The sequence below is a fragment of the Streptomyces sp. NBC_00986 genome, from assembly GCF_045162565.1.
GTDB lineage: Bacteria > Actinomycetota > Actinomycetes > Streptomycetales > Streptomycetaceae > Streptomyces.
In genome coordinates this window covers 2,120,403-2,351,088 of record NZ_CP108733.1, presented here as the reverse complement: position 1 = coordinate 2,351,088, position 230,686 = coordinate 2,120,403, and the positions used below count along the sequence as shown (strand labels likewise).

General features: G+C 70.5%; 197 protein-coding genes, 4 tRNA genes, 4 pseudogenes and 1 riboswitch (2 of these 206 only partly in view). Of the genes and pseudogenes, 126 read left to right on the top strand and 79 right to left on the bottom strand.

All coding sequences use genetic code 11. The annotated features are described in order from the left end of the window. From OG504_RS10310 to OG504_RS10295, 4 genes and pseudogenes are all read right to left on the bottom strand, one after another. Positions 1-1,906 carry the 5' portion of a glycoside hydrolase family 9 protein gene (locus OG504_RS10310; RefSeq protein ID WP_405989511.1) on the bottom strand. It extends 17 nt beyond the left edge of the window, so 1,906 of the gene's 1,923 nt are visible here — the first part of the coding sequence; its start codon is at positions 1,904-1,906; its stop codon lies beyond the left edge, outside the window. Further along, on the bottom strand, positions 1,903-3,189 hold the full coding sequence (locus OG504_RS10305) for a sensor histidine kinase (protein ID WP_405989510.1): 1,287 nt from the start codon (positions 3,187-3,189) through the stop codon (positions 1,903-1,905). Before OG504_RS10305 ends, OG504_RS10310 begins: the two co-directional genes overlap by 4 nt. Beyond that, positions 3,186-3,851 (bottom strand): winged helix-turn-helix domain-containing protein, encoded by a 666-nt coding sequence (locus OG504_RS10300; RefSeq protein ID WP_405989509.1) that lies wholly within the window; start codon positions 3,849-3,851, stop codon positions 3,186-3,188. Before OG504_RS10300 ends, OG504_RS10305 begins: the two co-directional genes overlap by 4 nt. 76 nt (positions 3,852-3,927) lie before the next feature. Continuing rightward, positions 3,928-4,591, bottom strand: a pseudogene (locus OG504_RS10295) (glycoside hydrolase family 16 protein); the annotation flags it as partial. A gap of 391 nt (positions 4,592-4,982) precedes the next feature. Between OG504_RS10295 and OG504_RS10290 the strand changes: the two are divergent. Further along, positions 4,983-5,822 carry a GntR family transcriptional regulator gene (locus OG504_RS10290; RefSeq protein ID WP_033281679.1) on the top strand — a complete coding sequence of 280 codons (840 nt, stop codon included), beginning with the start codon at positions 4,983-4,985 and terminating at the stop codon, positions 5,820-5,822. Here the strand turns inward: OG504_RS10290 and OG504_RS10285 are convergent. The 5 genes from OG504_RS10285 to OG504_RS10265 form a co-directional block, all read right to left on the bottom strand. Then, a complete protein-coding gene (locus tag OG504_RS10285; protein WP_405989508.1) occupies positions 5,807-6,676 on the bottom strand; it encodes a hypothetical protein in 870 nt (289 codons plus the stop codon). The genes OG504_RS10290 and OG504_RS10285 overlap by 16 nt on opposite strands. Continuing rightward, complete coding sequence (locus OG504_RS10280; RefSeq protein ID WP_405989507.1) at positions 6,673-7,443, bottom strand: MerR family transcriptional regulator; 771 nt, start codon at positions 7,441-7,443, stop codon at positions 6,673-6,675. Before OG504_RS10280 ends, OG504_RS10285 begins: the two co-directional genes overlap by 4 nt. Positions 7,444-7,687: 244 nt before the next feature. Next, the gene (locus OG504_RS10275; RefSeq protein WP_405989506.1) at positions 7,688-8,239 is read right to left on the bottom strand and encodes an NADPH-dependent F420 reductase; all 552 of its coding nucleotides are present in this window, start codon (positions 8,237-8,239) and stop codon (positions 7,688-7,690) included. 149 nt (positions 8,240-8,388) lie between these two features. After that, positions 8,389-9,171 carry an SDR family oxidoreductase gene (locus tag OG504_RS10270; protein WP_405989505.1) on the bottom strand — a complete coding sequence of 261 codons (783 nt, stop codon included), beginning with the start codon at positions 9,169-9,171 and terminating at the stop codon, positions 8,389-8,391. A 152-nt stretch (positions 9,172-9,323) separates the two neighbouring features. Next, positions 9,324-10,163 (bottom strand): SDR family NAD(P)-dependent oxidoreductase, encoded by an 840-nt coding sequence (locus tag OG504_RS10265; protein WP_405989504.1) that lies wholly within the window; start codon positions 10,161-10,163, stop codon positions 9,324-9,326. A gap of 175 nt (positions 10,164-10,338) precedes the next feature. Between OG504_RS10265 and OG504_RS10260 the strand changes: the two genes are divergently transcribed. After that, positions 10,339-10,803, top strand: a complete 465-nt coding sequence (locus tag OG504_RS10260; protein WP_405989503.1) for a MarR family winged helix-turn-helix transcriptional regulator — start codon at positions 10,339-10,341, stop codon at positions 10,801-10,803. A 17-nt stretch (positions 10,804-10,820) separates the two neighbouring features. Here OG504_RS10260 and OG504_RS10255 read toward each other — a convergent pair whose 3' ends face one another. Further along, positions 10,821-11,681 carry a helix-turn-helix transcriptional regulator gene (locus OG504_RS10255; RefSeq protein ID WP_405989502.1) on the bottom strand — a complete coding sequence of 287 codons (861 nt, stop codon included), beginning with the start codon at positions 11,679-11,681 and terminating at the stop codon, positions 10,821-10,823. Between the two features lie 173 nt (positions 11,682-11,854). Between OG504_RS10255 and OG504_RS10250 the strand changes: the two genes are divergently transcribed. The 4 genes from OG504_RS10250 (at position 11,855) to OG504_RS10235 (ending at position 15,491) form a co-directional block, all read left to right on the top strand. After that, positions 11,855-12,703, top strand: coding sequence for a helix-turn-helix transcriptional regulator (locus OG504_RS10250; RefSeq protein ID WP_405989501.1), 849 nt, complete (start codon positions 11,855-11,857; stop codon positions 12,701-12,703). Between the two features lie 147 nt (positions 12,704-12,850). Further along, the gene (locus OG504_RS10245) at positions 12,851-13,417 is read left to right on the top strand and encodes a flavin reductase family protein (protein WP_405989500.1); all 567 of its coding nucleotides are present in this window, start codon (positions 12,851-12,853) and stop codon (positions 13,415-13,417) included. A gap of 35 nt (positions 13,418-13,452) precedes the next feature. Then, the gene (locus tag OG504_RS10240) at positions 13,453-14,403 is read left to right on the top strand and encodes an NADP-dependent oxidoreductase (RefSeq protein ID WP_405989499.1); all 951 of its coding nucleotides are present in this window, start codon (positions 13,453-13,455) and stop codon (positions 14,401-14,403) included. 29 nt (positions 14,404-14,432) lie between these two features. Then, a complete protein-coding gene (locus OG504_RS10235; protein ID WP_405989498.1) occupies positions 14,433-15,491 on the top strand; it encodes an NAD(+)/NADH kinase in 1,059 nt (352 codons plus the stop codon). Between the two features lies 1 nt (position 15,492). Here OG504_RS10235 and OG504_RS10230 read toward each other — a convergent pair whose 3' ends face one another. Both OG504_RS10230 and OG504_RS10225 read right to left on the bottom strand, forming a co-directional pair. Continuing rightward, complete coding sequence (locus OG504_RS10230) at positions 15,493-17,310, bottom strand: sensor histidine kinase (protein WP_405989497.1); 1,818 nt, start codon at positions 17,308-17,310, stop codon at positions 15,493-15,495. Then, the gene (locus tag OG504_RS10225) at positions 17,300-18,001 is read right to left on the bottom strand and encodes a response regulator transcription factor (protein WP_405989496.1); all 702 of its coding nucleotides are present in this window, start codon (positions 17,999-18,001) and stop codon (positions 17,300-17,302) included. Before OG504_RS10225 ends, OG504_RS10230 begins: the two co-directional genes overlap by 11 nt. A 91-nt stretch (positions 18,002-18,092) precedes the next feature. On the opposite strand from OG504_RS10225, the gene OG504_RS10220 reads away from it, so the two are divergent. The 6 genes from OG504_RS10220 (at position 18,093) to OG504_RS10195 (ending at position 25,146) form a co-directional block, all read left to right on the top strand. Then, positions 18,093-18,680, top strand: coding sequence for a hypothetical protein (locus OG504_RS10220; RefSeq protein ID WP_405989495.1), 588 nt, complete (start codon positions 18,093-18,095; stop codon positions 18,678-18,680). A 29-nt stretch (positions 18,681-18,709) separates the two neighbouring features. Further along, positions 18,710-20,011, top strand: coding sequence for a hypothetical protein (locus OG504_RS10215; RefSeq protein WP_405989494.1), 1,302 nt, complete (start codon positions 18,710-18,712; stop codon positions 20,009-20,011). A gap of 35 nt (positions 20,012-20,046) precedes the next feature. Further along, positions 20,047-20,796 (top strand): ABC transporter ATP-binding protein, encoded by a 750-nt coding sequence (locus OG504_RS10210; RefSeq protein ID WP_405996292.1) that lies wholly within the window; start codon positions 20,047-20,049, stop codon positions 20,794-20,796. Next, complete coding sequence (locus OG504_RS10205) at positions 20,793-22,037, top strand: ABC transporter permease (RefSeq protein WP_405989493.1); 1,245 nt, start codon at positions 20,793-20,795, stop codon at positions 22,035-22,037. Before OG504_RS10210 ends, OG504_RS10205 begins: the two co-directional genes overlap by 4 nt. A 159-nt stretch (positions 22,038-22,196) precedes the next feature. After that, the gene (locus OG504_RS10200; protein ID WP_405989492.1) at positions 22,197-24,251 is read left to right on the top strand and encodes a phosphocholine-specific phospholipase C; all 2,055 of its coding nucleotides are present in this window, start codon (positions 22,197-22,199) and stop codon (positions 24,249-24,251) included. Between the two features lie 52 nt (positions 24,252-24,303). Next, entirely contained in the window at positions 24,304-25,146 is an 843-nt protein-coding gene (locus OG504_RS10195; RefSeq protein ID WP_327399909.1) for a phospholipid scramblase-related protein, read from the top strand. Between the two features lie 6 nt (positions 25,147-25,152). Here the strand turns inward: OG504_RS10195 and OG504_RS10190 are convergent, their stop codons facing one another. Together OG504_RS10190 and OG504_RS10185 are read right to left on the bottom strand one after the other, a co-directional pair. Further along, positions 25,153-26,118, bottom strand: a complete 966-nt coding sequence (locus OG504_RS10190) for a hypothetical protein (protein WP_405989491.1) — start codon at positions 26,116-26,118, stop codon at positions 25,153-25,155. Continuing rightward, on the bottom strand, positions 26,115-26,909 hold the full coding sequence (locus tag OG504_RS10185) for a phosphatase PAP2 family protein (protein WP_405989490.1): 795 nt from the start codon (positions 26,907-26,909) through the stop codon (positions 26,115-26,117). Before OG504_RS10185 ends, OG504_RS10190 begins: the two co-directional genes overlap by 4 nt. A 224-nt stretch (positions 26,910-27,133) precedes the next feature. Between OG504_RS10185 and OG504_RS10180 the strand changes: the two genes are divergently transcribed. Continuing rightward, positions 27,134-27,757 (top strand): TetR/AcrR family transcriptional regulator, encoded by a 624-nt coding sequence (locus tag OG504_RS10180; protein ID WP_033281696.1) that lies wholly within the window; start codon positions 27,134-27,136, stop codon positions 27,755-27,757. Between the two features lie 166 nt (positions 27,758-27,923). Here the strand turns inward: OG504_RS10180 and OG504_RS10175 are convergent, their stop codons facing one another. From OG504_RS10175 to OG504_RS10165, 3 genes are all read right to left on the bottom strand, one after another. Then, positions 27,924-28,964: a DUF2510 domain-containing protein gene (locus OG504_RS10175; protein ID WP_405989489.1), complete on the bottom strand. Its 1,041-nt coding sequence runs from the start codon at positions 28,962-28,964 to the stop codon at positions 27,924-27,926. Positions 28,965-29,058: 94 nt separating this feature from the next. After that, complete coding sequence (locus tag OG504_RS10170) at positions 29,059-30,213, bottom strand: anhydro-N-acetylmuramic acid kinase (protein ID WP_405989488.1); 1,155 nt, start codon at positions 30,211-30,213, stop codon at positions 29,059-29,061. Then, on the bottom strand, positions 30,134-31,510 hold the full coding sequence (locus OG504_RS10165; protein ID WP_405989487.1) for an MFS transporter: 1,377 nt from the start codon (positions 31,508-31,510) through the stop codon (positions 30,134-30,136). The genes OG504_RS10170 and OG504_RS10165 overlap by 80 nt, the downstream gene beginning before the upstream one ends. A gap of 157 nt (positions 31,511-31,667) precedes the next feature. On the opposite strand from OG504_RS10165, the gene OG504_RS10160 reads away from it, so the two are divergent. Beyond that, positions 31,668-34,352, top strand: a complete 2,685-nt coding sequence (locus OG504_RS10160) for an ATP-binding protein (protein WP_405989486.1) — start codon at positions 31,668-31,670, stop codon at positions 34,350-34,352. Between the two features lie 310 nt (positions 34,353-34,662). Here OG504_RS10160 and pcaD read toward each other — a convergent pair whose 3' ends face one another. Genes pcaD through OG504_RS10125 form a run of 7 tightly spaced genes read right to left on the bottom strand, consistent with a single transcriptional unit; the run spans position 34,663 to position 41,119 of the window. Beyond that, a complete protein-coding gene (gene pcaD / locus OG504_RS10155) occupies positions 34,663-35,781 on the bottom strand; it encodes a 3-oxoadipate enol-lactonase (protein WP_405989485.1) in 1,119 nt (372 codons plus the stop codon). Next, positions 35,778-37,115, bottom strand: a complete 1,338-nt coding sequence (pcaB, locus tag OG504_RS10150) for a 3-carboxy-cis,cis-muconate cycloisomerase (protein ID WP_405989484.1) — start codon at positions 37,113-37,115, stop codon at positions 35,778-35,780. Before pcaB ends, pcaD begins: the two co-directional genes overlap by 4 nt. Beyond that, positions 37,112-37,717, bottom strand: a complete 606-nt coding sequence (gene pcaG / locus OG504_RS10145; protein WP_405989483.1) for a protocatechuate 3,4-dioxygenase subunit alpha — start codon at positions 37,715-37,717, stop codon at positions 37,112-37,114. The genes pcaB and pcaG overlap by 4 nt, the downstream gene beginning before the upstream one ends. A gap of 6 nt (positions 37,718-37,723) precedes the next feature. Next, positions 37,724-38,497 (bottom strand): protocatechuate 3,4-dioxygenase subunit beta, encoded by a 774-nt coding sequence (gene pcaH, locus OG504_RS10140; protein ID WP_405989482.1) that lies wholly within the window; start codon positions 38,495-38,497, stop codon positions 37,724-37,726. Between the two features lie 23 nt (positions 38,498-38,520). Next, positions 38,521-39,723: a thiolase family protein gene (locus tag OG504_RS10135; protein ID WP_405989481.1), complete on the bottom strand. Its 1,203-nt coding sequence runs from the start codon at positions 39,721-39,723 to the stop codon at positions 38,521-38,523. Beyond that, positions 39,720-40,364 carry a CoA transferase subunit B gene (locus tag OG504_RS10130; RefSeq protein ID WP_405989480.1) on the bottom strand — a complete coding sequence of 215 codons (645 nt, stop codon included), beginning with the start codon at positions 40,362-40,364 and terminating at the stop codon, positions 39,720-39,722. Before OG504_RS10130 ends, OG504_RS10135 begins: the two co-directional genes overlap by 4 nt. Continuing rightward, the gene (locus tag OG504_RS10125) at positions 40,364-41,119 is read right to left on the bottom strand and encodes a CoA transferase subunit A (RefSeq protein WP_405989479.1); all 756 of its coding nucleotides are present in this window, start codon (positions 41,117-41,119) and stop codon (positions 40,364-40,366) included. The genes OG504_RS10130 and OG504_RS10125 overlap by 1 nt, the downstream gene beginning before the upstream one ends. Positions 41,120-41,329: 210 nt before the next feature. On the opposite strand from OG504_RS10125, the gene OG504_RS10120 reads away from it, so the two are divergent. After that, positions 41,330-41,794 carry a MarR family winged helix-turn-helix transcriptional regulator gene (locus OG504_RS10120; protein WP_405989478.1) on the top strand — a complete coding sequence of 155 codons (465 nt, stop codon included), beginning with the start codon at positions 41,330-41,332 and terminating at the stop codon, positions 41,792-41,794. Between the two features lie 87 nt (positions 41,795-41,881). Here the strand turns inward: OG504_RS10120 and OG504_RS10115 are convergent, their stop codons facing one another. Together OG504_RS10115 and OG504_RS10110 are read right to left on the bottom strand one after the other, a co-directional pair. Continuing rightward, entirely contained in the window at positions 41,882-42,886 is a 1,005-nt protein-coding gene (locus OG504_RS10115; RefSeq protein ID WP_405989477.1) for a DUF3048 domain-containing protein, read from the bottom strand. Between the two features lie 173 nt (positions 42,887-43,059). Further along, on the bottom strand, positions 43,060-44,124 hold the full coding sequence (locus tag OG504_RS10110) for an ATP-dependent DNA ligase (RefSeq protein WP_405989476.1): 1,065 nt from the start codon (positions 44,122-44,124) through the stop codon (positions 43,060-43,062). A gap of 75 nt (positions 44,125-44,199) precedes the next feature. Here OG504_RS10110 and ligD point away from each other — a divergent pair, with 75 nt between their 5' ends. The 3 genes from ligD (at position 44,200) to OG504_RS10095 (ending at position 47,417) form a co-directional block, all read left to right on the top strand. Then, the gene (gene ligD, locus OG504_RS10105) at positions 44,200-45,315 is read left to right on the top strand and encodes a non-homologous end-joining DNA ligase (protein ID WP_405989475.1); all 1,116 of its coding nucleotides are present in this window, start codon (positions 44,200-44,202) and stop codon (positions 45,313-45,315) included. Positions 45,316-45,319: 4 nt separating this feature from the next. Next, complete coding sequence (locus tag OG504_RS10100) at positions 45,320-46,249, top strand: ornithine cyclodeaminase family protein (RefSeq protein WP_405989474.1); 930 nt, start codon at positions 45,320-45,322, stop codon at positions 46,247-46,249. Between the two features lie 121 nt (positions 46,250-46,370). Continuing rightward, positions 46,371-47,417: a LacI family DNA-binding transcriptional regulator gene (locus OG504_RS10095; RefSeq protein WP_033281711.1), complete on the top strand. Its 1,047-nt coding sequence runs from the start codon at positions 46,371-46,373 to the stop codon at positions 47,415-47,417. A 24-nt stretch (positions 47,418-47,441) separates the two neighbouring features. Here the strand turns inward: OG504_RS10095 and OG504_RS10090 are convergent, their stop codons facing one another. Continuing rightward, complete coding sequence (locus OG504_RS10090; protein ID WP_405989473.1) at positions 47,442-48,233, bottom strand: VOC family protein; 792 nt, start codon at positions 48,231-48,233, stop codon at positions 47,442-47,444. 273 nt (positions 48,234-48,506) lie between these two features. Between OG504_RS10090 and OG504_RS10085 the strand changes: the two genes are divergently transcribed. The 5 genes from OG504_RS10085 (at position 48,507) to OG504_RS10065 (ending at position 51,781) form a co-directional block, all read left to right on the top strand. Beyond that, the gene (locus OG504_RS10085) at positions 48,507-48,755 is read left to right on the top strand and encodes a WhiB family transcriptional regulator (protein WP_366430037.1); all 249 of its coding nucleotides are present in this window, start codon (positions 48,507-48,509) and stop codon (positions 48,753-48,755) included. Positions 48,756-48,815: 60 nt separating this feature from the next. Further along, positions 48,816-48,888: transfer RNA gene (locus OG504_RS10080), tRNA-OTHER, on the top strand. Positions 48,889-48,898: 10 nt separating this feature from the next. Next, positions 48,899-48,969 (top strand) — tRNA-Ala (locus tag OG504_RS10075). Positions 48,970-48,998: 29 nt separating this feature from the next. Then, complete coding sequence (locus tag OG504_RS10070) at positions 48,999-50,378, top strand: SDR family oxidoreductase (RefSeq protein ID WP_405989472.1); 1,380 nt, start codon at positions 48,999-49,001, stop codon at positions 50,376-50,378. Next, positions 50,375-51,781 (top strand): ribonuclease inhibitor, encoded by a 1,407-nt coding sequence (locus OG504_RS10065; protein ID WP_405989471.1) that lies wholly within the window; start codon positions 50,375-50,377, stop codon positions 51,779-51,781. Before OG504_RS10070 ends, OG504_RS10065 begins: the two co-directional genes overlap by 4 nt. On the opposite strand, the gene OG504_RS10060 is transcribed toward OG504_RS10065, so the two are convergent. Both OG504_RS10060 and OG504_RS10055 read right to left on the bottom strand, forming a co-directional pair. Next, entirely contained in the window at positions 51,759-53,585 is a 1,827-nt protein-coding gene (locus OG504_RS10060; protein ID WP_405989470.1) for an AAA family ATPase, read from the bottom strand. The genes OG504_RS10065 and OG504_RS10060 overlap by 23 nt on opposite strands. Further along, entirely contained in the window at positions 53,586-54,989 is a 1,404-nt protein-coding gene (locus tag OG504_RS10055; protein ID WP_405989469.1) for a DUF2201 family putative metallopeptidase, read from the bottom strand. Between the two features lie 92 nt (positions 54,990-55,081). Between OG504_RS10055 and OG504_RS10050 the strand changes: the two genes are divergently transcribed. Then, positions 55,082-55,157: transfer RNA gene (locus OG504_RS10050), tRNA-Trp, on the top strand. A 23-nt stretch (positions 55,158-55,180) separates the two neighbouring features. On the opposite strand, the gene OG504_RS10045 is transcribed toward OG504_RS10050, so the two are convergent. From OG504_RS10045 to OG504_RS10030, 4 genes are all read right to left on the bottom strand, one after another. Next, positions 55,181-56,029, bottom strand: a complete 849-nt coding sequence (locus OG504_RS10045; RefSeq protein ID WP_405989468.1) for a hypothetical protein — start codon at positions 56,027-56,029, stop codon at positions 55,181-55,183. Between the two features lie 74 nt (positions 56,030-56,103). Continuing rightward, positions 56,104-57,078 (bottom strand): acyl-ACP desaturase, encoded by a 975-nt coding sequence (locus tag OG504_RS10040; RefSeq protein ID WP_366430043.1) that lies wholly within the window; start codon positions 57,076-57,078, stop codon positions 56,104-56,106. Positions 57,079-57,293: 215 nt separating this feature from the next. Then, entirely contained in the window at positions 57,294-58,070 is a 777-nt protein-coding gene (gene ddaH, locus OG504_RS10035) for a dimethylargininase (RefSeq protein ID WP_405989467.1), read from the bottom strand. 157 nt (positions 58,071-58,227) lie between these two features. Next, positions 58,228-59,847, bottom strand: a complete 1,620-nt coding sequence (locus OG504_RS10030) for an ABC-F family ATP-binding cassette domain-containing protein (RefSeq protein ID WP_405996291.1) — start codon at positions 59,845-59,847, stop codon at positions 58,228-58,230. Between the two features lie 338 nt (positions 59,848-60,185). On the opposite strand from OG504_RS10030, the gene OG504_RS10025 reads away from it, so the two are divergent. After that, on the top strand, positions 60,186-61,043 hold the full coding sequence (locus OG504_RS10025) for an isocitrate lyase/phosphoenolpyruvate mutase family protein (RefSeq protein ID WP_405989466.1): 858 nt from the start codon (positions 60,186-60,188) through the stop codon (positions 61,041-61,043). Between the two features lies 1 nt (position 61,044). Here the strand turns inward: OG504_RS10025 and OG504_RS10020 are convergent, their stop codons facing one another. Beyond that, on the bottom strand, positions 61,045-61,461 hold the full coding sequence (locus OG504_RS10020; protein ID WP_405989465.1) for an SsgA family sporulation/cell division regulator: 417 nt from the start codon (positions 61,459-61,461) through the stop codon (positions 61,045-61,047). Between the two features lie 240 nt (positions 61,462-61,701). Between OG504_RS10020 and OG504_RS10015 the strand changes: the two genes are divergently transcribed. The 3 genes from OG504_RS10015 (at position 61,702) to mmpA (ending at position 63,779) form a co-directional block, all read left to right on the top strand. Further along, positions 61,702-62,796 (top strand): WD40/YVTN/BNR-like repeat-containing protein, encoded by a 1,095-nt coding sequence (locus tag OG504_RS10015; RefSeq protein ID WP_405989464.1) that lies wholly within the window; start codon positions 61,702-61,704, stop codon positions 62,794-62,796. A gap of 69 nt (positions 62,797-62,865) precedes the next feature. Next, on the top strand, positions 62,866-63,555 hold the full coding sequence (locus OG504_RS10010; RefSeq protein ID WP_405989463.1) for an endonuclease V: 690 nt from the start codon (positions 62,866-62,868) through the stop codon (positions 63,553-63,555). A gap of 86 nt (positions 63,556-63,641) precedes the next feature. Continuing rightward, positions 63,642-63,779 (top strand): morphogenic membrane protein MmpA, encoded by a 138-nt coding sequence (gene mmpA, locus OG504_RS10005; protein WP_199810979.1) that lies wholly within the window; start codon positions 63,642-63,644, stop codon positions 63,777-63,779. A 280-nt stretch (positions 63,780-64,059) separates the two neighbouring features. Here mmpA and OG504_RS10000 read toward each other — a convergent pair whose 3' ends face one another. Continuing rightward, positions 64,060-65,238, bottom strand: coding sequence for a saccharopine dehydrogenase family protein (locus OG504_RS10000; RefSeq protein WP_405989462.1), 1,179 nt, complete (start codon positions 65,236-65,238; stop codon positions 64,060-64,062). 91 nt (positions 65,239-65,329) lie between these two features. Here OG504_RS10000 and OG504_RS09995 point away from each other — a divergent pair, with 91 nt between their 5' ends. From OG504_RS09995 to OG504_RS09980, 4 genes are all read left to right on the top strand, one after another. After that, positions 65,330-65,728, top strand: a complete 399-nt coding sequence (locus OG504_RS09995) for an MmcQ/YjbR family DNA-binding protein (RefSeq protein WP_405989461.1) — start codon at positions 65,330-65,332, stop codon at positions 65,726-65,728. 106 nt (positions 65,729-65,834) lie between these two features. Beyond that, entirely contained in the window at positions 65,835-67,004 is a 1,170-nt protein-coding gene (locus tag OG504_RS09990) for a CaiB/BaiF CoA transferase family protein (RefSeq protein ID WP_405989460.1), read from the top strand. 24 nt (positions 67,005-67,028) lie between these two features. Further along, positions 67,029-68,243: an acetyl-CoA C-acetyltransferase gene (locus OG504_RS09985; RefSeq protein WP_405989459.1), complete on the top strand. Its 1,215-nt coding sequence runs from the start codon at positions 67,029-67,031 to the stop codon at positions 68,241-68,243. Positions 68,244-68,283: 40 nt separating this feature from the next. Further along, positions 68,284-70,461: a 3-hydroxyacyl-CoA dehydrogenase NAD-binding domain-containing protein gene (locus OG504_RS09980; protein ID WP_405989458.1), complete on the top strand. Its 2,178-nt coding sequence runs from the start codon at positions 68,284-68,286 to the stop codon at positions 70,459-70,461. A 19-nt stretch (positions 70,462-70,480) separates the two neighbouring features. Here the strand turns inward: OG504_RS09980 and OG504_RS09975 are convergent, their stop codons facing one another. Beyond that, positions 70,481-71,212 carry a MerR family transcriptional regulator gene (locus OG504_RS09975; RefSeq protein ID WP_405989457.1) on the bottom strand — a complete coding sequence of 244 codons (732 nt, stop codon included), beginning with the start codon at positions 71,210-71,212 and terminating at the stop codon, positions 70,481-70,483. A gap of 80 nt (positions 71,213-71,292) precedes the next feature. Here OG504_RS09975 and OG504_RS09970 point away from each other — a divergent pair, with 80 nt between their 5' ends. Both OG504_RS09970 and OG504_RS09965 read left to right on the top strand, forming a co-directional pair. Then, positions 71,293-71,772, top strand: coding sequence for a macro domain-containing protein (locus OG504_RS09970; RefSeq protein WP_405989456.1), 480 nt, complete (start codon positions 71,293-71,295; stop codon positions 71,770-71,772). Between the two features lie 81 nt (positions 71,773-71,853). Next, a complete protein-coding gene (locus OG504_RS09965; RefSeq protein ID WP_405989455.1) occupies positions 71,854-72,783 on the top strand; it encodes a PfkB family carbohydrate kinase in 930 nt (309 codons plus the stop codon). A gap of 69 nt (positions 72,784-72,852) precedes the next feature. On the opposite strand, the gene OG504_RS09960 is transcribed toward OG504_RS09965, so the two are convergent. Next, positions 72,853-74,346 (bottom strand): M1 family metallopeptidase, encoded by a 1,494-nt coding sequence (locus tag OG504_RS09960; protein ID WP_405989454.1) that lies wholly within the window; start codon positions 74,344-74,346, stop codon positions 72,853-72,855. Between the two features lie 234 nt (positions 74,347-74,580). On the opposite strand from OG504_RS09960, the gene OG504_RS09955 reads away from it, so the two are divergent. Then, positions 74,581-76,527, top strand: coding sequence for a Xaa-Pro dipeptidyl-peptidase (locus tag OG504_RS09955; protein WP_405989453.1), 1,947 nt, complete (start codon positions 74,581-74,583; stop codon positions 76,525-76,527). Positions 76,528-76,669: 142 nt separating this feature from the next. Here the strand turns inward: OG504_RS09955 and OG504_RS09950 are convergent, their stop codons facing one another. After that, entirely contained in the window at positions 76,670-77,629 is a 960-nt protein-coding gene (locus OG504_RS09950) for an FAD-dependent oxidoreductase (RefSeq protein WP_405989452.1), read from the bottom strand. A 65-nt stretch (positions 77,630-77,694) separates the two neighbouring features. Between OG504_RS09950 and OG504_RS09945 the strand changes: the two genes are divergently transcribed. Then, positions 77,695-78,720, top strand: a complete 1,026-nt coding sequence (locus OG504_RS09945; RefSeq protein WP_405989451.1) for an oxidoreductase — start codon at positions 77,695-77,697, stop codon at positions 78,718-78,720. 70 nt (positions 78,721-78,790) lie between these two features. Continuing rightward, entirely contained in the window at positions 78,791-80,434 is a 1,644-nt protein-coding gene (locus OG504_RS09940) for an ABC-F family ATP-binding cassette domain-containing protein (RefSeq protein ID WP_405989450.1), read from the top strand. A gap of 61 nt (positions 80,435-80,495) precedes the next feature. Here the strand turns inward: OG504_RS09940 and OG504_RS09935 are convergent. The 3 genes and pseudogenes from OG504_RS09935 to OG504_RS09925 form a co-directional block, all read right to left on the bottom strand. Then, positions 80,496-81,104, bottom strand: a pseudogene (locus tag OG504_RS09935) (DinB family protein). A 120-nt stretch (positions 81,105-81,224) separates the two neighbouring features. Then, positions 81,225-83,621 carry a Tex family protein gene (locus tag OG504_RS09930; RefSeq protein ID WP_405989449.1) on the bottom strand — a complete coding sequence of 799 codons (2,397 nt, stop codon included), beginning with the start codon at positions 83,619-83,621 and terminating at the stop codon, positions 81,225-81,227. Positions 83,622-83,714: 93 nt separating this feature from the next. Beyond that, positions 83,715-84,584 carry an SCO6745 family protein gene (locus OG504_RS09925; protein WP_405989448.1) on the bottom strand — a complete coding sequence of 290 codons (870 nt, stop codon included), beginning with the start codon at positions 84,582-84,584 and terminating at the stop codon, positions 83,715-83,717. A gap of 113 nt (positions 84,585-84,697) precedes the next feature. Here OG504_RS09925 and OG504_RS09920 point away from each other — a divergent pair, with 113 nt between their 5' ends. Continuing rightward, on the top strand, positions 84,698-85,669 hold the full coding sequence (locus OG504_RS09920; RefSeq protein WP_405989447.1) for a GlxA family transcriptional regulator: 972 nt from the start codon (positions 84,698-84,700) through the stop codon (positions 85,667-85,669). A gap of 146 nt (positions 85,670-85,815) precedes the next feature. Then, complete coding sequence (locus OG504_RS09915) at positions 85,816-86,451, top strand: DJ-1/PfpI family protein (RefSeq protein ID WP_405989446.1); 636 nt, start codon at positions 85,816-85,818, stop codon at positions 86,449-86,451. Here OG504_RS09915 and OG504_RS09910 read toward each other — a convergent pair. After that, a complete protein-coding gene (locus OG504_RS09910) occupies positions 86,438-87,223 on the bottom strand; it encodes an enoyl-CoA hydratase/isomerase family protein (RefSeq protein WP_405989445.1) in 786 nt (261 codons plus the stop codon). The two genes, OG504_RS09915 and OG504_RS09910, sit on opposite strands and share 14 nt — an antisense overlap. A gap of 204 nt (positions 87,224-87,427) precedes the next feature. Here OG504_RS09910 and OG504_RS09905 point away from each other — a divergent pair, with 204 nt between their 5' ends. Further along, positions 87,428-87,949 carry an ATP-binding protein gene (locus tag OG504_RS09905; protein ID WP_405996290.1) on the top strand — a complete coding sequence of 174 codons (522 nt, stop codon included), beginning with the start codon at positions 87,428-87,430 and terminating at the stop codon, positions 87,947-87,949. A gap of 196 nt (positions 87,950-88,145) precedes the next feature. Here OG504_RS09905 and idi read toward each other — a convergent pair whose 3' ends face one another. From idi to galE, 3 genes are all read right to left on the bottom strand, one after another. Continuing rightward, positions 88,146-88,739, bottom strand: coding sequence for an isopentenyl-diphosphate Delta-isomerase (gene idi / locus OG504_RS09900; protein WP_405989444.1), 594 nt, complete (start codon positions 88,737-88,739; stop codon positions 88,146-88,148). A gap of 239 nt (positions 88,740-88,978) precedes the next feature. Further along, complete coding sequence (locus tag OG504_RS09895; protein ID WP_405989443.1) at positions 88,979-89,917, bottom strand: cation diffusion facilitator family transporter; 939 nt, start codon at positions 89,915-89,917, stop codon at positions 88,979-88,981. A gap of 135 nt (positions 89,918-90,052) precedes the next feature. Continuing rightward, complete coding sequence (gene galE / locus OG504_RS09890) at positions 90,053-91,024, bottom strand: UDP-glucose 4-epimerase GalE (RefSeq protein WP_405989442.1); 972 nt, start codon at positions 91,022-91,024, stop codon at positions 90,053-90,055. Positions 91,025-91,300: 276 nt separating this feature from the next. Here galE and OG504_RS09885 point away from each other — a divergent pair, with 276 nt between their 5' ends. The 20 genes from OG504_RS09885 to OG504_RS09790 all read left to right on the top strand — a co-directional run bounded on the left by OG504_RS09885 (position 91,301) and on the right by OG504_RS09790 (position 112,464). After that, positions 91,301-93,085, top strand: coding sequence for a DUF5941 domain-containing protein (locus OG504_RS09885; protein WP_405989441.1), 1,785 nt, complete (start codon positions 91,301-91,303; stop codon positions 93,083-93,085). After that, positions 93,082-93,834: a sugar phosphate nucleotidyltransferase gene (locus OG504_RS09880; protein WP_405989440.1), complete on the top strand. Its 753-nt coding sequence runs from the start codon at positions 93,082-93,084 to the stop codon at positions 93,832-93,834. Before OG504_RS09885 ends, OG504_RS09880 begins: the two co-directional genes overlap by 4 nt. Then, the gene (locus OG504_RS09875) at positions 93,822-94,883 is read left to right on the top strand and encodes an iron-containing alcohol dehydrogenase family protein (RefSeq protein WP_405989439.1); all 1,062 of its coding nucleotides are present in this window, start codon (positions 93,822-93,824) and stop codon (positions 94,881-94,883) included. Before OG504_RS09880 ends, OG504_RS09875 begins: the two co-directional genes overlap by 13 nt. Continuing rightward, positions 94,861-95,640 carry a CDP-alcohol phosphatidyltransferase family protein gene (locus OG504_RS09870; protein ID WP_405989438.1) on the top strand — a complete coding sequence of 260 codons (780 nt, stop codon included), beginning with the start codon at positions 94,861-94,863 and terminating at the stop codon, positions 95,638-95,640. The genes OG504_RS09875 and OG504_RS09870 overlap by 23 nt, the downstream gene beginning before the upstream one ends. A 5-nt stretch (positions 95,641-95,645) precedes the next feature. After that, positions 95,646-96,518: a glycosyltransferase family 2 protein gene (locus tag OG504_RS09865; protein ID WP_405996289.1), complete on the top strand. Its 873-nt coding sequence runs from the start codon at positions 95,646-95,648 to the stop codon at positions 96,516-96,518. A gap of 152 nt (positions 96,519-96,670) precedes the next feature. Further along, positions 96,671-97,600, top strand: coding sequence for an ABC transporter permease (locus OG504_RS09860; RefSeq protein WP_405989437.1), 930 nt, complete (start codon positions 96,671-96,673; stop codon positions 97,598-97,600). Continuing rightward, positions 97,593-98,384 carry an ABC transporter ATP-binding protein gene (locus tag OG504_RS09855; protein ID WP_366430075.1) on the top strand — a complete coding sequence of 264 codons (792 nt, stop codon included), beginning with the start codon at positions 97,593-97,595 and terminating at the stop codon, positions 98,382-98,384. The genes OG504_RS09860 and OG504_RS09855 overlap by 8 nt, the downstream gene beginning before the upstream one ends. A gap of 399 nt (positions 98,385-98,783) precedes the next feature. After that, positions 98,784-99,686: a squalene synthase HpnC gene (gene hpnC / locus OG504_RS09850; RefSeq protein WP_033281745.1), complete on the top strand. Its 903-nt coding sequence runs from the start codon at positions 98,784-98,786 to the stop codon at positions 99,684-99,686. Then, the gene (gene hpnD, locus OG504_RS09845) at positions 99,683-100,633 is read left to right on the top strand and encodes a presqualene diphosphate synthase HpnD (protein WP_405989436.1); all 951 of its coding nucleotides are present in this window, start codon (positions 99,683-99,685) and stop codon (positions 100,631-100,633) included. The genes hpnC and hpnD overlap by 4 nt, the downstream gene beginning before the upstream one ends. Then, positions 100,633-100,773, top strand: a complete 141-nt coding sequence (locus OG504_RS09840; RefSeq protein WP_405989435.1) for a DUF6380 family protein — start codon at positions 100,633-100,635, stop codon at positions 100,771-100,773. The genes hpnD and OG504_RS09840 overlap by 1 nt, the downstream gene beginning before the upstream one ends. Then, positions 100,770-102,200, top strand: a complete 1,431-nt coding sequence (gene hpnE, locus OG504_RS09835; RefSeq protein ID WP_405989434.1) for a hydroxysqualene dehydroxylase HpnE — start codon at positions 100,770-100,772, stop codon at positions 102,198-102,200. The genes OG504_RS09840 and hpnE overlap by 4 nt, the downstream gene beginning before the upstream one ends. Further along, positions 102,200-103,330 carry a polyprenyl synthetase family protein gene (locus OG504_RS09830; protein ID WP_405989433.1) on the top strand — a complete coding sequence of 377 codons (1,131 nt, stop codon included), beginning with the start codon at positions 102,200-102,202 and terminating at the stop codon, positions 103,328-103,330. Before hpnE ends, OG504_RS09830 begins: the two co-directional genes overlap by 1 nt. 112 nt (positions 103,331-103,442) lie before the next feature. Continuing rightward, positions 103,443-105,449 (top strand): squalene--hopene cyclase, encoded by a 2,007-nt coding sequence (gene shc, locus OG504_RS09825; RefSeq protein ID WP_405989432.1) that lies wholly within the window; start codon positions 103,443-103,445, stop codon positions 105,447-105,449. Continuing rightward, complete coding sequence (locus OG504_RS09820; protein ID WP_405989431.1) at positions 105,449-106,090, top strand: 1-hydroxy-2-methyl-2-butenyl 4-diphosphate reductase; 642 nt, start codon at positions 105,449-105,451, stop codon at positions 106,088-106,090. The genes shc and OG504_RS09820 overlap by 1 nt, the downstream gene beginning before the upstream one ends. A gap of 5 nt (positions 106,091-106,095) precedes the next feature. Further along, on the top strand, positions 106,096-107,118 hold the full coding sequence (gene hpnH / locus OG504_RS09815) for an adenosyl-hopene transferase HpnH (protein WP_033281750.1): 1,023 nt from the start codon (positions 106,096-106,098) through the stop codon (positions 107,116-107,118). A 4-nt stretch (positions 107,119-107,122) separates the two neighbouring features. Continuing rightward, positions 107,123-108,280 carry a flavodoxin-dependent (E)-4-hydroxy-3-methylbut-2-enyl-diphosphate synthase gene (gene ispG / locus OG504_RS09810; protein ID WP_405989430.1) on the top strand — a complete coding sequence of 386 codons (1,158 nt, stop codon included), beginning with the start codon at positions 107,123-107,125 and terminating at the stop codon, positions 108,278-108,280. Positions 108,281-108,307: 27 nt separating this feature from the next. Next, positions 108,308-110,215, top strand: a complete 1,908-nt coding sequence (gene dxs, locus OG504_RS09805; protein WP_405989429.1) for a 1-deoxy-D-xylulose-5-phosphate synthase — start codon at positions 108,308-108,310, stop codon at positions 110,213-110,215. Next, the gene (locus tag OG504_RS09800; protein ID WP_390161576.1) at positions 110,212-111,597 is read left to right on the top strand and encodes an aspartate aminotransferase family protein; all 1,386 of its coding nucleotides are present in this window, start codon (positions 110,212-110,214) and stop codon (positions 111,595-111,597) included. The genes dxs and OG504_RS09800 overlap by 4 nt, the downstream gene beginning before the upstream one ends. A 112-nt stretch (positions 111,598-111,709) precedes the next feature. After that, positions 111,710-112,342: a helix-turn-helix domain-containing protein gene (locus OG504_RS09795; protein ID WP_405989428.1), complete on the top strand. Its 633-nt coding sequence runs from the start codon at positions 111,710-111,712 to the stop codon at positions 112,340-112,342. Then, positions 112,339-112,464, top strand: coding sequence for a DUF6126 family protein (locus tag OG504_RS09790; RefSeq protein ID WP_019058824.1), 126 nt, complete (start codon positions 112,339-112,341; stop codon positions 112,462-112,464). The genes OG504_RS09795 and OG504_RS09790 overlap by 4 nt, the downstream gene beginning before the upstream one ends. 32 nt (positions 112,465-112,496) lie before the next feature. Here the strand turns inward: OG504_RS09790 and OG504_RS09785 are convergent, their stop codons facing one another. Beyond that, positions 112,497-113,294 (bottom strand): tyrosine-protein phosphatase, encoded by a 798-nt coding sequence (locus tag OG504_RS09785; protein ID WP_405989427.1) that lies wholly within the window; start codon positions 113,292-113,294, stop codon positions 112,497-112,499. Between the two features lie 170 nt (positions 113,295-113,464). Here OG504_RS09785 and OG504_RS09780 point away from each other — a divergent pair, with 170 nt between their 5' ends. The 3 genes from OG504_RS09780 (at position 113,465) to OG504_RS09770 (ending at position 117,986) form a co-directional block, all read left to right on the top strand. Then, on the top strand, positions 113,465-115,537 hold the full coding sequence (locus OG504_RS09780; protein WP_405989426.1) for an alpha-galactosidase: 2,073 nt from the start codon (positions 113,465-113,467) through the stop codon (positions 115,535-115,537). Positions 115,538-115,840: 303 nt separating this feature from the next. Next, a riboswitch (cyclic di-AMP (ydaO/yuaA leader) is annotated at positions 115,841-116,003 on the top strand. 4 nt (positions 116,004-116,007) lie between these two features. Next, entirely contained in the window at positions 116,008-116,958 is a 951-nt protein-coding gene (locus OG504_RS09775) for a peptidoglycan DD-metalloendopeptidase family protein (RefSeq protein ID WP_405989425.1), read from the top strand. Between the two features lie 242 nt (positions 116,959-117,200). Next, the gene (locus OG504_RS09770; RefSeq protein WP_366492157.1) at positions 117,201-117,986 is read left to right on the top strand and encodes an SGNH/GDSL hydrolase family protein; all 786 of its coding nucleotides are present in this window, start codon (positions 117,201-117,203) and stop codon (positions 117,984-117,986) included. 70 nt (positions 117,987-118,056) lie between these two features. On the opposite strand, the gene OG504_RS09765 is transcribed toward OG504_RS09770, so the two are convergent. Together OG504_RS09765 and OG504_RS09760 are read right to left on the bottom strand one after the other, a co-directional pair. Next, positions 118,057-118,671, bottom strand: a complete 615-nt coding sequence (locus tag OG504_RS09765) for a TetR/AcrR family transcriptional regulator (RefSeq protein ID WP_405989424.1) — start codon at positions 118,669-118,671, stop codon at positions 118,057-118,059. Between the two features lie 61 nt (positions 118,672-118,732). After that, the gene (locus OG504_RS09760) at positions 118,733-119,911 is read right to left on the bottom strand and encodes a Glu/Leu/Phe/Val dehydrogenase dimerization domain-containing protein (RefSeq protein ID WP_405989423.1); all 1,179 of its coding nucleotides are present in this window, start codon (positions 119,909-119,911) and stop codon (positions 118,733-118,735) included. Between the two features lie 283 nt (positions 119,912-120,194). Between OG504_RS09760 and OG504_RS09755 the strand changes: the two genes are divergently transcribed. From OG504_RS09755 to OG504_RS09725, 7 genes are all read left to right on the top strand, one after another. After that, positions 120,195-121,397 (top strand): MBL fold metallo-hydrolase, encoded by a 1,203-nt coding sequence (locus OG504_RS09755; RefSeq protein ID WP_405989422.1) that lies wholly within the window; start codon positions 120,195-120,197, stop codon positions 121,395-121,397. Between the two features lie 428 nt (positions 121,398-121,825). Then, positions 121,826-124,048, top strand: a complete 2,223-nt coding sequence (locus tag OG504_RS09750) for an ATP-binding protein (RefSeq protein WP_405989421.1) — start codon at positions 121,826-121,828, stop codon at positions 124,046-124,048. A gap of 77 nt (positions 124,049-124,125) precedes the next feature. Continuing rightward, on the top strand, positions 124,126-124,560 hold the full coding sequence (locus tag OG504_RS09745) for a roadblock/LC7 domain-containing protein (protein ID WP_019069670.1): 435 nt from the start codon (positions 124,126-124,128) through the stop codon (positions 124,558-124,560). Between the two features lie 2 nt (positions 124,561-124,562). Continuing rightward, the gene (locus OG504_RS09740) at positions 124,563-124,934 is read left to right on the top strand and encodes a DUF742 domain-containing protein (protein WP_019062160.1); all 372 of its coding nucleotides are present in this window, start codon (positions 124,563-124,565) and stop codon (positions 124,932-124,934) included. Further along, complete coding sequence (locus OG504_RS09735) at positions 124,912-125,529, top strand: ATP/GTP-binding protein (RefSeq protein WP_033281764.1); 618 nt, start codon at positions 124,912-124,914, stop codon at positions 125,527-125,529. Before OG504_RS09740 ends, OG504_RS09735 begins: the two co-directional genes overlap by 23 nt. 60 nt (positions 125,530-125,589) lie before the next feature. Then, the gene (locus tag OG504_RS09730) at positions 125,590-126,165 is read left to right on the top strand and encodes a GAF domain-containing protein (protein ID WP_365298531.1); all 576 of its coding nucleotides are present in this window, start codon (positions 125,590-125,592) and stop codon (positions 126,163-126,165) included. Positions 126,166-126,188: 23 nt separating this feature from the next. After that, positions 126,189-126,797, top strand: coding sequence for a TetR/AcrR family transcriptional regulator (locus OG504_RS09725; protein ID WP_405989420.1), 609 nt, complete (start codon positions 126,189-126,191; stop codon positions 126,795-126,797). On the opposite strand, the gene OG504_RS09720 is transcribed toward OG504_RS09725, so the two are convergent. Beyond that, positions 126,798-128,024: a YbfB/YjiJ family MFS transporter gene (locus OG504_RS09720; protein ID WP_405989419.1), complete on the bottom strand. Its 1,227-nt coding sequence runs from the start codon at positions 128,022-128,024 to the stop codon at positions 126,798-126,800. It lies immediately after the preceding gene. 30 nt (positions 128,025-128,054) lie between these two features. Continuing rightward, positions 128,055-128,348, bottom strand: coding sequence for a muconolactone Delta-isomerase family protein (locus OG504_RS09715; RefSeq protein ID WP_405996288.1), 294 nt, complete (start codon positions 128,346-128,348; stop codon positions 128,055-128,057). A gap of 141 nt (positions 128,349-128,489) precedes the next feature. On the opposite strand from OG504_RS09715, the gene OG504_RS09710 reads away from it, so the two are divergent. From OG504_RS09710 to OG504_RS09665, 10 genes are all read left to right on the top strand, one after another. Further along, the gene (locus OG504_RS09710) at positions 128,490-129,410 is read left to right on the top strand and encodes a LysR family transcriptional regulator (protein WP_405989418.1); all 921 of its coding nucleotides are present in this window, start codon (positions 128,490-128,492) and stop codon (positions 129,408-129,410) included. 177 nt (positions 129,411-129,587) lie between these two features. Next, entirely contained in the window at positions 129,588-130,301 is a 714-nt protein-coding gene (locus tag OG504_RS09705) for an SDR family NAD(P)-dependent oxidoreductase (RefSeq protein WP_405865663.1), read from the top strand. 15 nt (positions 130,302-130,316) lie between these two features. Then, positions 130,317-130,685: a YybH family protein gene (locus tag OG504_RS09700; protein WP_405989417.1), complete on the top strand. Its 369-nt coding sequence runs from the start codon at positions 130,317-130,319 to the stop codon at positions 130,683-130,685. 153 nt (positions 130,686-130,838) lie between these two features. Further along, positions 130,839-131,867, top strand: coding sequence for an L-threonine 3-dehydrogenase (gene tdh / locus OG504_RS09695; protein ID WP_405989416.1), 1,029 nt, complete (start codon positions 130,839-130,841; stop codon positions 131,865-131,867). 94 nt (positions 131,868-131,961) lie between these two features. Next, positions 131,962-133,155 carry a glycine C-acetyltransferase gene (locus OG504_RS09690; RefSeq protein ID WP_405989415.1) on the top strand — a complete coding sequence of 398 codons (1,194 nt, stop codon included), beginning with the start codon at positions 131,962-131,964 and terminating at the stop codon, positions 133,153-133,155. A gap of 777 nt (positions 133,156-133,932) precedes the next feature. Next, positions 133,933-134,835 carry a LysR family transcriptional regulator gene (locus OG504_RS09685; protein ID WP_405989414.1) on the top strand — a complete coding sequence of 301 codons (903 nt, stop codon included), beginning with the start codon at positions 133,933-133,935 and terminating at the stop codon, positions 134,833-134,835. Between the two features lie 35 nt (positions 134,836-134,870). Further along, the gene (locus OG504_RS09680; RefSeq protein ID WP_405989413.1) at positions 134,871-135,455 is read left to right on the top strand and encodes a helix-turn-helix domain-containing protein; all 585 of its coding nucleotides are present in this window, start codon (positions 134,871-134,873) and stop codon (positions 135,453-135,455) included. A gap of 20 nt (positions 135,456-135,475) precedes the next feature. Beyond that, entirely contained in the window at positions 135,476-136,051 is a 576-nt protein-coding gene (locus tag OG504_RS09675; RefSeq protein WP_405989412.1) for a GNAT family N-acetyltransferase, read from the top strand. A 30-nt stretch (positions 136,052-136,081) separates the two neighbouring features. Then, complete coding sequence (locus tag OG504_RS09670) at positions 136,082-136,447, top strand: MmcQ/YjbR family DNA-binding protein (RefSeq protein WP_405989411.1); 366 nt, start codon at positions 136,082-136,084, stop codon at positions 136,445-136,447. A gap of 304 nt (positions 136,448-136,751) precedes the next feature. Then, positions 136,752-138,068 (top strand): MFS transporter, encoded by a 1,317-nt coding sequence (locus OG504_RS09665; protein ID WP_405989410.1) that lies wholly within the window; start codon positions 136,752-136,754, stop codon positions 138,066-138,068. Positions 138,069-138,161: 93 nt separating this feature from the next. On the opposite strand, the gene OG504_RS09660 is transcribed toward OG504_RS09665, so the two are convergent. Further along, positions 138,162-139,061 carry a transketolase family protein gene (locus OG504_RS09660; RefSeq protein WP_405989409.1) on the bottom strand — a complete coding sequence of 300 codons (900 nt, stop codon included), beginning with the start codon at positions 139,059-139,061 and terminating at the stop codon, positions 138,162-138,164. A gap of 46 nt (positions 139,062-139,107) precedes the next feature. Next, positions 139,108-139,812 (bottom strand): transketolase, encoded by a 705-nt coding sequence (locus tag OG504_RS09655; RefSeq protein WP_405996287.1) that lies wholly within the window; start codon positions 139,810-139,812, stop codon positions 139,108-139,110. Positions 139,813-139,986: 174 nt separating this feature from the next. Here OG504_RS09655 and OG504_RS09650 point away from each other — a divergent pair. Then, a tRNA-Pro gene (locus tag OG504_RS09650) sits at positions 139,987-140,060 on the top strand. A 624-nt stretch (positions 140,061-140,684) separates the two neighbouring features. On the opposite strand, the gene OG504_RS09645 is transcribed toward OG504_RS09650, so the two are convergent. Then, positions 140,685-140,828 carry a hypothetical protein gene (locus tag OG504_RS09645; RefSeq protein WP_405989408.1) on the bottom strand — a complete coding sequence of 48 codons (144 nt, stop codon included), beginning with the start codon at positions 140,826-140,828 and terminating at the stop codon, positions 140,685-140,687. A gap of 502 nt (positions 140,829-141,330) precedes the next feature. Here OG504_RS09645 and OG504_RS09640 point away from each other — a divergent pair. From OG504_RS09640 to OG504_RS09540, 21 genes are all read left to right on the top strand, one after another. After that, the gene (locus tag OG504_RS09640; protein WP_405989407.1) at positions 141,331-142,830 is read left to right on the top strand and encodes a sugar transferase; all 1,500 of its coding nucleotides are present in this window, start codon (positions 141,331-141,333) and stop codon (positions 142,828-142,830) included. A 70-nt stretch (positions 142,831-142,900) separates the two neighbouring features. Next, positions 142,901-144,217 (top strand): nucleotide sugar dehydrogenase, encoded by a 1,317-nt coding sequence (locus tag OG504_RS09635; RefSeq protein WP_405989406.1) that lies wholly within the window; start codon positions 142,901-142,903, stop codon positions 144,215-144,217. Then, positions 144,207-145,472, top strand: coding sequence for a glycosyltransferase family 4 protein (locus tag OG504_RS09630; RefSeq protein ID WP_405989405.1), 1,266 nt, complete (start codon positions 144,207-144,209; stop codon positions 145,470-145,472). The genes OG504_RS09635 and OG504_RS09630 overlap by 11 nt, the downstream gene beginning before the upstream one ends. Next, positions 145,469-146,851, top strand: coding sequence for a Wzz/FepE/Etk N-terminal domain-containing protein (locus tag OG504_RS09625; protein WP_405989404.1), 1,383 nt, complete (start codon positions 145,469-145,471; stop codon positions 146,849-146,851). The genes OG504_RS09630 and OG504_RS09625 overlap by 4 nt, the downstream gene beginning before the upstream one ends. Beyond that, on the top strand, positions 146,848-148,368 hold the full coding sequence (locus OG504_RS09620) for a Wzz/FepE/Etk N-terminal domain-containing protein (protein WP_405989403.1): 1,521 nt from the start codon (positions 146,848-146,850) through the stop codon (positions 148,366-148,368). Before OG504_RS09625 ends, OG504_RS09620 begins: the two co-directional genes overlap by 4 nt. Before the next feature lie 2 nt (positions 148,369-148,370). Next, a complete protein-coding gene (gene asnB / locus OG504_RS09615; RefSeq protein ID WP_405989402.1) occupies positions 148,371-150,305 on the top strand; it encodes an asparagine synthase (glutamine-hydrolyzing) in 1,935 nt (644 codons plus the stop codon). 15 nt (positions 150,306-150,320) lie between these two features. Beyond that, the gene (locus OG504_RS09610) at positions 150,321-152,510 is read left to right on the top strand and encodes a bi-domain-containing oxidoreductase (protein WP_405989401.1); all 2,190 of its coding nucleotides are present in this window, start codon (positions 150,321-150,323) and stop codon (positions 152,508-152,510) included. Beyond that, positions 152,507-154,465: an alginate lyase family protein gene (locus OG504_RS09605; RefSeq protein WP_405989400.1), complete on the top strand. Its 1,959-nt coding sequence runs from the start codon at positions 152,507-152,509 to the stop codon at positions 154,463-154,465. Before OG504_RS09610 ends, OG504_RS09605 begins: the two co-directional genes overlap by 4 nt. Then, positions 154,462-156,006: a right-handed parallel beta-helix repeat-containing protein gene (locus OG504_RS09600; protein ID WP_405989399.1), complete on the top strand. Its 1,545-nt coding sequence runs from the start codon at positions 154,462-154,464 to the stop codon at positions 156,004-156,006. The genes OG504_RS09605 and OG504_RS09600 overlap by 4 nt, the downstream gene beginning before the upstream one ends. A 1-nt stretch (position 156,007) precedes the next feature. Continuing rightward, positions 156,008-157,297 carry an O-antigen ligase domain-containing protein gene (locus OG504_RS09595; RefSeq protein ID WP_405989398.1) on the top strand — a complete coding sequence of 430 codons (1,290 nt, stop codon included), beginning with the start codon at positions 156,008-156,010 and terminating at the stop codon, positions 157,295-157,297. Between the two features lie 2 nt (positions 157,298-157,299). Then, the gene (locus tag OG504_RS09590; RefSeq protein ID WP_405989397.1) at positions 157,300-158,541 is read left to right on the top strand and encodes a glycosyltransferase; all 1,242 of its coding nucleotides are present in this window, start codon (positions 157,300-157,302) and stop codon (positions 158,539-158,541) included. After that, entirely contained in the window at positions 158,538-159,788 is a 1,251-nt protein-coding gene (locus tag OG504_RS09585) for a class I SAM-dependent methyltransferase (RefSeq protein WP_405989396.1), read from the top strand. The genes OG504_RS09590 and OG504_RS09585 overlap by 4 nt, the downstream gene beginning before the upstream one ends. Further along, the gene (locus tag OG504_RS09580) at positions 159,785-160,579 is read left to right on the top strand and encodes a sugar phosphate nucleotidyltransferase (RefSeq protein WP_405989395.1); all 795 of its coding nucleotides are present in this window, start codon (positions 159,785-159,787) and stop codon (positions 160,577-160,579) included. Before OG504_RS09585 ends, OG504_RS09580 begins: the two co-directional genes overlap by 4 nt. Continuing rightward, positions 160,576-161,223, top strand: coding sequence for a PIG-L deacetylase family protein (locus tag OG504_RS09575; protein ID WP_405989394.1), 648 nt, complete (start codon positions 160,576-160,578; stop codon positions 161,221-161,223). The genes OG504_RS09580 and OG504_RS09575 overlap by 4 nt, the downstream gene beginning before the upstream one ends. Before the next feature lie 6 nt (positions 161,224-161,229). After that, positions 161,230-162,255: an NAD-dependent epimerase/dehydratase family protein gene (locus OG504_RS09570; RefSeq protein ID WP_405989393.1), complete on the top strand. Its 1,026-nt coding sequence runs from the start codon at positions 161,230-161,232 to the stop codon at positions 162,253-162,255. Continuing rightward, entirely contained in the window at positions 162,243-163,526 is a 1,284-nt protein-coding gene (locus OG504_RS09565) for a DUF4910 domain-containing protein (protein ID WP_405989392.1), read from the top strand. Before OG504_RS09570 ends, OG504_RS09565 begins: the two co-directional genes overlap by 13 nt. Further along, positions 163,523-164,830: a hypothetical protein gene (locus tag OG504_RS09560; protein WP_405989391.1), complete on the top strand. Its 1,308-nt coding sequence runs from the start codon at positions 163,523-163,525 to the stop codon at positions 164,828-164,830. Before OG504_RS09565 ends, OG504_RS09560 begins: the two co-directional genes overlap by 4 nt. Beyond that, positions 164,827-165,774, top strand: a complete 948-nt coding sequence (locus OG504_RS09555) for a glycosyltransferase family 2 protein (protein WP_405989390.1) — start codon at positions 164,827-164,829, stop codon at positions 165,772-165,774. The genes OG504_RS09560 and OG504_RS09555 overlap by 4 nt, the downstream gene beginning before the upstream one ends. After that, positions 165,771-167,009 (top strand): polysaccharide pyruvyl transferase family protein, encoded by a 1,239-nt coding sequence (locus OG504_RS09550; protein ID WP_405989389.1) that lies wholly within the window; start codon positions 165,771-165,773, stop codon positions 167,007-167,009. Before OG504_RS09555 ends, OG504_RS09550 begins: the two co-directional genes overlap by 4 nt. After that, positions 167,006-167,557 carry a dTDP-4-dehydrorhamnose 3,5-epimerase gene (rfbC, locus tag OG504_RS09545; protein WP_405989388.1) on the top strand — a complete coding sequence of 184 codons (552 nt, stop codon included), beginning with the start codon at positions 167,006-167,008 and terminating at the stop codon, positions 167,555-167,557. Before OG504_RS09550 ends, rfbC begins: the two co-directional genes overlap by 4 nt. Before the next feature lie 7 nt (positions 167,558-167,564). After that, positions 167,565-168,890, top strand: a complete 1,326-nt coding sequence (locus tag OG504_RS09540; RefSeq protein WP_405989387.1) for a glutamate-1-semialdehyde 2,1-aminomutase — start codon at positions 167,565-167,567, stop codon at positions 168,888-168,890. A gap of 7 nt (positions 168,891-168,897) precedes the next feature. Here the strand turns inward: OG504_RS09540 and OG504_RS09535 are convergent, their stop codons facing one another. The 6 genes from OG504_RS09535 to OG504_RS09510 form a co-directional block, all read right to left on the bottom strand. Beyond that, complete coding sequence (locus OG504_RS09535; RefSeq protein WP_405989386.1) at positions 168,898-169,572, bottom strand: phosphatase PAP2 family protein; 675 nt, start codon at positions 169,570-169,572, stop codon at positions 168,898-168,900. Between the two features lie 206 nt (positions 169,573-169,778). Then, entirely contained in the window at positions 169,779-171,548 is a 1,770-nt protein-coding gene (locus OG504_RS09530) for an RICIN domain-containing protein (RefSeq protein ID WP_405989385.1), read from the bottom strand. Between the two features lie 147 nt (positions 171,549-171,695). Continuing rightward, the gene (locus OG504_RS09525) at positions 171,696-172,517 is read right to left on the bottom strand and encodes a carbohydrate ABC transporter permease (protein WP_405989384.1); all 822 of its coding nucleotides are present in this window, start codon (positions 172,515-172,517) and stop codon (positions 171,696-171,698) included. Continuing rightward, the gene (locus OG504_RS09520; RefSeq protein WP_405989383.1) at positions 172,514-173,497 is read right to left on the bottom strand and encodes a carbohydrate ABC transporter permease; all 984 of its coding nucleotides are present in this window, start codon (positions 173,495-173,497) and stop codon (positions 172,514-172,516) included. The genes OG504_RS09525 and OG504_RS09520 overlap by 4 nt, the downstream gene beginning before the upstream one ends. A gap of 96 nt (positions 173,498-173,593) precedes the next feature. Then, positions 173,594-174,841: an extracellular solute-binding protein gene (locus OG504_RS09515; protein WP_405989382.1), complete on the bottom strand. Its 1,248-nt coding sequence runs from the start codon at positions 174,839-174,841 to the stop codon at positions 173,594-173,596. A 57-nt stretch (positions 174,842-174,898) separates the two neighbouring features. Then, complete coding sequence (locus OG504_RS09510; RefSeq protein WP_405989381.1) at positions 174,899-176,860, bottom strand: glycoside hydrolase family 127 protein; 1,962 nt, start codon at positions 176,858-176,860, stop codon at positions 174,899-174,901. A gap of 261 nt (positions 176,861-177,121) precedes the next feature. On the opposite strand from OG504_RS09510, the gene OG504_RS09505 reads away from it, so the two are divergent. Next, positions 177,122-178,141: a LacI family DNA-binding transcriptional regulator gene (locus tag OG504_RS09505; RefSeq protein WP_405989380.1), complete on the top strand. Its 1,020-nt coding sequence runs from the start codon at positions 177,122-177,124 to the stop codon at positions 178,139-178,141. A 232-nt stretch (positions 178,142-178,373) separates the two neighbouring features. Here OG504_RS09505 and OG504_RS09500 read toward each other — a convergent pair whose 3' ends face one another. The 3 genes from OG504_RS09500 to OG504_RS09490 are packed head-to-tail and all read right to left on the bottom strand — an operon-like array spanning position 178,374 to position 180,377. After that, positions 178,374-178,607 carry a hypothetical protein gene (locus OG504_RS09500; RefSeq protein WP_405989379.1) on the bottom strand — a complete coding sequence of 78 codons (234 nt, stop codon included), beginning with the start codon at positions 178,605-178,607 and terminating at the stop codon, positions 178,374-178,376. Then, a complete protein-coding gene (locus OG504_RS09495) occupies positions 178,525-179,373 on the bottom strand; it encodes a sugar phosphate isomerase/epimerase family protein (RefSeq protein ID WP_405989378.1) in 849 nt (282 codons plus the stop codon). Before OG504_RS09495 ends, OG504_RS09500 begins: the two co-directional genes overlap by 83 nt. A gap of 29 nt (positions 179,374-179,402) precedes the next feature. Continuing rightward, positions 179,403-180,377 (bottom strand): Gfo/Idh/MocA family protein, encoded by a 975-nt coding sequence (locus tag OG504_RS09490; protein WP_405996286.1) that lies wholly within the window; start codon positions 180,375-180,377, stop codon positions 179,403-179,405. A gap of 53 nt (positions 180,378-180,430) precedes the next feature. Here OG504_RS09490 and OG504_RS09485 point away from each other — a divergent pair. Together OG504_RS09485 and OG504_RS09480 are read left to right on the top strand one after the other, a co-directional pair. Then, a pseudogene (locus tag OG504_RS09485) lies at positions 180,431-180,991 on the top strand (isocitrate lyase/phosphoenolpyruvate mutase family protein); the annotation flags it as partial. Next, positions 180,975-182,444, top strand: coding sequence for an aldehyde dehydrogenase family protein (locus OG504_RS09480; protein WP_405989377.1), 1,470 nt, complete (start codon positions 180,975-180,977; stop codon positions 182,442-182,444). The pseudogene OG504_RS09485 and the gene OG504_RS09480, both read left to right, overlap by 17 nt. A gap of 22 nt (positions 182,445-182,466) precedes the next feature. On the opposite strand, the gene OG504_RS09475 is transcribed toward OG504_RS09480, so the two are convergent. Beyond that, positions 182,467-183,189, bottom strand: a complete 723-nt coding sequence (locus OG504_RS09475) for a class I SAM-dependent methyltransferase (protein ID WP_405989376.1) — start codon at positions 183,187-183,189, stop codon at positions 182,467-182,469. Between the two features lie 189 nt (positions 183,190-183,378). Here OG504_RS09475 and OG504_RS09470 point away from each other — a divergent pair, with 189 nt between their 5' ends. Then, positions 183,379-184,311, top strand: coding sequence for a diiron oxygenase (locus OG504_RS09470; protein ID WP_405989375.1), 933 nt, complete (start codon positions 183,379-183,381; stop codon positions 184,309-184,311). Here the strand turns inward: OG504_RS09470 and OG504_RS09465 are convergent. From OG504_RS09465 to OG504_RS09450, 4 genes are read right to left on the bottom strand one after another with little or no spacing between them, the layout of a single operon-like run. Next, positions 184,284-185,573, bottom strand: coding sequence for an amidase family protein (locus OG504_RS09465; protein ID WP_405989374.1), 1,290 nt, complete (start codon positions 185,571-185,573; stop codon positions 184,284-184,286). The two genes, OG504_RS09470 and OG504_RS09465, sit on opposite strands and share 28 nt — an antisense overlap. After that, a complete protein-coding gene (locus OG504_RS09460; protein WP_405989373.1) occupies positions 185,551-186,828 on the bottom strand; it encodes an MFS transporter in 1,278 nt (425 codons plus the stop codon). The genes OG504_RS09465 and OG504_RS09460 overlap by 23 nt, the downstream gene beginning before the upstream one ends. Continuing rightward, positions 186,825-188,090 carry an acetyl-CoA carboxylase biotin carboxylase subunit family protein gene (locus OG504_RS09455; protein WP_405989372.1) on the bottom strand — a complete coding sequence of 422 codons (1,266 nt, stop codon included), beginning with the start codon at positions 188,088-188,090 and terminating at the stop codon, positions 186,825-186,827. Before OG504_RS09455 ends, OG504_RS09460 begins: the two co-directional genes overlap by 4 nt. Before the next feature lie 52 nt (positions 188,091-188,142). Further along, positions 188,143-189,912: an aldehyde dehydrogenase family protein gene (locus OG504_RS09450; RefSeq protein ID WP_405989371.1), complete on the bottom strand. Its 1,770-nt coding sequence runs from the start codon at positions 189,910-189,912 to the stop codon at positions 188,143-188,145. Between the two features lie 189 nt (positions 189,913-190,101). Here OG504_RS09450 and OG504_RS09445 point away from each other — a divergent pair, with 189 nt between their 5' ends. The 6 genes from OG504_RS09445 to OG504_RS09420 all read left to right on the top strand — a co-directional run bounded on the left by OG504_RS09445 (position 190,102) and on the right by OG504_RS09420 (position 195,367). After that, positions 190,102-190,590, top strand: a complete 489-nt coding sequence (locus tag OG504_RS09445) for a TetR/AcrR family transcriptional regulator (protein WP_405996285.1) — start codon at positions 190,102-190,104, stop codon at positions 190,588-190,590. A gap of 131 nt (positions 190,591-190,721) precedes the next feature. Next, positions 190,722-191,807, top strand: coding sequence for an S-(hydroxymethyl)mycothiol dehydrogenase (locus tag OG504_RS09440; RefSeq protein WP_405989370.1), 1,086 nt, complete (start codon positions 190,722-190,724; stop codon positions 191,805-191,807). Next, on the top strand, positions 191,807-192,436 hold the full coding sequence (locus OG504_RS09435) for an MBL fold metallo-hydrolase (RefSeq protein WP_405989369.1): 630 nt from the start codon (positions 191,807-191,809) through the stop codon (positions 192,434-192,436). The genes OG504_RS09440 and OG504_RS09435 overlap by 1 nt, the downstream gene beginning before the upstream one ends. A gap of 181 nt (positions 192,437-192,617) precedes the next feature. Beyond that, positions 192,618-192,980, top strand: coding sequence for a bifunctional 3-phenylpropionate/cinnamic acid dioxygenase ferredoxin subunit (locus tag OG504_RS09430; protein WP_266766476.1), 363 nt, complete (start codon positions 192,618-192,620; stop codon positions 192,978-192,980). Then, entirely contained in the window at positions 192,977-194,146 is a 1,170-nt protein-coding gene (locus tag OG504_RS09425; RefSeq protein WP_405989368.1) for an NAD(P)/FAD-dependent oxidoreductase, read from the top strand. The genes OG504_RS09430 and OG504_RS09425 overlap by 4 nt, the downstream gene beginning before the upstream one ends. 90 nt (positions 194,147-194,236) lie before the next feature. After that, positions 194,237-195,367 (top strand): aromatic ring-hydroxylating dioxygenase subunit alpha, encoded by a 1,131-nt coding sequence (locus OG504_RS09420; protein ID WP_405989367.1) that lies wholly within the window; start codon positions 194,237-194,239, stop codon positions 195,365-195,367. A 12-nt stretch (positions 195,368-195,379) separates the two neighbouring features. Here OG504_RS09420 and OG504_RS09415 read toward each other — a convergent pair whose 3' ends face one another. Continuing rightward, on the bottom strand, positions 195,380-196,126 hold the full coding sequence (locus tag OG504_RS09415) for an IclR family transcriptional regulator (RefSeq protein WP_405996284.1): 747 nt from the start codon (positions 196,124-196,126) through the stop codon (positions 195,380-195,382). Positions 196,127-196,360: 234 nt separating this feature from the next. Beyond that, on the bottom strand, positions 196,361-197,581 hold the full coding sequence (locus tag OG504_RS09410) for a metallophosphoesterase (RefSeq protein WP_405989366.1): 1,221 nt from the start codon (positions 197,579-197,581) through the stop codon (positions 196,361-196,363). Positions 197,582-198,374: 793 nt separating this feature from the next. Here OG504_RS09410 and OG504_RS09405 point away from each other — a divergent pair. Continuing rightward, positions 198,375-198,692 carry a hypothetical protein gene (locus OG504_RS09405; RefSeq protein WP_405989365.1) on the top strand — a complete coding sequence of 106 codons (318 nt, stop codon included), beginning with the start codon at positions 198,375-198,377 and terminating at the stop codon, positions 198,690-198,692. Between the two features lie 157 nt (positions 198,693-198,849). Here the strand turns inward: OG504_RS09405 and OG504_RS09400 are convergent, their stop codons facing one another. The 3 genes from OG504_RS09400 to OG504_RS09390 form a co-directional block, all read right to left on the bottom strand. Then, positions 198,850-199,524 carry a lysophospholipid acyltransferase family protein gene (locus OG504_RS09400; protein ID WP_405989364.1) on the bottom strand — a complete coding sequence of 225 codons (675 nt, stop codon included), beginning with the start codon at positions 199,522-199,524 and terminating at the stop codon, positions 198,850-198,852. 238 nt (positions 199,525-199,762) lie between these two features. After that, a complete protein-coding gene (locus OG504_RS09395; RefSeq protein ID WP_405989363.1) occupies positions 199,763-201,808 on the bottom strand; it encodes a WD40 repeat domain-containing protein in 2,046 nt (681 codons plus the stop codon). Positions 201,809-201,928: 120 nt separating this feature from the next. Then, on the bottom strand, positions 201,929-203,590 hold the full coding sequence (locus OG504_RS09390) for a hypothetical protein (protein ID WP_405989362.1): 1,662 nt from the start codon (positions 203,588-203,590) through the stop codon (positions 201,929-201,931). Positions 203,591-203,846: 256 nt separating this feature from the next. Here OG504_RS09390 and OG504_RS09385 point away from each other — a divergent pair. Both OG504_RS09385 and betA read left to right on the top strand, forming a co-directional pair. Then, positions 203,847-204,455, top strand: a pseudogene (locus tag OG504_RS09385) (hypothetical protein); the annotation flags it as partial. Positions 204,456-204,601: 146 nt separating this feature from the next. Then, positions 204,602-206,269, top strand: coding sequence for a choline dehydrogenase (gene betA, locus OG504_RS09380; protein WP_405989361.1), 1,668 nt, complete (start codon positions 204,602-204,604; stop codon positions 206,267-206,269). 68 nt (positions 206,270-206,337) lie between these two features. On the opposite strand, the gene purU is transcribed toward betA, so the two are convergent. Then, positions 206,338-207,210: a formyltetrahydrofolate deformylase gene (gene purU / locus OG504_RS09375; RefSeq protein ID WP_405989360.1), complete on the bottom strand. Its 873-nt coding sequence runs from the start codon at positions 207,208-207,210 to the stop codon at positions 206,338-206,340. Positions 207,211-207,443: 233 nt separating this feature from the next. Between purU and OG504_RS09370 the strand changes: the two genes are divergently transcribed. From OG504_RS09370 to OG504_RS09330, 9 genes are all read left to right on the top strand, one after another. Then, positions 207,444-208,913: an aldehyde dehydrogenase family protein gene (locus OG504_RS09370; protein ID WP_405989359.1), complete on the top strand. Its 1,470-nt coding sequence runs from the start codon at positions 207,444-207,446 to the stop codon at positions 208,911-208,913. 20 nt (positions 208,914-208,933) lie between these two features. Next, the gene (locus tag OG504_RS09365) at positions 208,934-210,022 is read left to right on the top strand and encodes a glycine betaine/L-proline ABC transporter ATP-binding protein (RefSeq protein ID WP_405989358.1); all 1,089 of its coding nucleotides are present in this window, start codon (positions 208,934-208,936) and stop codon (positions 210,020-210,022) included. Beyond that, complete coding sequence (locus OG504_RS09360; protein WP_405989357.1) at positions 210,022-212,028, top strand: ABC transporter permease; 2,007 nt, start codon at positions 210,022-210,024, stop codon at positions 212,026-212,028. Before OG504_RS09365 ends, OG504_RS09360 begins: the two co-directional genes overlap by 1 nt. A 14-nt stretch (positions 212,029-212,042) precedes the next feature. Then, entirely contained in the window at positions 212,043-213,005 is a 963-nt protein-coding gene (locus OG504_RS09355; protein WP_405989356.1) for an ABC transporter substrate-binding protein, read from the top strand. A 216-nt stretch (positions 213,006-213,221) separates the two neighbouring features. Next, complete coding sequence (locus OG504_RS09350; protein WP_405989355.1) at positions 213,222-215,660, top strand: FAD-dependent oxidoreductase; 2,439 nt, start codon at positions 213,222-213,224, stop codon at positions 215,658-215,660. A gap of 21 nt (positions 215,661-215,681) precedes the next feature. Further along, positions 215,682-216,965, top strand: coding sequence for a serine hydroxymethyltransferase (gene glyA, locus OG504_RS09345; RefSeq protein WP_405989354.1), 1,284 nt, complete (start codon positions 215,682-215,684; stop codon positions 216,963-216,965). Further along, positions 216,962-218,197: a sarcosine oxidase subunit beta family protein gene (locus tag OG504_RS09340; RefSeq protein ID WP_405989353.1), complete on the top strand. Its 1,236-nt coding sequence runs from the start codon at positions 216,962-216,964 to the stop codon at positions 218,195-218,197. The genes glyA and OG504_RS09340 overlap by 4 nt, the downstream gene beginning before the upstream one ends. A gap of 11 nt (positions 218,198-218,208) precedes the next feature. After that, positions 218,209-221,511, top strand: a complete 3,303-nt coding sequence (locus OG504_RS09335) for a sarcosine oxidase subunit delta family protein (protein ID WP_405989352.1) — start codon at positions 218,209-218,211, stop codon at positions 221,509-221,511. Then, positions 221,504-222,115: a sarcosine oxidase subunit gamma gene (locus OG504_RS09330; RefSeq protein WP_405989351.1), complete on the top strand. Its 612-nt coding sequence runs from the start codon at positions 221,504-221,506 to the stop codon at positions 222,113-222,115. The genes OG504_RS09335 and OG504_RS09330 overlap by 8 nt, the downstream gene beginning before the upstream one ends. A 77-nt stretch (positions 222,116-222,192) precedes the next feature. Here OG504_RS09330 and OG504_RS09325 read toward each other — a convergent pair whose 3' ends face one another. Beyond that, positions 222,193-223,653: an MFS transporter gene (locus tag OG504_RS09325; protein ID WP_405989350.1), complete on the bottom strand. Its 1,461-nt coding sequence runs from the start codon at positions 223,651-223,653 to the stop codon at positions 222,193-222,195. Positions 223,654-223,919: 266 nt separating this feature from the next. Between OG504_RS09325 and OG504_RS09320 the strand changes: the two genes are divergently transcribed. Together OG504_RS09320 and OG504_RS09315 are read left to right on the top strand one after the other, a co-directional pair. Further along, positions 223,920-225,695, top strand: coding sequence for a tannase/feruloyl esterase family alpha/beta hydrolase (locus OG504_RS09320; RefSeq protein WP_405989349.1), 1,776 nt, complete (start codon positions 223,920-223,922; stop codon positions 225,693-225,695). 460 nt (positions 225,696-226,155) lie between these two features. Continuing rightward, positions 226,156-226,569, top strand: a complete 414-nt coding sequence (locus OG504_RS09315; protein ID WP_405989348.1) for an ABC transporter permease subunit — start codon at positions 226,156-226,158, stop codon at positions 226,567-226,569. Positions 226,570-226,578: 9 nt separating this feature from the next. Here the strand turns inward: OG504_RS09315 and OG504_RS09310 are convergent, their stop codons facing one another. From OG504_RS09310 to OG504_RS09290, 5 genes are all read right to left on the bottom strand, one after another. Then, positions 226,579-227,106 carry an NUDIX hydrolase family protein gene (locus OG504_RS09310; protein ID WP_026151198.1) on the bottom strand — a complete coding sequence of 176 codons (528 nt, stop codon included), beginning with the start codon at positions 227,104-227,106 and terminating at the stop codon, positions 226,579-226,581. Positions 227,107-227,130: 24 nt separating this feature from the next. After that, positions 227,131-228,270, bottom strand: coding sequence for an amidohydrolase family protein (locus OG504_RS09305; RefSeq protein WP_405989347.1), 1,140 nt, complete (start codon positions 228,268-228,270; stop codon positions 227,131-227,133). A gap of 2 nt (positions 228,271-228,272) precedes the next feature. Then, the gene (locus tag OG504_RS09300) at positions 228,273-229,676 is read right to left on the bottom strand and encodes a glutamine synthetase family protein (RefSeq protein ID WP_405989346.1); all 1,404 of its coding nucleotides are present in this window, start codon (positions 229,674-229,676) and stop codon (positions 228,273-228,275) included. Between the two features lie 40 nt (positions 229,677-229,716). Then, positions 229,717-230,529: an SAM-dependent methyltransferase gene (locus OG504_RS09295; protein WP_405989345.1), complete on the bottom strand. Its 813-nt coding sequence runs from the start codon at positions 230,527-230,529 to the stop codon at positions 229,717-229,719. A 136-nt stretch (positions 230,530-230,665) separates the two neighbouring features. Beyond that, positions 230,666-230,686, bottom strand: partial view of a hypothetical protein gene (locus tag OG504_RS09290; RefSeq protein ID WP_405989344.1) — the end only. Its footprint extends 870 nt past the window's final position; the window shows 21 of its 891 coding nt (coding positions 871-891); its start codon lies beyond the right edge, outside the window; its stop codon occupies positions 230,666-230,668.

Genomic DNA, 230,686 nt, shown 5'->3' with positions numbered 1-230,686 from the left:
CGGTCAGTGCGAAGGCCAGCAGGGCCGTCGTGGTGAAGTCCAGCGAGGGTTCCACCGTCTGCCAGGCGCCCACGTCGTCGACGTAGCGCGAGCCCTTGCCGTCGAAGTCGGTCCAGGCTCCCGACGGCGGGGCGGCGGTGCACTTCTTCATGGTGGGGAAGCTGTTCAACTCCGCCAGTTTGTCAGCCGCGTTGGGGCCGTTGACCACCGCGCCCCGCAGGATCGCGCCCTTGCCGTCGAGGCTGCCGCGAAGGTTGGCCAACTGGTGTTCCGGGCAGTGCGGGTAGACCTCACCCGCGCCGATCATGAAGCTTGTGCCCCACGGGTTGGCGCCGAGCGCCCAGCCCCGCTGCCGCCCGGCGAAGGACGCGAAGCGCGTGTCCCCGGTGGCCTTGGCGTAGAGGCGGGCGGTGGCCACCAGCCCGAACGTGTGCGGTACGGCGTCGAAGTCGTCGTAGACCGCACCGGCCCCGAACGGATCGTGCTCGGCGTGGTCGACCCCGTCCTCCAACTGGCGCCGCAGGTCCTTGTTGAGGTCCGCAGCTCCAACTCCGTTGCTGCGGGCGCCGTCCAGGGCGGCGGTCAGGTCGACATGGGCCAGGGCGCTGACGTCCGCGACGTTGAGGGTGCCCTTGACGTCGGAGTCCAGGTAGGCCTTGGCCCAGTGGGCCGCTTCGCCGGTCCAGTCGGCCTCCCGGTCGTCGCCCAAGTCTCGTGCGGCCAGGGCCAGTTCGGCACCGGCGAACTCCATGTCGTCCTGCCAGGAGTCCTCGGGATAGAAGGCGCTCGGGAAGGCGGTGACGAGCGGCTTGTCGGGGTCGTGGTCGGTGTCGGCGAGGTCGTAGACGGCGGCGGCCTTGTCCAGCCACTCCCGCGCCTGGTCCGGGTCGCTGTCGGCCGTGCGCTGGGCGGCGAGGGCGAACACCGCGGCCACCCGTCCCGCCAGACTCGGAGTGATCGGCTCGCCCGGCTTGTTCGCGCGGAACACCGGCCGGTGCTTGATCGTGTAGTCCGGGTCACCGGGCGACACATCGAGCCGGTCGTCGGCCTCCGGCAGCCGCCACACGTCGTGATCCGTCCGTACGGCGTCGTTGCCCGCGCCGATGCCGACCTGGGCGTAGAGCGTCTCGCTGTCCCCGTCCCACATCTTGTCCACCCACTCCAGCCCGTGCCCGGCCTCGGCGGACAGCGACTCCATGTCCGGCAAGTCCCGTTCGGCGAGCAGGAGTTCGGCGGTGGAGTAGGAGGTGGTGCCGGTGAACTTGAGGAAGTCACCCGCGTCGAACCAGCCGCCCGCGACGTCGGCCGTGACACCGGTCGGGGTCAGGTGCTCGTCGAGGAGTTCTTCGCCCGCCTCGTCGTAGTGCGGGTCGGCGTAGACGGTCGCTTCCTCGTCGGCGAGATGGGACGGGCCGTGGGACAGCCCGCCGGACACCACGTCGGCGCCGTCGCGCTGTGCTTGGAGGAAGCGGACGTTGTCCCGGACGAGCGGGGTCATCAGCTCGCTCGCGTCGGCGATCCGGAAGGCGGGGGAGCGGCCGGCCGCGGTGCCGGACAGGACGATGCGGTAGGTGCCGGGCTTGTCCAGCGCGGAGAGGTCGACGGTCCGCACGGACGGGAACTTGGCGTTCCAGTGGCCGGTGACGGCACCGAGTCTGCCCGCCGTGACCACCTTGTCCTTCGCGTCGACGACCTTGAAGCGCGCCCCCGCGAGCGCCTTCGTGGGCCCCATGACGTACGCCTGCTTGGTCTCGCCGCGCACATAGCCGACCTGGTCGACGCGGACGGCCACACGGGCGGCGGAAGGGGTGGCGGCCTCGCCGTAGACATTGAGGCCGACGAGCACGGCGCCGATGCTCACGGCGGTGGTGGTGACCAGCACGACTGGGCTGCGCAATGCGTTCATGCGCCCACGGTGCCGGGGCCTTCATGAGATGAAGATGAGGACGCCGGGGCCGGGTCCATGGGGAGCCGGAGTTCGGCGAGCAGGCCGCCGCCGGGGGCGTCCGTGAGGCGGGCGGTGCCGTGGTGCAGACCGGCGACCCAGCGGACGATGGCGAGGCCCGCGCCCGTGCCTGGACCGGTCCCGGTGACCCCGCGTGCGAACACGCGTTCCCGGTCCGCGAGTGGTACGCCGTCCCCGTGGTCGCGGACCGTGACCAGCCCCGGCGTGACCGTGACCTCCACCGGCGAACCGGCCGGGCCCCCGTGCCGCTGCGCGTTCTCCACCAGGTTCCGCACCGCCTGCGCCAGCAGATCCGGATCGCCGAGCACCACCACCGGCTCGGCCGTCACTGTCACGTTCTCGTGGTCCGGCAACTCCTCGACCGTCGTCTCCACCAACTGGTCCAGCCGCAGCCGCACCAGCTCGACCCGCTGCGCCCCTGACTCCAGCCGCGCCCTGGCGAGCAGCCCGGTGACCAGCCGACTCAGCCGGTCGACCAGCCGTAGCGCCTCGTCGGACGAGCCGTTCCGCTCCACCACGAGCCGCAGTGTCGCCAGCGGTGTCCGCAGCTCGTGCGCCGCCTCGGCCAGGAACTGCTCCTGCTGACCCAGCCCCCGAAGCGCGGGCCGCATGGCCCGACCGGACAGCAGATGCCCTACGGCCGCCGCGCAGCAGACCAGCGCCGTGCAGCCGAGGGCCAGCCAGCGCACGAGGAGGTCGTGGTCGTGTTCGCTGCGTGCCAGTTCCGTGCCGACGAGTACCGCCGCCCCGATCCGGTCGTCGTCCCAGACCGGCGCCGCCGCCCATCGCAGCCGCCCGCCCTTGGTCGCGGAGGCGCTGACTTGGACCGTTCCCTGCTCGTCCAGGACGGACCGCCAGACCTCGTCCAGCTGGTCCTTGTCGGGCAGCGACGACCGTCCGGGTACGACGTTCCGCACGGTCGGCGTCTTCCCCGGCGTGGCCTGCAACACCGCCAACACCTGGGCACCCTGGGCGAGTTCGTCCTCGCGCAGCGGCTCCAGGTGCAGGACCCCCGCGTCGAACCAGACCGCCCGCGACAGCCCCGCCGCGCGGCTGCCGACCTCGTGGTCGAGGCCGGAACGGCGGGACGCCGAGTCGATACGGATGGCGACCACGGCGAGTACGACGAGACAGGCCGCCGTCGTCGAGGCGAAGAGGAGGGTCATCAGGCGGCGGGTGCGCCGGAGGCGGGCAACGGCGGGTGAGGTGCCGCGGCGGTTCATGCCTCGCCGCCCAGGCGGTAGCCGACTCCGCGCACCGTCTCGATCGGGTCGGGTGGCCCCAGGCGTCTGCGCAACTGCCCGATCAGGACGTCCACCACGTTGGACATCGGCTCGCTCGCCTCGTCCCAGCAGCTCTCGATCAGCTCGCTGCGGGTCACCACTTCGCCCGCGCGCAGCATCAGCAGTTCGAGTACCGCGAACTCCTTGGCGGAGAGGCTGAGCAGGACACCGGCCCGGGTCACCCGGCGTCGCGGCAGGTCGAGTTCCAGGTCGCCCGTGCGCAGGACGGACGGTCGCGGGGGTTGCTCCCTGCGGCACAACGCCCTTACCCGTACGACCAGTTCGGCGAAGGCGAAGGGCTTCACCAGGTAGTCGTCCGCACCGTGCTCGAAGCCGGCCACCCGGTCGCTCACCGCGTCCAGCGCCGTCAGCAGCAGGAAGGGCAGCACGGAGCCCGCCCGGCGGTGTGCGGCGAGCAGGGTGAGGGAGTCGCCGTCCGGGACCGAGCGGTCGGCCACGACACAGTCGTAGCGATTGACGGAGAGCTTGAGATCCGCCTCGGCCAGCGTGCGCGCGAGGTCCACCGCGAACCCCGCGTCACGTAGTTGAGCAGCGACGACGGGCCCCAGCTCGGGGTCGTCCTCCAAGACCATTACGCGCATGGGCCGGAGCTTAGGCGACGGCGGGCCGCGCGCTCGGACGCCGTACGCCGAGTGCGCGGCCCGCCGCCCCGAGCGATCAACTGCTGGGCACGGTGTCCTCGAACGTGGTGCCCGAGCCCCGGTACGCCGCGACCTTGGCGGCCACCTGCGCCGGCGTGAGGACCTCGTCCTTGACGTGCAGGACGTAGTCGACCTGCACGTCGTAGGCGCGCGGTGTGGAGCTGGTCAGGCCGCCGAAGTCGATCAGCCACTGGTTGAAGTTGATCGACATCGGACGCTCCGGGAGGTACGCGGCGTCGTGGGTGCCGAAGAGCTGGCCGTCGATGTAGTACTTGATGCTGCTGTTGTCGATGGTCAGCACCAGGTCGTGCCAGCCGTTGTAGCTCTGCCGGCCCTCGGTGTGCTGGTTGACCGCGATCCACGGGTCGGCCTGGTAGGTCTCCCAGGACGTCGTGTAGGGGATGTCGGAGGTCTCGCCCCAGCCGCCGTTGGGGAGGTACTCGAAGTCGTACTCGGAGTAGTCGTCCGCCAGCGGTGCCGTGAGGTCGTTGATGGTGAAGAACGTCTGCACGAGGTGGTCGCCGTCCGGCCCCGACTTTGGGCGCGTCGTTGAACTTGACCCGCGCCGCGTAGGTGCCGTTCTTGAACTTCCTTGTGTTGGTGACGACTTCGGTCTGCTTGGTGCTCTCGCCGGTGCCGGACGTCGACGTCTCCAGGTTCATCACGGAGTTGCCGCGGCGTCGAGCGTGAACTGCCCTGGTCCGACTGCCGACTTGGTGGGGCGTGGGAGGAGGGAGAGCTCGGAACGCTGTGCGGGCATGGGGTGTCTCCGGGACGGGGTGGGGCGTGTGGGGGAAGGTTCACCTGGGCATGCACGAACGGACACCTGACCACCTGACCAGTGAGGCCTACTGGACAGCTCGCCTCTCGATGCGGGGATGAAGGTGGCATAGACCAATGCGGGCGTCAACCCCTCCTGCCGCAAGGGGACTTGGTGTGCGGGTCGGTGCGGATCGGAAGGATCATCGCCCGGCGGTGGTTACACTGCCCGGGTCAACAGGGCGATTGCGGGCTACCGTTGGTCAACTGGTCAGGTGGTCAACCAGGGGCTCCGCGCATGAGGAGTACGACATGAAGGCCGACGCGCCAGGTGCGGTACTCAAACGGGAGCGGGTCCGCGACTTCATCCTCGACCTCGTCGAGTCGCACCACCCGGGGGACGCGATCCCCTCCGAGCGCGTCCTCTGTGCCCAACTCGGCGTCTCCCGCCCGACCTTGCGCGCCGCGGTGGACGAACTCGTCGCCGCGGGACTGCTGGTGCGGGAGCACGGGCGCGGCATGTTCGTGGCGCCCGAGAAGATCACCCAGGAACTCGTCTCCGGCGAACAGACCATGACGGCGCCTCAGGCCTCCGGAGCCTGGTCGAGCCGCCTGCTGGAGTTCACCACCATCCCGGCCGGCGCCCGCGTGGGCCGCAGGCTGCGCCTCTCGCCCGCCGCCGAGATCGTGTACGTGGCCCGGCTGCGGCTGGTCGACGGCGCCCCCATGGCCATCGAGCACCTGCACATCAGGGCCGACCTCGTACCGACCTTGTCCGCACGGGAGTTGGAGGCCGGCGACCTGTACGAGCACCTGCGGGAACAGCACGGCGTGCACGTCCAGGAGGCGGTCCAGGCGATCGAGCCGACCGTGGTCACCCGGGCCGAGGCCGAACTCCTCGACGTCCCCGAACTCTCCCCGGCCCTGCTCTTCGAGCGGCTGACGTCGGACACCACGGGCCGACCCGTCGAGTACGTCCACTCGGTCTACCGGGGCGACCGCTACCGCATCGTCTCCCGCCTCACCCTCGGCCCCTCGGTGACGGTCCCGTCGACCCCGCTCGGCCACCATCCCGGCATTCCCCCGGGCGACTTCGCCCACCGGGACACGATCGCGGCGTCCACGCGGGGGGACATTCAGTCGGCGTCCTGAGGCGCGGGTGCGGGTGTGGCCCGTGCCCTGGTGACGGCGTCGTAGAGGGACTTCGGATCGTCGGCGTGCAGCCTGATCACCCGTGCGGGGCGCGGGGCGCCGAGGAGCTTCGGCGCGTTGACCGGTTCGGTCAGTTCGAGGGTGAGGGAGGTCTGGGAGCCGATGGGGAGGTTCAGTTCGCCGTCCTTCTTCGTGTGGGTGAACAGTGACTCGCGGCGGACGGAGGCGATCCGGGCGAGGGGGATGCGAATGTCGACGTGGGCCGCCTGCCGGACGCGCAGGACACCTCCGGCGAGGACGTGCGGCCGGGTGACGGCGGCCGCGTGCATACCGAGGACGAACAGGACGGTGTAGACGTCGACGACCAGGAGGACGGCGTGGACGACGGGCCACCTGGCGAGCAGGAACGACAGGGCGACCGTCTCGGCCACGCACACGAACGTGAGGCCGTACATCATGGCCGCCTGGTCACGGGCGTGCGGGAAGACCCCGTCGGCCTCGCCGACACCGTGCGGACGGCGGGCGATCCACCGGACCAGGCTCGCCAGGATCCGTGCCTCGTGCGCCACGTACCGCGCCAGACGCTCGGGCGCGAGCCGAGCCAGCGCCTGACGCCGGGACAGGCCGAGCCGCCGTAGCCGCAGCCAGACGTAGGCCTCGGCGGCGAGGAGTGCCAGCAGGAGCACCTTGCCGCCGAGCAGAACGGCGTCCGGCACCGGAACTCCGCTGAACAGGCAGGCCACCAGGGCGAGTTGGGCGAGCACCGCGACGGCACGCAGCTTCCGTAGGACCGGTCCACGCGCGGGGGCTTCGGGCCGGGTGAGGGGCGTCCGGATCTCCGGCGTCGTCGTCATGACGGGGGTTCCTGTCGGTATGGCGGGGCTTTCCGCCGGTGCTTCGCGAGGTCGATCGCACGGCGCACCGCCGCCGACTGGGCCGGTGCCAGGTCCGCGAAGATGGCGTCGGTCAGGCCGCCGTCGGGCCGGTCGGAGAATTTCGCGGCCAGGTCGTCGGGCAGCAACGCCGCCAGCGCGGCGGCGGCGCGGGTCACCCCCGGGTCGTCCGGTTCCTTGTCGGCGAGGGCGTCCAGCAGGGCGTACATCTCGCCCGCGTGCTCGGCCATCCCCCACAGCGTCTCCATCAGCCGGACCCGGTCCGCCTCGGGGGCCACGGTGTCTAGGAGGGCCAGGATCTCGCGGTCCTTCACGGCCATGGGGGAGTCCGGCAGCTCGCCGAGGCCCGCCAGCAGCGCGGTGAGCTGCGGTGAGAGGGGTGCTTCGGCGGTCAGGCGCCCGTCCCGTGCCTCGGTCAGCAGCGCGGCGAGCCGCTCGCGTCGCTCCCGGACGACCGCTTCCTGCCGTGCGAGGTCCTCGTCCAACTCCTGCAGGACGTCCACCAGTTCGCGGCCCTCGTCGTCCGCGAGGACGTCGCGCACCTCGTCGAGGCCGAGACCCAGTTCGGTCAGGCGCCGGATCCGGGCCAGCAGGACGGCGTCCCGGATGCCGTACTCGCGGTAGCCGTTGCTCCGCCGTACGGGTTCGGGCAGCAGCCCGAGATGGTGGTAGTGCCGCACAGCCCGCGGGGTGACCCCGATGAGGGCGGCGATCTCGCCGATTCGCATGAGGTCAGTAGAAACCCTGACGTCGCGACAAGGTCAAGGAGGCTTGGGCGGCGGGAGGTGCGCGCCGCCGAGCCGTGCCGGAGGGCCCTGGCGGAGTGGCCGGGGGAGTCTCCGTGGGGTGCTTGACCTTGCCGCGACGGCAGGGTTTCTACGGAGCGGCATCGGGGCCAGAGTGACCCCTGAAGGAACCGGGTGGGCGGATCGGGGCGCTCGGTTCCGTGAACTGCCCCTGCCCGTCTTGTACTTACAGCTCCCCGGGCCGCCCGTACCGGTAGAAGAACGGGCCGCCGATCTGCCCGGCCAGCGCGCGGGTCAGGCCCGAGCTGTCCTCCAGGAGCCGCGCGCCCGGGTCGAGGTCGCCGACGTAGAGCGGGTCGAAGCCGGCGTCCGTGATGAGCCGCGCGGTGATGTCCTTTGCGGCCGCTTCGGCGGCGAAGAGGTTGCTCGGGGTGACTCGCTGGGTGCCGATCTGGTCGTACGCCGAGGCGAAGACCGTGTTGAAGGACTTCGCGGTCGGGCCGCCGACGATCGACTTCACCTGGTGCGCGAGCGAGGGGAAGGTGGTGTCGCGCTCGGAGTAGAGGTTGGTCGCGTCGATGGTGACCTGGCCTTTCAGACCGGTCACACCGCTCAGCGCCTCGGCGATCCGGTTGCCGGGGACGGCCACGACCACCACATCGGTGTCCGAGGCGTCACCTCCGTCGCGGCCCAGCGTCCTGACCTCGTGCCCGGCCTTCTCCCACAGGCGGGCCAGGCCGCCGCCGACGTGTCCTCGTCCGATCACCGTGATGTTCATGCCGGCCTCCGGTCTGCCTGGGGTTCCGTGTCCTCGTTGACGTGTCAACAAAACACCACTGATGTTGTCGTGTCAACCAATGCCGCCAGGGCGGGGGAGGAGCAGCGCCCGGCTGTTCCTCCCCCGCCCTGAGGGAATGGGGGGGGATCTCAGACGGCCTGCGCGGTGGGCAGGATGGTGATCTCGGTGAGGTTGACGTGGCGCGGTACGGCGGCCATGAAGGCGACGGTCTCGGCGACGTCGGCGCTCTGGAGGACGTCGATGTCGTGGATGAGGTCGGCCATCAGCTTGGACGCGTCGGGGTCGGTGACGTGGTCGGGGAGCTCGGTGTCGACCATGCCGGGCTCGATGGTGGCCACGCGGACCATCTTCGGGCCGAGCTCCACCCGCAGCAGTCGGGTGAGGTGGCTGATGTACGCCTTGGTGCCGGAGTAGATCGAGAACTTCGTCAGGATGCGGGTGGCCGCGATCGACGAGGTGTTGATCAGGTCGGCCGGCCTGCCCGCGGCGGCGGACTCCGTCAGGTGGGGGAGGAACGCGGCGATCACGTTCATCAGCCCGCTGATGTTGAGGTCGATCTGGCGCTGCCAGTCGTCGACCTTCAACTCCTCGATGCCGGAGATGAGTTGGACACCGGCGTTGTTGAACACCAGGTCGGCCTTGCCGAAGCGCTCGGCGACCTGGTCGGCCGCCGCCTGGACGGCGGCGCGGTCCGTGACGTCGACGGCCAGGGCGAACGCGGTGCCGCCGGCGGCCTCGATGTTCTTGACCACGCCTTCCAGCCGCTCCTTGCGGCGCGCCAACACGACGACGGTGGCGCCGAGTTCGGCGAGCCGTTCGGCGGTGACGGCACCCATTCCGCTTGAGGCGCCGGAGACAACGGCGACACGGCCGGAGAGGGGGGTACCGGTGAGCAGGGCGGAAGCAGACATCACAGAACCTCGATCGCTCTGATGGGGAAGATGTTTGATGGTGTGTCAGGTATGCCGGGTGTGGGGAGTGTGCCGGGCGGTGGCCGGCACGGGTGCCTGAACTCGTCGGGCCCGGGTGCCCGAACTCCTTGGACCCGGGCGCCCGTTGTGCGTCAGGCGGCGTCGTCGTGCCCGGTGGCCGCGGACTTCTCGCGCCACGGGGCCAGGTCGTCCTGCACCTGCTGGTACTTGACCTCCAGCCGCTCCAGCGTGTCGCGGCCGAGGTAGAGGTGGGTCGGCAGCTTCTCGGTGCCGGTGGCCTCGACGATGAGCGCCGCGCCCAGGACGGGGTCGCCGAGCTGCGCGTGGTTGGCCCGGTCGATCCAGTCCAGCGTCACGTGCGCCGGGGTGTCGTCGTAGTCGGCGATGCGGTTGGCGGCCACCGAGAGGGAGCTGGAGTCGAGGAAGTCGGTGCGGAAGACGCCCGGTTCGACCACCATCGACTGGATCCCGAACGGTGCCATCTCGGCGGAGAGCGCCTCGCTGATGCCGGCGACCGCGAACTTCGACGCGGAGTACAGGCTGACCCCGGGCTCGCCCTCGAAGCCCGACCGGGAACCGATGTGCACGAGCTTGCCGGAGCCCTGCTCGCGCATCACGGGCAGCACGGCGCGGGTGACGTTGATCAGGCCGAAGACGTTGAGGTCGAACAGTGACCGCGCCTCCGCGTCGGTGATCTCCTCCAGCGCGCCGAGCAGACCGCGGCCGGCGTTGTTCACCAGGACGTCGATACCGCCGAACCGCTCCACCGCGGCCTCGACCGCCTGCGGGATGCTGTCGTTGTCCGTGACGTCCAGGGCGACGGCGAACACGTGGTCGGACTTCTTCAGGTCGTCGGGCACCCGCTCCGGATTCCGTACGGCGACCACGACATTGTTACCGCCTGCCAGTGCGGCCCGGGCGATTTCCGCGCCGATTCCGCGGGAGGCGCCGGTGACAAACCACGTAGCCATGGGGAAAACCTCTTTCGTCGCTTCCCCTTGTGGGGGGATTTCTTGTTGACGAGTACGAGTCTGTCCCGCCGCGACGGAGCTATGAAGGCAGCGGTTTTCCTGGGAGTCCTACACCCAGGAACGGGCGTTGACCGGCGAAGTCGGTGACATGTCAACAACCTGGTACCGTGAGGCCATGTCCGAACCGCGATGGCTCACCCCCGACCAGGCCGACGTCTGGGCGAAGTACCGGAGAGTGCGCCGCGAGCTGCAGCGGGCCCAGGACCAGCAGCTACAGCGGGATTCCGGACTCTCGGCCGCCGACTACGCGCTCCTGGCGCCCCTGTCCGAGTCCGCCGACGGCGTGCTGCGCGCGCGGGACCTCGGCGCCGAGGTCGACTGGGAGCGCAGCCGGCTGTCCCATCAGATCAGCCGCATGGAGAAGCGCGGACTCGTCACGCGCGAGGCCTGCGTGGACGACGCCCGGGGCTCGATGGTGCGGCTCACGGAAAAGGGCCGGGAAATGATCGAGGCCGCCGCACCCACGCATGTGGAGAACGTGCGGCGGCTTTTCTTCGACCCGCTCACCCCGGACGAGGTGCGCCTTTTCGGTGATTTCCTGGACCGAATACTGGGGGCGGTGGAGCGGAATTCCCGGTAATTCGCAACCTCGGGATGCTAATGCGCGTCCTGCGCCTCGGGCGCGCTGAGCGAACCCAGCAGGGCCAGGCCGTCCGCCGAGGGCGAGTCCGGCTCGGCCTGCAGAATGATCAGCTGCTGCCCGGGCGCGCTGCGGATGTCGAGGGCCTCGTGCCGCAACTCCAGGTCCCCCACCACGGAGTGGCGCATCCGCTTGACCTCGTAGGGCGGGACGCGGGTGTATTCGCGGGCCCACATTGAGCGGAACTCCGGGCTGCGGACGGACAGTTCGCCGACGAGTTGCAGGATGCGGGGATCCTCGGGCGTGCTCGCGGCGGACTGCTGGAGGTCGGCGACCGCGCGGTTCTTCGCCTGCTCCGGGCTCCGGTAGAACGTCTTCGCGGCGGGGTCCAGGAACAGCATGCGCAGCACGTTGTCGTGCTGGGTGAAGTCGCGGTAGAGGGCGTCGGCCAGGGCGTTGGTCGCCAGCAGGTCCTGTGCGTTGCCGGTGATGAAGGCCGGGGTCCTGGTCCAGCTCTCGATCAGCTGCCGCAGATGCGGGCGCACCCGCTCCACGCGGGACGGCGATTTCGTACGACGGCCTGTTGGCTGCGCCAGCCGGAACAACTCGAGCCGGTCCTCCTCCGCCAGCCGCAGCACCCGCGCCATGGCCTCCAACACCCGTACCGACGGGCTGAGTTCACGGCCCTGCTCGAGTCTGCTGTAGTAGCTCGGGCTGACCCCGGCGAGCGTGGCGACCTCGTCGCGGCGCAGCCCGGGCACCCGTCGCCGGCCGGAGCTGGTCAGCCCCACGTCGGCGGGGCTGACGCGCTCCCGGCGGGAGCGGAGGAACTGACCCAGCCCTTCAACCGGGTCGGGGCGCACGTCGTCGTTGTACATACCGTCGAGGCTAGGCGGAAAACGCCCGGAGAAGTTCTGCCGACGGTGGGTGCGTTGCACCCAGGATCACGCCTCCCGGGGTCGCGTATCACTCTGTGTGAAGAGTGTGGAACCTGGTGCATTTGTGCACGAGCGGCTCTTCTCAACGATCGAAAAACATCTAGTCTTGCCGCATGAGCAACGGGACCCCTTTGGGTGATTTCCTCCGGGCCCGCCGCGAGGCCCTCAAGCCCCAGGACGTCGGTCTGCCCGAGTACGGGCGACGCCGGGTGCCGGGGCTGCGCAGGGAGGAAGTCGCGATGCTCGCCGGAGTCAGCTCCGACTACTACATCCGGCTGGAGCAGGGACGCGAGAACAGTCCCTCGCCGCAGGTCCTGGAAGCCGTGGCGCAGGCGTTGAAGCTGGACGCGGAGTCGGCCGATCATCTCAACCGCCTTTGTCTGACGCCCTCGCAGCGGCCGCACGACTGGGGCCAGGCTGATGTCAGCCCGCAGCTGCTGCAGTTGATGGACGGCTGGGAGCACACCCCGGCGTTCGTGCTCAGTCCGGCGCTCGACATCCTCGCGGGCAACTCCCTTGCCACGGCCCTGCACAGCGGGTTCGACGCGTTCGACAACCTCGCGCGGAACGTGTTCGTGGATCCGGCGGGGCGCGAGTTCTACCAGGAATGGGAGCGGGCCGCGCACTCCTGTGTCGCCGAACTCCGGGCCGCCTACGGGCACGATCCCGAATCGGCCCGTATCGCCGAGGTCGTCGAGGAACTCTCCGCGGAGAGCGAGGAGTTCGCGGGGCTCTGGCGGCTGCACGACGTCAAGAGCAAGTCCCAGGAGGGCAAGCACCTCAAGCATCCGGACGTCGGCGACCTGCACATCGCGTTCGCCGCGTTCACCGTCAACGGCGCCCCGCATCAGCAACTCGTCGTCTACCAGGCCGAACCGGCGAGCCCGACCGTGCAGGCCTTCGAGACGCTGAGGGCGCTGGCCACCGAGCCGAAGAAGGCCGGCGCGAACGCGAACACGTAAGCCCCGGCCCATACTCCGAGGCTGGTCCTCCCGCACCCAGGAAAACCGCGGCCTTCTTACCGGTGCGCCGTCTGCCGAGACTCGAAGCGGCAGACAGCGCGCCGGCCCCGCCGCCGGGACGCGCTCCGTACGGCGTCAGGAGCGGACATGATCACCGTGCAGGACCTTCGGCCCCACCCCCTGGACCAGGTGCACCACCTGATCGAACCGGGTCCCGTCATCCTCGTCACCACCCGCCACCGGGGCGTCCCGAACGTGATGACCAACGGGTTCAACATGATGGTCCGCCACGCCCCGCCGCTGATCGCGTGCACCATCGGCCCCTGGGACCACAGCTACGAGGCGCTCGTCGAGACCGGCGAGTGCGTCGTCTCCGTCCCGACGGCGGAGATGGCGGCGACCGTCGTCGACATCGGCAACTGTTCGGGCGTGGACGTCGACAAGTTCGAGGAGTTCGACCTGACCGCCGTGGACGGCGAGAAGGTCCAGGCACCGCTCGTCGCCGAGTGCTTCGCCAACATCGAGTGCAGGGTCGCCGACACCAGCCTCGTCGCCCCCTACAGCCTGTTCGTCCTGGAGCCGGTCCGGGCTTGGACCGATCCAACGCAGCCCGCCCCGCGCCTGTTCCACCACCGCGGCGACGGCACCTTCACGCTCGACGGCCCGACCGTCGATCTCAAGGACCGCATGACCAAGTGGCAGTACCTTCTGTAAGCCGGCGGATCACCTGGAACACTGGAGACTCGACCATGCCCCGAGCAGTCAAATTCTCGCGCTACGGCGGCCCGGAGGTGCTGGAGGTCGTCGAGGTGCCGCGACCGAAGCCGGGCCCCGGGGAAGTCCTCGTCCGGGTCGTCGTCGCCGGGGTCAATCCCGGCGAGGCCGGCATCCGGCAGGGCGTCTTCGCGGACATGTGGCCGGCCGTGTTCCCCGAAGGGCAGGGCAACGACTTCGCCGGCTGGGTAGCCGAACTCGGCGGCGGCGTAAGTGAGTTCACCGTGGGCGACGAGGTCATCGGCTATCTGCCCCGAAGGGCGCAGGCCGACTACGTCGTCTCGCCCGCCGACGTCCTCGCCCCCAAACCCGCCGACGTCAGCTGGGAGGCGGCGGCGCCGCTGTCCGCGGTCGGGGTGACCGCATGGGCCGCCGTCGACGCCGTAGACCTGGAAGCCGGGGACACCGTCGTGGTGTCCGGCGCGGCCGGCGGGGTCGGCTCCCTCGCCGTGCAGCTCGCGCGGCTGCGGGGCGCGAGCGTCATCGGTACCGCCGGACCGCACAACGCCGACTTCCTGCGTTCGCTCGGTGTCGTCCCCGTCGAGCACGGCCCCGGCCTCGCCGACCGGCTGAAGGCCGCGGCACCCGACGGGATCGACGCGTTCGTCGACACCTTCGGCCAGGGCAACGTCGACATCGCCATCGAGCTGGGCGTGCCCCCGCACCGCATCAACACCCTCGCCGACGGCCGGGCCGTGGCCCGCCACGGCGTCCGCAGCAGGGCCCAGGAGGACGTCTTCACCCCTCAACTGGTCGCCGAACTGGCCGAACTGGTCTCCAAGGGACAACTCACCGTCCCGATCAGCAAGGTCTACCCGCTCGAACAGGTCCAGGAGGCCTACCGGCAGGTGCAGCGGCGGCACACGCGGGGAAAGATCGTGCTCAGCCTGGTCCCGCCCGACGACCGCTCCGCACCGCGCGCCTGACACCCCGACCGCACTCCACGGAGGACCCCATGCCCGTACGCCGTATCGGTCTCGTCGTCCACCAGGGACGCGAGACCGCCCGGGACGCGGCGGCCGCCGTGCACGCCTGGAGCGAGGCGCACGACGTCCGCTGCACGGAGATCGACGTGTGGGGCAAGGACCACCACCGCCGTGCCGGACGCGAGGAGGCCGAGGCAGCGGGCAACCCCGACCTCGTCGTCACCCTCGGCGGCGACGGCACCTTCCTGCGCGGCGCCCGCATCGCCGTCAAGAGCGGGGCCGAGGTCCTCGGCGTCGACCTCGGCAAGGTCGGCTTCCTCACCGAGGTCCCGGCCTCCGACATCGGCGAGGCCCTCGACGCCGTGCACGAGGGGCGGGCCATCGTGGAAGAGCGCATGACGCTGACCATGCGTGCCTCCCGCCCGCTGGACATCCCCGAGGAGATGGAAGCCCTGCTGCGCTACGGCCGCGGTCCCGCCCTGCCGCCGCCGCAGGTCCGCCCGGAGACCACGGAGGGCGGCGGCTGGGGATGCGCGCTGGACGTCACCGCGCTCAACGACGTCGTCCTGGAGAAACTCGCCCGCGACCGGCAGGTCGGCGTCGGCGTCTACCTCGCCGGACGACTGCTGGCGACCTACTCCGCCGACGCGCTCGCCGTCGCCACCCCGACCGGCTCCACGGCCTACAGCTTCGCCGCCGGCGGACCCGTCCTCTCGCCGCACATGGACGCCGTCGTCTTCACGCCGATCGCCCCGCACATGACGTTCAACCGCAGCGTGATCGCCGCTCCCGACGAACCCGTCGGCCTGCGCGTCCTGCCCCACTCCGGCCAGGCCATCGTCACCGTCGACGGCCAGCTCCGCGGCGTCCTGGACCCAGGCGACTGGATCGGCGTCTTCCGAGCCCCCCAGCGCGTCCGCCTCGTCCGCCTGCGCCCGACGGATTTCTACGGCCGCCTGCGCGACCGGTTCCGGCTCACGGACGCCCCCGCCAACGCCCAGGACGGACCCTCGGAACCGTTCTTCCGCCCGGACACCCCGGTGCCGGCGGACCTCGCGGGGATGCGGCTGCCGCCTGCCGGCGAGTAGGTCACGCGGGCAGGCGGACGGTGAAGACCGTGCCGGCGCCGACCGTACTGGTCACCGTCACCGTCCCGCCGTGCGTCTCGGTCAGCCGGCGCACGATGGCGAGGCCCAGACCGCTGCCGCCGGTGCGCCGGCTGCGGGACTTCTCGGCGCGCCAGAAGCGGTCGAAGACCCGGGGCAGATCCTCGGCGGGGATGCCGGTGCCGGTGTCGGCGACCTCGATCGTCACGTGGCCGGCGGTCCGGTGGGCGCGCAGGGTGACGGTGCCGCCGCGCGGGGTGTGCCGGATCGCGTTGGACACCAGGTTGCCGACGACCTGCCGCAGCCGCACGGGATCGCCGGACAGTTCGGGATCGCCGTCGGTCCGGGTGGTGAGGGTGACACCCGCGGTCTCGGCGCGGCCGAGGTGGGCGGTCGCGACGTGGTCGAGGAGATCGCGTACGAGGAGGGGTTCGGGGTGGATGCGCAGCTGCCCGGCGTCGGCCTCCGCGAGGTCCTGGAGGTCGTCGACGATGTGCTGGAGCAGCAGCGCCTCTTCGAGGAGGGAGTCCACGAGCGCCTGGTCGGAGGTGGCGATGCCGTCCTGCACGGCTTCGAGCCAGCCGCGGATGGTGCTGAGCGGGGTGCGCAGTTCGTGGGCGACATCGCTGACCATCGCCCTGCGCTGACCCTCCATGCGTTCGCGGCGCTGGGTGAGGTCGTTGAAGGCGGCGGCGAGAAAGCCGATCTCGTCGTTGGTGGTGACCGGCACGCGCTGATGTTCTTCCACGGGGCGACGGGCCGCGTCGGCCAGGGCGCGCAGCGGCCGGACCAGCCGGGTGCCCACTACGACGGTGACGGCCACGGTCACCAGCAGCACCAGCCCGGCGACACCGGCGATACGGGTGGTGTTGGCGGAGGTGAAGTGGAACGCGGGAGCGGCGGTCGAGCCGGCCAGGGTGGCGACGAAGAGGAGGGCGGCCGGTGCGGCGTAGGGCGTCAACTGGTCGCGGCGGGCGGTGTCCAGACAGGCCTGGGCGGGCGGGCCGCCGTAGACGACGACGAAGTCGACGCCGAACTTCACGGGCTCCAGGTGCCGGCGTCGCAGACAGTCGTCGACCATGTCGGTGAGCCGGGCGAGCGGCTCGCGCTCGCTCGCGACGGGAAGGGCGAGTCCGGCCAGGCCACAGCCGCGGTCACCGGAGGCTCCGCCCAGGGCACTGTTGGTGATCTTGATGGAAGGGCGGCCGCTGGGCCCGGTGACGAGTGCGGCGCCACCGCCCGGGCCGCCGAGACAGGCGAGGAGTTTGTGCGCCCGGCCGGACAGACTCTCGCGCTCGGCGGCGGTCAGCCGGTAGGGGCCGACGGCACGAGGGTCGATGCGGTTCGCCCCTGCGTCCGGCAGCAGCGCCGGGTCGGTGTGCAGGGGGTCGACGACCGCGGATGCCCGGGTGGGGAGGGCGGCAGCGGTGGTGGTCGACGAGGTGGCGATCGTACGGCGGCTCTGGGTGGTCAGGGTGATACGGCGGCCGGTCCGCTCGGCGAGGCGGCGGAGGGTGGGGGCGACGCCGTTCCAGTTCGGGTGGGCGGCGGCGTAGCCGACGAGGGTGTCGTAGATCTCGGTGTCGGAGGACAGGAGTTGGCCCTGTTCCTGCTGGATGGCGCTGCTGGTGGTGCGGGCGGCCAGCCAGGCGGTCGCGGCGACCGAGCACACGGCGATCATCACGGAGGTGGCGAGCAGGCGGACCAACAGGCTTCTGTGCAGGGGGACTTTGGCCCGGACCCGGGTTCTGGGCTTCGTGTCGCTGTCTCCCGCGGTCCCCGACTCCGGTTCAGCGCGCACGACTTCCGTCCATGAGCTTGTAACCGACGCCGTACACCGTTTGCAGATAGGCCGGTCGGCGCGGGACGGCCTCTATCTTCTTGCGCAGGTTGAGGACGTGGACGTCGATCGTGCGCTCGGTGATGTAGCGGTCGAACCCCCGTGTCAGGGCGAGGAGTTGACGGCGGGTGAAGACCCGCTCCGGTTCGGCGGCCATCGCCGCGAGGATCTCGAACTCCCCGGGCGTGCACACCACTTGGCGTCCGTCGAGGGCGACGGTACGGCGGACCGGGTCGACGGCGAGCGCGCCGATCCGCAGCACGGGATCGTCCGGCGTCGCGGTGGCGCCCCGCGTCCGCCGCAGCAGGGTACGGATGCGGGCCATCAACTCCCGTGGGCTGTACGGCTTGGTCATGTAGTCGTCGGCGCCGAGGTCGAGCCCGAGCAGGAGATCCTCCTCCGTGCTGCGCGCGGTCAGCATCAGCACCGGCACATCGGACTCCCGGCGCAGCACGCGGCACACGTCCAACCCGTCGACCAGGGGCATCATCACGTCGAGGACGAGCAGATCCGGCTGCCGGCGCCGGACCTCGTCGATGGCCGCGCGCCCGTCGTGGACGACCAGGGAGGAGTGGCCCTCGCGCTCCAGATAGCGGCGGATCACCTCGGCCTGTTTGACGTCGTCCTCGGCCACCAGGACATATGCGTTCACGCGGCTCACCCTAAGGTCGCCGCTATGACGCCAGACAGAAGTCTGACGGCGGTCTGACAGGATCTTCATATCCTCCGGCCACGGTGCCGCCATGTCGATCCTCACTCATCGAACCCGGGCCGCCGCCGTCACCGGCCTCGGCACGGCAGCGGCGCTCTCCCTCCTGGTCGCCTGCGGTGGTGGCTCGGGCGGCGACGGGGACGCCGCGTCCAAGGACAAGGGCGTCGCCTCCATCGACAGCCCGAGCGCGAACGCCGGGACGGCGCCCGCGAGCGCCGCTGCGGAGGCGGGCCGTCCCCAGTTGCGGCTGGACACCTCACCGGCGGAGCAACAACGGCTGGCCGGCATCTATCTCGACTGCCTGCGCGACCACGGTGTCCCCGGCGGGCGCAAGCCGGGTTCGAGCCAGTGGTTCCCCGGGGGCAGCCCGGACGGGGACGCCACCGCCTACAAGGCCTGCCTCTCGAAGAAGCCGCTCCAGCCACCGGAGTTGGACCCGGCGAAGAACCCGCACTACCTGGACGACTTCCGCGAGTACGTGCGGTGCCTCAACGCCGGAGGCCTGAAGGTCAAGGGGCTGTCGGACGGTTCCGGCTGGAACTACGACGGCACCCCGACCCTGAGCCGGTCCGAGCGGGACGCACTCGACAGGCGCTGCACGCTGAAGGCGTACCGGTGACGCGGGCCGTGCGATCCGGGGAGAACCGTGTGCCGGAGCCGCCCGGCGTCAACGGCGACGACCTCGACGGCACCCGTTCACGGCGTGGGAAACGGCGGCTGAAGATCGGTGCGGTGGCCCTGGCCGGCGTCACAGCCGTGGCGCTCGGCGTCGCCGTGTGGCAGGACGGGAACGCGAAACCCAGCACGACGGCCGCTGATTCGGCGCGGGTCGCCACCGCCACGGTGACCAGGACCGACCTGTCCAACGCCCAGACCCTGAGCGGGACTTTGGGCTACAGCAAGGCGGCTCCGGTCAAGGGCGCGAAGGCGGGACTGGTGACCTGGCTGCCCGCGCCGGGGGCGAGGGTGACCCGCGGCCACGCGTTGTACAAGGTGGACAACGTGCCGGTGCCGGTGTTCTACGGCGCCACACCCCTGTACCGCACGCTGAACGCGAGGGGAATGACCGGTCCCGACGTGCGCGTGGTCGCCGACAACCTCAAGAGGCTCGGCTACGACATCGGGTCGCAACCGGCGCCGGGCACCTGGGTCACTCAACACCCGGCCCCGGCCGGCGGGTCCGGCGCCAAAGGCACGGCTGAGGACGGCGTGTCCGGCACAACGGGCTCCGGCAAGACGGGCGTTGACACGGCAGCCCCCGCCGCGAACCCGACCCCCACGCCCACTGCGACCGCGACCCCGGTCAAGGTGAAGGAGGGCGACGGAGTCCTCACCGCCGATCTCGTCGCGGCGGTCAAGCGCTGGCAGACGTACGTCGGAATGCCCGCCACCGGAGTGCTCGGCATCGGCGACGTCGTCGTCCAGTCCGGCGAGGTCCGCGTCGGCGCCGTGCAGGCACAGCCCGGCGACGACGCCAACGGCAGCCTGATGACGGTCAGTTCGACCACCAAGAAGGTGTCCGTACCCGTGGACGCGACCGGCGTCGGCACCATGGCCCGGGGCAACCGTGTCACGGTGACCCTCCCCGACAACTCCACCGTCACCGGCACCATCGAGGCGGTCGGCGCCACCGCCGCCGACAACTCCGACGGCGACACCAGCGGCGGAGGCGGCCCGGCCCAACTCACCGTCACCGTCCGGGTTCCCGACACCGGCGCCGTCGCGAGACTCACCTCCGCCCCCGTCCAGGTCGCCTTCACCTCCGAGAGCCGCAAGGGCGTCCTCGCCGTACCGGTGGGCGCGTTGCTGGCGCTGAGCGAGGGCGGGTACGCGGTCCAACTCCCGGGCGGCCGGCTGATCGCGGTGAGGACCGGCATGTTCGCCAAGGGCCTGGTGGAGGTCACCGGCGACGGACTCACCGCCGGGCTGAAGGTGGTGACCACCTCGTGAAGAGCCGACCGGTCCTGGCCGTGACCAACGCGGGCATGGCGTATCCGGGCGGGGTGACGGCCCTGGACGGTGTCTCGCTCGCCATCGAGGAGGGCGAACTCCTCGCCATCGTCGGCCCGTCGGGCTCGGGGAAGTCGACACTGCTGAACATCATGGGCACCCTTGACCGCCCGACCAGCGGCACCGTGGAGATCGGCGGCCACGACGTCGCCGCCCTCTCCGACCGCCGCCTGTCCGCCCTGCGCGGCCGCCTCCTCGGCTTCGTCTTCCAGCAGTTCCACCTCACCGATGGGCTGAGCGCCGCCGAGAACGTCGCAACCGGCCTGCTCTACGCCGGAGTTCCGCGCCGCCGACGCCAGCCGCTGGCCCGCGAGGCACTCGCCCGGGTCGGCCTCGCCCGTCGCGCCGGACACCTCCCCAACCAGCTCTCCGGCGGCGAACGCCAACGCGTCGCCATCGCCCGCGCGTTGGTCAACCGCCCCGCCCTGGTCCTCGCGGACGAGCCCACCGGTGCCCTGGACACCGCCAACGGCCGTGCCGTACTGGACCTGTTGACCAACTTGAACAGCGAGGGCACCACCATCGCGATCATCACCCACGACCGGGACATCGCCGGGCGCCTGCCGCGCAGAGTGGAGATCCTCGACGGCCGTCTCGTCGCCGACGTCCGCGGCGGCTTCGACGAGGACACCCTCGCCATCAGTACCGCGGACCTCGCCGCCGAGGACACCCTCGCGATCCACATCGACCCGCTCACCGACACCGACGGGGATCACCGGCCATGACCGCAACAACCGCACCTCATCGGCCCGTTGCTCACTCCCTCGCGGACACCGAACCGGTCCGCCTGGCGCCCCTCGACATCCTGCGGGTGGGCCTGCTCGGCATCCACACCCGCAAGGTGCGCGCCGCCCTGTCCGCGCTGGGCATCTCCATCGGTATCGCCACGATGATCGTCGTCACCGGTATCCCGGCGTCCAGCCAGAAGGCGCTGATGAACCAGCTCTCCGCGCTGGGCACCAACATGCTCCAGGCCGTCCCCGTCCCCAACCAGAGCGACCCCGTCCTGCTCCCGCCCCAGTCCGTGGACATGGTTCGTCGCATCGGCCCGGTCACGGTGGCCAGCGCGGTCGCCAACACCCACGCCGAGGTGCTCCGCAACGACCACGTCGACGCCGACGACTACGCGGGTCTCACCGTCCTGGCCAGCAGGACCAACCTGCTCCACGCCATCAACGCCCAGGTGCAGTCCGGGAGTTTCCTCACCGCGAGCACCGAGAAGTTCCCCACGGCCGTCCTGGGCTCGGTCGCCGCCACCCGCATGGGCATCGCCAAAGTCGTCCCCGGTCGGCCCGCCCCGCAGATCTACATCAACCAGCGCTGGTTCACCGTCATCGGCGTCCTCGCGCAGACCCCTCTCTCGCCCGACATCGACCGCTCGGTGCTGGTCGGCTGGGACGCGGCCCGCGCCCAGCTGAACTTCGCCGGCCACCCCACGGTGATCTACGTCAAGGCCCGCGAGGACGGCATCGACGCCGTCCGCAACGTCCTCGCCCCCACCATCTACCCGGAACTCCCCGGGATGGTCCAAGTCAGCCGCCCCTCGGACGCGTTGGCCGCCAAACGCGCCACGCAGACCACCTTCTCCGCCCTCTTCCTGGGCCTCGCCGGAGTAGCTCTGCTGGTGGGAGGGATCGGCGTCGCCAACACCATGGTCATCTCCGTTCTCGAACGCCGCCGCGAGATCGGCCTGCGCCGGGCCCTGGGCGCCAACAAGGGCCAGATCCGCGGCCAGTTCCTCACCGAGTCCATCGCCCTGTCCTGCCTCGGCGGCCTCGCGGGCACGATCCTCGGCATCCTCGCCACCGTCGCCTACGCCACCTACCAGGACTGGCCCCCGGTGATCCCGCTCCCCGCCGTCGCGGGCGGCTTCGCCGGTGCCGTCCTCATCGGCATGGCCGCCGGCGTCCACCCCTCGATCCGCGCCTCCCGCCTCACCCCCACCGAGGCCCTCGCCACGACGTGACGCGGCCGGCGGCGCGGAGCCGCCCCCGCACGTACGGGCGAGTTTCACACAGGCGCCACCAGACCCTTCCCTGACGTTTGTTGCTCTTGGAACACTCGCACCGCGCGCATTTCGCCATGTTCCGGCCGGCCGCGCGTCAGGATGAGAGGTGCCTCACCCATGTCCGAAGTCAATCGGCGTCGTTTTCTCCAACTCGCGGGGGCCACCACGGCCTTCACGGCACTGTCGAACAGCATCGAGCGTGCCGCCGCGCTCCCGGCGAACCACCGCTCGGGGAGCATCGAGGACGTCGAGCACATCGTCGTCCTGATGCAGGAGAACCGGTCCTTCGACCACTACTTCGGCTCGCTCAGGGGCGTCCGGGGCTTCGGCGACCCGCATCCGGTCGTGACCCGGCAGGACGGGAAACCGGTCTGGTACCAGTCGGACGGCACGAAGGACATCCTCCCGTTCCGCCCCGAGGCGAACGACCTGGGCCTGCAGTTCATCCAGGACCTCCCGCACAGCTGGAACGACGGGCACGCCGCGTTCGACGGCGGCAAGTACGACAAGTGGGTGCCGTCCAAGGGCTCCACGACGATGGCGTACCTGACCCGCGAGGACATCCCGTTCCACTACGCGCTCGCCGACTCCTTCACCATCTGCGACGCGTACCACTGCTCGTTCATCGGCTCCACCGACCCGAACCGCTACTACATGTGGACGGGTTACACCGGAAACGACGGCGTCGGCGGCGGCCCGGTCCTCGGCAACGACGAGGCCGGCTACAGCTGGACGACGTACCCCGAGCGGCTGGAGAAGGCCGGGGTCTCCTGGAAGATCTACCAGGACGTCGGTGACGGCCTCGACGCGAGCGGCGGCTGGGGCTGGATCCAGGACGCGTACCGCGGCAACTACGGCGACAACTCGCTCCTGTACTTCAAGCAGTTCCAGAACGCCCAGCCCGGCGACCCGCTCTACGACAAGGCCCGCACCGGCACCGACGCCACCAAGGGCGAGGGCTTCTTCGACCGGCTGAAGGCCGACGTCAAGGGCGGCAAGCTGCCGAAGATCTCCTGGGTCGTCGCCCCCGAGGCCTTCACCGAGCACCCCAACTGGCCCGCGAACTACGGCGCCTGGTACGTCTCCCAGGTCCTGGACGCGCTGACCTCCGACCCGAAGGTCTGGGCGAAGACGGCCCTGTTCATCACCTACGACGAGAACGACGGCTTCTTCGACCACCTGCTCCCGCCGTTCGCGCCGGGCTCGGCCGCGCAGGGCAAGTCGACCGTCGATGTCGGCCCCGACCTCTTCAAGGGCAACGCCACCAACCCGGCCGGTCCCTACGGCCTCGGCCAGCGCGTGCCGATGATCGTCGTCTCGCCCTGGAGCAAGGGCGGTTACGTCTGCTCGGAGACCTTCGACCACACCTCGGTCATCCGGTTCATGGAGACCCGCTTCGGTGTCCACGAGCCCAACATCTCGCCGTGGCGGCGCGCGATCTGCGGTGACCTGACCGGCGCCTTCGACTTCTCCCACAAGGACGTCAAGAAGGTCCCGCTGCCGGGCACCGACGGCTATCAGCCGCCGGACAAGAACCGTCACCCGGACTACGTGCCGACCCCGCCCGCCAACCCGGTGCTGCCGAAGCAGGAGCGCGGACTGCGTCCCTCCCGGCCGCTCAAGTACGCCGCCACGGTGGACGGTTCGGCCGACACGAAGGCCGGGAAGTTCACGCTCACCTTCGCCTCCGGCGCGAAGGCCGGCGCCAACTTCCTGGTCACCTCCGCCAACCGCACGGACGGGCCCTGGAGTTACACCACCGAGGCCGGCAAGTCCGTCTCCGACGCCTGGAACTCGGCGTACTCGAACGGCTCGTACGACCTGACCGTGCACGGCCCGAACGGCTTCCTGCGCGTCTTCAAGGGCCCCGGCAGGACCGCGGGCCCCGAGGTCACCGCGCGGAACTGCGGCGACGACGTCGAGCTGACCTTCACCAACAAGGGCTCCGGGACAGTGGAGTTGAAGGTCGCCAACGGCTACGGCGGGCGTTCCCAGACCTTCAAGGTGCGGGCGGGCGCCACCGTACGGCACACCTTCGACCTGGGCGCGAGCAAGCGGTGGTACGACCTGACGGTCACTTCCGACGGCGACGCGACGTTCCTGCGGCGATTCGCCGGACATGTCGAGAACGGCCGGCCGGGGGTCAGCGACCCGGCGATCGCGACCGCTTGAGGGGCTTTGTGAAGCCGGTTGTTTTCCGGGGCACTCGCGGTAGTGTGCCCCGGTGACCACGCATTCGAACACACCTGCAGGCTGGTACCCGGATCCGCACGGAGCGCCCCAGACCCTCCGGTACTGGGACGGCGCGAAGTGGACCGAGCACACCAACGCGGACCAGCAGGGCCAGGCCGCCCAGCAGCCGCAGGCCGTGCCGCAGCAGCAGGCGGGGCCGGATCCGCGGGCCCAGCGCCAGGTCAAGCAGCAGGTGCAGCAGCAGGCCGGGGTCGCCGGGGGCGGCCCCGGCGGCGGCAGCCTGTTCACCGAACCGGTCCTCGTGGTGAACCAGAAGGCCAAGCTGATCGAGCTGACCAACGAGTACAAGGTCATGGATCAGAACGGCAATGTGATCGGCTCGGTCGACGAGGTCGGCCAGAGCACGCTCAAGAAGGCGCTGCGTTTCGTCTCCAGCCTCGACCAGTACATGACCCACCGGCTGGAGATCCGGGACGCCTACGGGCAGCCGCAGTTGGTGCTGACCCGGCCGGCGAAGATCATGAAGTCCAGGGTGATCGTGTCCCGTCCGGACGGCTCACCGGTGGGCGAGATCGTCCAGCAGAACATGATCGGGAAGATCAACTTCGCGCTGAACGCGGACGGCCGGCAGATCGGCGCGATCAAGGCGGAGAACTGGCGGGCCTGGAACTTCGCGATCGTCGACCACGCGGACAACGAGGTCGCCCGGATCACCAAGACCTGGGAAGGCCTCGCCAAGACGATGTTCACCACCGCGGACAACTACGTCCTGCAGATCCACTATCAGCTGCCCGAGCCGCTGTTGAGCCTGGTGGTGGCGACGGCGCTGACCGTCGACACCGCGCTCAAGCAGGACTCGCGCGGCCTCGGCTGACCCCGGTCACAGTGCGGTGAGATGCCCCGGCGCGGACTTCCGGTCCGGCTGCCGGGGCAGCAACGCCGGTTCGGCGGAGGCCGATTGAGGCTCCAGTGCCAGGACGGCGGCCACGGGATGATCGCGGTCGTCGTACTCGTGCAGCAGCGGTACGGCGGGTGTCACCCGGGTCAGCGACACCACACCCCAGGACGCGACTCCGGCTCCCGCCAGGGCGAGGAGGATGCCGGCCGCACCGCCCTGGAGGCGTTCGCCCAGCAGCGCGAGGCCGATCGCGGCGGCGGCCACCGGGTTCGCCAGGGTCACCACCGCGAGCGGGGCGCCGAGACCGCCCCGGTAGGCGGTCTGCGAGAGCAGCAGCCCGCCCGCCGCGAACACCGCGACCAGCAGGGCGACTCCGACCACCTGCATGCTCAGCAGCGGACCCGAACGGTCCGTCGCCGCGACCGTCACCGTCTGCGTGAGCGCGGAGGCCACACCCGAGGCGACACCGGACGCCGAGGCGTGCCGTAGACCGGGCTTCGCGCCGCGTCGGGCCAGCAGGCCGATCAGGGCGGAGGTCGCGCCCGCGACCGCCAACGCCTGGGGAACGGTGAGGACTTGGTCGGGCTGGGGGCCCGACGCCGTGACCAGCAGGGCCGACAGGCCGAGCAGGGTGAGCGCGGTGCCGCGCCACTCGACCGTGGTGACCCGACGCCCGGCCACGCGTGCGCCCATCGGGACGGCGGCGACGAGGGTGAGGGCTCCCAGCGGCTGTACGACGGTCAGCGGGCCGTACTTGAGGGCCACGACGTGGAGCAGTGCGGCCGACGCGTTCAGGACGACCGTCCACCACCAGGAACCGGTGGCGAGCAGGCGCAGCATGCCCGCGTCGGAGTTGCGGGAGGCCAGCCGTTCCTGGGCCACGGCCGCGGCCGCGTAGGCGACGGCCGAGAACAGGGACAGGACGACGGCGACAAGCGTGGCGTTCATCGGCCGGCTCCGACCAGGACCGGCTCTTCCACGGCGAGTTGGGGCTGGCCGCGTCCGGCGGTCGTCGCCGTGCGGTGCGGGGGATGGATCAGCGCGAGGGCGATACCGAGCATGGCGGCGGCCACGATCGCGTCGAGCCAGTAGTGGTTCGCCGTGCCGATGATGACCATCAGCGTGACCAGCGGGTGCAGCAGCCACAGCCAACGCCAGCGGGAGCGGGTCGCGACGATCAGGCCGATCGCCACCATCAGGGCCCAGCCGAAGTGCAGTGAGGGCATCGCCGCGAACTGGTTCGAGAGGTGGTCGCTGGTCGGCGGGCCGTAGACCGAGGGGCCGTAGACCTTGGCGGTGTCGACCAGGCCCGTCGCGGCCAGCATGCGCGGGGGCGCGAGGGGGAACACGAAGGGCAGTACCAGGGCCGCGGAGGTGACCGTCGCGAGGACGCGGCGGGCCCAGACGTAGTGCGCGGGGCGCCGCAGGTACAGCCAGACCAGGAAGGCCACGGTGGCCGGGAAGTGGACGGTCGCGTAGAAGGTGTTCGCGATGTGCACGAGGGTGTCGCTGTGCAGCAGCACCGACTGCACCGAGCCCTCGTTCGGGAGATGCAGGGTCCGTTCCAGGTCCCACACGTGGCGGGCGTTGTGCAGGGCCTCACCGGTGTGGCCCGTCGCCAGCTGGCGGCCGAACTTGTAGACGAGGAAGAGTCCTGCGACGAGCAGGAGCTCACGGACGAGCGGGGGCCGCGCTATCGCGCTGGTCCCCTTCTCTGCAGGCTCGGTGCGGGCATTCATCCCCCGGCCCCTTCGCTGACGGTGGTGCGTGTGGTGGTGCTGGCCGGGTTTGTGACCCGGTCGGCGGCCCGAACTCATCGGTACGAGTTCGTTCCGATACGCCAGTGTACCGATACGGGCGGGTACCGATACGGCTGAGTACCGGTACACTGGCGTATCGATAGCGAAACGAGACACACTGGAGAGCGGACCCCGGGTCCGTGGACCGAGCGAGGAGACGAGCCATGACGTCGCAGGCTGAGGACGCACCGGACACGGTCGCCGCCTCGCGCCGCTCCAAGATCACGCCGGAGCGTGAGCGGGAGTTCTTCGACGCCGTGCTCGAACAGATCCGGGAATGCGGGTACGACTCCGTCAGCATGGAGGGCGTCGCCAGCAGCACCCGGTGCAGCAAGTCCACGCTCTACCGGCAGTGGGGGACCAAGCCCCAGTTCGTCGCGGCCGCGCTGCGCGCCAACCGCCGGGTGCACTTCACCGGCATCGACACGGGCTCGCTCGCGGAGGACCTGCGCCAGGCCGCACGGGCGGCGGGCGCCTGGTCGGCGAAGGACACGAAACTCGTCTCGGCGCTCGGCCACGCCGTCATCCAGGACAGCGAACTCGCCCAGGCGGTACGCGAGGCGCTCGTCCATCCCGAGATCGCCGCGCTGGAGGACATCCTGCGCCGCGGTGTGGAGCGCGGGGAGATCCCGGCGGACCATCCGGCGCTGCCGTACGTCCCCGCCCAGATCTTCGGCGTCCTGCGGGCCCGTCCGGTCCTGGAGGGCTGTTACGCCGACCCCGACTACCTCGTCAGATTCGTGGAGGCCGCGGTGCTGCCCGCACTCGGGCTTGCCGGGTCACCCTGAGAACCAGGCCGCCGTCCATGGGATGACTGGACGGTGACCTGCTCGCGCCGCACCGTGGGGACGGGGGCGGCGCGCACCCCCCGGCCGGGTGGGGTTCCTCTTGAGCGGAGAGGCGCCCCACCCGGCCGACCGGTGTACGGGGAACTGACTTGACTACGGCGGGAGTTCAGATCTTCTGTCCGTCGCCGCCGGTGCCCGAGGCCACCTTGATGTTCGAGGTGATCTCGTCGATGACGGACTGCTTCTGGCCCACGTCGACACCGAAGCGGACGACGACGATCTGACCGGCACTGGCCGGCGACGGGAACGCGAGCGACTCGACATAGCCGTCGGCGCCCTTGCTGGTGACCGCCTTCCAGCGGACCAGATAGCCCTTCTGCCCGGCCACGGTCACGGCCTTGGAGGCGAGGACCTCGTGGGAGGTGATGCTGCCGTAGGACGTGCCGCCGTAGGACTCCTTCGCGTTGGCGGCGATGTCCGCCTTCGCGACCGCCTCCGCCGTGCTGCCCTTCGTGCCGAGCACCACCGCGGGCGAGGAGTACGCCCCGCCGTTGGTGCAGGTCTGGGAGGTGTTGCCGGGGCACTTGTACGAGGTGTTCGACGTGACCTGCGCGCCGATCTGGATCACCTGGCCGTACCAGTCGGACGGCACGGTGAAGCTGATGCCGTCGAGCGAGTCGGTCACGGTGCCGCCGGCCTTCACCTTCGGCTCCGCGGACTGGCTGGGTGCGGGCGTCGCACCGCCCGCGCCACCGGAACCACCCGTCCCACCGGACCCGCCGAACGGATCGCTCTGGCCGCCCGTCCCGCCGGAACCGCCCGTGCCGCCCTGCCCCTCGGGGCCGCCCTGGCCGCCGATGCCGCCCTGTCCGTTCGGCGCCTGCTGCGGGTTGGCCTGGGTGCCGTTCCCGCTCCCGTTGTCGGACAGTGCGTAGGCACCGACACCGATGGCCGTGAGGACCGCCACGGCCACCGCCACGGCTATGCCCGTGCGCAGATTGCGGCGCGGCGCGGCCGGGGGCGCGGCGGGATACGCCGGGTACGCCCCGCCGTACGGCGGCTCCGTCGGGGGACCCCATTCGGCGCCCGACCCGGCGGGGCGGGTGCGGTCCGTCCATGCCTTGCCGTCCCACCAGCGCTCGGCGGTGGGACCGTCATTCGTCTGCCCGGGATCGGGGTACCACCCGGGGGGAGTCACCTGCGTCATGCCCCTACCGTATGAGGCGTCGGTGAAAGGGGGATGAGAGGATCCGGTCCGAATCGACGCGCTCCGGTGTGTCATGGGCTCGGGTGCCCACTCCTCAGGCGAGAACCAGCCGTACGGGACTGTGCTCGGCGGCCGGTGGCAGCCCCGTTCCGCGCCGCCCCGGTGTCACCGACCCGAGCACGCTCGGATGCCGGGCGCCCGTGCTCGCCGGGACCGTGCCCGGGAGGCCGTGGGCCGTCAGGAAGCCGAGGACGGCGAAGGCGTAGGCCTCCTTCGCGGCGGACGGGAGGCCCAGTTCGTCGGAGGTGCGCAGGGGGACGCCCGGCAGTTCGGTGGCGAGCAGGGTCATCAAGAGGGGGTTGCGGGTGCCGCCGCCCGAGGCGATGACCTCCGTCGCGGCCACCGACCGGACCGCGTCCGCGACCGTGCGGGCCGTGAGGAGAGTGAGCGTCGCGATGACGTCCTCGGCGGGCAGCGTGCCCAGACCGGCGAGCGCGTCCTGGAGATAGCCGAGGTGGAACAGCTCCTTCCCGGTGGTCTTCGGCGCGGGGAGCGTGTAGTACGGCTCGCTCGACAGCCGTTCCAGCAACGGCTTGTGGACCGTTCCACGGGCCGCGAGGGCGCCCTCCGCGTCGTAGGCGAGCCGGCCGCCGCTGAAGCCCCGCGCGGCCGCGTCGATCAGCGCACACGCCGGTCCCGTGTCGAAGGCCGTGCCGTTGGGGGCGGTGAGGTTGGCGATCCCGCCGAGGTTGAGTGCGACCGGGGTGCCCGGACGGCCGCGCAGCCACAGCAGGTCGACGAGGCTGACCAGCGGTGCGCCCTGGCCCCCGGCGGCGATGTCGCGTGGCCGGAAATCGGCGACCACGGGCAGCCCGGTCGCCTCCGCGATCCAGGTGGGCTGCCCCAGTTGCAGCGTGCCGCGCACCGCGCCGCCCTCCACCCAGTGGTAGCCGGTCTGCCCGTGCGAGGCCACCAACTCGGCCCGCCCGTCGCACAGTTCGTCATTCGCCCGGACGGCCGCCGCGGCGAAGGCCTGCCCGATCAGGGTGTCCAGCCGGCACACCTCGGCCAGCGTGGTGGCGGCCGGTGGCAGCGCTGCCGCGAGCGTCTTCCGCAGTTCCTCGTCGTACGCCTCGCTGACCATCCCGAGCGGCTCCAGTACGACGCTGTCACCGACGAGGCTCAGGTCGGCCGCCGCCGCGTCGATCGCGTCGTACGACGTCCCGGACATCAGCCCGATCACCCGCATCCGCTTCCTCCCGACTCGCCGTTCCCGCAGAGTTCTTGGTGACGGCGAGCGCGAGCACGCTCACCGCGCAGGCCGCCGCCGCGTAGTAGGCCGGGATGTCCACGTTCCCCGTCCGCCGCACGCTCTCGGTGATGATGAGCCCGGCACACCCCGAGAAGACGGCATTGGACAGGGCGTAGGCGAGTCCCAGGCCGGTGTACCGCACGCTCGTCGGGAACATCTCCGAGAGCATCGCCGGACCCGGCCCCGCCATCAGCCCCACCACCGCACCCGCCCCGAACACCCACGCGCCCTTCACCGCGTTCGAAGTCCCGTCATCCTGGAGGAGGTTGAGCAACGGCACGGACAGGACCACCACCAGCGCGGCCCCCGCCAGCATCACCGGCCGCCGCCCCACCCGGTCGCTCAGCAGCCCCGCCGGAAGGATGGTCACCGCGAAACCCGCGTTGGCCAACACCGTGGCCAGCAGCGCCTGTTGGAAGCTCGCGTCCAGCGTGCTCTGCAGATACGACGGCAGCACCACCAGGAAGGTGTAACCGGCCGCCGCCCACCCCATCACCCGCCCGGCGCCCAGCGCGATCGCCCTACGGACCTCACGCGCGGGTGGCACCTCCCGTACGGCCTCGCTCCGGAACGCCGGCGTCTCCTCCAGCCGCAGCCGGAGCCACAGCGCGCCGAGCCCCATCGGCAGCGTCAGCAGGAACGCCAACCGCCAGCCCCAGTCGCCCAGTTGACCGGCATCCAGCACACTCGCCAGCAGCGCCGCGACCCCCGCCCCGCCCAACAGCCCCAGCGCCACGGTGAACGACTGCCACGCCCCGTACAGCCCACGCCGTCCCGGCGGCGCGAACTCCGTCAGCAACGACACCGCACCCCCGAACTCCCCGCCCGCGGACAGTCCCTGAACGACCCTCAGAAACGTGAGCAGCCACGGCGCGAGGGCGCCCACCGTCGCGTACGTCGGCAGCACGCCGATCAGCGTCGTCGCGCCCGTCATCAGCGCGACCACCAGGATCAGCACCGGCCGCCGCCCCACCCGGTCGCCGAGCCGGCCGAACAGGGCGGCACCGACCGGCCGGAAGAAGAACGCCAGCGCGAACGAGGCGTACGTCCGCACCAGCCCCTCGGCCGCACCGGCGCCCTCCGGGGTGAAGAACCGCGCCGCGATCACCGTCGCGAAATAGCCGTAGACCCCGAACTCGTACCACTCGATGAAGTTCCCCACCGACCCGGCGACCAGAGCCCGTACGGCAGGCCTGTCCGGGACGGGCCGGGAATGATCGGAAAACACCTTCATTTCAGCGCCTCTTGACCGTTCGTCACCTACATGAGTCCTGCTGATGAGCCGCCGTCACCCGTTGTGGCAACAGCTCCCCGGACCGGCCTCCACTTCGGCATCCGGACGGCTACGCTCAAGGGCTGTACGTCGTTCGGGCTACTGGGGAGGTTTCGGGATGACGGAGGAACGGCCTCCGGAGGCCGCCTCGGCCTCCCTGTGGGAGCGCGACGAGGAAGTCGCCGGTGTGGTGGAGGCGATCGACCGTCTGCGCGCCGACGAGTCCTCCTCCGGCAGCCTGCTGATGGTCCGCGGCGAGGCCGGGTTCGGCAAGACCGCGCTCCTGGCCGAGACCCGCCGTATCGCCGAGGCACGCGGCTGCGCGGTCTGGCAGGCCCGCGGCGGCGAGACCCTCAGGTCCGTCCCCTTCAACGTCGTACGGCAGTTGCTGCAACCCGCCCTGATCTCGCTGATGCCCGAGGAGATCCGCGAGTACCTCGGCGACTGGTACGACATCGCGGGCCCCGCCCTCGGAGTCACCGAACCAGGCGAGCGGCAGCCCGACCCGCAGGGCGTGTGCGACGGACTGGTCGCCGCGGTGCGCCGGCTCGCCAAGCGCGTCTGGCCGCTGGTCCTGATCGTCGACGACACCCACTGGGCCGACCAGGAGACCCTGCGCTGGCTCGCCGCGTTCGCCGAACGCCTCGACGACCTGTCCGTCCTGCTCGTGGTCGCCCGCAGGCCCGGCGAGGTCAGCGGCGAGAGCGCCCGCTACCTGGACGCGATCGCCGCCGCGGCAGGACCGCCGGTCACCGTCCTGGAATCCCTCACCCCGAAGGCCACCGCGGGCCTCACCCGCGCCACCCTCGGCCCGCACGCCGACGGCGCGTTCTGCCGCGAGGTGTGGGCGGTCACCGACGGCAACCCGTACGAGACCGTCGAACTCCTCGCCAAGGTGCAGGACAGCGGCCTCGAACCCGTCGAGGACGCGGCCACCGAACTGCGCGAGCTCAACCGCTCCGCGCGCGGCGGCGGACTCGTCGCCCGCCTGGACGACCTGGGCTTCGAGGCCACCCGGTTCGCCTGGGCCGCCGCCATCCTCGGCACCGGCATCTCCGTGAGCCTGGTCGCCAAGCTCGCCACCATGAGCCGCGAGGAGGCGGGCCGCTGCGCCGAGCTGCTCCGCACCGCCCGCATCCTCACCGCACCCGACCCGGTCGCGTCCCAAGCCGGCGCCGGCGAGCTGGAGTTCGTCCACCCGCTGATCGCCAGCGCCGTCTACGACTCCATCCCGGGCGGGGTGCGCACGGCCATGCACGGCATCGCCGCCCAGGTCGTCACCGACTCCGGGCTCGGCGCGGCATCCGCGTCACGGCACCTCCTCAAGGTGCACCCGGACGACGACCAGGAACTCGTCGAGCAACTGCGCGAGGCGGCCCGCGAACACCTCTCCATCGGCGCCCCCGACGCCGCTCGCCGCTGTCTGGAGCGCGCCCTCCTGGAGCCGCCGCTCGCCGAGAGCCACGCGCACGTGCTCTTCGAACTGGGCTGCGCCACCCTGCTCACCGCGCCCGCCACCACCATCGGCCACCTCCAGACCGCCCTCGGCATGCCCGGCCTCGACGGCCACGCACGCGTGGACGCCGTTTTCCGGCTCTCCCAGGCCCTGCTCCACAACAACCAGCTGGAGGAGGCCGTCCGCACCGTCGAGGCGGAGGCCGCCCGGTACGAACCGGGCGCCGCCCGGATGCGGCTCCAGGCCGTGCAGTTCATGTGGGAGGGCATCCACGCGGGCGAGGGCATCTCCCCGGGACGCTCCGAGCGGCTCGCCGCACTCGCCGGCACCTGCACCGGCCGCGACAACTCCGAGCGGGCCCTGCTGATCCTGCGCGGCTTCGACGCCATGACCCACGGGGAGAACGCCGAGGAGGTCGTCGAGGTCTGCGACCGCGCCCTCGTCAACGGACGGCTCGCCCCCGGACTCGGCTGGACCGACACCGAGTGGGGCATCGAGATCCTCATGATGCTGGCCAGCGCGTACGCCTACACCGACCGCCTGGACCGCGCGGAGAGCCTGTACAACGAAGCCCTGCGCGCCTACGTGTCCGCGGGCTGGAGCGGCGGCCACCTTTCCCTGGCGCACGCCTACATCGGCCTCGGCCACCGCAGGCGGGGCCGCCTCCGTGACGCCGAGATCTCGCTGCGCGAGTCCCTCCGCCTCGCCGAGCGGGTCGGCCGCGGACTGCCCCTGTACTGGTCGGCCACCTGCAACCTGGTCGACACGCTGCTCGCCCGCGGCCATGTGGAGGAGGCCTGGGCGACCGCCGAACAGTACGGCTTCGCACCGCCGTACCCGTCCACCATCGTGCTGCCCGACCCGCGCTGCGTACGTGGCCGCCTCCTGCTCGCCGTCGGCCGCACGAAGGACGGCATCAACGAACTGGAACAGGCCGCGAAGGCGGCGACCGTACGCGGCCACCACAACCCGGTCCTCGTCCCCTGGGCCGTCGACCTCGCCCGCGCGCTCGCCGTCGAGGACCCGACCCGCGCGGCCCAGCTCGCCTCCGACGCGCGTCGCCAGGCCGAACACTTCGGCACGGACACGGCGATCGGGGAGGCCCTCCGCTGTGCCGCTTCGCTGGAAACGGGGCAGCGGGCGGTGCGCCTCGCGGCGCAGGCCGTTGCCTACCTGGAGTCCTCGCCGTGTCAGTACGAGCATGCGGCGGCGCGAGTGGAGTACGGGATCGCTGCGCGGTCTGTGGCGGAGATCAACAGGGGTCTGACGCTTGCGCGTTCGTGCGGGGCGGACGGTTTGGTGAATCAGGCGCGGGAGGTGTTGGAGACGGGGAGGGGGTTGCGGTGAGCTGTCCTTCGGCTGTCGGCCGGTTGGGGCTGGTCGCGCAGTTCCCCGCGCCCCTTAAAAGCACAGGCCGGCCCGTGTTTTTAGGGGGCGGGGGGCTGCGCGCCCTTTGAGAACACGGGCCAGCGCATGTCTTTTGGGCGCGGGGAGTTGCGCGCCCTTTGAGAACACGGGCCAGCCCGTGGCTTTGGGGCGCGGGGAGCTACGCGGCCCCTTAAGAACACAGGCCAGCCCAAGTCTTCAGGGGCGCGGGGAACTGCGCGACCAGCCACGACGTAGCCGCAGACGACGCACAACAAGCCGCCCCACCCCCTTAGTCGCCCTCTTCGTCCAACACCCGCTGCGCCACAGCAAACGCCGAGTTCGCCGCAGGCACCCCGCAATACACCGCACTCTGCAACAGCACGGCGCCGATCTCCTCCGGCGTGAGCCCATTACGCCGAGCCGCCCGCACATGCATGGCCAACTCGTCGTAATGCCCATGTGCAACCAACGCGGTGAGTGTGATCATGCTGCGCTCGCGCCGGGTCAACGTCGGGTCGGTCCAGATCTCCCCCCACGCGTACCGTGAGATGAAGTCCTGGAACCGCGCGGTGAACGGCGTCTGCCGAGCCTGCGCCCGGTCCACGTGGGTGTCGCCGAGCACCTCGCGGCGGACCTCCATCCCACGCCGCGCACTCCCGCCCAGGTGCGCCCGCAGCGCCGTGAGCACCGCCTCCGGACACTGCGCGGGCGCCAGATGCGAAGCACCCGGGATCTCCACGAGCGCCGAGCCCGCCACCGCGTCCGCGATCTCCCGCAGATGCGCGGGCGGGGTCGCCGGGTCCTCGCGACCGGCGATCACCAGTGTCCGCGCACCGATCTCGGAAAGCCGCTCCCGCAGGTCGTACGCGGCCAGCGCGTCACAGCACGCGGCGTACGCGGCCGGGTCGGCGTCACCCTGGTCGGCCACCAGCTCCGGGACGGTGAACCCCGGTGTGAACCAACGGGAGTCGGCACTCTCCACCAGCCAGTCCACCCCCTCGCTCCGTACCCGCGCGGCCCGTTCCTCCCACGGCTTCGAGCCGTTGAAGTGGGCCGAGGAGCAGATGACGGCGAGCGACGCGACCCGCTCGGGGTGGTGCACGGCGAGGTGAAGGCCGACCGCACCTCCCAACGACACACCCGCGTAGGCGAATTGATCGATGCCGAGGGAGTCGGCGAGCGCCAGCACCAGATCGGCGAGGTCTCCGACGGTCGCCCCGGGACCGATCAACCCGGGTGCCGAACCGCCGTGCCCGGGCAGGTCCCAGCGGATCACCCGGTGGGTGACGGACAGTTCGGGCGCGACCTTGTCCCACAGGGCGTACGACGTACCCAGCGAGGGCCCGAGCAGCAGCGGGGGAGCGGAATCGGGGCCCTCGGCACGGAAGTTGAGGAGTTTCTCGGTCAACGTCGCTCCAACGCACGGTCGGTGAGGGCTCCGGCGGAACCCGTGTAACGGGCGGGGTCGGTGAGTGCGGAGAGGTCGAGATCCTTCAGCTCGGGCTCACCAGCGAGCAGTTCGGCCAATGGTCGGCCCTCTGCGTACGTCCGCCGGGCGACCTCCGTCAGCAACTCCTTCGCCCGGGCCCTGCCCAGCAGCGGCGCGAGCTCCGCGGACAGCCGCTCGGAGACGATCAACCCATGGGTGAGATCCAGGTGTTCACGCATCACGTCCGGATGCACCCGCAGCCCCTCGGTCAGCTCGGCGGCATCGCGAGCCGCCCCGCCGACCAGCCGCAGCAGGTCCCTGAGCGGCTCCCACTCGGCGTGCCAGGCCCCGGCCGGCCGCTCGTCCTCGGCGACCAACGAGCCGTGGAGGACGGCCGCGAGCTGCGGTGCCCGGCGCGCGGCGGCGGCGATCAGCGTGGACCGTACGGGATTCGCCTTGTGCGGCATGGCCGACGAACCCCCGCCGCTGCCCTCCGAGACCTCGGCGATCTCCGTACGGCACAGGGCGAGGACATCGCCGGCGACCTTGCCCAGCGCGCCCGCAGCGAAGGCCAGGCATCCGGCGAGATCGGCGATCGGTGTCCGGAGTGTATGCCAGGGCAACAGCGGTGCCGTCAGGCCGAGTTCATGGGCGTACGCGTCCGGCAGCGCGAGCGCGTCTTCGGCGCCGTACGCCGTGAAGGCGGCCAACGTGCCTGCCGCGCCCCCGAGTTGGACGGGCAGCTCGTCCCGGACGGCACGCACCCTGTCCCGCGCGTCGAGTACCAGGGACCGCCATCCGGCCGCCTTCAGTCCGAACGTCGTCGGTACGGCGTGCTGGGTGAGCGTCCTGCCCGGCATCGCGGTGTCGCGGTGGGCGGCGGCCAGTTGGGTCAGCGCGTGCTCCGTGCGGGTCAGGTCGGTCAGAACCAGGTCCAGGGTGCGGGACGCGACCAGCATCGCCGCCGTGTCCATGATGTCCTGGCTGGTCGCGCCCCGGTGCACGTACGGGCCGTACTCCCCGCCGACCGCTTTCGTCAGGTCCGCGACCAGCGGGATCACCGGGTTCCCGGCGGCCCTGGACCGTTCCACGAGGGAGCGGATGTCGAAGCGGTCGGCGTCGGCCGCGGCCGTCACCGCCGTCGCCGCCTCGGCGGGTGCGAGACCCAGGGCGGCCTGGGCGCGGGTGAGGGCGGACTCCGCGTCGAGCAGGGCCCGTAGATACGCGGTGTCGCTCGTCGCGGACGCGGCTGGTGAACCGGTCCACCCGGGGGCGAGCAGGCCGGTGTCCGACGACGGGTCGGCAGTAGTCACTGGAACTCCAGGAAGACCGTTTCGCCTTCGCCCTGAAGGCGGATGTCGAAACGGTATGTGCCCTTGCCGTCGTCCCGCGCGATCAACGTGTCGCGCCGCGCCGCGTCCAGCCCGGACAGCAGCGGGTCCGCGGCGAGCGCGGCCTCGTCGCCCGGGAGGTAGATCCGGGTGAAGAGGTGCACCAGCAGCCCGCGCGCGAAGACGCACGCACTCAGGTACGGGGCGCTCTGGCCGCGCGCGCCCGGTCGCAGTGTCCGCGCGTACCAGTGGCCGTTGGCGTCCGTCTGGATGCGGCCCCAGCCGGTGAACTCGACGCCGTTGCGGCCGAGATAGCCGCCGCTGGCCGGGTCGCGGCGGATCGAACCGTCGGTGGTGGAGAGGTTGCCCTCGGGGTCGGGGCCCCAGAGTTCTACGAAGGCGTCGGGCAGCGGGTTGCCCTCGCCGTCGTAGATGTAGCCCTGGACGGTGATCGTGTCCGGGTGCCCGACCGGTGCGATGTCACCGCCGCCGGGGAAGGGCAGCGCGTAGCCGTAGAAGGGGCCGACCGTGTGCGACGGGGTCGGCGGCACGGACTCCGGGCGGCTCGTGTCGATGGTCGTCATGGCGGGTCAGCGTCCTTCTTCGATCCAGGTGGCGTGCGGGCCGTCGAGCACGATGTCCCAGTGGTAGCCCATCGAGAACTCGGGCACCGACAGACTGTGGTCGTAGGTCGCGACGAGCCGCTGCCGGGCCGCGTCGTCCGTCACCGACTGAATGATCGGGTCGTACGGGAACAGCGGGTCGCTCGGGAAGTACATCTGCGTGACGAGGCGTTGGGTGAACGCCGTGCCGAACATCGAGAAGTGGATGTGCGCCGGGCGCCAGGCGTTGACGTGGTTGCGCCAGGGGTAGGGGCCCGGCTGGACGGTGGTGAAGTGGTAGCCGCCGTCGGCGTCGGTCAACGTCCGCCCCACGCCGGTGAAGTTGGGGTCCAGTGGGGCGTCGTGCTGCTCGCGCTGGTGGGCGTAGCGGCCGGCCGAGTTGGCCTGCCAGATCTCGACCAGCTGGCCGCGGATCGGCCGCCCGGACCGGTCCAACAGCCGCCCGGAGACGGTGATCCGCTCACCGATCGGCTCGCCGTTGTGCTGCCGGGTCAGGTCGTTGTCGATCTCCGTGATGTCCCGCTCGCCGAACGCGGGGGAGGCCAGCTCCACCAGCTCCGGGTCCTTCGAGACGTCGATGGTGACCGGCGGCTGTTTCGGGTGGCGGAGCAGCGAGGAACGGTACGGGGCGTAGTCGCGGCGCGGGTGGTGCTCGACCGGCGCGCCGTCGGCGACCCGCTTCTCGTACGTCGCGTGCTCGGCCGCTATTTCGAGGTCGATGTCGTGCTGGGTGAGAGCCATGGGGGTTCCTACCGTTCGGGTTCCTACCGTTCGAGGACGAGGGCCAGGCCCTGGCCCACGCCGATGCAGAGGCTGGCGACGCCAACTCCCGTTCCCTTGCGGGCGAGTTGGTGGGCGACGGTGCCCGCGAGCCGGGCACCGGAGGCGCCGAGCGGGTGGCCGAGGGCGATGGCACCGCCCTGCGGATTGAGGATCGCCGGGTCGAACTCGGGCCACTCGGCGACACATCCGAGCACCTGCGCGGCGAAGGCCTCGTTCAGTTCGAGGACTGACAGGTCGTCAAATCCCTTGCCCGCCTTGGTGAGTGCGCGGTTGACGGCCTCGACGGGAGCGAGTCCGAAGTACTGCGGGTCGATCGCCGAGACACCGGTCGCGGAGACGCGGGCGAGGGGCTGGCGGCCGGTGGCCTTCAACCCCTCCTCGTCGACCAGGAGGAGGGCGGCGGCACCGTCGTTGAGAGGCGACGCGTTGCCTGCGGTGACTGTTCCGTTCTCCGTGCGGAACGACGGCTTGAGCTTGGCCATCGCCGCGAGGGAGGCGTCCGCCCGTACGGATTCGTCGGCGCCGAAGACGACCGGGTCGCCCTTGCGCTGCGGGATCGACACGGGCGCGATCTCGCCGTCGAAGAGGCCGGCCGCCTGCGCCTCTGACGCCTTCTGATGACTCGCGAGCGCGAACTCGTCCTGCTGCTCGCGGCTGATCTTGTGCTTGTCGGCGATCAGCTCCGCGCTCTCGCCGAGCGGGATGGTCCACTCCGGGTTCATGGCCGGGTTGACCATGCGCCAGCCGAGCGTGGTCGAGTACAACTCGGTGTGCCCGGCGGGGAAGGGCCGGTCCGACTTCGGCAGCACATAGGGCGCCCGGGTCATCGACTCCACCCCGCCCGCCACGGCGATGGAGGCGTCCCCGACCGCGATCGCGCGGGCCGCCTGGATGACCGCTTCGAGGCCGGATGCGCAGAGCCGGTTGACCGTCACGCCCGGTACGGAGGTGGGCAGGCCCGCGAGGAGGCCGGCCATGCGGGCGACGTTGCGGTTCTCCTCGCCGGCGCCGTTGGCGTTCCCGAAGTAGACGTCCTCGATGCGGGACGGGTCCAAGTCGGGGGTGCGGGCGAGGAGTTCGCGGAGGGCGTGGGCGGCGAGGTCGTCGGGGCGGACGGAGGCGAGGCCTCCGCTGTACCTGCCGATGGGGGTGCGGACGGCGTCGACGATGTAAACCGGGTTCACAGCAGGCCTTCCGTGACGGTGAGTTTCGCGTCGGTCTTGGCGACGATCTGTTCGACACTCACACCGGGCGCGGTCTCGATCAACACGAGGCCCTCGGGTGACACGTCGATCACGCCGAGATCGGTGATGACTCGGTTCACACACGCTTTGCCTGTGAGCGGCAGCGCGCACTCCGTGAGGATCTTCGGGGAGCCGTCCTTGGCCACATGGGTCATGACGACGATGACCGTGCGGGCGCCGTGCACGAGGTCCATCGCCCCGCCGATCCCGGTGATCATCTTGCCGGGGATCGCCCAGTTCGCCAGGTCACCGCCCGCCGAGACCTGCATCGCGCCCAGTACGGCGACGTCGATGTGCCCGCCCCGGATCATCCCGAAGGAGAGCGCGGAGTCGAAGAAGGAGGCGCCCGGCAGGACCGTCACGGTCTCCTTGCCGGCGTTGATCAGGTCCGGGTCGACCTGGTCCTCGGTCGGGTACGGTCCGGTGCCCAGGATGCCGTTCTCGGATTCGAGGATCACCTCGACGCCCGGCGGGAGGTAGTTGGGAATCAGGGTCGGCAGGCCGATGCCGAGATTGACGTACTGCCCGTCCTGAAGTTCGCGCGCCGCGCGGGCCGCCATCTCCTCGCGTGTCCAGGCCATCAGCTGCTCACCGTCCGCTGCTCGATCCGCTTGTCGGCGGCCTGCTCGGGGGTGAGGGCCACCACCCGCTGCACGAAGATCCCGGGCAGGTGCACCGCGTCGGGGTCGATCTCGCCGGGCTCGACCAGCTCCTCCACCTCGGCGATGGTCACCTTGCCCGCCATCGCCGCGAGGGGGTTGAAGTTTCGGGTGGACTTGTTGAAGACGAGGTTGCCGTGCCGGTCGCCCTTCGCGGCGCGGACCAGGGCGAAGTCGGTGCGGATACCGCGCTCCAGGACGTACTCGGTGCCGTCGAACTCCCGCACCTCCTTCGCCGGGGAGGCGAGCGTGACGCCGCCTGAGCCGTCGTAGCGCCAGGGCAGTCCGCCTTCGGCGACCTGGGTGCCGACACCGGCCGGGGTGTAGAAGGCGGGAATCCCCGCACCCCCCGCGCGCAGTCGCTCCGCGAGGGTGCCCTGGGGGATCATCTCGACCTCCAGTTCCCCGGCGAGGTACTGGCGGGCGAACTCCTTGTTGGCGCCGATGTAGGAGCCGGTCACGCGCGCGATGCGGCCCGCCGACAACAGGATCGCGAGGCCGGACTCCATCGCCCCGCAGTTGTTGGAGACCACGCCCAGGCCGGTCGTGCCGCGCTCGTACAGGGCCTGGATCAGCACGTTCGGCACACCGCTCAGCCCGAAGCCGCCGACCGCGAGCGTCGCTCCGTCCGGCACATCGGCCACGGCCTCGTCGGCCGTGGCGACCACCTTGTCCATCCGTGAAGCTCCGTCCCGTTCGAGCGCCCGGTCAGCAGGTAATCAGGGCACTGAGCATTTCGGTGAAGTTTCCTTCACGCTGTCACTGTGGGGGCCCGCCGTCAAGACCCGGGAGAAGTGCAGGGTCAGGACCGTGCACGAGGCTGGACTCGCCCCCAGGGCCTCCCGGTATCGTTCAGTGCACGGACGAATATGACGTCGGGAGGGCACATGGCAGCGGTGGACCTCACCACCCACCCCGGGCACCTCGCCCGGCGACTTCAGCAGGCGCACTATCTGCTCTGGAACACCATGGTCTCCGAGGAGATCACCTCCCCGCAGTTCGCGGTGCTCAACGCGCTCGCCGACGAGCCGGGGCTCGACCAGCGCACGGCGGGGGAGCGGGTGGGCCTGGACCGGTCCACCATCGCGGAGGTGATCAGCCGGCTGATCAGGCGCGGGTTGCTGGACAAGGTGCGGGATGCGCGGGACGGGCGGCGGTTTCTGCTGCGGCTCACCGATGACGGGGTGCGGGTCCATCGCAAGCTGGTTGTGCGGACGGCTCGGATGAACCAGGTTTTTCTGGCGCCGCTCTCTGTCGAGGAGCAGGGGGTCTTCTTTGACCTCATCCAGCGGGTGTCGGATGCGGCAGAGGGGCTCCGTAATCCTGTGGAGCCCCTCGCTGCGCGGCGGTAGCGGGCTGGGCGGTTCGTTGTCTGCGGGGCGGTGGGGGCTGGTCGCGCAGTTCCCCGCGCCCCTTCAGGGCGCTTCGGCCGCCCGGCATCACGCCTTCGCGAACACCACCCAGACCTGGCCCTTCGCGAAGTTCATGGGCTTGCCGTCCGAGGTCGTGAACTGCGTTCCGTCCGTGGCCTTTTGGCGCTTCCAGTCGACGCTGAACGTACGGCCGTCCCGCAGGACGTCCGCCTTCCCGGAGCCGACGGTCTCCGTGTACGGCGTGTTGTTGCCGAGGACGTCGTGGTACTTGGACTTGCGGATCTTCACGTACTGCACGACGACCGTCGCCGGAGCCAGTCGCTTGCCGTCGGTCAGGACGGTGGGCGTGCCGTCCTCGCTGACCTGCCAGCGGTGCTTGCTCCCGGACCAGGTGAAGGTGAAGCGGGCCGCCGGGTAGCGCACGGTGCGGGAGGCGGTGGGTTTGCCGCCCGCAGGGGCCGTGCCGTAGCGGAAGCCGGTCGTCAGGGCTGCCGCGCCCGGGGCGGAGGAGAGCAGCTTGTTCGGGTGGAGGTAGAGGTTGTGCGGGGCGGATTTGTCGACGCCCCGGTAGTAGGCGCTGGACACCTCGTCCGGCGACGCCGATCGCAGCGGGGCCTTGGCGATCAGCGGCAGGAGCTTGTGCTGCGCGCCGGAGAAGGCGAGCGTCGGGTCGTCGAACTGGCGCAGCAGCTCCAGGTCGGACACGCGGGCGCTGCGCACCGGGCCGACGGACTTGGGCAGCTTGGTGGCGAACACCGCCATCAGCCGGCTCAGGCCGCCCTCGACCTGCTCCGCGTACACGATGTCCGCCGAGTCCAGACCGGTCTGGGGGCGGGCGGCGGACACATTGTCGATCTTCACCGCGAGCAGTGGACCGGCGGCGGGGGCGACCGTCCCGTCGGCGCTCGGGCTCTGGGCCGGGGTCTGTGCGGGGGGCCGGCTCTGTCCGCGCCCGTCGTCGGCGGAGCCGCCGTGATGTGCCGTGCAGCCCACCGCCAGGGAGGCCGTCATCGTGGCGGCCAGCAGCGCCGCTCTTCTCGCGCCGCGCCGCTCGGGCGCCCTTTGTCCCATGCCCACCGTTGCCACCAAGTCTGTGTTTTCGATTGTGCGCTTATAAGTTCATTGGTGGCCATACCCGCTCGGTTGTGATTGTGCGCGCTGATTGGGCCGATCGGCCCACTGGAAAATACGGAGGGGCTCAGTCCGGCGATCTCTGTGAGTCCCGCGCGTCCTGAGACCGACTTCTACGGGCCGAGGATCTCCGCGAGGTCGTAGCGGACCGGCTCCTCCAGCTGCGCGTACGTGCAGCTCTCGGGGGTGCGGTCGGGGCGCCAGCGGCGGAAACGCGCCGTGTGCCGGAAGCGCGCGCCGTTCTCCATGTGGTCGTACGCCACCTCGGCCACCCGCTCCGGCCGGAGCGGTACCCAGGAGAGGTCCTTCTTGCCGGACCAGCGGCTCGGGGCGCCCGGAAGCCGAGCTGACTCGTGCGCGGCCTCCTCCGCCCAGGCCGCCCACGGATGCCCGGCCGGGTCGTCCATGCGCAGGGGCGCGAGTTCGTCGATGAGTTCGGCGCGGCGCTTCATGGTGAAGGCGGCGGACACTCCCACGTGCTGGAGGGCGCCCTGACCGTCGTAGAGACCGAGAAGGAGCGAGCCCACGACGGGGCCGCTCTTGTGGAGGCGGTAGCCGGCGACGACGGCGTCCGCGGTCCGCTCGTGCTTGATCTTGAACATGGCGCGCTCGTCCGGGCGGTAGCGCAGGTCAAGCGGCTTGGCGACGACACCGTCGAGCCCGGCGCCCTCGTACTGCTCGAACCAGCGTTGCGCCACGTCGATGTCGGTGGTCGCGGGCGCCAGGTGCACGGGTGCGGTCGCGCCGGACAGCGCCCGTTCGAGGAGCGCCCGGCGGTCGCCGAGCGGCACGTCGAGCAGTGACTCGTCGGCCAGGGCCAGCAGGTCGAAGGCGACGAAGGAGGCCGGGGTCCGCTCGGCCAGCGTCCGCACCCGCGACTCGGCCGGGTGGATGCGCTCGGTCAGCGCGTCGAAGTCGAGCCGCCCGTCCCGGGCGATCACGATCTCCCCGTCCAGCACGCACCGCTCCGGGACCCGATCCTTCAGCGCCTCGACCAGTTCGGGAAAGTACCTGGTCAGCGGCTTTCCGGTACGGGAGCCCAGCTCGACCTCTCCGCCGTCGCGGAACACGATCGCCCGGAAGCCGTCCCACTTCGCCTCGTAGTGCATGCCCGGCGGAATCCTCGCCACCGACTTGGCGAGCATGGGCTTCACGGGCGGCATCACCGGCAGATCCATGGTTCCGATTCTGCGCTCGTACGTCGCTCGCCGCCCGGTGTGCGATGTCTGTGCGCCGGGCCTACGGTGGCTCGCATGGGCGAAGCGGTGGAACTGGAGGCGGGCGGCCGGACCGTACGGCTGTCCAGCCCAGGCAAGATCTTCTTCCCGGAGCGCGGCTTCACCAAGCTGGACCTCGCCCGGTACTACATCGCGGTCGGCCCCGGAATCCTCCGGGCGCTGCGCGACCGCCCCACCACCCTGGAGCGCTACCCGGACGGGGTCGAGGGCGAGAACTTCTTCCAGAAGCGGGCGCCCAAGAACATGCCCGACTGGATCCCGACCGCCCACATCACCTTCCCCAGCGGACGCAGCGCCGACGAGATGTGCCCTACCGAGCAGGCCGCCGTCCTGTGGGCCGCCCAGTACGGCACGCTCACCTTCCACCCCTGGCCGGTCCGCCGCGACGACGTCGACAGCCCCGACGAACTCCGCATCGACCTCGACCCGCAGCCCGGCACCGACTACGACGACGCGGTCCGCGCCGCCCATGAACTACGCGCCGTACTCGACGAGTTCGGCGGCCTGCAGGGCTTCCCCAAGACCTCCGGCGGACGCGGCCTGCACGTCTTCGTACCGATCGAACCGCGCTGGACCTTCACCCAGGTCCGCCGCGCGGCCATCGCGGTCGGCCGTGAGCTGGCCCGCCGCATGCCGGACCAGGTGACCGTCAAGTGGTGGAAGGAGGAGCGCGGCGAGCGCATCTTCGTCGACTACAACCAGACCGCCCGCGACCGCACCATCGCCTCCGCCTATTCCATACGACCCCGCCCGCACGCCCCCGTCTCGGCCCCGCTGCGCTGGGACGAGGTCGGCACCGCGCACCCCCGCGACTTCGACCTCGCGACCATGCCGGCCCGTTTCGCCGAACTCGGCGACGTGCACGCCGACATGGACGACCACCGCTACTCCCTGGACGCCCTCCTCGAACTCGCCCGCCGCGACGAACACGACCACGGGCTGGGGGATCTGCCGTATCCGCCGGAGTATCCGAAGATGCCGGGGGAGCCGAAGCGGGTGCAGCCGAGCAGGGCGAAGAAGTCCTCAACTGCCCCGGATTCAGGCCCGGATGCAGCTGCCGGCTCCGTCGAGGACCCCGCCGCTGACTCGGGCACCGATTCCGCCGCCGACTCCGCTTCTGACGGATCATGAGCGCATGACTCGCCTGCTGACCCGGAGCGCCCTGGACGCCCTGCTGGAACCCTCGGCCTGCCTCGCCGCGCTGCGGGCCGGCTTCCTCGCGGTGGGAGCCGCGGTGGCGATCCCGGGCCAACGGGTGCGCACCGACCTGCCGTTCCCCGGTACGGCCACCGCGCTGATGCCCGGACTTCTGCCCGGCATCGAGGCCTACACCGTGAAGGTCAACGCCAAGTTCCCCGACGCACGGCCCGCGTTGAGAGGCGTGCTCTGCCTGCACAGCGGCGTGGACGGCGAGTTGCTCGCCCTGCTGGACTCGGCGACGGTGACCGCGTGGCGTACGGGGCTGGCGGCTGCCCTGGGCACGGATGCCCTCGCGGGGTCGGCGGAAGGTGCGGTGGTGGGGGTGATCGGCGCTGGGGCGCAGGCCGAGTTGATGGTTCGGGGGCTGGGTGCGCTGCGGTCGTACGGCGAACTCGTCGTCCACGACACGGACTTGGACCGCGCGACCGAGTTCGCCGTACGGCACGGCGGCCGGGTGCTGGGCTCACCGAGGGAGATCGCCTCGGCCGCCGACATCGTCCTGCTGGCTACCTGGTCCCGCACCCCGCTGCTGTCCCTCGCGGACACCCGGGAGGGCCAGCACCTCACCAGCCTGGGCGCCGACGAGCCGGGCAAGCGGGAACTCGCCCCCGACCTGCTGGACGCGGCGCTGGTCGTCGTCGACGACCGCCAACTGGTCGAGTCCGTGGGCGCGTTGACCCCGGCAGACATCGACACGACGCTCGGCGACGTACTGCGAGGGGACCATCCGGGGCGGACCGACGCCAGTGTGCGTTCCGTCTACGCCCCCGTCGGACTGCCGTGGCAGGACCTGGCGCTGGCGTGGCTGGCGTATGAGCGGGCCGAGCGGGACGGGGTGGGGCGGCGGGTGGATCTACTGGGGTGAGTGACGGGCCGGTCGGGGTCGACGAGGGCGCACTCGGCAGGGGGAGCGGTATTGGGAGCGCTCTCACCATCGGGTTCCGCCGCGGCTATCCTGATCCGCATCATCGAGGAGGGGTCCAGACGTGACCGAGACAGCACCGCGCCCCACGCTGGAGGCCGTGGCCGCGCGGGCGGGGGTGTCGCGGGCCACCGTCTCCCGGGTGGTCAACGGCGGGGACGGGGTGCGGGAATCGCTCGTCGAGCGGGTCCGGCAGGCCGTGGACGAACTCGGGTACGTCCCCAACCAGGCCGCCCGGAGCCTGGTGACGAAGCGGCACGATGCCATTGCCGTGGTGATCGCGGAACCGGAGACCCGTGTCTTCGCGGACCCCTTTTTCGCCATGCAACTCCGGGGTATCAGCAAGGAGTTGACCGCCCATGACTCCCAACTCGTGCTGCTCCTCACGGAAGGGCGCGACGACCACGCCCGCGTCGGCCGGTATCTTGCCGGCGGCCATGTCGACGGCGCGCTCGTCTTCTCCCTGCACCTCGACGACCCGCTGCCCGGACTGATCCAACGGGCCGGTGTCCCCACGGTGTTCGGCGGCAGGCCCGGCTGGAGCGAGGGGACACGCGCGTCCGGACCCACGGTGTACGTCGACTGCGACAACCGGGGCGGCGCCCGCGAGGCCGTACGGCATCTCGTCGGGCTCGGCCGCACCCGCATCGCGCACATCACCGGCGCGCTCGACCAGACGTCCGCGGTGGACCGGCTCGACGGGTTCCGGGATGTCATGGTCGACGTCGACCCGCGGCTGATCGTGGAGAGCGACTTCACCCCGGGCGGCGGTGAGCGCGCGATGCGGGAACTCCTCGACAACTGCCCCGACGTGGACGCCGTGTTCGCCGCCAACGACCTCACCGCCTACGGCGCCATGAAGGTGCTGCGCGAGGAGGGGCTACGGGTGCCCGAGGACGTGGCGGTGATCGGCTTCGACGACATGCTTCCGGTCGCCGAACAGACCGAACCACCGCTCACGACGGTCCGCCAGGACATAGAGGAGATGGGCCGGTTGATGGCCCGCCTGCTGCTGCGCGGCCTCGACCGCCGGGGCGTCCGCGACGGCATCGGAGGCGCGCCGTCCAGCGTGATCCTGCCGACCACACTGGTCCACCGCGCCTCCGCGTAGGCCGCTCCCGGGGCGCAAGGCCTGTCAGCCCTGCCGCGGCTCGCTCTTGATGACGGCGAAGCGGGCGCCGTGCGGGTCGGTGAGCTGGGCGATGCGGCCGACGCCCTCCATGCTGGTGGCCGGCACGGAGACCTTGCCGCCCGTCTCCAGCGCCTTGGCCACGGTCGCGTCCACGTCGGCCACCTCGAAGTACGCCAGCCAGTACGCCCCCGAAGCCGCGCCGGTCGGGTCGAAGTCGAGCGGGACGACACCGCCGAACATCGCGTCCTCACCGGCACCGGACGGGTTGAGACAGGTGTAGTCGCCGCCCGGCATGGGAGCGGCGGAGGTCTCCAGACCGAGTGAGGCGTAATAGAACGCGGCCGCCGCGGCGATGTCCGGCGTGTACAGCTCGACCCAGGTCAGCGAACCGGGGTCGCCCGTGACGTCAACACCCTTCATCTGGCCCGGCTGCCAGATGCCGAACGCGGCGCCCGCCGGGTCCCTGAGGATCGCCATGTGGCCCTGGCCCATCACGTCCATCGGCTGGAACAGGACCGCGCCGTGCGCCTGCTCAACCGCCTTGGCCGTGGCCTCCGCGTCCGCGCTCTGGAAGTACACGGTCCAGGCGGACGAGTCGTGCTCCGGGGGCAGCGGCATGCCGCCGGCGACGGTCTTGCCGTCGAGCTGGAAGAAGCCGTAGCCGCCGGCCTCGGGTCCCGCCGACTGGAACTGCCAGCCGAAGAGACCGCCGTAGAAGGAGATGGCGCTGTCGATGTCGGGGGAGCCGACGTCCAGCCAGTTCGGAGCGCCGTTGACGAAACGGGTGGTGAGCATCATTGCCCTCCTCGTTGAAGGGGCCCGTTCTCTGCTCTGCCGAGTCTTGCACCGCCCACTGACAATCGCTGCCGGGGCGCGGCAGACGCTCGCGGATCCGGCGTTGATCACCCTCGGTGACCGCTGAAGTTCTCCCTGTTTTCACACCGGTTCCGCGCGCCGCCGTGCGTCGGTGCGGGCGTGCCGCCACCATCGGGGTGGCCGGAGGCCCCGGAGCGCGGCGTTGATCCCGCGTTGATCGAACGTTTTTCGCCGACCGGCACGATCCTGGTCATGCACATCGACACGATCACCTCGCCCGACCTGGACTGGCAGCAGGAGGCGTTGTGCGCGCAGACCGGGGCGGACTTCTTCTTCCCCGAACCCGGCAGCTCCGTCAGGGAGGCGAAGCGGATCTGCGGCATGTGCCCGATCCGCTCGGCCTGCCTGGAGTACGCCCTCGACAACGACGAACGCTTCGGGGTGTGGGGCGGTCTCTCGGAGAAGGAACGCCTGGAGATCCGACGCACCACCTCCCGCTGAACGGGCGCGTTTATTCGGTGCGGTGCGCGCGGGGGAGTGCGGTTAGGATCCGGGGGCGCACCCGGGCGTAGCGCAGAGGCAGGCGCACGTCGTGCTCTGACGAATCACATCGGTTCGAATCCGATCCCCGGGCTGCGTTCGGGGGCCCTGTAGAGCAGAGGCAGACTCGCCGCTTGGCAAGGCGGACACGCCGGTTCGAATCCGGCCGGGGCCCACTTCATGGCACGGCCGGGGCGGGAATCGATGACTGACGAGGGCGGGATCACCGAGGCGGAACTGGTCGCCTTCCACCGGACGGTGGGCAGGCTGCGCGACCTGCCCGTCGACGATCCGGTACGGCTGCGCGCGGAACAGGTCGCCGCGTCCTTCGCCCGGGACGGCCGGCTACGGCGCCGCAAGGGCCGCGGCGCCGACGTGTCCGCGGCCGACGCGGCGACGATGGCGGCTACGGCGACGGGGGCGTCGGACCGGCGCGAGGACGCTCCGCTGGGTTCCGCGGGTGAAGTGGTCGGGCGTGCGGGTGAGTTGGTGGGGCACGCGGATGCCGGCGGGGGTGTCTACCGCAAGCCGCGCAGCTGCTACGTCTGCAAGTCGCCCTATCGACAGGTGGGTTCCTTCTACCACCGGCTGTGTCCCGAGTGCGCCGCCGACAACTCCGCGCGCCGGGCGCTGAGTACGGATCTGGGCGGGCGCCGGGTGCTGCTCACCGGCGGGCGGGTGAAGATCGGTTTCCAGCTGGCGCTGATGATGCTGCGGGACGGCGCGGAGGTGCTGATCACGTCGCGGTTCCCGCACGACGCCGTACGGCGATTCCGTGCCGAGCGGGGTGGCGGGAAGTGGCTGGACCGGCTGACGGTGCTCGCCGTCGACCTCCGCGACCCGCGTCAAGTACTGGGCCTGTGCGAGGAGTTGAGGCAGGCGGGCGAACCGTTGGACATCCTCGTCAACAACGCCGCGCAGACCGTACGACGCCCTCCGCAGTCGTACGCGCTGCTGGCCGCCGGGGAGCGCGCCGCGCTGCCGGAGGGGGCACGGCAGGCGCCCGGCTTCACGCCGATGCGGATGCTCGCGGGCGGGGCCGCGGCGCTGCCCGTCGTACTCCGCGAGGCCGACGAGGCCGGACTCCTGCCCGACCCGTCCCCGGAGAACTCCTGGTCGGCCCGGCTCGGCGCCCTCGACCCGGCGGAGGTCCTGGAGACCCAACTGGTCAACGCCCTGGCCCCGGCCCTCCTCTGCGACCGCCTGCTGCCCCTGCTGCTCGCCTCGCCGCGCCCCCGCCGGTACGTCATCAACGTCACCGCGGTGGAGGGCCGGTTCGCCGTACGCAACAAGATGCCCGGCCACCCCCACACCAACATGGCCAAGGCCGCCCTCAACATGCTCACCCGCACCAGCGCCGCCGAACTCGCCGACCAGGGCGTCCACATGTGCGCCGTCGACACGGGCTGGATCACGGACGAGAACCCGGCCCCCAAGAAGGGCCGCATGGCCGAGGCCGGCTTCCGCACCCCGCTCGACATCGTGGACGGCGCGGCCCGCGTCTACGACCCGATCGTGCGCGGCGAGTCCGGGGACCCGGTGTCCGGGGTGTTCCTCAAGGACTATCGGGAGGCGGCGTGGTGAGCGGGGACGGGGAGGACGCGGGAGGCTCTGCTGTGGCGGGTCCGGGGGAGGGCGCGGGGGCCTCGGAATCTCCGTCGCCCGGCTCGGGCGAGGCGCGTCCTGCGGATGCGTCGACCGCGCCGGAGGCGGCGACGTCCGTCGACCCGGGCGAACCGGACCCGGTACCCGCACCGACCGACCCCGACTCGCCGTTCCCCCGGCCCCCGGCGATCGGCTTCGCCGGTGTGGCGTACGTCCCGCCGCGACCGGTCGGCGAACTTGCCCCGCTGCTCGACTGGTTGCGCGCGGGTCGCCCCGCCGGAGAGCGCCTCGACTTCGCCGTAGGCACGGCCTTGCCCGACGGGCGGCTCGACCTGTGCAAGCAGGAGCTCGGGGTGGAGGGGGCCGCGCTGGTCGCCGAGGCGTTGGCCCAAGGGCCGTCTCCTGTACGGCACTTGCTGCTCGGCACCGATGGGCTCGGGGACGAGGGTGCCGAGGTCGTGGCCGCGGGGAGCGGGGACGTCGAGACGCTCTACCTCGGCTGCAACGGGATCACCGCCGGTGGTGCCTGTCGGATCGCCGACCAGTTGCGGGCCTCGCCGCAGGTCGTCACCGGGGTGTGGCTCAAGCGCAACCCGTTGGGCAGCGGTGGAGGGCGGGCGGCGGCCGAACTCATCGAGTCCGCGCGGGCGTTGCGCACGCTCGACCTCGTGCAGACCGGGCTCGATCCGGCGGGCGTCGCCGTCCTTGGCGATGCGCTGCTCGCCGCCGCCGGCAATGGGCGTCGCATCGAGCGGCTCTTCATCGGCGGCAATCCGCTCGGCGCGGACGGCGCCGTACCCCTCGCCGCCGTCGTCGCGGCGGGTGCGATCGACGAACTCTACGTATCCGCCGCCCGGTTGGGGGACACCGGCGCCCTCCTCCTCGCCGACGCCCTGGAGCGCGCGCCGTACGGACGGCTGACCCGGCTGTCCGTCGCCAGCAACGGCATCGGCCCGCAGGCCGCGGCGCGCCTGGTGGCCGCCGCCACCGCGACCGGGGTCGGTCTGCTGGACCTCGGCCGGGTGAGGGCAGCGGCCGTGCTCGGCGCGGCCGACAACCACGTCGATCTGCGCGCCGCCGAGAGCATCGCCCAGACCCTCGTCGCCGCCGAACACCGCCTCACTCACCTCGTCCTGTCCCACACCGGGATGCGCAGCCGCGAGGCCCACCGACTCCTCGACACGGCACCCCGCGCGGTCACCCCCACCCGCTTCGTCCTCGGCCAGGGAATCGCCGCCAGCGTCAAACGCCGCCTGGAGGCACTCACCGCCCACATCCCCGCACCACCGCTCGCCCCCGACGTGGCCGCCGTACGCAGCGTGCACCGCACCGCGCGGCCGGGGGAGGGCGAGCACGGGGTCAGCGACGCGCCAACCCGGTGAATATGTCCGTCCAGAACCGTTGTTGCCGCTCCGACGCCCCCACCAGATACGTGGCTCGCAGCTTCGCCGGCAGCAGCGCCACCATGCGGGCCACCACCGCCCGGTGCTTCTTCAGCTGGGACAACTCCGCGTTGGCGAGGATCTGGTGGACCACGTCGCTGTCGTCGCCGCCCTCGTCGGTGTGCTCGGCGGCGCGGCGCAGCCGGGCCTCCCAGGCGTCCGCGTCACGGGCCAGTTCGCGCAGTCCCGTCACCGGGCGGCCCCTGAAGCGGTCGATCAGGGCGGTGAGCGGCACGGGCGCGTACTCGCCGTCGCCGAGATAGACCGTCGCCATCTCCAGCGGCAGCCCCCGCCGGTGCAGCTTGATGAGCCGCTCCAGCGTGCGCTTGGTGATCCAGGCGCGGCCGTCGTCGTCGATGTCGTGCTTCCACCACTCCAGCACCGTCTCCGCGTCCGCGCCGTACCGTGCGAGCAGCCACTCGTTGGCCGGGATGTCCGCCGGGTCCACCGTCAGCGAGGCCGTGAACCTCGTCGCCTGGGCGATGTTGTTCCGCGAGACCAGCAGCTTGCGGCCCAGATGGTACGGCGGGTTCTGGACGGCGATCTGCGCCCGCAGATTCTCGATCCGCCGGCCCGCCAGGGACCACTCCTGGGTGATCTCCATCAGCTTGGCGAACGCGGCCTTGTCCTTGGGGCGGTTGTACCCGTCCCACACGATCGCCTTCGGACCGGGCCCGGTGAAGTTCGCGGCCAGCAGGTTGTCCAGGGTGCCGTCCGCCGACGGGATCGGTGCGCACAGGTCCTCGACGTTCGTCACCGGCAGCGAGAAGTACAGCGGCTCCCGGCCCAGGCCCGCGCGGACCGTCTCCCGGACCAGCTCCGTCTTGCCGCACCCGGGCGGCCCCTGGAGCAGCACCGTCCAACGGTTGCGCAGCGCGGCCCGCACCACCTGCCGTACCGGGTCCGGGATCGTGGCCGGGTTGGGCACGCCCAGCGCCTCGGCGACGCGGTCCAGGATCTCCGCCGTGCGGTTCTGCCCGGGCCTGCCGTCCGGGCCCGGCTCGGCCAGGCGCAGTCGCTCGCCGTCGACCAGAGGCAGGCCCCAGCGGAGTGGGAAGCCCTCCTTCGCGTTGGCCAGCACGTGGTCCAGCGTGCGCGGCGACAGCAGCTCGCGCAGCGCGGGCGAGAGCGACGCCCAGACGCCGAACACCGAACTCAGGTCCCAGGGGCGGTACTTGGCGGCCAGATGCCGACGCCAGGACGTGTCGTTCGCCGTGATCCGCAGCGTGACCATACGGTCGAGCAGCGCGAGGTCGCCGCGCCGGGCCGAGGTCTCGGACAGCGACTCGTTGTCCGTGAGGAAGACACCGACGCAGCCCAGCGCCCGCAGATCGTGCTCGCCGAGCGTCCAGTTGCAGGCGATCTGCATCAGCTGCGACTGGATCGTGTCGCCCGCCTGCAGCGAGTCGTCGATGAGCAGCACGAACGGCGTGCCCGGCTTCAACTGGCTCATCACCAGCTGCCGCAGCACCAGTTCACCGGTCTCCGGGTCCCGCACCGGCGCGTTGACCAGCAGGTCGTCCGGCGTCAGATTCGCCGCCGGGACGTACACCAGCGCGGTCCCGGGGTGGGCGCGGGCGATGTGCGAGAAGAACGTCGCCGTCTTGCCGATGCCGTGCTCGCCGAAGATCTGCCCGGTCTGCCCGATGTCGATCATCGCGTCGATGAAGGACTCCAGACGCGACGGCTCACGCCGACCGCGCTCGGCCTCCGGGGTCGTCGACTGCCCTGTCTCCGTGGTCATTTACGTCGATCCTGTCGTGACGCGATGGCAGTCCATCGCCGGGTTGTGCGACTCGGGCCACTCGCTGCCGCCCTCGGTGATCAGCCAGATCCACTTGTCCGGCTCGGCGGGCGTGACCGGCGGCGCGTACCCGTCCGTGAGCACCACGACCGCGTCCGGGGTGACGTCGAACCGCCGGCCGTTCACCTCCGTACGCCCCTCGACGTAGTCCGCGACCACCTGGAAGCTCGTGCCGCCCCCGCCGTACACCCGCTCGCCCGGCTTGAACGGCATCACCACCGCGTCGAAGGACAGCCAGTGCGCCTCGACCCCGTCGATGCGGCCGACGAGTTCGGTGAGCCAGCTGATCACCTGGTCCGGCATCGAGCCCGAGGTGTCGTACGCGATGACCAGGACCTTGTCCCGGACCGGGCCGCGGCGCGCGAGCATCGGGTCCTGGCCGAGGGCCGCGAGCAGCGCGCCGCGCTTCTTCGGGTACACCAGCCGCTCGCCGTCGCGCAGTTTCGAACCGAGGACGTCGACCAGCCAGCGCTGCCACCAGTGGACCGTACGCGTGCGTGCCGTCTCACCGCGCAGGACGCCCGCGCCGAGGTTCCCCCAGATCCGGCCGGCCCGCGCCGAACCGTCCTCCGTACGACCCATCAGGTCGAGCAACTCCCGCTCCGCGCCCGTGTGTCCGCGCCGGGCCGCCAGCAGGGAGTTCAGCAGCGCGGACGACGTCACCGCGTCCACCGTCTCCTGGTCGGCCGGTACCGAGCCGTCCACCAGGTGCACGCACAGATGCCGCTCCGGGACCGGAGGGTGCCGCATGCGCTTCAGCTCGCCGAACACCTTCATGTCGGTCGCGATGAATTCCTCGTACGGCACCGGCTCCAGGCCGTGTGCGGTGAGGTCGTCGCGGTAGAGCCGGTGGATCTTCCGTGGGTCGATGCCCGTCGGCCGGCCGTCCAGGAGGGGCAGGTCGGTGCGGCCGAGCCGGACCAGGGCGACATGGTTGATGGAGACCTCAGCGGCCAGCTCGAAGACCGGGTCGTCGCGCAGTTCGAGGTCGGCGAACAGATGCCGTTGCACCAGGTGCCGTGCCTCGTGGAAGAGCACGAACTTCACGCCGTCCAGGCCGAGTCGGACAAAGAAGTCCGGGTTGAAGAGCAGGAGGCAGGAGCCGTCGCCGGAGGCGACCACGGCCGCTGTGTCCACCGCGGTCGTGGGGATCTGGTGATGGCACTTCGCGTACAGCCAGGACACCACCGCCGACTCCGTCAGCCCGAAGTCCAGCAGCGCGGCCTCCTTCAGCCGCCGCGCCCCGGCGACCGTCGCCGGGTCCGCGGGCCGGTACCGCTCCAGCGCCCTGCGGTCGGCCAGATCGACCACAGGGGTATGCCGACCCCGCTCCCCGTACGCCATCTCACGCCCCCCGAACCGCAGTTCCCCCAGTGCCTCAATTGGTACCAGGCCGCACTGACATCGGGCCAAGGCATTACGCTCCGGTCGCAAGGGCGGGGTCGTAGCGCAGAGGCAGGCGCGTTGGTCTCCAGAACCGGAACACGCTGGTTCGAATCCAGCCGCTCCGCCCCCCTCAGAGCCTCAGGGTCGGCTCAGGCGACCGCTCCCGCCGTCACGACCAGCTCCACCGCGTTGCCGTGGAACGTGTCGATCAGCTGCGCCAGCACCGACCAGGCGTCCTCGTGGTCGGCCAAGTGCTCGCGCACGAGCGGTCGCAGGGCGTCCTCGGCCTCGGCCACGCGCGCGGGGAACATCAAGTGACCTGTGGACAGCACCTTCAGGACGTGCGACGCGGCGCTCCAGGTGGTCGCGTAGTCGGCGGGGTCGCCGAGCACGCCGGCTTGCTCGATGCGGTGGGTGAACTTGCGGTGCGTGCCGAACTGGGCGCGCAGTTCGGGTGGGCAGTCCGGGCGTACGGACAGCGCCCAGCGCGCGTATCCGGGCAGCGGACGGTCCTGGTCCGCCTCCATGACGGCCTGCCAGTCGGAGCGCTTCAGGACCATCGACGCGGCCGTCCGCGCGGACTGCATCGAGGTGCCCTCGCGCAGGGCGCCGACCAGGCCGAAGCGGGTGAAGCTCTCGGGGACCGGCGGTTCGTCCGCCAGTCGCACGCTGTCGGGGACGGTCAACGGCCCCTCGCGGTCGGGGCCGAACGGCACACCGCGCGCGATGGCGCGACGCATCCCGTTGTCCGCGGAGATGTGCCGCCAGACCCACTGGTTCAGGTCCGGGTCGTCCTCCTGCAGCGACCACAGCAGGACGGAGGTCGGCACCGGCGTCCTCGTCCAGGACCACAGGTCGGCGTTGCGCCGTGCCTCGGGAGTCCGCTCGCGATCCGGCTCCGGGAGGCCGATCCGCCGCCGTATCCGCTCGGCGGCCCCGCTGTCGATCAGGTGCAGCAGAAAGCCGACCGCCGCCCCTGACGTGCTGTTCTCACGCATGGCGGAATGATGCCGCAGCGGGACGGCCGCCCGCACCGGCAAATCGATCGCCGGGCGGGCCGAGGCCATCCGGGTCAGGCGCTCGCGCGCGCCGCCATCCGGGCCTTGCGGATCGCGAGCTTCTCGTCGAACTTGGACGCTTCGGAGTCCAGGCCGCCCATGTAGAGGCCGATCTCCTCCTGGGCCTGCTGGCCCTCGGGGCCGAGGCCGTCGATCTCCATGACCTTGAGGAAGCGCAGGACGGGCTGGATGACGTCGTCGTGGTGGATGCGCAGGTTGTAGACCTCGCCGATGGCCATCTGCGCGGCGAAGCGCTCGAAGCCGGGCATGCCGTGACCGGGCATCCGGAAGTTGACGAGGACGTCGCGTACGGCCTGCATGGTGAGGTCGGGGGCGAGCTCGAACGCGGCCTTCAGGAGGTTGCGGTAGAAGACCATGTGCAGGTTCTCGTCGGTCGCGATGCGGGCCAGCATGCGGTCGCAGACCGGGTCGCCCGACTGGTGGCCGGTGTTGCGGTGCGACACGCGCGTGGCCAGCTCCTGGAAGGCGACGTACGCCACGGAGTGCAGCATCGAGTGCCGGTTGTCCGACTCGAAGCCCTCGCTCATGTGCTCCATGCGGAACGCCTCGAGCTTGTCCGGGTCGACCGCGCGGGAGGCGAGCAGGTAGTCCCGCATGACGATGCCGTGCCGGCCCTCCTCCGCCGTCCAGCGGTGCACCCAGGTGCCCCAGGCGCCGTCGCGGCCGAAGAGGGAGGCGATCTCGTGGTGGTAGCTGGGGAGGTTGTCCTCCGTAAGGAGGTTCACGACGAGGGCGATGCGGCCGATCTCGGTGACCTTGGACTGCTCCTTGCCCCAGGCCTCGCCGTCCTCGAAGAAGCCGGGGAAGTTCCGGGCGTCGCTCCACGGCACGTACTCGTGCGGCATCCAGTCCTTGGTGACCTTGAGGTGCCGGTTGAGTTCGGTCTCGACGACTTCTTCCAACGCGTACAGCAGCTTGGCGTCGGTCCAGACTGCGGGGCTGCCGAGGTGCGGGGAAGTGATCGTCACGGGGACTCCAGGGGGACGTCGTACAAAACTGAACAAACCGGCGAGCGGTGCCGGGACCTGTGCAACTTACGGAATCGTAGGCTACGAAACCGTAGGTTACGAGACCGTAGGTTAAGGACGCTGTAAAGATCGCTGTTCAGGCCGTATCGCCGGGGAATCCCGCACGGCCGCAGGACCGCAGGTCCCGGCGCCGAACGGGCGGCCGTGTCACCCGTTCAGGCGTACAGATCCCGGAGCCTGACCGAGAGGCACGTCACACATCCTTCGAGTTTCTCGAACTCGCTGATGTCCACCACGACCGGCTCGTGGCCGAGATCGCTGAGCAGGTCGGCGGTCTTGGGCGCGCTCGCCGCCATCAGCAGCTTGTCGCCGCCGAGCAGCACCACATGCGCGCCGGCCTCCTCGGGCACCGACAGGAAACGCGGGAACAGCGAGGGCCGGTCCACCTTCGGGATGTGCCCGAGCACCGTCCCGTCGGGCAGCGCGGTGACCGCCGACTTCAGATGCAGCACCTTGCTCACGGGCACGGCGACCACCCGCGCCCCGAGCGGCTCGAACACGGCCCGCAACTGCTGGATGCCGGCCGCGTTCGTCCGGCCGCCCCGGCCGACGTAGATCGTGTCGTCGACCTTGAGGACGTCGCCGCCCTCCAGGGTGCCCGGCTCCCAGACCCAGTTCACCGAGCAGCCGAGCCGGGCCACCGCCTCCTCGACCCCGCCGGTCTCCTCGCGCCGGGACTCGGCGCCGGGCCGCGAGATCAGCGCCACGTTCTTGTACACGACCACCGCGTCCTCGACGAACACGGAGTCGGGGCAGTCGTCGGCCGGATCCACCTCGAGCGTCTCCCAGCCGTGCACCCGCAGGGCGTGCGCGTAGGCCTCCCACTGCTCGAGTGCCTGCTCGACATCGACCTTCTCCCGCTCGATGTGCGTGACCAGCCCTTCGGCCAGGCGCGGGCTGGGTCGGCGGACGAGGGCCTTCTTGCTGGGCACGAGCGGGACTCCGTATCGGCGGGATCGTTTCGGCGCCGTTGTCGGGGCACCGGTTGGCCATCATGCGTCACCCGTCCGTGCCGACAAAACCCCTCACGTGAGGCTGTGGCCCTCCTGAGATGCGCCCGGAGGGCCCGGACCGGGTACCGCACGGGCGCTATGCCGGGTGTTCCACCTCCTCCGGTGTGATCGTCCGCAGCTCCCCGTCCAGCAGCAGCCAGCGTGTGATGCCGATCGATTCGAGGAACGGCAGGTCGTGACTGGCCACGATCAACGCCCCTTCGTACGACTCCAGCGCCGAGGTCAGCTGCCGCACGCTCGCCATGTCGAGGTTGTTCGTCGGCTCGTCCAGCATCAGCAGCTGCGGGGCGGGCTCCGCGAGCATCAGCGCGGCCAGCGCCGCCCGGAAACACTCGCCGCCGGACAGCGTCGACGCCTGCTGGTCGGCGCGGGCACCCCGGAACAGGAAGCGGGCAAGCCGCGCCCGGACCCGGTTGTTGGTCGCGCCCGGCGCGAACCGCGCCACGTTCTCCGCCACCGTCAGCTCACCGTCGAGGACATCGAGCCGCTGCGGCAGGAAACGCAGCGGGACATGCGTCACCGCCTCGCCCGCCACCGGCTCCAGCTCCCCGGCGATCGTGCGCAGCAGCGTCGTCTTGCCCGCGCCGTTGCGCCCGATCAGCGCGATCCGCTCCGGCCCGCGCAGATCGAGCCCGCCCGCCCGGGCGCCGTAAGCGAGTTCCAGGTCCATGAGGGTCAGGACCTGACGGCCCGGCGGTACGGCCGTGTACGGCAGGTCGACGCGGATCTCGTCGTCGTCCCGTACGGCCTCCACCGCCTCGTCGAGCCGTTCCTTCGCCTCGGCGAGCCGCTCCTCGTGCAGGATGCGGTGCTTGCCGGCGGACTCCTGTGCGGACCGCCTGCGCGCTCCCATGACGATCTTCGGCTCGCGCTTCTGCTCGAACATCTTCTGTCCGTACTTCTTGCGCCGGGCCAACTTGACCTGCGCGTCGGACAGTTCGCGCTTCTGCTTGCGGAAGTCCGCCTCGGCGACGCGCACCATCCGTGTCGCGGCGTCCTGTTCGGTGGTCAGGGCCTCCTCGTAGGCGGAGTAGTTGCCGCCGTACCAGGTGATCTCGCCGGAGCGCAGATCGGCGATCTGGTCGACGAGGTCGAGGAGTTCACGGTCGTGGCTGACCACGATCATCACCCCGGGCCACGACGCGACGGCCGAGTACAGCCGCTTGCGTGCGTACAGGTCGAGGTTGTTCGTCGGTTCGTCGAGGAGCAGGACGTCCGGCCGGCCGAGCAACAGCGCGGCCAGCCGCAGGAGTACGGACTCGCCGCCCGAGACCTCGCCGATGGTGCGGTCCAAGTCGATGTGTCCCAGGCCGAGTTCGCCGAGTGTGGCGATGGCCCTCTCCTCCACGTCCCAGTCGTCGCCGAGTGTCTCGAAGTGCTCCTCGGCCGCGTCGCCGGCCTCGATGGCGTGCAGGGCGGAGCGTTGAGCGGCGATGCCGAGCGTCTCGTCGACGCGCAGGGCGGTGTCGAGCGTGACGTTCTGCGGGAGGTGGCCGACGTCGCCCGCGACCCGCACGGTGCCGTCGGCCGGGGCGAGTCGACCGGCGATCAGCTTCAACAGGGTTGATTTCCCTGATCCGTTGACACCGACGAGCCCGGTCCTGCCGGGTCCGAAGGCGGCGTCCAGGTCCTCGAAGACGGTGGTCCCGTCGGACCACGCGAAGGAGAGGGACGTACAGGTGACGGAGGTATGCATGAGGGCCTCGCGGTTGCTTGACGCGGTCATGGGCGGACGCGTATCGAGACACCGCGAGGCGGGAGACTGGTCCCGGGGGCGGAGAGAAGGCCCTGTTCCGGAGGACGGCTCGGACGCCGAGGTCGTACACGGCGGACACACCTCAGGGGTGTGTGGCGCGGTGTCTCAGAACCTCAGACGAGCAACGTCCTACTCCGATCGACGGCAACAGAAGCAAGGGCAACGCTACGAAAGGCCTCGGGGGGCTGTCAACGCATTAAAGCGGGAGCCCGCGACCCGCACGCCGAGGTCGGATTCCTGCCAGCCAGGGCGCGCCCACGCCTGCTTGAGTGAGGCGTATGACGAACCAGAACACCCTCCGTGACCGGGCTCTGGCCTTCCGCGCGCTGCATGTGCCGGGGCGTCCGCTCGTCCTGCCGAACGCCTGGGACGCCGCGAGCGCCCGCATCGTCGAGGACGCGGGCGCGTCCGCCGTGGCGACCACCAGCGCGGGTCTCGCCTGGGCCCTCGGCGTCCCGGACGGCGACCGGCTGGACCGGGAGCGGGCCCTGGAGGCGGTCGCCCGCATCACCGCGAGCGTCGCCGTACCGGTGAGCGCCGACATCGAGAGCGGCTTCGCGAAGGACGCGGCGGGGGTCGCCGACACAGTCCGCGCGGTGCTCACGGCGGGTGCGGTGGGGGTGAACATCGAGGACGCGCTCTACGGCGCCGAGATCGACGCGCTCCACGGCGGTGAGGGCGTCCTGCGGCCGGTCGCCGAGCAGGCCGAGCGTATCGCCGCCGCCCGTGAGGCCGCCGACGCGGAGGGCGTGCCGCTGTTCATCAACGCCCGCATCGACACGTTTCTGCGGGGCGTCGGGGGAGTGGACGCGACCCTGGAGCGGGCCGCCGCGTTCCGGGCCGCGGGCGCCGACGGGATCTTCGTCCCCGGGACCGTCGAGCCGGGAACGGTCGAGGAACTCGCCGACGGGATCGACGCGCCGCTCAATGTGCTGGTCGGCCCCGGCGCACCGCCGGTCGCCGAACTGGCCGCGCTGGGCGTCGCGCGCGTGAGCGCGGGCTCCAGCGTCGCGCTGGCCGCGTACGCCGTGGTGCGCCGTGCCGCGCGGGAGCTGCTGGACACGGGTACCTACGGCGCGCAGACGGGAGGGCTCGGCTACGGCGAGCTCAACTCCCTGCTGGCACGGGGGAATTAGCTCAGCAGGCGTCCCGCATCAGCTCGGCGAGGTCGTGGTCCAGGTCGAGCTGGAGGTGTTCGAGACCGGCGGGCACCAGCTCGCCGGTGGCCTGCAGGAAGCGCCGTATCTCGGACGAGTGGACGTGCACGACGGCGGTGCCCTCGGGGGCGTGGAACTCCAGCACGGTGCGGTCGAAGCCGTAGGGCCGCACCCGCACGTCGCCATGGCCCTCGGCGCCGTGCAGACCGGCCGCGAGGAGTTCACGGGCGAAGGTCCAGCAGACCTCGACGCCCTCCAGGGTGGCCGGTGCCGGGAAGGTCATCCGGACGGCGAACGGGTCCCGCTGGTCGTAGTGCAGGATGGCGGGAATGCTCGGCATCCGCGGTGCGGCGGCGACGAGGCGGGCCTCTACGGGCTGCTCGATGACGATGGACAACGCCTTGCTCCCTTGTGTGACGGCGGTGCTGCTGTGGTGAAGGCCGGACGGTCTCCTGAAAAGATTCCGGAACGGACCCCCGAGTGGATGGGTCCGCACTGGAAGAGACGCCGGAACGGGCCGATCCGTGCACACGAATTTCGAGTGACCTCTGTCACCGCCGCCCATATGCGCCCAAGGCGGGCGCGGGCATCTGGACGGCCCCCGGGGAGTGGGCTAGCTTCGCCCGCCATGAGGCGCATGGGGAAGACGCGACGGGTGGGACGTACGTACCGGAACGTGGCCGTGGCCATGGCGTGCGGGGCGGCGCTGGCCGCGCTGACCGCCGTACCGGCGCAGGCGCGGGACACGGCGCACCGGGCTCCGCACTGGGAGCTCAAGGACAGCGGGGCCGCCGACGTGCGGTTCCGGGGGCTGTCGGCGGTCAGCCGGAACACCGCGTGGGTGGCCGGGACCGCGGGTACCGTGCTGCGGACGACCGACGGCGGGGCGAGCTGGCGGAACGTCTCGCCGCCCGGCACCGCGGACCTGCAGTTCCGGGACATCGAGGCGTTCGACGCGCGCCGCGCGGTGGTCCTGGCGATCGGCGAGGGCGAGACGTCCCGCGTCTACCGCACCGACGACGCCGGAGCGACCTGGACGGAGTCCTTCCGCAACACCGACGCGAACGCCTTCTACGACTGCATGACCTTCTTCGACAGCCGGCACGGCCTCGCGATGAGCGACCCGGTGGACGGCAAGTTCCGCATCCTGTCGACCGGCGACGGCGGCCGCTCCTGGAAGGTGCTGCCCAACACCGGGATGCCGGCCGCGCTCGACGGCGAGGCGGGCTTCGCGGCGAGCGGCCAGTGCCTGGTGAGTTCCGGGCCGAGGGACGTCTGGCTGGCCACCGGCGGGGGTGCACGCGCGCGTGTCCTGCACTCCGCGGACCGCGGCCTCACCTGGACCGCGACCGACACGCCGATCCCGGCCGGTGACCCCGCGCGCGGGGTGTTCGCCCTCGCTTTCCGCGACCGTACGCACGGCCTCGCGGTCGGCGGCAACTACACGGCGGACCAGCCGTCACCGCTCGCGGCGGCGGTCACCGGCGACGGCGGCCGCACCTGGCGCGCCGCCACGACCCCGCCGCCCGCCTACCGCTCCGGCGTCACCTGGCTGCCCCGCAGCCGCAGCACGGCCCTCGCGGTCGGTCCCACGGGCACGGACCTCACGACCGACGCAGGCCGCACCTGGAAGACGGTCGACACCGGCTCGTACGACACGGTCGACTGCGCGGCGGACCTGGGCTGCTGGGCGGCGGGGGAGAAGGGGCGCGTGGCACGGCTGGAGGACTGAAAGGGCGGGGGCGGTACGGCCCCCGCCGTTTCTTCGCACCACCGAGATCGCCGTACGCTCGGCACCACCATGACGACCGTAAGCATTCCCGCGGGCTGGCCCGCGACCGAAGAGCAAGCCCGCGCCGTCCAGGACGAGTTGCGGGAGCGGGTGGTGACCGACGAACCGGGGCCGCCCCCAAGGACCGGGCACGTCACGGGAGTTGATGTCGCCTACGACGACGAGCGGGACGTGGTGGTGGCCGCGGCGGTCGTCCTGGACGCGGCGGACCTCACCGTCGTCGCCGAGGCCACGGCCGTCGGCCGGGTCTCCTTCCCGTACGTGCCGGGGCTGCTCGCCTTCCGCGAGATCCCCACGGTGCTGGCCGCGTTGGAGGCCCTGCCCTGCCCGCCGGGCCTGGTCGTGTGCGACGGCTACGGCCTCGCCCACCCCCGCCGCTTCGGCCTCGCGAGCCACCTCGGCGTCCTCACCGGCCTGCCGACCATCGGCGTCGCCAAGAACCCCTTCACCTTCACGTACGACGATCCGGGCACCTCGCGCGGGTCCTCGTCCCCGCTCCGCGCGGACGCCGACGAGGTCGGCCGCGCGCTGCGTACCCGGGACGCGGTGAAGCCGGTGTTCGTGTCCGTGGGCCACCGGGTGACCCTGGACAACGCCTGCGCCCACACCCTGGCGTTGACCCCGGAGTTCCGTCTCCCGGAGACGACGCGCAGGGCGGACGCACTGTGCCGGCGGGCGCTGCGGGAGACAACTGCCTGAGTGGCTGCGGCGAGTCGCGTCTGAGTACCTGATCTGAGTACCTGTACGGATGCGACCGCGCCCGCGTGATCGGCAGGCTGTCCCGCATGACAACCCACCGTTCCCCGAAGCCCGTTGCCCACCCGAGCCAGCCCGTCGAGCGCGCCGTGATGGTCGCGCTCGTCCTGTCCGTGGCGGCGGGCCTCGCCTGGATCGGCGGGATGATCTACACGCTGTGGCCGTGAGGCGCCAGTGGGGAAACGAGCGAGTCCCACACCGCAACTGACGGTGTGGGACTCGGACTTGAGCGCCGGGCAGGCCTTGCACCTACATCTCCCCGCAGGAAGCGGGGCGTCTTTCCTTGGACTACCGACGCGCGACCAGACTCCGGGTGTTCCGGCGACCGGCTCATGATCCATCGTATCCCATTCCGAGGGTCCGTTCGAACTCCCTTGTGGGGGCGGCCGGTACATGACCCGGCGGGCTCGCGTACTCAACTCGCGTACTCAAGAAGGTCGGGCACGCTCACCGGCTCGCGGCCACCCGGAACGTGATGCCCGCGCTGCGCAGCCGTTCGATGAGCGCGTTGCCCATCGCCACCGCCGTCGTCACCTGGCCTGCTGTGGGCGGGAGTTGGTCGAGGGCCAGAGAGAGGGCCGACTCGGCGAACATCTTCGCCGTCTCGTCGTAGCCGGGGTCGCCGCCCGCGACCTCCGTGAAGACCCGGCGGCCGCCGCCCTCGCCGACGAACTTCACGGAGAACCAGCTCTTCGCGCGCTTCTCCGGGCTCGGTCCGTCGCCGGGCTTGAGACGGTCGGACAACCAGCGGCGGGCCGGCGGGAGTTGGGCGGCCGTGGCCAGGGCGCCGACCGCCGTGACGCCGCCGAGCGCCACGGGGAGGTGTCGTACGGCCGCGTAGTGGCGATAGCGGAAGTCGGGGCCGTAGCGGTCCAGAGCCCGCGCGGATCGTTGGACGACCTGCGGGTCGATGGTCGGCAGGGGCACCGCCCAGGAGCCGATCTCCCCGGCGAACCGGGGTGCCCCCATGGGCGCGCCGGCCCGGCGGCCCACCAGCCGCGGTTCGTGGCGGCGGCGCTCCCGGGCGGCGGCCAACACCTGTCGGCCGCGCCCGAGTTGGGCCAGCGCCGTGGCGAACGTGCCGCCGGAGAACATCGCGTCGACGGTCACGAAACCGTCCACCGCCAAGGGCACCCCCTTCGGCAGCTGCTGAACCGTGAAGTACGCCCCCAGGTCGTGCGGAATCGAGTCGAAGCCCGCGCAGTGCACGAGCCGTGCGCCGGTCTCACGCGCGCGTGCGTCGTGGCGGACGTACGTCAGGTCGACGAACTCCGGCTCGCCGCTGAGGTCGAGACAGTCCGTGCCGGCGTCCGCGCAGGCGGCGACGAGGTCCTCGCCGTAGGTGACGTAGGGGCCGACGGTCGTGGCCACCACGCGCGCGTGCTCGGCGAGTTCGCGCAGGGAGGCCGGGTCGGAGACGTCGGCCCGGAGCACGCCGACCGACGTGCCGCCGGGGAGCCGCTCGCGCAGCCGCTTCAGTTTCAGCTCGTCCCGGCCGGCGATCGCCCAGCGCAGGCCCTCGGGCGCGTGCGCGGCGAGATACTCCGCGGTGAGCACGCCGACGAAGCCCGTGGCTCCGAAGAGCACGATGTCGTAGGGACGGTCCGTCCTGTTCAGCCTGCTCATGACACTCCTGGATCCCGCAGCCCGCGCCGCTGTCGGTGGCTGAGGCTAGCGTGAAGAGTGCGGAGCCCGACGACGAGCCCGGAGGTAGCAGGTGGCCGTGACCGACAACGCCCTGAAGAAGCGGGCGAAAGTACGCGAGTTCGCCCTTGGGCTACCGGGTGCCGTCGAGGAGTTCCCCTGGGGCGAGAGTGTCGCGAAGGTCAACAAGAAGGTGTTCGTCTTCCTCGGCGTCGACGACGGCAGTCACCCGCCGGGCATGACGGTCAAGCTCACCGACGAGGCGGCCCACGCCCACGCGCTCACCGCACCCGGCGCCGAACCCGCCGGATACGGGCTCGGCAAGGCGGGTTGGGTGCACATTCCCCTCGCCGAACAGGGCGCCCCGGCCGCCGAGCTGCTGTGCGACTGGACGGAGGAGAGCTACCGCGCGATCGCCCCGAAGCGCCTGATAGCCGAGTTGGACGAGCAGGGCCGCGGTCGGCGTGACTGACGGCGGGTAACTTGGCTAAGCGCTTGCTCGCCCAGGCCTTGTGTTGAGTGGAACATGTTCTTACCATCACTGGTGTTACATCAGTTGTGTCAAAGCTGGGGGCTGGATGACAGCGGCAACGACGCCCGGGCACGGCCCGCTCTCCGGCGTGCGCGTCGTCGAGCTGGCCGGGATCGGCCCCGGCCCCTTCGCGGCCATGCTCCTCGCCGACCTGGGCGCCGACGTCGTCCGCGTCGACCGGCCCGGCGGCCCCGTGCTCGCGGTCAACCCCGCGTACGACATCACCAACCGCCACAAGCGCTCGGTCCTCGTCGACCTGAAGGCGCCCGACGGCCCCGCGCGCGTGCTCGACCTGGTCGAACGCGCCGACATCCTCATCGAGGGCAACCGCCCCGGCGTCACCGAGCGCCTAGGCGTGGGCCCCGAACCCTGTCACGCCCGCAACCCCCGGCTCGTCTACGGCCGGATGACCGGCTGGGGCCAGGACGGCCCGCTCGCCGAGCGCGCCGGGCACGACATCGCGTACATCGCGCTCACTGGCACCCTCGGCATGATCGGGTCCCCCGGGGAGCCCCCGCCCGCCCCCGCCAACCTGCTGGGCGACTACGCGGGCGGCTCCCTCTACCTCGTCGTGGGCGTCCTCGCCGCCCTGCACCACGCGCGCGTGACCGGCACCGGCCAGGTCGTCGACGCGGCCATCGTCGACGGCACCGCCCACCTCTCCGCGATGATCCACGGCATGCTCGCCGCCGGCAGCTGGCAGGACCGCCGGGCCGCCAACCTCCTCGACGGCGGCTGCCCGTACTACGGCACCTACGAGACCGCCGACGGCAGGCACATGGCGGTGGGCGCCCTGGAGCCGCGGTTCTACGACGAGTTCGTGCACCTGCTCGGCCTCGCGGACTTCGCCGACGCCCGCCGGGACTGGACCCGTTGGGGCGAGCTGCGCGAGGCGGTCGCGGCCCGCTTCCGCAGCCGTACGCGCGACGAGTGGACCGCCGTCTTCGCGGGCACGGACGCGTGCGTGGCGCCCGTGCTGTCGCTGCGCGAGGCCCCGCACCATCCGCACCTCGCCGCACGCGGCACGTTCACCGAGCACGGCGGGATCACCCAGCCCGCCCCCGCGCCCCGGTTCTCCGCGACGCCCACCTCGGTGCGCGGCGGGCCCGCCCGGCCTGGCGCGGACACGTCCGACGTGGCCCGGGACTGGGAACTCCCCGGACTTCTCGACGCTGTTGACGACCCTCAGCGAGGAAACCCCTCGGCGAGTCTTTGAACACCCTCAGTGAAAGGCTTGGCAGTGAGCACCGAAGCGTATGTCTACGACGCGATCCGCACCCCGCGCGGGCGCGGCAAGGCGAATGGATCCCTGCACGGCACGAAGCCCATCGACCTGGTCGTCGGGCTCATCCACGAACTCCGTGACCGCTTCCCGGACCTGGACCCGGCCGCGATCGACGACATCGTCCTCGGGGTCGTCGGCCCGGTCGGCGACCAGGGTTCCGACATCGCCCGGATCGCCGCCGTGGCCGCCGGACTGCCGGACACGGTGGCCGGAGTGCAGGAGAACCGCTTCTGTGCCTCGGGCCTCGAAGCCGTCAACATGGCCGCCGCCAAGGTGCGTTCGGGCTGGGAGGACCTCGTCCTCGCCGGTGGTGTCGAGTCGATGTCCCGGGTGCCGATGGCCTCGGACGGCGGCGCCTGGTTCAACGACCCGATGACGAACCTCGCCGTCAACTTCGTGCCCCAGGGCATCGGCGCCGACCTGATCGCCACGATCGAGGGATTCTCCCGGCGCGACGTCGACGAGTACGCGGCGCTCTCGCAGGAGCGCGCGGCCACCGCCTGGAAGGAGGGCCGCTTCGACCGGTCCGTCGTCCCGGTCCTGGATCGCAGCGGCCTGGTCGTCCTCGACCAGGACGAGCACCTGCGCCCCGGCACCACCGCCGACTCCCTCGCCCGGCTGAAGCCGTCCTTCGCGGACATCGGCGAACTCGGCGGCTTCGACGCCGTGGCCCTGCAGAAGTACCACTGGGTCGAGAAGATCGACCACGTCCACCACGCGGGCAACTCCTCCGGCATCGTCGACGGCGCCTCCCTCGTCGCCATCGGCTCCAAGGAGGTCGGCGACCGCTACGGACTCACCCCGCGCGCGCGGATCGTCTCCGCCGCCGTCTCCGGCTCCGAGCCGACCATCATGCTCACCGGGCCCGCGCCCGCCACCCGCAAGGCCCTCGCCAGGGCCGGGCTGACCATCGACGACATCGACCTCGTCGAGATCAACGAGGCCTTCGCCGCGGTCGTCCTGCGCTTCGTCCGCGACATGGGGCTGTCCCTGGACAAGGTCAACGTCAACGGCGGTGCCATCGCGTTGGGCCACCCGCTCGGCGCGACCGGCGCGATCATCCTCGGCACGCTCGTCGACGAACTGGAGCGCCAGGACAAGCGCTACGGCCTCGCCACGCTGTGCGTGGGCGGCGGCATGGGCATCGCCACGATCGTCGAGCGCGTCTGAACACCCCAGCGGCAGCAGAGACTTCTACGGAGAACCCCTCATGACCGAGAGCACCACCATCCGCTGGGAACAGGACGACACCGGCGTCGTCACCCTCGTCCTCGACGACCCGAACCAGTCCGCGAACACCATGAACGCGGACTTCCGCGCCTCCCTCACCGCGATCGCCGACCGCCTGGAGGCCGAGCAGGACTCCGTCCGCGGCATCATCTTCACCTCCGCCAAGAAGACCTTCTTCGCCGGCGGCGACCTGCGCGACCTCATCCGTGTCACCCCGGACACCGCCCAGGAGTTCTTCGACGGCGGCCTCGCCATCAAGCGGAACCTGCGCCGCATCGAGACCCTCGGCAAGCCGGTCGTCGCCGCGATCAACGGCGCGGCCCTGGGCGGCGGTTACGAACTCGCCCTCGCCTGCCACCACCGGGTCGCCCTCGACGCGCCCGGCTCGAAGATCGGCTGCCCGGAGGTCACCCTCGGCCTCCTCCCCGGCGGCGGCGGAGTCGTCCGTACGGTACGGCTGTTGGGCATCGCGGACGCCCTGCTGAAGGTGCTTCTCCAGGGCACCCAGTACAGCCCGCGGCGCGCCCAGGAGAACGGCCTCGTCCACGAAGTGGCCGTCACCCAGGACGAGTTGATCGCCAAGGCCCGCGCCTTCATCGACGCCAACCCGCAGTCGCAGCAGCCCTGGGACAAGCCCGGCTACCGCATCCCGGGCGGCACCCCGGCGAACCCCAAGTTCGCGGCCAACCTGCCCGCCTTCCCGGCGACCCTGCGCAAGCAGACCAACGGCGCCCCCTACCCGGCCCCGCGCAACATCCTCGCCGCCGCCGTCGAGGGCGCCCAGGTCGACTTCGAGACCGCCCAGGTCATCGAGACCCGCTACTTCGTCGAGCTGGCGGTCGGCCAGACCTCGAAGAACATGATCCAGGCGTTCTTCTTCGACCTCCAGGCCGTCAACTCCGGCGCCAACCGCCCCCAGGGCATCCCCTCCCGCCCGGTCCGCAAGGTCGCCGTCCTCGGCGCCGGGATGATGGGCGCCGGCATCGCCTACTCGTGCGCCCGCGCGGGCATCGACGTCGTCCTCAAGGACGTGACCGCGGAGGCGGCTGCCAAGGGCAAGGCGTACTCCGAGAAGCTCTGCGCCAAGGCCGTCTCCCGCGGTCGTACGACACAGGAGAAGGCGGACGCGCTGCTCGCCCGCATCACCGCCACCGCCGACCCGCAGGACCTCGCGGGCTGCGACGCGGTGATCGAGGCCGTCTTCGAGGACACCTCGCTCAAGCACAAGGTGTTCCAGGAGATCCAGCACATCGTCGAGCCCGACGCGCTGCTGTGCTCCAACACCTCCACCCTCCCGATCACCGCCCTCGCCGAAGGCGTGGAGCGTCAAGTCGACTTCATCGGGCTGCACTTCTTCTCGCCGGTCGACAAGATGCCCCTCGTCGAGATCATCAAGGGCGAGCGCACCGGCGACGAGGCGCTCGCGCGCGCCTTCGACCTGGTCCGGCAGATCAAGAAGACGCCGATCGTCGTCAACGACTCGCGCGGCTTCTTCACCTCACGCGTGATCGGCCAGTTCATCAACGAGGGTGTGGCGATGGTCGGCGAGGGCATCGAGCCCGCGTCCATCGAGCAGGCCGCGGCGCAGGCCGGCTACCCGGCCAAGGTCCTCTCCCTGATGGACGAGTTGACGCTCACGCTCCCGCGCAAGATCCGCAACGAGTCCAAGCGGGCCGTCGAGGACGCGGGCGGCACCTGGCCAGGCCACCCCGCCGAAGCCGTCATCGACCGCATGGTCGACGAGTTCGACCGCACCGGACGCAGCGGCGGCGCGGGCTTCTACGACTACGACGAGAACGGCAGGCGCGCCGGGCTGTGGCCGGGCCTGCGCGAGCACTTCACGCGTGCGGGCGCCGAGATCCCCTTCACGGACATGCAGGAACGCATGCTGTTCTCGGAGGCCCTCGACACTGTCAAGCTCCTTGAGGAGGGCGTGCTGACGTCCGTCGCGGACGCCAACATCGGGTCCATCTTCGGGATCGGCTTCCCCGGCTGGACGGGTGGTGTCCTGCAGTACATCAACGGTTACGAGGGCGGCCTGCCCGGCTTCGTGGCACGCGCGCGTGCGCTGGCCGAGCGCTACGGGGAGCGGTTCACGCCGCCCGCGCTGCTCGTGGAGAAGGCCGAGAAGGGGGAACGCTTCAGCGACGCGCGCTGAGGCACGTGCCGCGAGTGGCTCACTCGTCCCGGTCCTCCGGCGACTCCTTGAGCCACTCGCGGAGTTCCTCGCGCAGCGACCGCTGAAAGGTCGTCAGAAGGGCCTGCACGACCAGGGGTTGCATGTGCGCGGACAGCGACTTCACGTCCTGCGCGGCCCGTTGGGAGACCTCCCCGCGGAACACCTGCGACAACTCGTGGGCCGCCGCGCGTGAGTGCTCGATCAGGACGTTCCGGGACGCGAGGATCGCCTCCTGGGACACCGGTACGTCGAGCAGTCGTACGCCGAGCCGGAGCAGACCGGAGTCGACGCGGAAGGCGCCGTCGTCGGGGGCGATCACGTCCATCGCCACCAGCCGCTCGATGTCCTCGTCGTCGAGCGCCCGGCCCGCCCGCCGCTCCAACTCCGTTCGGCCCAGGGTCTCCACCGTGTCCGGCGCCCACGACGCCACCACCGCGCGGTGGATCGCGAGGTCGTGCGCGCTGAGATCCCGCGGCAGTCGGCCCAGGTAGCGCTCGATCGCGGCGAGCGTCATGCCCTGGTGCTGCAACTCCTCGATCAACGCGAGCCGGGACAGATGCTCCTGCCCGTAGTGCCCGACCCGCCGCGCTCCGATCACCGGCGGCGGGAGGAGCCCCTTGGTGCTGTAGAACCGGACCGTGCGGACCGTCGTACCGGCCCGCGCGGCCAGTTCGTCGATCGTGAGCGTCGGCTCCTCGGTGTCGGTACCGGTCTCGGCATCGGTCGTCATGTGCAGCAGTATCGCTGTCTCACCAACACTGTGAAACCACCGGAAGGCCGTTGTCAGTGGTGCGGCCTACGGTGGACGGCATGGGGGAGATCAACTATGTCCGGGGTGACGCGACCGTTCCGTCGGTCAAGGGCGTCAAGGTGATCGCGCATGTCTGCAACGACATCGGCGGCTGGGGAAAGGGCTTCGTACTGGCGGTGTCGCGCCGCTGGCCGGAGCCGGAGAAGGCGTACCGGTCCTGGCACCGGGCCCGCGCGGCCAACGACTTCGGCCTGGGCGCCGTCCAACTCGTCCAGGTGGAGCGCCATGTGTGGGTGGCCAACATGATCGGCCAGCGCGGCATACGCACGGGCAGCAAGGGCGTCCCCGTGCGCTACGAGGCGATCGACACGGCGCTGGGTCTGCTGGCCGACCGTGCGGCTGAGCTCGGCGCGTCCGTGCACATGCCCCGCATCGGGTGCGGCCTCGCGGGCGGCAAGTGGTCACGGGTCGAACCGCTGATCACCGAGCGGGTGGTACGGCGGGGGATCGCGGTGACGGTGTACGACCGCGGGGACTGAGCAAAGCCGATCCCCGATCCAACTTGCCCCGCACTGAAAGGAGTTGCAGAATCTTGCGCAACTACAGGGAAGGCCGTGATCGTGAGCCGTGACATCGACGTCCTCGTCCTGGGCGGCGCCGGAGTGGACACCATCGTCCACGTCCCCGAACTACCGCTCCCGTACGCCGACAGCTACATGATCGACCCCGGCATCCGCACCCGCGCCGGCCAGACCGGCGACTTCGTCGCCCTCGGCCTCAGCGCGCTGGGCCTGCGCACCCACCACCTCGACATGCTCGGCGCCGACCCCGAGGGCGACCTGGTCCGCGCGCTGCACCGCGACCACGGCATCCCGCTCACCGAAGTCCCGCAGCCCGCAGGCACCAAGCGCGCGGTCAACCTCGTGGGCCCCGACGGCCGACGCCTCTCCCTCTACGACGCGACCCGCAGCCACCCCGACGACCGCCTCCCGGAACCCACGGTCCGTTCCCTCGCCACGGCGAGCCGCCACGCCCACGTCTCCATCACCCAGCCCTGCGCCCACGCCCTGCCGCTGTTGCGCGAGTCCGGCACGACGATCTCGACGGACCTGCACAACTGGGACGGCACGAACCCGTACCAGGAGGAGTTCGCCCTCGCGGCGGACATCGTCTTCCTGTCCACCACCGCCCTGACCGGCACCCCTGAGCGCACGATGCGCGCCGTCGCCGAGCGGGGCCGGGCCGAGCTGGTCGTCGCCACGGCCGGCGCGGAGGGCGCGTATCTGCTGGCCGACGACGAGGTGACCCACATCCCGACCGTCACGCCCTATGGACCGGTGATCGACTCGAACGGCGCGGGCGACGCCTTCGCCGCGGCCTTCCTCTACGGCTGGCTCAACCGCGAAACCCCACAACGCGCCGCCCTCTACGGCGCAATCGCGGGCGCCCACGCGTGCACAGTGCCGTCGACGGAGACGGGAGCGATACACCGCGACCAACTCCTGTCGAGGGCGGCTGATTTCGACACGTCCAGGAGGGCGCCCCTTTAGGGGTGCGGGGAACTGCGCGACCGGCCACAACGGGCCCGCAGCCCCCACACCACAGAACCAGGCAATTCCTTAGTGCACGCTGTTCGTAGCCGCGATCTTCTTCCAGGACTTCGGCTGCACCGGAGCCACACCCACCCCCGCCCCGGCGATGGACACGCTCCGCGCCGCCGGAGCCGCAGGCTTGGTCGGCTGGAACAGCCACGTGTCGAAGAGCCCGGACAACGACTTCCCGGAGACCTGCTCGGCGTACGCCCGGAAGTCCGCTACAGACGCGTTCCCGTAAGCGTGCTCCTTGGGCCACCCCTTCAAAATGGCGAAGAACGCATCGTCACCGACCTCGTTGCGCAACGCCTGAATGGCCAACGCCCCCCGGTCGTAGACCGGAAGCTCGAACTGGTCCTCCGGACCGGGGTCACCCGGAGCGATCGTCCAGAACGCGTCGTCCGCCGGGTGCGAGGCGTAGACGTAGTCGGCGAGTTGCTGCGTCGTGCCCTCGCCCTCGTGCTCGGACCAGAGCCACTGCGCGTACCGCGCGAAGCCCTCGTTGATCCAGATGTCCTTCCAGCCCTTGAGCGACACGTCGTCGCCGTACCACTGGTGGGCCAACTCATGCACCACGACAGAGGTGTTGGCGCCGTTCGCGAACTGCTTCTGGCTGTAGTAGACGCGGGTCTGGGTCTCCAGCGCGTACCCGGTGGTCGTGTTGGGCACGTAGCCGCCGGCCGAACTGAAGGGGTACGGGCCGAAGTAGCCGCTCAGCCAGTCGACGATCTCGCCGGTGCGCTCGACGCTCGCCCGCGCGGAGCCGTCGTTGTCGCCGAGGTCCTTGCTGTAGGCGTTGATGACGGGGACGCCGCCGTCCGAGGTGCTGGTCGTGATGTCGAACTTGCCGAGGGCGAGGGTGGCCAGATAGGTGGCCTGCGGTTTGTTCTGGCGCCAGTTGTAGCGGGTCCAGCCGAGCTGTGAACTCGTCGACTGGAGCGTGCCGTTGGAGATCGCCTGGGTGCCGTCCGGCACGGCCACCGACACGTCGTAGGTCGCCTTGTCGCTCGGGTGGTCGTTGCTCGGGAACCACCACCACGCGGACTCGGGCTCGTCCGCCGCGACCGCGCCGTCCGGGGTGCGGTGCCACGTGTTGAAGCCGTACGCGCTCTTCGTGGAGGGCACCCCGCTGTAGCGGACCACGACCGTGATCGGCGTGCCCTTCGGCAGCGGGGTCTTCGGGGTGATCTCCAGCTCGTGCTGCCCGGAGGTCGCGAACGTCGCCGCCGCGCCGTTGACCCGGATCTCGCTGACGTCGAGGAGGAAGTCCAGGTTGAACCGCGACAGGTCCTGCGTGGTCTTCGCCAGGATCGTCGCCGTGCCCGCCAACTCATCGGTGGCGGGCTGGTATTGAAGCCTCAGGTCGTAGTGCGAGACGTCGTATCCGCCGTTGCCGTAGTACGGGTAATAGGGGTCGCCGATGCCCGGAGCGCCGGGGGAGTAGCTTGCCGCCGACGCCGGGATCGCCAGCATGAGCGAGGCCGCCGCGAGTGCGCCCGGCGCGATGATTCTGCGGTGCACGAGAACTCCAAGTCGTAGGGCTCCACGAGAAGTCCGGAGAGCCGTGGGGGTCCACGAAGGTCGAAGAGCCGTAGGGGTCGGTCCACGAAGTCTGTACGGAGCCTATTCACCCCCTGTGGCCCCGCGCCTGTCCACGGCCCCTCCTGTCACACGATCGCCATTCGGCCGTCATGACCCCCGAAGGACCCCGAGTGCCTCTTCCAGCACGGGAGTTGACCGATGTACCGTCCGCGCATGCCGAAACGCACGCGCTTCACGATCTGGAGATCGCTCGCGACGGCGGCGACCGCCGCCCTCCTGGCCACCTTCCTCACCCCGGCAGTGGCCCAGAGCGCTCCGCAGGAAAGCCAACCCGTCTACTCGTACGCGAACGCCGTCCGCGAGGCCGTCTGGGTGGACACCGGCCTCGACGGCGACGGTGACGGAAAGACCGACCGGGTCGCCGTCGACATCGTCCGGCCGAGCGAACCCGCCCGCCAGGGCCGCAAAGTCCCCGTCATCATGGACGCCAGCCCCTACTACTCCTGCTGCGGCCGCGGCAACGAGAGCCAGCTGAAGACGTACGACGCCGGCGGCAACGTTGTCCAGATGCCGCTCTTCTACGACAACTACTTCGTGCCCCGCGGCTACGCCTTCGTCGGCGTCGACCTCGCCGGCACCAACCGCTCCGACGGCTGCGTCGACGTCGGCGGACGCTCCGACATCCAGTCCGCGAAGGCCGTCGTCGACTGGCTCAACGGACGCGCCAAGGCGTACACCACCCGCACCGGAACCGTTCGCTCGCAGGCGAGTTGGACCAACGGCAACACCGGGATGATCGGGAAGAGCTGGGACGGCACCATCGCCAACGGCGTCGCCGCCACCGGCGTGAAGGGCCTGAAGACGATCGTCCCGATCAGCTCCATCTCCTCCTGGTACGACTACTACTTCGCCCAGGGTGCCCCGCTCTACGACTCGGGCCCCGACTGGCTGTCCGACGCCGTCGAGAGCCCCGACGCGCAGGCCAAGTGCGCCGCCGTACAGAAGAAACTCGTCGACGGCGCCCCGCGCACCGGCGACTGGACCCCGCTGTGGACCGAGCGCGACTACGTGAAGGACGCGAGCAAGGTCAAGGCCAGCGTGTTCCTCGTGCACGGCATGCAGGACCTCAACGTCCGCACCAAGAACTTCGGCCAGTGGTGGGACGCCCTCGCCAAGAACGGCGTCGAGCGCAAGATCTGGCTCTCCCAGACCGGCCACGTCGACCCCTTCGACTACCGTCGCGCCGACTTCGTGGACACCCTGCACCGCTGGTTCGACCACGAACTCCTCGGCTACGACAACGGAATCGACCGCCGGCCGATGGCCGACATCGAACGCCACCCCGACCAGTGGGTCACGTCGGCGACCTGGCCGCCGAGCGGCACCGCGGCGACCACCCTCCACCCGGCGCAGGGCACCCAGCCGGGCGTGGGCACGCTCGGCCTCGGCACCGGTGCGGGCACCGAGACGTTCACCGACAACCCGCAGGAGAGCGAGACCGATTGGGCCGCCGCGATCGACAAGTCGACGGCGGACAAGGCCGGTTTCGTCACCGGGCCGCTCACGAAGGACCTGCGCCTGTCGGGTTCCTCGAAGGTGACCATCACCGCGACGCCAACCACGTCAACGGCCCATCTCTCGGCCGTACTTGTGGATGTCGGCCCCGACACCATCCGTGACTACGCCGACTCGGCCGAGGGCATCACCACGCTCACGAACCGTACCTGCTGGGGCGAGAGCACGGCCGGCGACAGCGCCTGCTTCCTGGCAACCCGGGCCAAGACCAAGGCAGTCGACTACAACGTCTTCAGCCGCGGCTGGGCCGACCTCGGCAACTACGCCTCCGCCACCAAGGGCGTACCGCTCACCCCGGGCAAGGCGTACACCATCACCCTCGACCTGGCGGCGACCGACCACGTCGTCCCGGCCGGACACCGCCTCGCCCTGATCGTCGCGGGCACGGACAAGGACCTCATCGACCCGCCGTCCACCACCCCGACCCTCACCCTCACCCTGTCGCGCACCTCGGCCCAACTCCCGCTCGTCGGGGGCGCGTCGGCGTTCGCGAAGGCCACGGCGGGCGCTACGGCCACCAGTGCACCGGCGGCCACGACACTCGATGGCGTACGCACGTCGAGCAGGGCCCAACGGGTGCCGTAAGGAGTAACCCCGTCCCGGCCCCTCGTCGATGCCGATGCCGGCGGAGCCTCCACCCTTCCGGTGAAAGTGTGACACTTTGAGCGAAAGTGTCACACTTTCGCCGGGCACCTGCCTCCCCGCTCGCGACCAACAGCGCGACCCCTCACCTCGCGCCCGCCTCCACCAGCCCCGCAGCCTCCCGCGCACACCCCCACGCCACCGTGATCCCCGCCCCACCATGACCGTAGTTGTGCACCAACACCCGCCCGTCCCGCAGCACTTCACGCTCCAGCCGCACCGAGGGCCGCGCAGGCCGCAACCCCACCCGGTGTTCCAGCACGCGCGCCCCGGCGATCTCCGGCCGTATCGCCGCGCAGCGGGCGACGATCGCCTCGGCGGTCGCGGGATCGGGCGTCATCGACCACGCGTCCTCCTCGGCCGTGCCGCCCAGGATCAGCCCGCCCGGCTGCGGGAAGAAGTACGTGGACGTGTCCGCCGAGTGGTCGACGGACGTCAGCCAGGTCGTGATCCCCGGGTTCTCCACGACGACCAACTGCCCGCGCACCGGCCGCACCGAGGGATCGGGCACGAGGTCCAGGGAGTCAAGCCCCGTGCAGTTGACCACGACGGCCGCCGGCACCTCCGTCAGATCCACCACCGACTGCTCCTCGACGGTCCCGCCCAGCTCCAGGAACCGCCCTCGAAGCCACGGCAGATGGGCCGGCATGTCGATCAGCGGCAACCGCGCCCACAGCCCGCCGCCCGCGTACTCCTCGGCCAGCGCCGGCCGCAGCCCCGGCACCCGGGCGGCCCACGGCCCCAGCTCGTCCAGCCGGGTCTCACCCTGTACACCCTCGACCATGCGTACGCCCGTCTCCTCGGGCCGCGCCGCCAACTCCTCGTACACGCCGAGCGATTGGAGCGCCCACTCACCGACGAGCGGCTCCGGCTCTATCCGGTACGGCCACCACAGCGCGCCCGCGACCGCCGAGGTCGTCAGCTCGACCGGCTCCCGCGTCCACACCCGCACGCGGGCACCGCGCTCCGCCAGCACGACCGCCGTCGTCAACCCGATGACGCCCCCGCCGACCACGATCACATCGCCATTCATGCCCCTGTCCATGCGCGGACGGTAGCGGAATACGCCATGCAGTGCTCAGGTCCCCTCGCTCTGGGGATACTCACAGCATGTCTGCCGAATACGCGGCCTTCGGCCTGGCACCGGCGATGCGTGCCGGTGAAGTCCTCGCGGACGGCGGCTACCAGGTGCACCGCGACTTCGTCGACTTCATCGTCGACGGCCGCCCGCTGCTGTTCCGGCTCACCGACCTGGACGCCGTCTCCCCGCTCGCCTCCGACGTCCCGCCCGCGATCTTCACCGCCCAGGTTCGCAGCCTCCTCCTGGAGACGGACCCACCCCTGAAGGGCGGCCGCTACGTCATCTACGGCTGCCCCGAGTGCGAGGACCTGGCCTGCGGCGCGGTCACCGCCGTCATCCGGCGGGACGGTGCCGACTACATCTGGCGCGACTTCGCCTGGCAGACCGACGACCACGCCGACCTGGAGCGCAACGGCTACCACGGCATAGGGCCCTTCAGGTTCGCCGGAGCCGAGTACCGCGCGGCCCTCGACTCCCTCATCGACGGCACCGAGCCCCCGGTCGTCAGACGCCGCGTCCTGCTGATCGGCGCCCGTGCGGCCGTCCTGAACAAGCTCGCCGCCGCCCTGCGCGCCATCGGCATCGGCGCCGACATCACCGGCGACGCGACCCACGTCCCCGCCGACGAACTCCGCGGCTACGGTGCCGTGGCCTTCGGCCGGGCCGTGACGGAGGAGCAACGGGCCGCCGTACGGGCCGCGTTCGAGCGTGCCGGGGTCGAGGTGGCGTACGTCGACGGCCTCGCGCCCATCGTCCCGCTGCTCGTCGCGCAGATCGAGCACGCCCTGGACCGCCGCCCGGCCGGGCAGCACCGGCTGACCCGCATGGTCGCCGCCGACGGCGAGGCGGGCATCGAGGTCACCTCGCCGTGCCGGGTGCGTGTCACGGCGTACCGCCTCGACCGCTTGCACCGCAGCCACACGCAGGACGTTTTCGACGGCGTCCTGGAACCCGGCCGCCACCGCATCGCCCTCGACGCGAAGGCGGTGAAGGGCGAGTCCTTCGTCGTGGCCCGGACGACCGGGAGCGTGCTGGTGGAGGCGATGGCGCGGTGAAAACCGCGGCGCGGACGGAGAACAACCGCGGCGCGGGCTGCGAAGGGGACCGATTAGGATCGGCGGTCTGATGACTGCCACTCTCGTCGCCAAGAATCTCGCCGCCGGACACGGCGACCGCGCCCTCTTCACCGGGCTCGACCTCGTCGTCGCCCCCGGGGATGTGATCGGTCTTGTCGGTGCCAACGGCGCGGGCAAGTCCACCCTGCTCAGGATGCTCGCCGGGCTCCTCGCCCCCGAGAAGGGCGAGCTGCGCCTCTCCCCGCCGGCCGCGACCGTAGGACACCTCCCGCAGGAGCCGGACCGGCGGCCGGGCGAGAGCGTGCGCGAGTTCCTCGCGCGCCGCACGGGAGTCGCCGAGGCCCAGCGGACCATGGACGAGGCCACGCAGGCCCTGGTCGACGGCGCACCCGGCGCCGACGACGCGTACTCGGCGAGCCTGGAGCGCTGGCTCGACCTCGGCGGCGCGGACCTCGACGAACGGGCCGAGGAGATCGCCGACTCCCTGGGCCTGGCGATCGACCTGGACCAGCCGATGACGTCCCTGTCCGGCGGACAGGCGGCCCGCGCGGGCCTGGCGTCCCTCCTCCTCTCCCGCTACGACGTCTTCCTCCTCGACGAGCCGACCAACGACCTGGACCTCGACGGCCTGGAGCGCCTCGAACGCTTCGTCTCCGGCCTGCGCGCGGGCACGGTCGTCGTGTCGCACGACCGAGAGTTCCTCACCCGCACGGTCACCAAGGTCCTCGAACTCGACCTGGCCCAGAACCAGATCAACCTCTACGGCGGCGGCTACGAGGCGTACCTGGAGGAGCGGGACGTGGCGCGCCGGCACGCCCGCGACGACTTCGAGGAGTTCGCCGACAAGCGCTCCGCGCTCCAGGACCGGGCGCAGATGCAGCGCGGCTGGATGGACAAGGGCGTCAAGAACGCCCGCCGCAAGGCGAACAACGACAACGACAAGATCGGCCGCAAGTTCCGCAGCGAGGCGAGCGAGAAGCAGGCGGCGAAGGCGCGGCAGACCCAGCGGATGATCGAACGCCTCGATGTCGTCGAGGAGCCCCGCAAGGAGTGGGAGCTGCGGATGGAGATCGCGTCCGCGCCGCGCTCCGGTGCGGTCGTGGCGACGTTGCGGGACGCGGAGGTACGGCGGGGTGACTTCAGCTTCGGGCCGGTCTCTCTGCAGATCGACTGGGCGGACCGGGTCGCGGTGACCGGTGCGAATGGCGCGGGCAAGTCGACGCTTCTCGGTGCGCTGCTCGGGCGTATCCCGTTGGACGCGGGGCATGCGGCGCTCGGCTCGGGTGTTCTGGTGGGGGAGGTCGACCAGGCTCGGCAGTTGTTCCACGGTACGGAGTCGCTGCTGGACGCGTTCTGTGCGGCCGTGCCGGATACGGAGCCTGCTGAAGTCCGTACGCTGCTGGCCAAGTTCGGGCTCAAGGCACACCACGTGATGCGGCCGGCCGGGACCCTGTCCCCGGGTGAGCGGACCCGGTCCGCGTTGGCGCTCCTGCAGGGGCGGGGTGTCAACCTCCTGGTGCTGGACGAGCCGACGAACCACCTGGACCTGCCGGCTATCGAGCAGTTGGAGTCGGCGCTCGACGCGTACGAGGGCACGTTGCTGTTGGTGACTCATGACCGGCGGATGCTGGACGCGGTTCAGGTGACTCGGCGGTTGGAGGTGGCGGACGGGAAGGTGACTGAGCAGCGGTGAGGTCCTGTGGATTTGTTCGCCGCGGGTCCGCGGTGGCTGGTCGCGCAGTTCCCCGCGCCCCTTAAGGGGCGCTGTTCGCATCGGAGTTGAGGCGTTCCGCTTCTTTCGCGGCCTGCTCCACCCGGATCCGGTGCTCCTCCCACCAACTCGCGTTCCCAGGAGCCATGTTGGTGCCTCCGGCCCGCTGGCCCACCGTCCCGTCGACGAGTTCCCGTACGACATCGGCGTGGCCGGCGTGTCGGGACGTCTCGTAGATCATGTGGACGAGGGTGCGGTGCAGGGTGATGTCGTTCCCCCGCTCACCGGGTATGCGGCCGACCGCGTCCAAGGGCAGCGCTTCGATCGTCGCGTCCGAGTGCGCGCACACACGCCGATAGACCCCGACGATCTGCGCACGCGTTTCATCGGGCGTCACTCACAGATCCGCGTTCGGCTCGGCGTCCCCCGCGATCCACAACTCCGGCGCGTCGACCGGCCGTCCGAAGACCGTCCCGAAGTAGAACCCCTCGGCCCCGGCCAGATGCTTGACCAGCCCCAGCAGATTGGTCCCGGTCGGCGTCATCGGCCGCCGGATGTCGTACTCCGACAGCCCTTCGAGCTTCCAGAGCAACGTGTCACGAGCGTCCTGCAGAAAGACGTGCAGGTCGGCTTTGAAGTCCGGTGAGGTCATACCCCCAGTCTGTCGCAGGGCGCTACGCGCCCTGTAGGGGCGCGGGGAACTGCGCGACCAGCCACAACGGGCCGGCAGTTCCCCACGATCTGAACCCCTACGGTCTGATCGGCGAAGCCGTCAGCGCTTGCCCTTCTTGCCCGGGTCCAACAACCCCGCCTTCCGCAAGGCATCAGCCATCGCACTGTTTCCCGGCGGCGGAGCCGCTTGCCGCGATCCACCGCCCTGGCCCTGGCCACCCTGCCGCTGCTGACGTTGCTGCGGCGGACGTCCACCGCCCTGCTGCCGACGCTCGCCACCCCCGCCCTGCTGCCGCCGCTCCCCGCCGGAGGCCGCCGCCTCGTCGTCGAGCCGCAGCGTCAACGAGATCCGCTTCCGCGGGATGTCCACGTCGAGGACCTTCACCTTGACGATGTCCCCCGGCTTCACCACATCCCGCGGGTCCTTGACGAACGTCTTCGACAGGGCGGAGACGTGGGCGAGACCGTCCTGGTGGACCCCGACATCGATGAACGCCCCGAACGCGGCGACGTTCGTGACGACACCCTCAAGAACCATCCCGGGCGCGAGGTCGGAGATCTTCTCGACGCCGTCCTTGAACGTGGCCGTCTTGAACGCGGGCCGAGGGTCGCGCCCCGGCTTCTCCAGTTCCTTCAGGATGTCGGTCACGGTGGGCAGACCGAACGTCTCGTCCACGAACTCGGTCGGCTTCAACGACCGCAGCACCGACGTGTTTCCGATCAGCGAAGCGACCTCGCTGCCCGCCGTCTTCACCATCCGCCGCACCACCGGATACGCCTCGGGGTGCACGCTGGAGGAGTCGAGCGGGTCGTCGCCGCCCCGGATGCGCAGGAAGCCCGCGCACTGCTCGTACGCCTTCGGGCCGAGCCGCGCCACGTTCTTCAGCTGGGTGCGCGACTTGAAGGGGCCGTTGGCGTCGCGGTGCGACACGATGTTCTCGGCGAGGCCGGAGGTGATGCCGGAGACGCGTGAAAGCAGCGGCGCGGAGGCCGTGTTGACGTCCACGCCGACGCCGTTCACACAGTCCTCGACGACCGCGTCCAGCGAACGCGACAGCTTCACCTCGGACAGGTCGTGCTGGTACTGGCCGACCCCGATCGACTTGGGGTCGATCTTCACCAACTCCGCGAGCGGGTCCTGGAGTCGGCGCGCGATGGAGACGGCGCCGCGCAACGACACGTCCATGTCGGGCAGTTCCGCCGAGGCGAACGCGGACGCCGAGTACACGGACGCGCCGGCCTCGGACACCATCACCTTGGTGAGGTTCAACTCCGGGTGCTTGGCGATGAGTTCACCGGCGAGCTTGTCGGTCTCGCGGGACGCCGTGCCGTTGCCGATCGCGATCAGCTCGACCGAGTGCTGCGCGGAGAGGCGGGCCAGCTTGGCGAGGGCGTCGTCCCACTTGTTGGCCGGGACGTGCGGGTAGATCACGTCCGTGGCGACGACCTTGCCTGTCGCGTCGACGACGGCCACCTTCACGCCCGTACGGAACCCGGGGTCCAGTCCCAGCGTCGAGCGCGTGCCGGCCGGTGCGGCGAGCAGCAGGTCCCGCAGGTTCGAGGCGAAGACGTTGACCGCCTCGTCCTCGGCGGCCGTACGCAGCCGCAGCCGCAGGTCGATGCCCAGGTGCACGAGGATGCGGGTGCGCCAGGCCCAACGGACCGTGTCCTGAAGCCACTTGTCGCCGGGACGGCCCCGGTCGAGGATCTGGAAGCGGTGGGCGACCATCCCCTCGTAGGAGGAAGGCCCCTCGGTGTCCTCCTCGGGCTCCAGGACGAGATCGAGGACGTCCTCCTTCTCACCGCGCAGCATCGCGAGGATGCGGTGCGAGGGCAGCGCGGTGAACGGCTCCGAGAAGTCGAAGTAGTCGGCGAACTTGGCGCCCGCCTCCTCCTTGCCGTCCCGCACCTTCGCGGCCAACCGCCCGCGCCCCCACATCCGCTCACGCAGCTCGCCGATCAGGTCGGCGTCCTCCGAGAACCGCTCGGTGAGGATCGCCCGGGCGCCGTCGAGGGCGGCCTGCGGATCGGCGACACCCTTGTCGGCGTCGACGAACGTGGCGGCCGCGGCCAGCGGTTCCACGCTCGGATCGCCCAACAGCCCCTCCGCGAGCGGCTCCAGACCGGCCTCGCGCGCGATCTGCGCCTTGGTGCGCCGCTTGGGCTTGTAGGGGAGGTAGATGTCCTCAAGGCGCGCCTTGGTCTCGGCGGCCCGGATCTGCGCCTCCAACTCCTCGGTGAGCTTGCCCTGTTCGCGTACCGATTCGAGGATCGCGGTCCGCCGCTCCTCCAGCTCCCGCAGATAGCGCAGCCGTTCCTCGAGCGTGCGCAGCTGCGCGTCGTCGAGCATCTCGGTCGCTTCCTTGCGGTAGCGGGCGATGAAGGGCACCGTCGAACCGCCGTCGAGCAGCTCGACGGCAGCCTTCACCTGCCGCTCCCGTACGCCGAGCTCCTCGGCGATCCTGCCTTCGATGGACCCTACGAGGGGTGTCGTCACGCCCGTACCGCCTTCTCCACTGAGGTTGCGCGGCAATTGTGGCAGGTGACACCGACAACCGGGGATCAGGGCGCTGTCCTGCGGGTCCGGTGCCTAGCTCTTGCCGAGCAGATCCCGGGGAAACGCCCCGGCGGCGAGCGCGAGCCGCGCGAATCCCGTCGCCAGTTCGGTCAGACGTACGACCCCCTCGGTGCCCAGGTGCTCGTACGGTGCCCGGTCCAGCCGGTCGGTCTCCACCTCGATCCCGGCGCGCAGTGCGACCCCCTCCTCCGTCAACTCGCCGTCCCCGTCGAGCAACCCGCGTTCCCGGAGCCGTCCCGAAGCGGCGTCCCACTCCTCCTGGTTCCACCCGCGTGTGCCGAACACCCACTTCGGGGTCATGCCCTTGCCGGTCGCGGTGTGCGTGACCACGGCCTCCAGGCCGTCGAGTCCGGCGGACATCAGGGCGGCCAGGTGACCGTCGCCGCGGTGCTCGCGCAACAGCGTGGCCGCGTGGAAGTAGGCGAGGTGCGGCTCCTCGGGGACCGGCAGGTCGGCGTGGGCGGCGTACAGGGGTCGGGCGGGGCGCGAGCACGCTTCACTCGCCCGCAGCGCCAGCCGCGCGGCCTCCGCCATCTCCTCCGACGCGATCGCGTCCTCGCCGAGCAGGCGCCGCAAGGTCGCGTCGACGGCACGCGCGCGTGCGTGGAGGCACTGCTCCGGGGAGGCGGTCTCCCACACGGCGGGCACGTGCCGGGCCACGAGGTCGTACTTGTAGTTGTAGAAGGTCGCCGTGACCGTGCCGGGACCGACGGCCCCCATCGCCGCCGCCCGGACGGCGAAGTTGACGGCCCCGGGGTGCGTGACTCCGAGAGCGCCGAACTCCTTCCCCAGGTCGGGCGAGAAGTACAGCGTGGAGTGCAGGGAGTTGAGCGCGTTGTAGCAGCGGCGCCCGGCACGGGGATCGACGGCGGCAGTAGTCATGACGGCCACGTTACCGACTGGTCGGTACGGGCTCCAGGGGTGGGCACCGGATGGCAGGAAAGGTGGGGTACCCGTCATTGCGGCCATCACCCGGAGCGCGAAGAATCGACGGTATGCGAACCGTCCTGGTGGTCCTCTTCGACGATGTCCAGAGCCTCGACGTCACCGGCCCCGTGGAGGTCTTCGCGGGCGCCGAGTCGCAGGCCCCCGGGACCTACCGCATCCGTACGGCCTCCCTGGACGGAGCCCCGGTGCGCACCTCCAGCGGCCTGACCGTCGTACCGGACTCGACCCTCGCCGACGCGCCCGCCCCGCACACGCTCCTCGTCCCCGGCGGCCCTGGCACACGCGGCCCGGACCCGCGCGTGACCGCCTGGCTGCGCGCACACGGGCCGCGCGCGGAGCGGCTGGTCTCCGTGTGCACCGGGGCGATCCTGCTCGCGGAGGCGGGTCTCCTGGATGGCCGCCGGGCCACCACGCACTGGGCGTACTGCGCGAAACTCGCCCGCGACCATCCCGCCATCGAGGTCGAGCCGGACCCGATCTACGTTCGCGACGGCCCCGTCTCCACCTCGGCCGGTGTCACCTCGGGCATCGATCTCGCCCTCGCCCTGGTCGAGGAGGACCTGGGCCGGGACACGGCGCTGACCATCGCCCGCCACCTGGTCGTGTTCCTGCGCCGGCCGGGGAACCAGGCCCAGTTCAGCGCCCAGCTAGCCGCCCAGACGGCCCGGCGGGAGCCCCTCCGCGAGGTCCAGCAGTGGATCACCGAGCACCCCGACGACGACCTGAGCGTCGAGTCCCTCGCCGCCCGCGCCCGCCTCTCGCCCCGCCACTTCGCCCGCGCCTTCCAGTCCGAGACCGGCATGACGCCCGGCCGCTACGTCGACCGGGTCCGCCTCGAACACGCCCGCCGCCTCCTGGAGGACACCGGCGACGGCATCGAGCAGATCTCCCGGGCGAGCGGCTACGGCACCCCCGAGTCCATGCGCCGAGCCTTCCTCAAGACCCTCGGCGCGGCCCCGGTGGAATACCGCCGCCGCTTCCACCCGACACAGAGCCCACGGGCAACCCCCGCCCGCTGAACGCGGACAGCGCCCCTCAAGGGGCGCGGGGCTGAATCTATTTGCGGCTCCGCCGCGGGGCGCGACCAGCCCCCACCGACCCGCAGTGAACGAACAACCGAACCACCTGAACGGCATCCAACATCCACGGAACACGAAAGGCCCCGATGCAGATCGCCATCGTCCTCTTCGACCGCTTCACCGCCCTGGACGCCATCGGCCCCTACGAGACCCTCGGCCGCCTCCCGGATTCGGAAACCGTCCTCGTCGCCGAGCGCACCGGCCCCATCCGCAACGAAACCGGAAACCTGGCACTCGTCGCCGACCGCACCTTCACCGACGTCCCGACCCCCGACATCGTGGTCGTCCCGGGCGGCCCCGGCCAGACCCCGCAGATGGACAACGAGACCCTCCTGGACTGGCTGCGCACCGCCGACGCCACGACCACCTGGACGACCTCGGTGTGCACGGGCTCCCTGCTGCTGGCCGCCGCCGGACTCCTCCGGGGCCGCCGCGCGACCTCCCACTGGCTCGCCCTGGACCACTTGAAGCAGTTCGGTGTCGAGCCCACGGGGGAGCGGGTCGTGACCGACGGCAAGTACGTCACCGCGGCCGGTGTCTCCTCCGGCATCGACATGGGGCTCACCCTGCTCGGCCGGATCGCGGGCGACGAACACGCCCAGGCCGTACAGCTGTTGACCGAGTACGACCCGCAACCGCCCTACGACGCGGGGTCCCCGGAGAAGGCGCCCGCACACCTCGTCGAGAGGTTCCGCGCGGGCAGCCGCTTCATCCTGAAGTAGTACCTGACGCAGTCCCGGGAGCAGTCCCTGACGCGGTCCAGGTGAAGCGCGGCGCCCGGCGTTCCAGGAAGGCGGCGACGCCCTCCGCGGTGTCGCCGCTGCCGCGCGCCTGCTCGGCCCAGTAACCGTCCCTGTCCGTACGCCCGTTGGCGAACTCCTTCGCCGACGCCTGCGTCAACTGCGAGCGGGAGACCAGCACCCGGGTGAACTCCGCGACCCGCTCGGCGAGTTCGCCCTCGGGCAGTAGCTCGTCGACGAACCCGGTGCGCAGCGCCCGCTCCGCGTCGATCAACTCGCCGGAGAACAACAGGTACTTGGCCGCACCCGGACCCACCAACGACACCAACCGCCTTGTCGCGGATGCCGGATACACGATCCCGAGCTTCGCCGGAGTCACCCCGAACAGCGCGCCCTCCTCCGCGAACCGCAGATCACAGGCCGCCGCCAACTGCGCCCCGCCGCCCACACAATGACCGCGGATCGCCGCCAACGTCGGCTTCGGGAACGCCGCGAGCGCCTCCTCCGCGAGCACCGCCAGCCCCTGCGCCTCACCCGCCGACTCCCGCAGCGTCGAGATGTCGGCCCCGGCACAGAACGTCCCGCCCTCACCGGTCAGCACGAGCGCCCGTACGGCCGGATCGGCGGCGAGCGTGTCGAGCAGCGGGGGCAGTGAGCGCCACATCCCGGCGGTCATAGCGTTGCGCTTGCCGGGGTGGTGGACGACGACGGTGGCGACCGAGTCGGTGACGTCGTGCAGCAGGCGGGGCTCCATGCGGCGGATGCTACGGACAACCCGAAGAGTTCGCGAAGTCGGCACGAGACGAACAGGGGCGGTCCCACAGCCGATCGGGCCATGCAGAAACGCTCAGAAAGCGTCCGATAACTGCTGACTTCTGTTCAGTCATCCGGGGTGGCGCGGGTCCACGCCAACACTCGTCGGGTGGTGACAATCGAGCGCAAGGGTGGCGACCGGACGATGGAGAACCACGGGCGTGGGTCGGACCCACGCCCAGAAGGCGGCAGAGACGATCCCCCGGATCCCGTCCCCGTCCCCGCCCCGCCGGATCCGCTGCCGTACGAGGGAGTCTGGCGGTTCACCGCCTCCGCCGTCGACGCCTCCGTCCCGCAGGCGCGACACGCCGTACGGGACCTGCTCTTCCGGCAGGGTGTGCCCCTCTCGGACGAGGTGTTGCAGGGGCTGTTGCTGATCGTCTCCGAGCTGGTCACCAACGTGGTCCGGCACGCGGTGCTGCTGTCGCCGACCCTCGCCGTGGAGGTCGCGGTCGGCGCCGAGTGGGTGCGGGTGTCCGTCGAGGACAACCACCCCTACCGTCCGACCGCCCTGGTCGCCGACCACGACGAGACCGGCGGCCGGGGACTGCTCCTGGTGCGCGAGGTGACCCGGGAGGCGGGCGGTGTCTGCGACGTCGAGCACACGGCGAGCGGCGGCAAGGTGATCTGGGCCGCCCTGCCGCTCAAGCCCGCGCGGGTGCCTTAGGGCCTGTCCGGCGGATCACGCCGGAGACGCGGGGTCTGGTGCGCACACCTGCGGCGTTGTCGTCGGTCGCCGACGCTCCGCGTCGACTCTCTCCTCCGCCTTGCAGTTGCACGCACCAGACCCCGCTCGGCTGTGCTTATGAGGCTCCGTCGCTGTCCTCCGACCTGATCCGCCGGACAGGCCCTAGCCGAGGAGGTCACCAGCCCGCGGACGGGCCCGTCAGCTCCCTGACCGCCGGGCGGGCCGCGTCCAGCACCGTCATGAACCAGGACGAGAAGGTGTCCTTCGCGTGCCGTTCGTCCAGCTCGGCGGGGGTCACGAACGCGGTCGTGTCCACCTCCTCCGGGTCCGGCCGCAGCGGCGACTGCACCATGCCGACGAAGAGGTGGTTGTACTCCTGCTCCACCAGGCCCGAGTCCGGGTCCGGGTGGTTGTAGCGCACCGTGCCCGCCTCCGCGAGCAGCGACGGGGACACCCCGAGCTCCTCGTACGTCCGCCGGGCCGCCGCCGCGAAGGGCGCCTCGCCCGGGTAGGGGTGACCGCAGCAGGTGTTGGACCACACACCGGGGGAGTGGTACTTGCCGAGCGCCCGCTGCTGGAGCAGCAGCCGGCCCTGCTCGTCGAAGAGGAAGACGGAGAAGGCGCGGTGCAGCTGCCCCGGCGGCTGATGCGCGGTGAGCTTCTCGGCGGTGCCGATCGTCACGCCGCTCTCGTCGACCAGTTCGAGCAAGATCGCGTCAGCGGTGCCGTTCGACGAGTTGTGCGTCGCGGTGGCAGGTGTGGTCGGCATACCCATCCTTCACATCGGTCCTCAAGGCCAAGTCTGCCGTACGAATCCGGCACTCCCGGCAGTTCATCGTGCCCGGCGCGGCGACGGCGGAACCGTCGGGGGGTGGGGCGCGGAAGTGAGGGCACGGGCGCGCGGCAGCGGGCCGCACGCCCGCGAAACCGCTCGATTTCTGTCAGCGCGGAAGCCGCGCGGGCCTCATCCGGGCCTCATGCGGGACTCGTACGGGCCTCATGGGAACGTCAGTGGCACAGCTTCGCCTCGTGCTCCGCGTGTCCGCGGGGCTCCAGCTGGAAGGTGCAGTGCTCCACGTCGAAGTGGTCGCCGAGGCAGCCCTGGAGTTCATGGAGCATCTTCTCGTTGCCGATCGCGTTCAGGACGTCCGAGCGGACGACGACGTGCGCGGAGAGCACCGGCATGCCCGAGGTGATCGTCCACGCGTGCAGATCGTGGACGTCCTCGACCCCGTCCAGGGCCAGGATGTGGGCGCGCACGTCCTGCATGTCGACGTCCTTGGGGGCCGACTCCAGCAGCACGTCCAGGGTCTCGCGCAGCAGCTTCAGCGTGCGCGGCACGATCATCAGGCCGATGGCGAGCGAGGCGATCGGGTCGGCGGCCTGCCAGCCCGTGGTCAGGATCACCACGGCCGAGATGATCACCGCGAGGGAGCCCAGCGCGTCCGCGGCGACCTCCAGGAACGCGCCCCGCACGTTCAGGCTGTCCTTCTGGCCGCGCACCAGCAGCGTGAGGGAGATCATGTTCGCGACCAGGCCGATCAGGCCGAACACGATGGTCAGCCCGCCCTCGGTGTCGGCGGGAGTGACGAACCGCTGGACCGCCTCGTACAGGACGTAGCCGCCGACGCCGAGCAGCAGCAGACAGTTGGCGAGCGCGGCGAGGATCTCCGCGCGGGCGTAGCCGAAGGTGCGGTTGCCGGTCGCCGGCCGGTTCGCGAAGTGGATCGCTAGCAACGCCATGCCGAGGCCCAGCGCGTCCGTCGCCATGTGGGCCGCGTCCGCGATGAGCGCGAGGGAGTCCGCGAGCAGTCCGCCGACGACCTCGACCACCATCACGGTGATCGTGATCCCCAGCGCGATCCGCAGCCTCCCCTGGTACGCGGCCGCCGCCGTACCGGCGACGGGAGCGCCGTGCGAGTGCCCGTGGTCGTGCCCTGCCCCCATGGAAAGCCGCCCTCCTGATTACTGCTCCGGATCACAGTGAACTACGGGTGGGGGGTATCGGGCAACGCGGCACTGAACACCGTTGTCATGTGCCCTGACCTGCGCAAACAAATCGCAGGTCAGGGCAGCCTAAGTTCATACGCTGTGGTGCAGCCGCCACCCTTGCCACGCCGACTCCACCATCTCCCGCACCCCACGCCGGGCCGACCACCCCAGCTCTACGGCGGCCAGCTCGGCGGAGGCCACAGCGCGCGGGGCGTCACCGGGACGCCGCCCCTCGACGACGGCCGGCCGCCGGTCCCCGGTGACCTCGCCGATGACCGTGACCAGCTCGCGGACCGAAACCCCTTCTCCGCGGCCGATGTTGACCGTCAGGTCGCCGCTCGCGCCCCCGTCGGCCAGTCGCCGGGCCGCCGCCAGATGGGCCTCCGCAAGATCGGCGACGTGAATGTAGTCGCGGACGCAGGTGCCGTCCGGCGTCGGATAGTCGTCGCCGAAGATCCGCGGGGCCTCGTCGCGGGTGAGCCGGTCGAAGACCATGGGGACGATGTTGAAGACGCCCGTGTCGGCCAGCTCGGGGGCGGCGGCGCCCGCCACGTTGAAGTAGCGCAGGCACACCGTGTCGATACCGTGCGCCGCGCCCGCCGCCCGGACCAGCCACTCCCCGGTGAGCTTGGTCTCGCCGTACGGGTTCACCGGCGCGCACGGGGTGTCCTCGGTGATCAGGTCGACGCCCGGGTCGCCGTAGACCGCCGCCGAGGACGAGAACACGAACCGTTCGATGCCCGCTCCGGCGACCGCGTCCAGGAGGGTCGCCAGGCCGCCCACGTTCTCCTGGTAGTAGTACGTCGGCCGCGCCACGGACTCGGCGACCTGCTTGCGTGCCGCGAGATGCACGACCCCCGTCACCCCGTGCTCGGCGAACACCCGCTTCAGGAGGTCGCCGTCCAGGGAGGAGCCGTGGACGAGCGGGACGGTCGTAGGAAGGCGTGCGAGGTTTCCCGCGGAGAGGTCGTCCAGGGCGGCGACGCGCTCCCCGGCGTCCGTCATCGCCCGTGCCACATGGGCCCCGATGTATCCGGCTCCGCCGGTGATCAGCCAGGTCATGGGCATTCACCCTATGCCGATACGGAGAGGGCCTCCGTAATGTCCGGCGATGCCCGGTCTGACGGGTGCGGTTTGTCGGGCGGGCCCCGAATCCCCGATGATGATCTCGGCGGAGGCGCCTGCAGACCGTGTTGATCAGGCCATGAACGGCCGGTGAACACGGGCTTGAGAGCATCCGATAGCCTCTGCCGACATGCCGCCCGGGTGCCACCCGAAGGGCGCCACCACCATGCACATGACCGGCGCCCGAGCGCCGGACCCAGGGAGTGAGTTCGGTTGCCGACCGCCATCCTCACCGGTCAGCCGGTCCCCGGATCGTCGATCGAGACCGATCTGCGGTCGCTCGGCTTCGACGTCCGGACCGCCGCCGACACCACCGAGGCGGAGACGCTCCTCGCGGCGGTCCCCGGTGACCAGCGCGTCGCCGTCGTGGACGCCCGCTTCGTCGGCCACCCGCACGCGCTGCGCCTCGGTCTCACTGACCCCCGCTTCCCGCTCGCCGCGGTACCGGGCGCGGTCACGGCCCAGCCGGGCGGCAGGCAGGCGCTGACCCGCGCGGTGGCCCGCGAGCACTCGGCCGGCGGCGGCACGACCCTCCTGGACGACCTCGCCGACCGCGTCGTCACCGCCCTCGACGCCGACGGCTGCGCCGTGCACCGCCCCGAGCTGGGCAGCCTCGTCGCCACCGTCCCCACCGACCCGCAGACCCGCAACGAGGCACGCCAGGCGGTGGCCGCCGTGGACGACGAGGCCGTACGCCTGAAGTCGGCCGTGAAGTCCCGCGACGGCTTCTTCACCACCCACTTCATCAGCCCGTACTCCCGCTACATCGCACGCTGGTGCGCCCGCCACGGCCTCACTCCGAACCAGGTCACCACCGCCTCCCTGCTCACCGCGCTCGTCGCGGCGGGCAGCGCGGCCACCGGCACCCGCGGCGGCTACGTCGTGGCCGGCGTGCTGCTCCTCTGCTCCTTCGTCCTCGACTGCGTCGACGGACAGATCGCCCGCTACGCCCTGCAGTACTCGACGCTCGGCGCCTGGCTCGACGCCACCTTCGACCGCGCCAAGGAGTACGCCTATTACGCGGGCCTCGCGCTGGGCGCGGCCCGGGGCGGCGACGACGTGTGGGCGCTCGCGCTCGGCGCGATGATCCTGCAGACCTGCCGGCACGTCGTGGACTTCTCCTTCACCGAGGCCAACCACGACGCCACCGCCAACACCAGCCCCACCGCCGCCCTCTCCGACAAGCTCGACAGCGTCGGCTGGACGGTCTGGGTGCGCCGGATGATAGTCCTGCCCATCGGCGAACGATGGGCGATGATCGCCGTCCTCACGGCCGCGACGACCCCCCGCATCACCTTCTACGTCCTCCTCGTCGGCTGCGCCTTCGCGGCGACGTACACGACGGCGGGCCGGGTGCTGCGCTCGCTGACCCGCAAGGCAAAGCGCACGGACCGGGCGGCACAGGCACTGGCGGATCTGGCGGACAACGGGCCGATCGCGTCGTTCGTGGCCCGTGTGAGCCCCGCCCGCCTGGGTGCGCCGTTCCTGATCGCACTCGCCGGTACGGCGGTTCTCGTGGTGGCCGTCTTCTCCGGGGTCACCTGGGCCCCCGTGGCGGGCGCGGTCGTCTACGCGATCGCCGCCGGCCAGGCCCTGTCCCGCCCCCTCAAGGGCGCCCTCGACTGGCTGGTCCCCCCGCTCTTCCGGGCGGCCGAATACTGCACCGTCCTGATCCTCGCGGCCAAAGCGGAGGTAAACGGAGCACTTCCAGCGGCTTTCGGCCTGGTGGCCGCCGTCGCCTACCATCACTACGACACGGTGTACCGCATCCGCGGCAACGCCGGGGCGTCCCCGGCCTGGCTGGTGCGCGCCATCGGGGGGCACGAGGGGCGGACGCTGCTCGTCACCGTTCTCGCCGCCGCGCTCACCGCGTCGCAGTTCACGGTCGCGCTCACGGTCCTCGCCGTGGCCGTGGCCCTGCTGGTGCTCGTCGAGAGCATCCGCTTCTGGGTGTCCGCAGGGGCGCCCGCCGTACACGATGAAGGAGAACCCGCATGATCGGCCTCGTGCTGGCGGCCGGCGCCGGACGGCGTCTGCGCCCCTACACCGACAGCCTTCCCAAGGCTCTGGTGCCGGTGGGGCCCGCGGGCATAGAGGGCGAACCGACGGTCCTGGACCTCACCCTCGGCAACTTCGCCGAGATCGGTCTGACCGAGGTCGCGATCATCGTCGGCTACCGCAAGGACGCCGTGTACGAGCGCAAGGCGGCCCTTGAGGCGAAGTACGGCCTCAAGCTCACCCTCATCGACAACGACAAGGCCGAGGAGTGGAACAACGCCTACTCCCTGTGGTGCGGACGCGACGCCCTCAAGGACGGCGTGATCCTCGCCAACGGCGACACCGTCCACCCGGTCTCCGTCGAGCACACGCTGCTCGCGGCCCGCGGCGACGGCAAGAAGATCATCCTCGCGCTGGACACCGTCAAATCCCTTGCGGACGAGGAGATGAAGGTCGTCGTCGACCCCGCCAAGGGCATGACGAAGATCACCAAACTGATGGACCCGGCCGAGGCGACCGGTGAGTACATCGGCGTCACCCTCATCGAGGGCGACGCCATGTCCGAGCTGGCCGACGCGCTCAAGACGGTCTGGGAGACCGACCCGCAGCAGTTCTACGAGCACGGCTACCAGGAACTGGTGAACCGCGGCTTCCGGATCGACGTGGCCCCGATCGGCGACGTCAAGTGGGTCGAGATCGACAACCACGACGATCTGGCCAAGGGGCGGGAGATCGCGTGCCTGTACTGACCCGGCTGATCCCCTCGCCCGTCGTCGTCGACATCCGCCCGGGTGCCCTCGACGACCTGGCCTGCGTCCTCGCCGACCAGCGCATCTCGCACTCCGGCCGGCTCGCGGTCGCCGTCAGCGGCGGCTCCGGTGCCCGGCTGCGCGCGCGCCTGGAACCGAGCCTGCCCGGCGCCACCTGGTACGAGGTCGGCGGCGGCACCCTCGACGACGCGATCCGGCTGGCCGGCGACATGAAGGCCGGTCACTACGACGCGGTCGTGGGCCTCGGCGGCGGCAAGATCATCGACTGCGCCAAGTTCGCCGCGGCGCGCATCGGCCTGCCGCTGGTCGCCGTACCGACGAACCTCGCGCACGACGGCCTGTGCTCGCCGGTCGCCACCCTCGACAACGACGCGGGCCGCGGCTCCTACGGCGTGCCGAACCCGATCGCGGTCGTCATCGACCTCGACGTGATCCGCGAGGCACCGGTCCGCTTCGTGCGGGCGGGCATCGGGGACGCGATCTCCAACATCTCCGCGATCGCGGACTGGGAGCTCGCCAACCGCGTCAAGGGCGAGAAGATCGACGGTCTCGCCGCGGCCATGGCCCGGCAGGCCGGCGAGGCCGTGCTGCGGCACCCGGGCGGGGTCGGCGACAACGCCTTCCTCCAGGTGCTCGCCGAGGCGCTGGTCCTCACCGGTGTCGCCATGTCGATCTCCGGTGACTCCCGCCCGGCCTCCGGAGCCTGCCACGAGATCAACCACGCCTTCGACCTGCTCTTCCCCAAACGCGCGGCCGCCCACGGCGAGCAGTGCGGACTGGGCGCGGCCTTCGCGATGTACCTGCGCGGAGCCCACGAGGAATCGGCCTCCATGGCCGAGGTACTGCGCCGGCACGGACTGCCCGTGCTGCCGGAGGAGATCGGCTTCACCGTGGACGAGTTCGTCCGCGCGGTGGAGTTCGCTCCGGAGACCCGCCCCGGCCGCTACACCATCCTCGAACACCTCGACCTGAAAACCGACCAGATCAAGGACATCTACGCCGACTATGTCAAGGCCATCGGTAGCTGAACTCCGTCCCGTCGTCCACCCCGCAGGGGTGAAGGACCGGCGCAGCGGTGAGCACTGGATGGGACGCCTCTACATGCGTGAGGTGTCCCTGCGGGTGGACCGCTACCTGGTGAACACCAGGGTCTCGCCCAACCAGCTCACGTACCTGATGACCGTCTTCGGCGTACTCGCGGCCCCGGCGCTGCTGGTGCCGGGGATCACGGGCGCCGTGCTCGGCGTGGTGTGCGTCCAGATGTATCTGCTGCTGGACTGCGTCGACGGCGAGATCGCCCGCTGGCGCAAGCAGTACTCCCTTGCGGGGGTCTACCTCGACCGCGTCGGCGCCTACCTGACCGACGCCGCCGTGCTCGTCGGCTTCGGGCTGCGCGCCGCCGACCTGTTCGGCAGCGGCCGTATCGACTGGCTGTGGGCGTTCCTCGGGACGCTGGCCGCGCTCGGCGCGATCCTGATCAAGGCCGAGACCGACCTGGTCGGGGTGGCCCGCCACCAGACCGGCAAGGCACCGGTCCAGGAGTCCGCGGCCGAGATGCGGTCCTCCGGGATGGCGTTGGCGCGTAGGGCCGCGGCCGCCTTCAAGTTCCACCGGCTGATCCTCGGCATCGAGGCGACCCTGCTGATCCTGGTCCTCGCGATCGTGGACCAGATGCGCGGCGACCTGTTCTGGTCGCGGCTCGGCGTCGCCGTACTCGCCGGCATCGCGCTGCTCCAGACCCTGCTGCACCTGGTGTCGATCCTCGCGTCGAGCAGGCTGAAGTGAGCGGCATGAAGGTCGGCGCGGTGATCATCACCATGGGCAACCGCCCCGACGAACTACGGGCGTTGCTCGACTCGGTCGCCAAGCAGGACGGCGACCGGGTCGAGGCGGTCGTCGTCGGCAACGGCTCGCCCGTCCCGGACGTCCCCGCGGGCGTCCGGACCATAGAACTGCCCGAGAACCTCGGCATCCCCGGCGGCCGCAACATCGGCCTGGAGGCCTTCGGGCCCGCCGGTCGCGATGTCGACATAGTGATGTTCCTCGACGACGACGGGCTCCTCGCCCAGCACGACACCGCCGAGCTGTGCCGGCAGGCCTTCGCCGCCGACCCCCGGCTCGGCATCATCAGCTTCCGCATCGCCGACCCGGACACCGGCGTCACCCAGCGCCGCCACGTCCCGCGGCTGCGTGCCTCCGACCCGATGCGCTCCTCCCGGGTCACCACCTTCCTCGGCGGCGCCAACGCCGTCCGCACGAAGGTCTTCGCCGAGGTCGGCGCCCTCCCGGACGAGTTCTTCTACGCCCACGAGGAGACCGACCTCGCCTGGCGGGCCCTCGACGCGGGCTGGATGATCGACTACCGGTCCGACATGGTCCTGTACCACCCGACCACCGCCCCCTCGCGGCACGCGGTCTACCACCGCATGGTCGCCCGCAACCGGGTCTGGCTGGCCCGCCGCAACCTGCCCGCGCCCCTCGTTCCCGTCTACCTCGGGGTATGGCTGCTGCTCACCCTCCTGCGCCGCCCCTCGCGCCCGGCGCTGCAGGCCTGGTTCGGCGGGTTCAAGGAGGGCTGGACCACTCCGTGCGGACCGCGCCGGCCCATGCGCTGGCGTACGGTGTGGCGCCTGACCCGGCTGGGCCGTCCTCCGGTCATCTGACAAGCTCGGGGTGCGCGTCACCGCGCGCGGGACGCGCGGCCGACCCCTCGAAACGTATCCGGCGGCGGATACGTGTGACTTCCTGTAGCACAATTCCGTAAGACGAACGCAAGACAGTCGTAAGACGAATCCGAAAATGAAGGCATCCACCCTTGAGTGAGACAACGCATGACGGCGGAGTCGCGGTGAGCCCGCGTCCGTCGCCCGACGAAGGCCTCACGGCGGCGCAACTGTCCGCCAAGTACGGGCTGACGGTGAGCGGTGCCCGCCCCGGACTCGCCGAGTACGTCCGCCAGCTCTGGGGACGCCGGCACTTCATCCTCGCCTTCTCCCAGGCGAAGCTGACGGCCCAGTACAGCCAGGCGAAGCTCGGCCAGCTCTGGCAGGTGGCCACACCGCTGCTGAACGCGGCCGTGTACTTCTTCATCTTCGGCGTCATCCTGAAGGCCAGCCGGGGCATGTCCCGGGACGTGTACATCCCGTTCCTGGTCACGGGTGTCTTCGTGTTCACCTTCACCCAGAGCTCGATCATGGCGGGCGTCCGCGCGATCTCCGGCAACCTCGGCCTGGTGCGCGCGCTGCACTTCCCGCGCGCCTCGCTGCCGATCTCCTTCGCGCTGCAACAGCTCCAGCAACTGCTGTTCTCGATGATCGTGCTGTTCATCATCGTCGTCGGCTTCGGCAGCTACCCGAGCCTGTCCTGGCTGCTGATCGTTCCGGTCCTGGTGCTCCAGTTCCTGTTCAACACCGGGCTCGCGCTGATCGTGGCGCGGATGGGCGCCAAGACCCCGGACCTCGCCCAGCTGATGCCGTTCATGCTGCGCACCTGGATGTACGCGTCGGGCGTCATGTTCTCCATCAGCACGATGATGGAGGGCCGCTCCGAGGTGTTCATCCGCATCCTGCAGGTGAACCCGGCGGCCATCTACATGGACCTGATGCGCTTCGCGCTCATCGACGGCTACGGCTCGTCGAACCTGCCGCCGCACGTCTGGGCCATCGCCGCTTTCTGGGCCGTGGTCCTGTTCGCCGGCGGCTTCGTGTACTTCTGGCAGGCGGAGGAGAGGTACGGCCGTGGCTGAGCAGAACGTCGAGCAGACCCCCCAGGATCTGGTCCCCACCGTCATCGCGGACGAGCTGCACATCGTCTACCGCGTGCACGGCGCCAAGACCGGCAAGGGCAGCGCCACCTCCGCCCTCAGCCGCATAGTCAAGCGCGGCGAGGAGCGCGGGGTGCGCAAGGTGCACGCCGTCAAGGGCGTCTCCTTCGTCGCCTACCGCGGCGAGGCCGTCGGCCTCATCGGCTCGAACGGCTCCGGCAAGTCGACCCTGCTGCGCGCCATCGCGGGCCTGCTCCCGGCCGAGAAGGGCCGCGTCTACACCAACGGCCAGCCCTCGCTGCTGGGCGTGAACGCGGCCCTGATGAACGACCTCACCGGCGAGCGCAACGTCATCCTGGGCGGCCTCGCCATGGGCATGTCCCGCGAGCAGGTCAGGGAGCGCTACCAGGAGATCGTCGACTTCTCCGGCATCAACGAGAAGGGCGACTTCATCACCCTCCCGATGCGCACCTACTCCTCAGGCATGGCGGCCCGGCTGCGCTTCTCCATCGCGGCGGCCAAGGACCACGACGTCCTGATGATCGACGAGGCGCTGGCCACCGGCGACCGCAAGTTCCAGGTCCGCTCGGAGGAGCGCATCCGCGAGCTGCGCAAGTCCGCGGGCACGGTGTTTCTCGTCAGTCACAACAACAAGTCGATCCGCGACACCTGCGACCGGGTGCTGTGGCTGGAACGCGGCGAACTCCGGATGGACGGCCCGACCGACGAGGTTCTCAAGGAGTACGAGAAGTTCACGGGCAAGTAGTCCCCTCGCATAGCGGGCGCAAAAGCCCAGAACGCTTCCCAGAGCCCCGCCGGAACTGTTCCGGCGGGGCTCCGCGTCTGCAAAGGAAACGTCAACTCGGCCCGGCCCAAGGAATCTTGACGCCAATCGGTGTGTTGTTGTGATGTGCAGGACACCCCGAGGAAGCTCGCTGCGTTGTACAACGTAAGCTGTACCGGTGCCGAATAGCGGCAAGTGGGGCGATAATGCGCGACACCCTTCTGCGGGTAAGCCTGCGTCCAACCGTGCGGACGACTGGGCGGCGTGTCCGAAATAGTGTGTATTGGGTCGGCAGTGTAGAACGGGAGATGTGACGGCAATGGCTACGGAAACTCCCCAGCTCACCGAAGCATGCGCCGTCCCCGCCCCTGGCAGTGAGCGGTGACGGGAACCGGCTCCGCCGGCACCGGTGATCCGGAGCGCGGCACACTCGACAAGGCCGCGGGTGAGAACTTCCCCGTGGCGCCTTTCTTCCTGCCCAGAGCCTGGCGCACCGATCTCATGGCGGTGTACGGATTCGCCCGCCTCGTCGACGACATCGGCGACGGCGATCTGGCCCCCGGCGGCGCCGACGCCCGTCTGCTCGGCGTCTCGCCCGCGGACGCCGAGGACCGCCTGCTCCTCCTCGATGCCTTCGAGGCCGATCTGCACCGCGTCTTCGACGGCACCCCGGGCCACCCCCTGCTGCGCCGCCTCCAGCCGACCGTCCGCCGGTGCGCGCTGACCCCCGAGCCCTTCCTCGGCCTGATCGCCGCGAACCGCCAGGACCAGCTCGTCACGCGCTACGAGACCTACGACGATCTCCTCGCCTACTGTGAACTCTCCGCGAACCCGGTCGGCCGCCTGGTCCTCGGCGTCACCGGCACCGAGACCCCCGAGCGGGTCCGGCTGTCCGACGCGATCTGTACCGCACTTCAGATCGTCGAACACCTGCAGGACGTTGCCGAGGACCTCGGCAACGACCGCATCTACCTGCCCGCCCAGGACATGAAGCGCTTTCACGTCCAGGAAGCGGATCTCGCCACGCCCTCCGCGGGCGCATCGGTGCGCGCACTGGTTGCATACGAAGCAGAACGCGCCCGCGATCTCCTGAATGAAGGCGCCCCCCTGGTGGGTAGCGTCCACGGCAGACTGAAGCTGCTGCTCGCGGGGTTCGTGGCGGGGGGAAGGGCGGCGATCCGAGCGATCGTCGCCGCTGAATACGACGTACTTCCCGGCCCGCCCAAACCCGGCAAGATCCAGTTGCTGCGTGAGGTGGGCGTGACTCTGCGAGGAGAGGGGTGATCCGCAGCGTGGAGTCTGCACCGCACATGTCCGCACCGGTACTCGCCGCCTACAGCTACTGCGAGGCCGTCACCGGTCAGCAGGCACGTAACTTCGCGTACGGCATCAGACTGCTGCCGACGCCCAAGCGCCGTGCGATGTCGGCGCTGTACGCGTTCTCCCGGCGCGTCGACGACATCGGCGACGGCACACTGCCGACCGACGTGAAGTCGGTACGCCTCGAGGACACCCGGGCGCTGCTCACCCGGGTCCGCGAGGGCAAGGTCGAGGAGGACGACACCGACCCGGTCGCGGTCGCCCTCGCGCACACGGCCGAGGCCTTCCCGGTCCCGCTCGACGGCCTGGACGAGCTCATCGACGGCGTTCTGCTGGACGTCCGCGGCGAGACCTACGAGACCTGGGACGACCTCAAGGTCTACTGCCGGTGTGTCGCGGGTGCGATCGGGCGTCTCTCACTCGGTGTGTTCGGCACCGAGCCGGGTGCCCGCGGCGTCGAACGCGCCTCGGAGTACGCCGACACGCTGGGGCTCGCGCTCCAGCTCACCAACATCCTCAGGGATGTCCGCGAGGACGCCGAGAACGGCCGGACCTATCTGCCCGCCGACGACCTCGCGAAATTCGGCTGCTCGGCCGGGTTCGACGGGCCGACGCCGCCGGAGGGCTCCGACTTCGCGGGTCTCGTGCACTTCGAGGTGCGACGGGCCCGCACCCTCTTCGCCGAGGGCTACCGGCTGCTCCCCATGCTCGACCGCCGCAGCGGCGCCTGTGTCGCCGCCATGGCCGGCATCTACCGCCGCCTGCTGGACCGCATCGAGCGGGAGCCGGAGGCCGTCCTGCGCGGCCGCGTCTCCCTGCCCGGCCGCGAGAAGGCCTACGTCGCGGTGCGCGGCCTGTCCGGCCTGGACGCCCGGCACGTCACGCGGAGCACCCTCAGGAGGCGCACCTGATGGACAGAGTGGGCCAGGGTGACGCCACCGGAGGAAAACGGCAGGCAACCCTCCGGTGTGAAGCGGCGTCCCTGACTGCAACGGTCCGCCATGGCTGGTTCGAGTGCCTCGGTGGGCGCGCAGGGGGGAGTGCACGATGAGCGACGGGACGCGGCCCGACGGGCTGCCCGCCGAGCCGGCGACGGGATCGGCCGGACGGCATGCCGTCGTGATCGGCGGCGGCCTCGCCGGCATCACCTCCGCGCTCGCGCTCGCCGACGCCGGAGTCCGCGTCACCCTGCTCGAAGGCCGCCCGCGCCTGGGCGGACTCGCCTTCTCCTTCCAGCGCGGCGACCTCACCGTGGACAACGGCCAGCACGTGTATCTGCGCTGCTGCACCGCCTACCGCTGGTTCCTCGACCGCATCGAGGGCGCGGCGCTGGCTCCGCTGCAGGATCGTCTCGACGTGCCCGTACTCGACGTGAACCGCCCCGAGGGGCGCCGCCTCGGCAGACTCCGGCGCGACGCGCTGCCCGTGCCGCTGCATCTGGGGCGCAGCCTCGCGACGTACCCGCATCTCTCGCTCGCGGAGCGCGCCAAAGTAGGACGTGCCGCGCTGGCGCTCAAAGGGCTCGATCTCGGCGATCCGGCCCTGGACGCGCAGAACTTCGGCAGCTGGCTGACCTCGCACGGTCAGTCGGCGCGTGCCGTCGAGGCACTGTGGGACCTGGTCGGGGTCGCCACCCTCAACGCGGTCGCGGGCGACTCCTCGCTCGCCCTGGCCGCGATGGTGTTCAAGACCGGTCTGCTCTCCGACCCGGGCGCGGCCGACATCGGCTGGGCACACGTCCCGCTGGGTGAACTGCACGACCGGCTCGCCCGCAAGGCGCTCGACTCCGCGGGCGTGCGCACCGAAGTCCGTACACGCGTCACCTCCATCTCTACTGACGAAAACGGGCGTTGGAGCGTTCAGGTTCCCGGCGAGACCCTCGAAGCCGACACCGTGGTACTCGCCGTACCGCAACGCGAGGCCCACGATCTGCTGCCCGACGGCGCCCTCGACGAGCCCGAGCGGCTGCTGGCGATCGACTACTCGCCGATCCTCAACGTCCATGTCGTCTACGACCGCAAGGTGCTCGCCCGGCCGTTCTTCGCGGCGCTGGGCACCCCCGTGCAGTGGGTGTTCGACCGGACCGACGCGTCCGGGCTGAAGGACGGCCAGTACCTGGCGCTGTCCCAGTCCGCCGTGCACGACGAGATCGACGCACCCGTGGCCGAGCTGCGGGAGCGCTACCTCCCCGAGCTGGAGCGGCTGCTGCCCGGTGCGCGCGGCGCCGAGGTGAAGGACTTCTTCGTGACCAGGGAGCGGACGGCGACGTTCGCTCCCGCCCCCGGCGTCGGACGGCTGCGGCCCGGCGCCCGCACCAAGGCCCCCGGCCTGTACCTGGCCGGAGCGTGGACCGCCACAGGGTGGCCCGCGACCATGGAGAGTGCGGTCCGCAGCGGGGTGAGCGCGGCGGACGCCGCACTCGCCGCCCTGGGCCGGCCCCGCCCCCGTCACCTCTTCGAGTTCGAGGAGGCGGCGTGATGCTCGATCAGCAGGCGGCAGGCGACCCCCGCACCTCCGGTACCGCGACAAGAGGAGAGACTGTGCCCACTGTGCCCCCGGCCGAGACGGCTGCCGACGCGGTGGACGTGTCCGCGCTCCTGGAGCGCGGCCGGACCCTTGCCACACCGGTACTACGGGCGGCCGTGGACCGCCTGGCTCCCCCCATGGACACCGTTTCCGCCTACCACTTCGGCTGGATCGACGCCGAGGGCAACCCGGCGGCCGGCGACGGCGGCAAGGCCGTACGCCCCGCGCTCGCCGTGCTCTCCGCCGAGGTCACCGGCGCCTCGCCCGAGACCGGCATCCCCGGTGCTGTCGCCGTCGAACTGGTCCACAACTTCTCACTGCTGCACGACGACCTGATGGACGGCGACGAGCAGCGCCGGCACCGCGACACCGTCTGGAAGGTGCACGGCCCCTCCCAGGCCATCCTCGTCGGCGACGCCCTGTTCGCGCTGGCCAACGAGGTCCTGCTGGAGCTCGGCACCGTCGAGGCCGGCCGCGCCACCCGCCGCCTGACCACCGCGACCCGCGCCCTCATCGACGGCCAGGCGCAGGACATCTCCTACGAGCACCGCGACCGCGTCAGCGTCGAGGAGTGCCTGGAGATGGAGGGCAACAAGACCGGCGCCCTGCTCGCCTGCGCCTCCTCCATCGGGGCCGTGCTCGGCGGTGCGGACGACCGCACCGCCGACGTCCTGGAGAAGTACGGCCACCACCTCGGCCTGGCCTTCCAGGCCGTCGACGACCTCCTCGGCATCTGGGGCGACCCGGAGTCCACCGGGAAGCAGACCTGGAGCGATCTGCGCCAGCGCAAGAAGTCCCTGCCCGTGGTGGCGGCGCTCGCGGCGGGCGGACCCGCCTCCGAGCGGCTCGGCGAGATCCTCGCCGCCGACGCCAAGAGCAGTGACTTCGAGAACTTCTCCGAGGAGGAGTTCGCGGCCCGCGCCGCGCTCATCGAGGAGGCCGGCGGCCGCGAGTGGACCGCCGAAGAGGCACGCCGTCAGCACACCATCGCCATCGAGGTCCTCGACGCCATCGACATGCCCGACCGGGTTCGGGCGCAGTTCACGGCGCTCGCCGACTTCGTCGTCGTACGAAAGAGATGATCACTATCGGTCGAATAGCCCTCGCGTAGTCGCCGGCCGGTGCTGCGAAGATACGAGTACCGGCCGACGGCGGACCCACAGCAGAGACATGCCACTGCACGAAGGGGAAGCCATGACAGCGACGACCGACGGAAGCACCGGGGCCATGCCTCCCCGTGTTGCCGCGGCCAGCGAAACCGACATCAACACCCCCGTGGCGGCCGGGGTGCACGACGCCGCCGCACACGCCGTACAACGCGCCACCGACTTCCTCCTCTCGCAGCAGGACGCCCAGGGCTGGTGGAAGGGCGACCTCGAGACGAACGTCACGATGGACGCCGAGGATCTGCTGCTCCGTCAGTTCCTGGGCATCCGCGACGAGTCGACGACCCAGGGCGCCGGACTCTTCATCCGCGGCGAGCAGCGCGAGGACGGCACCTGGGCCAGCTTCTACGGCGGACCCGGTGAACTCTCCACCACCATCGAGGCGTACGTCGCCCTCCGCCTGGCCGGGGACGCGCCGGACGCCCCGCACATGGCGAAGGCGTCCGCGTGGGTCCGCGAGCGGGGCGGGATCGCCTCGGCCCGGGTCTTCACCCGGATCTGGCTCGCGCTGTTCGGCTGGTGGAAGTGGGACGACCTGCCCGAACTCCCGCCGGAACTCCTGTACTTCCCGACCTGGGTGCCGCTCAACATCTACGACTTCGGATGCTGGGCCCGGCAGACCATCGTGCCGCTGACGGTGGTCTCCGCGAAGCGGCCGGTACGTCCCGCGCCCTTCCCGCTCGACGAACTCCACACCGACGCGGACAACCCGAACCCGGTCAAGCCCCTTGCCCCGGTGGCGAGTTGGGACGGCGCCTTCCAGCGGATCGACAAGGCGCTGCACCTCTACCGCAAGGTGGCTCCGCGCAAGCTGCGCGGGTACGCGATGAAATCAGCCGCGCGCTGGATCATCGAGCGGCAGGAGAACGACGGCTGCTGGGGCGGCATCCAGCCGCCGGCCGTGTACTCGGTGATCGCCCTGCACCTGCTGGGCTACGACCTCGAACACCCCGTGATGCGCGCGGGACTTGAGTCGCTGGACCGGTTCGCGGTCTGGCGCGAGGACGGGGCCCGGATGATCGAGGCCTGCCAGTCCCCGGTGTGGGACACCTGCCTCGCGACCATCGCGCTCGCCGACGCGGGCGTGCCCGCCGACCACCCCCAACTGGTCAAGGCCGCCGACTGGATGCTCGGGGAGGAGATCGTCCGCCCCGGCGACTGGGCGGTCAAGCGGCCCCAACTGCCGCCGGGCGGCTGGGCGTTCGAGTTCCACAACGACAACTACCCGGACATCGACGACACCGCCGAGGTCGTGCTCGCGCTGCGCCGGGTCAGACATCACGACCCGGAACGCCTCGACCGGGCCGCCGGACGCGCGGTCCGCTGGAACCTCGGAATGCAGTCGAAGAACGGCGGTTGGGGCGCCTTCGACGTCGACAACACCAGCCCGTTCCCCAACCGGCTGCCGTTCTGCGACTTCGGCGAGGTCATCGACCCGCCGTCGGCGGACGTCACCGCGCACGTCGTCGAGATGCTCGCCGTCGAGGGCCTCGCCCACGACCCGCGCACCCGGCGCGGCATCGAGTGGCTGCTCGCCGAACAGGAGGCGGACGGCTCGTGGTTCGGCCGCTGGGGCGTCAACTACGTATATGGCACAGGGTCGGTGGTGCCTGCCCTCGCCGCCGCCGGGATCCCCGGCTCGCACCCGGCGATCCGGCGCGCGGTCACCTGGCTGGAGACCGTGCAGAACGACGACGGCGGCTGGGGCGAGGACCTGCGCTCCTACAAGTACGCCAAGGAATGGAGCGGCCGGGGCGCCTCCACCGCCTCGCAGACGGCCTGGGCGCTGATGGCCCTGCTCGCGGCGGGGGAGCGCGACTCCAAAGCCGTAGAGCGTGGCATCGAGTGGCTCGCGGCGACCCAGCGGGAGGACGGGTCCTGGGACGAGCCCTACTTCACCGGCACGGGCTTCCCGTGGGACTTCTCCATCAACTATCACCTCTACCGGCAGGTCTTCCCGCTCACCGCGCTCGGGCGCTACGTGCACGGAGAACCGTTCTCCCAGACCTCGTTCTCCCCGGCCAAGGGGGACTGATGGGCAGACAGTCCGCCGGACCGCCGCTGCTGATCGCCTGCGCGCTCGGCATCGAGCGCCTCGCCCTGCGCGCAGGCGACCGCTCCGGCGCCGACGGGCCGGTCACCTTCCTCAGGACGGGGATGGGGCCCCAGGCGGCCGAGGAGGCCGTCACCCGGCGCCTCACCGAGCCGGCGCTGGACGGGGCCGCCGTACTGGCCACGGGTTTCTGCGCCGGCCTCGCCCCCGGTATGCACCCCGGCGACCTCGTGGTCGCCGAGGAGACCAGGGAGGCGCGCGGAACCGTTCCGTGCGTCGGTACCGAACTGCTCGTCAAGGAACTGGTGCGGGCCCTGCCCGGCCGCACCGTCCACACCGGCCCCCTGACCGGTTCCGATCACATCGTCCGCGGTCAGGAACGGTCGGATCTGCTCGCGACCGGCGCAATCGCGGTCGACATGGAATCGGCCGCCACGCTGCTGAGCGCCGTGCGTACGGGCGCGCGCCCGGTTGCGGCCGTACGGGTGGTCGTGGACGCTCCTGAACATGAACTCGTCCGGATCGGCACGGTGCGCGGTGGAATATCGGCTTTCCGCGTTCTTCGATCCGTTCTTCCCGCTTTTTTCGAATGGCACCGTTCTTTGCTGCTCCCCCGGAGGTGAGCCAGATGGCCATGCCGCTGCGCCAGACAATCAAGGTCGCTACATACTTGGCTGAACAGAAGCTCCGCAAGAGGGACAAGTTCCCCCTGATCGTGGAGCTGGAACCTCTCTTCGCATGCAACCTGAAGTGCGAGGGCTGCGGCAAGATCCAGCACCCGGCGGGCGTGCTCAAGCAGCGCATGCCGGTGGCCCAGGCCGTCGGGGCGGTGCTCGAGTCCGGTGCGCCGATGGTGTCCATCGCGGGCGGCGAGCCCCTGATGCACCCTCAGATCGACGAGATCGTGCGGCAGTTGGTGGCGAAGAAGAAATACGTCTTCCTCTGCACCAACGCGATGCTGCTGCGCAAGAAGCTGGACAAGTTCACGCCCTCGCCGTACTTCGCCTTCGCGGTGCACATCGACGGGCTGCGCGAGCGGCACGACGAGTCCGTCGCGAAGGAGGGTGTGTTCGACGAGGCGGTGGAGGCGATGAAGGAGGCCAAGAAGCGCGGCTTCCGCGTCACCACCAACTCGACGTTCTTCAACACCGACACCCCGCAGACCATCATCGAGGTCCTGAACTTCCTCAACGACGACATCAAGGTCGACGAGATGATGATCTCGCCCGCCTACGCCTACGAGAAGGCGCCCGACCAGGAGCACTTCCTGGGCGTCGCGCAGACCCACGAGCTCTTCAAGAAGGCCTTCGCGGGTGGCAACCGGCGCAAGTGGCGGCTCAACCACTCCCCGCTCTTCCTGGACTTCCTGGAGGGCAAGGTCGACTTCCCGTGCACGGCGTGGGCGATCCCGAACTACTCGCTCTTCGGCTGGCAGCGCCCCTGCTACCTGATGAGCGACGGGTACGTCCCGACGTACCGGGAGCTGATCGAGGACACCGACTGGGACAAGTACGGCCGCGGCAAGGACCCGCGCTGCGCCAACTGCATGGCTCACTGCGGTTACGAGCCCACCGCCGTCCTCGCCACCATGGGCTCCCTCAAGGAGTCCCTGCGGGCCATGCGCGAGACCGTCGCCGGAAACCGCGACTGACGCCATGACCGCAGTGTCCCTGGGCGTCCCCGAGATGCCGGTCCGGCCGATCGCCGAGCGACGTGTGTCGCGGCAGATCCAGGTCGGACCGGTGGCGGTCGGGGGCGGGGCCCCCGTCTCGGTCCAGTCGATGACGACGACGCGTACGTCGGACATCGGCGCCACCCTCCAGCAGATCGCCGAACTCACCGCGTCCGGCTGCCAGATCGTCCGCGTCGCCTGCCCCACGCAGGACGACGCGGACGCGCTGGCGACCATCGCGCGCAAGTCGCAGATCCCGGTGATCGCGGACATCCACTTCCAGCCCAAGTACGTGTTCGCCGCAATTGAGGCCGGCTGTGCGGCGGTTCGCGTCAATCCGGGCAACATCAAGCAGTTCGACGACAAGGTCAAGGAGATCGCGCGGGCCGCGAAGGACCACGGCACGCCGATCCGCATCGGGGTCAACGCCGGTTCCCTGGACCGGCGGTTGCTCCAGAAGTACGGCAAGGCGACGCCCGAGGCGCTCGTCGAGTCGGCCCTGTGGGAGGCGTCCCTCTTCGAGGAGCACGGCTTCCGCGACATCAAGATCTCCGTCAAGCACAACGACCCCGTGGTGATGGTCAACGCCTACCGGCAACTGGCCGCGCAGAGCGACTACCCGCTGCACCTCGGGGTCACCGAGGCCGGTCCCGCCTTCCAGGGCACGATCAAGTCGGCCGTCGCCTTCGGGGCGCTGCTCAGCGAGGGCATCGGCGACACGATCCGGGTGTCGCTGTCCGCCCCGCCGGTGGAGGAGGTCAAGGTCGGCCTCCAGATCCTGGAGTCGCTGAACCTCAAGCCCCGCCGGCTGGAGATCGTGTCGTGCCCGTCCTGCGGGCGCGCCCAGGTGGACGTCTACAAGCTCGCCGACGAGGTCACGGCGGGCCTGGAAGGCATGGAGGTGCCGTTGCGCGTCGCGGTCATGGGCTGCGTCGTCAACGGACCCGGTGAGGCGCGGGAGGCGGACCTCGGGGTCGCCTCCGGCAACGGGAAGGGCCAGATCTTCGTCAAGGGCGAGGTCGTCAAGACCGTGCCCGAGTCGAAGATCGTGGAGACCCTCATCGAGGAGGCGATGAAGATCGCCGAACAGATGGAGCAGGACGGCGTCGCGGCGGGGGAGCCGGCCGTCACCGTGAGCTGAAACAGCACGGACCGAAGGGGGCCCGACGTGACGATCCTGGAGAGCATCCGGCAACCACGCGACCTGAAGTCGCTGTCCGAGGCGGAACTCGGCGAACTGTCCGAAGAAATAAGGGAGTTCCTGGTCCATGCGGTGGCCAGGACCGGCGGACACCTCGGGCCCAACCTGGGCGTGGTGGAACTGACCATCGCGCTGCACCGGGTCTTCGAGTCTCCAACTGACCGCATCCTCTGGGACACCGGCCACCAGAGCTACGTACACAAGATCCTGACGGGCCGTCAGGACTTCTCGAAGCTGCGCAGCAAGGGCGGCCTGTCCGGCTACCCCTCGCGCGAGGAGTCCGAGCACGACGTCATCGAGAACAGCCACGCCTCCACCGCGCTCGGCTGGGCCGACGGCCTCGCCAAGGCCCGTCAGGTGCAGGGCGAGAAGGGCCATGTCGTCGCGGTCATCGGCGACGGCGCCCTCACCGGCGGCATGGCGTGGGAGGCGCTGAACAACATCGCCGCCGCCAAGGACCGGCCGCTGATCATCGTCGTCAACGACAACGAGCGGTCCTACTCGCCCACCATCGGCGGCCTCGCCAACCACCTGGCCACCCTGCGCACGACCGACAGCTACGAACAGGTCCTCGCCTGGGGCAAGAGCGTCCTGCTGCGCACACCGGTGATCGGCAACACGGTCTACGAGTCGCTGCACGGCGCGAAGAAGGGCTTCAAGGACGCGTTCGCCCCACAGGGCATGTTCGAGGACCTGGGCCTCAAGTACGTCGGCCCGATCGACGGACACGACATCGGCGCCGTCGAGTCCGCGCTGCGCCGCGCGAAACGCTTCCACGGCCCGGTCCTGGTCCACTGCCTCACGGAGAAGGGCCGCGGCTACGAACCCGCCCTCGCCCACGAGGAGGACCACTTCCACACCGTCGGCGTGATGGACCCGCTCACCTGCGCACCCCTCACACCCTCCAACGGTCCTTCCTGGACCAGCGTGTTCGGCGACGAGATCCTGCGCATCGGGGAGGAACGGGACGACGTCGTGGCCATCACGGCCGCCATGCTGCATCCGGTCGGCCTCGGCAAGTTCGCCGCGAAGTTCCCCGACCGGGTCTGGGACGTCGGCATCGCCGAGCAGCACGCGGCCGTGTCGGCGGCGGGCCTCGCGACCGGCGGACTGCATCCCGTCGTCGCCGTCTACGCCACCTTCCTCAACCGCGCCTTCGACCAACTCCTGATGGACGTGGCGCTGCACCGCTGCGGGGTGACGTTCGTCCTGGACCGCGCCGGGGTGACCGGAGTCGACGGAGCGTCACACAACGGCATGTGGGACATGTCCATCCTCCAAGTGGTGCCGGGTCTGCGCATCGCCGCGCCGCGTGACGCCGACCAACTCCGGGCGCAGCTACGGGAAGCGGTCGCCGTCGACGACGCGCCTACCCTGGTCCGCTTCCCGAAGGAGTCGGTCGGACCGGAGATCCCCGCGATCGACCGCGTGGGCGGCCTCGACGTCCTGCACCGGGGCGCGGAGACCCCCGAGGTACTGCTCGTCGCGGTGGGCGTGATGGCGCCCGTCTGCCTCCAGGCCGCCGAACTCCTCGAAGCGCGCGGCATCAACTGCACGGTCGTGGACCCCCGTTGGGTCAAACCCGTCGACCCGGCGCTCCCCGGCCTCGCCGCGGAGCACCGGCTGGTGGCCGTCGTGGAGGACAACAGCCGTGCCTCCGGCGTCGGCGCCGCGGTGGCGCTGGCGCTCGGTGACGCCGAAGTCGACGTCCCCGTACGGCGGTTCGGCATCCCGGAGCAGTTCCTCGCGCACGCCAAGCGCGGGGAGGTGCTCGCCGACATCGGCCTCACACCCGTCGAGGTCGCCGGACGGATCAGCGCAAGCCTGGCGGTCAAGGACACGAACGCCGGCACAGCCAAGGAGAAACCCGAATGACCAAGGAGTTCGACCTCACCGCGCTGCTGGCCGAGCGCGGAGCCGAGCGCTACGAGCTGCACGCCAAGTACCTGAACCACCAGCTCCCGCGCATGCTGCACACCATCGGCTTCGACAAGGTCTACGAGCGGGGCGAGGGCGCCTACTTCTGGGACGCGGACGGCAACGACTACCTGGACATGCTCGCCGGGTTCGGGGTGATGGGCCTGGGCCGCCACCACCCCGTCGTCCGCAAGGCGGTGCACGACGTCCTCGACGCCCAGCTCGCCGACCTCACCCGCTTCGACTGCCAGCCGCTGCCCGGCCTGCTCGCCGAGCAACTCCTCACCCACAGCCCGCACTTGGACCGGGTGTTCTTCGGCAACAGCGGTACGGAGGCGGTCGAGACCGCGCTCAAGTTCGCCCGGTACGCCACCGGGAAACCCCGTGTCCTGTACTGCGACCACGCCTTCCACGGCCTGACCACCGGCTCGCTCTCGGTCAACGGCGAGGACGGCTTCCGGGACGGCTTCGCCCCGCTGCTGCCGGACACGGCCGTACCGCTCGGTGATCTCGACGCCCTGGCACGGGAGTTGAAGAAGGGGGACGTCGCCGCCCTCGTCGTCGAACCGATCCAGGGCAAGGGCGTCCACGAGGCCCCACCCGGCTATCTGCGCGCCGCGCAGGAACTCCTGCACCAGCACAAGGCGTTGCTCATCGCCGACGAGGTGCAGACCGGCCTCGGCCGCACCGGCGACTTCTACGCCTACCAGCACGAGGAGGGCGTTGAGCCGGACCTGGTGTGCGTGGCCAAGGCGTTGTCCGGCGGGTATGTGCCGGTCGGCGCGACCATCGGCAAGGACTGGATCTTCAAGAAGGTCTACTCGTCCATGGACCGCGTGCTGGTCCACTCGGCGAGCTTCGGGTCCAACGCGCAGGCCATGGCGGCGGGCCTCGCCGTGCTGTCGGTCATGGAGAACGAGCAGGTCGTCGCCAACGCCCGTGCCACCGGGGACCAGTTGAGGTCCCGGCTCGCCGCGCTGGTCGACAAGTACGAGCTGCTCGCCGATGTCCGCGGCCGGGGCCTGATGATCGGCATCGAGTTCGGCAGGCCCAAGTCGCTGAAGCTGCGCAGCCGTTGGACCATGCTGCAGGCCGCGCGCAAGGGCCTGTTCGCGCAGATGGTGGTCGTCCCGCTGCTCCAGCGGCACCGGATCCTCACCCAGGTCTCCGGGGACCACCTGGAGGTCATCAAGCTCATCCCGCCGCTGATCATCGGCGAGCGAGAGGTGGACCGGTTCGTGGACGCCTTCACCGCCGTGATGGACGACGCGCACAGCGGCGGCGGGCTGATGTGGGACTTCAGCAAGACGCTCGTGAAGCAGGCGGTGGCGAACCGGTAGCGGTGGCCGACCGGTAGGGGCTTCTGTCGGGCGCCGTAGGTGAGCACTGCGGGTTTTTGTCTCTGAGGCAAGAGATTTGCCTCGGGGGCAAGCCTGCGGCTGAATGGAGAGCATGAGCTCTCCCGAGACCGAGCCGGAACCGTCGGCCGGGCCGGTCGAAGACCTGCCGGCCACCGTCGCACCCCAGCTCCGCGCCCTGCGCCGCCGCGCCTCCCTCACCCTGGAGGTCGCCGCGCGCTCGGCCGGGCTCTCGCCCGCCCATCTCTCCCGACTGGAGACCGGGCAGCGCCAGCCCTCGCTGCCGATGCTGCTCGCGCTGGCCCGTATCTACGGTACGACAGTCTCGGATCTGCTCGGCGAGACGGTCACCGACCGGGAGGCCGTCGTCCGCGCCGCGGACATGGAACCGACCCGGGCGGGCGGCTGGACCTACTGGCAGGCAGGCGCCCCCGGACGCGGCATGCAGTCGCTGCGCGTGCGCATCCCGCACGGCTCCCAGGGCGACATCGTGCGCGTGCACCCCGGCGAGGAGTGGCTGTACGTCCTCAAAGGCCGGCTGCGCCTGCGCCTCGGCGACACCGCGCACATCCTCGCGCCGGGCGACAGCGCGCACTTCGACTCGCTCACCCCGCACCGCCTCGCCGCCGCCGACGAGGACGGCGTCGAGGTCCTGTTCGTCCACACCCTGCTGCAGAGCCCCACGGCCACCCTGTGCCTGGGCCCGATCACCGGAGAGACGCCATGAGCGGCAACAACATCGAGGACAAGTTCCCCCGCGCCCTGTGGGTGCGGCTCATCATCTACATCGCCGTCGGCCACGTCTTCGCGGCCTTCATCTACCTGCTGTTCTCCGTGGGCGCCAAGTAGCCTGCCGCGACGGCCGGTTCACCAGGTCCGGCTCAGTCGAGCAGCCGCTCGCGCAACCGCTCCCGGGTCTCCGGGGTGATCCCCAGTCCCTGTTCCAGGTAGGCGTCCACGCTGCCCCAGGTCTCCTCGACGGTCTCGAAGGCCGCCGTCAGATACTCGGCGCGGGCGTCGAAGAGGGGGCTGAGGAGCTCCATCACCTCGGGGGAGTAGGCCGAGGCGGAGGGGCCGCTGCGGCGCACCTTGTAGCGGCGGTGCTTCGCGTTCGACTCCAGGTAGTCGGCCACGATCGCCTCGCGCTCCACGCCCACGGCGAGCAGCGTCACGGCTATCGACAGGCCCGCGCGGTCCTTGCCCGCCGCGCAGTGCATCAGCGCGGGAACGCTGTCCTCCGCGAGCGCGTGCAGCACCTGGGAGTGCTCGGCGGTGCGCTCCTTGACGATCGTGCGGTACGAGGCGATCATCCGGTTCGCGCCCTTGTCGCCGCCGAGGATCCCGCGCAGCTGGTCCATCTCGCCGTCGCGGACCATCTTCCAGAACTCGGAGCCGTCCGCCGGGTCGCTCAGCGGCAGATTCACATTGCGCACGCCGGGCAGCTCGACGTCGGGACCCTCCAGCTTCTGGTCCGACGCGTTGCGGAAGTCGAAGATCGTGTGCAGGCCCAGCGAGGCGAGGAACGCGGCGTCCTCCTCGGTCGCGTGCGCGAGGTGACCGCTGCGGAACAGCACCCCGTGCCGCACCCGCCGTCCGTCCACCGTCGGAAGTCCGCCCACGTCCCGGAAATTGCGCACTCCGGACAACTCCGGCTCGGTCGACGGAATCTGCTGCGTCACGAGGACTCCTCCCACTCGGCCCGACGACGCGGCTCACCGGCGGGCACGTTCTCGACGATACGACATGGGTTCCAGAGGCAATGAGTTGTCCACAGGCGTTGCCTCACAGGCCCCCGGCCATTGATGATGTTGGCGCTTGAGCGGACTTGTTCGAATCTGTGAGGAACCTGATGCTGGAGATCGCCGAGAACGGCCGTACGTGGGTGCTGTCGGGCCCCGCGAGCAGTTACGCCGTCCATCTCACCGAGGACGACGAGCTGCTCCACCTGCACTGGGGCCCCGCGATCGCACTCGCCGACGCCGAGGAGCTCGCCGCCCGCCCGCTGCCCGTCGGCTCCTCCTTCGAGTCCCCGCTCGACGGCCGCGAGGAGTACCCCGTCGAGGGCGGCCCCCGCTTCGCCCGCCCCGCCCTGTCCGTGCGCACCCCCGAGCGCCGCGGCACGGAGTGGACCTTCGAGCGCTACGACACCGAGGGCGACGAACTGCGGCTGCGCTTCCGGGACACCGGCCTCGCGATCACGCTGCACTACCGGACGCGCGGCGACGTCGTAGAGCGCTGGACGAGCCTCGACAACGACGGGGACGAGGCACTGGAGCTGTTGCGGGCCGACTCCGCCGTGTGGACGCTGCCCGAGCGGGAGGGGTGGCGGCTGTCGCAGTTGCACGGGCGGTGGGCCGCCGAGTCGCGGCTGGTGCGTTCCGACCTCACCTACGGTGAGAAGGTCATCGGCAGCCGTCGCGGCCACACCGGGCACCAGCACCTGCCCTGGGTCGCCCTCGACACCGACGCGACCGAGGAGCGTGGCGAGGTCTACGGCTGTGCCCTCGGCTGGTCGGGGTCCTGGCGGATCGCCGTGGCCCAACTCCCGGACGCGCGCGTGCAGATCACCGGTGGCGCCGGGTACGACGACTCCGGGCTGCTGCTCCTGGCGCCGGGGGAGTCCTTCACGACCCCCGTCTTCGCCGGCCTGTGGAGCGACGCCGGCTTCGGGGGCGCCAGCCGCACCTGGCACACGTACCAGCGGACGTACGTCATCCCGGACGCGGACCAGGACCGGCCGGTGCTCTACAACTCCTGGGAGGCCACCCAGTTCGACATCTCCGAGGATCAGCAGGAGGTGCTCGCGCAGCGCGCGGCGGCGCTCGGGGTCGAGCTCTTCGTGGTCGACGACGGCTGGTTCGGGAAGCGCACCAGCGACCGTGCCGGGCTCGGTGACTGGACCCCCAACCCGGACCGCTTCCCGGCAGGGCTCAAGCCCCTCGCCGACCGCGTCCACGCGCTGGGCATGCAGTTCGGCATCTGGGTCGAGCCCGAGATGGTCAACGCGGACAGCGACCTGTACCGCGCCCACCCCGACTGGGTGCAGTACCAAGAGGGGCGAAAGCGGACGGAGTTCCGCAATCAGCTCGTACTGAACCTCGCCCGCGAGGACGTCCAGGAATACCTCTGGGAGCAACTCGACGGGCTGCTCTCCAGTGCCCCGATCGACTACGTGAAGTGGGACTTCAACCGCTGCTTCACGGACGCCGGGTGGCCCGGTGACGCCTATCCGCAGCGCCTCTGGGTCGACCACGTGCGCGCGCTGTACGCCCTGTTCGACCGGTTGCGGGCGGCCCACCCGGAGGTGGCCTTCGAGTCCTGCTCGGGCGGCGGTGGCCGGATCGACCTCGGCATCATGAGCCGCACGGACCAGGTGTGGACCTCGGACAACACCGACCCGCTCGACAGGCTCGCCATCCAGCACGGCTTCAGCCAGATCCACCCCGCGCGCGTGATGGCCGCCTGGGTCACCGACAGCCCGAACACCCAGCTCAACGGACGCGTCAGCAGCCTGCGTTTCCGGTTCGTGAGCGCCATGGCCGGAGTGCTCGGCGTGGGCGGGGATCTCTCGGAGTGGACCGAGGAGGAACTCGCCGAGGCCCGCCGGTGGGTGGACCTCTACAAGGAGATCCGCCCGCTCGTGCAGCACGGCGACCTCCACCGCCTGCGCCCGCCGAGCGGCGGACTCAGTGCCGTGCAGTACGTCCGCGGCGACGAGACCGTCGTCCTCGCCCTGCTCCAGGCGCAGCACTACGGCGAGCCGCTGCCGGCGCTCCGGCTGCGCGGGCTCGACCCGGCAGCGTCGTACGAATGCCTCGAAACGGGCGAAGTCCACCGGGGTGCCGTCCTGTTGCACCACGGACTGCGCACCGGCCTGCGTGGTGACCTCGATGCGACGGTTATCCGGCTGCGTCGCATCTGATCCATCTGTCCCAATTGCAGCCTTCGTGCCAACTCGCTCTGGAATAAAGGAACCTGAGAGTTGTGTACGTGAGCAGCGTCATATTCGTGACCGTGCGTCGTTCGTCATGTTCACGTAATTGACGTGCTTTTGCAGGGGAATTGAGGGGTCGAGTCCGGTGGGAATTCACGGAGGGTGACTGTGAATTCCCACAGGGAAACGCAAGGAACGCAAATCCGTGGAACCTCCTGCTTGTCCCTTTGCGTCTTCCTCGCTTACGTTCGCCACCAATCCGGACGGACGCCCAATCCTGCCGCCGACCGGACTCCGCACACACCCACCCGTATGCGGCAGGAGCGGGGGACCCACAGGTAAGACGCCTGTTCCGGTCTCCGGAACGGGCTTGGGGTTTAGCCGCGACCAGCGCGCGGCCGGGCATCTCCAGCCCGCACCCGACAGCTCACCTCGCAGGCGCCGGAGAGGAATTCGTCATGCCCGCGAAGGGTAAGCACCGCCGCCCGAAGTCCCAGCGACTCACCCGCTCGATGGCCGTAGCCGGAACCGGCGGCGCAGCGCTCGCCCTTCCGCTCATGGGAGCCACCGGCGCCCATGCCGCGACCACGACTTCCGCTCCGGAAAAGGCAGTTCAGTCCGTTCCGGTGGCCGGGAAGACGGTTTCTGAGAAGTCGGCCGCGAAGACCGTCTCGAAGGCCTCGGGCGTCAAGACGTATGCGGTGCGGTCGGGCGACTGGCTCGCGAAGATCGCCGAGGAGCAGGACGTCACCGGCGGCTGGAAGAAGCTCTACCAGGACAACCGCGAGGCCATCGGCAGTGACCCGTCGCTGATCCACCCGGGCCTGAAGCTCTCCCTCGGCGAGAAGGCCTCGACGGGCGGGACGAGCGGGACGGGCGCGAGCAAGTCGTCCAACTCGTCCACGTCGTCCGGCTCTTCGTCTTCTTCCTCGTCCTCGTCGTCTTCGTCCTCGAAGAGCACGTCGGCCTCGCAGAGCGACGACAGCACCAGCAGCTCCTCCGGTTACACCCTCCCCGTGACCGGCGGCACCATCGGCACCGGCTACCGCGTCGCGGGCAGCATGTGGTCCAGCGGCTACCACACCGGCGTCGACTTCGTCGTCCCGACCGGCACCACTGTCAAGGCGGTCGCCGCGGGCACGGTCGTCTCGGCGGCCTACGACGGCGCCTACGGCAACGAGGTCGTCATCCGGCACGCGGACGGCGAGTACTCGCAGTACGCCCACATGTCGCAGCTGTCCGTCTCGGCCGGCCAGACCGTGACCGAGGGCCAGCAGATAGGCCTCTCCGGCGCGACCGGCAACGTGACCGGCCCGCACCTGCACTTCGAGATCCGGACCACGCCGTACTACGGCTCGGACGTCGACCCGGTCGCCTACCTCCGCTCGCACGGCGTCACCGTCGGCTGACGCCGGGCCCCGACGCCTGCCCCACGCAACCGAAGGCCGGACCCGAGAATCTCGGGTCCGGCCTTCGGGCATAGCAGTTGAGGGGTCAACACCCCTGATCAGAGGCTTATTCCGACTTTGGACAACCCTTTACAAGTGGCTTATCTCACCGCCCGTCAACCCCTAAATACGATCGCGTAGGTCACATGCGAGGGTGAATTATGGTTGCCGTGGCTAACGATTCGAAGAGTGACAACAGATCAGTGATCGGGTCGTACGTGGCGGTGGGGGACAGCTTCACCGAGGGCGTCGGCGACCCAGGGCCCGACGGGGCGATGGTCGGCTGGGCCGACCGGTTCGCGGTACTGCTCGCGGATCGGCGGCCCGAGGGCGACTTCGAGTACACCAACCTGGCCGTGCGCGGGAAGCTGCTCGACCAGATCGTGGCCGACCAGCTCACCCGGGCCAAGGAGATCGGGCCCGACCTGGTCTCCCTGGCCGCGGGCGGCAACGACATCATCCGTCCGGGCACCGACCCCGACGAGGTCGCCGAGCGCTTCGAACGCGCGGTCGCCGACCTCACCGCCGCCGTCGGCACCGTCATGGTGACGACCGGCTTCGACACCCGCGGCGTGCCCGTGCTCAAGCATCTGCGCGGCAAGATCGCCACCTACAACGGACATGTGCGGGCCATCGCCGACCGCTACGGCTGCCCGGTGCTCGACCTGTGGTCCCTGAAGACGGTCCAGGACCGGCGGGCCTGGGACGGCGACCGGCTCCACCTCTCTCCCGAGGGGCACACGCGCGTGGCGCTCCGCGCCGGCCAGGTCCTCGGCGTCGAGGTCCCGGCCGACCCGGACCAGCCCTGGCCCCCGCTGCCGCCGCGCGGCACGCTCGACGTCCGGCGCGACGACGTGCACTGGGCGCGCGAGTACCTGGTGCCGTGGATCGGGCGCAGGCTCCGGGGCGAGTCCTCCGGGGACCATGTCGAGGCCAAGGGCGCGCTGTCACCGGACGACATCAAGATGCGGATCGAGCGGGTGGCCTGACGGGGGGCAGAGCAACGGGGTGCCGGGTGCGGAGGTGACCCCTCGGAGAGGCGGCTTTTGAGGGAACGACTCAGGGAGCGGTCAACGCCGCCCGCTCCAGGCCGAGTTCCCGTGCCAGCGCCTCGTCGACCCACTCCAGGGCCCGTGCCCGCGACACCGCTCCCGCGTACGCCGTCATCTGTACGGCGAGGCCGTCCAGGAGTGCCGTGAGGCGCAGGGCGGTGGTGGCCGGGTCCGGGCAGTGGAACTCGCCCGCGGTCACTCCCTCGGCGACGACCTCCGCCAGTGCCTGTTTCCACTGCCGGTCGAGATCGCGGGTGACGTCCAGGAGGGCGGGTTCGCGCAGGGCCGCCGCCCAGCCCTCGATCCACAGCCGCCAGCCCTTGGCCTGCCCGGTCGGCGCGTACCAGCGCACCGCGGCCCGCAGCCGGCGCAGCGCGGTCGTACGGCGGCCGAGCAGCTTGCGCAGATGCGCCAGGTCGTCCTCGGCGGCGAAGGTGAACGCGGCGGCGACCAGCTTCTCCTTGGTCGCGAAGTGGTAGAGCACCAGCGCGTTGCTCACCCCGAGCGCCGAGGCGATGTCGGCGATCCTGACCGCCGCCACACCCCGCGCCTCGATCTGCTCGACGGCGGCCCGCAGCAACTCGGCCCGCCGCTCCGCCACGCTCAACCGCACTCTCGCCACACGATCACCCTAATCCGTTGCCCACAGGGGTGGTGTCCCGTACGTCACCGGTACCCGTACGTCACCGGTACCAGCCGAACCGTTCCGCGATGACCGGCAGCCGGTCGTCGACGATGGCGTGCGCGGCGGCGCGCGGTGTCGTGCCGTCGGCCTCCGCGCGGGCCAGCATCAGGTCGATCAGGGCGCGCATCGAACGCCGGGTGTACGCGAACGCCTCGTCCGCGTCGGCGCCGATGTCGCCGAACAGGGTCCACCACCACCAGGCGTTCGTCCCGGAGTTCACGACCACGTCCGGGAGAACCGTGACTCCGCGCGCGGAGAGCAGTTCCTCCGCCTCGGGCAGTACGGGCATGTTGGCCGCCTCGACGATCCAGCGGGCGGTGATCCCTTGCTGGTTCGTGGTGTCGATCGCGTACGACACCGCCGCCGGAACCAGTACCTCCGCCCCGACGGACAGCCAGTCCTCGCCGGGGAGTTCGAGGTCGCCCGGGCGCAGTACGGAACGGTCCACGGTGCCGTACGCATCCCGGGCCGCGAGCAGCGCGTCGATGTCCAGCCCGGCCGGGTTCGCGATCGTGCCCTTGATGTCGGCGACGGCGACGATCGTCAGCCCCGCGCGCGTGAGGAACCGTGCCGTGGCCCCGCCCATGGTGCCCAGGCCCTGCACGGCGACCCGCGTCCCCGCGTACGGCACGCCCGCCCGGTCCAGCGCCGCGAGCACCGACTCGGCGACCCCGCAGCCGCCGACCAGCTCGTCGAGCCCGATGCCGTCCACCTCGACCGCGAACGCGTCCGCGAGCCGCCGCCGTGCCGTGGCCTCGTCGTCGAGCAGCGGATACACGGCCTGGATCGACGACACGAGCCCCGCCTCCGCGGCGGCCCGGTCCACCAGGTCCTGGGTGAGCCCGAGGTCCTCACCCGTCGTCCAGAAGCTCTCGATGTACGGCCGCATGGCACGCAGGTAGCGCACGAGGATGTCGTACGACGCCGGGTCCTGGGGATCGCAGTCGATGCCGCCCTTGGCGCCGCCCAGGGGGATGTACCGGCCCTCCGGGTCGTAGTGCAGCGCCTCTTTCATGGTCATGCCGCGGGCCAGCCCCGCCACCTCGCCGAGCGTGCAGCCCGGGCGCATCCGCAGTCCGCCGCTGGACACCCCGCGCACCAGCCGGTCGACGACCAGGAAACCCTGGCGGCCGGTGACGTGGTCGGTCCAGGTGAGCGACATCAGGGGGGCGGTCATACGGGCTCCTCGGGGCGCCGGCCGACAGGGCGAGTACGGACAGGACGCGTGGTGGAGCCCGTACCGGACGGCAGGTACTGATCGGCGTGTACTGAACAGCGAGTCAGTATCGGAAGCGGTGCCGCCTCCTGTCAACGGGGGTGCGGGTCCGTCCCACGGTGTCAACCTCCGGCGCGGAACTTTGGTCTTTCCTTGGAAACCGGCCCCGGTGCCGCCGATGCGGCGGCGTTGTCAGAGGGGTCGACCATAATGGAAAGCCTGACCGACCCGACCTGGAGGCATCGTGACCGGATTCCGTACGCTGAGCTCCGGGCTCCGCGCGCTGCAGCCCGCTGCCTTCGGCGCGGAGCCGAGCGGCGAGCGCCTGGCGCGCATCCGCAGATCGCCCCACTTCAAGGACGGGGTCTTCCAGAACCCCGGGGGCAATACGAACGTCCGCCCGTCCGGCGGCGCCATGCGCGGGATGGGCAAGTCCTACCTCGACAACGAGCAGCGCGCCCGCCGTGCCCCCGTCGGCACGCTGCCGGTGCACGCCACCACCCTCGCCGACCTGGCCAGGCCCGCCGCGACCGGACTGCGGCTGACCTGGATGGGGCACTCCAGCGTGCTCGCGGAGATCGACGGCCACCGGGTCCTCTTCGACCCGGTCTGGGGCGAGCGCTGCTCCCCGTTCCCGTTCGCCGGACCCAAGCGGCTGCACCCGGTGCCCCTGCCGATCGCCGCGCTCGGCCCGGTCGACGTCGTGGTCATCTCGCACGACCACTACGACCACCTGGACATGCCCACGATCAAGGCGCTGGCCGACACGGACACCCTGTTCGCCGTGCCGCTGGGCGTCGGCGCGCATCTGGAGCACTGGGGTGTGTCCCCCGACCGGCTGCGCGAGCTGGACTGGCACGAGGAGACCCGGGTCGGCGGCCTCACCCTGACCGCCACCCCGGCCCGGCACTTCTGCGGCCGCGGTCTGCGCAACACCCAGCACACCCTCTGGGCCTCCTGGGTGGTCGCCGGTGACGAGCACCGGATCTACCACAGCGGCGACACCGGCTACTTCGAGGGCTTCAAGGACATCGGTGCGGCGCACGGCCCGTTCGACGCCACGATGATCCAGATCGGTGCGTACAGCGAGTTCTGGCCCGACATCCACATGACTCCCGAGGAGGGCATGCGCGCCCACCTCGACCTCCAGGGCGGCGAGCCGCACGGGGTGCTGCTGCCGATCCACTGGGGCACCTTCAATCTGGCGCTGCACCCGTGGGCCGAGCCCGGCGAGTGGACCGCGGACGAGGGCGAGGCGGCCGGCCAGGTCGTGGCCACACCGAGGCCGGGCGAGCCGTTCGAACCGGGCGGCGAGCCGGTGACGGACCCGTGGTGGCGGCCCTTCGGGGGGACGATCGACCATCCCTGGCGGACCCCGAACCCGGTGGAGACGGAACCGAAGCCGACGACCGCTCCGGCGGAACTGGACCTCGCGAACGGACGCTGACCGACACGCTGTGTGATGTTCAGGGGTGCGGCTGAGGGCGACCGGGTTCCCGGAGACCGCTCCTGCGGCTCGGCCGCGGGTGCGTGAGAGACGAACGTCAGGGGTCGGGGGGTATCGAACCCCCCCGGCCCCTGACGCCTGTTCGTGACCGGTTCCGATCAGGCGCGATCGATTCTTTGTCCTTCTTCGGCATGTCGTCGAGGGGGTTATCGGTCTGCCGTGCGAGGCCTCATACCAGAGCGGGACGCTCCCTGTGGGAGTTTGTCAACTGCCCACCGCACCTGATGCGTTGACGACTACTGTCAGTGTCCGTCGGGCGACGCGGGGCCGAATTGTTCGGCTCTCTCGACCGGCACCGTGATGGCGTATGCCCGATTCGCGCACCCCGCGCGAACCAACCGGCCCGACGCACCAGTACGAGGACGCCGATGTCTCAACTCCGTGCACCGGCCGCACGCGCAGACCGCCGTGAGGGCGGCCGGCACGGGCGACCGGCCGCCCGCCCCGTGCCCGCACTGCCCGAGACGCACATACGCCCCCAACTCCTGCGCCTCGCCGTGCTGCCGCCCGTCGCGGTCGCGCTGAGCGCCAGCGCGGCCGTCCTGTTCACGGTCCGCTCCACCGGAGCGCGGACCAGCCTCACCCTCTGGGGCGTCCTCGCCGGAGCCACGTCGGTGACGTTCGCGGGCATCCTGATCGCCGCCGTCGCCGCGGGCCGCGCCGCGAGTTCCGTCAGCGACCGCATCGGCGCCCTGCGGCGCAGCAGCGCGCGCGGCGAGACCGATCTGCGCGACCTGGTCGAGGCGCTGCGCCGCGGCGAGAGTCCGCCCCCACGCAAGCCGCGCACCAAGCCCCCCGGGGACGCCGACGACTTCGACCTCCTCGCCGCCGACCTGGCGCACGCGCACGACGGTGCCGTCACCGCCGTCGTCGCGGCCGCACAGCTCTCCAGCCAGGCGGGCAGCGAACAGAAGGTCGAGGTCTTCGTCAACCTCGCCCGGCGCCTGCAGTCGCTGGTGCACCGGGAGATCTCCATCCTCGACGAGCTGGAGAACGAGATCGAGGACCCCGACCTCCTCAAGGGCCTCTTCCACGTCGACCACCTCGCCACCCGCATCCGCCGCCACGCCGAGAACCTCGCCGTCCTCGGCGGCGCCGTCTCCCGCAGACAGTGGAGCAACCCGGTCTCCATGACCGAGGTGCTGCGCTCCGCCATCGCCGAGGTCGAGCAGTACTCCCGCGTCAAACTCGTGCCGCCGATCGACGGCACCCTGCGCGGCCACGCCGTCGCCGACGTGATCCACCTGCTGGCCGAACTCGTCGAGAACGCCACCGTGTTCTCCGCCCCGCACACCCAAGTACTGCTCCGCGTCAACCTCGTGACCTCCGGCCTCGCCGTCGAGGTCGAGGACCGCGGACTCGGCATGCCCGCCGGCGAACAGAGCCGGATGAACGCCCTGTTGACCGACCCCGACCAGGTCAACGTCGCCAGCCTGCTGGCCGACGGCCGCATCGGCCTGTTCGTGGTCTCCCAGCTCGCCCGCCGCCACGGCATCCACGTCCGCCTGCAGACCAACATCTACGGCGGGGTGCAGGCCGTACTCGTGGTGCCACAAGCTTTGTTGGGTACGGCGCCGGGCGCCCCCGGGGTCGTAGGACAGCCGCAGGACACCTTGGGCGGGGGGCAGCCGCTCGTCCCGCCGCAGCAGGCGCAGGGTGGGACCGAGGGGGGGCAACTCGCCGTCGGGCAGGGCGTATCGGCGCCGACGGGAGCTCCTGGCGCGCCGGGGCGGCCCCAGCGCGGGGCAGGGGCACCGGGGCGGCATCAACGGCGCGACTCCGTGCCGTCCGCCGCGGCGGGGCCGAACGGCGGGGGACCGGTGCCCCTGCCGGTGCGCGGGGCCCACGCGGAGCGGGCCAACCCCTCGGAGGCGGTGCCCGGTATCCGTCCCGACGACCGGGGGACCGTGGCCGAGAACGTGACCGGGCCGCCCGTCCCGCGCGGTGGAGCGGTACGCGGCACCATGGGCAAGCCGCCCCAACTGCCCAGGCGCCGGGCCCAGGAACACATCGCCCCCCAACTCCGCGACGGCCCCGCCCCACGCCAGGACTCCGAGCACCCCGTCGGCCACGACCCGGGCCTGATGGCCGCCTTCCAACGGGGGATCGGCCTCGCGGAGGCGCAGCAGCACATGGAGGCAGCCGAGTCGGTGGAGACGACCGAGGTGGCGTCACCACACATGGAGGCACGCCAGGTCATGGAGTCGCCGCATGTGGAAGGTCCGCAGGTGGAGGCTTCGGATGTGGACTCGGACCGCCCCGAGTTCGTGTCCACAGGCCAGGTCTACACCGGCGAGGTCCACACGGGCGGTCTCTACATGAACGCGCTCCACGCGGACCCGTCCGCCCCGGAACCGTCCCCCGTAGAGCATGAGCAACCGCACATGTCGGCAACACACATGGGCTCCGGCTATATGGACACCGCGCTGCATCGCTACACCACTCAGCCCACGGCACCGGACGCCGGCACGGACCACTTCACCCTCGCCCCCCACATGGACGCGGCCCCCATAGCCGAGGCACACGCGCACGTGCTCGGCCACGACCACGACTTCACCGCCCGGCACGACGGGAGCGCATCAGCCGGATGACCACGCACGCCCCCACCCCCACGGGCACCGCCACCAGCGCTCCCGCAGACCTTCGTACCCCAAGGAGTCGATCCACCATGGCGAGCGATGCGCCGACCGGCCATGTATCCGATCTCGACTGGCTGATGAGCGGCCTCGTGCAGCGCGTGCCGCACACCACCAGCGCGGTCCTGCTCTCCTGCGACGGGCTCGTGAAGTCGGTTCACGGGCTCGACCCCGACAGCGCCGACCACATGGCCGCCCTGGCCTCCGGGCTGTACTCCCTCGGCCGGAGCGCGGGCGTCCGCTTCGGTGACGGTGGAGACGTCCGCCAGGTCGTCGTCGAGCTCGACTCGACGCTGCTCTTCGTCACCACAGCCGGCTCAGGCACCTGTCTCGCCGTGCTCGCCGGCCGCGAGGCGGACGCGGCCGTCCTCGGCTACGAGATGGCGATGCTGGTCAAGAGCGTCCGCCCCTACCTCGTGACCGCCCCCCGGCAGCACGCCGTCGAATCCCCTGCGATGAGGCCTTGAGCGTGGCGACGGCCGGCGACGGGCCTTGGTTGGACGACGCGGCCGGACGTCTGGTGCGCCCCTTCACGGTCAGCAACGGCCGTACCCGGCCCTCCGTCGCACTCGACCTCCTGTCGCAGGTGATGGCCACCGGAGCCACCCCCCTCGGCTACCTCGGTCCCGAGCACGCGCAGGCGCTCGACCTGTGCCGGGCTCCCGTCTCGGTCGCCGAGGTCGCCGCGCACCTGAAGTTGCCGGCGGTGGTCACCAAGGTGCTGCTGTCGGACCTCGTCGACTGCGGGGCGCTGACCACCAAGCCACCCGAGTTCCACCACAACCCCACTGACCGGTCTCTTCTGGAGGCAGTGCTCGATGGACTACGACGACAGCTCTGACTACGAGAGCGGCCACGACCCCTTCCCCACCGCGCTGAAGATCCTGGTGGCGGGCGGCTTCGGCGTCGGCAAGACGACCTTCGTCGGCGCGGTGAGCGAGATCGCGCCGCTCAGCACGGAGGAGCTGCTCACCACGGTCAGTGCCGCGACCGACGATCTCGAAGGCATCGAGAACAAGGTCGAGACGACCGTGGCGATGGACTTCGGCCGGATCACCCTCGACCCGGAACACGTGCTCTACCTGTTCGGTACGCCCGGACAGGAGCGGTTCTGGTTCATGTGGGACGAGCTGTCCGAAGGCGCGCTCGGCGCGGTCATCCTCGCCGACACCCGGCGGCTTGAGGAGTGCTTCGCGGCCGTCGACTTCTTCGAGCAGCGCGGCCTCGGCTTCATCGTCGCGATCAACGAGTTCGACGGCTCCTACCGCTACGACCCCGAGGAGGTGCGTGCCGCCATAGATCTCGACCCCGGGATCCCCGTCGTCCGCTGCGACGCGCGGATCTCCAGTTCCGGTGTCCAGACCCTGCTGACCCTCGTACGCCATCTCATCGCCCACGCCCCGGCACACGCGCCGAGCCATGGTGCCCACATGTGATCCCCGCACACCGCCACGGAGTTCCTCTATGTCATACGTCCACACGGACGGAGTTCGCCCATGAGCTACGACCCGCCGCGTCCGGCCGGTCGTCTGCTGCTCACGCCCGAGGACAAGGAGGCCCCTCAACGGCGGCGCCGGCTGCGCGGGTTGGGCCTGGGATCGCACCCGGACCCCGCACTCGACGCCTTCGCGGACCATCTCGCCGACCTGACCGGGGCGCCGTACGCCATGGTCAACTTCATCGACGAGAACCGGCAGTTCTTCGCCGGTCTGCACACTCCGGGCGGGGTGGGACTGCCCCGGCCCGTCTCGGGAGGGGAGCACGCCAAGCCCGAGGTGGGACGGCAGTTGGCGCGTGATTATGGGTTCTGCCCCCATGTGGTGGTCAGACGTAAGGCGTTGGTGTTGGAGGACGTCTGTGACTATCCGCGGTTCGCGGGCAATCCGGTCGTCGACGAGTTCGGGATCCGTTCCTATCTGGGGGCGCCGCTCATCGACTCCACGGGGATGGTGCTGGGTACGGTGTGTGTCGTCGACACCGAGCCGCGGCCGTGGGGGAAGCCGGGGCTGGAGACGATCAAGTCGACGGCGGCGGAGCTGGTGGCCCGCCTCGAACTGCTCGGCGGGGGATAGCCGACCGGTCGTATAGTTGTCGTATGGGCAGGAACAGTGATGCCGGAGAGAAGATCCTCGCCGCCGGGCGGTCGCTCTTCGAGGCGCGCGGTTACTCGGCGCTGGGGGTGGCCGAGATCTGCAAGGCGGCCGGAGTGCCGAAGGGCAGCTTCTACTACTTCTACGCGTCGAAGGAGGCCCTCGCGCTGGCCGTCGTCGACGAGCACTGGGCGGACCAGCGCCGGGAGTGGACGCGCATCCTGAGCGGGGAGACCGGCGCTGCCCAACCACTGGACCGGCTGCGGAAGTTGTTCGAGGAGACCGAGGCCGGACAGCACGCCGTACAGCAGGGGTGCGGCACCGTGCTGGGCTGTCTGTTCGGCAACCTCAGTCTGGAGATGAGCAATCAGACCGAGGCCGTTCGCGCGCGGCTCCAGGAGATCTTCGATGCCCAGGTCGAGATGGTCGCCGCGGTCATCGGCGAGGCGCGCGAGCGCGGGGACGTCACCGTCAACGACTCCCGGGAGGCGGCGCGTTCCGTCGTCGCGCAGCTGGAGGGCCAGGTGATGTTCGCGAAGCTCTACAACAACACCGGGCGTCTGAGCCCCCTTTGGGCCAACTGCCTGGCTCTGCTCGGGGCCCGCACCGCCTGATCAGCGACCGGCGGTCCGTACGTCCCGGGCGGGCGCGGAGTGTCGTAGCGCCACCGCTTGACGGCGCGGGAAGCCGGTCCGCAGGACGGCGGCCGCGACGGCCGCGGCGAGGACCACCGCGGCGGCCAGGAGCAGGGCCGGGCGGTAGCCGTGGTGCAGGAGAGGGGCTACGGCGAGGGGGCCGAGGATCTGGCCGACGGAGTAGCCGGCGGTCAACAGGGCCACCGAGCGCGGGAATCGCAACTCCGCCCCGGCCGCCAGGGCGAGCGTGCTGACGCCGATGAAGGTCGCGCCGAACAGCACCGCCGAGACCAGGGCCGCCGCCACCCCGCCGACCAGCGCGGGCAGCGCGATGCCGACCGCCTGGATCACCAGCGCCACGCACAGCAGCCCGGGCCGCGACCAGCGGCGCCCGAGCCGTGCCCAGAGGGCGGAGGACGGTACGGCGGCCAGGCCTACGAGCACCCACGCGCCGCCGCCGATCCAGCCCGGGGAACTCTGCCCGATCGCGGCGACCAGGAAGGTCCCGGCGACGATGTAGCCGACGCCTTCCAGCGTGTAGCTCACGAACAGGGCGCCGAACCAGGGGTCAACCACCTTGTCCGGGGCGCCGGTTGAGGGCGCGGCCGACACCTCGGGCCGTAGATTCCACGCGGCCGCCGCGAGCGCCGTGGCGAGCGCGGCCGAGGACCACCACGCGATCTGCCAGTCCGCGACGGAGCGCAGGGCGAGGACCAGCAGGCCGGAGAGCGCGATGCCCGCGCCCATGCCGCCGAAGCCCCAACCGGGCAGGTGCGCCGGGTGGTTGTGCAGGTGGCCGAGGAGTGAGCTGACCGCGACCACGAAGATCAGCGCGCTCGCCACCCCTGCCAGCAGGCGCAGTGCGATCCATGCCGTGGTGCTGTGGGTGGCGGGCATCGCCGCGAGGGTGCTGGTCAGGAGGACGAACGAGCCGCGCAGGACCGTGCGGGAGCGGACCAGGGCGGGGGAGAGGGTGCCTGCGAGGGCGCCGAGGAGGTAGCCGACGTAGTTGGCGGTGGCCAGGTGGGCGCCCGCGGCGGTGGAGAGCCCTGCCTGGGCGTGCATCAGCGGGAGGATCGGGGTGTAGACGAAGCGGCCGACGCCCATGCCCGCCGCGAGGGCCGCGGCGGCCCGCGCGACGTGGGCCCAAGGGGACAGGAGGGAGCCCTCCGCCCGGGGTGCGGGGACCGGGGCGCAGCGGCTCATGGTGGTGAAATCCCTTACAGGTAAGGCGAGTTACTCCGCATAGCCGGGGTCGTTCGGGTGCGGTTCCAGCGGAGTGACGGCGAAGGTCATCCACGCGTGGAGGGGCAGGGTGCCGAGCACCTTCGCGTGGAGTTCCTCCTCGTCGGCGGCGCGCCAGACGCCGACGCTGCGCAGCTCGCCGACCGGGCGCCACAGCCGGGCCAGACGACCGGTCGCGGCCAGTTTGCGGGCGCGGTCGGCCTCGGCGGCGCGGCGCCGGGCGACCTCGTCCTGAGGGGTGCCCTCGGGGATCGTGGTGGTGATCTCGACCAGGAACTCTCGCAGCATGATCTCGCTCCGTTCGGGCCCGCCCGGCGGCGCTTCGGGGCGCCGGACTTCCATGCCCTCATCGTCGCCCGTGACCGGCCCGGGCGCCACGACGGGCTCGCTCCCTGCTGCGAGGTACGGCCTCCCAGCCCGCGTAGCATGACGGACGTGGAGCTGCGCCAACTGAGGTACTTCGTCGCCGTCGCCGAGGAGCTGAACTTCGGCCGGGCCGCCGACCGCCTCCTGATCGCCGGCCCCTCCCTCTCCCAGCAGATCAAGGCCCTCGAACGCGACCTGGGCGTACGGCTCTTCGACCGCGACCGCCGCTCGGTCTCCCTCACCCCGGCCGGAGCCGCCCTGCTCCCGCACACCCGCGCCCTGCTGGAGCGCGCCGACGACCTCCGGCGCCGGGCCGGGCGGCTCGCGGGCTCCGAGGCGGTCCGGCTCGGCTACGTCAACTGGCTTCCCGCGGACCTGACTTCACGGACCGCCGGAGTGGCCCAGGTGCACGTCGACGCGTGGGTCGCGCCCTCGCACACACAGGCCGCCCGGGTCGCGGACGGCAGTCTGGACCTCGCCGTGTGCTGGGTACGGGACGAGGACCTGAAGCGGCACGGGCTGCGGGCCCGGCTGCTCGGCGCGGACCGGCTGTACGCGGTGTCCCCGGGCACCGACACCGGCGATGTACGGGCTCGGGACACCGCCCTCCTCCTCGACGACGACACCAATTCCTGGTCGTCGTGGAACGTCTACGCCGAGCAGCTCGCGCATGACACCGGGGCACAGGCCGTGCCCATCTCCGACGGTGGTGTCACCGGCCCCGCGTTCTTCGACCACGTGCGCCGCAGCCGTCGTCCGGTCGTCAACTCGCCCAAGGGGCAGACCACTTCACTGCCGTCCGACCTGGTGCGCCGCGAGATCGTCGGGCCGACCGTCCACTGGACCTGGTCGCTGGTGTGGCGCGAGGGCGAGACACGGACGTCGGTGCTCGCGGCCGTGGACGCGCTCTGTGACGGCGTCGGCGACCTCGGACTGCGCGCCCCCGACGCCTGGTTGCCCGAGGGCGACCCGCACCGCTGACGTGGAGTGGGAGGCCAGGCCTCCCAGCAGCGAGGATTCCGGTCCTGGGAAAACCCCGTCTGACCTTTGCTTTCGCCGTTCAGGGTCGCCTACTTTCTCCAATAGGCGACCGGTCGGCTAGTCAGGAGACCGACCGGGAGCGCCGCATCCACTGCCGCTACTTCGGAGAAGGACGTCATGAGCTCTCAGACCCAGAAGGTCGCGATCGTCACCGGTGCCTCGCAAGGCATCGGAGCCGGCGTCGTCGACGCGTACCGCAAGCTCGGTTACGCCGTCGTCGCCACCTCGCGCACCATCGCCCCGGCCGACGACGCGGACGTGCTCACCGTCCAGGGCGACATCGCCGACCCGGCGACCGCCGAGCGGGTCGTCGCCGCCGCGATCGAGCGGTTCGGCCGCGTCGACACGCTGGTCAACAACGCGGGCGTGTTCGTCGCCAAGCCGTTCACCGACTACACGGCCGACGACTACGCGTCCGTGCTCGGCATCAACATGACCGGGTTCTTCCGGATCACCCAGCTGGCCATCGGCCACATGCTCGCCCAGGGCGGCGGCCACATCGTCAACGTCACCACCAGCCTGGTCGACAACGCCGACGCCCGCGTCCCCTCCGCCCTGGCCTCGCTGACCAAGGGCGGCCTGCAGTCCGCCACCAAGTCCCTCGCCATCGAGTACGCCACCCGCGGCATCCGCGCCAACGCCGTGTCGCCGGGCACCATCAAGACGCCGATGCACCCGGAGGAGACCCACACAGGCCTCGCCGGACTGCACCCGGTGGGCCGGATGGGCGAGGTGAGCGACATCGTCGACGCCGTGGTGTTCTTGGAGAACGCCCCCTTCGTCACCGGCGAGATCCTGCATGTCGACGGCGGCATGAGCGCCGGTCACTGAGAAAGGTCGACGGACATGAACAGCACGAACGACGACGAACTCGTCCTGCGCGGTGTCCTGGACCCGTGGAAAGCGGCCGTGGACGCGCATGAGCCGCAGCGGGTCGCGTCCCTCTTCACCGAGGACGCGATCTTCCAGGGGCTGCACCCCTACAGCGTCGGCCGGAAGGGAGTCGCCGAGTACTACGACTCCCAACCCCTGGGCATGACAGCCGAGTTCGAGATCCTCGAAACCCGACGGTACGCCGACGATCTCGTACTCGGCTATCTGGACACGGAGTTCACGTTCACCGACCGGCCGCCGGTCGACGTGAAACTCGCGGTGCTGGTCAAGCGGGTGGCGGACGGGTGGGCCATCGCCCACTACCAGGTGTCGCGGCTCTGACAGCTGTGAAGGAAAGCTGCGACACGGCTTAAGAAAACCTCGATGGACCCGGGCGCTCCGGTGGGGCAGATTGCTAACAGAATCCACCCCACCCCAGGAACGGGCTCGTTCGGCGTGCCCGCGCCCGGGACCTCACCCTCAGGAGCCGTTGCGTTGAAGGCGCTGGTCAAGGAGAAGGCGGAGCCCGGGCTGTGGCTCGCGGACGTGCCGGAGCCCGCCGTCGGACCCGGCGACGTACTGATCAAGGTCCTGCGGACCGGGATCTGCGGCACCGATCTGCACATCCGGAACTGGGACGGCTGGGCGCGGCAGACGATCCGTACGCCGCTGGTGCTCGGCCACGAGTTCGTGGGCGAGGTCGTGGAGACGGGCCGGGACGTCGCCGACATCGCCGTCGGTGAACTCGTCAGCGGCGAGGGCCACTTGGTGTGCGGCAAGTGCCGCAACTGCCTCGCCGGGCGCCGCCATCTGTGCCGCGCGACGGTCGGGCTCGGCGTCGGGAGGGACGGGGCCTTCGCGGAGTACGTCGTGCTGCCCGCCGCCAACGTGTGGGTGCACCGCGTCCCGGTCGACCTCGATGTCGCCGCGATCTTCGACCCGTTCGGCAACGCCGTGCACACCGCGCTGTCCTTCCCGCTCGTCGGCGAGGACGTACTGATCACCGGTGCGGGCCCGATCGGCTTGATGGCGGCGGCGGTTGCGCGGCACGCCGGTGCGCGGAACGTCGTAGTGACGGATGTGAGCGAGGAACGGCTCGCCCTCGCCCGCAAGATAGGCGTGAGCCTCGCATTGAACGTGACGGAAGCTCAGATCGCAGACGGACAGCGGGAGTTGGGACTCCGCGAGGGCTTCGACATCGGCCTGGAGATGTCCGGCCGCCCCGAGGCCATGCGCGACATGATCGCCAACATGACGCACGGCGGCCGTATCGCCATGCTGGGCCTGCCCGCCGAGGAGTTCCCGGTCGACTGGTCCCGCGTCGTCACCTCGATGCTCACCATCAAGGGCATCTACGGCCGTGAGATGTTCGAGACGTGGTACGCGATGTCGGTCCTGCTGGAGGGCGGCCTGGACCTCGCGCCCGTGATCACCGGCCGGTACGGGCACCGTGATTTCGAGGCGGCGTTCGCGGACGCGGCGAGCGGCAAGGGCGGCAAGGTCATCCTGGACTGGACCGCGTGACTCCCATGGGGCGCGTGACTCCCTTTGGGACCGAGCAACTCCCTGTCGGACCGAGCAACTCCCTCTCGCTGAAGGAACTTTAGGAGCTTCCCCCATGTTCGACTCCGTGCGCGACGACCTCCGCACCACCCTCGACGAGATCCGCGCCGCCGGACTCCACAAGCCCGAGCGCGTGATCGGCTCGCCGCAGTCCGCGACCGTGAACGTCACCGCGGGCGGGCGTCCCGGCGAGGTCCTCAACTTCTGCGCCAACAACTACCTGGGCCTCGCCGACCACCCCGAGGTCGTCGCCGCCGCCCACGCGGCCCTCGACCGCTGGGGCTACGGCATGGCGTCCGTGCGCTTCATCTGCGGAACGCAGGAGGTCCACAAGGAACTTGAGGCCCGGCTGTCCGCGTTCCTGGGCCAGGAGGACACGATCCTCTACTCCTCCTGCTTCGACGCCAACGGCGGTGTCTTCGAAACCCTGTTGGGCCCGGAGGACGCGGTCATCTCCGACGCGCTCAACCACGCCTCGATCATCGACGGCATCCGCCTCTCCAAGGCCCGCCGCCTGCGCTACGCCAACCGTGACATGGCCGATCTGGAAGGGCAGTTGAAGGAGGCGTCGGGTGCGCGCAGGAAGCTGATCGTCACCGACGGCGTCTTCTCCATGGACGGTTACGTGGCACCGCTCCATGAGATCTGCGACCTCGCCGACCTCTACGACGCGATGGTCATGGTCGACGACTCCCACGCCGTCGGTTTCGTCGGCCCCGGCGGCCGGGGCACCCCCGAACTGCACGGCGTCATGGACCGCGTCGACATCATCACCGGCACGCTCGGCAAGGCCCTGGGCGGCGCCTCCGGCGGCTACGTCGCGGCTCGCGCGGAGATCGTCGCGCTGCTGCGCCAGCGCTCCCGGCCGTACCTCTTCTCGAACACTCTGGCTCCGGTGATCGCCGCGGCCTCCCTCAAGGTGCTCGACCTGCTGGAGTCCGCGGACGACCTGCGGGTCCAACTCGCCGAGAACACGGCGTTGTTCCGCCGGAGGATGACCGAGGAAGGCTTCGACATCCTCCCCGGCGACCATGCGATCGCCCCCGTGATGATCGGCGACGCGACGGTGGCCGGGCGGATGGCGGAGCTGCTGCTGGAGCGCGGCGTGTATGTGATCGGCTTCTCGTATCCGGTGGTCCCGCAGGGTGCTGCCCGGATCCGGGTGCAGTTGTCGGCCGCGCACTCCACGGGGGATGTGAATCGGGCGGTAGAGGCGTTTGTCGCTGCGCGGGCTGAGCTGGAGGGGTAAGGGACGGGAGGTGAGTTGAGGGCGGGGGTGGGTTGAGGGTGGAGCCGGTGGGCTGCGCTGGAGGGCCGATCCGATCACCTCGGACCCGGACCCGGACCTGCGCCCGGACCCCGGCTCGGACTCCGGTCCCGACCGGATCCGATCACCTCGGACCCGGACCCGCGCCCGGACCCCGGCTCGGACTCCGATCCCGACCTGCACCCGTACCGCGCCTGGGTCCCGGACCGGACCGGCCCCCGGACCCCGGCTCGGACTCCGGTCCCGACGTGCGCCCCGACACGGATCCGTACTGCGCCAGGGTCCCGACCCGGCCCGGACCGGCCCCCGGACCTCAACTCGGACCGGGCCCCGGACCCCGACTTCGACCCCGACCTGCACCTCGACCCGGACCCGTACTGAACCCGGCCCCCGGACCTCGACCCGGACCCGTACTGAACCCGGCCCCCGGACCTCGACCCGGACCCGTACTGAACCCGGCCCCCGGACCTCGACCCGGACCCGTACTGAACCCGGCCCCCGGACCTCGACCCGGACCCGTACTGAACCCGGCCCCCGGACCTCGACCCGGACCCGTACTGAACCCGGCCCCCGGACCTCGACCCGGACCGGGTCCCGACTCAGACCCGCACCCGCACCTGCACCCGGAGCCCGCACCCGGAGCCCGCACCCGGGGCCCGCACCCGGCACCCGGGGCCCGCACCCGTACCGCCCCTGGCCCCGGACCCCGACCGTCCCGCGTTCGCCCGACCCCTCGGACATATTGCGATAATCGGTCGCATGATCGAAGCGCGGCGGCTCCATATCCTCCGTGCGGTGGCCGACCACCGCACCGTGACGGCGGCGGCCGCCGCGTTGTATCTGACTCCCTCGGCGGTCTCGCAGCAGCTTGCCGCGCTGGAGCAGGAGACCGGGCACCGGCTGGTCGAGCGCGGGGCCAAGGGGGTGCGGCTGACCCCGGCCGGTGAGATTCTGCTCAGTCACACCAATGTGGTCCTGGCCCAGCTGGAGCGGGCCGAGGCGGAGCTCGCCGCGTACAGCTCGGGTGCGGCTGGCACGGTCACCGTCGCCGCGTTCGCGACCGGCATCGCGGAGGTCGTGGCACCGGCGGTGACCCGGCTCGCCCGCCTGGCGCCCGGCATCCGCATCCGCGTCCAGGACGCCGAGGGTGACGCCAGCCTGCCGATGGTGCTTGACCGGCAGGTGGACGTCGCGGTCGCCGTCGAGTACCGCGGGGCGCCGCCCGCCGACGACCCGCGTCTGACCCATCTCCCGCTCTACGCCGAGCCGTTCGACGCGGTCGTCCCGGTCACCCACCGCCTCGCCGACGCCGACGAGGTCCCCCTCGCCGAACTGGCCAAGGATTCCTGGATCGGCCCCTACCCCGGCAACCCCTGCCACGAGGTCGTCGTCCTGGCCTGCGAGAACGCCGGATTCCAGCCCCGCCTCGAACACTCCTCCGACGACTTCCGCGCCGTCGTCGCCCTCGCCTCGGCCGACGCGGGCGTGGCCCTCGTCCCCCGCTCGGCGCTCCGCGGCATGGACCTGACCGGAGTCGTCGTCCGGCCCGTCGACGGGGTGGCCCCGACCCGCCGGGTCTTCGCCGCCGTACGACGCGGCACGGAGGAGCACCCGCTGATCCGCCCGGTCCTGGACGCGTTGGTGGAAGTGGCCCGGACGTAACCTCGTTTTCTCATATCCGGGATATCGTCCCGGATATGAGATCCGAGGAAACGGCGGCGACTCTCGACCCGGTGGACGTCCGACTCGGCGTCCGGCTCGCCGAGCTGCGGGCCGAACATGGTTGGTCCCTGGGCGAGTTGGCGGAGCGGAGCGGGGTGAGCCGTTCGACCCTGTCCCGTGCCGAACGCGCCGAGATCAGCCCCACCGCCTCCCTCCTCAACCGCCTCTGCGGTGTCTACGGCCGCACCATGTCCCAACTCCTCAGCGAGGTGGAGGCCGAACCCGCCCTGCTGGTCCGCGCCGCCGAGCAACCGGTGTGGGAGGACCGCGCCTCCGGCTTCGTACGACGATCCGTGTCGCCCCCGCACACCGGGTTGCGCGGCGAACTCGTCGAAGGGCGACTCCGCCCGGGCGCCGACCTCGCCTACGACCGGCCGCCCGTGCCCGGCCTGGAACAGCACATCTGGGTCCTGGAGGGCGCTCTCGACGTGACGGCCCAGGACACCGAGCACCACCTCGACGCCGGTGACTGTCTGCGGTTGCGGGTGTGGGGGCCGACGCGGTTCCGGTGCGCGGGTACTGACGACGTGCGTTACGTATTGGCGGTGGTGTTGCCGTGAATGGGAATGCGAAGGTGGGTGTGAAGGCGACTGTGCGGGGCCTGGACGGCCCTCAACTGCTCGCTGCCGTCGATGAGTTGGCCGAGCTACTGACCGACACCGTGGACGACGGCGCCTCGATCGGGTTCCTCGCGCCGCTCGGCCGGGCGGCCGCCGTCGACTGGTGGCGGGAGCGCGCCGACGGTGTCACCGCCGGGCAACTCGCCGTGTGGGTGGCGCTGCGCGGCGACCGGGTCGTCGGCACGGTGAGCCTGGCCTTCCCCGGCAAGCCCAACAGCCGCCACCGTGCCGAGTTGGTCAAGCTGATGGTGCACAGGGAGGCAAGGGGATCGGGGCTCGGCCGTCGGCTCCTGACCGTCGCCGAGGACGGGGCCGTCGCCGCCGGTATCACCCTCCTCCACCTCGACACCGAGACCGACAGTCCCGCCGAGCACCTGTACCGCTCGGCCGGCTGGACCCGGGCCGGCGTGATCCCGGACTACGCGGCGAGCCCGGCCGGGGTGCTGCGGCCGACGACGCTGTACTACAAGCGCGTGGGGAAGGGGGCGACGGCAGGCGTCGAGGCGGGCTTGGGGGCAGGCACTCCCACCAGGTGATTGTCAGTGGCAGCCGCTATCTTGCGAGTCATGCCGGATGCCGAAGACGTACGACGTGTCGCCCTCTCCCTCCCGGACACGACGGAGAAGGTCGCCTGGAACATGCCCACCTTCCGGGTCGCCGGAAAGATGTTCGTCACCGTGCCCGAGGAGGAGACCTCCATCGCGGTGCGCTGCCCCAAGGAGGAGCGCGACGAACTCGTCCTGGCCGAACCGGAGAAGTTCTGGATCGCCGACCACGAGGCCGGCTTCGCCTGGGTCCGGGCCCGCCTCTCCGCACTGGACAGCGAGGACGAACTCCGCGACATCCTCGCCGACTCCTGGCGTCAGGCGGCCCCGCCCCGACTCCTGGACGCCTACCCCGAGTTGGGCCTCCCGTCCGGGTCCGGCGACTGAAATTCCCTCGGGCGTTGTCAGTGGTGCGTGGCATCATCCGAAAGCGGGAGTGGGAGCCGGGACGGAGGGGGATCCGGCTCCCACGACAACGATTCCGAGCGGGATGTCATGAGCACCGGCGGGGCGCTTCGGGGGCGGCGGTCGGGGGACGGAGCGGTGGGGGATGAGTACGGGGACGGGGAGCGGGCCGGAGGCTGAGTCGGGCGGAGCCGATGGCGATGGCACTGACATCGTTGCCGGAAGGGGCGCGGGAAGCGGTGCTGGAGGGGGTGCTGGAGGGGGTGCCGGTACGGTGGTAGGGGCGGTGAAGCGGGGCGGCGGAGGTGGCGAACGGCCCGTCTGGTCACGGGACTTCGCGATGTTCTTCGTGGCCCGCGCCGTCGCCCGCCTCGGCGACACCATGCTGCCCGTGGCCCTCGCCGCCGGCCTCCTGGAACACGGGTACGGCGCGGGCGCGGTCGGCCTCGCCATGGCCTCAACGGCCGCCGCCTTCGCGGGACTTGTGGTCTTCGGCGGGGTGATCGCGGACCGTTTCAGCACCCGCAAGCTGATGATCGGCGCCGACCTGGTGCGCCTCGGCACCCAGTCCCTCGCCGCCGCACTCTTCTTCACCGGCCATGTCGTGCTCTGGGAGATCTGCGCGATCGGCTTCGTCAACGGCGTGGCGGGCGCGGTGTTCCAGCCCGGCGTGGCGAGCACGGTGCCGCGACTCGCCTCCGACATCCAGGGCGCGAACGGCGCGATACGCACCGCCGAGTCCGCCGCCCAGCTCGCGGGCCCGGCCGTCGCGGGCCTGCTCGTCGGATTCACCTCGCCCGGCGGCGTGTTCGCGGCCCACGCCGCCACCTACGCGGTCAGCGCCCTCTGTCTCCTGCTGCTGCGGCTGCCCCCGCTCGCACCGGGCAGCCGCGAACCCGGGCACGGGTCGGGTGCCTTCAAGGCCGATCTGGTCGAGGGCTGGCGGGAGTTCAGATCACGCACATGGCTCTGGGGAGTCATCGCCGTCTGGTGCTTCTACATGATCGCCGTATGGGGCCCGACCGTTCCGCTCGTGGCGACAGAGGTGGTGCAGCAGCACGGCCCACGCGCCTACGGCCTGGTCAACTCGGCCCTCGGCGCGGGCACCGTCGTAGGCGGACTCCTCGCCCTGCGGCTGCGCCCCCGCCGTATGCTGCGCGCCGGTGCGATCGCCCTCTTCGCCTTCGCCGGTTTCCCGGCGACCGTCGGAGCGGGACTGGGCGTACCGGCCATGGCGGCAGGCGCCGCTGTCGCCGGGGTGGGGATGTCCTTCTGGGGCGTGATGTGGGCGACCAGTGTCCAGACCCAGGTCCCGCCGGACGTCCTCAACCGCATCCACGCGTACGACGTGGCGGGCTCCCTCGCGATGATGCCGGTCGGTCAGGCCTTGGCGGGCCCCGCCGCCGCGGCCCTCGGCGCGGACCAGGTGCTCCTCGTCGCGGGCGCGATGAGCTTCGTGGTGCCGGTCTCCCTGCTCCTGGTTCCTGCCATCCGCGGGCTGATACGGGCCGACGCGATCACGGCCGGTCCGAGTGCCCCGAGCGATCCAACTGCCCCTGGTGATGCGGCGATACGCGAGCGGGCGTGCCCGCAGGAGAGTTGACGGCGACTACGGGTGCCGGTGGGGGGCATGGTCGTACGCCGGGTCTCGACCCTGCACCGCCGTCCGCCCGCCGCCGATGCCTCTCTCGCCTCGTCATCCGCCCACAAAGCCGCCGATCCGCTGGCGGAGGGTTCGCGCGTCGAGGCCGTGGGCGGTGAGGTGTTCGGCGACGGTGCCGTAGCGCCGCAGTTCGGTCTTGCCGACGCCCAGGCCGAGCACGCGGTGGGGCACGTCGGCGAGTGCGTCGTTGGCGGCCGCTGTCGAGGTGCCCGCCAGATACGGCTCGACGAGGACCACGTCCGTCCCGGCATCCCGGGTGGCGGCGCGCACCGCGTCCGCGTCGAAGGGCCGTACGGTCGTGGCGTACAGGACGGTGACGGCGAGACCCACCGTCGCGGCGAGGACGGTGTCGAGCATCGGCCCGACGGCGACGACCACGCCGGAGCGGCCCTGGCGGACGGTGCGGAAGCGCGCGCCGTCGACCGGGAGGGCCTCCGCGTTCGACTGGACCGACAGCCGTACGTACACCTTGTCGTCGCCCGCGGCGACCGCGTGCCGTAGCAGGGTCTCGGCCTCGTCCGGGTGGCCCGGCACGTGAACTGTCCAGCCGTCCAGAGTGTCGAGGAGGGCCACGTCGCCCGGAGCCATGTGCGTGAACCCGCCGGCGGGCCAGTCGAAGGAGGCCGCCGCGCTCACCAGGACCGCGCCGACGTCCTGGTGCCCGAGGTCCAGCTTGACCTGCTCGAAGGGCCGCTCGACGAGGAAACTCGCGAAGGTGTGCACGACCGGGCGCATCCCGGTCAGGGCGAGTCCCGCGCCCGCGCCGACGAGGAGCTGCTCGCGGATGCCGACGTTGATCACCCGGTCGGGGTGCCGGAGTCGGGCGTCCGCGAAGCCGTCCTTGCCGATCTCGGCGAGCACGACCGCGACCCGCGGGTCCTCGTCGAGCAGCCGGGAGACGACCGGGGCGAAACGGTCGCGCATGGTGTCCATGGAGAGCCTTTCTCGATGTGCCGGTGATGGCGATGGGGAGGGACGATCAGGCGGACTTCGGTTCCACCCGGGCCACGACCACATGTGGGCGGCCGGGGTGCGGCGCGGTGAACGCGGCGTACAGCGCTTCGTGGTCACGGCCGTCGACCGTCACGGCGGACCAGCCCGCGGCCTCGAAGCGGGCGGCGATACCGCCGGGCCGGGCATGGCTGGCGGAGGAGTTGTCGACGACGACGGTGTGCAGGCGTTCCAGTCCGGCGGGACCGGCGAAGGCGATGGCCTCGTGGTTGCTGCCCTCGTCCAGTTCGGCGTCCCCGACCAGCACCCAGACCCGCGGTTCGGTGCGCCCCTGGGCACGCAGTCCCAGTGCCGTCCCGACGGCGATCGGCAGCCCGTGCCCCAGCGATCCGCTGCCGATCTCGGCGCCCGGCACCAGCACCCGGTCGGGATGGTGCCCGAGCGGCGAGTCGTAGGAGCCGAAGTCCGGGAGCCAGCCCACCGGTACGAATCCCTTGGCGGCCAGCACGGCGTAGTAGGCCATGGGCCCGTGCCCCTTGGACAGCAGGAACCGGTCCCGCTCGGGGTCGTCCATCCGCTCCGGGCCGACCCGCAGCACCCGTTCGTAGAGGACCCACAGCGCGTCCAGCGTCGAGGTCGCCGCCGGGCCGTGCTTCTCGTCGCCGGTCATCAGCCCCATGAGCCGGGGCAGGTCGCCGTACGTGTACAGGCGGCTGTGTTCCGTGGTGGTCATCGTCATGTGGACGATCGTGCAACCTCAACCAGACTTCAGGTCAAGTGTCGTGCTGGGGTCGCGCGGAGACGGTCGAAAGTGGGCCCCGAATAAAGGCGTGCGCGATCATCGACGTGAGTGCGGTATTGTTTCCATGCGCGTTCAACCAGGGGAAACCCCAGGTCAGACGGGCAGCGGGACGTGGCGCAGCTTGGTAGCGCACTTGACTGGGGGTCAAGGGGTCGCAGGTTCAAATCCTGTCGTCCCGACTTTTGAAGTCGCAGGTCAGAGGCCGTTTTCTCAGCGATGAGAAAGCGGCCTCTGCCGTGTCTGCGGGGGTGGTGGTCCCGGGCCGGGTGCGGGGCCGGTTCGCGGCGTCGTGGGAAGCGGTGGCGCGGGGATCGCAGTCGTTTAGGCCGGTCCTGCCGGTCGGCTTTCGCCCGATCCGGGTGAGGGGCTGCCGGACGGTGTCGATGGCTTCGTGGGCGGCTTGTCGGGTGAGATGCGTGTGACAGCGAGCGGGAGTTGAGGGACTCCCTCCGGGCTGGTCCCTCCGGGCTGGTCCCGTCGGGGGTTCCTGAGTTCGGGGACGGCTTGGTGCGCGGTCTTCGACGTGATCTTGTTGCGCTCCCGTACCGGCGAAGGCCGAAGGCCGGCCACCGGATCCGCCGCGGCGTTCGCGGGTGGCGATCTGGGCGGCCTTTGCGGCACCAATTCGAGCAAATTCTGTCTCCTGGGGTGGAGGCGGACGGCTCGCGAGATTGCGCCACACGGGCAGGTGGGTTGGCCGGTTGGGCACCCGACGCGGCCGGGGCGGATTTGCGCGGGCTTCGGAGACGTGCCGGCCGGCGCGCACGGTCTCGGAGCCGACGGCGAGGACCCGGTCGAGGTCGTCACTCGGCGTCTGCCTGCGCGAACAGAGCGGTGAAGACCTGTTCCCGGGTGCCGCCGATCCGTGCCGGGACGCCTCGGGTCGCCGGTGCCGTCGGCTGGGAGAACTCCCGCCATCGCGGGGCGCACCGTACGTTTTCCGTCACCGAGGCACCCGCAGGCGGTTGCCGATCTATGGACCCGTCTACAAATCTTGAGCACAAAGTCCACACAGACCTCTCTTCAGGCGGCCCAAGATGGTCTAGATTGACCGTGCTTTCGCATGGTGGGACACCAGGCGACAAATGATGATCTATGGGTTCGGCGTTGTGGACGGCCAGTAGCCGCGTCTCTCGCGCCGGATGTTCGGGGGGATCAATTCTTGGAGCCGGAGAGGGACTTGGGGCGCGGGGAGCCCCCGAAGTTTCGACGGGACTTCGCGTACGTCAAGAGCTCGGCAGGACCTGAGAGTCTGCTGCCGCCAGGGTTGTTCAGGTAGCTCTGGGACGGCCGGGACGCCATACGCCGGGGGCGGTGGCTTTCCGAGGGGGAACAGCGCGGAGGGGGCCTCTCGAGGGGGAGGCACAGTGCGGGGGGCGGGGACCCTCCGCAGGGGGCAAAACAGTGTGAGGCGGCGACGCCGGACCACTGGGGACCTTGGGGGGTTCTGTGCGGCAGGGGGGAATACTCGGTCCTTTTCCGTCGGCGCGCGAGCGTCTGGCGGACGGGGCGATCAGTCAGCCCGCGACCGATTGGGAACAGCGGTACCGCCGTACCGTGATCTTCAGCGACACCGTGGCCACCGCCTTCGTGGTGGCGTCGATCGGCGACTTCTTCGGGGCCCGGGACGCGGCCAACTGGCATGAGAAGTGGGGGATTCTGGCCTTCGGCACCCAGCTGCTGGTGCTGGGGGCGCTCGCGGTGAGCCGGTCGTGGGCTCCTGCCGTGCTCGGCCAGGGTGCCGAGGAATTCCGTCGGCTCGGACGCTCGCTGTTCACGGCGACCGTCGTGCTGGCGCTCGGCGGGATCGCTCTGACCTCGCGCAACATCAAGCTCTGGATCTTCGTCGCGATCCCCGCGATCGCGCTCGTCACCATGACCGAGCGGTATCTGCTCCGCCTCTGGCTGCACAAACAGCGCAACGAAGGACGGTGCCTGAGACCGGTGCTCGCCGCCGGGAGCCCGGCCACCGTGCGCGACCTGATCAACCGCACCCGCAAGTTCCCGCACCTCGGCTGGCGGGTGGAGGCGGTGTGCACGACGGACGGCCGCGGGGTCGACGGCGAGCAAGGCGGCCTCGACGGCGACCAGTTGGACGGAGTGCCGGTCATCGGCCTGCTGGAGGACGTCGCGAAGCACGTCCGCCACGACGGCTACCGTGTCGTCGCCGTCACCCCGGACCCGCACTGGTCACCGGACCGGCTGCAGCGGCTGGCCTGGAACCTCGAAGGCAGCGACGCCGAGATGATCGTCGCCCCGGTGCTGATGGAGGTGGCCGGCCCGCGCCTGCATGTCGACGCGGTGCTCGGAATCCCGCTGCTGCGGGTCAGCATGCCGACCTTCAGCGGGGGCCGCCGGGCGATCAAGGGGGTCGTCGACCGGCTGGGCGCAACGATTCTGCTGGTGGTGTTCGCGCCGCTGATGCTCCTCGTCGGGCTGCTCGTGCTGATGGACAGCCGCGGCGGGGTCCTCTACCGCCAGCGCAGGGTCGGCAAGGACGGCCGCGAGTTCACCATCGTCAAGTTCCGCACCATGGTCACCGGGGCCCACGGGGCACGGGCGGGCCTGGCCGACCGGAACGAGGGCGCGGGCCTGCTGTTCAAGCTCCGCCGGGATCCGCGGGTGACCCGGGTGGGAGCGGTGCTGCGCCGGTACTCGCTCGACGAGCTCCCGCAGCTCTTCAACGTGCTCACCGGATCGATGTCGCTCGTCGGACCGCGGCCCCCGCTGCCGGAGGAGTCCGCCGCGTACGGCCCGGACATCCGGCGGCGGTTGCTGGTCAAGCCCGGGCTCACCGGCCTGTGGCAGATCAGCGGACGCAGCGACCTGCCGTGGGAGGAGGCGGTCCGCCTCGACCTGCGCTACGTGGAGGACTGGTCGCTCGCCCTGGACACGGTGATCTTGTGGAAGACGCTGCGTGCCGTGCTCCACGGGCAGGGGGCCTACTGATGCGCGGGGGTCGTCCGACCGACGCGCGGACCGCAGGCCGCAAGGGCCTGACTGGGGGGAGAGACGGGGCATGAGAGTCAGCGTTTTCGGGCTCGGCTACGTGGGCTGTGTGTCGGCCGCGTGCCTGGCCAGCATGGGGCACGAGGTCATCGGGGTGGACGTGAACCAGGTGAAGGTCGACCTGGTCAACGACGGCAAGGCCCCGGTGGTCGAGGAGCGGATCGGCGAGCTCATCGCCGAGGTCGTGCGGACCGGAGCGCTCCGCGCCACCGGTGACGTCCGCGAGGCGATCATGGGCAGCGAGATATCGCTGATCTGCGTGGGCACGCCGTCGGAGCCCAACGGCAGCCTGTGCACCACCTACTTGGAGCGGGTCACCGAACAGATCGGCGCCGCGCTCGCCGAGCGGGGCGGGCGGCAGACCGTCGTGTTCCGCAGCACCATGCTCCCGGGCACCTGCCTGAACCTGCTGGTGCCGATCCTGGAGAAGAACGTCGGCGGCACGGCCGGGGTGGACTTCGGGGTCGCGGTCAACCCGGAGTTCCTGCGCGAGGGCACGAGCGTGCGGGACTTCTTCGACCCGCCCAAGACCGTCATCGGCGAGCTCGACACGGCGAGCGGCGACGCGGTGGCGGCGCTGTACGACGGCCTGTCCGGCGAGGTGTTCCGGGTGCCGGTCCCGACCGCCGAGGCGATCAAGTACGCGGACAACGCGTTCCACGGCCTCAAGATCGGCTTCGCGAACGAGCTGGGCTCGGTGTGCCAGGCGCTCGGGGTGGACTCGCACCAGGTGATGGACGTGTTCCTTGCCGACCGCAAGCTGAACATCAGCCCCGCCTACCTGCGGCCCGGCTTCGCCTTCGGCGGCTCCTGCCTGCCCAAGGACCTGCGCAGCCTGGTCCACGCGGCGCAGCGGGCCGACGTCTCGGTGCCCATCCTCTCCCACGTGCTGGCCTCCAACTCCGACCATCTGCAGCGCGCGGTCGACCTGGTCGAACGCACCGGCAAGCGCAAGGTGGGCCTGTTCGGACTGTCCTTCAAACCCGGCACCGACGACCTCAGGGAGAGCCCGCTTGTCGAGCTGGCGGAGAGACTCTTCGGCAAGGGCTACGACCTCAAGATCTACGACGCCAACGTAAGCCTCTCCCGGCTGCTCGGCGCGAACCGCGAGTACATCGAGAGCCGGCTGCCGCATCTCGCCCAACTGCTCGCCGACTCCGTCGACGAGGTGGTGGAGCACGCCGAGGTGTGCCTGGTCGGGACCAAGGACCCGGCCGTGCTGGCGGCGCTGCCCCACACGGGCGGACCGGCGGTCGTCGACCTCATCCACCTTCCCGACGCCGAGGCGCGCCGGGCCGAGCCGGGGTACATGGGCCTTGCCTGGTAACGCGAACAACAGCCACGGGACGGGCCGGCGCGCCCTGATCCTGGTGGAGAACCTGTCGGTGCCGTTCGACCGGCGGGTGTGGCAGGAGTGCACCACCCTGCGCGACGCGGGCTGGGAGGTGCACGTCATCTGCCCCCAGGGGGAGAAGCGGGACACGGAACCGGAGGCGGTGATCGACGGGGTGCGGATCCACCGCTACCCGTTGCGCGCGGCCACCGGAGGGCCGGCCGGCTACCTGCGGGAGTACGGATCGGCGTTGTGGCACACGGTCCGGCTGGCCCGCAAGGTCGGCCCGGTCGACGTGGTCCACGCCTGCAACCCGCCCGACCTGCTGTTCCTGCCCGCGCTGTGGCTGAAGCGGCGCGGCGCGCGGTTCGTCTTCGACCAGCACGACCTGGTACCCGAGCTGTACCTCTCCCGGTTCGACCGAGGCGAGGACCTGCTCTACCGCGCCGTGTGCGCGCTGGAGAGGCGGACCTACCGGGCCGCGGACATCGTGCTCGCCACGAACGAGAGCTACCGGGACGTCGCGCTGCGCCGTGGCGGCAAGCGGCCGGAGGACGTCTTCGTGGTGCGCAGCGCGCCCGCGACCGACCGGTTCCAACCGGTGCCGCCGGAGCCGGAGTTGAAGCGCGGCAAGCCCCATCTGCTGTGCTACCTCGGCGTCATGGGCCCTCAGGACGGCGTCGACTACGCCTTGCGGGCCCTCGCGAAGCTGCGCGACGAGCTCGGGCGGACCGACTGGCACGCGGTCTTCGTCGGCGCCGGCGACGCCTTCGACGCGATGGTCGAACTGTCCCTGCAACTCGGTCTCTCCGAGCAGGTGCAGTTCACCGGGCGCATCCCGGACGCCGACCTGGTGCGCTACCTGTGCACCGCGGACGTGTGCCTTTCGCCCGACCCGTGCAATCCGCTCAACGACGTGTCGACCATGAACAAGGTCCTGGAGTACATGGCGATGGGGCGGCCGATCGTCTCGTTCGACCTGCGGGAGGCGCGCGTCTCCGCCGGTGACGCCGCCGTCTACGCGCCCGACGACGACGAGGCCCAGTTCGCCAAGCTCATCGCGCTGCTCCTCGACGATCCGCAGAAGCGGGCCCGGATGGGCAAGACCGGTCAGGAGCGGATCAGCGGCCCGCTGTCCTGGCAGAACTCGCAAGCGTCGCTGCTCGCCGCCTACGCCGCCGCCTGCCGGGACCAAGCCCCGGTGTCGGCGGGTGGGCCGGTCCGTACGGGGAAGAGGCCGCACCATTGAATGAGGACACGATCCGTCTGGTCACGATCGGACGGATTCTCCGTCGGCGGTGGCGGCTTCTCGCCCTCCTCGCCGTAGTGGGTGCGCTCGTCGGCTACGGCACCTCGGTGCTGCTGATGCCGCCGCGGTACACGGCGGCGGCATCAGTCCTGCTGCCGGGCCAGTGGGACGAGCGTGAACTGCTGACCCAGGTGGACATCGCGACCAGTTCCGAGGTGGCCGACCGCGCGGCCGCCGCGCTCGGCTGGAAGGGCGTCAGCGGCGCCGACCTGCGGGACAAGGTGACCGCCAAGGCCGACGACGGGAACATCATCAAGATCTCCGGCACGGCCGACACCCCGGAACGCGCGCAGCGGCTCTCCGACCAGATGGCCCAGCAGTTCGTCACCTTCGCCGTGCGCATCGCCGGCGGCAGCATCGACCCCGCGGCGGCCACCGAGACAGAGGCGCTGCGGAAGCAGGTGGCGGACACCAACCGCCGCATCACCGACCTGGCCGGTGCGGCCGATCCGGGGCAGACCGTGGAGAGCGTGCAGGCCCGCACCGAGCTGGAGGGGCTGCGCACCGCGCTGCAGGATGCCATGAAGAAGCTCGAAGAGGCCGACCCGTCGGCCACCGGCAAGGCCAACATGGTCGTCATGGGACCGGCGCCCCGGCCGACCGGCGCAGCCGCGCCGACGAGGATGCAACTGACCGTCGGCGGGGCGCTGTTGTTCCTCCTGCTCGCGGTCATCGGCCATCTCGCCGCCGTACGGGTGAGCCGCCGGCCCCGCACCGAACCGGAGATCGCCGCGGCGCTGGGTGCGGCGCTCCTGGGCGCCGTCGACGTGCCCGGTGAACGCAGTGGGCACCGGCCCCAGAGCCGTGGCACGCGGTCCCGGATCCGTCGGCTTCTCGGCGTCGACATCCGGTGGGACATTCCGACCCCGCAGAGGTCCGGCGACGAGGCGGACAGGCGGATCCGCTACCGGCGGGTGTGCGCTCGCCTGAAGGACCAACTGCCCGCTCCCCGGCGGCTGCTGGTCGTCGTACCGAAAGGCGACGAGGTCGCCCGCCGGGCCGCCGGGCAACTCGTGGCCGAGGCCACGAACGATCTGCTGCTGCGGGTGGTGGAGGTGTCGGTGGACCGGCCGGTCGTGCCGGACCGCGACCGCGACACGGAGTCCGGTGCCCTTGTCGTCGTCGGCGCGGGCAGCCGGACCGCGGAGGAACTCGCGGACCTCGCCGAGGCGTGCGCGGACGGCGGCCACGAGGTCGTCGGCGTCGTCGTCGCCGGCGCGGTACGCACCACCCGTCCGACGCGGACCACAGACCGTCCGGCGGACGAGGCCACTCTGACGTTCGCGGTGCACGGCCACGCGACGGGAGGTTCGGCATGACGACGAGCACGACTTCGGAGTCGTCGGCGACCACTCCGCTCCTCGACGTTCAGGCGCTGGTGGTCGCGGTCCGCAGGCGCCGCCGCCTCTGGTCCGCGATGGCACTGCTCGGACTGCTGATCGGCGCGGCCGTGGCGGTCCTGCTGCCGCCGGCACCGGCCGCGGTGACCAAGGTGCTGGTAGCGCATCAGGAGGACCAGCCGAACGACACCGGAACGCTGATCCGCACCGACGCCCAGCTGCTGGCGACCACGCGGATCGCCGACCAGGCCCTGCGGATCCTCAAGTCCCCGGAAAAACCGGCGGACTTCATGAAGGACTACCGGGGCACCGGACTGACCAACAACGTCCTTGAGATCGATGTGACGGGCAGGACCGACGCGGAAGCGGTGGCCCGGGCCAAGGCGCTGGCCGAGGCGTTCGTCGCGGACCACGCCCAGCGCATCCAGGCCATCGCCGACGCCAACGCCCAGGGTCTGCTCGACCAGCGTGACCGGATGCAGTCGGAGCTCGCCGACGTCAACAAGACGATCGCCGGCCGGACGCCCGACACCGACCCGAAGGACTCGGCGAACCTCGAATCGCTCTTCGCCCGGCGGGCCGAACTCACCTCACAGATCTCCGACTTCGGCCAACGCGCCGAGGAGGCACGCGTCGGCGCTCCGCAGCTCGTCGCCGGCACCCAGATCGTGGACGCCCCGCGCGCCGTACAGCACTCCCTGCCCAAGGCCCTCGTCACCGACGCCGTGATCGGACTCGTCCTCGGGCTGGTCCTCGGGCTCGCGCTGGCCGCGGTCGGCGTGGTCGTGGCGGACCGCCCCGTGCTGCGCCGGGACATCGCCGCGAACCTCGGCGCCTCGGTCATCGCCGAACTGCCGCGCCGCTCCGGCAGGTTGTGGCAGCGCCGACGGACCCGGGTGGCACGCGAACGGCTCACCACGACACTGGCCCGCACCGCGCGCGGCTCGGCGGAACCGCTGTCGCTGCTCGAACTGGGCTGCGCGCGCGGCACGGGTGCGATCGCCCTCGGCCTCGCCCGGGCACTGTCGGAGGACGGGCCGGTGGTCGTCGTCGACGGTCTCCCCGGCCCACAGCTCGCGGGCCACCGCCCGAAACCGGGAGACCCCACGGTGGTCGGCGCCGAACGGGCCGCGGCCGTGTCGCCCCAGGAGCAGCGGATCGGCGTCGGCTCGGTGGCACCCGGCACGGCGTGGACCGACCTCCAGCACCTCGGCTCCCGGACCGTGCTCGTCGTACGTGCCGGGCACGGCAGCGCCGCATGGCTGCACACCGTGGCGCGGCAGCTCGCGGACCAGCACATCCCGGTGATCGGTGTCGTACTGATCGACCCCGATCCGCGCGACCGGACCGACGGCACCCTGTGGGACGGGCTGGCCAACGCGCTGCGCGGCCGGAGCGAGCGGCCGACCTGGCAGAACGCGACCGGCCGGCGGCTCACGGAACGCCAGCCGATACGGGCCGCACGGGTCCCGGACAACGACCAGGAGGTGCGGTAGACGTGTGTGGCATCGCGGGCACATACCGATGGCCGGACGGAAAGGCCGTCACCGACCGGCTCACCGACACCCTCGCCCACCGCGGCCCGGACGGCTCGGGCCGCTACGGCCACCCCCTGGGTGACGGCGAAGTGCAGCTCGGGCACCGCCGGTTGTCCATCATCGACCTGTCCGAGACCGGCGCCCAGCCGATGGTCTCGGACGGCCTCGCCCTGACGTACAACGGCGAGCTGTACAACGCGCCCGAACTCCGCGCCGAGCTGGCGGCCACCGGGGTGCGCTTCCGCGGTACCTCCGACACCGAGGTGCTCCTGGAGGCCTGGCGGCGCTGGGGCACGGACTGCCTGCCCCGGCTGCGCGGCATGTTCGCGTTCGGCGTCTTCGACGAGCGGACCGGTGAACTGGTGCTCGCCCGCGACCAGTTGGGCATCAAGCCGCTGTTCCTGCTCCGGCGCGGCCAGGGCCTGATGTTCGCCTCCGAGCTCAAGGCGCTCGCCGCCGCGACCGGCAAGTCGCTGGAGGTGGACCACGCGGCGCTGGTGGCGTCCCTCCTCTACTACTGGGTGCCGGACTCGCGCTGCGCGTTCCGCGAGGCGGAGAAGCTGCCGCCGGGGAGCTGGCTCAGATGCCGGCCCGACGGCGGGGTGGAACGCGGCCGGTTCTGGAACCTGAAGGACGTCGCAGCCGAGGGCCGGGACCGGGCACTGGCCGGTGAACAGCCGGACCTCGACGCCGTCGTCGAGGAGTCGACCCGGCGCCACCTGCTCTCCGACGTACCCGTGGCGACCTTCCTCTCCGGCGGCCTCGACTCCAGCTATCTGACCGCGCTGGCGGCCCGCCACCAGCCCGGGATCTCCGCCTACACCATCGGATTCCGCGCCGAGGACGCCAAGTTCGAGGCGATGCCCGACGACCTGCGCTACGCCCGGCAGGTCGCCGAGCAGTTCGGCGTCGACCTGCACGAGATCGAGATCGCCCCGAACGTGCTCGACCTGCTGCCGCAGATGACGTACAGCCTGGACGAGCCGATCGGTGACCCAGCCGCGATCAACACCTACCTGATCTGCATGGCCGCCCGGGAGGCCGGGGTCAAGGTGATGCTCTCGGGCATGGGCGCGGACGAGCTGTTCGCGGGGTACCGCAAGCACTTCGCCAACCTGCTCGCGCTGCGCTACCAGCGCGTCCCGCGGCCCCTGCGCCGCGGGGTGTCCGGGGTCGTGGACCGGCTGCCGGTCGCCTCGGCCCGGCGCGGCTACCGGTCGGTGCGGTTCGCGAAGCGGTTCCTCTCCTTCGCCGATCTGCCGGAGGAGACCGCGTTCCGGCGCAGCTACACCATGTACGACCAGGACGAGCTGCTCGCCCTGATCGATCCGGACCTGGCCGGGACGGTCGACGACGTGCTGACCGAGCACGCGGACGTCTACCAGGACAACGATCTCGACGACTTCGTCAACCGCATGTGCCTGACCGATGCCCGGATGTTCCTGCCGGGCCTCAACCTCGCCTACACGGACCGGTCGAGCATGGCCGCGTCGACCGAGGTGCGGGTGCCGTACGTGGACGTCGAGGTGGTCAAGGCGGCGTTCGCCGTGCCCGGCGATCGCAAGATCGTCGGACGGCAGGGCAAGGCCGCCCTCAAGGAGGCGGCCACCTCGATCCTGCCCCGGGAGATCGTGTACCGGCCCAAGGGCCTGTTCAGCGCTCCGCTGCGCGCCTGGATGAGCCGGGACCTGGCGCCGCTGGTGCGCGAGGTGGTCAACGACGGCGTGCTCGTCAACTCCGGGCTCCTGCGCCGCGACGCGCTGGCGCGCATGGTCGCAGAGGACGCCGCCGGACAGGCGGACTACTCCAAACACCTCTGGCACGTACTGACCCTCGAGTACTGGTATCGCGACGCGACCTCTGGCTCCGCCCAGAGCGCTCGGACGACGGCTTAGAAAACAGGAGTTCTGGTGAAGCAGGTTGTACAGAACTACAAGAGCGGCGAGCTGGCGGTGCTCGACGTTCCGGTACCGGGGTGCAAGCCGGGCGGTGTGCTGGTCCGCAGCGCCTACTCGCTGATATCCACCGGCACCGAGCTCATGAAGGTCTCCGAGGCCGGCATGTCGATGCTGGGCAAGGCCCGCTCACGGCCGGACCAGGTGGCCAAGGTCATGCAGAGCGTGGCCACCAACGGGGTGCCCGCCACCTACCGCAAGGTGATGGGCAAGCTGGACTCCTACACGCCGCTGGGCTACTCGCTGTGCGGGGTGGTCGAGCAGGTCGGCGCCGGGATCGACGACGTGAAGGTCGGCGACCTCGTGGCCTGCGCCGGCAACGAGCACGCGCTGCACGCCGAGCTGAACTGGGTGCCGAAGAACCTCTACGCCCCGGTCCCCGACGGACTCGCGCCGCGGCACGCGGCCTTCGGCACCGTCGGCTCGATCGCGATGCAGGGCGTCCGCCAGGGCGAGCCGCAGCTCGGCGAGGTGGCGCTGGTCATCGGCCTCGGACTTGTCGGGCAGTTGGTGGTGCAGCTGCTCACCGCCGCGGGGGTCCGCGTGGTCGGCGCCGACCCCGACCCGACACGCTGCGAACTCGCCGAGCGGCTGGGTGCCGCGGCCTGCGGCGACCCCGCGTCCGCGGCCGTGGAAGCGGCCGTCGCCGAACTCACCGGCGGTCACGGCGTGGACCAGGTGTTCCTGGCCGCCGGCGGCGGCAGCAACCAGCCCGTCGAGCTGGCCGCCCGGCTCGCGCGGGACCGCGGCCGGGTCGTCGACATCGGCAAGTGCCGCCTGGACCTGCCGTGGAACGCGTACTACGAGAAGGAGCTCGACGTCCGTTTCTCGCGCTCGTACGGCCCCGGGCGCTACGACCCGTCGTACGAGCTGGAGGGACGCGACTACCCGATCGGCTACGTCCGCTGGACCGAGCGCCGCAACCTCGCGTGCTTCCTCGACCTCCTCGCCCGCGGCAGCGTCGACGTGGAGCCCCTGGTCTCCCACATCGCCGACTTCGACGACGCCGTGGAGACCTATCAGAGCCTGAAGGACGGCGACCTCAAAGCCGTGGCCGTGCTGTTCCGCTACCCCGAACAGGCGGAGGAACAGGGGGAGTCGGCGGCCCCGGAGGTGTCCGTGCCCGAGGTGCGACGCACCGGCACGACCGTCGCCCCGGCCCGGTCCGCCAAGGCGCCGGTGCGCCTAGCTTTCATAGGCGCGGGCAACTACGCGACGTCGATGCTGCTGCCGCACCTGGCCCAGCGCGAGGGCGTCGAGCTGTCGACCGTCGTCACCACGACGGCGCTGTCCGCGGCCAACGCGCAGCGGAAGTTCGGCTTCGCCCAGGCGACCACCGACCTCGATGCCGTGCTCGGCGACAAGTCCGTCGACGCGGTGTTCGTGGTCACCCGGCACAGCTCGCACGCCGAACTGACCCGGCAGGCACTGCTGGCCGGCAAGACCGTGTTCGTGGAGAAGCCCCTGGCCCTCACCGAGGACGAGCTGGCCGGAGTGCTCGCGGCGGTGGAGGAGTCCGGCAACGACCGCCTCCAGGTGGGCTTCAACCGCCGTTTCGCGCCGCTGCTCCAGGAGGCCAAGGAGCGGTTCGGCGCCCGGACCGGTCCGGCGAGCCTCCGCTACCTCGTCAACGCGGGCAAGCTCCAGCACGGCAGCTGGTACCTCCAACAGGGCGCCGAGGGCTCGCGGTTCGCCGGTGAGGGCGGCCACTTCATCGACACGGCGAGCTGGCTGCTCGACGCCGACCCGGTCTCCGTGTACGCGACGGCCGCGCCCGGCAACGAGGACCTCCAGGTCGTCCTGCGCTACCCGGACGGGTCCACCGCCACCATCGGCTACGTCACCACCGGCGCACCCGGCTTCCCCAAGGAGACCCTGGACCTGGTCGCGGACGGCAAGGTGTTGCGGCTCGACGACTTCGTCCGTGCTTCGGTCTACGGCCGTAAGAAGTGGGTCAGTTCGCGGCTGCCCAAGGCCCGGGACAAGGGGCAGAACGCCGAACTGGCCGCGTTCATCAAGGCAGTTCGGACCGGCGGGCCGATGCCGGTGCCGCTGGAGTCGCTGGTCGCCACCACGGCGGCCACCCTTGCCGTGCAGGCCGGCCTGGCCGGCGGTGCGCCGGTGACGCTGGCGAGGACGCCATGACCATGAGCGCGGGCTGGTACCTGCGGCGGCTGTCCCGGATGGGCTCGCGAGAGGTCGCGGGCCGGGCGGGCGACGCCGTGCGCAGGCGGCGTTGGCGGTCGGCGCGGCCGGACTGCCCGAGCGTGACCGGTGCCCGGTTCACCTCGGTCCTGCCCGAGGGAGCGATCGCCTCGGTGCCGCCGGACGCCGTGAAACGGCTCGTCGCCGAGGCGGACCGGCTGATGTACGGGCACGTCGAGTTCTTCGGGGTGGTTCGCGACGACCTCGACGACCCGGACTGGTGGCGCGACCCGAAGACCGGGCGCCGGGCTCCCTGGGGCTACGCCTTCGACGTGCCGTACCGGAACGAGGACGCGGTCGGGGACATCAAGCAGATCTGGGAGCTGTCCCGGCATCAGTACCTCACCGTGCTCGCCGCCGCCTACGCGGTCACCGGGAACGAGCGGTATGCCGAGCGGGTGGCCGATCACCTGCGGTCGTGGTGGACGGCCAACCCACCGCTGCGCGGCGTGCACTGGATCAGCGGGATCGAGCTGGGCATCCGGCTGCTGTCCTGGGTGTGGATCCGGCGACTGCTCGACGGCTGGCCGGGCGCGGCCGAGCTGTTCGAGGACAACCCGGTGGCGCTGAACCAGATCTGGCACCACCAGCGCTGGCTGGCCGCCTTCCCCAGCCGGGGGTCCTCGGCGAACAACCACGTCATCGCCGAGACCGCCGGACAGTTCGCCGCGGCCTGCGCGTTCAACTGGTTCCCCTCGTCGGCGCGTTGGCGGTCCGGCGCGCTGCGGTCGCTGGAGCGGCAGTTGCGCGCCAACACCTTCGACTCCGGCCTCAACCGCGAGCTGGCCACCGAGTATCACGGACTCGTGCTGGAACTCGGCCTGGCCGCGGTGGCCGAGGCGGATGCCGCGGGCGTGCCGGTTCCCGAGTCGCTCCGGCTGGTGCTGCTGCGGATGACCGACGCTCTCGCGGCCGTAGTGGACAACCGGCTGCGCCCGCCCCGTCAGGGTGACGCGGACGACGGCTTCGGTCTGGTCGTGGACGGGGCGGGCACCGACCGCTGGGGTTCGCTGCTGGCCACCGGGGACGCCGTGTTCGGCCGGCTCGACTGGTGGCCGACGGTGACCGGTACCGACGTGCGTACCCCGCTGCTGGCCGCGCTCGTCCGGCCGTACGCGAAGGACGGAACTGCCCGCCCGGCGACCAGGCCCGCCCACTTCGCCGACGCGGGGCTCACCGTCCTGCGGGGTCCTGAGGAGATCTGGTGCCGCTGCGACGGCGGTCCGCACGGCTTCTTGTCCATCGCCGCGCATGCCCACGCCGACGCGCTGTCCGTGGAGGTCCGGCACGACGGGGTGGACGTGCTCGCCGACCCGGGGACGTACTGCTATCACGGGCAGCCCGCATGGCGGCAGTACTTCCGGTCGACCCTCGGCCACAACACCCTGCAACTGGACGGCGGTGACCAGTCCGTCTCCGGCGGCCCGTTCCTGTGGACCCGGCACGCCCGCACCCGCGTCCTGGACGTGGACAACTCCGGTGCGGGGGTGGCCCGTTGGGCTGCCGAGCACGACGGCTACCAGGGCTCGGTGCACCGCCGCCGGGTAGAGCTGACGGCCGTGAGCCGGGAGCTGAGGATCGTGGACGAGGTGCAAGGCCCGCGCCGGGACGTGCAGTTGGCTTTCCACCTCGGCCCGGCCGTCACCGCGGACCTGGTGGGACACCGGGCGGTGCTCACCTGGACCCGCGACGGCGAGGACCGCTCCGCCGTGCTCGACCTGCCCGCGCAGCTGTCCTGGCAGGCGCATCGCGGCGAGACGGACCCGCCGCTGGGCTGGTACTCCGCCGGATTCGGGCGCAAGGAACCCACCACGACACTGATCGGCACCGGCTTCGCCGACGGCGCGGGCGCGTTCACCACCGTGCTCGGGTTCCGCGGCCAGGAGGGCGCGTGAGGATCAACAGGCGGCCCTGGGCGTTGGCGGTGGCACCGCTGGCGCTGGCCCTGCTGACGGCGACCGGCTGCGAGAGCACGTCGAGCGCCCCGGCCACCGCGAAGCCGACCGCCGCGCCGTCCACGTCCACGTCCGCCGCCCGGACCGTGGCCCGGGTGTGCGCCAACCCCGCCGCCGGGCCGGCGAAGGCACCGGCGGGCGCCGTGACCGTCGACCCCAAGGTGGTCGGCGACCTGGCGGCGAAGACCAAGAACAGCCCCGCGAACACCACGTTCTGGCTCAAGCCGGGCACGCACCGACTTGAGAAGGACCGCTACGCCCAGGTCATCCCCAAGAAGGGGGACCGCTACCTCGGCGCGCCGGGCGCGGTGCTCGACGGCCGGAAGGTCAACCAGTACGCCTTCACCGGCAACGCCGCCGACGTCACCATCCGCTACCTGACCGTGCAGGGATTCGTCGCGCCGCAGGACGAGGGTGTGGTCAACCACGACTCGGCCGACGGATGGGTGATCGAGGACGCCACGATCCAGAAGAACTCCGGCGCCGGGCTGATGGCCGGTGCCCGCCAGCAGGTCCGCGCCGACTGCCTGCGCGACAACGGCCAGTACGGCATGAACGCGTACAAGGGCGACGGCCGCATCACCGGCCTGGTGGTCGAGGGCAACGAGATCACGGGCAACAACACCGGTGACTGGGAGCGGCGCAAGGAGGGCTGCGGCTGCACCGGAGGCATCAAGTTCTGGGAGGTCAACGGCGCCGACATCAGCGGGAATTGGGTGCACGACAACCGCGGCGCCGGACTGTGGGCGGACACCAACAACAACGACTTCCGCATCGAGAACAACGTGATCGAGGCCAACGACGGTGCCGCGCTGATCTACGAGACCAGCTACAACGCGGTCATCCGGGACAACACGATCCGGCGGAACAACTGGGTCGAGGGCCGCAAGGCGGCCGACGGCGGAGACAACTTCCCGTACGCGACGGTCTACCTGTCCGAGTCCGGCGGCGAACCACGGATCAAGGCCCGCACCGACAGGATCGAGATCTACCGGAACGTGCTGGAGGACAACTGGTCCGGGATCACCCTCTGGGAGAACGCCGACCGGTTCTGCAACAGCCCGGCCAACACCTCGTCCGGCGACTGCACGCTGCTGGTGAAGAAGACCGCCAGCTGTGCGAAGCCGGCCATCGCCAAGGCACCCCTCTACTCCGACTGCCGGTGGAAGACCCAGCGGGTGGACATCCACGACAACCGTTTCGTGCTCGACGAGTCCGTCGTCAAGTGCACGGAGATGTGCGACCGCATGGCCGTGCTGTCCAACTACGGCACCTATCCGGACTGGTCGCCGTACAAGGGCGAGCAGGTCGCCGACGCCATCACCGAGAAGCAGCACAACCGCTGGCACGACAACGTCTACGTCGGGCCGTGGAAGTTCGTCGCCGAGGACCAGAGCCGGGTGCTCGACTTCGGGCAGTGGCAGGCGGCGCCGTACCAGCAGGACAAGGGCAGCACCCTCGACCTGCAGGCCGGTGGTTGAGATGGGGGAGAACCTGACGCGCGGACCGGACACGGTCGGAACGCAGCCGGGCGCCGCGCCGCGCCCGGCCGGCACACCGAAGATCGTCGGCATCGTGTGGGGACTGCTGGTCCTCAACACGCTCGGCTCCGCCGGGGCGAAGACCATCGTCCCGCTGCCCCGCTCCCTCATCCAGATGGTCACCATGGGCTCGCTGGTCGCCGCGTTCGCGCTGGCACTCGTGGCCAATCAACGGCTGCGCATCCGGCCCAGCGCCTACGTGCTCCTGCTCACCCTGCTGCTGGTGTCGAGCGTGATCTCCAGCGCGAGCCTGGAGTCCGGACTCGGCGCGCTGTTCCGCTGCTTCCGGCTGGCCCTCTTCGTCGGCACCCTGTGGCTGCTCACCCGCTGGTGGGACGGCGGCCTGACGTTCGTCCGCTACCACATCCGGGCGTACTTCGCGGTGCTCGGCTCGGTGACCGTCGGCCTGGTCGTCTCACCGGGCAAGGCCCTGCCCGGCCTCTACGGCGGACGCCTCGTCGGCGCGCTGTGGCCCCTCACTCCGCCGCAGATCGGGCAGTACGCGGCGGTCATCATCGGCCTCACCGTGCTGCTCGTCGTGGGCCGCCGCGTCGACCGGACCAGCGCCGTGCTGGTCATCGTGCCGTCGCTGGTGCTGCTCGCGCTGACCCACACCCGGACGGCCACGCTCGGCCTGCTCCTCGGGCTGGTGCTGGCGATCGGCTCGCTCATCCTGACCAGCGCCGCGGCCCGCCGCTTCTTCACCTGGGCCGTGCTGATCTCCGTGGTGGCCGCGGTCGGCTTCGCCTCCGCGCTGCAGACCTGGTTCCTGCGCGGACAGAGCCAGGAGAACTTCTCCAGTCTCACCGGCCGGGCCAAGGTCTGGAACGCTTTGCTGGCCGAGCCCCGGTCCGCCGCGGAGAAGGCGTTCGGCGTGGGCCTGGGCGACAAGTCGTTCGGCGGGCTGCCGATCGACAACAGCTGGCTGGCCGTCTACAACGAGCAGGGCCTGATCGGCGTCACCCTCGTCGCGGTGATCATCGTCGTGCTGGGCGGCGTCGCGCTGCTGCGGCCGCCGTCGCTGGAGAGGTCCTGCGCGATCTTCCTGATCAGCTACTGCGCGATCGCCTCGTACACCGAGGCCGGTCTCGGCGACGCCTCGCCGTATCTGCTCCATCTGGCCCTGGCCGCCTCGCTGTTGGCGGTCCCCGCCCAGGCCGTTCCGCTCGCGCTGCCCCAAACCTCGCGACGGCACGTCCCGCGCTGGGCCCGTAGATCGGAGGTGAACTGAGCATGCACGTTCTCGTGGTGCACAACCGCTACAACTCGGCACAGCCGAGCGGGGAGAACAAGGTCGTCGACCAGGAGGTCGAGCTGCTGCGCGCGGCCGGCCACCGGGTCGGGGTGTTCGAGCGGCGCAGCGACGACATCGGCGCCCGCTCCCTCCTCGGCAAGGTCGCGGTGCCGCTCCTGGTGCCGTGGAACCCGGCGGTGCGCACGGAACTCGCCGCCCGGCTGCGCGCCGAGCGGCCGGACGTGGTGCACGTGCACAACGTCTTCCCGCTCCTGTCGCCCGCCGTGCTCGCCGCCTGCGCCGACGCCGATGTACCGGCCGTCGCCACGCTGCACAACTACACCCAGGTCTGCCCGCCCGGCACGCTGCAGCGGGACGGCCGACCGTGCACCGAGTGCGTCGGATCGACGCCGCTGCCCGCCGTCCGGCACGGCTGCTACCGCAACTCCCGCCTGGCGACCGTGCCGCTCGCGGTCAGCCTGTCGGTCAACCGGCGGCGCTGGTGGTCCGGTGTGGAGCGCTTCCTCTGCATCTCCGCGGCGCAGCGTGACGTCCTGGTGCGGTCCGGCATGCCGGCCGAGCGGCTGGCGGTGAAGCACAACTTCGTGCCGGAGCCGGGCAGTCGCCGCACGGGTGACGGCGAGCACGTGCTCTATCTCGGCCGACTCGCGGAGGCCAAGGGCGTGCGGCTGCTCATGACCGCGTGGGACGAGATCGCGGCGGGCGGCGGTACGGGCGTACCGCTCGTGATCGCCGGCACCGGGCCGCTGGAGCCGGAGGTGACCGCCTGGGCCGCAGGCCGGGACGACGTGCGCTACGTCGGCCTGTTGGACGCGGCGGAGTGCCGCGAGGCCATCGCGCGGTCGGTCGCCGTGGTGGCTCCGTCGACGTGGCTGGAGGCGTTCGGCCTGGTGGTCGTGGAGGCGATGGCGGCCGGGGTGCCGACCGTCGCCGCGGGCCACGGCGCCTTCGTCGAACTCGTCGAGGACGGCGTCACCGGGCTGCTGCACCGGCCGGGCGAGCCCGCCTCGCTCGCGTCCTGCATACGCCGGATCGCGGCCGAGCCGGCCCGCAACCGGGAGATGGGGCAGGCGGCCCGGCACCGCTACGAGCAGGGATTCAGCCCGGCCGTCGGCCTGGAGCGCCTGCTGGAGGAGTACCGCACCGCGATCGCGGGTCGGTCAGCACTGGCTCGCGGTGGGGACACCCGCGCGAGCAGGGGGGATGGGGACAGCAGATGACACGATGCCGACTCTGCGGCTCGGAAGCGACGACGAGCGTCGTCGATCTTGGGGCGACACCACCATGTGAGAGCTTTCTCGCCGCGGACCAACTGGACCGGCCGGAGCAGACGTACCCGCTGAACCTGCGGGTCTGCACCCACTGCTGGCTCGCACAGATCCCGCCGCTGATCACGCCGGAGGAGACGTTCAAGGAGTACGCGTACTTCTCCTCGTTCTCGACCTCCTGGGTGGAGCACGCGCGCACGTACGTCGACGGCGCCGTACAGCGGTTGGACCTCGGCGCCGACGCCTTCGTGGTCGAAGTCGCCAGCAACGACGGTTACCTGCTGCGGCACGTGGTGGACCGGGGGATCCGCTGCCTGGGCATCGAACCGTCGGTGAACGTCGGTGCCGCGGCGCGCGAGGCGGGGGTGCCCACGCTCACGGAGTTCCTGAGCCCCGACACCGGCTCGGCCGTCCGCGCCGAGCACGGCCCTGCGGACCTGGTCGTGGCCAACAACGTGTACGCGCACATCCCGGACGTCGTCGGGTTCACCCAGGGGCTGCGCGCGCTGGTCGCCGACGACGGCTGGGTCTCCATCGAGGTGCAGCACCTGCTGACCCTGATCGAGGAGAACCAGTACGACACGATCTACCACGAGCACTTCCAGTACTACACGGTCGCCTCCGCGATCCGGGCCCTCGAGAGCGGCGGACTCGCCCTCGTGGACGTCGAGTTGCTGCCCACGCACGGCGGCTCCATCCGGCTGTGGGCCCGGCCGGCCGAGGTGGCGGGGGAGCCGTCGCAGCGGGTGGCCGACGTGCTGGCCCGGGAGAAGGCCGCCGGGTTGCAGGAGCTGTCGGGGTACACCGAGTTCTCCGCCCGGGTGGCCAAGGTGCGCCGGGACCTGCTGCGGTTCCTCATCGAGGCGGCCGAGCGCGGCGAGACGGTCGTCGGCTACGGCGCCCCGGGCAAGGGCAACACCCTGCTCAACCACTGCGGCATCCGGCCCGACCTGCTCGCGTACACGGTCGACCGCAATCCGTACAAGCACGGCAGATTCACCCCGGGCACCCGCATCCCGATCCTGCCGCCGGAGCAGATAGCCGCCGACAGACCGGACTACGTCCTCGTCCTCCCGTGGAACCTGCGGGCCGAGCTGGTCGAGCAGCTGTCGTTCGTGCACGAGTGGGGCGGCCGGCTGGTCTTCCCGATCCCGGAACTGAGCATTGTCGAGGGCGCTTTGAAGGAGGTCACAGCATGAAGGTCGTCCTGTTCTGCGGCGGTTACGGGATGCGCATGCGCAACGGAACCTCCGACGACGTGCCCAAGCCGATGGCGATGGTCGGGCCGCGCCCGCTGATCTGGCACGTCATGCGCTACTACGCGCACTTCGGGCACACGGAGTTCATCCTCTGCCTCGGCTACGGCGCCCACCACATCAAGGACTTCTTCCTCAACTACGAGGAGACCGCCTCCAACGACTTCGTCCTGCGGGGCGGCCGCACCGAGCTGCTGTCCACCGACATCGCCGACTGGACGATCACGTTCGCGCAGACCGGCATCGAGTCACCGATCGGGGAGCGGCTGCGCAGGGTGCGGCACCATCTGGACGGCGACGAGATGTTCCTCGCCAACTACGCCGACGTGCTCACCGACGCCCCGCTGCCCGAGATGATCGACCGGTTCGCCCAGCGCGACGCCGGGGCGTCGATGATGGTCGTACCGCCACAATCCTCGTTCCACTGCGTGGAGTTGGGCGAGGACGGCCTCGTGGGGGGCATCACCGCGGTGAGCGACATGCCGCTGTGGGAGAACGGCGGCTACTTCGTGCTCCGCCAGGAGGTCTTCGACCACATACCGGAGAACGGGGACCTGGTCGCCGACGGATGCGCCCAACTGGCCAAGCGCGGACGGCTGGTGGCGCACCAGCACCGCGGCTTCTGGAAGCCGACCGACACTGTGAAGGAGCGGGCCGCGCTCGACGAGGCCTACACCCGGGGCGACCGCCCGTGGGCCGTGTGGGAACGGGACAGCGCGGGAGCCAGAACGTGATCCGGCTCGGGGCCGGCTCCCTGGACCGGATCGTCGCGGTGGGCGCGCACTGCGACGACATCGCCATCGGCGCCGGCGGCACCCTGCTGACGCTGTGCCAGGCCCGGCCGGGCATCCGCGTCGACGCGCTGGTGCTCTCCGGCGGCGGCAGCGAGCGCGAGCAGGAGGAGCAGGCCGCTCTCGCCGCCTTCTGCCCCGGCGCCGACCTGCGGCTGACCGTGCACAAGCTGCCGGACGGCCGGCTGCCCACGCACTGGGACGAGGCCAAGGCCGCCGTCGAGGAACTGCGCGGACAGACCGACCCGGACCTCGTACTGGCCCCGCGCACGGATGACGCGCACCAGGACCACCGTGGCCTGGCGCAGCTGATACCCACCGCGTTCCGCGACCACCTTGTGCTCGGCTACGAGATCGTCAAGTGGGACGGCGATCTCGGCCGCATGGCGGCGTACCAGCCGCTGTCGCCGGAGACCGCCGAACAGAAGGTGCGGCTGCTGCAGGAGCACTACCCCTCGCAGCAGCACCGGCCCTGGTACGACCGGGAGGCCTTCCTCGGCCTCGCGCGGATCCGCGGCATCGAATGCCACGAGCGATACGCCGAGGCGTTCGCCGTCACCAAACTCACGCTCAACCTGGGGGGTTGAACAACCTTGCGCGTACTACTGACCGGACACCAGGGCTATCTGGGCACCGTCATGGCTCCGATCCTCACCGCCGCCGGACACGAGGTCGTCGGCCTCGACTCCGGCCTGTTCGCCGACTCCGTCCTCGGCCCGCAGCCCGCCGACCCGCCCGGGGTGCGGGTGGACCTGCGCGACATCACCGCCGAGCACGTGGCCGGGGTGGACGCCGTGATCCACCTGGCCGCGCTCTCCAACGACCCGCTCGGCTCGCTGGCCCCCGAGCTCACCTACGACATCAACCACCACGCGTCCGTACGACTGGCAACACTGGCCCGCGACGCGGGAGTTCGACGCTTCCTGTACGCGTCGACCTGCTCCGTCTACGGCGCCTCTGGCGGCGACGGCCTGGTCACCGAGGACGCCCCGCTCCGCCCGGTGACGCCGTACGCGGAGTCCAAGGTGCGGGTCGAGGACGACGTACACGCGCTGGCCGACGACGACTTCACCCCGGTGTTCATGCGCAACGCCACCGCCTTCGGCTACTCGCCCCGGCTGCGCGCCGACATCGTGCTGAACAACCTGGTGGGCCACGCGCTCCTGTCCGGCGAGGTGCTGGTCCTCTCCGACGGCACCCCCTGGCGCCCGCTGGTGCACGCCGCCGACATCGCCCGCGCCTTCACGGCCGCCCTGACCGCGCCGCGCGAGGCGGTGCACGACCGGGCGTTCAACATCGGCAGCGAGATCAACAACGTCACGGTCGCCGAGATCGCCGACCAGGTCGCCGAGGCGGTGTCCGGTGCGAAGGTCGTGATCACCGGGGAGAACGGCGCCGATCCGCGGTCCTACCGGGTGGACTTCTCCCGCTTCCGCACCGCGATACCCGGCTTCGACTGCGAGTGGACGGTGAAACAGGGCGCGCTCGAACTCGCCGACGCCTACCGGAAGTTCGACCTGACCAAGGAGGACTTCGAGCAGCGCTTCACCCGCCTCGCCGTACTGCGCGCGGCGACCGACGCCGGCACCGTCGACGACACCCTGCGGTGGCGCCGATGACCGACACCGGCGAAGAGATGTACGGGCTGGTGGAGCGGCTGTACCCGCTCTGCCGGAGCATCACGGGGGACGGTGTGCGCGCCACCCTGGACATCGTCGGCGAGTACCTCCCGCTCCAGGTGCACGAGGTGCCGACCGGGACGCAGGTCCTCGATTGGACCGTTCCACAGGAGTGGAACATCCGGGACGCGTACATCGCCGACAGCACCGGCCGGCGGGTCGTCGACTTCGCCGCGTCCAGCCTGCACGTGCTCGGCTACAGCGTGCCGGTGGCGAGGACCATGCCCCTGTCCGAACTGCGCGCACACCTGCACACCCTGCCGGACCACCCCAACTGGGTGCCGTACCGCACCAGTTACTACAAGCCGGACTGGGGCTTCTGTCTGTCTCAGGCGACCCTGGACGCGCTGCCCGAGGGCGAGTACGAGGTGCGCGTCGACTCCACACTCGCCGACGGCCACCTCACCTACGCCGAGCACGTGGTCCCCGGACAGGTCGCCGACGAGGTGATCGTCTCCTGCCACACCTGCCACCCGTCGCTGGCCAACGACAACCTGGCCGGCATCGCGGTGGCGACGTTCCTCGCCCGGGAGCTGGCCCGGCGGACGCCGTACTACACCTACCGGTTCATCTACGCGCCCGGCACCATCGGGGCGATCACCTGGCTGGCCCGCAACGCGGAGCGGATCGAGCGGGTCAAGCACGGCCTCGTGCTGGCCTGCGCCGGGGACCCGGGACAGCTGACGTACAAGCAGAGCAGGCGCGGCGACGCGGAGATCGACCGAGTGCTGCGGCACGTGCTGACCGCGTCCGAACGCCCGCACAGCGTCAACGAGTTCACCCCGTACGGCTACGACGAGCGGCAGTACTGCTCGCCCGGCTTCAACCTGGGCGTGGGCTCGCTCACCCGGACCCCGTACGCGGGCTACCCCGAGTACCACACCTCGGCGGACAACCTGGACTACGTCTCCCCGGAGGCGATGGCGGACACCCTCGCCGTCTGCCGCGAGGCGTTCGCCGTTCTCGACCGCAACCGGCGTTACCTCAACCTCAGCCCCTACGGCGAACCCCAGTTGGGCCGGCGCGGGTTGTACGACGCGCTCGGTGGCCGCAGCGACACCAAGCAGGCCCAGATGGCCATGCTCTGGGTGCTCAACCTCTCCGACGGCGAGCACAGTCTGCTGGACGTCGCCGAGCGGTCCGGGCTGCCGTTCGACACCGTGGCCGGCGCGGCCGGCGCTCTGCACGAGGCCGGGCTGATCAAGACATGACGCCGATGACCACCGACGGGGAGAATCCTCGGACGACGGCGAGACCCGCCCGGTCCGCCAAGCGCGCCCTCGTCGGCCGGCTCTCCTGGGGACTGGCCGACCAGGCGGCCTCCAGCATCAGCAACTTCGCGGTGGGCATCTACGTGGCCCGCTCCCTCGGGGTCACCGCGTTCGGCGTCTTCAGCCTCGCCTGGGTGACCTACGGCGTGGTGCTCAACGTCTCCCGAGGCCTGGCCACCGACCCGCTCGTGGTGCGGTTCAGCGGGGTGCCGGAGGCGTCCTGGCGCGGGGCGGTGGCCCGCTCGACGGGTACCGCGCTCTGCGTCGGCACGGCCCTCGGAGCGCTGTGCCTGGCGGCCGGGCTAGGCCTCGGCGGCCGGGTCGGGCCCGCCTTCGCCGCCCTCGGTCTCATGATGCCGGGGCTGCTGCTCCAGGACGCCTGGCGGTTCTCGTTCTTCGCCGCCGGTGACGGGCGGAAGGCCTTCGTCAACGACATCGTGTGGGGCGTCGCGCTCGTCCCCGCCATGGTGGTGGCGGCCCATGTCGGCACCGTGGCCGCCTTCGTGCTCGCCTGGGGCGCGTCCGCCACGGTCGCGGCGGGGTACGGCTGCGTCCAGTCCGGCATCCGGCCCCGGACGGCACAGGCCCGCGGGTGGCTGCGCGAACAGCGTGATCTCGGCTACCGGTACCTGGTCGAGAACGTCAGCCTCAGCGGCGCGAGCCAACTACGGGCGTACGGGCTCGGCGCGATCGTCGGAGTCAGCGCGGTAGGCGCGGTGCGGGGTGCCGAACTCCTCCTCGGCCCCTTCCTCGCCGTACTGATGGGGCTCTCGCTGGTCACCGTCCCCGAGGCGGCACGCGTGCTGCGGCAGGCCCCGCACCAACTCGGCAGGTTCTGCCTGATGCTCGGCGGGGGACAGGCCGCCGGAGCGCTGCTCTGGGGCTCGGCGCTGCTGCTGATGCCGGGCAGGCTCGGCGAGTTGGCGCTCGGTGACGTCTGGCACTCCTCCTCGCACCTCATCGTGCAGATCACCCTCAGCGTCGCGGGCGCGGGCCTCGGCACCGGTGCGGCGGCCGGGCTGCGCGCACTCGGCGCGGCCCGGCGCAGCCTGAAATGCCAGCTGTTCGCCTCCGCCTGCTACGTCGGCGGCGGACTCGGCGGAGCGGCCCTCGCCGGTACGGCCGGCTCGGCCTGGGGCGTCGCCGCCGCGACCATCAGCGGCTCGGCCGTGTGGTGGCTGCAACTGCGCTCCGCCCTGCGCGAGCGCCACCGCGATCCCATCCCCGAAGTGAGGACCTCATGACCGACCGACCGAGGCTGAGCATCGGCCTGCCCGTGTACAACGGCGAGGAGTACCTGGCCGAGTCGTTCGACGCCCTGCTCGGCCAGACATACGAGGACTTCGAACTGGTCGTCTCCGACAACGCCTCGACCGACGGCACCGAGACCATCTGCCGCAAGTACGCCGCGCAGGACTCCCGCATCCGGTACCTCCGGCTGCCCCGGAACATCGGCGCCACGCCGAACCACAACCACGTCTTCGCCGAGTCCCGCGGCGAGTTGTTCAAGTGGGCCTCGCACGACGACCTCTACGGCCGCGACCTGCTGCGCCGCTGCGTGGAAGCGCTGGACGAGCGGCCGGAGGTGATCCTCGCGCACACCGACCAGGCGGTCATCGACGGCGACGGCCAGGTGACGGTGCCCTACGACTACACGCTCGCCACCGACTCCCCGCACGCACCGGAGCGCTTCCGCAGTCTGCTGTTCGAGCCGGGCGGAGACGACTTCTACGGGGTGATGCGGGCCGACACGCTGCGCCGGGTGAAACCGATGGACAGCTACCACCACGCGGACCGCACGTTCGTCGCCGAGATCACCCTGCACGGGCCCTTCCACCAGGTGCCGGAAGTGCTGTACTTCCGCCGCGACCACCCCACCCGCGCCGAACGCGCGAACCCCTCCAAGCGCGCCCGCTGCGTCAACCTGGACCCGCGCCGGGCGGGCGCGCTGCACCCCACGCCCCGGCTGCTCGCCGAGTACGTCTGGGGCTTCGCCTCGGCGATCCGGCGGGCGCCGCTCTCCCCGGCCGACCGGCGCGCCTGCTACCGACACCTGGCTTCCTGGATGACCAGCCGGGTCCGGCCGGGCGCCGGCGAGCGCGTCGAGGACCGCGCCCCGGTCGGCCCGGGCCAGCTCACGGTCTCCGTCGATGCCCTCGTCGCCGGCCGCGAGGGGAGGCACGCATGACCTCCGCGCCCCAACGGCCGGTACGCGTAGGGGTGTTCGGCCTGCTCGGCTCCGGCAACCTCGGCAACGACGGGTCGCTCGAAGCCGTCCTCGGCCACCTCCGCGCCGACCACCCGGACGCGGTCGTGGACGCCTTCTGCGGCGGGCCCGAGGCCGTGACGGCCCGGTTCGGGATCCCCGCCACCCGGATGCACTGGAACCGCGCCGAGTACCGGACCGCGTCCCGCGTGGGCTCGATCGCGTCGAAGGGTCTGGGCAAGTTCGTCGACATCTTCCGCACCGCCGCCTGGGTGCGGAAGCACGACGTGGTGATCGTGCCGGGCATGGGCGTCCTGGAAGCGACCCTGCCGCTACGGCCGTGGGGCTTCCCGTACTCGCTGTTCCTGCTCTGCGCGAGTGGCCGGCTGCTGCGCACCCGGGTCGCGCTGGTCAGCGTCGGCGCCGCCGAGATCCGCAACAGACCCACCCGGGCCCTGGTCCGCTGGTCGGGGCGGTTGGCCGCGTACCGGTCGTACCGGGACGCCCAGTCCCGGGACGCGATGCGGGCCATGGGCGTGAACACCGCGCGCGACGAGGTCTACCCGGATCTGGCGTTCTCCCTCCCGTCACCACCCGCGAGCGAACCCTCGGACGTGCCGGGCACGGTCTGCGTCGGCGTCATGGACTTCCACGGCGGCAACGACGACCGCGCCCGGGCCGACGAGATATACCGGCGCTACCTCGACGGCACGATCCGGTTCGTCCGCACGCTGGTCGAGGAGGGCAGGCCGGTCCGGCTGCTCACCGGCGATCAGTGCGATACGACGGTGGTCGCCGCGATCCTCGAAGCGGTGGACTCCCCGCTGGTCACCGCGGCCGAACCGACCTCACTGGCCGACCTGATGAAGGAGATGACGGCCGCCGACACCGTAGTGGCAGTCAGGTACCACAACCTGATCTGCGCGCTGAAGACCGGAACACCGGTGCTCGCCCTCAGCTACGCGGCCAAGAGCGACGCGCTCATGGACCGGATGGGCCTCGGCGCGTACTGCCACCCGGCACGCGAGGTCGACGCCGACCGGTTGCTGGAGCAATTCAGGGCGCTGGAGAAGCGATCGCCCGAACTGCGCCAGACGCTCACCGAGCGGAACCTGGCCGCCGCCCGCCAACTGGAGGACCAGTTCAGCTCGTTGACCGCGGCCGTGTTCCCCGCGACCGGCCACACACACGCTCACGCTCGGCAGGAGTCTCCATGAAAGCGACCGAAGTCCCGGAGATCGCCGGTGCGTTCCTCTTCGAGCCGACGCCGTACGCCGACGAGCGCGGCTTCTTCTGCCGCACGTTCGACGCCGACGTGGTCCGCTCGGTGGGCCTCGACCCGGACGCCTTCGTCCAGGACAGCCTGTCCCGCTCGGTCCGGGGCGTGGTGCGCGGCCTGCACCTGCGATCCGGCGCGGGCGAGGCCAAGTTGGTGCGGTGCTCGTACGGGCGGATCTTCGACGTCGTCGTGGACCTGCGGCCGGATTCCCCGACCTACCGTCATTGGGTTTCCTTTGAACTCACAGGAGAAACACAACCAACTCTTTACATTCCGGCGGGATGCGCGCACGGTTTTCAAGCACTGACCGACACCGCCGACACCTCGTACCGGATCGACCGCCCGCACGATCCGGCCGAGGACGTCACCATCGCCTTCGACGACCCGGAGCTCGCCATTCCGTGGCCGCTGCCGGTTGCACTGATGTCCCAACGGGACCGCGAGGCGCCGAGCCTCGCCGAGGTCCTGAAGCACAGAGAAAGTTGAGGTCCCCGTGGACACCGAAGTGCTTGACCTGCCCCTGTCGCGGACAGCCAACGAGCGGCTGCACACCATGATCCCCGGGGGCGCTCACACCTACGCCAAGGGCGACGACCAGTACCCCGAGAACCTGGCCCCCGTCATCAGCCACGGCAACGGTGCCCACGTGTGGGACGTCGACGGCAACCGCTACATCGAGTACGGCTCCGGCCTGCGGTCGGTCAGCCTCGGCCACGCCCACCCCCGCGTGCTCGAGGCGGTGCGGCGGGAACTCGACCGCGGCAGCAACTTCGTCCGGCCGTCCATCGTGGAGGTCCAGGCCGCGGAGCGCTTCCTGGCCACGGTCCCGACCGCCGAGATGGTGAAGTTCGCGAAGAACGGCTCCGACGCCACCACCGCCGCCATACGTCTGGCCCGCGCCGCCACCGGGCGCCCGCGGGTGGCCCTCTGCGGCGACCAGCCGTTCTTCTCCGTCGACGACTGGTTCATCGGCACCACCCCGATGTCCGCCGGAATTCCGGCGGCGACCAGCGAACTCACCGTCACGTTCCCCTACGGAGACCTGGCCGCCACGGAGCAGCTGCTCACCCGGTACCAGGACGAGATCGCCTGCCTGATCCTCGAACCCGCCACCCACACCGAACCACCGCCCGGGTACCTCGCCGGCCTGCGCGCCCTGGCCGACCGGCACGGCTGCGTCCTGGTCTTCGACGAGATGATCACCGGCTTCCGCTGGTCCGAGGCGGGCGCCCAGGGCCTGTACGGCGTCGTCCCCGACCTCTCCACGTTCGGCAAGGCGCTGGGCAACGGATTCGCCGTCTCCGCGCTGGCCGGGCGCCGCGACCTGATGGAGCGGGGCGGACTGCGGCACTCCGGCGACCGGGTGTTCCTGCTGTCCACCACGCACGGTGCGGAGACGCACTCCCTGGCGGCGGCGATGGCCGTGCAGACCACCTACGTCGAAGAGGGTGTCACCGCGCGGCTGCACGCCCTCGGCGAGCGGCTGGCCGCCGGGGTCCGCGAGGCCGCGGCCGGCATGGGCGTCGGCGACCACGTCGTCGTCAACGGCCGGGCCAGCAACCTGGTCTTCGCCACCCTCGACGAGAACGGGCGGCCGTCGCAGCAGTACCGCACCCTGTTCCTGCGCCGGCTCCTCGCGGGCGGAGTGCTGGCTCCCTCCTTCGTGGTGAGCAGCGCACTCGACGACGCGGACATCGACCGCACCGTCGACGTGGTCGCCGAGGCATGTGCGGTGTACCGGAAGGCACTTGACGCCGCCGACCCCACCCCCTGGCTGGCCGGGCGCCCTGTGCAGCCCGTGTTCCGCCGCTCGGCGTGACGTGACGTCAGCGGTGGTCCCGCCGACCGGGCTCGGCCGTCCGGTCGGCGATCCGGTCGACCAGCCACGCGGTCGCCGGAACCACCGCCAGCGCGGTGCACCAGCCGCCGAGGACGTCGGTCGGATAGTGCGCGCCGAGGGCGACCTCGGCCCAGCCCATGGTGGCGCCGGCCGCCAGCCCCGCCGCGAGCACGAGTGACGTACCGGCCGTCCTGCCGAGGCCGAGCCGGTCCGTCGCGAACAGCGCCGCCATGAGGGCGAGCGCGGTCGCGAAGGCGGTGTGCCCACTCGGGTAGGACAGGTTGCCGGGGCCGTGGATGGTGCGTCCCACCAGATGCTTGATGAGCGTGGTCGCCCCCACGGTCGTGCCGACGCCGGCCGTGACCAGCACCGCCGCGCGGGGACGCCGAAGCAGCAGACAGCCCACCACGCCGGCCACGATCAGCATCGCCGACCCCGCGGGTTCCCCCAGGAAGTCCAGGGCCAGGGCGACATGGCGCCACGGCGGACGCACACTGTCCGCCGTCGGCGGGACGATCCAGCGGTCCACCGTGCCGGGTTCGCTGTGCCCGGAGTACATGACCCCGAGCGCGACGACCACCAGCGCGGCGAGGACCGCGATCAGCCCGAGCCACGGGCGCAGCGACGGGGGCAGCACCGATGGCGCCGGCCGACCGGTCACCCGTTCACCGCGACCGGCCGACCCGAGGGTGGTGACCTTGTTCCGCTGCCGCCCGCCGTGATCCAACCCGAGCCCCCGTCGTGTCCGATGCACTCTCCAGCGACCACCCCGCGGACACCCGCTCCTGCGCTGTACGCCTCGGCGTGAGCCGTCAGCACCCTAGCCGCAATCCTGTATTGATGGGATGAACGGTCGCTGCGGTTGCCTCAGCGCGAGGTGAGCTTCCACAGGTGGTCGGCGGTGCCGTTGTCGGACCACTGCAGGACCTGGGCACCGGAGGTGGTGCTCATCTGGTCGACGCCGAGCAGGAGTCCGCTGTTGTAGTTGGCGATCTTGTCGTAGCCGTCGCGGGCCGGGACGACCTGCCAGAGGTGGTCGGCGGTGCCGTTGTCGCCCCAGATCAGGGCGGTGCCGCCGTTGGCGGTGCCCGCGTTGGTGATGCCGAGGAGCAGGCCGCTCTTCTGGTTGACGATCTTGTAGAGGCCCTGGCCCGCGGCGACGAGGGTCCAGTTCTGGTCGGTGCCCGTGGTGGACGTGGCCTGGACGACCGAAGTGCCTTGTGCGTTGGCCGCGTTGAGGGTGTCCAGGGCGAGGCCGCTGTTCTTGTTGGTGATCTGGTAGCGCCCGGCCAGCGATGTCGAGGTGCCGCTGGGGGTGATCGTCAGGTGGTATCCGTCGGCGGCGTTCATCGTGACCGGCACGGTGATCGAGCCGTTCGAGACGGCGTAGTCCGTGTCGGAGACGGTGATCGGACCGGGGGAGGCGGTGGTGCGGCCCGTGTCGGGGCTGTACTCCAGCTTGACGTGGACGGTGCTGCCGTAGGCCGACAGGGAGGAGAGCCCGTTGACCGTGACGGCGCAGGAGCCCGTGCAGCCACCGGCGATGACGCTGATCTGGTTGCCCGCGCTGTTGAGGGAGGCGAGACCGTCGATGCCGGTCTGGGCGGGCGGTGTGGTGGTGAGCATGGTCCCGGACATGGCGCCGTACCACTTGTACGACCAGTAGGAGCCGTTGGGCGAGCCGCCGGTGTCGGTCAGGGTGTCGCCGAGGGTGCCGTAGTGGTTCCAGAAGGCCAGCTCGGCGTCGCGGACGCCCGCGCGCTCGAACTTGGCGGCGTAGCCGATGAGCGCGCCCGAGTCGCCCATCTCGGTGGGCGTGCCGTACTCCTCGATGGCGATCGGACGCGGGCTGATGCCGAGGCTGCTCTCCAGCGAGCGGTAGGCCGCGACATGGGCGGCGATGCCCGAGCTGCCCTGGAGTTCGTGCCAGGCGATGACGTCCGGGACCGTGCCGCTGGCCTTGGCGTCGGTGAGGAAGGTGGTCATCCAGGACTGGTTCCACGCCGAGTAACTCGGGCCCTGGATCGGGGTGGTGGCGTCCTTGGCGCGGACCTCCTTGAACGTACGGGCCCAACCGGCGTCGAAGGCACCCGCGTTGGCGGTGTCCCAGGTCCAGTCCGGCTCGTTCCACAGCTCGTACGCGCCGATGTTGGTGGCACCGGAGGACTTCACCGAGGCGACCTGCTGGTCGACCGCCGTGAGCCAGTTGCTCCAACTCACCCACTGGTAAGGGAAGTTCGGATACCAGTCCGGCATCCGTACGACCACCTTCGCCCCCGCGGCCGCGGCCTTCGGGGCGACGACCAAGGCGTCACCCGCGGGCGCAGGCTCCCCGTTGGGGAGTTGGCTTCCGCCGGGCGCCATCTGGACGAACGTGTTGGGTTTCAGGGCCTGTACGACGCTGTCGGCGGGGGTGGTCGCGTTGGCGAGGCCGTAGAGGCTGCCCGTGCCGACGTGGGTGACGGGGCGCAGGTTCTGCGCGGCGTTGACGGTCAAGGTGGTGGCCGAGGTCGGAGTGGCTTCGGCGGGTGCGCCCGTCAGGGCGACGGCGGTCGCGGCCAGGGCGGTGGCCAGCACGGTGGCGCCGACGCGGCCGAGGGGTGCTCTGGAGCGGTGATGGTGGCTCAGGTATGACATCAGCGGCTCTCCTGAGGAAGGGAGGGGGACTTGCTCAGTGCGGGTGAGGTGCGGTGAGGTGCGCTGCTGTGCGGAGGCGGCTCGGGGAGGCGTCGGCGGCCCGCGGGCCCGCCCGACCGGTGGGCGCGGTGAGGCCGGCACCGTGGATCAGTCCTTGACCGCGCCGGCGGTCACGCCCGCGGCCACGTAGCGCTGGGCGAGGACCAGGAGGGCGGCCGCCGGGATCGACGCGACGACGGCGGTGGCCATGATCGCGTTCCACTCCTGGTTGTTGTTGCCGATGTACTTGTAGATGCCGAGGGTGATCGGCCGCCAAGTGCCGCCGCCGTCCAGGGTGTTGGCGAAGACGAAGTCGGACCAGGCCCAGAGGAAACTGAAGAGCGACACGGTGACCACCGCGTTGCGGCTGACCGGCAGCACGACGGACCGGAAGGTGCGCCAGGTGCCGGCGCCGTCGATGCGGGCCGCGGAGATCAGCTCGCCGGGGATGCCCGACATGAACGCGGTGAAGATCATCACGCCGAACGGCACGGCGATGGTGGAGTCCGCGACGATCAGCCCCCACCAGGAGTTGAGCAGACCGAGGTCGAGGAAGATGCCGTAGAAGCCCATCGCCATGACGATGCCCGGGATCATCTGGGCGACCAGCAGGGCGAGTCCGAGGGTGCCGCCACCCAGCGGGCGCAGTTTGGCCAGGGCGAAGCCGGCCGGGGCCGCGAGGACCAGCGTGAGGGCGACCGTGCCCAGGCCGATGAGCAGGCTGGTGCCGAGGTAGGGCAACTGGTCGTTCAGGACGGCCCGGTAGCCCTCGAAGGTGGGGTGCAGGGGCAGCAGGTCGGGCGGGGTCTTGCGCATGTCCTGCTGCGGGGTGAGGGACACGTTGACCATCCAGTACACCGGGAACAGCATCAGCGCGGTCAGCAGGACGCCGATGACGGTGTAACGGCGCTTTCCCGTACGGGACTTCACGCTTCCTGCCTCCTCTGGACGCGGATGTACAGCAGGCCGAAGACGAGCGCGATGAGGATGAGGATGTTGCCGACGGCCGCGCCGGGGCCGAACTTCGGCAGCAGCGTGCCGAAGCCGAGCTGGTACGACCAGGTCGCGAGGGTGGACGACGCGTCGCCCGGACCGCCCTTGGTCATGATCCAGATCAGGTCGAACACCTTGAGCGTGTAGACCAGCCCGAGGAGCAGGGTGATCGCCGACACCGGACGCAGCAGCGGGAAGGTGATGCGGCGGAACTGCTGCCAGGCGCCGGCCCCGTCCAGGGACGCCGCCTCGTACAGCTCCGCGGGGATGTTCTGGAGCCCGCTGTAGAGGATGACGAGGTTGAACGGGATGCCGATCCAGATGTTCGCGATGACGACCGAAGTCAGCGCCCAGTCGGGCGAGTTGAGCCAGTCCACCGGGGGCACGCCCACGAAGTGCAGGGCGTAGTTGATGACCCCGGACTCGCTGTTGAACATCCACGACCAGGTCGACGCCGACACGATCAGCGGCAGCAGCCAGGGGATCAGGAACAGGGCGCGCAGGGTTCCGGCCAGCCGGAAGTGCCGGTTGAAGAAGACCGCGAGGGCGAGCCCGGCCACGTACTGGAACGCGATCGACGCGAAGGTGAAGACCAGGGTGTGGCGCATCGCCGGGCCGAACGTGGGGTCGTCCAGGACGGTCCTGAAGTTGGCGAGGCCGGAGAAGGGCGCGTCCCCCTGCACGAACGACCGGACGGTGTAGTCGCGCAGGCTGAGGTCGAGGTTGCGGTAGAGCGGATAGAGGTAGAAGGCGGCGAGGTAGAGGACCAGCGGGGCGATGAAGGCCAGCGCGATCAGCTGGTTCCTACGGCGTTGTCGGCGCCGTAGGTCCGACGCGTCCGTCCGTTGTCCGGTGCCGGTCGCCCCGGACCTGGCCGTCGACCGCTGTGAGCGGCGGTCGACGCGGGCGATGGTCATGGGTACTCCTGGATGCGGGTGGCGTGTCCGGGCCGGCGGCGGTGTCCGGGCGGGCGCGGTGGTGATGCGGTTTCCGGAGAGGCGCGGAGGCCGGTGTCAGCCCTTGCCCGCGGCCGTCTGAGCGGCGTCGAGGGCCGCCTGCGGGCTCTTGCCGCCCGACAGGGCGTTCTGCACTGCGGTCCACAACGGCTGGGAGATCGTCGGGTACTTGGTGCCCAGACCGTCGCTGGTGCGGCCGCGCGCCGCGGCCACCGCGCCGACCCACGGCTTCAACTCGGGGTTCTGCTTGACCTGTTGGGCCTGCACCTGGGCGGTGGGCGCCACGTACGTCAGGGTCGTGTCGGTGGTCAGCAGGTTCGTCGAGTTGGTCAGGCAGGTGACGATCTTCTTGCTGACGTCGTAGCGGGAGGTGTCCTTCTGCACCGGGACGGTGACGAACTCGCCGCCGGTCGGCACCGGCGCCGAACCGCCGTTCTGCCCGGGGATGTTGACGACGCCGTACGGGAAGCCGGCCTTGTCGGCGTTGCCGAGCTGCCAGGTGCCGTTCTCGCTGAACGCGTAGTCGCCGGTGGCGAACTCCTGCCAGCTGGTGGTCTGGGTGTTCTGCAGCACGTCCTTCGGCGCGTATCCGCCGTCGACCCACTGCTTCCACAACGACAGCGCGGCCACGCCCTTCGTCGAGTCGAGCTTGGTGAGGTCGCCGCCCGCGCCCCAGAACCACGGCAGGAACTGGAAGCTGCCCTCCTCCGTGTTGATCGCGGAGAACGTGATGCCCTTCTTCCCGGCGGCCTTGACCTTCTTCAGCGCCGCCGTGAGCGAGGCCCAGTCCTTGACGGACGCGGGGTCGACGTGGGCCGCGGTCAGGATCTTCTTGTTGTAGTAGAGCGCGAGGGTGTTGGCACCGATCGGCACCCCGTAGGAGGCGTTGTCGATGACGCCAGCGCCGAGGATGTTCTTCTGGATCGACGACGTGTCGAGGCCGAGGTCGCTCGTCTTGTTGAGGATCCCCGCCTCCACGAGCGTGGAGACGACCGGGTTGTCCACCAGCATCACGTCGGGAGCGTTGCCCTGCTGGGCGGCGAGCAGCGCCTTGTTGCCCAGGTCCGTGGTGTCCATGCTGGTGCGCTTGACCTTGACCCCGGCGGCGGTGCCGCACTTGCTGACGAGCTTGCCCCACGCCGAGGAGGCGTCGAACTGCGGGTACGGGTCCCAGAAGTTGTACGTCCCGCCGGCTTTCCCGGAGCCGGACGCGGAGGAGTCGGAACCGCCCCCGCAGGCGGCGACAGAGGTGAGCGCGCCGACGGCGGCTAGGGCGGTGAGGAGGGTGCGGCGGGTGTTTCTCACGGTGACCTCGTTGTCTTGGTGCGGCTCGTAGGAAGGGAGACGGAGGGGGCGGTGGGCTCAGGAGGTGGGCAGCCAGACGCGCATGGCGCCGTCCCGGCGGTTGGCCCACGCGTAGTAGGGGATCGCGGTGAGCTCGACCAGGTCGCCGGCCGGTGCGGCGCCGGGTGCGGGGGCCCGGTACGGCCACCAACTCCCGCCCTCCGCAAGGCGCCTGCGGTACCCGGCGGCGACGACGGTGGTGACCCCGCCGAGCAGATCCGGGCGGTGCTTCACGGCGAGCGGGCGGGTGGGGTCGAGGACGACGTCGTCCAGACCGCCGCCGGGGACGTCCACCTGCTCCAGGCAGTACACGAGCGGCCCGCGCTCGATCGCCGCACAGCCGCGCACGGCGTCCACCCGCGGGTCGGCGGCGGTCAGCCGGGGTTCGAGCACCAGCTCCAGGACGACCGAGTCGCCCCGCGCCCAGGTCCGTTCGAGGCGCAGCCACCCGTCCTCGACCGGCGCGTCCGTCTGGTCGTACGTCAACTCCCCGACCCGCACCCGGAATTCGCGGCACCACTGCGGGACGCGCAGGGACAGGGTCCACGGCCGGTCGGGGGTGTCCTCGACGGTGAGGGCGATCGTGCCGTGCCAGGGGTAGTCGGTCTCGGCGCGGACGGACATCCGGCCGTAGGAGTAGTGGCCGGTGGTGAACTGGTGGATCTGCAGGCCCTGTTCGTCACCGGACGCGAGGTAGTGCTCCAGCGAGGCCAGCAGCCGCATCACGTTCGGCGGGCAGCAGGCGCAGCGGAACCAGCGGGTGCGGCGGGCCGACTGGTCGCCGCCCGGGTCAGTGTGGCCGTCGCGGACCTGGAGCGGGTTGACGTACAGCCAGCGCTCGCCGTCGAGCGACACCCCGGCCAGGAAACCGTTGTACAGGGTGCGTTCGATCAGGTCGGAGTAACGGGCCTCGCCGGTGAGCAGGGCCATGCGCCAGCTCCACTGGACGGACGCGATGGCCGCGCAAGTCTCGCAGTACGCGCGCTCGTTGGGGAGTTCGTACGGGTCGCCGAAGTCCTCCTCGTCGTGGTGCGCGCCGAGGCCGCCGGTGAGGTGGGTCTTGGTGGCGGTCATCGCCCGCCACAACCGCTCGCCCGCCGCCCGGAGTTCGGCGTCCCCCGTCTCGGTCGCCAGATCCGCGGCGGCGGCCAGCAGGTACAACTGCCGTACGGCGTGGCCTTCCACGGTGTCCGCCTCGCGCAGCGGCACCCGGTCCTGGCAGTACGCCTCGCCGCCCAGCAGACCGTGGCCGAAACGGTCGACGAAGTAGCCGGCCAGATCGAGGTAGCGGCGCTCACCGGTCTCCCGGTACAGCTCCACCAGGGCGGTCTCGACCTCGGGGTGGCCGTCGATGCCGTCGATCTCCTTGCCGCTGCCGGGCAGGCCGAACACGGAGTCGATGTGGTCGGCGAACCTGCGGGCCACGTCCAGGAGTTGGGGCCGGCCGGTGGCCCGGTGGTGGGCGACGGCCGCCTGGATGAGATGCCCGGCGCAGTACAACTCGTGACCCCAGCGCAGGTCCTTGTACCGTTCGCCGCCCTTGAGCAGCTGGAACCACGTGTTCAGGTAGCCGTCCGGCTGTTGCGCGCCGGCGACCAGGGCGACGATCCGGTCGACCTCCAACTCAAGCTCGGGGTCGGGCTGTTGGGCCAGCTGCCAGGAGGCGGCCTCCAGCCACTTGTAGACATCCGTGTCCACGAACGGGTACGCGCCCCGGAACTCGCCCTCGACCGCGCCCGCCGCCAGCCGCAGGTTGTGCAGATTCCCCGCCGACTCCAGCAGTCCGGGGCCCTGCGGGAGGGAGACGCGCGCGTTCACCTCACGGCGGGTGCTCCAGAAGCCGGCGCGTACCTCGACCGCGGCGGGCGCGAGCGCGGCCTTGGCGCCCGGTCCGGGGTGGACCGGTCCAGTGACGGTGCCTGCTGGTTCGGACGGGGCCGGGGCCGAGGAGGAAAGCGCGGTGGGACGTGGGCGGGGCATGGCTCTCCGGAGAGGTAGGTGGGAAGCAGGACGGGGACCCGGCGCGCGACGTGCGTCAGGGCGTCCCTGAGGCCGGACGGGCGTGGCTCCGTCTCTCGAACCCGCTTAGGAAAACGTTTTTCTGCCGGGAAAGGTAGGAACGGGACCGAGTGCGCGTCAAGAGGTCCGCGCAAACAATTTCCTCGCCTGGTCAGGACTGGCCGGCCGGCGTGAACGGTGTCAGGATGCTGCTGCCGATGTCATCCAGGAAAAGGGTTGCGCGTGACCGCCGTTCCAAGTCTTCCGCCCACCGGGCGGGCGAAGCTGGCCGACGTGGCCAAGCTGGCCGGTGTCAGTGTCGGGACGGCCTCAAAGGCGCTGAACGGCAGTGGGAGCATGCGCCCGGAGACCCGGCAGCGCGTCCTGGACGCCGTCGAGGAGCTCGACTTCCGGCCCAATCAGCAGGCGCAGAGCCTGCACACCGGACGCAGCTGGACCGTCGGGCTGATGACGACGGACGGGATCGGCCGCTTCAGCACGCCCGTCCTCCTCGGCGCCGAGGACGCGCTCGGCGCCGGAAAGATCTCCGTACTGCTGTGCGACACCCGGGGCGACGCCATCCGCGAGCAGCACCACCTGCGCAACCTGATGGACCGCCGGGTGGACGGCATCATCGTCACCGGCCGCAGGACCGACCCGCGTCCGCCGCTGAACGGCATCGAACCGATCCCCACGGTCTACGCGCTCTCGCCGTCCACCGACCCGGACGACATCTCCGTCGTGTCCGACGACCGGAGCGGAGCCCGGCTGGCGATCGAGCATCTGCTGGGCACCGGCCGCAGCCGGATCGCGCACATCACCGGACCGGCCCACCACGCGGCCGCCCGCGACCGGGCCCACCACACCCTCGAACTGCTCAAGCAGTCCGCCATGGAACTCGCCACCGGCCGGGTCCACTTCGGGGAGTGGAGCGAGGCGTGGGGCCGGCGCGCGGCCGAAGCGGTGCTGCGCACCGCACCGGACACGGACGCCTTCTTCTGCGGCAACGACCAGATCGCCAGGGGTGTCGCCGACGCGCTGCGCGAGAACGGCCTGGACGTCCCCGGCAGGGTGTCGATCGTGGGTTACGACAACTGGGACGTCATGGCTCTGGCCTCCCGCCCGCCCCTCACCACGATCGACACGGACCTCTCGGAGGTCGGCCGTCGGGCCGCCCTCCTGCTGCTGGACGCCATCGACTCCGAGCCGGCGCGCGGACTGCACAGCGTTCCCTGCCGGCTGGTCGTGCGCGAATCCGCCTGAGCCGTCGCGTGAGTCGGGGAGGGCCGAGCGGGCCGTGATGCCACCACGATCCGGGCGGTGCGCGTGAGGAGCCCCGGACGTCAGCCCGAGCGGGCGACAGCCGCAGGTACCCCTCACCCCGGGCACCGGTCCGTCGAGGCGCGGGACGACATGGTTCGAGCGGCGGGACAGCGGACCGCGCCCGGTCGACGGACGCGGTCCTGTACTCCCTTACCTGATAGCGGAGTTGGGCCTAGACGGCGGCCGCCGCGGCGTGCAGGTTCTTCGCGGCCAGTGCCAGCCCCTCGGTCTGGGAGTAGGCCGCGTCCTCGTGCTCGATGTTCACGGCCATGTCCGGGTCGACCTCGGCGAGGGCACGCAGGAACTCCGTCCAGTACGCGACGTCATGGCCGACACCGACGGCGACGAACTTCCACGCCGGGTTCTCGGGCCAGGAGTTGCACCAGAAGCCGTAGCCGGTGGGCACCTTGTCCGGCGCGTCGGCGGGGACGCGGGTGAACGACGTGTCCAGCACACCGCGGATGTCGGCGCCGGGGCAGAGCCTCGCGTCCTTCGCGGCGGCGTGGAACACCAGCGGGCCCAGCCACTTGATCGAGGCGACGATGTCCATGCCCTGCCACATCAGATGCGAAGGGTCCATCTCCGCACCGACGTTGGTCGCGCCGGTCGCGTCGACGAGCCGCTTCAGGGTGACCGGGGGAGAAGACGAGGTTGTGCGGGTGCATCTCGATGGCGACCCGGACGCCGTTCTCCCGGGCCAGCGCGTCGATCTCCGTCCAGAACTCGACCGCCACACCCCACTGGTAGTCGAGGACGTCCATGTAGACGCCGTCCCACGGATTCACCACCCAGGACGGGTACTTGGCGTCCGGGTCGGAGCCCGGCGTGCCGGACATGGTGACCACGTGCCGCACCCCGAGCAGCCCCGCGAGGCGGATCGTACGGCGCAGGTCGTCCCCGTGCTTCGGGCCGACCCCGGGGAGCGGATTGAGCGGATTCCCGTTGCAGTTGAGGCCGGTCAGCTCCATCCCGCGGTCCGCGAAGGCCGCCAGGTACTCCTCGCGCGCGGTCGCCGAGGACAGCAGCAGGTCGACCGGGCAGTGCGGGGAGGGGATGAACCCGCCGGTGTTGACCTCGACGGAGGTCAGGCCGTTCTCCTTGAGGATGTCGAGGGCCTCGGCCAGCGGGCGGTCGTGCAGACAGGCGGTGTAGGCGCCGAGCTTGAGGGACATGCGGGTGCTCCTTGGACGGGTGCGGGTGGTCAGACGGCGGGCGGGACGGTGACGACGGTGCCGCCGGCCCGCGAGGACTCGACGATCGCGCGGATGATCTCGATGGTCCGCAGTCCCTCGGCGAACGTGGCGCAGGCCGGCAGCGGGTCGGCGACCCCCGCGACCTGGTCGAGGAACGCACGGGCCTGGTAGGTGAAGTTGTCGGCGTTGCCGACGCCCGTACCCGCGGTGCCCGGCGCCTCCATCGGCACGCCGCCCGCGAAGTACGGCAGTCGGGGCCCCGCGATGATCTGCCGGGCACCGCGGGTACGGGCGTCGGGCTGGGCGTCGTCGAAGAGGTACTCGGCCGGCCGGTGCTGGTCGAACGCGGCCCGGCCGCCGACCCCGAGCACGTCGAACGCGAGCCCGTTGGGCAGCCCGAAACCGGTGCGGGTGACGGAGAAGGTGCCGACGAGCCCGGACTCGAAGCGGGCCGTGAAGGACGCGGTGTCCTCGTTCTCCACCTCCCCGAACTCATCTGAAACAGGTGCGGTGTTGTGCCCGACGACCGCGCCGAGCGGCAGCGGACGCTTCGCGATCTGGGTGGACAGCGTGGCACCGGAGACCGAGGCGATGGGCCCGGCGACGTACTCGGCGGTGTCGATGACGTGCGAGCCGACATCGCCCAGCGCGCCGGAACCGGCACCCCCCTTGAAACGCCAACTCAGCGGCCCCTTGGGGTCGGTGGCGTAGTCGCACCAGTAGCGTCCGTTGAACAGGGTGAGGTCGCCCAGTTCGCCGCGCCGCACATGGTCGCGGATCGCGGCGATGCCGGGGGAGCGGCGGAAGGTGTACGCGACGGCGGTGACGACATCGGTGGACCGTTCCAACTCGGCCATCGCGCGGGCGTCTTCGAGCGAACCGGCCAGCGGCTTCTCGCACAGCACGTGCTTCCCGGCGGCGACCAGCGCCTCGGCGATCGGCCGGTGCAGCGCGTTCCCGACGACGATGCTGACGGCGTCGATCGTGGGGTCCCTTCCCGAAGCTCAACAGCTTCGTCGCCGGCAACCAGGCCCTCGTCCCCATCGAGGACTTCGCGGGCAAGATCGCCGCGGCGGTGGCGACACGTGTCAGCGAGGACTTCGTCATCATCGCCCGCATCGAGGCGTTCATCTCCGGCTACGGCCTCGACGAAGCCCTGCGCCGGGCCGAGGCCTACGAACTCGCGGGCGCGGACGCCCTGTTGATCCACTCCAAGCGCACCACACCGGACGAGATCTACTCGTTCTGCGCCGCCTACGACGGTCAACTGCCGATCGTGGTCGTCCCGACGACGTACAACAGCGTGACGATGGAAGAGCTGCGGGCCGGCGGGGCCTCGCTCGCGATCTACGCCAACCAGGGTCTGCGGGGCGCCATCACGTCGATCCGCCAGATATTCGGGTCCATCCTCGCCGAGGGCACGGCGGCGCCCGTGGAGAACCAACTGGCCCCGCTGGGCGACGTGTTCCGGTACCAGGACGTGGCCGCGCTGCTGTCGGCCGAGGACCGGTTCGAGTCGATCGGCCAGGGCGTGGCCAAGCAGATCCTGAACGGTGCCCGGGAAGAGCGGAGGAACGCCGATGTCGTTGAGCGTTGAGATACGGGCCGACCGCATCCACGTGGGCGCACACCTCGTCGGCGGCCAACACGTCCAGGGCGATGCCCTGTTGGAGAAAGTGAACCCCGCCCGCCCGGGCACGTCCTTAGGCCGGATTCCCGTCGCGGACAGGGGAGTTGTCGACAGTGCCGTCAGGACGGCGCATGAACAGCTCACGGCGTGGCGGAAGTTGGGCTCCATCGCCCGCGCGGACCTGGTCCATCGCCTGGCCGGGCTGATGGAGCGGGACCGTGGCGAACTGGCCCTGCTGATCAGTGAGGAACACGGCAAGACCCGGGCGGAGGCGGATTCCGAGGTCGCCCGGTCGATCGAGATCGTCCGGTTCGCCGCCGGGCTGGGCCGACGGCTCGGCGGCCGTACGCTGCCGTCCGACAGCCCGGACACCTGGAGCTCCACCACACGCCGTCCGATCGGCGTGGTCGGGCTCATCACACCGTGGAACTTTCCGCTGGCCATCCCGGTGTGGAAGCTGGCCCCGGCCCTGGTGGCCGGCTGCACGGTGGTGATCAAGCCGTCACCGCTGGCTCCGTTCACCGCACAGCGGCTGGTAAGTCTCGCCTACGAGGCGGGAGTTCCGGCCGGTGTGGTCAACCTCGTGCACGGCGACGGCACGACCGGGGCCGCCCTCGTCGAACACCCGCTGGTCAAAGGGGTGTCCTTCACCGGAAGCGTCGACGTCGGCCGCAGCGTCCAGGCGGCCGCCGCCGCGTCGCTCACCAGGACCCAGCTCGAAATGGGCGGCAAGAACGCGGTCGTCGTCCTGGCGGACGCCGACCTGGAGAAGGCGGCCGACGCCGTCGCGCACGGCGCCTTCGGTCAGGCCGGACAGCGCTGTTCCGCGACCAGTCGGGCCATCGTCCAGGACGAGGTCTTCGACGACTTCGTCGCCCGTCTGGCGGCCCGGGCGAGCGCCCTGCGGGTGGGCCGACCGGACGACCCGCGAACCGATCTCGGTCCGCTGATCAACAGCGCCAGCCTCGAACGGTGTCTGGACGCCGTCTCCGCGTCCGTACGCGACGGCGCCCGACTCGTCACCGGGGGAACCCCGGTGGTCACCGACGGCGGCGGCTACTTCATGGCGCCGACGGTCCTCACCGACATCGCCGCGGACGCCCCGCTCGCGAACACCGAGGTGTTCGGTCCGATCGTGGTCGTCCTGCGGTGCCGTGACTTCGACGAGGCGGTGGCCATCAACAACTCGGTCCGGTACGGCATGTCGGCCACCCTGTTCACGGCCAGTCTGCCGCTGATCGGCCGGTTCCTCGCCGAGGCCGAGGCAGGCATGCTGCACGTCAACCGGCCGGGCGTGGGAGCGTTTCCGCACATGCCGCACATCGGGACCAAGGGGTCCCAGGTGGGCCCGGCGGAGTGCGCCGACGACGCGATCGAGTTCTTCACCGAACTGAGAACGGCGACGATCGGTGTCGGCTGAGCACTCCGCCACGACCCTCGGCTCAGCGCTTGCGGCCGGTGCCGTACTGGAAGTACGTCTCGCTCTCCCGCACGTCCAGGTCGATTCCGAACTCACCGGCCACGGCGGCGAGTTCGGCGGCCGGGTAGAAGTTCTTGACGATGGTCGCGCTCAACCCGCTGTTGAGCCGACGCGTCATGGTCTGCCCGGCCGCGCCGTCCACATGCGGTTCGGCGGTCGCGAGCGGCAGGTCGTCGACGAAGAACAGCCGGCCGCCGGGCCGTAGCCAACTCCCCAGCGAACGGAAGAAAGGACGGAGCCGTTCGCGTGGGACATGCGAGATCCAGAACGTGAAGACGATCGCGTCGAACCGCTCGTCGGTCTCCCAGGTGAACAGGTCCGCGATCTCGGTCCGGACCTGTTCCTCCTCGGCCGCCGGGTTGTGCGCGAGCATCTCGGCGGACCCGTCGACCAGCAGGAGGTTCCGGGCGCGAGGGGCGAGGTGAACGCTCCACGTGCCCGTACCGGGTGCGAGTTCGAGGACGTCGTCGCCGAGTTCGACCGAGGACAGCGCGGACCGGACGAGCTCCGCCTCGCGGAACCACACCTCGTTCGCGGCCTCGCCCTTGTCGAAGGTTCCCCGCCGTAGCCACCAGTCGTCGTATTCCCCCGCACGACTCGAGTAGTACGCCAACTGCTCGGCCAACTGCTCCTCGGTGACGGGCTGGAACTCTTCCTCGGCCGACCGACCGGGCTGCGTCGTCATGCGGTGCTTCACCTCTCGGGTAGTGCCCGAACTCGCCCAGAACCCAGAATACGAACTCCAGGAGAATCGAGAATATGCGGTACTGTCGCACTCTTCACAGGCTGTGCGGCTGCAGCATTCTGCCCAGTCAGCCAGTTAACACGCAACCATGCGCAGACCGACGCTTCGTCGGCGAAATTTGACGATTCATTGGCTCAACTCCCCGACTACCGCACCCCATTCGCGAACTGGGACCGTCGCGCCACCGTACGGTCCAGTCCGCGCCGAACACTTACCGACGACACCGGCGACCTCTTCCCCGCGGATCTGGTACCGGTCGCGAAGCACGAACTCGTCGCCGGCCTACGACCCGAACTCTTCCGCAGGCTGCTCACCCAACAGCTCTACCGATACCTCCACTTCACTTCGAAGCTGGAGTTCATGGTGGTCAACTACGTCGTCCTCGGTATATCGCAGGGCGACATACAGGTCCCGATCCCCGACCAGATGCGGTTCGACGCCCTGAAGATCTACTGCGACGAGGCCTACCACGGATATTTCTCCGTCGACCTGATGCGGCAAGTACAGGCACGCACGGGAATTGAACCCAGAATCGACGAAGAGCCGTACTTTTTGCGCCGGTTGGCGGCACTCAAGGAGAAGCACGACCCGGCCAGGGCGGGCTTCGTCGACCTGCTTTTCACCATCGTCTCGGAAACACTCATCACCGCGTCACTGACGGAGATATCGAAGTCCCGCGAAGTATCGGGAGCCGTGGTCGACACCTTGCAGGACCACGCCGTGGACGAAGGCCGGCACCACGCCTACTTCGCTTCCTACCTGACCTACTTATGGACCTCACTGAACCGTGCGGAACGCACCTTCTCCGCACGGCTCTTCCCCGAACTCATCGACGTCTTCCTCCGCCCCGACGTGCCGTCCATCGGAACCGAACTCGGCGGGTACGGCCTCAAGCCCGGCGAGGTGGCCCAAGTGCTCGCCGAGACCTTCAGCGAGCAGACCCAGGCCGACTACAACCGCGCGACCGCCTCGAAACTCCTCGGATACCTCCGGGAGATCGAGGCCTTCGACGATCCCGGCGCCCGGTACGAGGCTCAGAGCCGCGGCCTGCTGCCTGGCTGACGCCCAGTCAACTTGCCGAGGCCGGCGGCGACTTCACTCGCCCACCCGAGCAGCTGCAGGTCTGTGTGACGGCGTCCCACGAGCTGGAGTCCGAGGGGCAACTCCCCGACATCGCGCGGCAAGGGGATCGTCACGCAGGGCAGGCCGAAGTGACTCCAGGGCAGACTCATCACCGGACTGCCGGTGGACGAAAGGCCGAGCGGCGCCACATCGGCCGCGGCCGGCGCCACGACGAGGTCGATGCCCTCCTGCTCCATCCTGGTGTCGAACGCGGAGCGCTGTTCGGCCAGTTCGTCCACGGCGGCCGCGTACGCGCCCTCCGAAATAGCGAGGCCTCGCCGGATCACCTCAGTGGTCCCCGCGCCGAGAAGGCTGCCGTGCCGACGGAAGCGATCCTCGTGGGCCCGGGCGAATTCGGCATCGAAAATGACCTTCTGGGTCCTGGAGAGAACGGCGATATCCGCCACGAGGTCCGTGCGCAGGATATCGAGCCCGGACTCGGCGAGATCACGCACCGCGGCGCCGAACACCTCGTTCGTCGTTTCGGTGGCCTGAGTCAGATATTCGTGCGCGGGGACCGCGACGACCGGGTTTCTGGCGTTCGGCTGCTCTTCCTCGAACAGTACTGAAGCCCCGAGCACGAGGCCGGGCACGGATGTGGCGAAGAGCCCGAACGAGTCGTAACTCGGGGCGCAGGGAATGACACCGTCCAAAGGGACGCCGCCTTGAGTCGTCTTGAAACCCGCCACACCGCAGTAGGACGCCGGCCGTATCACCGAGCCGATTGTCTGCGTTCCCGTCGCCAGAGTTACGGCTCCGGTCGCCACGGCTGCCGCGGACCCACTGCTGGATCCGCCCGGTGTGCGCCGCAGATCGTGCGGGTTACGGGTCGAGGGCGGATGAACACAGGCGAATTCAGCGGTCTTTGTCTTTCCTACGACCGTTGCGCCGGCCCTCCGCAGCAGCGTGACCGTCGATGCCTCGGGGCCCGCGAACTCGCTCGGGTCGAGTTCTGAACCGCCCGTGGTGGGAAGGCCGTCGACGGCGAAAATGTCCTTGACGCCCAGGGTGGCCCCGCGCAGCGGCCCGGAATTGTCTGTGGCTGTCCGGGCCAACCGCGCATCCCTGTCCGGTTCTTCTTCGAATGCCTCGACGGCGGCGTCCGTTTCGGCGATTCTTTTCAGAGAGGTCCGGATGTTCTGGGCCACGTTCGCGCGGGCCCCGGTTTCAGAAACGAGATCACGACCGAACACCATGTCCATGGCCCGATCCTATTCGCTTCTCTTCGCTGTTCAAGGGCGCGATCAGGGACCGCACCCGGCGCCGGAACACCACCAGTGACACGGGGGCCACCACGAGACTGACGACCGCGACGACAGCCAGGATGGTCCGGGGGTCCCAACTCCCGCCCGCCGTAGCCAAGATGACTCCTGCCAGTGGTGCCGATGCCAGGATCATGGACGAGAACACCCCGAGCGTGGCGCCAAGTTGCTCGGCCGGGATCACGCGGATACGCCAGGTGCGCATCCAGATCGTGAAGACGGTCACGCCGGCGCTCCAGCAGCCGTAGCCGATGCCCATGACCACGACGTCGCCGGCGAGGATCATGCACAGGGCGCCGGTCACGAGGAGGAGGGCCACGGGCCAGAGGAGGACGTCGACCTCTCGCCTTTTGGCGATCGGGGCGGTCAGCAGGGCGGCGAGGAAGCTGACCACGGTCGCTGTCGCCGCCAACAGGCCTACTGTGGGCTCGGATTGGCCGAGGTCGCCGATGATGATCGCGGGCAGCGAGGCCAGGACGAGGCTCGCGGTGAGGTTGACGCCGAGGGTGACCGCGATCAGGGAGAGGATCGGGCGGCTGCCGAACACCGTCGAGAAACCGGTGCCCAGCCGCCGTAGGAGCTTCTCGCCGCCCGTCTCGACCACCACTCGGTCCAGTGCGTGGAAGCACAGACCCGTCCACACCCCGGCGACCAGGAAGGTCGCGGCGATGACGGCCAGGCCCGCGTCGACCGGCAGGACACCGAGCAGCATGCCGCCGAGGGCGGGGCCCGCGACCGTCACGAGTTGCTGTGCGGCCTGGAATCTCGCCTGGGTCTGCGGGTATCGGTCCCGGGCCACCTGGCGGCCGAGGATGCTCTCGACCGCGATCGTGGAGTGCCCGTTGAGCAGCGTGGCCGCACCGCCGGCGACCACCAGCAACGGCAGCGAGCCGGTGACCGCGGCCAGCACGAGCATCGCGACCCGGGCGAGGTCGACGACCACGGGTTGCTGCCGGGCGCGGAAACGGTCGACGTAGGCGCCGGAGACCGGCATCGACAGGATGCGTGGCAGCCATTGCACCAGGAACGCGATGCCCGACGACGTGACCTTCTGCGTCGCCCCGTACACCGCGATCGGGACGAAGAACGTCACCGTCTGGTCGCCCAGGATCGCCAGCGCCCGTGCGGCAACGAAGCCCAGGATCGTCGCGTCGCGGTGCAGCGCGGGAGTCGGAAGTGGAGTGGGGGCCGTCATCGGTCCGTCTCCGCCGGGAGTTCCCGGACGACCAGCACCGAGCGGAGGGCGGCGACCGCGGCGTCGAGGTCACGGACCACGTCCGCCTGAGTGGCGCCGACCGACACGAACGACGCCATCGCGGACGTACTCGACGCGGACGTACTCGACGTGGACCGTTCCAATACGTCACCAGGGCCGATCTTCGACTCGAACAGCCTTATCGACGAGGGGAGTTCGACCTCGCCGAGCGACTCCACGAGACCCGGCCGCGGGGGAACGAGCGCGTATCCGGTCTGCCGGACGGGCTCGGACCGGAGGTCGTGGTGCCGCGGGTTGCCCAGATAGGCGCGGGCGAACCACTCGATGGGGTCGACGTCGAAGCCGTACTCCAACTGATCGCGGATCTTCGCTCCGCCGACGCGGCACCCGACCTCGTTGAACACGAAGCCGTCCGGCGACCCGAAGATCTCCGCGTGGAACAGTGCGGTCTCCTCGATGCCCAGGGCCTCGACGGCGCGAACTGTCATGTCCTGCAAGGTTCGTAGGCGGGGATCGTCGGCGTCGAGGAAGGTGCTGAGGCAGACCGCGCCCTGGGTGATCTCCAGACACGACGTGGTCTGCTCGGACGGCCGGCAGACCTTCACCTCACCGGCGTCGACGATTCCGTCGATGTGGAACAGCGCGTGGGAGACAAAGGATTCCGCCATGAGGTGGGCCGGAGCGTCCCCGACGGAGAGTGGATTGTGGACGAGGAAAGCGTCCAGGTCCGCGTCGTTCTCTACGACGGTGACGCCCACCGAGGCCGCGCCCAGCCGTGGTTTGACCACCAGCGGGAAACCGAGTTCGCGGACCGCGAGAAGAAGGTCGGTGACGTTGTCGACGGCCCGGTATCCGGTGATCGGGACACCGGATTCGGCCAGTAATTCTTTCATGCGTATTTTGTCGCGGAACAATAACGCCTCGGCCGCGGACTGACCGGAAACACCCCAGGCGTCACGGAGTCGGCCCGCCCGGAGGAGGTCGAACTCCGACATGGCCAGCAGCTTGCCGAACGAATGCCGGCCGTGCAGTCGGTGCGCCAGGTATTCCGGCATGGCCGAATCGGCGAAGTCGTCGACGACCTCGGTGTGCGCGAATCCGGCCAGCTCTTTCTTGCGGGCCGTCTCGTCGGCGGAAACCGAATCACTGCTGGTGATCAGATACAGCTCGTCCGACGGGTGGGCCCACCGCCGGTAATCGACGCGCGCGAGTTTGAACCGGTTGAGAACGAGTACCTTCACGATTGCTGCGCTCCTCGGGCGTGTGCAAAAGGACGGAGGTTTTCTCCCGGGCTCAGACGTATTCGGCGCCGCCCTCGATCGGTTTCCAGCCGAAGCGCAATTCGCCGGCGGCACCTGTGGCGTTCTTGAGCGCGTCGGCGGCGCTCGGACCGGTGGCGATCACATGCGCGATCCGGTCGCGGTTGGAGCCGTGCGAGCGGTACACGTCGCCGATCCGGTTCTTGATGTGCACCTCGGTGACCCCGGCGCCGTGCCGGGCCTCCTCGACTCCGTCGATCGACGTCAGTTCACCGGTGTCCGGCATCGCGACGAACCGGATCGCGGCGGCCGGTGCCGCGGCGGCGGACGGCTCGGGCCGGGGCCTGCCGACGACCGCGGCCATGTGCCGTGCCGTCAGATCGATGTCGGTGGCGAGCCGGACCAGTTCCGGCACCCGGTCGCCGCCGACCCGCGGGTTGACCTCGATCAACCGCGGAACCCGCTGGGCCCGGTCGGCGAACTTCACCTCGACGTGCGCCGGCCCCCAGTCGAGACCGACGGCCCTGAGCCCGCGTTCGGCGGTCTCGACGATCAGGTCCGCCACGTCCGGCTCCACGGTGGACGGAAACCGATGGGCCAGCTCGACGAAGTAGGGGAGTGGCCCGCTCGTCTTGGCCGTGATGCCCAGTCCGCGGCCGTCGAACGCCTCCACCGAGTACTCCGGACCGGCCAGGTACTCCTCGACCACCACCGTCGGGTCCATCTCGACACCGAGGTAGCTGCCGCTCCCGAGTATGTGTCCGGTGATACGTGTCACCTCTGACGCGTCGTCGCACCGGCGGACGAATACGCTGCCGGTCAGGCCGACCGGTTTGACGACGACCGGAAAGCCCGTCTTCTCGGCCGCGGATAATGCTCCGGCGACGTCGTGGACGAGTTCGTAACGCGGGTTCAGGCCCGGCGCGGAGTCACAGGCGGAGCGAATACCCGCCTTGGACCTGCACCGGTGGACGGCTTCCGGTGCGGGGCCCGGCAGATTCAACGCGGCGGCGGCTTCCGCGGCGACCGCGACGAAGTATTCGTATACGGAAGTCACCCCGGCGAGGTCATCACCCGCGATACCGAGCGCGGCCTCGACGATTGCGGTGGCGGACGAGGTGTCGCACCCGACAATGCTCGTCCCGATGTCCTGGTAGTCGTCGAGCAGGAACTGGTCCAGTTTCTCCGGCCGGTCGACGAGGATCACCGTTCGGTATCCCCAGTTCGCCAGGCTCCGCGCAGCGTCTTGTCCCGCACCCGTCCGGGGCGACTCGACCAGGCACACAGTTTTCCGCACAGCGGATCTCCTCTCGAGCATAAACGGCAACCTGCGCGTCACCGTACCCAGGAGGGATCGGGCGAACACTGAGCTGTTCCTTGTTGTATGAGAGGTATGACCAGCGGCCGAGGAGAATTTACTTTGTCTTACATTCCCTTGGTTGACAGGGTTTTTGCATTCCTTTTCTTGGTCGTCGGCTGGCCGGGTGCGGGTTGAAATCGCGGACACCGATGGCTTATGAAACGGCCGGGGTGAGGGTGACGCCGCGATCTTCTCGGCGTCGGCCTCGCGCAGCGCGTTCAGCCGCCGGATGACGGCGATGCGCTCCGCGGGTGCCGTGCGCGGCCAGCGGCCCTCGTCGAAGGCGTCGCGGGCCGCGGCCACCGCCCGGTCCACGTCGGCGGGGAGTCCCTGCGCGGTACGACCGATCACCGTCCGGTCGTGCGGCGAGCGGATGTCGAGCAGTTCGGGGCTGTTTGGAGCGGTCCACGAACCCGCGATGAAGAATCGGTCGTAGGTGATCATGTGCTCTCTCCCGAGGGGCTGAGGGGCGATCGTCTTCGATATCTGTCACTTCGATGTGGTGACTGTGTGCTGGATAGTCTCACCAGTGAGCCGTTAGGCGGGTTAGATTCCACAGGCCGGGCTATGCTTCGGTGTGTGAGAGCCGACGCCGTACGCAATCTCGAAGCCGTCCTGACGACCGGAGCGCGCATGCTCGCCGCCGACCCGGGCGCGAGTATCGCCGCCATCGCGGCCGAGGCCGGTGTCGACCGGCGGACCGTCTACCGGCGGTTCGCCTCCCGTGAGGAACTCCTGGCGGCCATCTATGAGGCCCGCGTCGAGGCCATCGAGCGGGCCGTCGAGGAGTCGAGGCTGCGCGAGGCTCCCGTCGCCGTCGCCCTGCACCGGTACGTCGAAGGGATCATCGGCGTCAATCGCAAGTGGCCCGTGGAGCTCACCCGGATGAAGGCCGACGAGGCGATCCGTGGGAGGCGTGACGCCGTGATCCGCGAGGTTGACACCTTCCTGGAACGGTCCATCGACGAGGGACTGCTGCGCGCCGACACCCCTATCGCATGGGCGAGTGCACTGCTCCCGCCGCTCATGCACCTGGCCTCGCAGCAACTGCCCGAACTCACCGACGCCCAGGCCGCCGACATGGTCGTCGACACCTTTCTGCGGGGGCTCGGCGGCCGGTGATGCCGGCGGTGTGCGCCGACCCGAATCCTTGACCCCTGTTCTGCCCTCCGTGATGCTGTGTTGCGGCACGCGCGAAGCGTGCCGCAATGAGCAACATTCTGCTCAGGTCCAGCACCAGCGGAGGAGTGGCCATGACGCATCAGGTCCGTGCTGTCGTCGCGCGAGGGAAGGGTGCCCCCGTCAGCCTGGAGACGATCGTCGTCCCCGATCCCGGGCCGGGCGAGGTGCTGGTGAAGGTCGAGGCGTGCGGGGTCTGCCACACCGATCTGCACTACCGCGAGGGCGGCATCAACGACGACTTCCCCTTCCTGCTCGGGCATGAGGCCGCGGGTGTCGTGGAGTCGGTGGGGGAGGGCGTCACCGACGTCGCGCCCGGTGACTTCGTGATCCTCAACTGGCGTGCCGTGTGCGGGAATTGCCGGGCCTGTCGGCGCGGACGGCCGCAGTACTGCTTCAACACCCACAACGCCAAGCAGAAGATGACCCTGCTCGACGGCACCGAACTCTCGCCCGCCCTCGGCATCGGCGCCTTCGCCGAGAAGACGCTCGTCGCGGCAGGCCAGTGCACCAAGGTCGACCGGGCCGCATCGGCTGCCGCCGCCGGGCTGTTGGGGTGCGGTGTGATGGCCGGCATCGGCGCCGCCATCAACACCGGCAACGTCGGCCGGGGTGACACCGTCGCGGTCATCGGGTGCGGTGGGGTCGGTGACGCGGCGATCGCCGGGTCCCGGCTCGCCGGTGCGGCGCGGATCATCGCCGTGGACATCGACGACCGGAAACTGGACAAGGCCCGCTCCCTCGGTGCCACGCACACCGTCAACTCCAAGGCCGACGACCCCGTCGAGGCCATCCGCGAACTGACCGGTGGCTTCGGCGCCGATGTCGTCATCGAGGCGGTCGGTCGCCCGGAGACGTACAAACAGGCCTTCTACGCCCGGGACTTGGCGGGCACCGTCGTCCTCGTCGGTGTGCCGACCCCGGAGATGAAGCTCGAACTCCCGCTGCTGGACGTCTTCGGGCGCGGTGGTTCGCTCAAGTCGTCCTGGTACGGCGACTGTCTGCCCTCCCGGGACTTCCCGATGCTGATCGACCTCTATCTCCAAGGGCGGCTGGATCTCGACGCGTTCGTCACGGAGACCATCGCGCTGGAGGACGTCGAGAAGGCCTTCGAGCGGATGCACGGCGGCGATGTGCTGCGTTCGGTGGTGGTGCTGTGATGGCCGCCCGTATCGAACACCTCGTCACCTCGGGGCAGTTCAGCCTCGACGGTGGCACCTGGGACGTCGACAACAACGTGTGGATCGTGGGCGACGACCACGAGGTCGTCGTCATCGACGCCGCGCACGACGCCGACGCCATCGCGGAGGCGGTCGGCGACCGCCGGCTCACCGCCGTCATCTGTACTCACGCCCACAACGACCACATCGACTCCGCGCCCGACCTCGCCGACCGCACCGGCGCTCCGATCCTGCTGCACGCCGACGACCTGCCGCTGTGGAAGCAGACCCACCCGGACCGGTCGCCCGACGGTGAACTGGCCGACGGGCAGGTCGTGGTGGTGGCGGGGGTCGAGCTGACCGTGCTGCACACGCCCGGCCACGCGCCCGGTGCCGTCTGCCTGTACGTGCCCGCGCTGAACGCCCTCTTCGGCGGGGACACGCTCTTCGCGGGCGGACCGGGGGCCACAGGGCGGTCGTACTCCCACTTCCCGACCATCGTCGACTCGATCCGGAACCGGCTGCTCGGGCTGCCGGGGGACACCGTCGTATACACCGGACATGGGGATACGACGACCGTCGGCGCCGAGGCTCCGCATCTTCAGGAGTGGATCGCCCGCGGGTTCTGACGCGGGTTCCGGCGCGTTCCGAGCCCTCCCAAGTGTTGCTGATGGCGCGAGATGTTGCGTGAAAAGCAACACTGGGTAAGGCCTTCGCGTGGCCTCTGAATACCTTGACAACGGTTTGGGGCCACCCTCAGACTGGCGTTGCGCTTACCGCAATCCGTTTCGCTATACGCACCGAGGTGTCATGATGATTCCCGCGTGCCTTCTCGTGGATCTGCCGCGAGGCGAGGCCTACCGGCTCGACATCGATCCGCCGGTTTCGGTGTTCCACACCGACGACGGCGAGGTCTTCGCCATCGACGACACGTGCACCCACCAGGACGCCTCGCTCGCGGACGGCTGGCTGGAGGGCTGCGAGGTGGAATGCCCGCTGCACGCTTCGAAGTTCGACCTGCGGACCGGGGCCGTCGACGCCCCGCCGGCCAAGCGCCCGGTGCGTACGCACGAGGTTCTGGTCCAGGACGGCATGATCTACGTCGTGCCGTCCACGGACGCCCCGAACCTGCCGCCCTGCGTCGCGGCCCGGCTCGCCGGAGGCCCCGCGTGAGGACCGTGGCCGTGGTGGGCGCCTCGCTGGCCGGGTTGTCGGCGGCGCGCTCGCTGCGGAAGCAGGGCTACGACGGACGGCTCGTCGTCATCGGCGACGAACCTCATCGCCCGTACGACAGGCCGCCGTTGTCCAAGGAGTTCCTCGCCGGGTCCGTCGCCGAGGACGATCTCCTGCTGGAGACGGACGACGAGGACCTGCGGGCGGAGTGGCTGCTCGGTGCCCGGGCCGTCGGGCTCCAAGTCGACGGTGCGGAGCGGGTGTTGCTCCTCGACGACGGGCGGGAGGTCCGGGCCGACGGCGTCGTCGTCGCGACCGGCGCGGTGGCGCGGAATCTGCCCGGCACGGACGGGCTGGCCGGGGTGCACACCCTGCGCACCCTGGACGACGCCCGCGCCCTGCGCGACGAACTCGCCCTGGGCGGACGGCTGGTGGTGATCGGCGGCGGGTTCATCGGCGCCGAGGTCGCCTCCACGGCGTACGCCCTCGGACTCGACGTGACGGTGATCGAGGCGGCCCCGACGCCCCTCGCGGGCCCGCTCGGCGAGACCATGGGCGGGATCGTCTCCGCCCTCCACGAGGCCCACGGCGTACGGCTGTTGTGCGGAGTCGGGGTCAAAGGGCTGAGCGGGGAGGCCCGCGTCGACGCCGTACTGCTGGAGGACGGGCGAACTGTCCCCGCGGACATGGTCGTTGTGGGTGTCGGCGCGCGGCCCTGCGTCGAGTGGCTGGAGGGTTCGGGGGTCGAGCTCGACAACGGCGTCAAGTGCGGTGCCGACGGCCGGACCAGCCTCGCCGGCGTGGTCGCCGTAGGAGACTGTGCCAACTGGTACGACCCGCGGGCGGGTTCGCACCGGCGGGTCGAGCACTGGACCGGGGCGCGGGAGCGGCCCGAGGCTGCCGTGGCCGCGTTGTTGTCGTGGGGTGCGGTGGAGGCGGGGGCTTCGCGGCCGCCGTACTTCTGGTCGGACCAGTACGGCGTGAAGATCCAGTTCGCCGGTCACGCGGCCGGTGCCGACAGCGTGACCGTCGAGGAGGGCGCCACCGGCGACCGCAGTTTCCTCGCCGTCTACCGGTGTGCCGGACAGCCGGTCGCCGTGCTCGCGATGAACCAGCCGCGACTGTTCATGCGGTGGCGCAAGCAGCTTGCGGCCACGGTGAGTTGACCCACGAGCACACCGTTCAACCACACCGTCCGGAGTCGCTCTTCCCGGCGCGTGAATGACCGACCCACGACGTTCTCCGAGGAGTGCTCTGTGACCTCGACCAGCCTGCCGGACAGCCTGATCGCCACCCTGCCCGGCTCCTCCTACACGGACCCGGACATCTTCGCCCAGGAACAGGAGCGCATCTTCGAGACGATGTGGTTCTGCGCCGTGCGCTCCTCCGACCTGGCCAAGCCGGGCGCCTTCCGGACCGTGGACGTGGGCCGCGAGAGCATCCTGATCACCCGTGCCCGCGACAACTCGATACGCGCCTACTTCAACGTCTGCCGGCACCGCGGCGCCAAGCTCTGCACCGAGGAGACCGGCGAGGTCAAACGCGCCTTCCAATGCCCGTACCACGCCTGGACGTACGACCTGAACGGCAAGCTCGTCGCCGCGCCCAACCTGACGAAGATGCCCGACGTCGGCCGCACCGAGTTCGGCCTGGTGAGTGTCGCCGTCCGCGAATGGCTCGGCTATGTGTGGGTCAACCTGGCGGAGAATCCACCGTCGTTCGACGAGGACGTCATCAGCGAGGTCGTCACCCGGCTCGGGGACGTGGAGCTGCTGGAGCACTACGACATCGACCACCTCTCGGTGGGCAGGCGCATCGTCTACGACGTCAAGGCCAACTGGAAGCTCATCATCGAGAACTTCATGGAGTGCTACCACTGCGCCACGATCCACCCCGAACTCACCGAGGTGCTACCGGAGTTCGCCGACGGCTACGCCGCCCAGTACTACGTCGGCCACGGCGCCGAGTTCGGTGAGGAGGTGCGGGGATTCACCGTCGACGGCTCGGAAGGGCTCGACCGCATCCCCGGGGTGAGCGACGACCAGGACCGCCGTTACTACGCGATCACGATCAAGCCGCAGGTGTTCATCAACCTCGTCCCCGACCACGTGATCTTCCACCGGATGTACCCGGTGGCCGTCGACCGCACGGTCGTCGAGTGCGACTGGCTCTACCTCCCGCACGTCGTCGAGAGCGGCAAGGACGTCAGCCGGTCCGTGGAACTCTTCGACCGGGTCAACCGCCAGGACTTCGAGGCGTGCGAGCGCACGCAGCCCGGGATGAGCTCCCGGATGTACGCCAAGGGCGGGGTGCTGGTGCCGAGCGAGCACCACATTGGAGCGTTCCACGACTGGGTGAACGAGCGCCTGGGGATCAACCAGGGGTGAACCAAGGGGGGTTCAGCCCAGGTAACCCATCCGGTGGCTGATCTCCTCGGCGCCCTTGACCAGGACCGGGGCGAGTTCGTGCAGGCGCTCCTCGGTGAACCGGTACGCCGGTCCCGAGGCGCTGACCGCCGCGATGACCTCACCGTCGCGGTTGCGCACCGGCGCGGCCACGGCGTGCAGCCCGAGCTCCAACTCCTCCAGGGTCCAGGCGTATCCGCGCTCCCGGGCCTCGGCGAGGTTCTTCTCCAGCTTCGACTTCGAGGTGATGGTGTGCGGGGTCACCTTCTTCAGGCCGGCCTCCGCCAACAGCGCGGTGCGGTCCTTGGCGGGCAGGTGGGCCAGCAGGGCCTTGCCGCTGGAGGTGGCGTGCAACGGGGTGAGTTCTCCTACCCAGTTGTGCGCGGTGACGGCGCCGGGGCCGCGGACCTCGTACAGGTTGATCGCGTACTGCTCCTGCATGACGGCGATGTTGACGGTCTCGCCGATCTCCTCGGCGAGGCGCTCGCAGACCGGGCGGCCCTGCTGGGTGATGTCGATGCTTCCGGTGACCGCGCCGGCCAGCCGCACGATCCCGAAGCCGAGCCGGTACTTGCCGCGCTCGCCCGCCTGCTCCACCAACCCGCGTGCTTCCAGCGCCCCGAGCAGGCGGAACGCGGTCGACTTGTGAACCTCGATCTCGCCGGCCACCTCGCTGACACCGGCCTCGCCACGCTGGGCCAGGATCTCCAGCACGCTGATGGCACGGTCCACGGACTGCACTCCGCCGGACTGCGAACCTGTCGTTTCAGTATCTGGACTGTAGTTGCTCACAGCGAAACTATACGCGTAGTGCGGTACAACCTGTTTACGATGCGGACTCCGATCAGGCCTTTTCGCCTGGTAGCTGCTGGTTCACGCGCCGGGCGCACACCGCTTCGACCTGCGGGTTTCCGGGAGTTCCGGCGAAACTGGGTACAGGTTGTGCACCAACTGGATGCGTCTGCCCGGGCAGTGCTACGGCGAGGTCGGCGGCTGCGAGGAGCGGAGCACGAGCAGGGTGATCTCGCTGGGGGCGAAGACGCGGAACGGCGGACCCCAGAAGCCGGTGCCGCGGCTGGTGTAGAGAAGAGTGCGGGTGCCGTGCCGGCTCAGTCCGGCGAGGGCGGGCTGGTCGATGCGGACCAGGTGGTGGAAGGGCCAGATCTGCCCGCCGTGGGTGTGGCCGGAGAGCTGGAGGTCGATGCCGGCGGCTGCCGCCCGGTCGATGAACTTGGGCTGGTGGGCGAGGAGTAGGACGGGCAGGTCGGGGTCGGCGCCGTTCAGGGCTCCGGCGAGGTGGGCGCGGTGGCCCGGCAGGCCGGAGGACTCGGCGGTGACGTCGTCCACGCCGGCGACCACGAGGGTGTCGCCGCCGCGTTCGAGCAGCAGATGGCGGTTGCGCAGCGGCTCCCAGCCCAGCTCGTCCATCAGGTCGACCCAGCCCTGGGCCTCGGTGTAGTACTCGTGATTGCCGGTGACGTACACCCGGGCCTGGGTGGCGCGCACGGTACCGAGCGGGACGGCCTGGGCGCGGCGGCGTTCGGCGGTGCCGTCCGCGATGTCGCCGGTGTGGCAGACCACATCGGCTTCCAGGGTGTTCACCGTCTCGCACACCCGCTCCGACCAGCGGGCGCGGTCGAGCGGGCCGTAGTGGGTGTCGGTGATGAGGGCGACGCGGAGGCCGTCCAACCCGGCGCCCAGCCGCGGGAGTTGGACATCGAGGCGGCGCACGCGGGGCACGCGGTGGGCTTCGGCGTATCCCCAGGCGAGCAGTACGGCGGTGGTGCCGAGGACGGCCCACGTGACGATGCGCGCCCGGTCCTGGCCGTCGCCGACGCCGGCCACGGTCAGGGCGAGCCGCAGCAGGACGCCGAGCAGCACGGACCAGGTGAACAGCACCCAGCTCGCGCCCAGCAGGGTGTCCCCGACGATCGCCGCCCGGTCCTGCTGCCGTCGGCCGTGGCCGCGCCCCATCGCGAGCGGCATGGTGACGAGGCCCAGGACGAACAGGGCGGTGCCGGCCGGCGCGACGCCCAGCGGCCAGTGCTGGCCGGTGAACAGGAGCACCCAGCAGGGCACGGCCCACAGCAGGACGGGGGCGATCAGAGGCAGGTAGCGCATCAGGCGCTGCAGTCGGCTCCGCCGTGGAGCCCGCACTTCGCCGTCGGCGGGACGGGTGTCGCTGGTGTCGGTCACGCTTCCCCTATCTGACCGGGCTGCCGTCTCGCGCACTGTATCCGTTCGTCCTCGGGGTGGGCGGACGGGCGTTCATGGGGGCGGTCCCGTGGGGCGAAGGGAGCTCTGCGGGAGGGCAGGACTCGACTCCGCCGTTGACACCGTGAAGCGCTCGGGGCTGGTGGCAAGGCCGCTTGGTCAGCGTGTCGGCATGGTCGGAGTCGGTGGTACGGGATGGCTGTCGCCGGTGTTGGCGACGCGGACGCGGAACGCGCCGTCAGGAAGGCACCGGCGGCCCCTACGCCGCGCCGGTGGCCGAGAGCGGCACCGGCCGCATCCGCTCGGTCGGCGTCAACCTGGTTCCGGCCTCCGGTCGGTCGGTCCGGACCGTGGTCATCGCTCGTCACTGTTCGTTCCGGCCGATGGCTGCGAGCCCTCGTGGGCGGCCACGTCGAGTTGTGCGGGTACACGTGTCGGCCGATGCGCATGATCGTTACGATCATGGCCCTCGCTTCGCTGACCAGGGGGCCTGTCACGACGAAAGCCCCACGCGCCACCATGGCTCACCGTTTGTACGACCATGCTCCGTCCCGGCTCGGCGAGTCCGGCCTGCCCCCGGAGCCGCCCGCGGTTCACGCGAAGGTGCTGCGGGACGAACTCGTGGCGGCGGCCGAGTGGGTCGCCCGGTACCTGAGCGAACTGCCCCAGGGCCCGTCCCGGCACCCGGGCTCTCACCCTGTGGGCCACCCTCCACCACCTCGGTCGCGACGGCATCGCCGGTCTGATCGAGCACTACCTGACCCTCGCCGACCAGTTGCGCGCGCGGATCACCGAACAACCCCGGCTCCACCTGCTGGCGGGCGGCCCGTGGCCGGTCGCCCGCTTCCGGATCACCGACACCGACGGGGACGACCCGGACGCCCTCCACACCCGCATCGCCCGCCGCGTCCAGGACAACGGACGCGCCTACCTCGCCACCGTCGCCGTCCACGGACGTACCGTCCTGCGCGCCGCCCTGTGCAACTACCGCACCACCACCGACGATCTCGACCTCCTGATCCGCGAAGTCCTCCACGCCGTCGACACGGAGCACTCCGCCCCCAGGACAGATCAGCCGTCGCGGCCTCGGTGACCACGGGCCGACAGCCATCGGCGCCGAACCACGGTCCGCCCCGCCCGGTCGAATCCGTCGACCACGCTGCGGGACGGCACCGGCACCTTGAGCGTGCGCCCGACGCGCTGCTGCTGGCCTACCCCGCACGCGACGCACGTTGATTGATCCGTCTGTCTCACGCCTGGGGGCTCGACGCCCTGCGGGAGGACGGCAGTTGACCGACCGCGTGCTGCCAGGCGGCCTCAACTGCCGTGCGGGCGTGGGTGGTTGCCTCGTCGATGGCGCCGCTGAGGTGGACGGGTTCGCCGAGGTGGACGTGGAGGTCCGGGCGGCGCAGCGGTGCGGTGAGGACACCGGCGATCTGCTTGGCCCGCCCGCCGGAGACGATCCGGCGGGCACCGGCGTGGCCGAGCGGGACGACGGGCGCGCCGGTGGTGAGCGCGAGGCGGGCCAGACCGGTGCGGAAGGTGCCGGGTTCGCGGTCGGCGGAGTCCCGGCGGCGGGGAAGTCCGCCCTCGGGGTAGATCACCACGACCCGGCCGGCGGCGAGGGCCTCGGCCGCCAGGTCCAGTGCGGCGGCCGCGCTACCGCTGCCCCGGTGCACCGGTATGTGGCCCTCGCGGGTGAGACGGCGGCCGAGTACGGGGATCTTCCACAGTCCCGCGGTGGCGAGGACCACCGGCTCGACGCCCAGCCGGTGCAGCGCGGCCAGGACGAGTCCGGGATCGGCGAGAGCGGTGTGGTTGGGCGCGACGATACTGCCGGGCGCGATGGTGCGGGCCGTCCCGGTGGTGGTCACCGTCAGGCGGCCGAGGAGGGGGACGACGGTACGGGCGAAGGCGCTGAGCACGTGGTGCTGACTCTCTGATCTGCCGGTGATACCCGGTGTGCGGACGTTCGGTATCGTCACGCGGCGGGGTGGCCGGGGGCATGAGTACGCGTACTCACCAACACCGGCAGTCCGCCGCCCCGCTACTCGGCACCTTGCTCCTGACCTGGTCAACCCCCAGGGTGAATGCGCTTACATCACCTGCTTGCCTCCCGTGCGGACATCACGCGCCTACGCCGCTGTGCGCCACGGAGTCGGTTCACTGCCCCGAGAGCGGGACTCCGAGAACTCCGCGGTCGTGTCCCACGATCACGTCGGAACCTGCGGCGGCCAAGCAGGTGATGGTCACATCCAGGGATATCTGTCGGACCGTGCCGGTCGTCGGCTCCCACACCCGCAGGTCGTGCCCGCGCTTGGTACCGGTGACCAGGACGGTGCGCCCGTCGTGGAGAGTCGTGGCCGTCATGACCGGGAGGCCGGCGGTGCCCGTCGCGGGAGGCAGGCCCTCGCCGACCGGCGTTCCGGTGGCCGGGTCCCACAACATGACCACGCCGCGATCGTCGGCGGTGGCCAACAGGGTTCCGTCGGGAGTGGGCATCGCCGCGACTGCAGCCACCCGGTGTCCGGCATCGCTGAGTGCACGGTCCTTCAACTGCACGGCCGCGCCCGGGTCCCAGGGGTCGTCGACGGCCGGGTCCCACATGTGGACGCCGCCCTGGGTGTCCGCGGCCGCGATCAACGTATGGCCGCCAGGCACTGGGACGGCGGCGATCGAACGGATCGGACGGCCGGAGGGGTTGAGCCGCCCGACGGGTTCGCCCGTGGCCGGGTCCCTCAACCGGACCGCGCCTCGGGAGGTGGCGGTGACGAGCAGGATCCGGCCGTCGGCGAGGTGGGCGGTGCACATCCCTGTCACATCGCCGAGCCAGTTGGCGACGGGTTCGCGAACCGGCTGCCCGGTGACGGCATCCCACAGGCCGATCGACCCGGAGTCACCTCCGCTCGCGAGGAGGACGCGGCCATCGGCAAGGGGCAGCGGCGTCAACGCGCGGACACGGTCGGGATGTCCGGCCAGCGGCTCATGGACGAGTCGGCCGTCGGACGCATCCCACAGACACACCATGCCCCTGTCCCCGGCACCCGCCACGAGCGTCGTCCCGCTGGGGAGAGACGCCACCGTCAGTGAGTCGACGCCGCCGGACGAACCCGGTGCGGAATCGGAGGACGCCGAATCGGGGAACACGGTCATACGGCCAAAGGGCGTGCCGTCGGCCGTGAGCAGAGTGTTCCCGTCCTGCCGTAGGCGGGTGGTTGTTTCGCCTGTTACGTCCCCTGTTGCCTCCCCTGCTGGTTCGACTGCCGTTGGCTGCGCCGCCGGTGCCCGCGGGGGAGCGCCCTGGGGTCCGGCGCCGTCCGGGTTCTCCACCAGGCCGTCGGCGATCGTCCAGGTCTGTTCGCAGTTCCAGCAGCGGAAGTGCCCGGTGAGCAAGGCCAGTTGGCGGGCCCATTCGGCGCCGGCCCATTGCGGGGTGCCCTTGGCCGCGACCATCCCGGCGACCAGGCACAGGACGGCAGGCCCCGGTGTTCCGACGGGCACCCCGGCCGCCGCGACCGCACGTGCCACCCGCAGGAACGACTCCCACTCCTGCCCCAGGGTCTCCGCCTGCAATGCGTCGGCGACCTCGCCCCAGGGGTGCTGCCCATGCCGGGCGCCTTCCGGATCGGGCAACTCGGGTGCCTCGAACGGCGGATGCACCGGGTCGACGAAGAACTTGATGATCTCGGTGTCGGACTCGCACCCGGGACACACCAACTGGAGGTAACTTTCCCCGGGTTCGACATCCCACAGCGCCGCACCGATGTGGTGACCGGCGAAGGCGACGCAGCTCAGGGCGAGTTGGCCGCAGATCTTCGCGGGAGCGGCGGCGACTAGGAGGCTCCGTGCAGCCGCCTGCTCGGCCAGCCGGAGCGCGGCACTGAACCCAGCCTCCAGGTCGGCCGGAACGGGAGGCCTGTCCTCCGCGGTCACGATGAAGCCCATGTCCACCCAGAAGTCCACCGACTGTTCCGGTGGCAACTCCGCGGCCGCCTCAACGAGATGGGGCAGGACCGCGTACGCGCTGTTGGAGACGGTTCCGTCGGCCAGCAGGTCGTCGGTCATGTACGTCCAGGTCTGCTTCCATTCAACGTCGGCGCCCGTGACGGCGGTTGAGGTCATGTGCTCCAGCAGCGCTTGCACCTCCTCGGCCGTCACACCGTCGAGGTCACGCCAACGCGGGCTGTTCAGGGGCAACTTCTGAATCATGGAATGAGTCTCGCAGTCAGCAGTGACAAGGAGCGGAAGGGAAGGGAAGGGAACGGAGGGAGGCTTCGGGTGTCGGGTGTCGGGTGTCGGGTGTCGGGTGTCGGGTGTGGGGCGGGCACGTCACGCCTCGTCACGCAGCAGCGCAGCGGCCTGATCGGCGACGGTCACCACCGCCCGGGGCGCGACCCGTTCCAGCAGGGGCAGGGCAGCCGGCCAGCCGTCGAGGACCATGACCTGTACGGCAAGCCTGCGGGCGCGGGGCGGATCGGACAGCTCCGCGAGTACGGCCAGTGCGCGGGCCCGTGTCGCGCGGTAGGCGATCGAGTGGGCGAGGGCTTCGGCGCGTTCCGGGTCGCCGCGCCGGGCAAGTTCCCGGACGACCGCGATCAGCGCCTCGCCCTCCGCCCAGCGGTCGGTGATCGAGTGGGCCACGGTCTCGGCCCGGTCCGGGTCGCCGCGCCGGGCCAACTCCCGGACCACGTCGATCAACGCCCTGGTCTGTGCCCGGCGGTCGGTGATCCCGTACGCGAGAGCCTCGGCCCGGCCCGTGTCGCCGTAGCGGGCCAACTGCCCGACGATCTCCGCCTGCCGCCCCGCGCGCCACTCGGGGACGACCCGTTCGACGAGCGCCATGGCCCGCTCGACCTGTCCGCGCCGGGCCAGCAGAAGGGTCAGGGCGCTCAGCAGATGGCCGTGATCAAAGCCGACGACGGTGTCGAGCAGCGCCTCGGCCCGGTCCGCCAGGGCGAGGGCAACGTCCTGGGCGCCGGCCTCGGCGACCGCGTCCAGCACATAGGCAAGGTCAGCGGCGCCGAGAGGGGAACGGGGCACCGGCAGGGTCTTGACGAGCATGTCCGGGTCCGTGCCTCCGTTGCGAGCAATGTCTTGGCCGACGGCTCCGCCGCCACCCAATGACCTCTCCCGGCTCCCGCCTCCGCTCCCGCCTCCGCTCCCGCCTCCGCTCCTGCCTCCGCTCCCGTTCCCGGCTTCGAGCCGCCGGCCCAGCAGAGCATCCACCCGGTCCAAGTCCCCTCTCAGCGCCTCCCAGGCCAACACCACCGCCAGCGGCCCGGGTTGAGTCCAAGGGTTCCGCTTGTGGGACCGCGCGAAGTCCTCGACGCGGTCGGCGAGCAGGGACGCCCGGACCTGGTCACCGGCGGCGTCGGCCACCTCCACGAGACGGGCAAGCACTTCTCCCTTCCCGTCGAAGCCGGCGGAACTCGCCTCGGCATCGGCGCGATCGGCGAACTCGAGTGCGTCGAGGGTGTCGCCGTCGTCCGCCGCCGCTTCCGCCAACGAGGCCCAGGCTTTCCCCCAGTTGTGCGGATAGCGGACGCTCTCCGCCACGGCGACGGCCCGGTCGCGTTCCCCGGCCCGGGCCCATGCCGGTACGAGGGCGACCAGCGCCAGGTCCCGCAGCTGCCGCACGGTGATCGACTCGGCCAACTCCTGTGCGCCGCGCAGGTCTTCGGTGTCGGAGGCTGCCTTCACCAGGGTCAGGAGTTCCTCGCCCCGCTTCCCCTCGTCACTGATCGTGTACGCCGACTCGGCCGCGCGGGCGAGGCACCCCGTGCGGGCGAGTGCCTGCCGGAACCACCCGGTGGAGACACGGGTGTCCGGCTCCGCCCCCAGCGACAGCCGGAGCACGGCCAGCAGACAGGGCTCGAACCCCCGTTGCGCCAGGCCGAGTTCAGCGTGACTCTCCGGTGCGAGACCGCGACGCCGCTCCCACTCCCGACTCCAGAAAAGGTCCTCGCCCCACAGGGCCATCCTCTTCGACATACCTGCATCCCCTCCGTTTACCTGCATCCCCCTCGGCGCACGAAGCCCCCGGCGCCCAGCCCCCCGTACGCAAAAGAAGAACGCGACCACGGTCGGCGTGACGCAGACCATGAGCGTCAGCTCGAGCCCCCGGGCAGGAGCGAAGCACCAGGACCAGCCACACCCATCGTCGCGGATCACCGTCCGCGAGCGCATCGGGGAATCCACCGAACTATCCCCGTACGGCAACACTCAAAGTCCTGGAAATCATGAAATCCACACCCCCTACGACCCGGCCGACCCGGTCGCCGGATCCGGCCAACTGCGCGGCGGCCTCTGGCCGGACAAGCCCGGCAAGGGCGCGAACCCACCGGCCACCACTGCGGCGCCCTCAACACCGAACCCCGCCTGGCCAGTTACCTCGGCATAGCCGACAACTCCCTTCCCGGCGAGCACTACTGGCACCTGTTCCGCACCCACCTCCCCGGCATGGGCCAGGAACAGGAACCCGAGGGCTCCTACGTCACGATCGACGGCGTACGGGTGTGGGAGGGCCGCTACACCCGTGCGCAGCCAGATCGAACACGGCCTGGACGAGGCGAAGTACGGCTACTGGGGCTTCTCACCCGCCAACATCCCCGAGGGCGGCTACCGCGAGTACGGCGTCGACGCGATCGGCATGCAGGAGGACGGCTACGACTCCCTCGGCGTCGTCACCCCGCACGCCTCCTTCCTCGCCCTGCCGTACGACGCGCCCGAGGCCCTCGCCAACCTCACCGCACTCGCCCAGCACCTGCGCCCCGGCCTCCTCCGGCGCCCCTTCCGCACGGCCGGTTTCCGCTCCAGGGTCCGCCCACTCCTCGGCAAGGAGCGCTTCAGCATCTGAGGGACGGGGGCCGATCGGAGGGTCTCGGGCTGGGAAACAGTGCGGAAACCTTGCCCTCCAGGTTGCGTGGCGCGCAACCTAGTGCGTATAGCGGTACTCGTATTAGCATGCCTCGCGTATCTACGGCGCGAGCGAGACGAGAGATCATGGCTCCCCTGTACTACGACTTCGTCATCGTCGGCGGTGGATCCGCCGGCAGCGCACTGGCGAACAGGCTCTCCGCGGACCCGGGCAACAAGGTGCTGGTCCTGGAGGCCGGCCGGCCCGACTACCCGTGGGACGTCTTCATCCACATGCCGGCCGCGCTGACCTACCCCATCGGCAGCCGGTTCTACGACTGGAAGTACGAGTCGGAACCCGAGCCCCACATGGGCGGCCGGCGCGTCTACCACGCCCGCGGCAAGGTGCTCGGCGGCTCCAGCAGCATCAACGGCATGATCTTCCAGCGCGGCAACCCCATGGACTACGAACGGTGGGCCGCCGACGCCGGCATGGAGAGCTGGGACTACGCGCACTGTCTGCCGTACTTCCGGCGGATGGAGAACTGCCTCGCGGCCGAACCCGACGACGAGTTCCGCGGCCACGACGGTCCGCTCGTCCTCGAACGCGGGCCCGCCTCCAACCCGTTGTTCGGCGCGTTCCTCAACGCCGTGCAGGAAGCGGGCTATCCGCGCACCGACGACGTCAACGGCTACCAGCAGGAGGGCTTCGCGCCCTTCGACCGCAACGTCAGCCGGGGCCGCCGACTCTCCGCTTCCAAGGCCTACCTGAAGCCCGTGCGCAAGCGGCCCAACCTCACCGTCACCACCCGCGCGATGGTCACCCGTGTCCTCTTCGAGGGCAAGAAGGCCGTCGGCGTCGAGTACCGGCACCGCGGCAAGGTCCAGCAGGTGCGCGCCCGCGAGGTCGTCCTGTGCGGCGGCGCGATCAACTCCCCCCAGCTGCTTCAGCTTTCGGGCATCGGCAACGCGGAGGAGCTGAGCGCGCTCGGCATCGACGTCGTCCACGACCTGCCGGGCGTCGGCGAGAACATGCAGGACCACCTGGAGGTGTACATCCAGTACGCCTGCAAGCAACCCGTCTCCATGCAGCCGTACATGGCGAAGTGGCGCGCCCCCTTCATCGGCCTGCAATGGCTCTTCCGCAAGGGCCCCGCCGCCACCAACCACTTCGAGGCCGGCGGCTTCGCCCGCAGCAACGAGGACGTCGACTACCCCAACCTGATGTTCCACTTCCTGCCCATCGCGGTCCGCTACGACGGTTCCTCGCCGGCCGGCGGCCACGGGTACCAGGTGCACGTCGGGCCCATGTACTCCGACGCGATCGGCTCGGTGAAGATCAAGAGCAAGGATCCGCTGGAGCACCCGGCGCTCCGCTTCAACTACCTGTCCACGGAACAGGATCGGCGTGAGTGGGTCGAGTCGATCCGGGTCGCCCGCAAGCTCCTCAACCAGCCCGCGCTCGCCCCGTACAACGACGGGGAGATCTCGCCCGGGCCGTCCGTGGAGAGCGACGAGGAGATCCTGGCGTGGGTGGCCAAGGAGGGGGAGACCGCTCTGCACCCGTCCTGCACCTGCAAGATGGGCACGGACGAGATGGCTGTCGTCGATCCCGGCAGCATGCGGGTGCACGGGGTGGAGGGGCTGCGGGTCGTGGACGCGTCGGTGATGCCGTACGTGACCAACGGGAACATCTACGCGCCGGTGATGATGATCGCGGAGAAGGCGGCGGACCTCATCCTGGGCAAGGAGCCGCTGGCTCCGTCCTCGGCCGTGTATTACCGGCACCGCGATGCCCAGAAGCAGGCCGGGTAGGCGCTGAGAGGGTGAGGGGGCCGCCCCGCGTTCCCGGTGCGGCCCCGGAAGCCGTATACGGCGCACCCTCACCGGAACACGACTGTCCGATTCCCGTAGACCATCACCCTGCTCTCGCTGTGCCACTTCACCGCGTGCGCCAGCACCTGCGCCTCCACGTCCCGCCCCACCGTCACCAGCTCGTCCGGGCCGAGCGAGTGGTCCACGCGCACCACGTCCTGGTCGATGATCTGGCCCTCGTCCAGTTCCGGCGTCACGTAGTGCGCCGTGGCGCCCACCAGCTTCACCCCTCGGTCGTACGCCTGCTGGTAGGGGCGGGCGCCCTTGAAGCTGGGCAGGAAGGAGTGGTGGATGTTGATGGCGTGGCCCTCCAGCTGCTTGCAGAGGTCGTCGGAGAGGATCTGCATGTAGCGGGCCAGTACGACCAGGTCGATGTCCAAGTCCCTTACCAGGTCGAGGAGTTGCGCTTCCGCGTCGGCCTTCGTGTCCCTGGTCACCTGGATGTGGTGGAAGGGGATGCCGTACGTCTCCGCGAGGCCCTCGAAGTCCCGGTGGTTGGAGACGATCGCCGGGATCTCGATGTTGAGGGCGCCGGTGCGCTTGCGGAACAGCAGGTCGTTCAGGCAGTGGCCGAACTTGGAGACCATGATCAGGGTCCGGGTGGGGGTGGCGGCGTCCCGGAGGGTCCAGGAGATGCGATACGCCTCGGCCACCGGGCCGAATCGGTAACGCAGTGTTTTCAGGTCGGCGTTTGGATCGGAAACGTCGAAGTGGACCCTCATGAAGAAGCGGCCCTTGAGCCGATCATCGAATTGCTGGCTTTCGAGGATGTTGCCGGAGTTCCGGACGAGAAAGCCGCTCACGGCATGGACCAGTCCGGCGCTGTCCGGACACGAGAGGGTGAGGACGAATTCGCGGCCAGGATGCGGTCGAGGGGACATGGGCGGCCTCCGTCGGTGCGTAGCATTGATGCGTATTGCACAACGCGGTGAGCGATACGCAACATGGTTGGGCCGGGCGCCGCTCGCGGTCAAGAGGCGGCCGGGCAATGGGCCGCATGGCGAAATCGTCATCCGCCAACCCCTTGACGTATGTCTGCACATTCGCCAGGGTGTTCCACCACAAGCAATACGGTGCACAATGCGCAACGGAATTCGCTCGAAGGGCTCCACACGTGGCAGACCTGTATGTGGACGGAGAATGGCGCGATGCGGTGGCCGGCGGTCACCGTGACATCCGCTGTCCCGCCGACGGCACGCTCACCGCGACCGTGTCCGAGGGAACGCGTCCCGACACCGAGGCCGCGATCGCCGCCGCCCGCCGCGCCTTCGACGAAGGGCCCTGGCCGCGTACCCCCGAGCGGGAGCGCGGCGCGCTCCTGTTGCGCACCGCCGATCTGATCGAACGCGACGCCAAGGAGTTCGCCCGCGCCGAGTCGCTGGACACCGGCAAGCGGCTGGTGGAGAGCGAGTACGACATCGCCGATGTCGTCTCCTGTTTCCGCTACTACGGCGGGATCGGCGGCACCGACGCCGGACGGGTCATCGACACCGGGCGCGACGACGCCGTAAGTCGGGTGGTCTACGAGCCCGTTGGCGTGTGCGGACTGATCACACCCTGGAACTACCCGCTGCTGCAGGCCAGTTGGAAGGTCGCTCCGGCGCTTCTCGCGGGTAACACGGTCGTTCTCAAGCCGAGCGAGCTGACGCCCTCCACCTCCATCCTGCTGATGAAGGCGCTGGAGGAGGCCGGGCTTCCCGCCGGTGCGGCCAATCTCGTGCTCGGTGCCGGGCCCGAGGCGGGGGCGCCGCTCTCCGAGGATCCCGCCGTCGACATGGTCTCCTTCACCGGGGGCCTCGAGACCGGCAAACGCATCATGGCCACCGCCGCCGCGACCGTGAAAAAGGTGGCGCTGGAGCTGGGCGGCAAGAACCCCAACGTCATCTTCGCCGACGCCGACTTCGAGACGGCCGTGGACTTCGCGCTCACGGCCGTCTTCCTGCACTCGGGCCAAGTCTGTTCGGCCGGCGCCCGGTTGATCGTCGAGGACTCGCTGCACGACCGGTTCGTCGACGAAGTCGTGCGGCGTGCGCGGCAGATCAGGCTCGGCGGGCCCTTCGATCCCGAGGCCGAGACCGGGGCGCTGATCTCCGCGCAGCACCTGGAGAAGGTCGAGGCGTACGTGGCGGCGGGCATCGCCGAGGGGGCCGTGCTGCGGTGCGGTGGTGAGCGGCCTTCCGAACTCGCCCTCGCCGACGGGCACTTCTACCCGCCGACCGTGCTCGACGGCTGCACGCAGGACATGCGGGTGGTGCACGAGGAGTCCTTTGGACCGGTCCTGACCGTGGAGCGCTTCACCGACGAGGACGACGCCGTACGCATCGCCAACGACACCGAGTACGGCCTCGCCGGCGCCGTCTGGACCCAGGACGCGGGGAAGGCCCAGCGGGTCGCCCGGCGGCTGCGGCACGGCACGGTGTGGATCAACGACTACCACCCCTATGTGCCGCAAGCGGAATGGGGTGGCTTCGGACACTCGGGCGTGGGCCGGGAGTTGGGACCGACCGGCCTGGACGAGTACCGAGAGCCCAAGCACATCTGGCAGAACATCCAACCCCGGCCGCAGCACTGGTTCCGCGGCTGAACGCCGAAAAGAGGTCGATCGTGACCCCAGCACAGACCGAGGTGCCGCAGCGGCGCGGCACTCCCCAGGACGCGGCCCCCACCCCGGTCATATCCGTGCGCAAGCTGTGGAAGGTGTTCGGGCCGAAGGCAGAGCAGGTACCCGATTCCGAGGAACTGTGCGGGCTCACCCGCCGTGAGCTGATGGACCGCACCGGCTGCACCGCCGCCGTACGCGACGTGAACTTCGAGGTCTCGCCCGGCGAGGTCTTCGTCGTCATGGGGCTGTCCGGCTCCGGGAAGTCCACCCTCGTGCGATGTCTGACCCGGCTGATCGAACCCACCGCCGGTGAGATCGTCTTCGAGGGCGAGGACATCCGGGACGCGGACGCCAAGCGGCTGCGCGAGCTGCGGCGCCGTAAGTTCTCCATGGTCTTCCAGCACTTCGGTCTGCTGCCGCACCGCCGGGTCGTCGACAACGTGTCGTTCGGCCTGGAGATCCGCGGCATGAGCAAGGCCGAGCGCACCAAACGGGCCCTGGAAGTCGTCGAGTTGGTCGGACTCTCCGGATACGAGAACTCCTACCCCGACCAGCTCTCCGGCGGAATGCAACAACGCGTCGGTCTGGCAAGGGCGTTGGCCGGTGACCCGGACGTCCTCCTCTTCGACGAACCGTTCTCCGCGCTCGACCCGCTGATCCGCCGCGACATGCAGAACGAGGTCATCCGGCTGCACCACGAGGTCGGCAAGACCATGGTGTTCATCACCCACGACCTGTCCGAGGCCCTCAAGTTGGGCGACCGCATCCTCATCATGCGCGACGGCAAGATGGTGCAGTGCGGGACGGGCGACGAGCTCGTCGGCGCCCCCGCCGACGACTATGTCCGAGAGTTCGTGAAGGACGTGCCGCGTGGTGACGTCCTCACCCTGCGCTGGATCATGCGCCCCGCAGTGGACGAAGACCCCCTGGACGGACCCGAGTTGGGCCCTGACGTCGTCGTACGCGAGGCCACGCGTGCGGTGCTCGCGGCCGACAAGCCCGTCAAGGTCGTCGAGAACGGCAAGCTGCTCGGCATCGTCGGCGACGAGGAGATCCTCGCGGTCGTCGCCGGGCAGGAGGGCGACGCGTGATGACCGTCGCCGTGGAGAAACCGGAGCCCGCACAGCAAGTCGCGGACGCGCCACCGGAGTTGAAGAACCCGCGACGCAAGGTCACCCGGCCCATGATGGTGGGAGCGATCGTCGTCGTATGGCTGGTGCTGTTCGCCGTGCTGCGCGGGAAGCAGACGCTGACGCTCGCGGCGGCCGATCTCACCGGACTGCACCGGTGGTTCAACGACCTCAACGACTCGGTCGGCGCCAACCGCAACTCCAACCCGCTCTTCCTCTACTTCTTCAACGAGATCCGGCTGGTCATCGACAACCTGGTGACCTTCGTCCAGGACCTGATCTCGCAGCCGAGCGGCGACCGCCCGCTGCCGCAGATCGGCTGGCTCGGTGTCGTCGGCATCGCCGGTTTCGTCTCCTGGGCCGTGGGCAACTGGCGGGTCGCTCTCCTCGCCATGGCCGGCTTCGCCTTCTTCGGGCTCCAGGGGCTGTGGCAGGAGAGCATGGACACCCTGGCGCTCACCCTCTCGGCGGTCCTCGTCGCGCTGCTGTTCGCGATCCCGCTGGGGGTGTGGGCGGGGCTGTCCGACCGGGTCAACCGGATCATGACGCCGTTCCTGGACTTCATGCAGACGATGCCGACCTTCGTCTACCTCGCCCCGCTGACCCTGATCTTCCTCATCGGCCCGGCCTCCGCCGTGATCGCCACGGTGATCTACGCCGCCCCGCCCGCGATCCGTATCACCGCGCACGGCATCCGCTCCGTGCCGGAGACGACCGTGGAAGCGGCGGATTCCATGGGGTCGACGCGCTGGCAGTCGCTGATCAAGGTGCTGCTGCCGATGGCCAAGCGGACCGTGGTGATGGGCGTCAACCAGACCATCATGGCGGCCCTCGCGATGGTCACCATCGCGGCCCTGATCGACGCACCCGGCCTCGGCAAGACCGTCATGCAGGCACTGCAATCCCTTGATGTCGGTACGGCCTTCAACGCGGGCCTCGCCATCGTGGTCATGGCGATCGTCCTCGACCGGGTCACCACCGCGTCCAGCACGCGTGCGGAACAGGCCCGGAATTCGAGCGGGCGCTTCCTCAAGTGGCGCCGCCCGCTGCTCGGTTCGGGCGCGGTGGGCGTCGTGGTCCTGATCTATCTGTCGCACACCTACCTCTGGGCGGCGCAGTTCCCCGGCGACGGCACCACCGGCACCCATATCGCCAACGCGGCGGACAGCGTGACGACTTGGGCGCAGGACAACCTGTCGGGAATCACCAACGCCTTCCGGGACGCGATCACCAACGGACTGCTCAACCCGTTCCAGTCGCTCCTCACCGACTCCCCGTGGTGGCTCGTCGGCGCGGCCCTGGTCGGGATCGCTGTCGTGGTCGGGGGCTGGCGCTCCGGGGTCACAACTGCCGTGTGCGTGGGCCTGCTTGTCGGAACCGGCGTGTGGTCGGACGCCATGACGACACTGGCCTCGACCATCGTGGCGACCGTGCTGGTGATGCTGTTCGGCATCGCCTTCGGTGTGTGGATGGGGCGCAGCGCGATGGTGGACCGGCTGTTGCGGCCGACGTTGGACGCGGCGCAGGTCATGCCGCCGTTCGTCTATCTCGTGCCGTTCCTCGCGCTGTTCGGGGCGACGCGCTTCACCGCGATCGTCGCCGCCGTCGTGTACGCCGTGCCGGTCGCCATCAAGATCACCGCCGACGGCGTGCGGGCCGTACCGGAGACGACCGTCGAGGCGGCCACGGCGGCCGGGTGCAACACCTGGCAGATCATCACCAAGGTTCAACTCCCGATGGCACGCAGCGCCCTGACTCTCGCGACCAACCAGGGCCTGATCTACGTGCTGTCGATGGTTGTTGTGGGCGGCCTGGTGGGAGCCGGCGCCCTCGGCTACGACGTCGTGGCCGGATTCTCGCAGGGCGAGCTGTACGGCAAGGGGCTGGCGGCGGGGCTCGCCATCGTCCTGCTCGGAGTCATGTTCGACCGGATCACTCAGGCGGCCGCGCGCCGAACCAGCGCTTAAAGGAGCACGACACCATGGCAAGACACTGGCGAACCGGCGCGGCCGGCCTGGCCGTTCTCGGCCTCACCCTCACCGCGTGCGGCGGGGCGAAGGTCGGCGACACCTCCTCCGGATCGAGCAGCAGCTCGGGCAAGTGCGGGACCTTCAACCTCGCGGTCAATCCGTGGGTGGGCTACGAGGCGGACGCGGCGGTCGTCGCGTACGTCGCGCAGCACCAACTCGGCTGTACGGTCGAGAAGAAGGACCTGAAGGAAGAGATCGCCTGGCAGGGCTTCGGCACCGGCGAGGTCGACGCGGTCCTGGAGAACTGGGGTCACGACGACCTCAAGAAGAAGTACATCACCGGCCAGAAGACCGCCGTCGAGGCCGGCCAGACCGGCAACAAAGGCATCATCGGCTGGTACGTGCCGCCGTGGCTCGCCAAGGCCCACCCGGACATCCTCAACTACAAGAACCTGGACAAGTACGCGTCCAAGTTCAAGACCTCCGAGTCGGGCGGCAAGGGCCAACTCCTCGACGGGGACCCGTCGTACGTCACCAACGACGCCGCGCTGGTGAAGAACCTGAAGCTGGACTTCAAGGTCGTGTACGCGGGCAGCGAGACCGCGCTCATCCAGGCCTTCCGCACCGCCGAGAAGAACAAGCAGTGGGTCATCGGCTATTTCTACGAGCCGCAGTGGTTCCTGTCCGAGGTCGCGCTCAAGAAGGTGGCGCTGCCCGCGTACAAGACGGGCTGTGACGCGGACGCCGCGAAGATCGCCTGCGACTATCCGGTCTACGACCTCGACAAGATCGTCAGCGCGAAGTTCGCCAAGTCGGGCAGCCCCGCCTACAACCTGGTGAAGAACTTCAACTGGACGAACGAGGACCAGAACACCGTCGCCAAGTACATAGCGCAGGACAAGCTGTCCGACGACGCCGCGGCGAAGAAGTGGGTCGACGCCAACAAGGACAAGGTCGACGCCTGGCTCAAGTAGGCGGCGGAACAACACGGTTGACCATGCCCGGTGGGCGGTGCGCGCGGATGCGTGCCGCCCGTCGGGCATTGCCGTGTTCCGGCCGGTGACAGGGGCGTCGTCCGACGTCACGGGACCCCTTGACACCCGCTCCTCGCGCCGGGCACATTGAGTTGCGCAACCTGAAGCATGTTGCGCAGACAGCAACTGGATTGCTTTCTAGCCGGAGGTGCGGCGATGGCGGGACCCCGAGTGGTCATCATCGGAGCGGGCGTCGTGGGGGCGGCGCTCGCGGACGAGATCTCCGCGCGAGGCTGGACCGAAGTGACCGTGGTCGACCAGGGCCCGCTGCCCGCCACCGGCGGCTCGTCCTCGCACGCGCCAGGGCTGGTCTTCCAGACCAACTCCTCAAAGACGATGACCGAGTTGGCCCGCTACACGGTCGAGAAGTTCTGCTCCCTCGACGTCGACGGCAAGCCCTGCTTCCTCCAGGTCGGCGGCCTCGAGGTGGCCACCACCCCCGAGCGCGTCGCCGAACTCCACCGCCGCCACGGCTGGATCACCGCCTGGGGCATCGAGGCCCGCCTGCTGACCCCCGAGGAGTGCGTCGAGCACCACCCGCTGGTGAACCCGGACCGCGTCCTCGGCGGCCTCCTGGTTCCCACCGACGGCCTCGCGAAAGCCGTCGTGGCCGTCGAGGCGCAGATCCGCCGGGCCACGGAGCGCGGCGTCAGCTTCCTGGCCCGCCACGAGGTCCTGGACGTCCAGCAGACCGACGGCCGCGTCACCGGAGTCCTCACCGACCAGGGCGAGGTCCCCGCCGACATCGTCGTGTGCTGCGCCGGCATCTGGGGCCCCAAGATCGCCCGTATGGTCGGCATGAACCTCCCACTGACCCCGCTGGGACACCAACTCGCCTGGACCGGTCCAGTGCCCGCCCTCGCCGGCCAGACCGAGGAGGCCGTCCGCCCGATCCTGCGCCACCAGGACGCCGACCTCTACTACCGCGACCGCTTCGACGCCATCGGCATCGGCTACTACGGCCACCGCCCCATGCCCATCTCGGCCGACGACATCCTCTCGGTCGGCGAGGCCGACGACATGCCCTCCGTCCTCAAGTTCACGGAGGACGACTTCGCGCCCGCCTGGACGGAGACCCAGTCCCTGCTCCTCGCGACGAAGGACGCGAAGGTCGAGGAGGGCATCAACGGCCTCTTCTCCTTCACCACCGACAACTTCCCGCTCCTCGGGGAGAGTTCGGAGGTCAAGGGCTTCTGGGTCGCCGAGGCGGTCTGGGTCACGCACTCGGCGGGCGTCGGCCGCGCGATGGCCGAGTGGCTGGTCGACGGCTACTGCTCGTCCTTCGACCTCCACGAGTGCGACGTCAACCGCTTCGAACAGCACCAACTCGCCCCCGAATACGTCCTGGCCCGCGACTGCCAGAACTTCGTCGAGGTCTACGACATCCTCCACCCCCTCCAGCCGTCCGGGAAGCCGCGCCCGATCCGCACCAGCCCCTTCCACACCCGCCAGCAGGAACACGGCGCGGTCTTCCTGGAGGCCAACGGCTGGGAGCGCCCGCAGTGGTACGAGGCCAACTCGGCCCTGCTGGAAGGCCGTTCGATCCCCACCCCCAACGACTGGGCCGCCCAGTACTGGTCGCCCATCGTCGGCGCCGAGGCGCAGGCCACCCGCGAAACGGTCGCGATGTACGACATGACGGCCCTCAAGCGCCTGGAGGTGACCGGCCCCGGTGCCGCCGACTTCCTGGAGGGCCTGGTCACCGGCAAGGTCGCCAAGTCGGTGGGCTCGGTGACGTACACACTCCTGCTGGACGAGGACGGCGGCATCCGCAGCGACATCACCGTCGCCCGCCTGGCCCGCGACCGCTTCCAGGTCGGCGCCAACGGCAACCTGGACCTGGACTGGTTCACCCGCCACCTGCCCGCCGATGGAACGGTCCAGGTCCGCGACATCACCCCCGGTACCTGCTGCATCGGCCTGTGGGGCCCACTCGCCCGCAAGGTCCTCCAGCCCCTGACGGACGAGGACTTCACGAACGAGGGCCTCAAGTACTTCCGCGCGAAAAACGCCTTCATTGGAACGGTCCCGGTAACCGCCATGCGCCTGTCCTACGTCGGCGAACTCGGCTGGGAGCTGTACACCACCGCCGACCAGGGCCAGAAACTCTGGGACACCCTGTGGCAGGCGGCCAAGCCCCTCGGCGGTGTCATCGCCGGACGCGGCGCCTTCAACAGCCTCCGCCTGGAGAAGGGCTACCGCTCCTTCGGCACCGACATGACCTACGAGCACGACCCCTACGAGGCCGGCGTCGGCTTCGCCGTCAAGCTCGACAAGGGCGACTTCCTCGGAAAGGCGGCACTGGAACGCCGAAAGACCGACGTGCGACGCCGGTTGACCTGCCTCACCATCGACGACCCGCACTCCGTCGTCATGGGCAAGGAACCGGTCTACGACGGCGACCGCGCCGTCGGCTACGTCACCAGCGCCGCCCACGGCTACACGATCGGCAAGGGCATCGCCTACGCCTGGCTCCCGGCCGAACTAGCCACCCCCGGCGCCCAGTTGCACATCGGCTACTTCGACCAGCGCGTCGAGGCCGTCGTAGCCGAGGAGCCGTTGTTCGACCCGACGATGTCCCGCCTCCGCGGCTAGCCGGAAGGACACGAACGCCGTATGAACGCGCTGAACACCCCCTTGGCCGAACTGGATCCCGAGGTCCACGCCGCGCTCCGCGCCGAACTGCACCGCCAGCAGTCCACGTTGGAGATGATCGCCTCCGAGAACTTCGCCCCCTCCGCAGTGCTGGAGGCGCAGGGCTCGGTCCTCACCAACAAGTACGCCGAGGGCTACCCCGGCCGCCGCTACTACGGCGGCTGCGAACACGTGGACGTCACCGAGCGGTTGGCGATCGAGCGGGTCAAGTCCCTGTTCGGGGCGGGCTTCGCGAACGTGCAGCCGCACTCGGGCGCGCAGGCCAACACGGCAGTGTTCTTCGCCCTGTTGAAGCCCGGCGACACGATCCTCGGCCTGGACCTCGCGCACGGCGGCCACCTCACCCACGGCATGCGCCTCAACTACAGCGGCAAGATGCTGAACGTGGTGCCGTACCACGTGGGGGAGACCGACAACCTGGTCGACATGGACGAGGTGGAGCGCCTCGCCAAGGAACACCGCCCCCAGATGATCATCGCGGGTTGGTCGGCGTATCCACGGCAGTTGGACTTCGCGGCCTTCCGCCGGATCGCCGACGAGGTGGGCGCCCTGCTGATGGTCGACATGGCGCACTTCGCGGGCCTGGTCGCCGCAGGCCTGCACCCCAACCCGGTCCCGCACGCACACGTGACCACGACGACGACACACAAGACCCTCGGCGGTCCACGCGGCGGAGTCATCCTCACCAACGAGGCGGACCTCGCCAAGAGGATCAACTCGGCGGTGTTTCCCGGGATGCAGGGCGGCCCGCTGGAGCATGTCATCGCCGCGAAGGCGGTGTCGTTCAAGGTCGCGGCGTCACCGGAGTTCGCGGAACGCCAGGCGCGTACGTTGGCGGGTTCCCGCATCCTCGCGGAACGCCTCACCCGACCCGACGTGGCAGCCACCGGGGTGAAGGTCCTCACCGGCGGCACGGACGTCCACCTGGTCCTCGTAGACCTGCGCGACTCGGAGTTGGACGGCAGGCAAGCAGAAGACCTGCTCCACGAGATCGGCATCACCGTCAACCGCAACGCGGTGCCCTTCGACCCACGCCCGCCCATGGTCACGTCGGGCCTGCGTATCGGCACACCGGCGTTGGCCACGCGCGGCTTCACGGAGGAGGACTTCGCAGAGGTCGCGGACGTGATCGCGCTGGCACTCCAACCAGAGCCCAATACAGGGGACTTGAGCGCCCGCACGGAGGCACTGGCCGCGAAGCACCCGCTCTACCCGCACCTGTCCGAGGAAGGCGACCCCCGATGACGACCCCCCGCACCCCGGGCGCGGACCTCCCCGAACACCCCGACTGGCTCTGGCGCACACCCGAGCCGAAACGCTCGTACGACGTGGTGATCGTGGGCGGCGGCGGCCACGGCCTGGCCACTGCGCACTACTTGGCGAAGAACCACGGCATCACCAACGTCGCGGTGCTGGAGAAGGGGTGGCTCGCGGGCGGCAACATGGCCCGCAACACCACGATCATCCGCTCCAACTACCTCTGGGACGAGAGCGCCGGCATCTACGAACACGCCCTCAAACTCTGGGAGGGCCTGGAGGAGGAACTGGACTACCCGATCCTCTTCTCCCAGCGCGGAGTCCTCAACCTCGCCCACAGCCTCCAGGACGTCCGCGACAGCGTGCGCCGAGTCGAGGCCAACCGCCTCAACGGCGTGGACGCGGAATGGCTCGACGAACGGCAGGTCAAGGAGGTCTGCCCGATCGTCAACACCTCACCGGACGTGCGCTATCCGGTGATGGGAGCCACCTACCAACCACGCGCCGGCATCGCCAAACACGACCACGTGGCCTGGGGCCTGGCCCGCTCCGCCGACGCGGCCGGCATCGACCTCATCCAGAACTGCGAGGTCACGGGCCTGGACATGGTCGACGGCAGGGTGGTGGGCGTACAGACCACACTCGGCCCGATAGCGGCGGGCAAGGTTGCACTGTGCTCGGCAGGCCACACGTCGGTCCTGGCAGCCATGGCGGGCATCCAACTCCCGCTCCAGAGCCACCCGTTGCAAGCGCTGGTGTCAGAACTCCTCGAACCCGTCCACCCCACGGTGGTCATGTCCAACGCGGTCCACGTGTACGTGAGCCAGGCGCACAAGGGTGAGTTGGTGATGGGCGCGGGCATCGACTCGTACAACTCGTACACCCAGCGTGGAGCGTTCCACATCATCGAGGAACAGATGTCCGCGGCCCTGGAGCTGTTCCCGGTCTTCGCCCGTGCGCACGTCCTGCGCACGTGGGGCGGCATCGTGGACGTGACCCCGGACGCGTCACCGATCGTAGGCCTGACTCCGGTGGACAACCTGTACCTCAACTGCGGCTGGGGAACGGGCGGTTTCAAGGCGACCCCGGGCGTCGGCTGGGTCTACGCCCACACGATCGCCCACGACACCCCTCACCACCTCAACGCCCCCTTCTCGCTCGACCGTTTCACCACCGGCGCGCTCGTCGACGAGCACGGCGCTGCCGCGGTGGCCCACTAGGGAGCCGAACGATGCTGCTGATCCCCTGCCCCTGGTGCGGGCCCCGCGACGAAGCCGAGTACCACTACGGCGGCCAGGCCCACGTCGCCTACCCCGAGAACCCCGCCGCCCTCACCGACGAGGAGTGGGCGCGCTACCTCTTCTTCCGCGACAACCCCAAGGGCCCCTTCGCGGAACGGTGGAACCACGCGGCGGGGTGCCGCCGGTGGTTCAACGCGGTACGGGACACGGCGACGAACGAGATTCTGGGGGTGTACCGGGCGGGGGAGGAGCGGCCAACGGTGAGTGGGCGGGGGTCGGTTGCCGATTCTCCGGGTGCCCGTACGGCGTCCACTGTTCAGAACGGGCCCACAGAATCAGCCCGTCCGGCGTTTGAGGACGAGGCCCTTTCAGGGCCGACAGGGGTGCAGGGAGCGGAGCCCCCTGGGAGCGGGGTCGAAGGGGCGGAGCCCCTGGAGGATGGGACGGGTAGGGGCGGCGGGGGCGAGACTCATCCGTTCCGCCACCCCACACACGGCCGAATCCACCGGGACACCCCCTTCACCTTCACCTTCGACGGCACCGAATACGAGGGCTACAAGGGCGACACCCTCGCCTCCGCCCTCCTCGCCAACGGCGTCATCCAAACCGGCACCAGCATCAAACTCGGCCGCCCCCGAGGCATCTTCACCGCCGGAGTCGAAGAACCCAACGCCGTCATCCAGATCGAGGCCCCTTTCCCGGAGCCGATGCTCCCCGCGACAACGGTCGAGCTCTACGACGGCCTGGTCGCCACCAGCCTCCCCGGCCAGGGCCGCCTCGCCACGGAACCGGACCCCGCCCGCTACGACGCCGTCCACGCCCACTGCGACCTGCTCGTGGTCGGCGCAGGCCCAGCCGGCCTGGCAGCCGCGGCCGCCGCCGCCCGCACCGGAGCCCGCGTCATCCTCGCCGACGACCGCCCCGACCTGGGCGGCAGCCTCCTGGACACGGCCCAACACCTCGACTGGGTAACCGAGTTGAGTGAAGACCTCACCACCGCCCCCGAGGTCCGCATCCTCCGCCGCACCACCGTCTTCGGCCACTACGACGACAACCACCTCCTGGCAGTGGAACGCCGCACCGACCACCTGGGCGCAGCAGCCCCCACCCACGTCTCCCGAGAACGCGTCTGGCGCATCCGAGCCCGCCGAGTGGTCCTGGCAACCGGCGCCCACGAACGTTCCCTCGCTTTCCCGGACAACGACCGCCCCGGAGTGATGCTCGCCGCCTCGGCCCGCGCGTACGTCAACCGCTACGGCGCCCTCCCCGGCCGTAACGCAGTCGTGTTCACCACCAACGACAGTGCGTACGCAGCCGCGTTGGACCTGGCGTCGGCAGGCGTACAGATCGCGGCGATAGTGGACACGCGCCCGTCGGCGCCGACGGAGTGGGCGAGCCGAGCGCGAGAGGCAGGCATCGAGGTACTTCCCGGACACGCAGTCGTAGGCACCGAGGGCACCCCGCGCCTGACCGCCGCAACGGTCGCCCCGTACGGCGAAACCCCGGCCACGACAAGGCAGTTCACCGCAGACCTCCTCCTGGTCTCCGGCGGCTGGAACCCGGTCGCCCACCTCTTCAGCCAGGCCGGCGGCAGACTCCGCTACGACGACACCCTCGGCACCTTCGTCCCGGACACCTGCCGACAGGCAGTCGAGGTCGCGGGCAGCGCGAACGGCGAATTCGACCTGGCCGGAGTCCTGTTGCAAGGCGCAGCCGCAGGCGCCCGGGCGATAGAGGCCGAGGGCTACACCGCCGAACCCCCCCGCCTCCCGCAGATCGCCCCCGAACCCCGCACCCCCGCCATGCAGGTCTTCGACGTCCCCGGCGTCGCCACCGACGCCCCCCGCTTCGTGGACCTCCAACGCGACGTCACCGTCGCCGACTTGACCCGAGCCACCGCCGCCGGCCTCAACTCGGTCGAACACACCAAGCGCTACACGACGGCCGGTACGGCCAACGACCAGGGCAAGACCTCCGGCGTCCTGGCCAGCGGCGTGGTGGCCGAACTCCTGGGCGTGGACGTGTCGTTGCTAGGCACGACAACCTTCCGCCCGCCGTACACCCCCGTCTCCTTCGCCACCCTCGCCGGCCGCGACCGGGGCGCTCTGCACGACCCGATCCGGACGACCGCGCTGCACGACTGGCACGTCATGCAGGGCGCGTTGTTCGAGAACGTCGGCCAGTGGAAACGGCCTTGGTACTACCCGCGCGACGGCGAGGACATGGAGACCGCCGTCCTCCGCGAGTGCGCGGCCGCCCGCGAGGGTGTCGCCTTCATGGACGGTTCCACCCTCGGCAAGATCGACGTACAGGGCCCGGACGCACCCGTCTTCCTCGACCGGCTCTACACCAACATGATGAGCAACCTGAAGGTCGGCATGATCCGTTACGGCGTCATGTGCCGCCCGGACGGCATGGTCTTCGACGACGGCACGGCCATCCGCCTCGCCCCGGACCGCTACCTGGTCACCACGACCACCGGCAACGCGGCCGCCGTACTCGACTGGATGGAGGAGTGGCACCAGACCGAGTGGCCCGAACTCCGCGTCCACTGCGCCTCGGTGACGGAACAGTGGGCCACGGTCGCCCTGGTCGGCCCCCGCTCCCGCGGGGTGCTCGGCTCGCTCGCGCCCCAACTCGCCGTCGGCAACGACGACTTCCCGTTCATGGCCTGGCGGGACACGGCCGTCGCAGGCATCGAGGCCAGGGTGTGCCGGATCAGCTTCTCCGGTGAACTCGCCTACGAGATCAACGTGTCACCGTGGGAGGCCCTCGCCCTGTGGGAGGCGCTGTACGAGGCCGGCGCACCCTTCGGCATCACCCCGTACGGCACCGAGACCATGCACGTCCTGCGCGCCGAGAAGGGCTACCCGATCATCGGCCAGGACACCGACGGTACGGTAACTCCCCAGGATCTCGGCATGAGTTGGGCGGTGTCGAAGAAGAAGCCCGACTTCATCGGCAAGCGTTCCTACGCCCGCGCCGACGCCGTCCGCCCCGACCGCAAACACCTCGTCGGCCTGCTCCCCGAGGACCCCGCCGCGTTCCTCCCCGAGGGCACCCAACTGGTCGCGGACAGCGTGCTCCCGGCCCCGCCCGTCCCGATGCTCGGCCACGTCACCTCCAGCTACCGCAGCGCCGCCCTCGGCCGCACCTTCGCCCTCGCCCTGATCAAGGGCGGCCGCGACCGCATCGGCGAACGCCTCTACGCCCCCGTGGGCGACCGGTTGATCCCGGTCACCGTCGCAAGCCCCGTCCTCTACGACCCCGAGGGAGCCCGCCGCGATGGCTGACACCGCCCTTTCCGTCCCGCGCCGCAGCCCTCTCGCGGGCGCCGCAGACCGGCTGGCGGCCACGACCCGTTCCTCCGGCGGCGCGGTCCGGCTGGCCGAACTGCCCTTCCTGGCCCAGGTGAACCTCCGGCTCGACCCGAAAGGCGCGGCGGCGGACGCCGTAGGACTCGCGCTCGGTCTGTCGCTGCCCCTTGAGCCCAACACGGTGGTGCGGTCGGGGGAGTTGACCGTGCTGTGGCTCGGGCCGGACGAGTGGCTGGTGGTCGGGGCGCCGGACACCCAGCGGGACGTGGAGCACCGGATCCGGGCGGCGGCCGGTGACGAACACGTCGCCGTCACCGATGTCTCCGCCCAGCGGACCACTCTTCTCGTCTCCGGTGCCCGCGCCCGCGAACTGCTCGCCCACGGCTGCCCGTTGGACCTGCACCCGCGGGCCTTCGCCCCCGGACGCTGCGCCCAGACCACCCTGGCCCGCGCCCAGGTCGTGCTGGTCGCCCGGGACGAACCCGGCGCCGGATTCTGGGTGTTGGTCCGCTCGTCCTTCGCCGGGTATCTGACGGACTGGCTGCTGGACGCGGCGGAAGAGTACGTGCGCAGCGACTGAACCGGCCGTACGCCGAAGGCCGTTCGTCCGTCACCGGCAGAACGGCCTTCCGCATATGCGTGGTTGTACCGGTGGTGTCAGGCGACCGCCTGGCCGACCTCCACCTCGTCGAGGCGCTTGCTCTTGGGGATCAGAGCGACGAGCAGCGCGCCCGCGGCGACACAACCGACCACCAGCCAGAGCCCGTTGGTGAAACCGGCGTCGAGGTAGAACTGGGTGCCCTTGAGGACCGCCCCGTGCTGCGCCATCACGACGAAGGCCAGCTGGGAGACGACGATCTGTGCGACGCCCTGGCCGAGGGTCTGGACACCGTTGGCGAGTGCCTGCTCCTCGGGGGTGACCACCTCGATGATCATGATGGGCACGATCGCCATCACGATGCCCGTCCCCAGTCCGGCGATCACGCCCATCTCGATGATCTGCGGGGCGCTGTGGTGCAGATGGGTGCCGATGCCGTAGCCGAGGACCGCGAGCGCGGCGCCGGTGCCCAGGAGGATGCGTGCGTCGACCCGGCGGGAGATCAGGCCGGTCCCGACGGCTCCCAGGATGATCATGGCGCTGATCGGGCTGGTGACGATGGCGTTGTGGGTTCCCGACCAGCCCAGGCCCGCCGAGATGGTGGGGATGTTCGGCATCAGGATCAGGAGCTGGATCACCACGCCGACGGCGCTGAGCGAGCCGGCCGCGATGGAGGTGGCGAGGAGAACGGTCCACACCGGGCGGCGGCGGGTCATGGAGAGCGGGAACAGGGGCTCCGCGACCCGGCGTTCGACGAGGACGAAGGCGATCAGCGCGATCGCAGCTCCGACGACGTAGCCGATGAACTTGCCGCTGCCCCAGCCCCAGTGCGAGCCCTGGCCGACGGCGTAGATGATGGCCGTGACGCCGCCGCCGAGAAGGATTCCGCCGGCCCAGTCCATCCGGCCGGCCGCCGCACGGATCGGGCTCTCCGGCACGAAGGCCGCGACCAGCAGGAAGCTGACGGCGGTGCTGATGGCCATGAACCACAGGACACCGCGGAAGCCGTAGTCGTCCAGCAGCCAGCCGGACAGGAACGGTCCACCGAACGCGACGAGACCGACACCGCCGGCCAGGATCCCACTGGCGACCCCGACCCACTTGCGCGGGAACACGTCACGGGTGATGGCGTAGGCGAGCGGGGCGCTCGCGGCGTAGATGCCCGCGATGCCGCGGCCGATCAGCAGGGTGCGGTAGTCGGTGGCGACCGCGGCGACCAGGTCGCCGACGAAGCCGAGTCCCGTGGCGGCGAGCAGGACGCGCTTCTTGCCGAAGACGGCGGCGGCCTTGACCGCGAACGGCAGGAAGAACGTCCCGGTCAGCAGGGTCATCAGGGTGAACCACGCGATCTCGGTGGTCCTGAAGTGGATCGCGACGTCGGCCTGCGCGATGCCGGACAACGCGGCGATGAGCGCGACCAGTTGGACGGTCCAGACGAGAGCGACGATGACGAGGACATTGCGGGTCGTCGAGGGTGGTCTTTCGTCGTCCCGTGGGGGAGCGAGCTGGGTCTGGGACATCGGCGGCCTTCCGTAAGTGAGCGGAGCGAAGGTCCAGAGAGCCGATAAATTAGACCTAACGGTCGGTACAATCAATGAGTTGCGCAAAAAGAAAGCTAACGTTGTGGCGGGTGTCGGCTCCGGGCCTGGTCAGCGATATCGGGCCAAAGTCTTCGACCAAATCGTCAACAATAGCGTCGACGCTATTGCTCACGGATCAACGGACAGCTACGTTCCTCGCCGTGTCTGTACGACCCCCGGTCCGGCGATCGAACGGAGTACCCAGCATGCCCAAGCTGTTCAGATGGTGTCGGTGGAACTCGGCCACCTTCCTGGCCACCCTCGCCGCAGCCGTCGCGCTGGTGACCGGTGCGGGCGTGGCGCTGGCCAACAGTGCGACCGGCGGCGCGCAGGCCGCCAACTCGGCCTCGGCGAAAGCCGTTTCGGCGAGCACCACGACCTCGGGCATCGCACCGGCCATGTCCTGCTCCGGAGTCGCCCAACTCGACCTGGCCGCCGCCGTCCCCGGGGTGCCCTTCGAGATCACCTCGGCCACCGAACTCGCCGCGAGCACCAACACCCTCGGAAACTGGGCCGCTTGCGACGTCAAGGGCGTCATCGCCCCCCAACTCCACTTCGAGATCAAGCTCCCCGAGACCGGCTGGCAGGCCAACTACCTCCAGGTCGGCTGCGGCGGCCTCTGCGGCAACACCAACGTCACCAGCGCCCCCGCCTCGACCGGCTGCGTCCCGCTGACCACCGGCGCGTTCGCCGTCGCCTCCAGCGACGAGGGCCACTACCAGGGCGGCGGCCTCTTCTCCACCGACCCGACCCTGCGCGCCGACTTCGGCTACAAGTCCGACCACGAACTGGTCCAGGCGGCCAAGGCCATCGTCAAGCAGTACTACGGCCAGGCCGCCACCCACTCCTACTTCGACGGCTGCTCCCAGGGCGGCCACCAGGCCCTCACCGAGGCCCAGCGCTACCCGACCGACTTCGACGGCATCATCGCCGGCGCCCCGGCCAACAACTTCACCGCGCTGAACACCTTCTCGCACGCCTGGACCGCCCAGTCCGTGTACCTGAACGGCGGCCCGGCGACCATCACCAACGCCGACCTCGCCGACCTCCACAAGGCGGTACTCAAGGGCTGCGGCGCCCCCGCCGACGGCATCATCGCCGACCCGCTGAGCTGCACCTGGGACCCCGGCACCATCCAGTGCAAGCCGGGCCAGACCTCGACCTCCGACGCGTACTGCCTCACCGCCGACCAGGTCACCACCCTGCGCCGCATCTACGCCGGACCCACCGACGAACGCGGTCAACTCCTGTACCCCGGTTACCAGTTGCGCGGCTCCGAGCTGAACTGGGCCGGCATCATCACCCCGGCCACCGCCACCGGCGCCAGCGGCGACATCAGCTTCGTCCGCGAGACCCTGCGCTACCAGATCTTCGACAGCCCGCAGCCGACCCTGACGTACAAGGACATCAAGTTCACGGCCGCCTACTACAAGAAGGTCATGCGGCCGGTCGAGGGCATGTACGACGCCACCGACCCCGACCTCACCGCGTTCAAGAAGGCCGGCGGCAAGCTGATCCTCTGGCACGGTCTGGGCGACCAGCACATCCCGTCGGTCGGAACGATGGCCTACTACAAGGCAGTTGAGAAGGCCGTGGGCGGCGAGGCGGCCACCATGAGCTTCGCCCGGCTCTTCCTGCTCCCCGGCGTCGCACACTGCGGCGGCGGCCAGGGCCCGGACACCTTCGACGCGCTGACCGCGATCACCGACTGGGTCACCAGGGGCGACGCCCCGGATAGCCTGACGACGAAGTCGGTCGACAGCAGCGGGAACACCACCATCTCCCGCCCGGTCTACCCCTTCCCGTACTACGCCAAGAACACCACCGGCGGCCCGGCCACCGACGCGAGCAGCTACACCCCCGTCAAGTCCACCGCCGAGGCCACCCTCAAGCTCGACTGGCTCGGCTCCTTCCGCTCCGGCTACGAGACGGTCGGCAACTGGGTGGGCGGCAAGTGGGTCGTCACCAAGGGCAAGAACTGACGTACAGCGAGGGTTGATCGAGATGGCGCGGCCTCCGGTTTCGAGCCGGGGGCCGCGTCGCCTGGGGATCAGAGTTCCCGCAGCGGCAGCGGCAGCAGTAACGGCGGCAGCAGCGGCAGCAGTAGCAGCAGCTCGGCGAGACGCGCCGTGACGGTCTCGGCCGCGTCCTTCGCGTAGCGGGAGTTCATCGCCTCGTAGGCGGCCCGGGTGACGCGACGACCCTGCTCACACGGGGAGTTGTCCGGTACGCGGGGCTCGCCCTCTTCGCGATCCCCTGGATCCTCGTCCCGTTCTGGGTACTGCTCGGCTCCATGTCGGCCCGGGCGTACGCCCGTTCCGGCTCGCGGACGCTGCGGTTCGCGTACTACACGTCCGCGCTGTCGATCGTGCTGACCCGGCGATCGTCCCGACCATCCACGTCCTCACCCGGTTCGGCCTCGACGGATCGCGTCTCGGCTACATGCTGGTGATCGCCGACACCCGGCTCGGGGTGGTGATCTTCCTGGCCACCGGCTTCGTGCGCACCCTTCCGCACGACTTCGAGGAGGCCGCGCAGCTGGACGGGGCGAACAAGTGGCAGATGTACTGGCGGATCATGCTGCCCGTGCTCACCCCGGTGCTCTTTGCCGGCGCGGTCACGCTGATCATCTCGGTCTGGAACGACTTCTCCTGCGCCCTGTTCCTGCCGCGCGGCTCCCAGCCGGCCACGCTGCCGCTGACGTTGTACTCCTTCGCCTCCTCGTCCACGCACGGTGTCAGCCGGAACCTGGTGTTCGCCCATGTGGTGCTGACCAGCCTGCCGCTCGTCCTCGCCCACCTCGTCCTGCAGCGCCGCGCCCTCGCGGGTCTCACGGAAGGAGGTGTCACGGGTTGAGCGTCCTCGTCAGGACACACAACCCACGTGTGCCAGCGCCTGCTTGAGCAACACCCCGTGCCCGCCCGGCATTTCGCTGCGCAGCGCTTCCGAGGCGGCCTCCTCGGGGCTGAACCAGACGAGGTCCAGGGCGTCCTGGCGAGGCCGGCAGTCGCCGGTCACCGGCACGACGTAGGCGAGGGACACTGCATGCTGGCGGGGGTCGTGGTACGGGGTGACGCCGTGCGTCGGGAAGTACTCGGCGACGGTGAACGGCTGCAGCGAGGTCGGGATCCGGGGCAGCGCGACCGGGCCGAGGTCCTTCTCCAGGTTGCGCAGAAGGGCGTCGCGGACCCGCTCGTGGTGCAGCACGCGGCCGGAGACCAGGGTGCGGTTGACGGTGCCGTCGGGGCCGATGCGCAGCAGCAGTCCGATGCTGGTCACCTCCCCGTTGTCGTCGACGCGGACGGGCACCGCTTCGACGTAGAGGATCGGCATGCGGGCGCGTGCCTGTTCGAGGTCGTCGGCGGACAGCCAACCGGGCGTGGTATCGGTCATGTCAGACATTGCTTGATCATACTTTCAGTGTCCGTCGGATAGCCGGTAGACCCGGCGGGCATTGTCGGCCCCCGCCCAGCGTGCCAGCCGCAGCGCGTCGGGCAGGCCCAGTTCGTCGGCATCCACCCGGTCCTGGAGCAGATCCCCAAGACCCCGGCGGAACGCCAGTGCTCCGAGCCCATAGAACTCCGCAAGACCATAGGCGTCGGAGCTGTACAGCAGTTTGCGGAACGGTGTGATCTCCATCGCCTCCGCCAGCACCGCCCGCGCCCGGACCGGTCCAACATGGTGCAGGGTGAGCCCCACATCCAGGTACACCTGTTCGAAGACGGCCGCCAGGTATCCGGCCTGACGCTGATAGGGCCAGCAGTGCAGAAGCAGCACCGGGATCGTCCCGGCGGTCAGGTGCAGCCAGTCCGTGAGCAGGGCGGGGTCCGTGCGGTGCAGCCGGACGTCGTTGTCGCCGAAGCCCGTGTGGAGCTGGAGGGGCAGGCCCAGGTCGACGGCCGTCCACAGCAACTCCCGTACCAGCACCGGGTCTTGAAGCCGCCCGCCACGGTCCAGCCAGACGCGGGCCGCCGCGGTCACCTCCGCCTCCGACGGCCTGGTCGGGTCGAGACCGAATCCCGTCCGGTACGCGGCCACCGACTTCACTGCCACCACCCCCGGCCGCCGCACCGCGTCCAGCGCGGCCGTCCGGAACGCGTCCGCGTACCCGTCCGGTTCGACGCCCCGCGCGGCCACGGATTCCGCGACGGCTTCGAGTCGTACGACCTCATGCGCTGCGGCGCGCGCCGCCTCCGCGAGTTCGGTGGGCGAGGTGATGTGGTGCGGTGCGAACCCCGTGTCGACGCAGAAGACGCCGGTGCCCGCGGCGGCCAGGAAGCGCCGGTTCACCTCGTGCAGGCCCAACTCGGCTCGCCGGGCGAGGTATTCGCCGGCGGGTGCGTGCCGCTCCAGGTCCAGCATCGGTGCGCAGTAACGGCGTACGGCGATGCCGACCGGGCTGTCGAACGGCGAGATCCCGCTGCCGGGCCAGACGTCCCCCTCGGTGAGCAGTGACTCGAAGGCCACCCGGTCCAGCTCCTCGGTGACGACTCCGTGGCAGTGGTGGTCCACCAGCTCCAGCGCGGTGAGCGCCTCGTGGACCGGTCCAGTGGCCATCGTCAGTACTTCCAGCGGTACACGGCAGCCACTTGCTCGTCGTCCAGCTCCGCCACGGCCGCGATCTCGCCCTCTCGTACGGCGATCACCGCGTCGGCGAGGACCGGTCCAAGCGCGGCCCGCAGCTGCGCGTCCTCGCGGAACTCCGTGACGGACTCGGCGAGGGAGGTCGGCAGTCGTCGTACGCCCCGGGTCCCAGCCTCCGGAGCGCCGAGGTGCGCGGGGTCTCCGGTGGTCTCCTCGGGCAGGGCGGCTGCGGTGGTCAGGCCGTCGAGGCCGGCGGCGATCAGGCAGCCGAGGGCGAGATACGGGTTGGCGGCCAGGTCGACCGGCTTGACCTCCAGGTTCGCCGCCTGGGCGCGCTGCCCCGCAGTGCCGGTGACGACGCGTACCGCCGCCTCGCGGGTCTCGCGGCCCCAGGCGGTGAACACCCCTGCCCACTGGGAGGGTTGGAGGCGGAAGTAGCTCGCCGGGCTGGGCGCAGTCACGGCGGTGAGGGCCGGGAGGTGGGCGAGGATGCCGGCCGCGAACGACTCGGCGTCGGCCGTCATGCCGTAGCGACGGTCGCCCCCGGAATGCAGGTTCGCGCTCTCGCGCCAGGCGGAGAGGTGGATGTGGCCGCCGTTGCCGACGCCCTGCGCGAAGACGGACGGTGTGAACGAGGCGCGCAGGCCGTGCCTCCCGGACACCGCGCGGATCGTCTGCCGTACGAGGACACTGCGGTCCGCCGCCGCGACCGGGTCGAGCGCGCCGATCGACAGCTCGAACTGACCCGCCGCGTACTCGGGGTGGAACTGGTCCACGTCCACGCCCTGGGTCGCCAGGGCCGACAGCAACTCGGCCCCGTAGTCGCTGAGTTCGACCTGTCGGGTCGCGCCGTACGCCGGACCGGTCGTGGCCGGGACGAACGCGCCGTCGGGTGCCGTCGCCAGACCGAGTGCCCACTCGATCTCGATGCCCGCGCGGAAAGTGAGCCCGTGCCGCCGCTGCGCGTCAACGACCGTACGGCGCAGGAAGGTTCGGCTGCAGCCGGGGTGGCGCTCGCCCTCCTGGGTGACGCGGTCGACCGGGGCCCAGGCCCACCCGGGCTGCCCGGACAGGATGGCCAGGTGGTCGAGGTCGGGGTAGAGGCGCAGATCGCCGTCCGGGGAGCCGAGGACGTCGGTGGTGACGATGGAGTCGTTCGCGAGGAACGTGTCGAACACCGGGGACATGCCGACGCCCCAGGCCGCCGCCGAGGCGAGCTTCGCGGTCGGGACCGTCTTCACCCGGCCCACGCCCGCGGTGTCGACGTAGGCCAGGACGATCCCGTGCACACCCCGCCCGGTCAGCTCAGCGGCCAGCGCCGTGGCGCGCTCGACCTCGCCGGGACGGCCGCCGGGCAGGGGGTCGGCAAGGGTGGTCATACGTCCTCCACGGTCGCGTCCTGCACGGTCGGCGTCGCCGTCAGGGTTTCACGGCCACCGCTCCGAACTGCGGTACCACGGCCGGGGAATCGGAGTCCGGACGCCACCGCGAGCACGGCACCAGACCCGGGTCGAGGAGGTCGAGCCCCTCGAAGAACGCGGCGACGTCCTCGCGGCTGCGGGCGGTGATCGGGGGAGTGGCGTTCTCGTTCCAGAACTCCATGGCCGGGACGTTGCCCTCGCCGCCGAGGTCGGCGTCGAAGGTGGGGTGCGTGAGGACCAGGAAACTGCCCGAGGGGACCGCCGCCATGACCTTGCGTACGACGTCCCGGGCGTCCTCGGTGTCGAGGATGAAGTTGAGGATGCCCAGCATCATCACCGCGATGGGACGGTCGAAGTCCAGTGTGTCGGCGGCCCGTTGGACGATCGCCGCCGGATCGTGCACGTCCGCGTCGATGTAGTCGGTGACGCCCTCGGGCGTGCTGGTGAGCAGGGTGCGGGCGTGGATCAGCACCAGCGGGTCGTTGTCGACGTAGACGATGCGGGCTTCGGGTGCGACACGCTGGGCGATCTCGTGGGTGTTGTCGACCGTGGGCAGTCCGGTGCCGATGTCGAGGAACTGCCGTCCCCCGCGCTCGGTGGCGAGGAAGCGCACCGCTCGGCCGAGGAAGTCCCGGTCGGCGCGCGCCACTTCACGGATCACCGGGAACAGTCCGGCGACGTGCTCGCCGACCCGCTGGTCGATCTCGTAGTTGTCCTTGCCGCCGATCCAGTAGTTCCACACGCGCGCGTTGTGCGCCACACCGGTGTTGAGCCGGGTCGGTCCCTCTGCCGGGGTGTCGCTGTCACTCACGTCGTGGCTCCTTGTTCGCCCGTCTGACCGGTCAACTCCATTGTGCCGTCAGGTGATCACTCGGCCCAAGGGTTCGCGACGATCGGGGCGAATGTTCCGGCGCGTGCGCTTCGGGAGCGCCGGACCCGGTCAACTCTCAGTCCAGGTTGTCGGGTTG

Coding starts and splice junctions, on each gene's coding strand:
- OG504_RS09925 (WP_405989448.1), bottom strand. CDS start 84,584: ATGACTACTGCCGCCGTCGATCCCCGTGCCGGGCGCCGCTGCTACAAC.
- OG504_RS09915 (WP_405989446.1), top strand. CDS start 85,816: ATGCAGATCGCCATCGTCCTCTTCGACCGCTTCACCGCCCTGGACGCC.
- OG504_RS09745 (WP_019069670.1), top strand. CDS start 124,126: ATGGCGAGCGATGCGCCGACCGGCCATGTATCCGATCTCGACTGGCTG.
- OG504_RS10245 (WP_405989500.1), top strand. CDS start 12,851: ATGATCACCGTGCAGGACCTTCGGCCCCACCCCCTGGACCAGGTGCAC.
- OG504_RS10275 (WP_405989506.1), bottom strand. CDS start 8,239: ATGAACATCACGGTGATCGGACGAGGACACGTCGGCGGCGGCCTGGCC.
- OG504_RS09320 (WP_405989349.1), top strand. CDS start 223,920: ATGCCCAAGCTGTTCAGATGGTGTCGGTGGAACTCGGCCACCTTCCTG.
- shc (WP_405989432.1), top strand. CDS start 103,443: ATGACAGCGACGACCGACGGAAGCACCGGGGCCATGCCTCCCCGTGTT.
- OG504_RS09305 (WP_405989347.1), bottom strand. CDS start 228,270: ATGGCCACTGGACCGGTCCACGAGGCGCTCACCGCGCTGGAGCTGGTG.
- OG504_RS09330 (WP_405989351.1), top strand. CDS start 221,504: ATGGCTGACACCGCCCTTTCCGTCCCGCGCCGCAGCCCTCTCGCGGGC.
- OG504_RS09465 (WP_405989374.1), bottom strand. CDS start 185,573: ATGGACATGGTGTTCGGTCGTGATCTCGTTTCTGAAACCGGGGCCCGC.
- OG504_RS09390 (WP_405989362.1), bottom strand. CDS start 203,590: ATGTCGAAGAGGATGGCCCTGTGGGGCGAGGACCTTTTCTGGAGTCGG.
- OG504_RS09735 (WP_033281764.1), top strand. CDS start 124,912: ATGGACTACGACGACAGCTCTGACTACGAGAGCGGCCACGACCCCTTC.
- OG504_RS10200 (WP_405989492.1), top strand. CDS start 22,197: ATGTCCGAAGTCAATCGGCGTCGTTTTCTCCAACTCGCGGGGGCCACC.
- purU (WP_405989360.1), bottom strand. CDS start 207,210: ATGTCCCCTCGACCGCATCCTGGCCGCGAATTCGTCCTCACCCTCTCG.
- OG504_RS10030 (WP_405996291.1), bottom strand. CDS start 59,847: ATGCATACCTCCGTCACCTGTACGTCCCTCTCCTTCGCGTGGTCCGAC.
- glyA (WP_405989354.1), top strand. CDS start 215,682: ATGAACGCGCTGAACACCCCCTTGGCCGAACTGGATCCCGAGGTCCAC.
- OG504_RS09945 (WP_405989451.1), top strand. CDS start 77,695: ATGTCTGCCGAATACGCGGCCTTCGGCCTGGCACCGGCGATGCGTGCC.
- OG504_RS10190 (WP_405989491.1), bottom strand. CDS start 26,118: ATGAACGCCACGCTTGTCGCCGTCGTCCTGTCCCTGTTCTCGGCCGTC.
- hpnE (WP_405989434.1), top strand. CDS start 100,770: ATGAGCGACGGGACGCGGCCCGACGGGCTGCCCGCCGAGCCGGCGACG.
- OG504_RS09680 (WP_405989413.1), top strand. CDS start 134,871: ATGAGATCCGAGGAAACGGCGGCGACTCTCGACCCGGTGGACGTCCGA.
- galE (WP_405989442.1), bottom strand. CDS start 91,024: ATGACCTGGCTGATCACCGGCGGAGCCGGATACATCGGGGCCCATGTG.
- OG504_RS09780 (WP_405989426.1), top strand. CDS start 113,465: ATGCTGGAGATCGCCGAGAACGGCCGTACGTGGGTGCTGTCGGGCCCC.
- OG504_RS10025 (WP_405989466.1), top strand. CDS start 60,186: ATGACGAACCAGAACACCCTCCGTGACCGGGCTCTGGCCTTCCGCGCG.
- OG504_RS10210 (WP_405996292.1), top strand. CDS start 20,047: ATGGCGTATCCGGGCGGGGTGACGGCCCTGGACGGTGTCTCGCTCGCC.
- OG504_RS10085 (WP_366430037.1), top strand. CDS start 48,507: ATGCACATCGACACGATCACCTCGCCCGACCTGGACTGGCAGCAGGAG.
- mmpA (WP_199810979.1), top strand. CDS start 63,642: ATGACAACCCACCGTTCCCCGAAGCCCGTTGCCCACCCGAGCCAGCCC.
- rfbC (WP_405989388.1), top strand. CDS start 167,006: ATGAAAGCGACCGAAGTCCCGGAGATCGCCGGTGCGTTCCTCTTCGAG.
- OG504_RS09460 (WP_405989373.1), bottom strand. CDS start 186,828: ATGACGGCCCCCACTCCACTTCCGACTCCCGCGCTGCACCGCGACGCG.
- OG504_RS10270 (WP_405989505.1), bottom strand. CDS start 9,171: ATGTCTGCTTCCGCCCTGCTCACCGGTACCCCCCTCTCCGGCCGTGTC.
- OG504_RS10285 (WP_405989508.1), bottom strand. CDS start 6,676: ATGACGACGACGCCGGAGATCCGGACGCCCCTCACCCGGCCCGAAGCC.
- OG504_RS09560 (WP_405989391.1), top strand. CDS start 163,523: ATGACGCCGATGACCACCGACGGGGAGAATCCTCGGACGACGGCGAGA.
- OG504_RS09700 (WP_405989417.1), top strand. CDS start 130,317: ATGAACAGCACGAACGACGACGAACTCGTCCTGCGCGGTGTCCTGGAC.
- OG504_RS10205 (WP_405989493.1), top strand. CDS start 20,793: ATGACCGCAACAACCGCACCTCATCGGCCCGTTGCTCACTCCCTCGCG.
- OG504_RS10260 (WP_405989503.1), top strand. CDS start 10,339: ATGTCCGAACCGCGATGGCTCACCCCCGACCAGGCCGACGTCTGGGCG.
- OG504_RS09705 (WP_405865663.1), top strand. CDS start 129,588: ATGAGCTCTCAGACCCAGAAGGTCGCGATCGTCACCGGTGCCTCGCAA.
- OG504_RS10090 (WP_405989473.1), bottom strand. CDS start 48,233: ATGCTCACCACCCGTTTCGTCAACGGCGCTCCGAACTGGCTGGACGTC.
- OG504_RS09980 (WP_405989458.1), top strand. CDS start 68,284: ATGACCGAGAGCACCACCATCCGCTGGGAACAGGACGACACCGGCGTC.
- OG504_RS09335 (WP_405989352.1), top strand. CDS start 218,209: ATGCTGCTGATCCCCTGCCCCTGGTGCGGGCCCCGCGACGAAGCCGAG.
- OG504_RS09520 (WP_405989383.1), bottom strand. CDS start 173,497: ATGACCATCGCCCGCGTCGACCGCCGCTCACAGCGGTCGACGGCCAGG.
- OG504_RS09725 (WP_405989420.1), top strand. CDS start 126,189: ATGGGCAGGAACAGTGATGCCGGAGAGAAGATCCTCGCCGCCGGGCGG.
- OG504_RS09975 (WP_405989457.1), bottom strand. CDS start 71,212: ATGACGACCGATGCCGAGACCGGTACCGACACCGAGGAGCCGACGCTC.
- OG504_RS09870 (WP_405989438.1), top strand. CDS start 94,861: ATGTCAAGGCCATCGGTAGCTGAACTCCGTCCCGTCGTCCACCCCGCA.
- OG504_RS10185 (WP_405989490.1), bottom strand. CDS start 26,909: ATGAATGCCCGCACCGAGCCTGCAGAGAAGGGGACCAGCGCGATAGCG.
- OG504_RS10055 (WP_405989469.1), bottom strand. CDS start 54,989: ATGGCGTACGGGGAGCGGGGTCGGCATACCCCTGTGGTCGATCTGGCC.
- OG504_RS09580 (WP_405989395.1), top strand. CDS start 159,785: ATGAAGGTCGTCCTGTTCTGCGGCGGTTACGGGATGCGCATGCGCAAC.
- OG504_RS09950 (WP_405989452.1), bottom strand. CDS start 77,629: ATGGACAGGGGCATGAATGGCGATGTGATCGTGGTCGGCGGGGGCGTC.
- OG504_RS10000 (WP_405989462.1), bottom strand. CDS start 65,238: ATGAGCAGGCTGAACAGGACGGACCGTCCCTACGACATCGTGCTCTTC.
- OG504_RS10250 (WP_405989501.1), top strand. CDS start 11,855: ATGAGCAACGGGACCCCTTTGGGTGATTTCCTCCGGGCCCGCCGCGAG.
- OG504_RS09355 (WP_405989356.1), top strand. CDS start 212,043: ATGGCAAGACACTGGCGAACCGGCGCGGCCGGCCTGGCCGTTCTCGGC.
- OG504_RS10305 (WP_405989510.1), bottom strand. CDS start 3,189: ATGAACCGCCGCGGCACCTCACCCGCCGTTGCCCGCCTCCGGCGCACC.
- OG504_RS09530 (WP_405989385.1), bottom strand. CDS start 171,548: ATGTCATACCTGAGCCACCATCACCGCTCCAGAGCACCCCTCGGCCGC.
- OG504_RS09710 (WP_405989418.1), top strand. CDS start 128,490: ATGACGGACGTGGAGCTGCGCCAACTGAGGTACTTCGTCGCCGTCGCC.
- OG504_RS09310 (WP_026151198.1), bottom strand. CDS start 227,106: ATGACCGATACCACGCCCGGTTGGCTGTCCGCCGACGACCTCGAACAG.
- OG504_RS10115 (WP_405989477.1), bottom strand. CDS start 42,886: ATGGGACAAAGGGCGCCCGAGCGGCGCGGCGCGAGAAGAGCGGCGCTG.
- OG504_RS09905 (WP_405996290.1), top strand. CDS start 87,428: ATGGAGAACCACGGGCGTGGGTCGGACCCACGCCCAGAAGGCGGCAGA.
- OG504_RS09480 (WP_405989377.1), top strand. CDS start 180,975: ATGTCGTTGAGCGTTGAGATACGGGCCGACCGCATCCACGTGGGCGCA.
- OG504_RS10125 (WP_405989479.1), bottom strand. CDS start 41,119: ATGGACAAGGTGGTCGCCACGGCCGACGAGGCCGTGGCCGATGTGCCG.
- pcaG (WP_405989483.1), bottom strand. CDS start 37,717: ATGACGACCATCGACACGAGCCGCCCGGAGTCCGTGCCGCCGACCCCG.
- OG504_RS10235 (WP_405989498.1), top strand. CDS start 14,433: ATGCCCGTACGCCGTATCGGTCTCGTCGTCCACCAGGGACGCGAGACC.
- OG504_RS09315 (WP_405989348.1), top strand. CDS start 226,156: ATGCTGGTGATCGCCGACACCCGGCTCGGGGTGGTGATCTTCCTGGCC.
- OG504_RS09435 (WP_405989369.1), top strand. CDS start 191,807: ATGGCCGCCCGTATCGAACACCTCGTCACCTCGGGGCAGTTCAGCCTC.
- OG504_RS09660 (WP_405989409.1), bottom strand. CDS start 139,061: ATGGACACCATGCGCGACCGTTTCGCCCCGGTCGTCTCCCGGCTGCTC.
- OG504_RS10060 (WP_405989470.1), bottom strand. CDS start 53,585: ATGACCACGGAGACAGGGCAGTCGACGACCCCGGAGGCCGAGCGCGGT.
- OG504_RS09790 (WP_019058824.1), top strand. CDS start 112,339: ATGAGCGGCAACAACATCGAGGACAAGTTCCCCCGCGCCCTGTGGGTG.
- ispG (WP_405989430.1), top strand. CDS start 107,123: ATGACCGCAGTGTCCCTGGGCGTCCCCGAGATGCCGGTCCGGCCGATC.
- OG504_RS10045 (WP_405989468.1), bottom strand. CDS start 56,029: ATGCGTGAGAACAGCACGTCAGGGGCGGCGGTCGGCTTTCTGCTGCAC.
- OG504_RS09690 (WP_405989415.1), top strand. CDS start 131,962: ATGTTCGACTCCGTGCGCGACGACCTCCGCACCACCCTCGACGAGATC.
- OG504_RS09750 (WP_405989421.1), top strand. CDS start 121,826: ATGTCTCAACTCCGTGCACCGGCCGCACGCGCAGACCGCCGTGAGGGC.
- betA (WP_405989361.1), top strand. CDS start 204,602: ATGGCTCCCCTGTACTACGACTTCGTCATCGTCGGCGGTGGATCCGCC.
- OG504_RS09495 (WP_405989378.1), bottom strand. CDS start 179,373: ATGTCCCTCAAGCTCGGCGCCTACACCGCCTGTCTGCACGACCGCCCG.
- OG504_RS10015 (WP_405989464.1), top strand. CDS start 61,702: ATGGGGAAGACGCGACGGGTGGGACGTACGTACCGGAACGTGGCCGTG.
- OG504_RS10170 (WP_405989488.1), bottom strand. CDS start 30,213: ATGCGGGTGATCGGGCTGATGTCCGGGACGTCGTACGACGCGATCGAC.
- OG504_RS09910 (WP_405989445.1), bottom strand. CDS start 87,223: ATGGAGCCCCGCCTGCTGCACGACGTCACCGACTCGGTCGCCACCGTC.
- OG504_RS09325 (WP_405989350.1), bottom strand. CDS start 223,653: ATGTCCCAGACCCAGCTCGCTCCCCCACGGGACGACGAAAGACCACCC.
- OG504_RS09475 (WP_405989376.1), bottom strand. CDS start 183,189: ATGACGACGCAGCCCGGTCGGTCGGCCGAGGAAGAGTTCCAGCCCGTC.
- pcaH (WP_405989482.1), bottom strand. CDS start 38,497: ATGGCTCTCACCCAGCACGACATCGACCTCGAAATAGCGGCCGAGCAC.
- OG504_RS09555 (WP_405989390.1), top strand. CDS start 164,827: ATGACCGACCGACCGAGGCTGAGCATCGGCCTGCCCGTGTACAACGGC.
- OG504_RS09585 (WP_405989396.1), top strand. CDS start 158,538: ATGACACGATGCCGACTCTGCGGCTCGGAAGCGACGACGAGCGTCGTC.
- OG504_RS09685 (WP_405989414.1), top strand. CDS start 133,933: ATGATCGAAGCGCGGCGGCTCCATATCCTCCGTGCGGTGGCCGACCAC.
- hpnH (WP_033281750.1), top strand. CDS start 106,096: ATGGCCATGCCGCTGCGCCAGACAATCAAGGTCGCTACATACTTGGCT.
- OG504_RS09300 (WP_405989346.1), bottom strand. CDS start 229,676: ATGACCACCCTTGCCGACCCCCTGCCCGGCGGCCGTCCCGGCGAGGTC.
- OG504_RS09440 (WP_405989370.1), top strand. CDS start 190,722: ATGACGCATCAGGTCCGTGCTGTCGTCGCGCGAGGGAAGGGTGCCCCC.
- OG504_RS10010 (WP_405989463.1), top strand. CDS start 62,866: ATGACGACCGTAAGCATTCCCGCGGGCTGGCCCGCGACCGAAGAGCAA.
- OG504_RS10240 (WP_405989499.1), top strand. CDS start 13,453: ATGCCCCGAGCAGTCAAATTCTCGCGCTACGGCGGCCCGGAGGTGCTG.
- OG504_RS10165 (WP_405989487.1), bottom strand. CDS start 31,510: ATGAAGGTGTTTTCCGATCATTCCCGGCCCGTCCCGGACAGGCCTGCC.
- OG504_RS09760 (WP_405989423.1), bottom strand. CDS start 119,911: ATGACCGCCCCCCTGATGTCGCTCACCTGGACCGACCACGTCACCGGC.
- OG504_RS10265 (WP_405989504.1), bottom strand. CDS start 10,163: ATGGCTACGTGGTTTGTCACCGGCGCCTCCCGCGGAATCGGCGCGGAA.
- OG504_RS10255 (WP_405989502.1), bottom strand. CDS start 11,681: ATGTACAACGACGACGTGCGCCCCGACCCGGTTGAAGGGCTGGGTCAG.
- OG504_RS09510 (WP_405989381.1), bottom strand. CDS start 176,860: ATGCCCCGCCCACGTCCCACCGCGCTTTCCTCCTCGGCCCCGGCCCCG.
- OG504_RS09920 (WP_405989447.1), top strand. CDS start 84,698: ATGCGAACCGTCCTGGTGGTCCTCTTCGACGATGTCCAGAGCCTCGAC.
- OG504_RS09865 (WP_405996289.1), top strand. CDS start 95,646: ATGAAGGTCGGCGCGGTGATCATCACCATGGGCAACCGCCCCGACGAA.
- OG504_RS09895 (WP_405989443.1), bottom strand. CDS start 89,917: ATGGGGGCAGGGCACGACCACGGGCACTCGCACGGCGCTCCCGTCGCC.
- OG504_RS09595 (WP_405989398.1), top strand. CDS start 156,008: ATGGGGGAGAACCTGACGCGCGGACCGGACACGGTCGGAACGCAGCCG.
- idi (WP_405989444.1), bottom strand. CDS start 88,739: ATGCCGACCACACCTGCCACCGCGACGCACAACTCGTCGAACGGCACC.
- OG504_RS09800 (WP_390161576.1), top strand. CDS start 110,212: ATGACCAAGGAGTTCGACCTCACCGCGCTGCTGGCCGAGCGCGGAGCC.
- OG504_RS10220 (WP_405989495.1), top strand. CDS start 18,093: ATGTCGATCCTCACTCATCGAACCCGGGCCGCCGCCGTCACCGGCCTC.
- OG504_RS09880 (WP_405989440.1), top strand. CDS start 93,082: ATGATCGGCCTCGTGCTGGCGGCCGGCGCCGGACGGCGTCTGCGCCCC.
- OG504_RS09990 (WP_405989460.1), top strand. CDS start 65,835: ATGACAGCGGCAACGACGCCCGGGCACGGCCCGCTCTCCGGCGTGCGC.
- OG504_RS09830 (WP_405989433.1), top strand. CDS start 102,200: ATGCTCGATCAGCAGGCGGCAGGCGACCCCCGCACCTCCGGTACCGCG.
- OG504_RS09970 (WP_405989456.1), top strand. CDS start 71,293: ATGGGGGAGATCAACTATGTCCGGGGTGACGCGACCGTTCCGTCGGTC.
- OG504_RS10160 (WP_405989486.1), top strand. CDS start 31,668: ATGACGGAGGAACGGCCTCCGGAGGCCGCCTCGGCCTCCCTGTGGGAG.
- OG504_RS09395 (WP_405989363.1), bottom strand. CDS start 201,808: ATGATTCAGAAGTTGCCCCTGAACAGCCCGCGTTGGCGTGACCTCGAC.
- OG504_RS09605 (WP_405989400.1), top strand. CDS start 152,507: ATGACCATGAGCGCGGGCTGGTACCTGCGGCGGCTGTCCCGGATGGGC.
- OG504_RS09550 (WP_405989389.1), top strand. CDS start 165,771: ATGACCTCCGCGCCCCAACGGCCGGTACGCGTAGGGGTGTTCGGCCTG.
- OG504_RS10120 (WP_405989478.1), top strand. CDS start 41,330: ATGGCAGCGGTGGACCTCACCACCCACCCCGGGCACCTCGCCCGGCGA.
- OG504_RS10290 (WP_033281679.1), top strand. CDS start 4,983: ATGAAGGCCGACGCGCCAGGTGCGGTACTCAAACGGGAGCGGGTCCGC.
- OG504_RS09445 (WP_405996285.1), top strand. CDS start 190,102: ATGCTCGCCGCCGACCCGGGCGCGAGTATCGCCGCCATCGCGGCCGAG.
- OG504_RS10280 (WP_405989507.1), bottom strand. CDS start 7,443: ATGCGAATCGGCGAGATCGCCGCCCTCATCGGGGTCACCCCGCGGGCT.
- OG504_RS09840 (WP_405989435.1), top strand. CDS start 100,633: ATGGACAGAGTGGGCCAGGGTGACGCCACCGGAGGAAAACGGCAGGCA.
- ligD (WP_405989475.1), top strand. CDS start 44,200: ATGGGCGAAGCGGTGGAACTGGAGGCGGGCGGCCGGACCGTACGGCTG.
- OG504_RS09340 (WP_405989353.1), top strand. CDS start 216,962: ATGACGACCCCCCGCACCCCGGGCGCGGACCTCCCCGAACACCCCGAC.
- OG504_RS09940 (WP_405989450.1), top strand. CDS start 78,791: ATGACTGCCACTCTCGTCGCCAAGAATCTCGCCGCCGGACACGGCGAC.
- OG504_RS10130 (WP_405989480.1), bottom strand. CDS start 40,364: ATGGCCTGGACACGCGAGGAGATGGCGGCCCGCGCGGCGCGCGAACTT.
- OG504_RS09955 (WP_405989453.1), top strand. CDS start 74,581: ATGCCGAAACGCACGCGCTTCACGATCTGGAGATCGCTCGCGACGGCG.
- OG504_RS09635 (WP_405989406.1), top strand. CDS start 142,901: ATGAGAGTCAGCGTTTTCGGGCTCGGCTACGTGGGCTGTGTGTCGGCC.
- OG504_RS09820 (WP_405989431.1), top strand. CDS start 105,449: ATGGGCAGACAGTCCGCCGGACCGCCGCTGCTGATCGCCTGCGCGCTC.
- OG504_RS10100 (WP_405989474.1), top strand. CDS start 45,320: ATGACTCGCCTGCTGACCCGGAGCGCCCTGGACGCCCTGCTGGAACCC.
- OG504_RS10070 (WP_405989472.1), top strand. CDS start 48,999: ATGACTGACGAGGGCGGGATCACCGAGGCGGAACTGGTCGCCTTCCAC.
- OG504_RS10180 (WP_033281696.1), top strand. CDS start 27,134: ATGACGTCGCAGGCTGAGGACGCACCGGACACGGTCGCCGCCTCGCGC.
- OG504_RS09360 (WP_405989357.1), top strand. CDS start 210,022: ATGACCGTCGCCGTGGAGAAACCGGAGCCCGCACAGCAAGTCGCGGAC.
- OG504_RS09620 (WP_405989403.1), top strand. CDS start 146,848: ATGACGACGAGCACGACTTCGGAGTCGTCGGCGACCACTCCGCTCCTC.
- OG504_RS09350 (WP_405989355.1), top strand. CDS start 213,222: ATGGCGGGACCCCGAGTGGTCATCATCGGAGCGGGCGTCGTGGGGGCG.
- OG504_RS09430 (WP_266766476.1), top strand. CDS start 192,618: ATGATGATTCCCGCGTGCCTTCTCGTGGATCTGCCGCGAGGCGAGGCC.
- OG504_RS09655 (WP_405996287.1), bottom strand. CDS start 139,812: ATGACCACCACGGAACACAGCCGCCTGTACACGTACGGCGACCTGCCC.
- OG504_RS10110 (WP_405989476.1), bottom strand. CDS start 44,124: ATGGATCTGCCGGTGATGCCGCCCGTGAAGCCCATGCTCGCCAAGTCG.
- OG504_RS10300 (WP_405989509.1), bottom strand. CDS start 3,851: ATGCGCGTAATGGTCTTGGAGGACGACCCCGAGCTGGGGCCCGTCGTC.
- OG504_RS09720 (WP_405989419.1), bottom strand. CDS start 128,024: ATGAGCCGCTGCGCCCCGGTCCCCGCACCCCGGGCGGAGGGCTCCCTC.
- OG504_RS09670 (WP_405989411.1), top strand. CDS start 136,082: ATGCCGGATGCCGAAGACGTACGACGTGTCGCCCTCTCCCTCCCGGAC.
- OG504_RS09730 (WP_365298531.1), top strand. CDS start 125,590: ATGAGCTACGACCCGCCGCGTCCGGCCGGTCGTCTGCTGCTCACGCCC.
- OG504_RS09590 (WP_405989397.1), top strand. CDS start 157,300: ATGCACGTTCTCGTGGTGCACAACCGCTACAACTCGGCACAGCCGAGC.
- OG504_RS09795 (WP_405989428.1), top strand. CDS start 111,710: ATGAGCTCTCCCGAGACCGAGCCGGAACCGTCGGCCGGGCCGGTCGAA.
- OG504_RS09450 (WP_405989371.1), bottom strand. CDS start 189,912: ATGATCACCTACGACCGATTCTTCATCGCGGGTTCGTGGACCGCTCCA.
- OG504_RS09775 (WP_405989425.1), top strand. CDS start 116,008: ATGCCCGCGAAGGGTAAGCACCGCCGCCCGAAGTCCCAGCGACTCACC.
- OG504_RS10175 (WP_405989489.1), bottom strand. CDS start 28,964: ATGACGCAGGTGACTCCCCCCGGGTGGTACCCCGATCCCGGGCAGACG.